The 207144-nt window shown below is 69.1% G+C and carries 193 protein-coding genes and 3 tRNA genes (1 of these 196 cut by a window edge); 105 read left to right on the top strand and 91 right to left on the bottom strand.

Features of this window, described 5'->3' with window-relative positions; genetic code table 11:
* The 19 genes from EOD73_RS17910 to flgB form a co-directional block, all read right to left on the bottom strand.
* The coding region (locus tag EOD73_RS17910; RefSeq protein ID WP_205702492.1) for a Calx-beta domain-containing protein at nt 1-3869 on the bottom strand (3869 nt) is incomplete at its 3' end.
* Nucleotides 3870-3933: 64 nt separating this feature from the next.
* The gene (locus tag EOD73_RS16440; RefSeq protein WP_127684123.1) at nt 3934-5382 is read right to left on the bottom strand and encodes an HlyD family type I secretion periplasmic adaptor subunit; all 1449 of its coding nucleotides are present in this window, start codon (nt 5380-5382) and stop codon (nt 3934-3936) included.
* Nucleotides 5379-7574, bottom strand: coding sequence for a type I secretion system permease/ATPase (locus EOD73_RS16435; protein ID WP_127684122.1), 2196 nt, complete (start codon nt 7572-7574; stop codon nt 5379-5381). Before EOD73_RS16435 ends, EOD73_RS16440 begins: the two co-directional genes overlap by 4 nt.
* On the bottom strand, nt 7571-8953 hold the full coding sequence (locus EOD73_RS16430) for a TolC family outer membrane protein (protein WP_127684121.1): 1383 nt from the start codon (nt 8951-8953) through the stop codon (nt 7571-7573). The genes EOD73_RS16435 and EOD73_RS16430 overlap by 4 nt, the downstream gene beginning before the upstream one ends.
* 305 nt (nt 8954-9258) lie before the next feature.
* Nucleotides 9259-11127 carry a GGDEF domain-containing protein gene (locus EOD73_RS16425; RefSeq protein WP_127684120.1) on the bottom strand — a complete coding sequence of 623 codons (1869 nt, stop codon included), beginning with the start codon at nt 11125-11127 and terminating at the stop codon, nt 9259-9261.
* A complete protein-coding gene (locus EOD73_RS16420; protein WP_127684119.1) occupies nt 11127-13340 on the bottom strand; it encodes a putative bifunctional diguanylate cyclase/phosphodiesterase in 2214 nt (737 codons plus the stop codon). Before EOD73_RS16420 ends, EOD73_RS16425 begins: the two co-directional genes overlap by 1 nt.
* A 9-nt stretch (nt 13341-13349) precedes the next feature.
* Nucleotides 13350-13721, bottom strand: a complete 372-nt coding sequence (locus EOD73_RS16415) for an Hpt domain-containing protein (RefSeq protein WP_127684118.1) — start codon at nt 13719-13721, stop codon at nt 13350-13352.
* Nucleotides 13722-13734: 13 nt separating this feature from the next.
* A complete protein-coding gene (locus tag EOD73_RS16410; RefSeq protein ID WP_127684117.1) occupies nt 13735-14895 on the bottom strand; it encodes an EAL and HDOD domain-containing protein in 1161 nt (386 codons plus the stop codon).
* Between the two features lie 52 nt (nt 14896-14947).
* Nucleotides 14948-16162: a flagellar hook-associated protein FlgL gene (flgL, locus tag EOD73_RS16405; protein ID WP_127684116.1), complete on the bottom strand. Its 1215-nt coding sequence runs from the start codon at nt 16160-16162 to the stop codon at nt 14948-14950.
* A gap of 16 nt (nt 16163-16178) precedes the next feature.
* Complete coding sequence (gene flgK, locus EOD73_RS16400) at nt 16179-18158, bottom strand: flagellar hook-associated protein FlgK (RefSeq protein ID WP_127684115.1); 1980 nt, start codon at nt 18156-18158, stop codon at nt 16179-16181.
* Nucleotides 18159-18201: 43 nt separating this feature from the next.
* Nucleotides 18202-19065 carry a flagellar assembly peptidoglycan hydrolase FlgJ gene (flgJ, locus tag EOD73_RS16395; RefSeq protein ID WP_127684114.1) on the bottom strand — a complete coding sequence of 288 codons (864 nt, stop codon included), beginning with the start codon at nt 19063-19065 and terminating at the stop codon, nt 18202-18204.
* Nucleotides 19065-20168, bottom strand: coding sequence for a flagellar basal body P-ring protein FlgI (locus EOD73_RS16390; protein WP_127684113.1), 1104 nt, complete (start codon nt 20166-20168; stop codon nt 19065-19067). The genes flgJ and EOD73_RS16390 overlap by 1 nt, the downstream gene beginning before the upstream one ends.
* Before the next feature lie 67 nt (nt 20169-20235).
* Nucleotides 20236-20904, bottom strand: coding sequence for a flagellar basal body L-ring protein FlgH (locus EOD73_RS16385; RefSeq protein WP_127684112.1), 669 nt, complete (start codon nt 20902-20904; stop codon nt 20236-20238).
* 11 nt (nt 20905-20915) lie between these two features.
* Nucleotides 20916-21698, bottom strand: coding sequence for a flagellar basal-body rod protein FlgG (gene flgG / locus EOD73_RS16380; RefSeq protein WP_127684111.1), 783 nt, complete (start codon nt 21696-21698; stop codon nt 20916-20918).
* Between the two features lie 17 nt (nt 21699-21715).
* Nucleotides 21716-22441 (bottom strand): flagellar basal-body rod protein FlgF, encoded by a 726-nt coding sequence (gene flgF / locus EOD73_RS16375; protein ID WP_127684110.1) that lies wholly within the window; start codon nt 22439-22441, stop codon nt 21716-21718.
* A 19-nt stretch (nt 22442-22460) separates the two neighbouring features.
* Entirely contained in the window at nt 22461-23771 is a 1311-nt protein-coding gene (flgE, locus tag EOD73_RS16370; protein WP_127684109.1) for a flagellar hook protein FlgE, read from the bottom strand.
* An 18-nt stretch (nt 23772-23789) separates the two neighbouring features.
* Complete coding sequence (locus tag EOD73_RS16365) at nt 23790-24437, bottom strand: flagellar hook assembly protein FlgD (protein WP_127684108.1); 648 nt, start codon at nt 24435-24437, stop codon at nt 23790-23792.
* Between the two features lie 17 nt (nt 24438-24454).
* The gene (flgC, locus tag EOD73_RS16360; protein ID WP_127684107.1) at nt 24455-24880 is read right to left on the bottom strand and encodes a flagellar basal body rod protein FlgC; all 426 of its coding nucleotides are present in this window, start codon (nt 24878-24880) and stop codon (nt 24455-24457) included.
* Between the two features lie 14 nt (nt 24881-24894).
* The gene (gene flgB, locus EOD73_RS16355) at nt 24895-25320 is read right to left on the bottom strand and encodes a flagellar basal body rod protein FlgB (RefSeq protein ID WP_127684106.1); all 426 of its coding nucleotides are present in this window, start codon (nt 25318-25320) and stop codon (nt 24895-24897) included.
* Between the two features lie 142 nt (nt 25321-25462).
* Between flgB and flgA the strand changes: the two genes are divergently transcribed.
* The 3 genes from flgA to EOD73_RS16340 all read left to right on the top strand — a co-directional run bounded on the left by flgA (nt 25463) and on the right by EOD73_RS16340 (nt 27145).
* Complete coding sequence (gene flgA, locus EOD73_RS16350) at nt 25463-26164, top strand: flagellar basal body P-ring formation chaperone FlgA (protein ID WP_127684105.1); 702 nt, start codon at nt 25463-25465, stop codon at nt 26162-26164.
* Between the two features lie 160 nt (nt 26165-26324).
* Nucleotides 26325-26699 (top strand): flagellar biosynthesis anti-sigma factor FlgM, encoded by a 375-nt coding sequence (flgM, locus tag EOD73_RS16345; protein WP_127684104.1) that lies wholly within the window; start codon nt 26325-26327, stop codon nt 26697-26699.
* Between the two features lie 56 nt (nt 26700-26755).
* Entirely contained in the window at nt 26756-27145 is a 390-nt protein-coding gene (locus EOD73_RS16340; protein ID WP_127684103.1) for a hypothetical protein, read from the top strand.
* 1 nt (nt 27146) lies between these two features.
* Here EOD73_RS16340 and EOD73_RS16335 read toward each other — a convergent pair whose 3' ends face one another.
* Nucleotides 27147-27581: a DUF1841 family protein gene (locus tag EOD73_RS16335; protein ID WP_127684102.1), complete on the bottom strand. Its 435-nt coding sequence runs from the start codon at nt 27579-27581 to the stop codon at nt 27147-27149.
* Between the two features lie 59 nt (nt 27582-27640).
* Between EOD73_RS16335 and EOD73_RS16330 the strand changes: the two genes are divergently transcribed.
* Complete coding sequence (locus EOD73_RS16330) at nt 27641-28348, top strand: response regulator (RefSeq protein ID WP_127684101.1); 708 nt, start codon at nt 27641-27643, stop codon at nt 28346-28348.
* 25 nt (nt 28349-28373) lie between these two features.
* On the opposite strand, the gene EOD73_RS16325 is transcribed toward EOD73_RS16330, so the two are convergent.
* Genes EOD73_RS16325 through metG form a run of 4 tightly spaced genes read right to left on the bottom strand, consistent with a single transcriptional unit; the run spans nt 28374 to nt 33212 of the window.
* A complete protein-coding gene (locus tag EOD73_RS16325) occupies nt 28374-29243 on the bottom strand; it encodes a segregation and condensation protein A (protein ID WP_127684100.1) in 870 nt (289 codons plus the stop codon).
* Nucleotides 29243-29443 carry a DUF3460 family protein gene (locus EOD73_RS16320; protein ID WP_127684099.1) on the bottom strand — a complete coding sequence of 67 codons (201 nt, stop codon included), beginning with the start codon at nt 29441-29443 and terminating at the stop codon, nt 29243-29245. The genes EOD73_RS16325 and EOD73_RS16320 overlap by 1 nt, the downstream gene beginning before the upstream one ends.
* 12 nt (nt 29444-29455) lie before the next feature.
* On the bottom strand, nt 29456-31111 hold the full coding sequence (locus EOD73_RS16315; RefSeq protein WP_127684098.1) for a SulP family inorganic anion transporter: 1656 nt from the start codon (nt 31109-31111) through the stop codon (nt 29456-29458).
* A gap of 55 nt (nt 31112-31166) precedes the next feature.
* Nucleotides 31167-33212: a methionine--tRNA ligase gene (gene metG, locus EOD73_RS16310; RefSeq protein WP_127684097.1), complete on the bottom strand. Its 2046-nt coding sequence runs from the start codon at nt 33210-33212 to the stop codon at nt 31167-31169.
* 792 nt (nt 33213-34004) lie between these two features.
* Here metG and minC point away from each other — a divergent pair.
* From minC to EOD73_RS16285, 5 genes are all read left to right on the top strand, one after another.
* On the top strand, nt 34005-34736 hold the full coding sequence (gene minC / locus EOD73_RS16305; protein ID WP_127684096.1) for a septum site-determining protein MinC: 732 nt from the start codon (nt 34005-34007) through the stop codon (nt 34734-34736).
* A 20-nt stretch (nt 34737-34756) separates the two neighbouring features.
* Entirely contained in the window at nt 34757-35569 is an 813-nt protein-coding gene (gene minD, locus EOD73_RS16300) for a septum site-determining protein MinD (protein WP_127684095.1), read from the top strand.
* A 17-nt stretch (nt 35570-35586) separates the two neighbouring features.
* Nucleotides 35587-35847, top strand: a complete 261-nt coding sequence (gene minE / locus EOD73_RS16295; RefSeq protein WP_127684094.1) for a cell division topological specificity factor MinE — start codon at nt 35587-35589, stop codon at nt 35845-35847.
* A 144-nt stretch (nt 35848-35991) separates the two neighbouring features.
* Entirely contained in the window at nt 35992-36939 is a 948-nt protein-coding gene (locus tag EOD73_RS16290) for a tRNA dihydrouridine synthase (RefSeq protein ID WP_127684140.1), read from the top strand.
* A 96-nt stretch (nt 36940-37035) separates the two neighbouring features.
* A complete protein-coding gene (locus tag EOD73_RS16285) occupies nt 37036-37251 on the top strand; it encodes a hypothetical protein (RefSeq protein WP_127684093.1) in 216 nt (71 codons plus the stop codon).
* A gap of 10 nt (nt 37252-37261) precedes the next feature.
* Here the strand turns inward: EOD73_RS16285 and EOD73_RS16280 are convergent, their stop codons facing one another.
* Nucleotides 37262-37732, bottom strand: a complete 471-nt coding sequence (locus tag EOD73_RS16280) for a nuclear transport factor 2 family protein (RefSeq protein WP_127684092.1) — start codon at nt 37730-37732, stop codon at nt 37262-37264.
* Nucleotides 37733-37863: 131 nt separating this feature from the next.
* On the opposite strand from EOD73_RS16280, the gene EOD73_RS16275 reads away from it, so the two are divergent.
* Nucleotides 37864-38934 carry a PEP-CTERM sorting domain-containing protein gene (locus EOD73_RS16275; RefSeq protein ID WP_127684091.1) on the top strand — a complete coding sequence of 357 codons (1071 nt, stop codon included), beginning with the start codon at nt 37864-37866 and terminating at the stop codon, nt 38932-38934.
* Nucleotides 38935-38999: 65 nt separating this feature from the next.
* Here the strand turns inward: EOD73_RS16275 and EOD73_RS16270 are convergent, their stop codons facing one another.
* From EOD73_RS16270 to EOD73_RS16255, 4 genes are all read right to left on the bottom strand, one after another.
* Nucleotides 39000-40796: a glutamine--tRNA ligase/YqeY domain fusion protein gene (locus EOD73_RS16270; RefSeq protein ID WP_127684090.1), complete on the bottom strand. Its 1797-nt coding sequence runs from the start codon at nt 40794-40796 to the stop codon at nt 39000-39002.
* A 934-nt stretch (nt 40797-41730) separates the two neighbouring features.
* A complete protein-coding gene (locus EOD73_RS16265) occupies nt 41731-42552 on the bottom strand; it encodes a LytR/AlgR family response regulator transcription factor (protein ID WP_240660755.1) in 822 nt (273 codons plus the stop codon).
* A complete protein-coding gene (locus tag EOD73_RS16260) occupies nt 42549-43649 on the bottom strand; it encodes a sensor histidine kinase (RefSeq protein WP_240660754.1) in 1101 nt (366 codons plus the stop codon). The genes EOD73_RS16265 and EOD73_RS16260 overlap by 4 nt, the downstream gene beginning before the upstream one ends.
* An 89-nt stretch (nt 43650-43738) precedes the next feature.
* Nucleotides 43739-45310, bottom strand: coding sequence for a helicase HerA-like domain-containing protein (locus EOD73_RS16255; protein WP_127684089.1), 1572 nt, complete (start codon nt 45308-45310; stop codon nt 43739-43741).
* A gap of 112 nt (nt 45311-45422) precedes the next feature.
* Between EOD73_RS16255 and EOD73_RS16250 the strand changes: the two genes are divergently transcribed.
* From EOD73_RS16250 to EOD73_RS16205, 10 genes are all read left to right on the top strand, one after another.
* Nucleotides 45423-46148, top strand: a complete 726-nt coding sequence (locus EOD73_RS16250; RefSeq protein WP_127684088.1) for a YebC/PmpR family DNA-binding transcriptional regulator — start codon at nt 45423-45425, stop codon at nt 46146-46148.
* The gene (gene purD / locus EOD73_RS16245; protein ID WP_127684087.1) at nt 46145-47431 is read left to right on the top strand and encodes a phosphoribosylamine--glycine ligase; all 1287 of its coding nucleotides are present in this window, start codon (nt 46145-46147) and stop codon (nt 47429-47431) included. The genes EOD73_RS16250 and purD overlap by 4 nt, the downstream gene beginning before the upstream one ends.
* Nucleotides 47432-47438: 7 nt before the next feature.
* Nucleotides 47439-47855, top strand: coding sequence for a hypothetical protein (locus tag EOD73_RS16240; protein ID WP_127684086.1), 417 nt, complete (start codon nt 47439-47441; stop codon nt 47853-47855).
* Between the two features lie 34 nt (nt 47856-47889).
* Nucleotides 47890-48507, top strand: coding sequence for a 1-acyl-sn-glycerol-3-phosphate acyltransferase (locus EOD73_RS16235; RefSeq protein ID WP_164846110.1), 618 nt, complete (start codon nt 47890-47892; stop codon nt 48505-48507).
* A complete protein-coding gene (gene hemF, locus EOD73_RS16230) occupies nt 48504-49445 on the top strand; it encodes an oxygen-dependent coproporphyrinogen oxidase (RefSeq protein WP_127684084.1) in 942 nt (313 codons plus the stop codon). Before EOD73_RS16235 ends, hemF begins: the two co-directional genes overlap by 4 nt.
* Nucleotides 49442-50023, top strand: coding sequence for a nicotinate (nicotinamide) nucleotide adenylyltransferase (nadD, locus tag EOD73_RS16225; RefSeq protein ID WP_240660753.1), 582 nt, complete (start codon nt 49442-49444; stop codon nt 50021-50023). The genes hemF and nadD overlap by 4 nt, the downstream gene beginning before the upstream one ends.
* A gap of 16 nt (nt 50024-50039) precedes the next feature.
* Nucleotides 50040-50804, top strand: coding sequence for a ribosome silencing factor (rsfS, locus tag EOD73_RS16220; protein WP_127684082.1), 765 nt, complete (start codon nt 50040-50042; stop codon nt 50802-50804).
* Nucleotides 50805-51275: a 23S rRNA (pseudouridine(1915)-N(3))-methyltransferase RlmH gene (rlmH, locus tag EOD73_RS16215; RefSeq protein WP_127684081.1), complete on the top strand. Its 471-nt coding sequence runs from the start codon at nt 50805-50807 to the stop codon at nt 51273-51275.
* 119 nt (nt 51276-51394) lie between these two features.
* Nucleotides 51395-52033 carry a DUF481 domain-containing protein gene (locus EOD73_RS16210; RefSeq protein WP_164846109.1) on the top strand — a complete coding sequence of 213 codons (639 nt, stop codon included), beginning with the start codon at nt 51395-51397 and terminating at the stop codon, nt 52031-52033.
* 182 nt (nt 52034-52215) lie between these two features.
* The gene (locus tag EOD73_RS16205; RefSeq protein WP_127684079.1) at nt 52216-52533 is read left to right on the top strand and encodes an energy transducer TonB; all 318 of its coding nucleotides are present in this window, start codon (nt 52216-52218) and stop codon (nt 52531-52533) included.
* A gap of 69 nt (nt 52534-52602) precedes the next feature.
* Here EOD73_RS16205 and EOD73_RS16200 read toward each other — a convergent pair whose 3' ends face one another.
* Entirely contained in the window at nt 52603-53493 is an 891-nt protein-coding gene (locus EOD73_RS16200) for an alpha/beta fold hydrolase (RefSeq protein ID WP_127684078.1), read from the bottom strand.
* 2 nt (nt 53494-53495) lie between these two features.
* On the bottom strand, nt 53496-53804 hold the full coding sequence (locus tag EOD73_RS16195) for a hypothetical protein (RefSeq protein ID WP_127684077.1): 309 nt from the start codon (nt 53802-53804) through the stop codon (nt 53496-53498).
* 381 nt (nt 53805-54185) lie between these two features.
* Between EOD73_RS16195 and ybaK the strand changes: the two genes are divergently transcribed.
* Genes ybaK through EOD73_RS16175 form a run of 4 tightly spaced genes read left to right on the top strand, consistent with a single transcriptional unit; the run spans nt 54186 to nt 56040 of the window.
* A complete protein-coding gene (gene ybaK / locus EOD73_RS16190; protein WP_127684076.1) occupies nt 54186-54677 on the top strand; it encodes a Cys-tRNA(Pro) deacylase in 492 nt (163 codons plus the stop codon).
* Nucleotides 54674-55297, top strand: coding sequence for a glycerol-3-phosphate 1-O-acyltransferase PlsY (plsY, locus tag EOD73_RS16185; RefSeq protein WP_127684075.1), 624 nt, complete (start codon nt 54674-54676; stop codon nt 55295-55297). Before ybaK ends, plsY begins: the two co-directional genes overlap by 4 nt.
* Nucleotides 55290-55646, top strand: coding sequence for a RidA family protein (locus tag EOD73_RS16180; RefSeq protein WP_127684074.1), 357 nt, complete (start codon nt 55290-55292; stop codon nt 55644-55646). Before plsY ends, EOD73_RS16180 begins: the two co-directional genes overlap by 8 nt.
* Before the next feature lie 10 nt (nt 55647-55656).
* A complete protein-coding gene (locus EOD73_RS16175) occupies nt 55657-56040 on the top strand; it encodes a glutaredoxin family protein (RefSeq protein WP_127684073.1) in 384 nt (127 codons plus the stop codon).
* Here EOD73_RS16175 and EOD73_RS16170 read toward each other — a convergent pair.
* The 6 genes from EOD73_RS16170 to EOD73_RS16145 all read right to left on the bottom strand — a co-directional run bounded on the left by EOD73_RS16170 (nt 56011) and on the right by EOD73_RS16145 (nt 63648).
* The gene (locus EOD73_RS16170; RefSeq protein ID WP_127684072.1) at nt 56011-56643 is read right to left on the bottom strand and encodes an L-threonylcarbamoyladenylate synthase; all 633 of its coding nucleotides are present in this window, start codon (nt 56641-56643) and stop codon (nt 56011-56013) included. The genes EOD73_RS16175 and EOD73_RS16170 overlap by 30 nt on opposite strands.
* A gap of 16 nt (nt 56644-56659) precedes the next feature.
* Nucleotides 56660-57541: a 3',5'-nucleoside bisphosphate phosphatase gene (locus EOD73_RS16165; protein ID WP_127684071.1), complete on the bottom strand. Its 882-nt coding sequence runs from the start codon at nt 57539-57541 to the stop codon at nt 56660-56662.
* A gap of 10 nt (nt 57542-57551) precedes the next feature.
* Nucleotides 57552-59567, bottom strand: a complete 2016-nt coding sequence (locus tag EOD73_RS16160; RefSeq protein WP_205702491.1) for a M3 family metallopeptidase — start codon at nt 59565-59567, stop codon at nt 57552-57554.
* Nucleotides 59568-59572: 5 nt separating this feature from the next.
* The gene (gene folD, locus EOD73_RS16155) at nt 59573-60427 is read right to left on the bottom strand and encodes a bifunctional methylenetetrahydrofolate dehydrogenase/methenyltetrahydrofolate cyclohydrolase FolD (RefSeq protein WP_127684070.1); all 855 of its coding nucleotides are present in this window, start codon (nt 60425-60427) and stop codon (nt 59573-59575) included.
* Nucleotides 60428-60490: 63 nt separating this feature from the next.
* Nucleotides 60491-61117 (bottom strand): response regulator transcription factor, encoded by a 627-nt coding sequence (locus EOD73_RS16150; protein ID WP_127684069.1) that lies wholly within the window; start codon nt 61115-61117, stop codon nt 60491-60493.
* Nucleotides 61114-63648: a PAS domain-containing sensor histidine kinase gene (locus EOD73_RS16145; RefSeq protein WP_127684068.1), complete on the bottom strand. Its 2535-nt coding sequence runs from the start codon at nt 63646-63648 to the stop codon at nt 61114-61116. The genes EOD73_RS16150 and EOD73_RS16145 overlap by 4 nt, the downstream gene beginning before the upstream one ends.
* Nucleotides 63649-63777: 129 nt before the next feature.
* On the opposite strand from EOD73_RS16145, the gene aceE reads away from it, so the two are divergent.
* From aceE to EOD73_RS17980, 5 genes are all read left to right on the top strand, one after another.
* On the top strand, nt 63778-66486 hold the full coding sequence (gene aceE, locus EOD73_RS16140) for a pyruvate dehydrogenase (acetyl-transferring), homodimeric type (RefSeq protein WP_127684067.1): 2709 nt from the start codon (nt 63778-63780) through the stop codon (nt 66484-66486).
* Nucleotides 66487-66498: 12 nt separating this feature from the next.
* Nucleotides 66499-68151: a dihydrolipoyllysine-residue acetyltransferase gene (gene aceF, locus EOD73_RS16135; protein WP_127684066.1), complete on the top strand. Its 1653-nt coding sequence runs from the start codon at nt 66499-66501 to the stop codon at nt 68149-68151.
* 10 nt (nt 68152-68161) lie between these two features.
* The gene (gene lpdA / locus EOD73_RS16130) at nt 68162-69976 is read left to right on the top strand and encodes a dihydrolipoyl dehydrogenase (RefSeq protein WP_127684065.1); all 1815 of its coding nucleotides are present in this window, start codon (nt 68162-68164) and stop codon (nt 69974-69976) included.
* A 133-nt stretch (nt 69977-70109) separates the two neighbouring features.
* Nucleotides 70110-71846 (top strand): hypothetical protein, encoded by a 1737-nt coding sequence (locus EOD73_RS16125; RefSeq protein WP_127684064.1) that lies wholly within the window; start codon nt 70110-70112, stop codon nt 71844-71846.
* A 151-nt stretch (nt 71847-71997) separates the two neighbouring features.
* Nucleotides 71998-73512: a hypothetical protein gene (locus tag EOD73_RS17980; protein ID WP_127684063.1), complete on the top strand. Its 1515-nt coding sequence runs from the start codon at nt 71998-72000 to the stop codon at nt 73510-73512.
* A gap of 47 nt (nt 73513-73559) precedes the next feature.
* On the opposite strand, the gene EOD73_RS16115 is transcribed toward EOD73_RS17980, so the two are convergent.
* Both EOD73_RS16115 and EOD73_RS16110 read right to left on the bottom strand, forming a co-directional pair.
* A tRNA-Ser gene (locus EOD73_RS16115) sits at nt 73560-73647 on the bottom strand.
* Between the two features lie 19 nt (nt 73648-73666).
* Nucleotides 73667-74491, bottom strand: a complete 825-nt coding sequence (locus EOD73_RS16110) for a symmetrical bis(5'-nucleosyl)-tetraphosphatase (protein ID WP_127684062.1) — start codon at nt 74489-74491, stop codon at nt 73667-73669.
* Between the two features lie 116 nt (nt 74492-74607).
* Here EOD73_RS16110 and EOD73_RS16105 point away from each other — a divergent pair, with 116 nt between their 5' ends.
* The 3 genes from EOD73_RS16105 (at nt 74608) to EOD73_RS16095 (ending at nt 77601) form a co-directional block, all read left to right on the top strand.
* A complete protein-coding gene (locus EOD73_RS16105) occupies nt 74608-75897 on the top strand; it encodes a hemolysin family protein (protein ID WP_127684061.1) in 1290 nt (429 codons plus the stop codon).
* Nucleotides 75898-75943: 46 nt separating this feature from the next.
* A complete protein-coding gene (locus EOD73_RS16100) occupies nt 75944-76684 on the top strand; it encodes a SapC family protein (protein ID WP_164846108.1) in 741 nt (246 codons plus the stop codon).
* Nucleotides 76685-76935: 251 nt separating this feature from the next.
* A complete protein-coding gene (locus tag EOD73_RS16095; protein ID WP_127684059.1) occupies nt 76936-77601 on the top strand; it encodes an N-acyl amino acid synthase FeeM domain-containing protein in 666 nt (221 codons plus the stop codon).
* On the opposite strand, the gene EOD73_RS16090 is transcribed toward EOD73_RS16095, so the two are convergent.
* Complete coding sequence (locus EOD73_RS16090; RefSeq protein WP_127684058.1) at nt 77602-78381, bottom strand: IclR family transcriptional regulator; 780 nt, start codon at nt 78379-78381, stop codon at nt 77602-77604.
* 76 nt (nt 78382-78457) lie between these two features.
* Here EOD73_RS16090 and hmgA point away from each other — a divergent pair, with 76 nt between their 5' ends.
* Both hmgA and fahA read left to right on the top strand, forming a co-directional pair.
* Nucleotides 78458-79744: a homogentisate 1,2-dioxygenase gene (gene hmgA / locus EOD73_RS16085; RefSeq protein WP_375137444.1), complete on the top strand. Its 1287-nt coding sequence runs from the start codon at nt 78458-78460 to the stop codon at nt 79742-79744.
* A gap of 2 nt (nt 79745-79746) precedes the next feature.
* On the top strand, nt 79747-81045 hold the full coding sequence (fahA, locus tag EOD73_RS16080; protein WP_127684056.1) for a fumarylacetoacetase: 1299 nt from the start codon (nt 79747-79749) through the stop codon (nt 81043-81045).
* On the opposite strand, the gene EOD73_RS16075 is transcribed toward fahA, so the two are convergent.
* Nucleotides 81023-81325 (bottom strand): VanZ family protein, encoded by a 303-nt coding sequence (locus EOD73_RS16075; RefSeq protein WP_240660752.1) that lies wholly within the window; start codon nt 81323-81325, stop codon nt 81023-81025. The two genes, fahA and EOD73_RS16075, sit on opposite strands and share 23 nt — an antisense overlap.
* Nucleotides 81326-81510: 185 nt before the next feature.
* On the opposite strand from EOD73_RS16075, the gene EOD73_RS16070 reads away from it, so the two are divergent.
* The 3 genes from EOD73_RS16070 to ubiM all read left to right on the top strand — a co-directional run bounded on the left by EOD73_RS16070 (nt 81511) and on the right by ubiM (nt 85213).
* The gene (locus EOD73_RS16070) at nt 81511-82644 is read left to right on the top strand and encodes an SGNH/GDSL hydrolase family protein (RefSeq protein WP_164846107.1); all 1134 of its coding nucleotides are present in this window, start codon (nt 81511-81513) and stop codon (nt 82642-82644) included.
* A 23-nt stretch (nt 82645-82667) separates the two neighbouring features.
* Nucleotides 82668-83912, top strand: coding sequence for a porin (locus tag EOD73_RS16065; protein ID WP_127684053.1), 1245 nt, complete (start codon nt 82668-82670; stop codon nt 83910-83912).
* Between the two features lie 128 nt (nt 83913-84040).
* The gene (gene ubiM, locus EOD73_RS16060; protein ID WP_240660751.1) at nt 84041-85213 is read left to right on the top strand and encodes a 5-demethoxyubiquinol-8 5-hydroxylase UbiM; all 1173 of its coding nucleotides are present in this window, start codon (nt 84041-84043) and stop codon (nt 85211-85213) included.
* 32 nt (nt 85214-85245) lie between these two features.
* Here the strand turns inward: ubiM and EOD73_RS16055 are convergent, their stop codons facing one another.
* The 3 genes from EOD73_RS16055 to EOD73_RS16045 form a co-directional block, all read right to left on the bottom strand.
* Complete coding sequence (locus EOD73_RS16055; RefSeq protein WP_127684052.1) at nt 85246-89007, bottom strand: translocation/assembly module TamB domain-containing protein; 3762 nt, start codon at nt 89005-89007, stop codon at nt 85246-85248.
* Nucleotides 89008-89093: 86 nt separating this feature from the next.
* Entirely contained in the window at nt 89094-90881 is a 1788-nt protein-coding gene (locus tag EOD73_RS16050) for an autotransporter assembly complex protein TamA (RefSeq protein WP_127684051.1), read from the bottom strand.
* Nucleotides 90878-92047, bottom strand: coding sequence for a vWA domain-containing protein (locus EOD73_RS16045; RefSeq protein WP_127684050.1), 1170 nt, complete (start codon nt 92045-92047; stop codon nt 90878-90880). Before EOD73_RS16045 ends, EOD73_RS16050 begins: the two co-directional genes overlap by 4 nt.
* 66 nt (nt 92048-92113) lie before the next feature.
* Here EOD73_RS16045 and EOD73_RS16040 point away from each other — a divergent pair, with 66 nt between their 5' ends.
* Nucleotides 92114-93292: a GGDEF domain-containing protein gene (locus EOD73_RS16040; RefSeq protein WP_127684049.1), complete on the top strand. Its 1179-nt coding sequence runs from the start codon at nt 92114-92116 to the stop codon at nt 93290-93292.
* Nucleotides 93289-94581, top strand: coding sequence for a sensor domain-containing phosphodiesterase (locus tag EOD73_RS16035; RefSeq protein WP_127684048.1), 1293 nt, complete (start codon nt 93289-93291; stop codon nt 94579-94581). Before EOD73_RS16040 ends, EOD73_RS16035 begins: the two co-directional genes overlap by 4 nt.
* Here the strand turns inward: EOD73_RS16035 and EOD73_RS16030 are convergent.
* Both EOD73_RS16030 and EOD73_RS16025 read right to left on the bottom strand, forming a co-directional pair.
* On the bottom strand, nt 94575-95159 hold the full coding sequence (locus tag EOD73_RS16030) for a GNAT family N-acetyltransferase (protein ID WP_259370335.1): 585 nt from the start codon (nt 95157-95159) through the stop codon (nt 94575-94577). The two genes, EOD73_RS16035 and EOD73_RS16030, sit on opposite strands and share 7 nt — an antisense overlap.
* The gene (locus tag EOD73_RS16025; RefSeq protein ID WP_127684047.1) at nt 95156-96001 is read right to left on the bottom strand and encodes an AAA family ATPase; all 846 of its coding nucleotides are present in this window, start codon (nt 95999-96001) and stop codon (nt 95156-95158) included. Before EOD73_RS16025 ends, EOD73_RS16030 begins: the two co-directional genes overlap by 4 nt.
* A gap of 81 nt (nt 96002-96082) precedes the next feature.
* Here EOD73_RS16025 and EOD73_RS16020 point away from each other — a divergent pair, with 81 nt between their 5' ends.
* The 3 genes from EOD73_RS16020 to EOD73_RS16010 all read left to right on the top strand — a co-directional run bounded on the left by EOD73_RS16020 (nt 96083) and on the right by EOD73_RS16010 (nt 99681).
* The gene (locus EOD73_RS16020; RefSeq protein ID WP_127684046.1) at nt 96083-96727 is read left to right on the top strand and encodes a c-type cytochrome; all 645 of its coding nucleotides are present in this window, start codon (nt 96083-96085) and stop codon (nt 96725-96727) included.
* Nucleotides 96728-96862: 135 nt separating this feature from the next.
* Nucleotides 96863-98110: a cyclic di-GMP phosphodiesterase gene (locus EOD73_RS16015; protein ID WP_127684045.1), complete on the top strand. Its 1248-nt coding sequence runs from the start codon at nt 96863-96865 to the stop codon at nt 98108-98110.
* Entirely contained in the window at nt 98107-99681 is a 1575-nt protein-coding gene (locus tag EOD73_RS16010) for an ABC transporter substrate-binding protein (RefSeq protein WP_127684044.1), read from the top strand. The genes EOD73_RS16015 and EOD73_RS16010 overlap by 4 nt, the downstream gene beginning before the upstream one ends.
* A gap of 19 nt (nt 99682-99700) precedes the next feature.
* Here EOD73_RS16010 and recJ read toward each other — a convergent pair whose 3' ends face one another.
* Nucleotides 99701-101440: a single-stranded-DNA-specific exonuclease RecJ gene (gene recJ / locus EOD73_RS16005; RefSeq protein WP_240660750.1), complete on the bottom strand. Its 1740-nt coding sequence runs from the start codon at nt 101438-101440 to the stop codon at nt 99701-99703.
* Complete coding sequence (locus tag EOD73_RS17845; protein WP_240660749.1) at nt 101437-102330, bottom strand: hypothetical protein; 894 nt, start codon at nt 102328-102330, stop codon at nt 101437-101439. The genes recJ and EOD73_RS17845 overlap by 4 nt, the downstream gene beginning before the upstream one ends.
* A gap of 69 nt (nt 102331-102399) precedes the next feature.
* On the opposite strand from EOD73_RS17845, the gene ppk1 reads away from it, so the two are divergent.
* Genes ppk1 through EOD73_RS15990 form a run of 3 tightly spaced genes read left to right on the top strand, consistent with a single transcriptional unit; the run spans nt 102400 to nt 105767 of the window.
* Nucleotides 102400-104457 (top strand): polyphosphate kinase 1, encoded by a 2058-nt coding sequence (gene ppk1 / locus EOD73_RS16000; RefSeq protein WP_127684042.1) that lies wholly within the window; start codon nt 102400-102402, stop codon nt 104455-104457.
* Nucleotides 104458-104467: 10 nt separating this feature from the next.
* The gene (locus EOD73_RS15995) at nt 104468-104929 is read left to right on the top strand and encodes a SixA phosphatase family protein (RefSeq protein WP_205702490.1); all 462 of its coding nucleotides are present in this window, start codon (nt 104468-104470) and stop codon (nt 104927-104929) included.
* Between the two features lie 34 nt (nt 104930-104963).
* Entirely contained in the window at nt 104964-105767 is an 804-nt protein-coding gene (locus EOD73_RS15990; RefSeq protein WP_127684041.1) for a substrate-binding periplasmic protein, read from the top strand.
* Here the strand turns inward: EOD73_RS15990 and lysA are convergent.
* Nucleotides 105764-107041: a diaminopimelate decarboxylase gene (lysA, locus tag EOD73_RS15985; RefSeq protein WP_375137443.1), complete on the bottom strand. Its 1278-nt coding sequence runs from the start codon at nt 107039-107041 to the stop codon at nt 105764-105766. The two genes, EOD73_RS15990 and lysA, sit on opposite strands and share 4 nt — an antisense overlap.
* 72 nt (nt 107042-107113) lie before the next feature.
* Between lysA and EOD73_RS15980 the strand changes: the two genes are divergently transcribed.
* Nucleotides 107114-108007, top strand: coding sequence for a LysR family transcriptional regulator (locus EOD73_RS15980; protein WP_127684040.1), 894 nt, complete (start codon nt 107114-107116; stop codon nt 108005-108007).
* Here the strand turns inward: EOD73_RS15980 and folE2 are convergent.
* The 4 genes from folE2 to EOD73_RS15960 form a co-directional block, all read right to left on the bottom strand.
* Nucleotides 107983-108792 (bottom strand): GTP cyclohydrolase FolE2, encoded by an 810-nt coding sequence (gene folE2, locus EOD73_RS15975; protein WP_127684039.1) that lies wholly within the window; start codon nt 108790-108792, stop codon nt 107983-107985. The two genes, EOD73_RS15980 and folE2, sit on opposite strands and share 25 nt — an antisense overlap.
* An 88-nt stretch (nt 108793-108880) precedes the next feature.
* On the bottom strand, nt 108881-110758 hold the full coding sequence (gene dxs, locus EOD73_RS15970; protein ID WP_127684038.1) for a 1-deoxy-D-xylulose-5-phosphate synthase: 1878 nt from the start codon (nt 110756-110758) through the stop codon (nt 108881-108883).
* Nucleotides 110759-110760: 2 nt separating this feature from the next.
* Complete coding sequence (locus EOD73_RS15965; RefSeq protein WP_127684037.1) at nt 110761-111669, bottom strand: polyprenyl synthetase family protein; 909 nt, start codon at nt 111667-111669, stop codon at nt 110761-110763.
* Entirely contained in the window at nt 111669-111899 is a 231-nt protein-coding gene (locus EOD73_RS15960; RefSeq protein WP_127684036.1) for an exodeoxyribonuclease VII small subunit, read from the bottom strand. The genes EOD73_RS15965 and EOD73_RS15960 overlap by 1 nt, the downstream gene beginning before the upstream one ends.
* A 250-nt stretch (nt 111900-112149) precedes the next feature.
* Here EOD73_RS15960 and EOD73_RS15955 point away from each other — a divergent pair, with 250 nt between their 5' ends.
* The 4 genes from EOD73_RS15955 (at nt 112150) to EOD73_RS15940 (ending at nt 115575) form a co-directional block, all read left to right on the top strand.
* Complete coding sequence (locus EOD73_RS15955; protein WP_127684035.1) at nt 112150-113271, top strand: aromatic ring-hydroxylating oxygenase subunit alpha; 1122 nt, start codon at nt 112150-112152, stop codon at nt 113269-113271.
* Between the two features lie 48 nt (nt 113272-113319).
* Nucleotides 113320-114222 carry a DMT family transporter gene (locus EOD73_RS15950; protein WP_127684034.1) on the top strand — a complete coding sequence of 301 codons (903 nt, stop codon included), beginning with the start codon at nt 113320-113322 and terminating at the stop codon, nt 114220-114222.
* An 8-nt stretch (nt 114223-114230) separates the two neighbouring features.
* A complete protein-coding gene (locus EOD73_RS15945) occupies nt 114231-115076 on the top strand; it encodes a sulfurtransferase (protein ID WP_127684033.1) in 846 nt (281 codons plus the stop codon).
* Nucleotides 115077-115140: 64 nt separating this feature from the next.
* The gene (locus tag EOD73_RS15940) at nt 115141-115575 is read left to right on the top strand and encodes a universal stress protein (RefSeq protein WP_127684032.1); all 435 of its coding nucleotides are present in this window, start codon (nt 115141-115143) and stop codon (nt 115573-115575) included.
* Between the two features lie 29 nt (nt 115576-115604).
* On the opposite strand, the gene EOD73_RS15935 is transcribed toward EOD73_RS15940, so the two are convergent.
* Entirely contained in the window at nt 115605-116378 is a 774-nt protein-coding gene (locus tag EOD73_RS15935) for a ZIP family metal transporter (RefSeq protein WP_127684031.1), read from the bottom strand.
* Nucleotides 116379-116439: 61 nt separating this feature from the next.
* Between EOD73_RS15935 and EOD73_RS15930 the strand changes: the two genes are divergently transcribed.
* From EOD73_RS15930 to ispF, 5 genes are read left to right on the top strand one after another with little or no spacing between them, the layout of a single operon-like run.
* Nucleotides 116440-117966, top strand: coding sequence for a Ppx/GppA phosphatase family protein (locus tag EOD73_RS15930; RefSeq protein ID WP_127684030.1), 1527 nt, complete (start codon nt 116440-116442; stop codon nt 117964-117966).
* Nucleotides 117963-118559, top strand: a complete 597-nt coding sequence (locus EOD73_RS15925; RefSeq protein ID WP_127684029.1) for a Maf family protein — start codon at nt 117963-117965, stop codon at nt 118557-118559. Before EOD73_RS15930 ends, EOD73_RS15925 begins: the two co-directional genes overlap by 4 nt.
* 47 nt (nt 118560-118606) lie before the next feature.
* Nucleotides 118607-120076, top strand: coding sequence for a ribonuclease G (gene rng / locus EOD73_RS15920; protein WP_127684028.1), 1470 nt, complete (start codon nt 118607-118609; stop codon nt 120074-120076).
* A complete protein-coding gene (gene ispD / locus EOD73_RS15915) occupies nt 120073-120759 on the top strand; it encodes a 2-C-methyl-D-erythritol 4-phosphate cytidylyltransferase (RefSeq protein ID WP_127684027.1) in 687 nt (228 codons plus the stop codon). The genes rng and ispD overlap by 4 nt, the downstream gene beginning before the upstream one ends.
* Nucleotides 120756-121244, top strand: a complete 489-nt coding sequence (ispF, locus tag EOD73_RS15910) for a 2-C-methyl-D-erythritol 2,4-cyclodiphosphate synthase (RefSeq protein ID WP_127684026.1) — start codon at nt 120756-120758, stop codon at nt 121242-121244. The genes ispD and ispF overlap by 4 nt, the downstream gene beginning before the upstream one ends.
* Nucleotides 121245-121288: 44 nt before the next feature.
* On the opposite strand, the gene EOD73_RS15905 is transcribed toward ispF, so the two are convergent.
* From EOD73_RS15905 to EOD73_RS15895, 3 genes are all read right to left on the bottom strand, one after another.
* Nucleotides 121289-122614, bottom strand: coding sequence for an ATP-binding protein (locus EOD73_RS15905; RefSeq protein ID WP_127684025.1), 1326 nt, complete (start codon nt 122612-122614; stop codon nt 121289-121291).
* 10 nt (nt 122615-122624) lie between these two features.
* Nucleotides 122625-123386 (bottom strand): osmolarity response regulator transcription factor OmpR, encoded by a 762-nt coding sequence (ompR, locus tag EOD73_RS15900; RefSeq protein WP_310733063.1) that lies wholly within the window; start codon nt 123384-123386, stop codon nt 122625-122627.
* A 145-nt stretch (nt 123387-123531) separates the two neighbouring features.
* Entirely contained in the window at nt 123532-124302 is a 771-nt protein-coding gene (locus EOD73_RS15895) for a 3-hydroxybutyrate dehydrogenase (protein WP_127684024.1), read from the bottom strand.
* 42 nt (nt 124303-124344) lie between these two features.
* Here EOD73_RS15895 and EOD73_RS15890 point away from each other — a divergent pair, with 42 nt between their 5' ends.
* From EOD73_RS15890 to EOD73_RS15880, 3 genes are all read left to right on the top strand, one after another.
* Nucleotides 124345-125214, top strand: a complete 870-nt coding sequence (locus EOD73_RS15890) for an alpha/beta fold hydrolase (RefSeq protein WP_127684023.1) — start codon at nt 124345-124347, stop codon at nt 125212-125214.
* Nucleotides 125211-127469: a RelA/SpoT family protein gene (locus tag EOD73_RS15885; protein ID WP_127684022.1), complete on the top strand. Its 2259-nt coding sequence runs from the start codon at nt 125211-125213 to the stop codon at nt 127467-127469. The genes EOD73_RS15890 and EOD73_RS15885 overlap by 4 nt, the downstream gene beginning before the upstream one ends.
* Nucleotides 127470-127516: 47 nt before the next feature.
* Nucleotides 127517-127593: transfer RNA gene (locus EOD73_RS15880), tRNA-Val, on the top strand.
* 58 nt (nt 127594-127651) lie between these two features.
* Here the strand turns inward: EOD73_RS15880 and EOD73_RS15875 are convergent.
* Nucleotides 127652-129874, bottom strand: coding sequence for a xanthine dehydrogenase family protein molybdopterin-binding subunit (locus EOD73_RS15875; RefSeq protein WP_127684021.1), 2223 nt, complete (start codon nt 129872-129874; stop codon nt 127652-127654).
* Nucleotides 129875-129884: 10 nt separating this feature from the next.
* Nucleotides 129885-130352: a (2Fe-2S)-binding protein gene (locus EOD73_RS15870; protein WP_127684020.1), complete on the bottom strand. Its 468-nt coding sequence runs from the start codon at nt 130350-130352 to the stop codon at nt 129885-129887.
* A gap of 137 nt (nt 130353-130489) precedes the next feature.
* Here EOD73_RS15870 and phaR point away from each other — a divergent pair, with 137 nt between their 5' ends.
* From phaR to EOD73_RS15855, 3 genes are read left to right on the top strand one after another with little or no spacing between them, the layout of a single operon-like run.
* Nucleotides 130490-131053, top strand: coding sequence for a polyhydroxyalkanoate synthesis repressor PhaR (gene phaR / locus EOD73_RS15865; RefSeq protein WP_127684019.1), 564 nt, complete (start codon nt 130490-130492; stop codon nt 131051-131053).
* Nucleotides 131053-132426 (top strand): 30S ribosomal protein S12 methylthiotransferase RimO, encoded by a 1374-nt coding sequence (gene rimO, locus EOD73_RS15860; protein ID WP_127684018.1) that lies wholly within the window; start codon nt 131053-131055, stop codon nt 132424-132426. The genes phaR and rimO overlap by 1 nt, the downstream gene beginning before the upstream one ends.
* Before the next feature lie 25 nt (nt 132427-132451).
* Nucleotides 132452-133624, top strand: a complete 1173-nt coding sequence (locus EOD73_RS15855; protein WP_127684017.1) for a PLP-dependent transferase — start codon at nt 132452-132454, stop codon at nt 133622-133624.
* Nucleotides 133625-133690: 66 nt separating this feature from the next.
* On the opposite strand, the gene smpB is transcribed toward EOD73_RS15855, so the two are convergent.
* A complete protein-coding gene (gene smpB, locus EOD73_RS15850; RefSeq protein ID WP_127684016.1) occupies nt 133691-134155 on the bottom strand; it encodes an SsrA-binding protein SmpB in 465 nt (154 codons plus the stop codon).
* A 49-nt stretch (nt 134156-134204) separates the two neighbouring features.
* On the opposite strand from smpB, the gene EOD73_RS15845 reads away from it, so the two are divergent.
* Together EOD73_RS15845 and EOD73_RS15840 are read left to right on the top strand one after the other, a co-directional pair.
* Nucleotides 134205-134660, top strand: coding sequence for a type II toxin-antitoxin system RatA family toxin (locus EOD73_RS15845; RefSeq protein WP_127684015.1), 456 nt, complete (start codon nt 134205-134207; stop codon nt 134658-134660).
* Complete coding sequence (locus EOD73_RS15840) at nt 134647-134967, top strand: RnfH family protein (RefSeq protein ID WP_127684014.1); 321 nt, start codon at nt 134647-134649, stop codon at nt 134965-134967. Before EOD73_RS15845 ends, EOD73_RS15840 begins: the two co-directional genes overlap by 14 nt.
* 14 nt (nt 134968-134981) lie before the next feature.
* On the opposite strand, the gene EOD73_RS15835 is transcribed toward EOD73_RS15840, so the two are convergent.
* On the bottom strand, nt 134982-135500 hold the full coding sequence (locus EOD73_RS15835; protein WP_127684013.1) for a DUF4124 domain-containing protein: 519 nt from the start codon (nt 135498-135500) through the stop codon (nt 134982-134984).
* Between the two features lie 98 nt (nt 135501-135598).
* On the opposite strand from EOD73_RS15835, the gene guaB reads away from it, so the two are divergent.
* The 13 genes from guaB to EOD73_RS15770 all read left to right on the top strand — a co-directional run bounded on the left by guaB (nt 135599) and on the right by EOD73_RS15770 (nt 150221).
* Entirely contained in the window at nt 135599-137065 is a 1467-nt protein-coding gene (gene guaB / locus EOD73_RS15830; protein ID WP_127684012.1) for an IMP dehydrogenase, read from the top strand.
* 52 nt (nt 137066-137117) lie between these two features.
* Nucleotides 137118-138347, top strand: coding sequence for an MFS transporter (locus tag EOD73_RS15825; RefSeq protein ID WP_240660747.1), 1230 nt, complete (start codon nt 137118-137120; stop codon nt 138345-138347).
* A complete protein-coding gene (gene guaA, locus EOD73_RS15820; protein WP_127684011.1) occupies nt 138340-139944 on the top strand; it encodes a glutamine-hydrolyzing GMP synthase in 1605 nt (534 codons plus the stop codon). Before EOD73_RS15825 ends, guaA begins: the two co-directional genes overlap by 8 nt.
* Nucleotides 139945-139951: 7 nt before the next feature.
* Nucleotides 139952-140164, top strand: coding sequence for a hypothetical protein (locus EOD73_RS15815; protein ID WP_127684010.1), 213 nt, complete (start codon nt 139952-139954; stop codon nt 140162-140164).
* A 38-nt stretch (nt 140165-140202) separates the two neighbouring features.
* Complete coding sequence (gene tadA / locus EOD73_RS15810; RefSeq protein WP_240660759.1) at nt 140203-140727, top strand: tRNA adenosine(34) deaminase TadA; 525 nt, start codon at nt 140203-140205, stop codon at nt 140725-140727.
* Entirely contained in the window at nt 140702-141637 is a 936-nt protein-coding gene (locus EOD73_RS15805; protein ID WP_127684008.1) for an LD-carboxypeptidase, read from the top strand. The genes tadA and EOD73_RS15805 overlap by 26 nt, the downstream gene beginning before the upstream one ends.
* A gap of 310 nt (nt 141638-141947) precedes the next feature.
* Complete coding sequence (locus EOD73_RS15800) at nt 141948-144860, top strand: TonB-dependent receptor plug domain-containing protein (protein WP_127684007.1); 2913 nt, start codon at nt 141948-141950, stop codon at nt 144858-144860.
* Between the two features lie 113 nt (nt 144861-144973).
* On the top strand, nt 144974-146161 hold the full coding sequence (locus EOD73_RS15795; RefSeq protein ID WP_127684006.1) for an aspartyl/asparaginyl beta-hydroxylase domain-containing protein: 1188 nt from the start codon (nt 144974-144976) through the stop codon (nt 146159-146161).
* 246 nt (nt 146162-146407) lie between these two features.
* On the top strand, nt 146408-147052 hold the full coding sequence (locus EOD73_RS17975; RefSeq protein WP_127684005.1) for a hypothetical protein: 645 nt from the start codon (nt 146408-146410) through the stop codon (nt 147050-147052).
* 86 nt (nt 147053-147138) lie between these two features.
* Nucleotides 147139-147978 carry a MotA/TolQ/ExbB proton channel family protein gene (locus tag EOD73_RS15785; protein WP_127684004.1) on the top strand — a complete coding sequence of 280 codons (840 nt, stop codon included), beginning with the start codon at nt 147139-147141 and terminating at the stop codon, nt 147976-147978.
* Between the two features lie 28 nt (nt 147979-148006).
* The gene (locus EOD73_RS15780; RefSeq protein WP_127684003.1) at nt 148007-148438 is read left to right on the top strand and encodes an ExbD/TolR family protein; all 432 of its coding nucleotides are present in this window, start codon (nt 148007-148009) and stop codon (nt 148436-148438) included.
* 21 nt (nt 148439-148459) lie between these two features.
* Nucleotides 148460-148882: an ExbD/TolR family protein gene (locus EOD73_RS15775; RefSeq protein WP_127684002.1), complete on the top strand. Its 423-nt coding sequence runs from the start codon at nt 148460-148462 to the stop codon at nt 148880-148882.
* Nucleotides 148883-148970: 88 nt separating this feature from the next.
* Nucleotides 148971-150221 (top strand): hypothetical protein, encoded by a 1251-nt coding sequence (locus tag EOD73_RS15770; protein WP_127684001.1) that lies wholly within the window; start codon nt 148971-148973, stop codon nt 150219-150221.
* An 80-nt stretch (nt 150222-150301) separates the two neighbouring features.
* On the opposite strand, the gene EOD73_RS15765 is transcribed toward EOD73_RS15770, so the two are convergent.
* The 7 genes from EOD73_RS15765 to EOD73_RS15735 form a co-directional block, all read right to left on the bottom strand.
* Entirely contained in the window at nt 150302-151060 is a 759-nt protein-coding gene (locus EOD73_RS15765; RefSeq protein ID WP_127684000.1) for a 3-hydroxyacyl-CoA dehydrogenase, read from the bottom strand.
* A 72-nt stretch (nt 151061-151132) separates the two neighbouring features.
* On the bottom strand, nt 151133-151789 hold the full coding sequence (adk, locus tag EOD73_RS15760) for an adenylate kinase (protein WP_127683999.1): 657 nt from the start codon (nt 151787-151789) through the stop codon (nt 151133-151135).
* A gap of 76 nt (nt 151790-151865) precedes the next feature.
* Nucleotides 151866-152624 (bottom strand): 3-deoxy-manno-octulosonate cytidylyltransferase, encoded by a 759-nt coding sequence (gene kdsB, locus EOD73_RS15755; protein WP_127683998.1) that lies wholly within the window; start codon nt 152622-152624, stop codon nt 151866-151868.
* Entirely contained in the window at nt 152621-152806 is a 186-nt protein-coding gene (locus tag EOD73_RS15750; RefSeq protein ID WP_127683997.1) for a Trm112 family protein, read from the bottom strand. The genes kdsB and EOD73_RS15750 overlap by 4 nt, the downstream gene beginning before the upstream one ends.
* Nucleotides 152787-153869: a tetraacyldisaccharide 4'-kinase gene (gene lpxK / locus EOD73_RS15745; RefSeq protein ID WP_127683996.1), complete on the bottom strand. Its 1083-nt coding sequence runs from the start codon at nt 153867-153869 to the stop codon at nt 152787-152789. Before lpxK ends, EOD73_RS15750 begins: the two co-directional genes overlap by 20 nt.
* On the bottom strand, nt 153866-154285 hold the full coding sequence (locus EOD73_RS15740; protein WP_127683995.1) for an ExbD/TolR family protein: 420 nt from the start codon (nt 154283-154285) through the stop codon (nt 153866-153868). Before EOD73_RS15740 ends, lpxK begins: the two co-directional genes overlap by 4 nt.
* The gene (locus EOD73_RS15735; RefSeq protein ID WP_127683994.1) at nt 154282-154944 is read right to left on the bottom strand and encodes a MotA/TolQ/ExbB proton channel family protein; all 663 of its coding nucleotides are present in this window, start codon (nt 154942-154944) and stop codon (nt 154282-154284) included. Before EOD73_RS15735 ends, EOD73_RS15740 begins: the two co-directional genes overlap by 4 nt.
* Before the next feature lie 99 nt (nt 154945-155043).
* Here EOD73_RS15735 and xseA point away from each other — a divergent pair, with 99 nt between their 5' ends.
* Entirely contained in the window at nt 155044-156345 is a 1302-nt protein-coding gene (xseA, locus tag EOD73_RS15730) for an exodeoxyribonuclease VII large subunit (RefSeq protein ID WP_127683993.1), read from the top strand.
* Nucleotides 156346-156374: 29 nt separating this feature from the next.
* Complete coding sequence (locus EOD73_RS15725; RefSeq protein WP_127683992.1) at nt 156375-156956, top strand: superoxide dismutase; 582 nt, start codon at nt 156375-156377, stop codon at nt 156954-156956.
* A 46-nt stretch (nt 156957-157002) separates the two neighbouring features.
* Here the strand turns inward: EOD73_RS15725 and EOD73_RS15720 are convergent, their stop codons facing one another.
* Nucleotides 157003-157449, bottom strand: coding sequence for a DUF192 domain-containing protein (locus EOD73_RS15720; protein ID WP_127683991.1), 447 nt, complete (start codon nt 157447-157449; stop codon nt 157003-157005).
* A 35-nt stretch (nt 157450-157484) separates the two neighbouring features.
* On the opposite strand from EOD73_RS15720, the gene EOD73_RS15715 reads away from it, so the two are divergent.
* The 9 genes from EOD73_RS15715 to EOD73_RS15675 all read left to right on the top strand — a co-directional run bounded on the left by EOD73_RS15715 (nt 157485) and on the right by EOD73_RS15675 (nt 166292).
* On the top strand, nt 157485-159653 hold the full coding sequence (locus EOD73_RS15715) for a heavy metal translocating P-type ATPase (RefSeq protein ID WP_164846105.1): 2169 nt from the start codon (nt 157485-157487) through the stop codon (nt 159651-159653).
* Nucleotides 159654-159681: 28 nt separating this feature from the next.
* Nucleotides 159682-159858, top strand: a complete 177-nt coding sequence (ccoS, locus tag EOD73_RS15710; RefSeq protein ID WP_127683989.1) for a cbb3-type cytochrome oxidase assembly protein CcoS — start codon at nt 159682-159684, stop codon at nt 159856-159858.
* Nucleotides 159859-159929: 71 nt separating this feature from the next.
* Nucleotides 159930-161366, top strand: coding sequence for a cytochrome-c oxidase, cbb3-type subunit I (ccoN, locus tag EOD73_RS15705; RefSeq protein ID WP_127683988.1), 1437 nt, complete (start codon nt 159930-159932; stop codon nt 161364-161366).
* Between the two features lie 10 nt (nt 161367-161376).
* Complete coding sequence (gene ccoO / locus EOD73_RS15700) at nt 161377-162045, top strand: cytochrome-c oxidase, cbb3-type subunit II (protein WP_127683987.1); 669 nt, start codon at nt 161377-161379, stop codon at nt 162043-162045.
* Nucleotides 162042-162215 carry a cbb3-type cytochrome oxidase subunit 3 gene (locus tag EOD73_RS15695; protein ID WP_127683986.1) on the top strand — a complete coding sequence of 58 codons (174 nt, stop codon included), beginning with the start codon at nt 162042-162044 and terminating at the stop codon, nt 162213-162215. Before ccoO ends, EOD73_RS15695 begins: the two co-directional genes overlap by 4 nt.
* Nucleotides 162208-163128, top strand: coding sequence for a cytochrome-c oxidase, cbb3-type subunit III (gene ccoP / locus EOD73_RS15690; RefSeq protein ID WP_127683985.1), 921 nt, complete (start codon nt 162208-162210; stop codon nt 163126-163128). The genes EOD73_RS15695 and ccoP overlap by 8 nt, the downstream gene beginning before the upstream one ends.
* A 7-nt stretch (nt 163129-163135) precedes the next feature.
* Nucleotides 163136-164566, top strand: coding sequence for a cytochrome c oxidase accessory protein CcoG (ccoG, locus tag EOD73_RS15685; protein ID WP_127683984.1), 1431 nt, complete (start codon nt 163136-163138; stop codon nt 164564-164566).
* Between the two features lie 30 nt (nt 164567-164596).
* Nucleotides 164597-164815 (top strand): hypothetical protein, encoded by a 219-nt coding sequence (locus EOD73_RS15680; protein WP_127683983.1) that lies wholly within the window; start codon nt 164597-164599, stop codon nt 164813-164815.
* A gap of 109 nt (nt 164816-164924) precedes the next feature.
* A complete protein-coding gene (locus EOD73_RS15675) occupies nt 164925-166292 on the top strand; it encodes a UDP-glucose dehydrogenase family protein (RefSeq protein ID WP_127683982.1) in 1368 nt (455 codons plus the stop codon).
* Here the strand turns inward: EOD73_RS15675 and EOD73_RS15670 are convergent, their stop codons facing one another.
* On the bottom strand, nt 166293-167591 hold the full coding sequence (locus tag EOD73_RS15670; RefSeq protein ID WP_127683981.1) for an NAD(P)/FAD-dependent oxidoreductase: 1299 nt from the start codon (nt 167589-167591) through the stop codon (nt 166293-166295). It abuts the gene before it with no gap.
* Nucleotides 167592-167631: 40 nt separating this feature from the next.
* Nucleotides 167632-168369 (bottom strand): fumarate/nitrate reduction transcriptional regulator Fnr, encoded by a 738-nt coding sequence (gene fnr / locus EOD73_RS15665; protein ID WP_127683980.1) that lies wholly within the window; start codon nt 168367-168369, stop codon nt 167632-167634.
* Nucleotides 168370-168530: 161 nt separating this feature from the next.
* Between fnr and hemN the strand changes: the two genes are divergently transcribed.
* The 3 genes from hemN to icd are packed head-to-tail and all read left to right on the top strand — an operon-like array spanning nt 168531 to nt 171864.
* A complete protein-coding gene (hemN, locus tag EOD73_RS15660; RefSeq protein WP_375137442.1) occupies nt 168531-169910 on the top strand; it encodes an oxygen-independent coproporphyrinogen III oxidase in 1380 nt (459 codons plus the stop codon).
* A complete protein-coding gene (locus EOD73_RS15655) occupies nt 169910-170563 on the top strand; it encodes a sulfite exporter TauE/SafE family protein (RefSeq protein ID WP_127683978.1) in 654 nt (217 codons plus the stop codon). Before hemN ends, EOD73_RS15655 begins: the two co-directional genes overlap by 1 nt.
* A gap of 47 nt (nt 170564-170610) precedes the next feature.
* Complete coding sequence (icd, locus tag EOD73_RS15650) at nt 170611-171864, top strand: NADP-dependent isocitrate dehydrogenase (protein WP_127683977.1); 1254 nt, start codon at nt 170611-170613, stop codon at nt 171862-171864.
* A 65-nt stretch (nt 171865-171929) separates the two neighbouring features.
* Here icd and phoR read toward each other — a convergent pair whose 3' ends face one another.
* From phoR to EOD73_RS15605, 9 genes are all read right to left on the bottom strand, one after another.
* Nucleotides 171930-173168, bottom strand: coding sequence for a phosphate regulon sensor histidine kinase PhoR (phoR, locus tag EOD73_RS15645; protein WP_127683976.1), 1239 nt, complete (start codon nt 173166-173168; stop codon nt 171930-171932).
* 5 nt (nt 173169-173173) lie between these two features.
* Nucleotides 173174-173866 (bottom strand): phosphate regulon transcriptional regulator PhoB, encoded by a 693-nt coding sequence (gene phoB / locus EOD73_RS15640; RefSeq protein ID WP_127683975.1) that lies wholly within the window; start codon nt 173864-173866, stop codon nt 173174-173176.
* A gap of 44 nt (nt 173867-173910) precedes the next feature.
* Nucleotides 173911-174615, bottom strand: coding sequence for a phosphate signaling complex protein PhoU (phoU, locus tag EOD73_RS15635; RefSeq protein ID WP_127683974.1), 705 nt, complete (start codon nt 174613-174615; stop codon nt 173911-173913).
* A gap of 13 nt (nt 174616-174628) precedes the next feature.
* Nucleotides 174629-175423: a phosphate ABC transporter ATP-binding protein PstB gene (gene pstB, locus EOD73_RS15630; RefSeq protein WP_127683973.1), complete on the bottom strand. Its 795-nt coding sequence runs from the start codon at nt 175421-175423 to the stop codon at nt 174629-174631.
* Nucleotides 175424-175506: 83 nt separating this feature from the next.
* Nucleotides 175507-176442: a phosphate ABC transporter permease PstA gene (gene pstA, locus EOD73_RS15625; RefSeq protein WP_127683972.1), complete on the bottom strand. Its 936-nt coding sequence runs from the start codon at nt 176440-176442 to the stop codon at nt 175507-175509.
* 1 nt (nt 176443) lies between these two features.
* Nucleotides 176444-177394: a phosphate ABC transporter permease subunit PstC gene (pstC, locus tag EOD73_RS15620; RefSeq protein WP_127683971.1), complete on the bottom strand. Its 951-nt coding sequence runs from the start codon at nt 177392-177394 to the stop codon at nt 176444-176446.
* 143 nt (nt 177395-177537) lie between these two features.
* Nucleotides 177538-178521: a PstS family phosphate ABC transporter substrate-binding protein gene (locus EOD73_RS15615; protein WP_127683970.1), complete on the bottom strand. Its 984-nt coding sequence runs from the start codon at nt 178519-178521 to the stop codon at nt 177538-177540.
* Nucleotides 178522-178621: 100 nt separating this feature from the next.
* Nucleotides 178622-179275 carry a winged helix family transcriptional regulator gene (locus EOD73_RS15610; protein ID WP_127683969.1) on the bottom strand — a complete coding sequence of 218 codons (654 nt, stop codon included), beginning with the start codon at nt 179273-179275 and terminating at the stop codon, nt 178622-178624.
* A 100-nt stretch (nt 179276-179375) separates the two neighbouring features.
* Complete coding sequence (locus tag EOD73_RS15605; RefSeq protein ID WP_127683968.1) at nt 179376-180587, bottom strand: glycosyltransferase family 4 protein; 1212 nt, start codon at nt 180585-180587, stop codon at nt 179376-179378.
* 131 nt (nt 180588-180718) lie between these two features.
* Between EOD73_RS15605 and EOD73_RS15600 the strand changes: the two genes are divergently transcribed.
* Complete coding sequence (locus tag EOD73_RS15600) at nt 180719-181327, top strand: hypothetical protein (protein WP_127683967.1); 609 nt, start codon at nt 180719-180721, stop codon at nt 181325-181327.
* A gap of 53 nt (nt 181328-181380) precedes the next feature.
* Here EOD73_RS15600 and EOD73_RS15595 read toward each other — a convergent pair whose 3' ends face one another.
* Nucleotides 181381-183090 (bottom strand): aminotransferase class III-fold pyridoxal phosphate-dependent enzyme, encoded by a 1710-nt coding sequence (locus tag EOD73_RS15595; RefSeq protein ID WP_240660746.1) that lies wholly within the window; start codon nt 183088-183090, stop codon nt 181381-181383.
* On the opposite strand from EOD73_RS15595, the gene asd reads away from it, so the two are divergent.
* Nucleotides 183089-183991: an archaetidylserine decarboxylase gene (gene asd / locus EOD73_RS15590; RefSeq protein WP_127683966.1), complete on the top strand. Its 903-nt coding sequence runs from the start codon at nt 183089-183091 to the stop codon at nt 183989-183991. The two genes, EOD73_RS15595 and asd, sit on opposite strands and share 2 nt — an antisense overlap.
* A 22-nt stretch (nt 183992-184013) precedes the next feature.
* Nucleotides 184014-184856 carry a UDP-2,3-diacylglucosamine diphosphatase gene (locus EOD73_RS15585; protein WP_127683965.1) on the top strand — a complete coding sequence of 281 codons (843 nt, stop codon included), beginning with the start codon at nt 184014-184016 and terminating at the stop codon, nt 184854-184856.
* 62 nt (nt 184857-184918) lie between these two features.
* On the opposite strand, the gene EOD73_RS15580 is transcribed toward EOD73_RS15585, so the two are convergent.
* Complete coding sequence (locus tag EOD73_RS15580; RefSeq protein WP_127683964.1) at nt 184919-185143, bottom strand: cold-shock protein; 225 nt, start codon at nt 185141-185143, stop codon at nt 184919-184921.
* Between the two features lie 242 nt (nt 185144-185385).
* On the opposite strand from EOD73_RS15580, the gene clpS reads away from it, so the two are divergent.
* Nucleotides 185386-185745 (top strand): ATP-dependent Clp protease adapter ClpS, encoded by a 360-nt coding sequence (gene clpS / locus EOD73_RS15575; protein ID WP_127683963.1) that lies wholly within the window; start codon nt 185386-185388, stop codon nt 185743-185745.
* The gene (gene clpA, locus EOD73_RS15570) at nt 185742-188078 is read left to right on the top strand and encodes an ATP-dependent Clp protease ATP-binding subunit ClpA (RefSeq protein WP_127683962.1); all 2337 of its coding nucleotides are present in this window, start codon (nt 185742-185744) and stop codon (nt 188076-188078) included. The genes clpS and clpA overlap by 4 nt, the downstream gene beginning before the upstream one ends.
* 55 nt (nt 188079-188133) lie before the next feature.
* Here the strand turns inward: clpA and EOD73_RS15565 are convergent, their stop codons facing one another.
* The 5 genes from EOD73_RS15565 to EOD73_RS15545 are packed head-to-tail and all read right to left on the bottom strand — an operon-like array spanning nt 188134 to nt 191221.
* On the bottom strand, nt 188134-188877 hold the full coding sequence (locus tag EOD73_RS15565; protein WP_127683961.1) for a M90 family metallopeptidase: 744 nt from the start codon (nt 188875-188877) through the stop codon (nt 188134-188136).
* A complete protein-coding gene (locus tag EOD73_RS15560) occupies nt 188874-189638 on the bottom strand; it encodes a UDP-2,3-diacylglucosamine diphosphatase (protein ID WP_127683960.1) in 765 nt (254 codons plus the stop codon). The genes EOD73_RS15565 and EOD73_RS15560 overlap by 4 nt, the downstream gene beginning before the upstream one ends.
* Nucleotides 189639-189642: 4 nt before the next feature.
* On the bottom strand, nt 189643-190146 hold the full coding sequence (locus EOD73_RS15555) for a peptidylprolyl isomerase (RefSeq protein ID WP_127683959.1): 504 nt from the start codon (nt 190144-190146) through the stop codon (nt 189643-189645).
* Nucleotides 190143-190709 (bottom strand): peptidylprolyl isomerase, encoded by a 567-nt coding sequence (locus EOD73_RS15550; protein WP_127683958.1) that lies wholly within the window; start codon nt 190707-190709, stop codon nt 190143-190145. The genes EOD73_RS15555 and EOD73_RS15550 overlap by 4 nt, the downstream gene beginning before the upstream one ends.
* Before the next feature lie 2 nt (nt 190710-190711).
* Entirely contained in the window at nt 190712-191221 is a 510-nt protein-coding gene (locus tag EOD73_RS15545) for a tetratricopeptide repeat protein (protein WP_127683957.1), read from the bottom strand.
* 156 nt (nt 191222-191377) lie between these two features.
* Between EOD73_RS15545 and cysS the strand changes: the two genes are divergently transcribed.
* The 8 genes from cysS (at nt 191378) to EOD73_RS15505 (ending at nt 199796) form a co-directional block, all read left to right on the top strand.
* On the top strand, nt 191378-192754 hold the full coding sequence (gene cysS / locus EOD73_RS15540; protein WP_127683956.1) for a cysteine--tRNA ligase: 1377 nt from the start codon (nt 191378-191380) through the stop codon (nt 192752-192754).
* On the top strand, nt 192754-193404 hold the full coding sequence (locus EOD73_RS15535) for a DNA-3-methyladenine glycosylase family protein (protein ID WP_127683955.1): 651 nt from the start codon (nt 192754-192756) through the stop codon (nt 193402-193404). The genes cysS and EOD73_RS15535 overlap by 1 nt, the downstream gene beginning before the upstream one ends.
* Nucleotides 193405-193468: 64 nt before the next feature.
* Nucleotides 193469-194440 carry an acetyl-CoA carboxylase carboxyltransferase subunit alpha gene (locus EOD73_RS15530; RefSeq protein WP_127683954.1) on the top strand — a complete coding sequence of 324 codons (972 nt, stop codon included), beginning with the start codon at nt 193469-193471 and terminating at the stop codon, nt 194438-194440.
* Nucleotides 194409-195368: a tRNA lysidine(34) synthetase TilS gene (gene tilS, locus EOD73_RS15525; RefSeq protein ID WP_127683953.1), complete on the top strand. Its 960-nt coding sequence runs from the start codon at nt 194409-194411 to the stop codon at nt 195366-195368. The genes EOD73_RS15530 and tilS overlap by 32 nt, the downstream gene beginning before the upstream one ends.
* Before the next feature lie 78 nt (nt 195369-195446).
* Complete coding sequence (locus tag EOD73_RS15520; RefSeq protein WP_127683952.1) at nt 195447-196715, top strand: aspartate kinase; 1269 nt, start codon at nt 195447-195449, stop codon at nt 196713-196715.
* 28 nt (nt 196716-196743) lie between these two features.
* A tRNA-Ser gene (locus EOD73_RS15515) sits at nt 196744-196836 on the top strand.
* Nucleotides 196837-196907: 71 nt separating this feature from the next.
* Entirely contained in the window at nt 196908-199175 is a 2268-nt protein-coding gene (locus EOD73_RS15510; RefSeq protein ID WP_127683951.1) for an aminotransferase class V-fold PLP-dependent enzyme, read from the top strand.
* A gap of 12 nt (nt 199176-199187) precedes the next feature.
* Nucleotides 199188-199796, top strand: a complete 609-nt coding sequence (locus EOD73_RS15505) for a GNAT family N-acetyltransferase (protein ID WP_127683950.1) — start codon at nt 199188-199190, stop codon at nt 199794-199796.
* Here EOD73_RS15505 and EOD73_RS15500 read toward each other — a convergent pair.
* The 3 genes from EOD73_RS15500 to EOD73_RS15490 are packed head-to-tail and all read right to left on the bottom strand — an operon-like array spanning nt 199731 to nt 204108.
* The gene (locus tag EOD73_RS15500) at nt 199731-202172 is read right to left on the bottom strand and encodes an FtsX-like permease family protein (RefSeq protein WP_127683949.1); all 2442 of its coding nucleotides are present in this window, start codon (nt 202170-202172) and stop codon (nt 199731-199733) included. The two genes, EOD73_RS15505 and EOD73_RS15500, sit on opposite strands and share 66 nt — an antisense overlap.
* Nucleotides 202169-202849 carry an ABC transporter ATP-binding protein gene (locus EOD73_RS15495; RefSeq protein WP_127683948.1) on the bottom strand — a complete coding sequence of 227 codons (681 nt, stop codon included), beginning with the start codon at nt 202847-202849 and terminating at the stop codon, nt 202169-202171. The genes EOD73_RS15500 and EOD73_RS15495 overlap by 4 nt, the downstream gene beginning before the upstream one ends.
* 5 nt (nt 202850-202854) lie before the next feature.
* Nucleotides 202855-204108 carry an efflux RND transporter periplasmic adaptor subunit gene (locus EOD73_RS15490; RefSeq protein ID WP_127683947.1) on the bottom strand — a complete coding sequence of 418 codons (1254 nt, stop codon included), beginning with the start codon at nt 204106-204108 and terminating at the stop codon, nt 202855-202857.
* Nucleotides 204109-204207: 99 nt separating this feature from the next.
* Between EOD73_RS15490 and EOD73_RS15485 the strand changes: the two genes are divergently transcribed.
* Nucleotides 204208-204789, top strand: a complete 582-nt coding sequence (locus tag EOD73_RS15485) for a response regulator transcription factor (protein ID WP_240660743.1) — start codon at nt 204208-204210, stop codon at nt 204787-204789.
* Complete coding sequence (locus EOD73_RS15480; RefSeq protein WP_127683945.1) at nt 204779-205966, top strand: sensor histidine kinase; 1188 nt, start codon at nt 204779-204781, stop codon at nt 205964-205966. Before EOD73_RS15485 ends, EOD73_RS15480 begins: the two co-directional genes overlap by 11 nt.
* Nucleotides 205967-205982: 16 nt before the next feature.
* Here the strand turns inward: EOD73_RS15480 and EOD73_RS15475 are convergent, their stop codons facing one another.
* Nucleotides 205983-207144: the 3' portion of a M3 family metallopeptidase gene (locus tag EOD73_RS15475; protein ID WP_164846104.1), read on the bottom strand. The gene runs 950 nt beyond the window's last position; the window shows 1162 of its 2112 coding nt (coding positions 951-2112); its start codon lies off the right edge, out of view; its stop codon occupies nt 205983-205985.

The following is a 207144-nucleotide window of genomic DNA, read 5'->3' as shown; positions in this document are numbered from 1 at the left end:
GCGCCGGTGACCGACAGGGGGTTGCCGTCGACGTCGGTGTCGTTGGCCAGCACGGCGATGTTGTTGACCGCGGTGTTGATCGGCGTGGAGGCCGTGTCGGCGTTGGCCACCGGGTCGTCGTTGACCGGGGTCACGTCCAGCGTGAGGGTGTTGGGCGCGGCGTCCCAGTCGCCCGAACTGTCTTGCACCGAGAAGGTGAAGGCGGCGTAGCCGTTGCCGTTGGCATTGGCGGCCGGGGTGAAGACCAAGTTGGCCAGGTCGGCCGCGGCGATGACCTGGCCGGCGGTGACGGGGTTGCCGTTCAGGGTGAGGCTGCCGGCGCCGGGCAGGGTGTCGATGCGCACGGCGGCCAAGGTGTCGCCGTCGGTGGCGGTGAAGCCGAAGCTGGCGGCGGAGAAGGCGTGCGAACCGTCTTCGGCCAAGGTGACGGTGGCGTCGGTGCCGGTGGGCGGCGCGTCGTTGTCCACGATGCTGCCGGTGCCGGTGACGGTGCCCACGCTCAAGGGCACGGTCTCGGTGGACTCGGTGCGCGTGTCGGCCGTGGTGGGCACGGTGACGCTGAAGCTGGTCACGCCCGCGGGCACGGTGATGGTGCCGGTGGCGGCGTTGTAGGTCACGCCGTTGGTGAAGCTTGGCGTGCCGAAGTCGCCGGCCGCCGCGCTGCCACCGCCCAGGTTGAAGCTGTGCGTGGTGTCCGTGGCCGAGGGGTTGGTGAGCACGACGTCGAAGACGAGGTCGTTGCCCTCGGTGGCGCTGGGGCTCGACACCGAGGCGATGCTGGACGCGCCGTCGTCGTCCAGGATGCTGCCGGTGCCGCTGACCCCGCCCACGCTCAGCGGCAGGGTTTCGGTCGGTTCGGAGGTGCTGTCCTGCGTGGTGCCGACGGTGACGCTGAAGCTGGTCACGCCCGCCGGCACGGTGATGGTGCCGGTGGCGGCGTTGTAGGTCACGCCGTTGCTGAAGCTCGGGCTGCCATGGTCGGCCGCCACGGCGGTGCCCCCGCCGAGGCTGAAGGCGAAGGTGGTGGCGCTGGTGGACGGGTTGCTCAGCGCCACGTCGAACACCAGATCAGCGCCCTCGGTGGCGCTGGGGCTGCTCACCGAGGCGATGGTTGGCGCGCCGTCGTTGTCCAGCACCGTCGCCGTGCCGGTGCCTTGCGCGATGGTGGCGTTGGTCGGGCTGGTGAGCACCAGGCGGAACGTCTCGCTGCCTTCGGCCAGGTTGTCGTCCGTGAGCGCCACGGTGACGGTTTGCGTCGTCGTGCCCGGGGCGAAGGTGAGCGTGCCGCTGCGCGCGCTGTAGTCGCTGCCGGCCGTGGCCGTGCCGTTGGCGGTGCCGTAGTTGACCGTGACCGTTTGGCCCGTGGCCGAGGACAGGCTGACGGTGAAGGTGACGGTGCCGGCCGCCTCGTTCACGGTCACGTCGTTGACCGACAGCGCCGGGGCGTCGTCGTCGTCCACGATGGTGCCGGTGGCGTTGACGCCCCCGATGCTCAGGGGCACGGTTTCGTTGGCCTCGTCGGCGCTGTCTTGCGTGCTCGGAACGTTCACCGCGAAGCTGGTGACGCCCGGGGGCACGGTGATGGTGCCGGTGGCGGCGTTGTAGGTCACGCCGTTGGTGAACGTGGGCGTGCCGAAGTCGCCCGCGCTGGCCGTGCCACCGCCGAGGCTGAAGGCGTGGGTGGTGGCCACGCTGGAGCTGCCGCTCAGGCTGACCGTGTAGACCAGCGTCGCGCCCTCGGCGGCCGTGGGCGACGAGATGGCGCTCACGGTGGGCGCGTCGTCGTCGTCCAGGATGGTGCCGGTGCCGCTGACGCCGCCCACGCTCAGGGGCAGGGTTTCGTTGGGTTCGTCGGTGGTGTCGGGGGTGGTCGGGACGGTGACGGAGAAGCTGGTGACGCCGGCGGGCACGGTGACGGTGCCGGTGGCCGGGTTGTAGGTGACGCCGTTGCTGAAGGTGGGCGTGCCGAAGTCGCCGGCGTCGGCCGAGCCGCCGCCCAGGGTGAAGGCGTGGGTGGTGGCGACGCTGGAGGCGTTGGTCAGGTTGACGGCGTAGACCAGGGCCGAGCCCTCGGTGGCCGAGGGCGAGGAAACGCTGGCCACGGTGGGGGCGGCGTCGTCGTCCACGATGGTGCCGTCGGCCGACACGCCGCCGATGCTCAGCGGCAGGGTTTCGTTGGGCTCGTCGGTGGTGTCGGGCGTGGTGGGCACGACGACCGAGAAGCTGGTGACGCCGGGCGGCACGGTGACGGTGCCGGTGGCCGGGTTGTAGGTGACGCCGTTGGTGAAGGTCGGCGTGCCGTAGTCGTTGCCGGCGGCCGTGCCGCCGCCGAGGGCGAACGGGTAGCTGGTGGCCACGCTGGAGCCGTTGGTCAGCGTGACCGCGAAGACCAGGTCGCCGCCCTCGGTGGCGCTGGGCGCCGACACCGAGCCGATGCGGGGGGCTTCGTCGTCGTCCAGGATGGTGCCGGTGCCGCTGACGCCGCCCACGCTCAGGGGCAGGGTTTCGTTGGGTTCGTCGGTGGTGTCGGGGGTGGTCGGGACGGTGACGGAGAAGCTGGTGACGCCGGCGGGCACGGTGACGGTGCCGGTGGCCGGGTTGTAGGTGACGCCGTTGCTGAAGGTGGGCGTGCCGAAGTCGCCGGCGTCGGCCGAGCCGCCGCCCAGGGTGAAGGCGTGGGTGGTGGCGACGCTGGAGGCGTTGGTCAGGTTGACGGCGTAGACCAGGGCCGAGCCCTCGGTGGCCGAAGGCGAGGAGACGCTGGCCACGGTGGGGGCGGCGTCGTCGTCCACGATGGTGCCGTCGGCCGACACACCGCCGATGCTCAGCGGCAGGGTTTCGTTGGGTTCGTCGGTGGTGTCGGGCGTGGTGGGCACGACGACCGAGAAGCTGGTGACACCGGGCGGCACGGTGACGGTGCCGGTGGCCGGGTTGTAGGTGACGCCGTTGGTGAAGGTCGGCGTGCCGTAGTCGTTGCCGGCGGCTGTGCCGCCACCCAGGCTGAAGGGCAGGGTGGTGTTGAAGGCCGAGGCGTTGCTCAGCGTGACGCCAAAGACGAGGTCGCTGCCTTCGGTGGCCGTCGGCGGCGTGATCAGCGAGACCGTGGGGACGCTGTCGTTGTCCACGATGACGGCGACGGCGCTGCCCTGCCCGATGGTGGCGTTGCTCGGGCTGCTCAGATTGATGAGCAGGCTTTCGTTGCCCTCGAACACGGTGTCGTTGGTCACCGGCACGCGCACCACGGCGGTGTTGGTGCCGGCCACGATGGTCAAGGTGCCGCTGACCGGGGTGAAGTCGGCGTTGGCCAGGGCGGTGTCGCTCAGCACCTGGTAACTCACGGTCACGTTCTGCGTGGCCAGGGTGCTCAGGGTGATGGTGAAGGTGATGAAGCCGTCGGCCTCGCCCACCTGCACGTCGGCCACGTTGATTTCCGGTTGGGCCTGGGCGGCTTGCTCGGTGCTGGCCACGGTGCTTCCCGACACCCCGGTGCTGCGCACACTGGCCGGGTCGATGGTCTCGGTCACCCGGTCCACGCGCAGGGCCGGGGCGCCGCTGTCGCCGCCGGAGTCACCCGGGGTGCCCGCCGCCGGCACGACGCTGGGGTCCGACTGCGCCAGGCCTTCGATCACCCGGTCCAGGGGCGTGGACGCGGCCGGCTTGCCCGTGGCGGGCGGCTCGGCGGCCAAAAGGTCTTCGGGCCTGGGATCGGCCAACTCGACGATGCCGTCCTGGCTGGTCAAGATCAGGTCGCCGCGCATCACCTTGTCGCCCAGCTTCAGCGGGTGCAACTGGCCGTCGGCGCGCCGGATGAAGGCCTGCCCCTGCAGGTCAACAACGACGGTGTCATGGCTCTTGGTGATGACGGGCATGGTCAGGTCCTGCGGGGGCGGCCGCTGTGCGGCACGGGGTCGTTCAACAACTCAGGCCGAGGGCTCAGCGCTCGCGCAGCGCGTTGCCCTTGACCTTCAAAACGGGTTTGAGCAAGTACGAAAGGATGGTTTTGCTGCCGGTCAGCACGTCCACCTCGGCCGTCATGCCCGGGATGATGGGCAGTTGGTCGCCCAACTTGCTCTTCAGCGTGCGCACGCGCACCACGTAAAAAGCGTTGCCTTTTTCATCGACCACAGTGTCCGGGCTGATGTTCTCGACCGTGGCCTCTAAACCGCCGTAGACCGAGAAGTCGTACGCGGTGAACTTGACCATGGCGGGCTGCCCGGGGTGGATGAAGGCGATGTCGCGGGGGTTGACCTTGGCTTCCAGCACCAGGGCGTCGTCCAGGGCAACCACCTCCACGAGGTCCTTGCCGGGCTGCACGACGCCGCCCACGGTGTTGGCCAGCAGGCGCTGGATGCGGCCGCGCACGGGGCTCTTGATCTGGCTCTTGTCGACCTTGTCGTTCAAGGCCACGGCACTCTCGGTCAGGGCGTTGAGCTTGCCCAGGGAGTCGGCCAGCTCCTTGCGCGCCTCGTTGCGGAAGGCCAGCTCGGTTTCGCTGACCTTGCGCTGGGCCTCGGCCACGGCGGCGCTGACGCGGGCGATTTGGGCGGTGGCCTGCTCGGCGTCGCCGCGGCTGCGGGCGAGGTCGCGCTCGAGCTTGATGATGTCGACCTCGGACACGGCGCCCGAGGCCAGCAGCGGCCGCGTGCGGGTCAGCTCTTGCTGGCTCAGCTCCAGCCCGCGTTCGGCCGCCGCCTTGCGGGCCCGCATTTCGCCCAGTTCCTGCTGGCGCTGCGCCAGCTGCTGCTGGCTGATGGAGACCTGGCCGGCCAACTCGGCGCGCCGGTTTTCGTACAGGCGGCGCTCCTCATCGACGATGCGCTGCTCGTCGGCGTCCTTGGTGCTGGGCGGGCTGAAAGGCGTGCCTTCGGCCAGGGCGCGCAGGCGCGCCAGGCGGGCTTGCAGGGCGAAGCCCATGGCCGCGTTCTCGCGCGCGCCCGAGGTGGCGCGGGTCTCGTCGATCTTCAGCAGCAGCTGATCCTTCTCCACGACGTCGCCCTCGCGCACCAGGATGGCGGTGACCACGCCGCCGTCCAGTGACTGCACGGTTTGCAGGCTGCGCGAGGACACGACCTTGCCGTCGCCCTTGGTGACCTCGTCCACGCGGGCGAAGGCGGCCCACAGCAGCAGCACCGCGACCACGGTGCCCACGGCGCGCACCATCAGGCGCGATCGGGCGCGCTCGCGGGCGTTGATCAGTTCGCGGGCGGCGGCCTCGAAGTCGCGCACGGCGGGCGACACCGGCGGAGGGGGCAGCGCGTAGAAGGCCTGCACCAGGGCGCGGAAGCGGGCCCAGCGGCCGGCGGTTGCCGGTGGCGGCAGCGCGGGCGTCGCCGGATTTGGGGCCGCGACCGGGGTTGGGGCGGGGGTGGGGAGCTCGCTCATGCGCCCGCCTTGGCAATGCGGCCCGCGGCCAGGGCTTCCATGATGCGTTCGCGCGGGCCATCGGCCACGACACGGCCGTTGTCCACCACGATCACGCGTTGCACCAGGGCCAGCATGGAGGTGCGGTGCGTGACCAGCACCACCGTGCGGCCTTGCGCGAACTGCGCCATGCGCTGGGTGATGTGGGCCTCGGTGCTGAAGTCCATGGCGCTGGTGGGCTCGTCCAGCAGCAAGATGGGCGCGTTGTGCACCACCGCGCGGGCGATGCCCACGCACTGGCGCTGGCCCCCCGACAGGGACTCGCCGCGCTCGCCCACCGGCATGTCAAAGCCCCGGGGGTGGCGCTTGACGAAGTCGCTCAGGCCGGCGATGTCGGCGGCCTCCAAGATGGCGTTGTCGGTGGCGTGCGGTTGGCCGAAGGCGATGTTCTCGCGCAGGGTGCCGTGGAACAGCGTGACCTCTTGCGACACGTAGGACAGGTTGCGCCGCACGTCCGACAGGTCGAGCTGGCGCAGGTCGATGCCGTCCAGCAGCACCGAACCCGCCGTGGGCTGGTACAGGCCCATGATGAGCTTCTGCAGCGTGCTCTTGCCCGAGCCCACGCGGCCGATGATGGCCACGTGCTCGCCGGGCTGCAGGGTGAAACTCACCTTGTCCAGCACCTTGTCATCGCGCCCCGGGTAGGCGAAGTCGACGCCGCGGAACTCGATCTGGCCGCTGAGCACCGGGCGGTGCAGGCCCACGCGCTGCGGGTTGCGCTCCTGCGGGTTGGCCATCAGCTGCTCCAGCCCGGCCAGCGCGGTGCGCGCGTTTTGGTACTGCAGCAGCAGGCCCACCACCGAGCCCGCCGGCCCGAGGGCGCGTGAGGCCAGCATGGTGCAGGCGATGAGGCCGCCCATGGTCAGTTCGCGCTGGGCGATGAGGTAGACGCCCACGATGACCAGCACCACCGGCGCCAGCTGCGCCAAGAACTGGGTGCCGTTGGTGGCCTTGGCGGTGAGCTCGCGCATGCGCACTTGGGTGGCGGCCAAAAAGGCGTTGGTGTGCTCCCATCGGGCTTGGATCAGGCCCTCGGCGCCTTGCGTCTTGATGGTCTCCATGCCCGTCAGGGCTTCGATCAAGGTGGCGTTGCGCTGGGCGCTGGCCTTGTAGGTGGTCTGCGACAGGGCCTGCAAGCGTTGCTGCAGCACCCAGCCCAGGGCGAGGGTGGCGCCGCCGATGACGATGACGGGCAGGGCCAACCAGGGCGAAATCCAGACCGTGACCAGCAGGAAGAGCAGGGCGAAGGGCAGGTCGATGAGCGCGGCCACGGTGCCGGCGGCGATGAAGTCGCGCACCTGCTCGAAGCCGCGCAGGTTGCTGGCGAAGGAACCCACGGAGTCGGGTTTGCCCTCCATGCGCATGCCGAGCACGCGCTCCATCAGCACGGCCGACAGGCGCACGTCCACGCGCGCGCTGGCCTCGTCGACAAAGCGGCCGCGCAACAGGCGCATCACCAAGTCGGCCACCAGCATCAGGCCGACGCCGACGGCCAGGGCCCAGAGCGTGTCGAAGGCGAGGTTGGGCACCACGCGGTCGTACACGTTCATGGAAAACAGCGGCAGCGCGAGCGCGAACAGGTTGATCAAGAGCGCGGCCAGCAGCACGTCCTTGTAGAGGCCGCGTTGCTCGAGGATGGCGCCCCAGAACCAGTGCCGCGCCACAGGGTGGGCGCTGTGGTTGTCGAGGTCGGGCTCGGTGGCCGCGCGCTGGTCGAAGCGGAAGTGCGGACGCACGTACAGCACCAAGCCGGTGTAGCGCGCGCTGAGTTCGTCGCGGCTCAAGGTGACCCGTCCGTGCCCGGTCTCGGGCATCAGCACCTCGGCCGACTGGCCGTCTTCGCTCCAGCCCCCCAGCACGCAGGCGCGGTTGCCTTCCAGCAGGAGGATGGCAGGCAGCACCGCGCGGTCGATGTCGTCCAGCGCCATGCGCTGCACGCGGGCCGAGAGGCCGGCCCGGGCAGCAGCGCGTTCGGCCAGCTCCAGGCTCAGGCGGCGGTCGACCAAGGGCAGGCCAGCGGTGAGCGAGGCCCGCGAGGCCGGCAGTCCGTGCACCCGGCACACCTCGACCAGGCAGTCCAGCAGCGGATCGGGCTGGACCAGGTCCTCGCGCACGCGGGGCGCGGCGGTCGTGGGGCTGGGGGCTGGGGTCAAAGCAGGCTGTCCAGCGTGGGCGGCAAGGCGGGGCAGCGGGCCGGGGCGGCGTCGCCGGCGCGCCAGCCGGCGGCGTCCTCGTCCTGGGTTTGTCGGCTCAGGCCCAGCTGCTGCGTCAACTGGCCCATGGCGGCGTGGGTGCGGGCGGTGGCCAGGGCGCGGTCGAATTGGGCGTTGGCCAGCGCGCGCTGGGCGGTGTAGGCCTCGTTCTCGGCGTTCAGCATGTCCAGCAGGCTGCGCTGGCCGATGTCGAACTGCTGGCGGTAGGCCTGGCGGGCGCGCTCGATCGCATCGGTGTTGGCCTGCAGCAGGCCGATCTGGTCGCGCAGCTTGGCCATGTCGTTGTAGGCGATGGCGGTGACTTGGGTCACGTCGCGGCAGGCCTTGTCGCGCAGGTCGCTGGCCTGGCCCAGCAGGGCCGCCTGCTGGCGCACGCGGGCTTGGTCAGCGCCGCCGTCGAACAGGTTCCAGTTCAGCACCACCTCGGCGCCGCTGTCGCCACGGCGGCCTTCCAGGCCGTTGTAGTTGTGGCCGCGACCGGTTCTGGCGCGGAACTCCACGCGCGGTTGCAGCGCGGATTCGCGCGTCTTGACAGCGAACTCCGCCGCTTGCATCGACGCCACGCCGGCGCGGATGGCGGGGTGCTGGCCCACGGCCTGCTGCACGGCGGCGGTGGCCGTGGCGGGCAGTTGGGCGTCCAGCGGGGCCAGGGGCGCCACTTGGCGCGACGGGGCTTCGCCCACCACGCGCTGGTAGCGGGCCACCACGTCGTGCAGGTTCGCGCGCTCGGTGATCAGGTTGGACTCGGCCAGGGCCAGGCGGGCCTGGGCCTGCTCCAGGTCCACGCCGCGGCCGACACCGGCCTTGACGCGGGATTCGATCTTCTGAAGGGCCTTGCGGTGCTCGGCCACGTTCTCATCGGCCAAGGCCACCATGCGGCGCATGCGTTGCACGTCCACCAGGGCACGCACGGCCTCCAGGGCGGTGGTTTCGCTGGCGTCCAGCAGGTCGAAGTAGCGGCCCAGGCGTTCGTGCGAGCTGCGCTCGATGTCGCGCTGCGTGCCCAGGCCGTCCCACAGGACCTGCGTCAGGGTCAGGCTGGCGCCGCTGCGGGCCAGCTTGCTGCTGGGCGCGGCGTCGTAGTTGAAGCGCTCCTGGCCGGCTTCGGCGCGCAGGTCCACGCGTGGGCCCCGCGCGGCGCGGGCGGCGCCCAGGCCTTCCAGCGCGGCCTGGTAGGCGTTCCAGCGGGCCGTGACCTCGGGGCTCGTGGCCAGGGCTTTCTCGGCCACGGCCTTGTAGGCGGCGAGGTCTTGGGACTGGGCGGCGGGCAGCCAGGCCGTCAAGAGCAGGGAGAGCAGCAGCGAGCGGGGGTGCGTCATGGTCGATGCCGGGGGCGGGGTGCGCTGCGGTGCGAATTCATTCGCGCTGCTGGCGGGCACCCGCCGAACCGGGCTGGGGGCGTTGGACTTGAAAAAAAGGGCGCAAGTGCTTGTTGGACAGGCGATTTGGCACCCACCCAGGCGCCAAGCCGCGCGCGCTACGGGACAACCCGCGCATTTTGTGATCAGGGGGGGCCAGAGACCCCCCCTTTCTGAGGGAAGCCTGACACCTTGGGGAGTGACAAAAGTCGCGCGTTGGGATTCTGAAGCGGGGCCGGTGCGCTCGTTGGCCCAAGGGCATTCGGTCAGGGCGCCACGCAGGTGCGGTTTTTGCCGCTGCGTTTGGCCTCGTACAGGGCTTCGTCGGCGCGGTCCAAGGCCTGTTCCAGCGACTCGCCCGGCCGGTACAGGGTGGCCCCGGCCGAGAAAGTGACGAACACGTCTTGGCCTTCGTGCATGAACAGGCTGGCCGACAGCGAGCGCTGCAGGCGGCCCAGCACCTGGGTGGCTTCGTCCAGCGGCGTGGCGGGCAGCACCAGCACGAACTCCTCCCCGCCGTAGCGCGCCACCAGGTCGCCCGGGCGCAGGATGGCTTGGACGCGGCTGGCCAAGTTCTTCAGGGCCTCGTCGCCGGCCGCGTGGCCGAGGGTGTCGTTGAGCTTCTTGAAGTTGTCGATGTCCAACAAGGCCAGGGCCAGGGGCTGGCCGTCGCGGGCCTGCTGGCTTTGCGCGCCGTCGAAGGCGGCGATCAGCCCGCGGCGGTTGGCCACGCGGGTGAGCTGGTCGGTCTGCACCTCGTTGGCCAGGCGCTGCAGCTCGCCCTCCAGGTCTTGCACGCGCTGGCTCAGGGCCTGGGCGCGCTCGTTCTCTTGGTGCAAGCGGTGCTGGGTCTGCTGCACGAGTTCGTGCACGCTGCGGCTTTCCTCCACCATCTCCCGCACCACACCGGTCAGGCTTTCCAGGGTGTCGGCCTGCTCGATGACCTCGGCATAGCGACCCATGTGCTGGCTGAAGCGGTCGGTGTGCTGGCTGAGCTGGCCGATCTCGGCGAGCAGGGTGTGGATCAGGCCCTTGAGGGCGTCGCGGGCCTGGCTGCGCTCTTCGCGCAGGCCACGCTGGCGCTCCCGGGTTGCGGCCAAGCGCTCGGCCACCGAGCGCACGGCGCGTGGGGTCAGCCCTTGGGCCAGGGCGTCGGCCATGACGTGGGCCTGGCCTTGGGCCCAGCTGTCGTCTTCGCTCAGCTCCACGAGGCTGCTGCTCAGCTCCTGGCACAGGCCGCCGAGCTGGGTCAACAACTGCTGGCGGTGCCCCAGGGTGCGGCGGGCCCGTTCGCACAGCGCCGTGACGGCCTGGGCCTGCTCGGCGCTGTCGGGGTGGGCCTGCAAGGCGCTGTGGGCGGCGTCCAGCGCCGTGCTCAGCTCCGTGATGTGGGCCTCGTGCGCCAAGGCCTGCTCCAAGGGGGCCAGGGCCGCCTGCACGGTGCTGTGCAGGGCCTGTCCGGCCTGGGGCCACCGGGAGGAGGTGGCCGCCGGCGCATCGGCCTCGTCCATGGGGGCCAGGGCGATGCGTTCCGATTCGCTCAGTTCTTCCCGCACGGGCGGGCTGTCGTCGTTCTCGAGCTCGTCCAGGAACTGGCTGGGCGTGCCGCCCGGCTCCTCGCTGCGGGTGTCGACGCCGGCCTCGCTGCCGGTGTCGGCGTCCCAGCTTTGCACCAGTTGGCGCAGGCGGCGCACCAGCCGGGCGCTGTCGCCCTTGTTGGCGTTGAGCACGCGCTGCAGCCCGTCTTTCTTGCGGGCCAGGGTCCAGACCTTGCCGCCGCGCTCCAGGCCCCGCACCAGCCGCTCGACGGTGTGCGACCACGCCTCGCCTTGCGCGGCGGGGCCGTCGGCGGCGACCAAGCGCTCGGTCAGGCGCTGCAGTTCGTCCCAATTGGACTGGCGCAGGGCCTGGGCCAGGGTTTGACGCTCGGTCGGATCGCCGACCCAGAGCAGCAGGCGCTGCAGGGCCGGCAGGGCGCGCTCCGGCAGGGCGGTGGTGTCCGCCACGGGCTGGCCGGCCTCGGCGGCTTCGGCCGCGTAGGCCTTCGCGTAGTTGTCGGGCGTGGGCTCCAGCTTGGACACGGCGATGCGCCGCAGCGCTTGCTTGGCCAGTTGGGCGGGGGACATCTCGGGCATCAGGGTCTCGCTGCCAAGGGGCGAGCGGCGTCGCCGCCGCGTTCAAGGGTGCTGGAGGCGATCCACTCGGCCTGGCGCGGCAGCACGGTGGTGGCCAACCAAGTGGGGATCTCGTCGGGGGGCATGGGCTTGGCGAACAAGAAGCCTTGCATCACCCGGCAGCCCAGCCGGTGCAGCACTTCCATTTGTCGGATGGTCTCGACGCCTTCGGCCACCACCCGCAGTCCCAGCGAGCGGGCCAGGGCCAAGATGGCGGTGACGACGGCAGAGCTCTGCGGGGAGCTGCCCAGGTCTTTGACGAAACTGCGGTCGATCTTGAGCTCCGACAGCGGCAGGCTGGTCAGGTAACTGAGCGAGGAGTAGCCGGTGCCGAAGTCGTCGATGGAGATCTTGACGCCGGCCTCGTTGAGCCGCTGCAGCGTGGGGATCACGCTTTCCAAGTCCTTCATCAAGCCGGTCTCGGTGATCTCGAGTTGCAGGCTGCGGTGCGGCACGCCGTGGGCGTTCACGCACTGGTGGATGTGCTCGACCAGGTCGGCCCGCTCGAACAGGCGGTTGGGCAGGTTGACGGCGATGGCCTCGGCGAAGTCGAAGTCCTGGGCCCACACCTGGGCCTGGCGGGCCGCTTCCCCCAAGGCCCAGTCCGACATGGGCACGATGAGCCCGCTCTCTTCGGCCACGGGGATGAACTCGTTGGGCGGCACCAGCTTGCCATCGCGCCGCCAGCGCATCAGCGCTTCCACGCCCACCATGCGGGCCTGGCGCACGTCCACCTTGGGCTGGTAGTACAGCACCAGCTCGTGGCGCTCGATGGCCTTGTGCAGTGCGGATTCCAGCGCCAAGCGGGCCCGGCCCTGGGCGGCCAGCTGGGGGCTGAACTGCGCCGAGGCGTTGCGGCCCTGTTCTTTGACCGTGTACATCGCCATGTCGGCGTTGCGCATCATGTCGGCCACGTTGGCGCCATCGCGGGGGAAGAGCGCGATGCCCACGCTGGCGGTGACGAAGCAATCCTGGCCGCCGACGTACACCGGCTCGCGCAGGGCCTCCAGCATGCGCTGGGCCACGCGCTCGGCGTCGCCGTGTCCTTGCACCTCGGGCAGCAGCGCCACGAACTCGTCGCCGCCCAAGCGGCCCACGGCCTCCAGGCTGCGGTGACCGCGCGTGCCGCCGCCTTCGAGCGCGCCCTCGATCACCTGCTCAGAATGCCGCACGCAGCTGCGCAGCCGGCGCGACACCTCGACCAAGAGCTCATCGCCTGCGGCGTGGCCCAGGGTGTCGTTGACGTTCTTGAAGCGGTCCAGGTCGATCAGCAGCAGCGCCACCTGGTGGCCCAGGCGGCGGGCGGCCTCGATGGCGCGGTCGGTGCGCCAAATGAGCTGGCGCCGGTTGGGCAGCCCCGTGAGGGCGTCGAAGTGGGCCAGTTGGCGGATCCGGTCCTCGGCCTGGCGGCGGTCGGTCACGTCTTGCACCACCCCGCTGAAGCCGCGGCGCGGGCTGCCCTCTTCGAAGGCGTACTCGGGCTCGACCTCCAGGTGCACGATGCGCTGGCGCCCATCGGGCAGGCACAGGGGCACGTCGGTCACGAGGATGCCGCTGTGCGCGTGCAGTTCGCGCATGCGGCGAATGAACAAGCGACGCTCGGCACGGGCCACCAGTTGCACCAAGGCCAACAGACCCGGCGCTTCATCCAGGGGCAAGCCCAGCGCCCGCTGTCCTTCGGCCGAGAGGTTCAGGACCTGCGCCCGGTCGTGCCATTCGAAGCTGCCCATGCGCGCCAGGTCTTGCGCCCGGGCCAGGCGCTCTTTCGAACGGGCCAGTTCCTTGACGGTGCGGGAAGCCCGCAGCAGGTAACGCAGCCGGCCCACGAGCAGGCTCCAGTGGGGGCCTTTGATGAAGAAGTCGTTGGCGCCGACCTGGTAGGCGCGCTCGATCGAGGCCTCGTCGTCCAGCGCGGTGAGCATCAGCACCGGCAGTTGGTCGAGGTCGATGAATTCGCGGATGCGCGCGCAGGTTTCGAAGCCGTCCAGGCCGGGCATGCGGGCGTCGAGCAGCACGGCGTCGGGCTGCTGCACCGCCAACCAATCCAAGGCGGCCTCGCCGCTGTCCACGGTGTCGACCACGAAGCCCCGTTCTTGCAAGGCCGCCTGGGTCAGCAAGCGGGCCACCTCCTCGTCGTCGACGAGCAGCAGGCGGGGCCGTGGGGCGTCGTTCATGGGCGCAACCTAGGACGACACCGGGGCCCGCAAGCCGGGCAGGGCATGGAGGGCCGCTTGGGCGTCGAGCAGGCGCTGGCGCACTTGGGTCAGCGCCTCGGACAGGTCCGCGGCATGGGCATCCCGGCACATCCGCTCCACCGCCTGGCACTGCGCGGCGGCGTCCAGCGCCGCGAGGTGCGCGCAGGCCGACTTGAGGGTGTGGGCCGCGCGGCCCAACCGGGGCAGGTCGGGGCCGATGTCCCACGCCGCGTCCAACTCGGCCAACTGCCGGGCCAGGGTGCGGTCGAAGGCGTCGACGAGCCGTCCCAACAAGCCACGGCTGCCGTCGGGGTCCAGCGCGTGCAGGGTCGACAGGGTGGCGGGGTCCAGGGGGCTCATCGGCGTGGCTGCATCAATCCAGTTGCGCGCCCTTGGCCAATGCGCTGAGCACGGCGTGGTTGATCTCCGCGGGCCCCAGCATCAAGGCCTCGGCCGCGCTGCGGTAGTCGAACATCGACTCGCCTTCGATGGCCTTGGCCATCTCCAGGTAGGGCTGGTACGGGCCGGTCTGGTGCACCAAGGCCTGCACGACGCCCTCGGGGCAGGGGATGGACGCCAAGAGCTTGTCGAAGGGCGTCTTGAGCAGGTGGTCGAGCAGGGAGAACAGGCCGCAGATGAACATTTCGTCGGCGGCCTCGCGGTCGTTCAGGCCCTTGGCCAGCTCTTCCATCAGCAGGCCCCGGCGCAAGGCCGCCCACATCACGGGTCGCATGGTGCTGTCCTTGCAGGCCGTGGCCAGCAGCAGGGCCAGCCAGCGCTTCAAGCGGGCCAGTCCCAGGAGCATCATGGCGTGGCGGAAGGAGGTCACCTCCACCGGCAGGCCGAAGGCGGCGCTGTTCATGTAGCGCAGCAGCTTGAAGGCCAGGCTGGGGTCGCGCTTGAGCGTGGCCTCGAGCTTGTCGGGCGATTCGCCCTTGTCGACCTGCCCGATCAGTTGCATCAGCACCTGCAGGTCGGCGCTCACCTCGACCTTTGGCGATCCCGGAGGTGGCTCGAAGGCGCCGTCGACGGGCAGGCCGAACACGGCTTTGGCGCCGCGCTGAAAGGCTTCGGCGGCTTCGGCGCCGGAACGCACCACGTTGCACCACAGGGGCAGCTGGTTGGGGTCGGTGGCGCCGCGGCGCAGGTCGTCCAGGTCGAGTTCGGCCGCCTTGAAGGCGGCGCGCAGGGGGCCGACCTCGGCGACGCCTTTGAGCAACTGCCCGGGACGCGCTTGCAGCGCCTCGCCGAGGCTGGCGGCCAAAAACGCCGGCACCTCGACGCTCAGGTGGGCGGGCAAGTCCGCCGCCAGCAAGGCGGCGAGCGCGCCCTCGTGGGGCAGGTTGACGATGCCGGGCCGGAACTCGGCCGGGAAGGCATCGCCCACGGCGGCGAGCACGGCGGCGGGCTCGAAGGCCGCATCGGGTTTGAGCGGGATCAGGCTCAGGCGCGTGGCCATGACCTGACGCTGGGCGTCGTACAGCGGGGCGTATCCCAGGGCCACGTGGGCCAAAACAGGGTGCTTCAGACTCATCGCGACGTGGCTCCCGGCTGGCGCATCGGGGCGCCGCGCTGGCGACACCCCATCAGAAGTTCAAGTACTGGAACAAACTGAGTCGTTGCACGGCGGCATACGACCGGAGCGCTGCATCGTAGCCGGTCTGTTGGATCTGGAATCGCGAGATCGCCTCGGTCATGTCGAGGTCCTCGGCGGCGCTGCGCTCGGTCTGGTTGTAGAGCTTCAAGCCCGACAAACGGGTCTCGGTGCCGTCCAGCAAATTGAGGCGCTCGCCGACCAGGCTGCGCACCTCTTGCAGGTTGCCGAAGGACTGATCCAGGTCGCGGATGGCCAGGATATTGCCCTGCTGGATTTGGACGGCGCTGCGGTTGGGCACGCGCAGCTCGCCGACGACGCGGTCGAGCACGTCGAAGATGTTCAGGTCGGCGACCGAGGGCTTGATCTCGAAGCGGTCGCCGTCGGTGACCTTGCCGCTGATCGTGACCGCCATGCCGTCGAAGTTGATGGTCTTGCCGGGCTCGAAGGGGAAGACGGTGGCCACCACGGTGCCGGTGGTCACGTCGGTGATGGTGGCCTGGGACAAGCCCGAGGTTCCGTCGATTTGGATCGTGTAGTCGTGGCCCGTCAGCGCCTGGGGATCGGTGACGCGGCCGGCGTCGATCCAGGTCGTGGCCGGTTGGCCGGTGACCGCGTTGGGCAGCGGCGTGGTGACGAAGCTGCCGTTGCCGCTGCGCGCCTGCTCCCAGGTCAGGCGGCCGTCGACGGTGAGGGCGAAGTCGTCCAGGTTGCCGGTGAGCACCGTGCCGGGCACGCCGTTGAAGCGCACGCCGGTGGCCTCGTCCAGGAAGGGGGGCTGGCTGGCCCCCTGGCCGCTGAAGACGTAGCCACCCGAGCCGTCGGGCCGGTTGGCGATGCCGAGCAGTTGGTCGCGCAGGCCCTCGATCTTGGCGGCCAGGCTGCGGCGCTCGCTGTCGCCGTAGGAGGCGTTGCCCGAGGCCACCAGGGTCTCGCGGATCTGCTGCAGGATCTCGCTGGCGTCGCCGATGGCGGATTCGGCCAGGTTCATGCTGTTGCGGCTGGCCTCCAGCGCGCGCTGGTTGGCGTCCACGCGGCCGATGGCGACCATGGCGCGCTCGATGCGGGCCGCCCCCGTCGGGTCGTCGCTGGCGTCGGCCACCTTCTTGCCCGAGGTGAGCTGGATCTGCGTCTGCTGCAGCTCTTGCTGGCGGCGCTGCAGCTGCGCGATGGTGCTGTTGTAGGTGTTGGCGGTCGAGATGCGCATGGCTCAGGACTCCGGGTCAGCGGACCGACTGCAGCAGTTCGTCGAACACGACCTGAGCAACCTGCAGCATCTTGGCCGAGGCTTGGTAGGCCTGCTGGAACTGCAGCAGCCGGGCGGCTTCTTCGTCGAGGTTGACGCCGGCTTCGCCCGAGCGCGCCGATTCGGCGTCCTCGGCGACCTGCTGGGAGGCTTTGGCCAAGAACTCGGTGCCCTGCACGCGGGCCCCGATGTCGCCCATGGCGGCGGCGTAGGCGTCGTTGAGGGTGGCGCCGGCGGCGATGACGCCCGCGCCCAGATCGCGCTGCCCGACGAAGGCCTCCGACTGCAGGGCCAGGAAGGCCTTGACGTTGCCGTTGTTCTGGGCGGGGAAGGCCGTGGGATTGAGCAGCAGGCTGTCGCCCGGGCGCGGCACGCCAATCAGGTTGAGCGCGAAGCCCTGGGCCACGCCGGTCTCGTTGCCGATGGGCTGGCCCGCGCGCCACACGCTGTTGAAGATGCCGGTTTGGGTGGTCAAGGTGTAGTTGACGCTGCCGTCGGCGTTGACCGCGCCGAACACGATGTCGGCCGGGAAATTGGCCACGTTGAAGTTGGTGCTGTCGACGGCGTAGATGGTGTCGACGCTGGCTGTGCCCGTGTTGGCGACGTTGGTGATGGCGCTGAGCGGGCTGGCTGCGGCCACGCCCTGCGTTTGGTCCAGCACGCGGCGCATGGACACGGCGGCGTTGGCCACCGGCTCGAGGCGGTAGGTGTCGAAGGGGCCCGGCGCTGCGGGGTTGAAATTGATGCGGAAGCCGTCGACCACGTCGCCGTCGGCGACGCTGCGCACCAGGCCGTCGCTCTCGCGCACGAGCAGGTAGCTGCCCACGGCGGCGGGGTCGCCCTTCAACACGTAACTGCTGGCTTGCAGGAAGCCGGGGTCCACGCGGGTGAGCACCACGCCGGAGAGGTAGTTGCCGGCGGCGTCGCGGGCGTTGGTGGTGGCGGGCAGCACGCGGGCGTCGCCCACGGCCAGCATGTCCACGCCGGCGCCCGGTGGCGTGCCGAGGTCCAGGCCCAGGGCCTGCTGCTCGTTCACGCGCATGGTGATGGCCGTGGCCAGTTGGCCCACGTAGTTGCGGGCGTCCTGCAGGTCGTTGTTCTGGAACGAGACCAGGCCGGCGATGGCCCCGCCCGACAGGCTGCTTTCGTCCAAGACGCGGGTGCCGCCGGCCTGTTGCAGCGACACCTGGGCGCGCTGGGCGTCGTAGGGGTCGCCTTCCACCGCCAGGGACTGCGCCTGCACCCCCAGGACCAGCACCTGGCCGCCGCCGATGAACACGCCCACCGAGCCGTCGGAGGCGGGGATGGTGGTCACGCCGATGTACTTGGACAGCTCGGCCACCATCTGGTCGCGCTGGTCGAGCAGGTCGTTGGGCGCGCTGTCGGAGCCGGACAGGCGCGCGATGTCCGCGTTGAGTGCGGCGATCTGTTGGGCGATTTGGTTGACCACGACCACGTTGGCCTTCAACTCCGACACCACGCCCTGCTGAAGGTCCTGCAGTTGCGCGCCGGCACTGGCAAAGCGCGAGGCCATTTCTTTGGCGCGCGACAGCACCACCTGGCGGGCCGAGGGGTCGGCCGGTCGGCTGGCGACGTCCACCATGGCGTTCAAAAACTGGCCGATGCCCTGGCCAAGGCCGGATTCGCCCGGGGGCAGCACCTTTTCCAGGCGCTGCAGGTTGGTCAGCAGGGACTGGTCGGCCGCGGCGGTGGCGCGCGAGCCGTTGGCCTCCCGCGTCAGGAACTGGTTGTAGGAGCGGTTGATCGTGTCGACCTGCACGCCCTTGCCTTGGAAGCCGCCGCCGGTGAACTGCGGGGTGGCGGTTTTGAGCACCACCGTCTGGCGCGAGTAGCCCGGCGTGTTGGCGTTGGCGATGTTGTGGCCGATGGTGTTGATGGCCGCCTGGCTGGCGTTCATCGCCCGCGCGCCCAGGCTCAGCAGCAGTGAGGCTCCCATGGCGAGGTCTCCGTTCTTCCGGCGTTATCGGCCGAGCTTGAGCTTAGGCCAGGGCCCGCTGGACGCGAACCGTGGTGTTGATCACGCGGGACAGCTTTTCCGCGTAGGCAGGATCGGTGGCGTAGCCGGCGCGCTGCAGCTGCTGGGCAAAGGCCTGGGCGCTGCCACTTTCGGCGGCGGCCACGGCGCCGGCGTAGCGCTGGTTGCCCTTGAGCAGCTTGGCGTAGTCGCGGAACGAGTCCTCGACGCTGTCGTAGGCCCGGAACTTCGCGGTGACCTTGCGCGCCACGCCGTTGATGTACTCGGTGGTCGTGATCTCCGCGACCTTGCCCGTCCAACCGGGCCCGGCCTTGATGCCGAAGACGTTGTGGCTGTCGCTGCCGTCGCGGTTCTTGATGGGGCTGCGGCCCCAGCCGGTTTCGTGGGCGGCCTGGGCCAGCATGAACTGGGCGGGGATGCCGGTCTCGGCCTCCACTTGCTTGGCGGCGTCGTCGTTCTTCAAGATGAACTGGGCCACGCGGTCGGGCACGTTGCGCTTGCTCAGGGTGGGCAGGGGCTCGGGCGCGGGCGGGGTGGCGGCGGCTGGGTCCAGGCCGTTGGGCTTGGGCAGGTTGCGGGCCAGCTGCCGCTCGATGGCCTGCGACAGGCCGCCGGGCAGGCCGGTCAGCTGCTGGGCGAACTGCTGGTCCAGCATCTCGGTGCCCAGCTTGGTGGTTTCGTTGTCCATCAGGCCGCTGGACAGGGTGGAAGCGCGCATGCGCTTCATCACCTCTTGCATGAAGAGGGACTCGAACTGCTTGGCGGCGTCCTTGACGGCGCCCTGGGGGTCGCGCGTGGCGCGGGCGCGCAGCGCGGCGCCGGCCTGGCCGTCGAAGGCCAGGGTGTTGTTCAAGGGGGTTTGGCTCATCAGATCACCTCGATCTCGGCCTGCAAGGCGCCGGCGGCCTTCATGGCTTGCAGGATGGCGAGGAGGTCGGCCGGCGTGGCCCCCAGCGCGGACAGGGCCTTGACCACCTCGGCCAGCTTGGTGGCCGCCGGCAGTTGGATCAGCGGCCCGGGCTCTTGCTTGATGGTGATGTCGACCTTGTCGGTCACCGTCGTTTGCCCGCCGGAGAAGGGCGCGGGCTGGCTGACCTGCGGCGTGCTGTTGATCGTGACGCTGAGGTTGCCGTGGGCCACGGCACAGGCGCCGATGGTCACGGCCTGGTTCATCACCACCGAGCCGGTGCGCGCGTTGATGACGATGCGCGCCGGCGGGACGGCGGTGTCGAAGCTGAGGTTCTCGATGTCGGCCAAAAAGGCCACCCGGGCCTCGGGCTCGGTGGGGGCGTTGACGCGGATCACGCGCCCGTCCAGCGCTGCGGCGGTGCCGGGGCCTTTGGCGGTGTTGATGGCCTGGGCCACGGCCCGGGCGGTGGCGTAGTCGCTGGCGTTCAGGTCGAGCTGCAGGGGGCCGGCCTGGTGCAGGGGCGTGGGCACGCTGCGCTCCACGCTGGCCCCGCCCGGGATGCGGCCCACGGCCAGGTGGTTGACCTGCACCTTGCTGCCGCCGGCCGAGGCGCCGGCCCCACCCACGATGAGGTTGCCTTGCGCGAGCGCGTAGACCTGGCCGTCGGCGCCGCGCAGGGGCGTGGCCACCAAGGTGCCGCCACGCAGGCTCTTGCTGTTGCCGATGGACGAGATGGTCACGTCCAACGCCTGGCCCGGCTGGGCGAAGGCGGGCAACTGGGCGGTGACGATGACGGCGGCCACGTTGCGCGGGCTGGGGTTGACGCCCGGCGGCAGCGTGATGCCGAACTGCTGCAGCATGGCCTGCAGGCTTTGGTTGGTGAACGGCGCCTGGGTGGTTTGGTCGCCGGTCCCGTCCAGGCCCACCACCAGGCCGTAGCCGGTCAAGGGGTTGGAGCGAACGCCGGCCACGGCGGCCACTTCCTTGATGCGGGTGGCCGCGAGGGCGGTCGGGGCGGTGGCGCTGGCCCAGGCCAGCAGCAAAACAAGGAGGCACTTCATCGGTCGTTCCCAGTGGGGGCCCCGACTTGGGGCCCAGGAGGGGGGCTCGACCGATTGTGGGAATCCTTTAGGTCGGGCTGAGGCTCAAGAAGAACCGGGAAAGCCAGCCAATTCCGTGCAGGCCCTCGGCGGTGCCGCGGCCGCGCTGCTCGATGCGCACGTTGGCCACCGCCGTGCTGGCCACGCTGTTGCCGGCCTGGATGGCGCGCGGGTCCACCTGGCCCGAGAAGCGCAGCACGTCGACGTTGTTGTTGACGCCGATCTGCTTCTCGGCGGTGATCAGCAGGTGCCCGTTGGGCAGCACGCCCACGACCACGGCGGTGATGGTGCCGCTGAATTCGTTGCTGTTCTCGTTGCTGCCCTTGCCCTCGGTCACGTTGCTGCTGGTGGCGCCGGCGGTGGCGCGGCCGTTGGCGAAGCTGTTGGGCTTGATGAGGGGCACGCCCGTGACCTCGGCCTTCAGCGCGCCCGAGCGGTCGGTCTTGCTGGTCGAGCTTTGCGAGGCTGAGATCTTCTCGGCAATGGCGATCGTCAAGGTGTCGCCCACCAGGCGGGCGCGGTGCTGCTCGAACAGCGGGCGGTAGCTGGTCGCCTGGTAGATGGCGCCGTTGTTGGCGATGGGCTGGGCCATGGCCGGCAGGTTCACGACGGGCGGCGGGTCCATGTCCACGCGCGGGTCCAGCATGGACGAACAGCCGGTGGCCAAGGGCAGCAAGAGCAGGGCGAGGCGCTTCATGGCAACTCCGATCACAGCTGCGAAAGGCGCTGCAGCATTTGGTCGCTGGTCTGCACCGCCTTGCTGTTGAGTTCGTAGGCGCGCTGCGTGGTGATCATTTGCACCAGCTCTTCCACCACGTTGACGTTGCTGGTTTCGATGTAGCCCTGCTTGATCGTGCCAATGGCGTTGGTGCCCGGGTTGCCCACCTGCGGCGCCCCGCTGGAGGCGGTTTCGACGAACAGGTTGCCGCCCTGCGCTTCCAGGCCATTGGGGTTGATGAAGTTGGCCAGTTGCAACTGGCCCAGGGTTTGCGGTGCGGCGGTGCCGGCCACCACGGCGCTGACGGTGCCGTCTTGGCCGATGGTGATCTGCCGGGCGTTTTGCGGCACGGTCACGCCGGGCAGCAGGGTGTCGCCGTTGTTGGTGACGATGAGGCCGTTGGCGTCGAGCTTGAACTGGCCGTCGCGGGTGTAGGCGGTGGTGCCGTCGGGGCGCTGGATCTGGAAGAAGCCGTCGCCCAGGATCGCCATGTCGAGCGAGTTGTCGCTCTGCTGCAGGCTGCCTTGCGTGTAGGTGCGGCTGCTGGCCACGGGGCGCACGCCCAGGCCGACTTGCAGGCCCGTGGGCAGCGTGGTTTGCTCGGTTTGCGGCGCTCCGCTTTGGCGCAGGTTTTGGTAGATCAGGTCTTCGAACTGCGCGTGCGTGCGCTTGTAGCCCGAGGTGCTGACGTTGGCCAGGTTGTTGGAGATGTGGTCCAGCTGCATTTGCTGGGCTTCCATCCCGGTCTTGGAGATCCACAGGCTGCGCATCATGGCGACGACCCTCCTGATTACGTGGGGGAGAGGAGCTTGCTGGACACCTGGCCTTGCGTTTGTGCGAGGGTCAGCAGCTTCATCTGTTGTTCGAACTGGCGGGCGGCGGAAATCATCGCGACCATGGTTTCGACGGCGCTGACGTTGCTGCCTTCGAGCACGCCACTTTCCAACTTGGCCAGCGGGTCGGCCTGCAGGTCGCCGTCGGGCCCGCGGAACAGGCCGTCTTCGCCGCGGTTGAGCTTGGCTTCGGGCGTGACCAGCTTGATGCGCCCCACGGTGTTGGGGCGGCCGGTTTGGCCTTTGGCACTGACGGTGCCGTCGGCGCCAATCTGCACCGTGGTGTTGGGCGGCACGGTGATGGGGCCCCCGTCGCCCAGCACGGGCAGGCCGCCCTTGGTGACCAGCAGGCCCTCGGCGTTCACGTCCAGCGACCCCGCGCGGGTGTAGGCCTCGGTGCCGTCCAGGCCTTGCACCGCCATCCAGGCCTTGCCCACCATGGCCACGTCCAGGCGGCGCTCGGTGTGGTTCCAGGGGCCGGTCTGGTCGTTGTAGCCGACGGTGGTTTCCAGCGCGTAGGCGCGCGTGCTGGCGCCGTCGCCCTGCACCGGCACGGCCCGGAAGGCCACCATCTCCGCCCGGAAGCCCGTGGTGCTGACGTTGGCCAGGTTGTTGGACAGCACCTCTTGCCGCTGCATGGCGGCCTTGGCGCCGGCCATGGCGTTGTAGATCATGCGGTCCATGAGGGGCTCCTAGCTCAGATCAGCGGAGTTGAACGATGGTTTGGAGCACCTGGTCTTGGGTGCGAATGGTCTGGGCGTTGGCTTGGTAGATGCGCTGGGCGGTGACCATGTTCACCAGCTCCAAGGTCAAGTCGGTGTTGCTGTCTTCCAGCGACCCCGACTGCAGCTTGCCGAAGTTGCCCACGGAGGGCGTGCCCAGCACGGCGTCACCGCTGGCGAAGGTGCGTGCCCAGGTGTTGCCGCCCAAAGGCTGCAGGCCTTGTGGGTTGCGGAAGTTGGCCATTTCCAGTTGGCCTGCGGGCTTGCTCTGGCCGTTGCTGTAGCGCGCGGTGACGATGCCGTTGCTCTCGATCAGGATGCCGCTGAGCTGGCCCGGCGCGTAGCCGTCTTGCAGCACGTTGGTCACCGCGAAGGGCGAGGCGTTCTCGTTCGCGCCCAGCAGGTTGACCTGGATGCCGGCGATGTCCAGCGCCGGGGCGCCTTGGGCGTTCACGGAGGCGGGGATGTCGAGGTTCACCAGCGCGTTGGGCGTGGTCGGGGCGCCACCGTCGCGGGGGAAGACGATGGTCGTCCAGGGCTGCTGCGGGTTGCCGGCCGCGTCCAGCGTGATGCCGTTGCCGGCCGAGTCCACGGCCACGGGGGTGCCGTTGGCGGTGGCGTAGACGTTCCAGGTGGTGTCGCCCGTGGTCGCATCGACGGAGGCCTTCTGGAAGTACAGGGTCAGCGCGGTGTCCTGGCCCTTGGTGTCGTACACCGAGAGCGAGGTGGCGTTGTTGTAGGTGGTCGGGTCGTTCAAGATGATGCCGCCCGCCGCCGGCAGGGTGATCGGCACGCGGGAGTCCACGTTGAATTCCAGCGTGATGTCGTTGGTGCGCTGCGGCGCGATGCCGGCCGTGGGCAGCTGCAACACGCCGGCGATGCCGGGCTGGATCACGCCCGTGCCGTCGGCCGGGTAGCCCAAGAGCTTCAAGCCGTCGTTGTTGACGATGTAGCCCTCGCGGCTGATCTTGAACTGGCCGTTGCGCGTGTAGACGGTCGGGTTCACGCCGTCGGTGACCTGGAAGAAGCCCGGGCCGTTGATGGCCAGGTCCAGCGGGTTCTCGGTCGTGCTGATGTTGCCCTGCGTGAACTGCTGGGCCACGGCCCCCAGGTTCACGCCGATGCCGATTTGGTTCACGCCTGCCCCGTTCAAGGCGGCGGCGTAGATGTCTTGGAACTCGGCGCGCGAGGCCTTGAAGCCCACCGTGCTGGCGTTGGCCACGTTGTTGCCGATCACGTCCAGGTTCTTGGCGGCGGCGTTGAGGCCGGAGAGACCTTGTTGAAAGCCCATGGTGAACTGCCTTTCGGATTAATCGACGCTGAGGATGTCGTCGAAGGTGGTGGTGTTGCCGCTGGCCAGCACGAAGCCCAGCTTGGCGCCGTCGGTGTTGACCGCGACCACGCGGTCGCGGCTGAAGGTTTCGCTGGCCACGGCGGTGGCCCCGCGCGTGGCCTTGACGCGGAAGTGCAGCTCCTGGTCGGGGCTGTAGCCCTCTCGCGTCCAGCTGAAGCTGTGCCGGCCCGAGGTGGCTGCGCCGAGTTGCACCGTGTCGATGACCGTGCCGGCGGCCGTCGTGACCTCGACCGTGACGTTGTCGGCCGCACCCGACAGGGAGAAGGTGCCCACGGCGCCGTCGTTGCCCATTTGCATGCGGTTGCCCGACAGGGTCACGTCGCGCCCGATCATGGCCACGCCTTGCATCGAGGCGTTCTGGCTGAACTGCGCCCCCATCTTCTCGATGCTGGTGTTGAGCTGGTCGATGCCCGTGACGGTCTGGATCTGCGCGATCTGCGAGGTCAGCTGCGCGTTCTCCATCGGGTTCATCGGGTCCTGGTTCTTCATCTGCGCCACCAGCAGGGTCAGGAAGCGGTCCTGGTTCTCCTGGGCCTTCTTGGCCGCGTCGCTGGTTTTGGCTGCGTTGCTCGAGCCGGTGTTGAGAAGGGTGCTGACGTCCATGGCTCAGTCCTTGCGGCTCACTGGCCCAGCTGCAGGGTCTTCTGCAGCAGGCTCTTAGCCGTGTTCATCACTTCGATGTTGTTTTGGTACGAGCGCGAGGCACTGATCATGTTGACCATCTCTTCCACGCTGTTGACGTTGGAGTAGGTCACGTAACCCTGCTCGTCGGCCTTGGGGTGCTTGGGGTCGAAGACCTTGCGGCCGGGCGTTTGGTCTTCCACCACGTCGACCACCTTGACGCCCGCGCCGGCACCGTCGGCCGGTCCGCCGTCGCGCGCGCCCATGAGCGCGGTTTGGAACACCACCTGCCGTGCCTTGTAGGCGGTGCCGTCGGGGCCGGCCACGGTGTCCACGTTGGCGAGGTTGCTGGCCACGGTGTTGAGGCGCTGGCTCTGCGCCGACACCGCGCTGCCGCTGATGTGAAAGATCTGGAACATCGACATGGCGCTTCTCCTGCTCAGCCGCCGGCGTTGTGCGAACGCATGGCGTCCAGCGTGGTGCGCACGCTGCCGTTGATGAAGCGCAGCGTCGCTTCGTACTTCAGCGCGTTGTCGACGAAGCTGGCGCGCTCGCGGTCCATGTCCACGCCGTTGCTGTCCACGGCGGTTTGGCTTTGCAGGGCGGCTTCGCGCGTGCTGTCGGCCATGCCCAAGGTGCTGACCGCCAGGTGGCGCGCGTGCGTGGCCTGCGGCAAGGCCGCCGTGCCGGTGCTGGCGGCAGCGCCGGTGGCCGAGCGCAAGGCCTTGCCAAAGTCCATGTCCTTGGCTTGGTAATTGGGCGTGTCGGCGTTGGCGATGTTCGACGCCAGCAGGCGCTGGCGCTCGGCGCGCAACATCAGCGCCTGGGTTTGGAACCCGATGCCATCGGTGAGGCGGTTGATCATCGTTCGGCCCTCCAGGGACGGACCTTCATGGGGATGCTCGTCATTCTGTGGATCGGCCCCGTGAACTTGAGCCCGATAAGCGCCGCTCCGGCCCCGCATTTCTGCGCCTTGGCGGGCGGGGGGCGTCCCTAGAGTCGTTGCCATGTTGCGCTGGCCCTGCCTCCTCGTTGCCGCCCTGGCCCTCGTGGCCCCGCCTTCGTCGGCGGGGGCGCAGGGGTTGCCGGGCGACTGGTCGCAGCGCGTCGGGCTGCTGGCCGAACAGGCGGCGCGTGCCGCACTGCCGGCCGAGGCCCAGGTGCAAGTGGAGGTGGGCGCCCTCGACGCCCGCCTGCGCCTGGCCCCGTGCGCCCAGGTCCAGCCCTTCGTGCCGCCCGGCCAGGCCCTGTGGGGCCGCGCGCGGCTGGGGCTGCGCTGTGTGCAAGGGGCGGTGCGCTGGTCGGTGACGGTGCCGGTGCAGGTGCGCGTGATCGCCCCCACCTGGGTGGCGGCGCAACCCCTGCCTGCGGGCACGGTGATCGCGGCCGAGCACCTGCGGTGGGCACCGGCCGAGGTCAGCGCCGACAGCGCCCCCGTGCTCGGCAGCGTGGCGCCCGTGGGCCGAACGCTGGCCCGGGCGCTGGATGCCGGCGAGGTGCTTCGCCAGCCGCACCTCAAGGCCCGCCAGTGGTTTGCCGCGGGCGACACCGTCCAGGTCAACTGGCAGGGTCAAGGTTTTGCCATTTCTGCCGAAGGCCAAGCCTTGGGCCCGGGCCTGGACGGTCAGCCGGTGCGCGTTCGCGTGCAGGGCGGCCGCATCATCCAGGCCACGCCGGTGGCCGAGCGGCGGGTGGAGGCGATGTCGTGAGTGCTCGCTCACTTCGCCCCGATGCTTCCCGCTGTGACGCAGTTCACACGGGACTCGCCCTCTGGGGTTCACCCGCAAATATGTCTAAAGTCGCCGCCGACCGGGCCGATAGTGGCCTTACGGTGGCCCGTCATGGGTTCCCGCCGAGAACCTGGAGTCCATGATGGAAATCAACAACACCCCGAACCGACCCGTGCAGCCGCTGGCCTCGCAAGAGCGCCAGAACAAGCCGGAGCTGTCGCCTGCGGCAGGGCGTGTTGCCATCGCCCCGGCGGCGCCGAACCAAACTGGGGCGCGCCCCGAACCCATCAGCGCCAACCCGCCGGCCAGCGCGCAGGTCGCGCTGTCCAACAGCGCGGTGCAGTTGCTGAGTGGGGGCGACCAAGAAGACAGTTTTGACGCCGCCAAGGTCGAGCGCATCAGCCGCGAGATCGAGGAAGGCCAGTTCGAGGTCAACGCCGAGCGCGTGGCCGACCGCCTGATTGCCAACACCCGCGAGTTGCTGAGCACCCGCAACCCGAACGAATCCCGCTGACCGGCCGCGCGGGCTCCCCGTGGGGGAGCGGCGTGGCCTCCACCGAGCCCGTCGCCATGAGCCTGCCGACTTCTCCTTCCGCCGCCGACCCATTCCCGCCCCTGCTGGGCGAGTTGGAGGCGGCGCTTGCTTTGGTGCAAGACGCCTTGAGCGTGCGCGACGCCGCCGCCCTGGAGCGGCATGCCGGCACCGTGCAGCGCCTGATGACCGAGGCCTTGCACCAGGGGCAGGCGCGCGGGCGGGAGGGGGCCCTGAGCCCCGACCTGCGCCAGCGCCTGGCCGCCGCCGGCGCCCAGGTGGCGGCGCAGCGTGTGGCCTTGGGCCGCGCCACCGCGGCCTTGGACCGCGCGATCGACGTCCTCATGCCCGCCGAGCCGCTGGGCCTGTACGGGCAGGGCGGCAAGGCCCTGCGGCAACGCAGCAGCGGCGATTCGGTCAGCGCCTGACTCAGTCCTTGGTCGCCATCGTGCGCACCCGCTCCAGGTAGGCCTGGCCATCGGGCGGCAGGCCGCTGCGCTGGCTCTGCCAGATCATTTCGCCCAAGGCCTCCATGGCGCCGTGGTGCGCCTCGTGCATCGAACCGCGCCGCTTGGCCAGCAACTCCACCGCCTGGCGGATGCCGTGCGGCTGGTCGATGGCCAATTGCTCGCTGATGGTCAGGTGCATGGACAGGTGCAAGAAGGGGTTGGTCTGCCCGGCCTCGACGGCGTAGCTCAGCGACAGCGCGCGCGCTTCGTCGCTCAACTCGGCGTGGTACTCGGGGTGGGCCTGCACCCAGGGCCAGGCCAGGGCCTGCATCGGGTCGAGCGCCTGGCCGGCTTGGCCTTGGCGCCAGGTGGCGCAGAAAAAGCGCCGCACGTCGAGTTGCGAAGGTTGGTACATGGGGCGATTGTCGGTGCCGGGCTCCTTAACATGGCGGCCTTGCCGACCGCCTCCGCGCCATGCAACTCCTGCTGATCGACGACCATCCTTTGATCCACGTGGCGCTGCGCGCCCTGCTGGCCGACCAGCAGCCACCGGTGACGGTGCACAGCGCCGAGACCTCGGCGCAGGCCCGCGAGCAGCTGGCGACCCACCCGGGCATCGACCTGGTGCTGTTGGACCTGGAGCTGGCCGGTCAAGACGACGGCTTCGCGCTGTTGAAGGAGCTGCGGGATTCCCACCCCTCCATCCCCATCGTCAACCTTTCGGGCTCGAACGAAATGGCCAAGGTCATCCGGGCCATCGACCAAGGGGCCATGGGCTTCATCCCCAAGCACAGCGCCCCCGAGGAGTTCAAGGACGCCCTGCTGCTCGTGGTGACCGGCGGCATCTACGTGCCCCCCATGCGCATGAACGACGACCCGAGCACACTGCGTCGCCGGGCCGACGATCACCTGCCCAAGCCGCCCGCTCCGGCGCCGGTGGCGGCGCCCGCACCGGTCTCGGCGCCCGCGCCGCGCACGCAGATCGACCGCCTGCCCATCACGCCGCGCCAGCAAGAGGTGCTGCGGGGCTTGTTGCAGGGCAAGTCCAACAAGGTCATCGCCCAGGAGCTCAAGATCAGCGCCGACACGGTGAAGGACCACATCGCGGTCATCTTCCGGGTGCTGAACGTCAACAGCCGCACCCAGGCCGTGCTGGCCGTGGGGCAGTGGACGGAAGACTGAGCCTGGGCTGCCGCGCCAGGCCGGGTCAGGAGCTGCGGTAGCTCAAGCGCACGTAGATCGGGGCGAAAGCCTCGGCCTGGGTCAGCTCCAGCAGGCCTTCGCGCGTGAGCTCCAAGGTGGCGATGAAGGTCACCACCAGCACCTGCGGGCCGCGCTCGACCTCGAACAGGTCTTCGAAGCCCAGGTAGCGCCGGCCTTGCAAGCGGCGCAGCACGATGCCCATGTGCTCGCGCACCGACAGCTGCTCGCGCGTGATCTTGTGGTGCTGGTGCAGCTTGGCGCGGGTCAGCAGCTCGCGCCAGGCCTGGGCCAGGTCCTCGGGGCGCACGTCTTCGAAGCGGGGCTCGGCGGTGTCGTCCTGTCCCAGGCGGGCCACCCAGAAGTCGCGGCCTTTGAGGGGCAAGCTGTCGATCAGTGCGGCCCCGAGCTTGATGCGCTCGTACTCCAGCAGGCGGCGCACCAGCTCGGCGCGGGGGTCTTCGGGCTCGCTGCCGTCGTCGGCCTTGCGCACCGGCAGGAGCATGCGCGACTTGATCTCGATGAGCAGCGCCGCCATCAGCAGGTACTCGGCCGCCAGCTCCAGGTTGTGCTGGCGGATCTGCTCGACGTAGCCCAGGTACTGCGCGGTGACCTCGGCCAGCGGGATGTCGAAGATGTTGAAGTTCTGCTTGCGGATCAGGTACAGCAGCAGGTCCAGCGGGCCGTGGAAGGCCTCCAGGAAGACCTCCAGCGCGTCGGGCGGGATGTAGAGGTCCTGCGGCAGCGAGAACAGCGGCTCGCCATACAGCCGTGCCACGGCCACGGCGTCCACCACTTGCGGTTCGGCCGTGGGCAACAGGGTTTGCAAGGCCTCTACGGCCTGTTCGGCGCCCTCGGGCGCCGAGCCCGCGTTCATCAGCCCTTGTTTTGGTAAACGTAGGGCTGCTGCGGCACCTTGGCGTCCTGCCAGGCGGCTTGCTGGCTGCGGTCCAGGTTCTTGTCCCACAGCAAGGCGCGGCCGGCGCGCTGTTCGGCCTCCAGCGTCGGCTTCTTGGCCTTGAGCTCGGCCACCAGTTGGGTGACGTCCGAGGTGTAGGGCTTCCAGAAGAGGGGCATGGCAGGTCTCGGTCAGGCGGAAAAGTCGGCGATTTTAGGGAGGAACTGCGCGTCGCCCAGCTCGGCGGCGAAGCCGGCACGGCGCATCAGGCCCAGGGGCTGCTCGTTCACCTCGGCCAGCAGCAAGGCCACCCCCTGGCGCTGCAGGTGCTGGTGCAGGTGGCGCAGGGCCTCCAGGCCCGAGGTGTCGAGCTGCACCAGGCGGTGCAGGTCCAGCACCACGGCGCGGGTGCCGGCGGGGACCTGGTCCCCCAAGGCTTCGACCTTGCCGACCGAGCCAAAGAACAGCGAGCCGTACAGCTCAAACGCCAGCACGCCCGCTGGCAGCGGCGTGGCCACGGGGCTCACCCGGAAAAGCTGGCTCATGCGGTAGATGAAGAAAGCGCAGGCCAGCACCAGGCCGATCTCCACCGCCACGGTCAGGTCGGTCACCACCGTCAGCACGAAAGTGCCCACCAGCAGGGTGCGGTACTGCACGGTGAAATGCCGCAGCCGGGCGAACTCGCGCCACTCGCCCATGTTCCAGGCCACGAACAGCAAGATGCCCGAGAGCACGGCCAAGGGCACGTGCAGCGCCAAGGGGGCGGCCACCAGCATCACCGCCAGCACCGTGAGCGCGTGCACCGCGCCGGCCACCGGGGTGCGCGCCCCGGCGCGGATGTTGGTGACGGTGCGGGCGATCGTGCCCGTGGCCGGCATGCCGCCCATCAGCGGGCTGGCGATGTTGGCGATGCCCTGGGCCATCAGCTCTTGGTTGGGGTCGTGCCGGGGCAGCTCGGGCGCCAGGTTGTCGGCCACCCGGGCGCAGAGCAGGCTTTCGATGGCGCCCAGAAGGGCCAGGGTCAGGGTGGGGATGACGAGCTGCTTGGCGGATTCCCAGCTCAAGGCCGGCCAGGCCGGCCAGGGCAGGTGCTGCGGGATGCTGCCGAAGCGCGTGCCGATGGTTTCCACGGGCAGGTGCAGGCCGGAGGCCAGCAGGGTGAGCAGCACCAAGGCGACCACCGGGCCGGGGACGCGCGACACCGAGCGCGCGGCGTTGGAGCGGGCGAACTCCGCCGGCAAGATCGTTCGCTCGCCGAATAGCCGGGGCCACAGCACCAGCAGGGCCACGCAGCCCAGCCCCAGGCCCAGGGCGGCAGGATTCCAACTGCCCGCATGCTGGGCCAAGGTGCCCAGTTGCGCAAAGAAGTCCGCGGGCATCTTGCCGGGCACCTGCAATCCGAACAGGTCACGCAGCTGGGACAGTGCGATCAACACGGCAATGCCATTGGTGAAGCCGATGACGATGGTCACCGGCACGTAGCGCACCAAGGCGCCCAGGCGGAACCAGCCCATCAGGAACAGCAGCAGGCCGGCCATCAGCGTGGACAGCAGCAGGCCCTGCAGGCCGTGCCGTTCCACGATGCCGTAGACGACGACGATGAAGGCACCGGCCGGCCCGCCGATTTGCACGTTAGAGCCGCCGAGCAGCGAGATGAGCAGGCCCGCGACGATGGCCGTGACCAGGCCGCTGGCCGGCGGCAGGCCCGAGGCCATGGCAAAGGCCATGGCCAGCGGCAGCGCGACGACGCCCACCGTGACGCCGGCGCCCACGTCGGCCCACCTCGCTTGGCGCCAGACCGAAGCCAGCCGGGGGCGGAAGGGGTGCGCGAACGGGGGCCAAGCCATGGGCGAAGCCTAGCGCCGGCGCCTGACGGCCGGCTTGCGAAGGATCAGCCTCGCTTCAGCGGATGCGCATGCCGGGCTGGGCGCCGGCGTGCGGCTCCAGCACGAACACGCCGGGCACGGCCTTTTCGTCGGCGTGGCTCGCGGCCAGCACCATGCCCTCGCTCACGCCGAACTTCATCTTGCGCGGGGCCAGGTTGGCCACCAGCACGGTGAGCTTGCCTTCGAGGTCTTCGGGCTTGTAAGCGCCGGCGATGCCCGAGAACACGTTGCGCGTGCGGCCCTCGCCTGCATCGAGCGTCAGGCGAAGCAGCTTGGTGCTGCCCTCCACGCGCTCGGCTTTGACGATCTTGGCGATGCGCAGGTCGGGCTTGACGAAGTCGTCGATGGTGATTTCCGCGGCGATGGGCTCGCCACCCGGCACCGGGGCGGGCGGTTCGGGCTTGGTGAACAGCGCCTCGACCTGCTCGGTCGTGACGCGCTGCATCAGGTGCTGGAAGGCGCCGATGGCGTGCGCGCCCAGGCGCGCGCTGGCATCGGCCCAAGTCAGCGGCGCCACCTGCAAGAAGGCCTCGACCTTGGCGCTCAAGGCTGGCAGCACGGGCTTCAGGTACAGGGTCAGCAGGCGGAAGGCCTCGATGCAGGTGCTGCAGGCCTCGTGCAGCTCGACCGCAGCGTCCGGCTTCTTGGCCAGCTCCCAGGGCTTGTGGGCGTCCACGTACTCGTTGACCGCATCGGCCAGGCCCATGATTTCGCGCAGCGCCTTGCCGAACTCGCGGCCGTCGTACAGCGCGGCCAGGCCCGGCGCGGCGGCTTGCAGCTTTGCGATGACGGCCTCGCCATCGACGCCCAGCGTGGCCGACAACTGGCCTTCAAAGCGCTTGGCCAAGAAGCCGGCGGCGCGGCTGGCGATGTTGATGTACTTGCCCACCAGGTCGCTGTTGACGCGGGCGATGAAGTCCTCCGGGTTGAAGTCGAGGTCTTCCACGCGGTCGTTCAGCTTGGCGGCCAGGTAGTAGCGCAGCCACTCGGCGTCCAGGCCCAGTTCCAGGTAGCGCAGCGGGTCGATGCCGGTACCGCGGCTCTTGCTCATCTTCTCGGCGTTCACGGTCAAGAAGCCGTGCACGTACACGCGGTCGGGCGTTTTGCGGCCGCTGAAGTGCAGCATGGCCGGCCAGAACAGGGTGTGGAAGTAAGTGATGTCCTTGCCGATGAAGTGCACCTGCTCGGTGGCCGGGTCGGCCAAGAAGGCGTTCACGTCCTTGCCCAGCTTGGCGAAGTGGCCGGTGAGCGAAGCCAGGTAGCCGATGGGGGCGTCCAGCCACACGTAGAAGTACTTGCCCGGCGCGTCGGGGATCTCGATGCCGAAGTAGGGCGCGTCGCGGCTGATGTCCCAGTCGCCCAGGCCGCCCGTTCCGTCCTCAGTGGGCGTGAACCACTCCTTGATCTTGTTCAGCACCTCGGGCTGCAGGCGGCCTGCCTCGTGCGTCCACTGCTCCAGGAACTGCTTGCAGCGCGGGTCGCTGAGTTTGAAGAAGTGGTGGTCGCTGGTCTTGAGCACCGGCGTGGCGCCGCTGAGCACGCTGTAGGGGTTCTTCACCTCGGTGGGCGCGTACACGGCGCCGCAGACCTCGCAGCTGTCGCCGTACTGGTCCTTGGCGCCGCACTTGGGGCACTCGCCCTTGATGAAGCGGTCGGGCAGGAACATGCCCTTGGCCGGGTCGAAGAACTGCTCGATGGCGCGCACCTCAATCAGGCCGGCGTCGCGCAGCTTGCGGTAGACGTCTTGGCTCAGCGCGTGGTTCTCGGGCGCGTCGGTGCTGTGCCAGTGGTCGAAGGCGATGTGGAAGCCGTCGAGGTAGGGCTTGCGGCCGGCGGCGATGTTGGCCACGAAGGCCTGGGGGGTGAGCCCCGCCTTTTCGGCCGCGATCATGATCGGCGCGCCGTGCGCGTCGTCGGCGCAGACGAAGTGCACCTCGTGCCCCTGCAGCCGCTGGAAGCGCACCCAGATGTCGGCCTGGGTGTACTCCATGATGTGCCCGATGTGGAAGTTCGCGTTGGCGTAGGGCAGGGCGGTGGTGACGAAGAGCTGGCGGCGCGGCATGGCAGGCGTCTCGGGGAGCGGACAGGGCAAGGGGCGGGATTCTAGGGAGGCCCCTGCGGTCCCTGGCTGCCGGCCGTGCGCCTGGGCTTGCCACGGGTTGAGTCGTTGTGGGTAAGTGTGTGAACAAGCCGGGGACGCCGACGCCAAGTGCTTGATCGCAGATGCGGTTTTGGCGGCTCAAGCCAGGGCCTGGCCCATGAGTTGGCCTCATGAATCAATCACTTAGGCTCATGGACGACCGTGACCAGGGGTGGGTCAGACGCGAAACCGGATACCTGCTGACGTGGGGACAAGTCAAGCCCCTAGGGTCGTTGATGGGTTGCCGGCAACGCGGGTCGGATGGGCTGCGAACTGCACGTCAAGCCGGCCCTTGGATTGAAGCTTCACTTCACGGTTGGGCCCTAAGTGCTTGATTCGTTGACGGCCGTGCGGCTATTCACCGTTCTTGTGGATAACTTTGTGGGCAACCCACCCGAGGCCGCGCAAAGCCCTTGAAATCATGCGGCTTGCCTTGGCTTGCTGCATTTTTAGGCAGCTCAAAAGCGCTCATAAGAATCAATGACTTAGCGGGAAATTCGGCGCGGCGGATGGGCCTGCGTGCCACCCCCAGGCCTGCACCGCGACGGTGCCCCCGCTGCGTCGTTTTTGGGGGTAACTCCCGGTGACATCGGGAAAATCCTGACCGGGTCGGGGGCGGCGGGCGGCCGGACCGACCGATCCGACCCAGGCCGCCACCTAGAATCGCCGGCTTCGCGTGCGGCCCGGTCCGACGCCCGTTTCGACCCCTTGCGCATGCCTGCAGCCCCCTCCCGCATCGACCTCAAATCGGCCCAATTGGGCACCCTGCAGATGGCCCTGCGCACCCGCGACCTTGCGGCGTGGCGCGCCAGCCTGCAGGACGCCTGGGGCGACGTGGGCGCGGCTTTCGACGGCGAACCGCTGTGCTTGGACCTGCGCGAGCTGCCCGCTGGTGCGCCGCTGGACTGGGCGGCGGTGGTCGCAACCTTGCGGCAGTGGCACCTGAGCCCCGTGGCGGTGCTCGGCGCCGACGCCCTGCCCGAGGACGAGCGCACCGCGGTGCGAGCAGCCGGGCTGGCCTGGGCCGAAGGCCTGGCCGCTGTGGCCTCGCCGGCGGCCGCTGCGCCCGCCCCGGCGGCCTCCGCGCCGGCCCCGGTGGTGGTGGCGGCGACGCCCACCATGGTCATCGACCGACCGCTGCGCAGCGGCCAACAGGTCTACGCCCGCGACGCCGACTTGATCGTGCTGGGCCTGGTGAGCCACGGCGCCGAGGTGATCGCCGACGGCCACATCCACGTGTACGGCGCCCTGCGCGGCCGCGCCATCGCCGGCGCCAAGGGCCGCACCGACGCGCGCATCTTTGCGCACAGCCTGGAAGCCGAGCTGCTGGCCGTGGCCGGCACCTTCCGCACCAGCGAGAAGCCCCTGCCGGCCGAGGTGCTGGCCAAGCCCGCCCAGGTGCGCTTGGACGGCGAGCGCCTCGTTTTTGAACCCCTCAAGTTTTGAACCTTCGGAAGACCGAACCCATGACCAAGATCGTCGTCGTCACCTCCGGCAAAGGCGGGGTGGGCAAGACCACCACCAGCGCCAGCTTTGCCACCGGCCTGGCCCTGCGCGGCAAGAAGACCGCCGTGATTGACTTCGACGTCGGCCTGCGCAACCTCGACCTGATCCTGGGCGTGGAGCGCCGCGTGGTGTACGACTTCATCAACGTCATCCAAGACGGCGTGAAGCTCAGCCAGGCGCTGATCCGCGACAAGCAGCACGACAACCTTTACATCCTGGCCGCCAGCCAAACGCGTGACAAGGACGCGCTGACGCAAGAAGGCGTCAAGCGCGTGCTGGACGAGTTGGCCGAGATGGGCTTCGACTACATCGTGTGCGACTCGCCCGCGGGCATCGAAACCGGCGCCCTCATGGCCATGCACTACGCCGACGAGGCCATCGTGGTGACCAACCCCGAGGTCAGCTCGGTGCGCGACAGCGACCGCATCTTGGGCATGCTGAGCAGCAAGACGCAGCGCGCCATCGACGGCCGCGAGCCCATCAAGGAGCACCTGCTGATCACGCGCTACAACCCCAACCGGGTCGAGGGCGGGCAGATGCTGAGCCTGGACGACATCCACGAGATCCTGCGCACCCCGCTGATCGGTGTCATCCCCGAAAGCGAAGCCGTGCTGCAGGCGTCCAACCAGGGCGTGCCGGCCATTTTGATGAAGGGCAGCAACGTCGCCGAGGCCTACCTCGACGTCATCGACCGCTTCCTGGGCCAAGACAAGCCCATGCGCTTCATCGAGGCCGACAAGCAGGGCTTCTTCAAGCGCCTGTTCAGCCGCTGATCGGAGGCCAGCAGTCCATGGGCTTCCTCAATTTCTTCCTCGGCGAAAAGAAGCAAACCGCCAACGTCGCGAAGGAGCGGCTGCAGCTGATCCTGGCGCACGAGCGCAGCGGTCGCAACGCCCCGTCGGCCGACTACCTGCCGCAGCTGCAAAAGGAGCTGGTCGCGGTCATCAGCAAGTACGTCCAGATCGACCCCAAGGACGTGCAGGTCAGCATGGAACGCCAAGACAACTTCGAGGTCTTGGCCGTCAAGATCGAGCTGCCCGACAGCAAGTGATTCGGTCTGGCCGCTCCTGCTTCAATTTTGAGCAGGGGAAGTTTTTCCCAATGGCGGCCGGCACTTAACGCGGCGCCCCAGCGGTCATTCACGGACTTGTCCACAGAACCCCTGAAGAACCCGCCGCCGATCTTGTTGGCCCCGATGGAGGGCCTGCTCGACCACCTGCTGCGCGAAGAGCTCACCGCCTTGGGCGGCGTGGACCTGGCCGTGAGCGAGTTCATCCGCATCACCGACCAGGTGATGCCCCGCCGCGTGTTCACGCGCATCGTGCCCGAGCTGTTGGCCGGCGGCACCACGGCGGCCGGGGTGCCGGTGTACCCGCAATTGCTGGGCTCGGAGCCCGAGGTGCTGGCGGCCAACGCGGCGCGTTTGGCCACGCTGCGGCCCGACGGCATCGACCTCAATTTCGGCTGCCCGGCCAAGTGCGTGAACCGCCACCGCGGGGGCGCCATCCTGCTGGACGAGCCCGAGCTCCTGCACGCCATCGCGCGCGCGGTGCGCGCCGCCTTGCCGGTCGAGGTGCCCCTGACCGCCAAGATGCGATTGGGGGTCGACGACCGCAGCCGCATGCTCGAGTGCGCCGACGCGCTGGCCTCCGGCGGTGCCGCACGCCTGGTGGTGCACGCCCGCACCAAGCGCGACGGCTACAAGCCGCCGGCCCACTGGCACGAGGTGGCGCGCATCCAAGAGGCCGTGGCCATTCCGGTCATTGCCAACGGCGAGATCTGGACCGTGCAGGACGCGCTGCAGGCCCGCCGCGAAAGCCATTGCGCCGGCCTGATGCTGGGCCGCGGCGCCGTGGCCGACCCCGGTCTGCCCGCGGCCCTGCGCGCCCACGACCTGGGCCAGCCCGTGCCCAGCCTGTCCTGGGCCGCCCTGGGCCCGAGCCTGTGGTCGTACTGGCAGCGCGTGCAGGCCAAGGTGGTGCCCAAGCACCAAGCCGGGCGCGTCAAGCAGTGGCTGCACTACCTGCGCCGCACCCACCCGCAGGCCGAGGCGGCTTACCTGCGCCTGCGCACCGTCCATGCCCCGCACGAGTTTGGGGCGGCCCTGGCCGCCGAGCTAGGGGTTCCCCAGCGCATGGATTAGGGGGACTGCCCCAGCGCTGTGCCTCGCGCACCACAGGGGGGCTTCCTACACTGCGCCGCGCCTAGGGGGCTTTCGTCCCCGGCACTGCCGCCCGCCATGGACCTCCTCAGCCCCACCGCCCCCGTCGCCGCCCAGTACGAACTGCGCTACGCGCCCGTTTGCCCGGGGGGATGCGGGGTCAGCGTGCCCTGCGACGCCCAAGGGCGGGTCAGCCTGGACGCGCTCAGCGAGCGTGAGTTGGCCAACTACCTGTTCGCCCGTGCAGTGGTGGGGCGCGACCTGTGCGCCCCCGAGGTGGTGGCCCGCGCCTGAGCGCGGCCGCTCAGCCCTTTTTGCTGCGGTAGGCCGCCAGGTTCTTGGCGGCTTGCGCGCGCACCTTGTCGCGCAAAAACCCACTCCAGCCCAGCAGCAGGCCCGGCGTGCCCAGGGCCTGGCGGGCCCAGGCCCAGAAGTCGAAGCGGTCGCGGTGGGTCAGGATCAGGCCGTCGGCGTCGAAGGTGAAGGCCGCATCGATGCGGTTGTGCACCAGGCGCCCCGTGGCGCTGAAGCGGTAGTGCGCTTCCCAGTGCGCGCTGTGGTCGGTGATGTCGCTCACCTCCAGGCGCCACACGTCGCGGCCCTTGGCCTTGGTCACGTCGCAAAGCATGCGCCACATGCCGCCCACTTCCTCCCGGCCCCGCAAGCTGAAGGCCTCGTCGTCGAAGCTGGCGTTGGCGGCGTAGCAGGCTTGCATGGCCTCGCCGTCCAGTTGGGCAAAGGCGGCGTAAAAGCGTTCGATGGTGGCTTGGCTCATGCAAGGCTCCTGGTGGGCCCCGCACGATAGCGCGGGAGGTCCCTAGGGTTCCCCCTCCCCGCTGCCGAGGGGGTCCCAAGCCCTGGGTCGGGTTCAAGAATGCAGGGCTGCCAACCACCTCGGGAGTCACGATGAACTGGACCCTTCGATTGCGCCAAGCCCTGCGCCTCACGGCGGGGGCGGCCTGCCTCTTGAGCCTGGGCCTGGGCGCTGCCCAAGCCGCGACCATCGCCATGCAGAACGCGGCCTACGCCGGCACCTTCGCGCGCGACTGCCGCACCGCCGCCGCGGTGGCCGCTGGCAGCACGGTGCCCGACCGCTGCGAAGCCGCCTTTGTCGGCTACGAGGCCGACGGCGTCACCCCCATCTACTCGACGCCCTGGCCGCGCCTGGCCGAAATCCGCGAGAACTACAACCTGGGCGGCTTCGTGGCCAGCACCTCGGCCACCACCCCGCTGGGCATCGCTGGCACGCAGGCCACGCGCTCGTACATCGACGCCTCCGGTGCTGCGGGCACCCTGGTGCTGCGCCAGGGTGCGTTCTCGGGCACGCCCTACGCCCGCGTGTCGGGCCACTCCCTGGGCCTGCAGAGCTTCTATTACGACGGCACGGGCCCGAGCACGCGCACGATCGAGAACGTGTTCGACTTCACCTCGAACGTCACCCCCAACACCGACCTGAACCTGCCCGGTCCTGGGGGCTCGCCCACCGATGCAGCCGTGTGGGCCAAAACGCGCGTGACCGTGTTCTCCCTCAACGTGGCCGACCTGCTGTTCGACCCCTTCAATGGCGTCGAGCCGCAGAACTCCGGCTTCTGGGGCCAGGCGCAAGCCGCTCACTACGCCGACTTCCGCCTGGAGGGCGAGGTGCGCAACGACGGCATCACGGTGTCGGGCACGCCCACCTACCTGAACTTCACGATGGAGGCCGGCCGCTTCTACTTCGTGGAGTCGTACCTGGGCCTGTGGGCGCGCTTTGGCGGCGAATTGGACGCCACGCACACCTTCACCAGCCAGTTGGGCAAGACGACGGCGGCCGGCACCTTCGAGGCCACCACCGAAGGCCTGGTGATTGCCGACGCCTCGGACACGCCCCAGCTCTTGATCAACGACGGCACCGGCCTGCGCGTGCCCGAGCCGGGCGCTCTGGTGCTCAGCGCCTTGGCCCTGGGCTTGCTGGGCCTGCGTCGCTCGCGCCGCTGAGCCGCAGGTCAACAACGCAACGGGGCCCCGCAGGGCCCCGTTTCTTTTTGCCCGCGTGTCGGGCTTTACTTGGCTGGCGCCCAGGTGTCCTTCAGCGTGGTCGTGCGGTTGAACACCGCGCGGCCGGCTTGGTGATCGATTCGGTCGGCCACGAAGTAGCCGTGGCGCTCGAACTGCCAGTGGCTGCCCGCCGCCGCGCTGGCCAGCGCGGGCTCGACGAAGCCCTGCACGACGCGCAGCGAGTTCGGGTTCAGCGCTTCCAGGAAGTCCTTGCCACCGCCGTCGGGCTGGGCCTCGGTGAACAGGCGGTCGAACAGGCGCAGCTCGGCCGGCACGGCCTCGTGTGCCGCCACCCAGGTGATGACGCCCTTGACCTTGATGGCGTCGGCCCCCGGCGTGCCGCTCTTGGTGTCGGGCACCACGGTGGCCTGCACCGACACGATCTCGCCCGCGTCGTTCTTCGTGCAGCCCGTGCACTCGATGACGTGGCCGGCCTTCAGGCGCACCTTGTTGCCCGGGTACAGGCGGTGGTAGCCCTTGGGCGGCACCTCGGCGAAGTCCTCGCGCTCGATCCACAGCTCGCGGCCGAAGCTGAACTGGCGCTCGCCCAGCTCCGGGTGGTGCGGGTGGGCCGGCGCGTGGCAGGGGTCGCGGAAGTCGGCGCTGCCGAAGACCTCGGCGAAGTTGGTCAGCTCCAGCTTGAGCGGGTCCAGCACGGCCATGGCGCGCGGGGCACGGCCTTCCAGGTCGGCGCGCAGGCAGCCTTCCAGCACGCTGTAGTCCAGCCAGCTGTTGGTCTTGGTCACGCCCGTGCCTTCCACCATCGCGCGGATGCTCTCGGGCGTGTAGCCGCGGCGGCGCAGGCCCACCAGCGTGGGCATGCGGGGGTCGTCCCAGCCCTTGACGTGGCCCTCGTCCACCAGCTGCTTGAGCTTGCGCTTGCTGGTGACCACGTAGCTGAGGTTCAGCCGGCCGAATTCGTACTGGTGCGGCAGCGGCTGGGCCAGCAGGCCCAGGCGGGCCAGGTGGCCCAGCAGCCAGTCGTAGAAGGGGCGCTGGTCTTCGAACTCCAGCGTGCAGATGCTGTGGGTGATGCGCTCCAGCGCGTCCTCGATGGGGTGCGCGAAGGTGTACATCGGGTAGATGCACCAGGTGTTGCCCGTGGCGTGGTGCTCGGCGTGCTTGATGCGGTACAGCGCCGGGTCCCGCAGGTTGATGTTCGGGCTCGCCATGTCGATCTTGGCGCGCAGCACCATCGCCCCGTCGGGGTGCTTCCCGTCGCGCATCTCGCGAAAGCGCGCCAGGTTCTCGGCCGCGCTGCGGTCGCGGAAGGGGCTGTTGGTGCCGGGCGTGGTGAAGTCGCCGCGGTTCAAGCGCATGGCCTCGGCGCTTTGCTCGTCCACATAGGCCAGGCCGTCCTCGATCAAGGCCTCGGCCGCGCGGTACATGAAGCCAAAGTAGTCGCTGGCCTGGTACAGGTTCGTGTGGCCGGCGTGCTCCCAGCGCCAGCCCAGCCACTGCACCATGTCCTTGATGGCGTCGACGAACTCCTGCTCTTCCTTCTCGGGGTTTGTGTCGTCAAAGCGCAGGTGGCAGGCACCGCCGTAGTCGCGCGCCAGGCCGAAGTTCAGGCAAATGCTCTTGGCGTGGCCGATGTGCAGGTAGCCGTTGGGCTCGGGCGGGAAGCGGGTGCGGATCTTGGCCGGATCCATCGGGCCGGCGGCGTGGTGCGCCGCGTCGCCCGGGCTGCCGCCGAACCGACGCTCGGGGCCTTGGCCCTGCTCCCACTGCGCCAGGTCGCGCTCGATCTGGGCGCGCAAGAAGTGGTGGCTGGGCGTGGGGGTCTCGGCGGGGCTCGTCATGGCGGGCAAACAAAACGGGCCGCGACAGGGCGGCGGCCCGGGGGTGGGGGAGGGGCGATTCTAAAAGTGCGGGTTAGTTGCCCGCCTGCGAAGCTTGTGCCGGCGCCTTCGTGATCCATGATCAGGCCGGACTTTTGGGGCGTCCGATTCAGGGCGGCACCGTGGCTGGTTGCAGTGTGGGGTCAGCATGTGCCAAGTGACGACAGGGCTTTGTTGGGTTGGCAGGTGCAATCGGGCAAGCCTTTATTGCTTCGGACTACTGCGGACATCGAGGCAGCCAAATCAGGGCCTGTTGACGCTAGGTCGCATAGGGCGCTTAGTGGTGGCGGTTCCCAGCCTGACTCTCATCACCAATGAAATGGTTTCGATGTTTGGTGAACGTAAAAAGGGGCATTCATTCAATTAGCCGCCCATTGTTTGCCAACGCGGCTATGAATCAGAGCTCTGGAAACTCGACCTGGAAACCGATATTAGAGTTCTTCAATCCGCTGAATCCATGACTCTTGAATGCAAGCGTAAGCATGTATTTGAATGTTGGGTAGTCGCTGGGTCTGGGTGACATGGGATGGAATTCGAGTATTGCCTGACTTGGTGAGTGGATCCCAAAACAATACGTGACTCCCGATAGTCGATAGAAGTACCAATTTTGGAACCCAGTCATGGCGAGCTTGGGTGCGATGCAAAGCCAACTGCTTGCAGCGTCGTCAAACACATACTTCATGTCATCCAGATCGTCTGGTCATCCACGTCTCTCGGCAAAGTTTGCCCAAGATGGCAGAAGATCTGGTTTTATGTGGGCCCAAACTGCCGAATTAAAGTCACCGACTGCATAGTTCATGGGTCTTCTTGGATTGCGGCTGGCGCTACTTTGCTTCGTTGATTTACTTTGGGAGTATTGAGGTTGGATCGTGGGTTTGACCTTTCCGGTCGCCCCTCACAGCGCCTTGAACCGTCCCGCATGCACCCGGCTAACCATCACCGTGTCGGCCCGATCGCGCAAGGACAGCTTCACCAAGCCGTTTTCCAGCCGCTGCGCCCGGGCCACGGCGTCGATGTTGACCACCGTGCTGCGGTGCACCTGCCAGAAGCGCTCGGGGTCGAGCTGGGGCAGCAGCTCGCGCAAGGACACGCGCACCCAGTACTCCTGGGTGGCGGTGACGGCGCGCACGTACTTGTCGGCGGCTTCGAGGTAGAGCAGGGCGTCGACGGGCACGAGCTCGATGGCCTCGCCCACCGAGGCCTGCAGGTGGCGCAGCTTGGGGGCGGGGGTGGCCGGGGCCGCGTGGGCGGCCAGCAGGCGTTGCAGGGCTTGCAGCGGGTCGTCGGTGGGGGCCGATGACGGGCGCTGCGCCAGTTGGGCCTGCAGGCGCTGCACGGTTTGCGCCAAGCGCGGGGCCTGGACGGGCTTGAGCACGTAGTCGACCGCGGCGGCGTCGAAGGCCTTGAGCGCGTACTCGTCGTAGGCGGTGACGAACACGATCAGGGGCAGGGGGCCGGCGTCGTCGGGCCAGTCTTCGGCCAGCGCGGTGGCCGCGTCCAGGCCGCTTTGGCCGGGCATGCGGATGTCGAGGAACAGCACGGTGGGCCGCAGGGCCAGGGCCTGCTCGACGGCGGCCACGCCGTTGGGCGCCACGCCCAGGACTTGGAGCGCCGGCCAGGCGCTGCCCAGCTCGGCGGCCAGGGTCTCGGCCAGCAGGGGTTCGTCTTCGGCGATGAGGCAGGTGAGAGCGTTCGTGGCGGTCGAGGCGGTCATCATGGCGTCGTCGTTGGGGGCAAGGGCAGGGTGACGGTGGCGCGGCAGCCGTGGGGGGCCAGCGGCGCGAGGTCCAGCCGGGCGGCGTCGCCGTACTGGGTGGCCAGGCGGTCGCGCACCTGCTGGGTGCCGAAGCCGGTGCCTTGCGAGGCCGGGGCCGCGCCCAGGCCGCTGCCGTCGTCTTCCACGGTGAGCACGAGCTGGGCGCCTTCTTCGCGCGCCAGCAGGCGCAGGGTGCCGCCGTCGATGGCGGGCTCCAACCCGTGCTGGATGGCGTTCTCCACCAAGGGTTGCAACAGCAAGGGCGGCACGGCCACCTGGGCCAGTGCTGGCGGCAGTTGCAAGTCGACCTGCAAGCGCGGGCCCATGCGGCGTTGCATGAGGCGCAGGTAGTCGTGCAGGCGGGCGAACTCGGTGCCCAGCGGGTGCAAGGGCGTGCGGCTGGCGGTGAGGGTGGCGCGCAGGTAGGCGATGAGCTCGTCCAGCATGGCCTGGGCGTCGTCGGGCCGCAGCTTGATGAGTGCGCGCAGGTGGGCCAGGGTGTTGAAGAGCATGTGCGGCTCCAGCTGCGCCTGCAGGGCGGTGAGCTGGGCCTGGGCCACGAGGCGGGCCTGGTCGGCGTTCGCCACTTCTAGGGCGTGGACGCGTTCGCGGTTGTAGAAAAACAGCGTGGCGGCGGCCGACATCAGCAGGGTGAAGCCGGCCCCGAACAGCAGTTGCCGGGGCGTGCCCGCCAGCATGAAGCGGGGTTCGTGGCCCATCAAACCGGCCGCGATGGCCGTGCCCGACTCGTGGCCGACCAAGGCGCCCAGCAGGATGCAGGGCACCATCCAGCGCCACCCCGGCCAGTGCGCGCGCAGCTGCGGGTTGTCGGGGTCGCTGCGCAGCAGCACCCGGCTCACGCCGTGCTGCAGCAAGGAAATGGCCGTGCCGATGCACAGGCTGATCACCTGGGCGTACAGCATGCCGACCCAGAAATGGCGGCCTCGCATCAGGTAGATCAGCAGGCCCACCAGGGTGCCCACGCCCAGCGAGGCGGCGAAATCGGCCCAACGCGGGTGGCGCTTGTGCCAGGGCAGGGGGTGCGGAGCAGCGTTCATGGGCGGGCAGGATGTCGCCTGGCAGGGCACGAGACCAGCGCGCCGCGACGGACAGCCGCCGCCGGGCGCGAGCGGGCGGGGGGGGACGCTCAACGGCGCCGCTTGGCGCCGCCGCCCAGCAGGCTGCCCAGCACGCCGCGCACGATTTCGCGACCGACCGACGAGCCGATGGTGCGGATGGCCGACTTGGCCGCGGCCTCGGCCAGACCTTCGCGGCGGCCGCCGCGCGGGCCGGTGGAGCCGAAGAGCACGTCCTTGAGGCCGTCCATCATGCTGCTGCCCTCGGCCGGGGCGGGCGCGGGGGCGCCGGGGATGGGCTTGTTGAACACGCCCCCGGCTTCGCCGGCCAGGCCGCCGCCATTCGGGGCAGAGCCCGGGGCGGCGCCAGCGGCCTGGCCTTTGAGCATTTCGTAGGCCGATTGGCGGTCCAGCTGCTTTTCGTACACCCCGGCCACCAAGGAGCCGGCGATCAGGGCCTGGCGCTCGGCCTCGCTGACCGGGCCGATGCGGCTGCCTGGGGGCAGCACGAACACGCGCTCCGTCACGCTGGGGCGGCCTTTGGCGTCCAGCAGGCTGACCAAGGCCTCGCCCACGCCGAGTTCGGTGATGGCGGCCTGGATGTCCAGGCCGTCCTTGGGGCGCATGGTTTCGGCGGCGCTCTTGACGGCCTTTTGGTCGCGCGGCGTGAAGGCGCGCAGCGCATGCTGCACGCGATTGCCCAGCTGGCCCAGCACGGTGTCGGGGATGTCCAGCGGGTTTTGCGTCACGAAGTACACGCCCACGCCCTTGGAGCGCACCAGGCGCACGACAAGCTCGATGCGCTCGATCAGCGCCGCCGGGGCGTCCTTGAACAGCAGGTGCGCCTCGTCGAAGAAGAACACCAGCTTGGGCTTGTCGAGGTCGCCCACCTCGGGCAGGGTCTCGAACAGCTCGCTCAGCATCCACAGCAAGAACGTGGCGTACAGGCGCGGCGCGTTCATCAGCTGGTCGGCCGCCAGGATGTTGATGACGCCCTGACCGCCGTCGGTCTGCATGAAGTCGGCGATGTTGAGCATGGGCTCGCCGAAGAACTGGTCGCCGCCTTGGGCCTCGATCTGCAGCAGCCCGCGCTGGATGGCGCCCACGCTGGCGGCGCTGACGTTGCCGTACTCGGTGGTGAACTGGCTGGCGTTGTCACCCACGTGCTGCAGCATGGCGCGCAGGTCTTTCAGGTCCAGCAGCAAGAGGCCGTGGTCGTCGGCGATCTTGAACACCATCTGCAGCACGCCGGCCTGGGTCTCGTTCAAGGCCAGCATGCGGGCCAGCAGCAGGGGGCCCATGTCACTCACCGTGGCCCGCACCGGGTGCCCGGCCTTGCCGAACACGTCCCACAGGGTGGTGGGGCAGCGCGTGGGCGTGGGGGCGTCCAGGCCGCGGTCCTTCAGCACCGCCAGCAGCTTCTCGCTGGGCGCGCCGGTTTGGCTGATGCCGGTCAGGTCGCCCTTCACGTCGGCCATGAACACCGGCACCCCGATGGCGCTGAAGCGCTCGGCCAGGGTTTGCAGGGTGATGGTCTTGCCCGTGCCCGTGGCGCCGGTGATCAGGCCATGGCGGTTGGCCAGCGCGGGCAGCAGTTCGCACACGGTGTCGCCGTGGCGGGCGAGCAGGAGGGGATCGGCCATGGTCGGGGGGCGGCGCAAGAGGAGGGGCTGGCAGTCTATCCAGCCCCGAACGGGCCCCAGGGGGCGCCCTTCTAGAATGCCGGCCCCTTCAGAACACAAAGACGGTGACCCCATGGCAGGGCATTCCAAATGGGCCAACATCCAGCACCGCAAGGGCCGGCAGGATGAGAAGCGCGGCAAGATCTGGACGCGCCTGACGCGCGAAATCATCGTGGCGGCGCGCACCGGCGGTGGCGACGTGGCGATGAACCCCCGCCTGCGCCTGGCCATCGAAAAGGCCAAAGCGGCCAACATGCCGGCCGACAACATCAAGCGCAACGTCGACAAGGCCACGGGCAACCTCGACGGCGTGACCTACGAAGAAATCCGCTACGAGGGCTACGGCATCGGCGGCGCGGCCGTCATCGTGGACACGATGACCGACAACCGCGTCCGCACCGTGGCCGAGGTGCGCCACGCCTTCAGCAAGTACGGCGGCAACCTGGGCACCGAGGGCTCGGTGGCCTTCCAGTTCAAGCACCTGGGCCAGCTGATCTTTGCCCCCGGCACGAACGAAGACGCGCTGATGGAAGCCGCGCTGGACGCCGGCGCCGAGGACGTGATCACCGGCGACGACGGCGCCATCGAGGTGCTCACCGCCACGGGCGATTTCGAGACCGTGCGCGATGCCTTGCTCGCCAAAGGCTTCACCGCCGAGGTGGCCGAAGTGACCATGCGCCCTGAGAACACCATCGCCCTGGCCGGCGACGACGCCGCCCGCATGCAGAAGCTGCTGGACGTGATCGAAGACCTGGACGACGTGCAGAACGTCTTCCACAACGCAGAAATCTCCGAGTGAAAGTCCTCGTCATCGGCGGCGGTGGCCGCGAACACGCCATCGCTTGGAAGCTGACCCAGTCGGCCCGCGTGAGCCACGTGTACGTGGCCCCCGGCAATGGCGGCACGGCGCGCGACGCGCGCCTGCACTCCCTGCCCAAGTTGACGACGCCGGCCCAGTGGGCCGACTTCGCCGAGCAGGAAAAGATCGCCCTGACCGTGGTCGGCCCCGAGGCCCCCCTGGCCGCCGGCGTGGTGGACCTGTTCCGCGCCCGCGGCCTGCGCATCTTTGGCCCGACCCAGGCCGCCGCGCAGCTGGAGAGCTCCAAGGCCTTTGCCAAGGCCTTCATGGCGCGGCACCACATTCCCACGGCCCGCTACGACACCTTCACCGACGCCGACGAGGCCCACGCCTACGTGGCCGAGCAGGGCGCGCCCATCGTCATCAAGGCCGACGGCCTGGCCGCCGGCAAGGGCGTGATCGTGGCCATGACCCTGGACGAAGCGCACGCCGCCATCGACGACATCCTGCGCGACAACACCCTGGGCGTGGCCCACAACGCCGACGGCGCGCGGGTGGTGATCGAGCAGTTCTTGGAAGGCGAGGAGGCCAGCTTCATCGTCGTCAGCGACGGGGTGAACGTGCAGGCCTTGGCCACCAGCCAGGACCACAAGCGCCTGCAAGACGGCGACGTGGGCCCCAACACCGGCGGCATGGGGGCCTACTCGCCCGCGCCGGTGGTCACGCCGAACGTGCACGCGCGGGTGATGCAAGAAATCATCCAGCCGACGATCGCCGGCATGGCGCAAGACGGCATGCCCTTCACCGGCTTCTTGTACGCCGGCTTGATGATCGATGCCGAGGGCCAGCCGCGCACCATCGAGTTCAACGCCCGCCTGGGCGACCCCGAGACGCAGCCCATCCTGATGCGCCTCAAGAGCGACCTGTTCGAGCTGCTGTACGCCGCCACCGAGGGCAAGCTCGACCAGCACGAACCCCAATGGGACCGCCGTGCCGCCCTGGGCGTGGTCATGGCCGCGCACGGCTACCCGATGGCCCCGCGCAAGGGCGACGCCATCACCGGCCTGCCGGCCGACGCCGACGACGCGATGGTCTTCCACGCGGGCACGGCGCTGAACGCCGACGGGCAACTGGTGACCAGCGGCGGTCGCGTGCTGTGCGTCACCGCCCTGGGCGAGTCGGTGCGCGTGGCGCAGCAGCGCGCCTACGAGACGCTGGCGCCGATCCAGTTCGACGGCATGCAATGCCGCCGGGACATCGGGCATCGGGCGCTCAAGCGCTGAGCGCGACTTGTCCAAGCGCAACCCCTGGGGGCCAGACACGCTCCCCGATGTGGACCTGGTCAGCCGGGTCACGCCGGATGGGCCGCCCCCTGACATGCCGGGCGCGATCGTGCCCGACTTGGGCCTCGGGGCGTCTGCCCGGCGGTTTGCCTACCTGGGGTGGGCGGGCGCGGTGATGGGCGCATGGGTCGGTTTGGGGGGCGGCCTGCGCGACTGGGATCTCTGGCTCATCGCCCTACTGGCGACCTGGAACTGGGTGTACCTCGTGCGTCGGGCGGCGCGCTTGCCCGCGCTGTCGATGGTCAACCACGAAACCGTGACGCAAGCGACCCCGTTCTTGGCTCGACTGGCCGGCGACGCGAGCGCCTACATCGTGCTGTGTTTCGTGTTGGTTTGGACGGTCAGGGAAGCTTCGGGCTCATGACACGCTGCCTCGTGGCGAAGTAAGGATGGATCGGATGGAACGCTTGCAATCCCTTCCCGCGCTGCCGGCGCTCAAGCCCCGCGGCAGCGCCATCGCGCGCTTCATCCTGCGCTGCTTCGGCTGGCGCTTGGTGTTCGACGGCCTGCCGACGCGCCAGGGCGTGATCTTGGTCTACCCGCACACCTCGAACTGGGACTTCGTGCTGGGCGTGTTGGCCAAGTGGGGCCTGGGCATCGAGATCCGCTACTGGGGCAAGGACAGCCTGTTCAAGGTGCCGCTGCTGGGGGCCTGGGCCCGCTGGATCGGGGGCATCCCCATCGACCGCCACAACAAGCACGGCGTGGTCGGTCAGACCGCCGCCCAGATGCGCGAAGCGCGCGAGCGCGGCGAGAACTTTTGGCTGGCGGCCGCGCCCGAGGGCACGCGCTCGCTCACCACGGGCTGGCGCAGCGGCGCCTACCAAGTGGCGGTGCAGGCGGGCGTGCCCATCGGCCTGGCCTCTTTCGACGTGCCCACCCGCCGCGTGACCCTGACCGACTTTGTGCTGCCCACTGGCGACGTGGCGCAGGACTTCGCCACCTTCCGTGCGGTGCTGGGCGACAAGAAGGGCTTCCGCCCGCACCTGGCCAGCCCCATCCAGTTGAAACCATGAGCACCGCCACCGACACCGTCCGCGCCTACCTGCTGGGCCTGCAACACCGCATCGTGACGGGCCTGGAGGCCCTGGATGGCAATGCCTTCGCCAGCGACCCCTGGCAACGCGAGCCCGGCGGCCGGCTGGAAGGCGATGGCCTGAGCCGCATGCTGGAGGGCGGTGCCGTGTTCGAGCGCGCCGCCGTGCTGTTCAGCCACGTCAAGGGCCGCGTGCTGCCGCCCTCGGCCACGGCCGCGCGGCCGCACCTGGCCGGGGCGCCGTTCGAGGCCCTGGGCGTGAGCCTGGTCATCCACCCGCACAACCCCTTCGTGCCCACGGTGCACCTGAACGTGCGCATGTTGTCGGCCCAACCGGCCCAGTCCGTCGAGAACGAGGCCGTGACTTGGTGGGGCGGCGGCATGGACCTGACGCCTTACTACGGCTTCGAGCGCGACGCGCAGCACTTTCACCGCGTGTGCCGCGATGCCGTCGGCCCCGAGCGCTACGCCCGCTTCAAGCCCGCTTGCGACGAGTACTTCTTCCTCAAGCACCGCAACGAGCCGCGCGGCGTGGGCGGCGTGTTTTGGGACGACTTCGAGGAAGGCGGTTTCGACGGCGGTTTCGCGCTGATGCAGTCGCTGGGCGATGCCTTCCTGAGCGCCTACGCGCCGATCGTGAAGCGCCGTCACGGCTACGCCTACGGCGAGCGCGAGCGCGACTTCCAGGCGCACCGCCGCGGTCGCTACGTGGAGTTCAACTTGGTGTGGGACCGCGGCACCCTCTTCGGCTTGCAAAGCGGCGGCCGCACCGAGTCCATCTTGCTTTCCATGCCGCCCGAGGTGAAGTGGCACTACCAATGGGCGCCCGAGCCCGGCACGCCCGAGGCCAAGCTGTACACCGACTTCCTGCGCCCGCGCGACTGGGCCGACGAGGCGCCCACCCACCTGTGGCTGTGAAGCGCTACGGCCTGTTCGGCGGCAGCTTCAACCCGGCGCACCGGGCGCATCGCGCCCTGGCGCAGGCCGCCGTGGCTCAGTTGGGCTTGGACGAGCTGGTGGTGATGCCCGCGGGCCAGCCCTGGCAAAAGGCGGGGCAGCCCATGGCCGAGGGCCGGCACCGCTTGGCCATGCTGCTCCTCCAGATGAAGGGCCTTCCGGGCGTAAGCGTGTCGTCGTGGGAGTTGGATCGGCCCGAGCCCAGCGTCAGCTCCGACACCCTGGCGACGCTGCAGACCGCGCAGCCGGGCGCGTGGTTCTTGGTGATCGGCCAAGACCAGTACGCCCGCCTGTCCACCTGGCGGCGGGTGGACGCGCTGCTGGCCGCCTGCACCCTGGCCGTGGTGGCCCGGGGCAGCGAGGCCATCGCCCCCGACCCGGCCCTGCCACCCCACCGGGCCCAGGCCCTGGCCATGCCGGCCGACGCCATCAGCGCCAGTGGCGTGCGCGCCGCAATCCTCCAGGGCGCCGACATTTCCCCCTTGGTGGGCAACGAGGTTGCCCGCTACATTGCCCAACACACTCTCTACGCCGCCTAAAGCGCACACCACCCGCATGGACATCCGCAAGTTGCAACGCGCCATCGTCGATGGCCTCGAAGACGTCAAGGCCCAGAACATCCAGGTGTTCAACACCGAGGCCCTGTCGCCTCTCTTTGAGCGCGTCATCGTGGCCAGTGGCACCAGCAACCGGCAAACGCGCGCCCTGGCCGCCAGCGTGCGCGACGCCGTCAAGAAGGCGGGCGCCGACGTGCTGCGCACCGAGGGCGAAGACAACGGCGAATGGATCATCGTGGACTGTGGCGCGGCCGTCGTGCACGTGATGCAGCCGGCCATCCGCGACTACTACCACCTCGAAGAGATTTGGGGCGAGAAGCCGGTCAAGCTCAAGGCCAGCGAGCCCAAGAAGCTGCCCAAGGCCAGCGAGCCCGAGGCCGCCGCCCCGGCCAAGAAGGCCAGCAAGCCCACGGCCAGCCGCCGCTCGGGCAGCGCCGCCGAGGCCTTGAAGTCCGCCACCAAGAAGGCGCCGGCGAAGAAGGCGGCCGCGGCACCCGCGGCCAAGAAGCCGGCCGCCAAGAAAACCTCCTTGGCCGATGCCGTGCCGGTCAAGACCATCAAGGTCGGTGCCAAGAAGCCGGCCGCGAAGAAGGCGCCGGCCAAGTCCAGCGGCCGCAGCCTGTCGGCCCCGGCCAAGCAAGCGGTGGCGGCGCGCAAGACGGCCTCGGCCAAGCCGGCCGCGAAGCCGGCCGCCAAGAAGGTGGCCGCCAAACCCGTGGCGGCCAAGAAGCCGGCTGCCAAGAAGACCGCCGCCAAGAAGTAAATGCAGCTCCTGCTGCTGGCCGTGGGCCAACGCCTGCCCGCCTGGGCGGACGAGGCCACGGCCGATCTCGTCAAACGCTTCCCGCCCGACTTGCCCCTGGTCCTGAAGACGGCCAAGGCCGAGCCGCGCACCACGGGCAAGACCGCCGCGCAAATGATGGCCGCCGAGGCCCAGCGCCTGCAGGACGCCACGCCCAAAGGCGCGCGCCGCGTGGTGCTGGACGAGCGGGGCGAGCGCCAAACCTCCGTGCAATTGGCCGAGCGCCTGGAGCGCTGGAAGGCCGATGGCCGCGACGTGGTGCTCTACATGGGCGGCCCCGACGGCCTGGCGGCGGAGCTCAAGGACGCGGCCGACGAAAAATTGCGCCTGTCGGACCTGACCCTGCCCCACGCCTTGGCGCGCGTGCTGCTGGTGGAGGCGCTGTACCGCGCCTGGTCCATCACGGCGGGGCACCCTTACCACCGGGAGTGACCATGGGGGCTTGGGGTCGACAACGGAGCTTGGCGTGCGCGCTTCTCGGGGCGGCTTCGGTCGCTGTCGCACAGCCAGTGCCTGCCCCGGCCACGGCCGATTCGGGGTGGTCGGGCGACTTGGCGTTCGGGCTCCAGCTGTCGGGTTCGACCTACATCTCCCGCCGAACCACGGCCGATGCCGATGTCGCCTACCGACAAGGCCAGTACCAGCTCCTGGGCGAGTTGGCCTTCGACCGCGAGGTGGTCAAGGTCGAAGGGCAACCCTTGGAGGTGGACCGCGACCGCTATGACGTGAACCTCAAGGTTCGCCGCTACCTCGACGACCCGGCGGTGTTCCTCTTCGTGTCGCCCCGGTTTCGCCACAACGCCAATGGCTACTACGTCACCACCCGGGCTTTGCGCCTGGGGGGCGGCTGGGTGGCCCGGCCCAGCGACACCCTGACCCTGACCCTGGAGGGTGCGACGGGCTACCGAACGGCGGGCCTGCAAGGCGGCGGGCGCGTGAACGAGGCGCTTTGGGGGGCGCGGGCGCAACTGCGCTGGCAGCTGAGCGAGTCCGTGCAACTCCGGGCGAACCTGGCGCACGAGCAGAGCGCGCTCGAGCGTTACCGCACCGTGGACCTGGGCCTGCGCACCAAGCTCAGCGCGCACCTGGGCGTGTTGGTCAAGGCCAGCTACGAGCGCGGCTACCCGTTCAGCAGCACGGCCCGCAGCGCAGAAACCGAGCTCGACGTGAGCCTGAGCTACGCGCTCTGAGCCCGCACGCGGTGACCACCGTGACCGAATTGGCAGGGGCGGCACGGGCTGCCGGTTGAAGGACCGCCGGCCGTGAACGATGCACGGTCGACCCCCTTACCCCAGGGGATCGGGTTAACCAGAATGCGCGCCGCGTTGGGCCCACGAGGCGCGACGCGCCCATCAACCCCTTGAGCTCCTCCATGACGATTCGCACCGCCGCCCTCGCCCTCGTTCTGCTGTCCGCTGCCACGCTCGCCATCGCCACCCCCAAGGTGACGAAGAAGGTGCCGCCGGAGTACCCGGCCGAGGCCGTGCGCAAGAACATCAGCTCGGGCAGCGTGCGTGCCAAGCTGACGATCGCGGCCGACGGCAAGGTGGCCGACGTTGAAGTGGTCGAGGCCGAGCCCAAGCGCGTGTTCGACCGTGCCGCGGTGGAAGCCCTGAAGGAGTGGCGCTTCGAGCCCAGCGGCGACAAGCAGACGCACGAGGTCAAGCTGACCTTCCGCAACGACGACTGAGCCCCGGGCGCCCGCGCGCCAGCCTCCCAGAGCCCGCGTACGCGACGCCGCGACGCGGGCTTTGTCGTTTCAGCGCAGGAAAACCTCGATGGCCTGCGCGAGGGCCTCGGGCTGGTCGTGGTGCAGCATGTGCCCGCAATCGGGCAGGCGCTGCTGCTGCAGCGACGGGATCACGGCCAAGCGCTCTTCGAAGTCGGCGCGCGGGTAGCGGTCGGCCCAAAAGAGGCGCAGGGCGTCGTCTTCGCCCTCCACCAGCAGCGTGGGGGCGCTGATGCGCGCCCAGGTGGCCATGGCCTCGGCCTTGCGGTAGGGCACGGCATGGCTGCGCTTGTGCGCCGGGTCGGCCTTCAGGTGGTACTGCCCGTCGGCCCCCAGCGTGGCCCAGTGCTGGGCCAACCAGCTGGCTTTGTCTTCGGGCAGTCGGGGGTTGGTTTTGCGCAGGCGCGCGGCCACGGCGGCGAGGCTGGGGTAGGGCTTGAGCTGGGCCGGCTCCCGCAGTTCGTCCAACCAACGCCGCATCCGCTCCGGCGCGGCGACCGGTGGGCTGTCGGGCAGCCCGTAGCCCTCCAGGTTCACCAGGCGCCGCACGCGCTCGGGCCGCACGCCGGCGTACAGCATGGCCACGTTGCCGCCCATGCTGTGGGCGATGAGGTCCACCGGCGCGTCGGGGCTCAGGCACTGCAGCCAGGCGTCGAGGTCGGCGGCGTAGTCGGCGAACCAGTAGGCGTCGGCGCCACTGGGCGCGCTGTCGCCAAAGCCCCGCCAGTCGATGGCCACGACCGGCGTGTCATCGGCGAAGGCGTCGACCAGGAACTGGAACGAGGCGGCCACGTCCATCCAACCGTGCAGCAGCACGCGCAAGGGCCGCTGGGCGTCGCCAGGCCAGTGCAAGGCATGGGCGCGAAGGCCGCGCAGGGTTTCGAAGCGCGATTGCGGCAAACGGCGGGGCAGGTAGGGCATGGTCACTTGGGGCGGGCGTGGCGGGCGGCACCGGGGGCGAGTTTGCTGCAGTCGTGCACCTTGCTGGGCAGCGCGCGGGCGTTGGGGTCCATGGGGTTCATCTGCGCCCAGGTGTTGTTCGTCACTTGGGTGCAACTGCCCTGCGGCCCGCGAATCTGCGCGCCGGACTGCGTTTCGACGCGCAGCGTGGCGCCGCCGTCGGTCCCGAAGACCTGCTCGCCAAAACTCGGCCGGGGCGAGTTGGCGCGTGGATCGGCCTGGGCTTGGCGGGCCGGCACCATCGGTCCCTCGCCGCGGAAGCTGGGTGGCAAGGTCAGGTTCAGTGGTCGAGGAGCCGAGGCCGCATCGGGTGGGGGCAATGTGATGGCACTGGAGTCGGCGGTCGGCGAAGGGAGGGCGGACTCGGTCGGGGCCGCCCGGGCATCCTCGGAAGGCGCGAGCACCGGCGTCGCCGGTTGAGGCTTGGGCGGCTGTGAGGGCCTCGTGCTCGGTGCCGCGGGGCGGGGCGCCACCGCGATGAAGTGAATCGGGGTGGATGCCGGGTGCGGGGCGTGCGACGGGGCGACGCGCCAAGTCCACAGCGCGCCCAGCAGCGCGGCGTGGGCCGACAGCACGGCCAGCAGGATGGGCCCTCGGGATCGGGAAACGGTGGGTGTCAAAGCGCACGCAGTGTGTCCCAGGACAATGGCGGCATGAAGAAGTCACCCCATGTCAGCGCCACGCCGGCCACCGACTGGCTCAAGGCGCACGGCATCGCGTTCACCGAGCACCCTTACGACTACGTGGAGCACGGTGGCACGGCCGAGTCCAGCAAGCAGCTGGGCGTGGACGAGCACGCGGTGGTCAAGACCCTGGTGATGCAGGACGACAAGGCCGAGCCCCTGGTGGTGCTGATGCACGGCGACCGCACGGTGAGCCTGAAGGAGCTGGCCCGGCAGATTCCTTGCAAAAAGGTGGAGCCCTGCAAGCCCGAGGTGGCGCAGCGCCACAGCGGCTACTTGGTGGGCGGCACCTCGCCCTTCGGGCTGCGCAAGGCCATGCCCATTTACGTGCAGCAGAGCATCTTGGCCCTGCCGCGCATCTGCATCAACGGCGGGCGGCGCGGTTTCTTGGTCGGTCTGGACCCGCAGGTGCTGACCCAAGCCCTGGGGGCGCGGCCGGTGGACTGCGCTTCGCCACAATGACGGGCATGAACCTCCACCTCGTGCTGGCCGTGGTCGCGGCCTACCTGATCGGCTCCCTGTCGTTCGCCGTCATCACCAGCCGCCTGATGGGCCTGGCCGACCCGCGCACCTACGGCAGCGGCAACCCCGGCGCCACCAACGTGCTGCGCAGCGGCAGCAAGGCCGCCGCCCTCATCACCCTGCTGTTCGACGCGCTCAAGGGCTACCTGCCCGTGCTGGCGGTTTACCTGTGGGGCCAGCCCCTGGGCTTGGGCGTGGACGCGGCGGTGGCCGTGGGCCTGGCGGCCTTCGTCGGCCACCTGTGGCCGGTGTTCTTCAAGTTCCAGGGCGGCAAGGGCGTGGCCACGGCCGCGGGCGTGCTGTTTGCGCTGAACCCGCTGCTGGGCGTGGCCACCCTGGCCAGCTTCGCGCTCATCGTGGCCTTCTCGCGCTTCGTGTCGCTGGCCTCGATGGTGGCGGCGGCCTTCGCGCCCTTCTACCAAGCGCTGATCTGGGGCCTGGGCCCCATCGTCTGGGGCACGGCCGCGATGGGCGCACTGCTCGTCTGGCGCCACCGCGCCAACATCGAACGCCTGCTGGCAGGCACGGAATCCAAACTCGGAGCAAAGAAGAATGGCTGAAGTTCAACGCATCGGCATGGCCAAGCGCTACAGCGAGGCCGCCATCCACAACGGCGTGGTCTACCTCGCAGGCCAGGTGGCCGACCAAACGGCCGACGGCGACATCGAAGCCCAGACCGCCGAGGTGCTGGGCATGGTCGACCGCCTGCTGGCCGAGGCGGGCTCCAGCAAGCAGCACCTGCTGCGCGTGGAGATCTTCCTGCGCGACCTGGCCGACTACGACGGCATGAACCGCGTGTGGGACGCCTGGGTGGTGCCCGGTTTCGCCCCGCCGCGCGCCACGGTGCAGGCCGCGCTGGCCCGACCGAACTGGCGCGTGGAGGTGCTGGTCACCGCCGCGCAGGCCTGAGACCGCGCCCTTGAGCCAGCGCCTGAGCCGCGCCGAGTGGGCCATCGCGGTGCTGGCGATGGCCTTGGCCTTTGGGCTGGGGGGCTGGCTCAAGCAGGGCCAAGCCCCGGGCACGGCCGAGCAAGCCGCGCAGCTGCGCGCGGCGCTGCAGCCGGGGCAGCTGCAGATGATCAGCTCGGTGAGCTGCGGCTACTGCACACACGCACGCGCCTGGCTGACCGAGGCGCAGGTGCCGTTCCAAGAGTGCTTCGTCGAGAACGACGCCAGCTGCCGGCAGCGCTTCGCCAAAACCGGCGCCCGCGCCACGCCCACCTTCGTGCTGCACGGGCAAGCGGTGCTGGGCCTGGACCCCGCCCGCCTGCTGTCAATCGCCGAGGCCCAGCGCGGCCAGTGAGCCGCGGCCCTCGCGCAGCACTTCGGCCCCGCCCTGGCTCAGGTCGACCACGGTGGTGGGCTCCAAGGGGCAGGCGCCTGCGCACACGATGGCCTGCAGCGCGTGCCCGAAGCGCTCGCGGATGGCGTCCGAATCGTTCAAGGCTTCCGTTTCGCCCGGCGGGATCAAGGTCGTGGCCAACAGCGGCTGCCCCAAGATCTCCAGCAATTGCTGCGTCACCGGCCAATCGGGCACGCGCAGGCCGATGGTGCGGCGGCTGGGGTGCGAGACGCGGCGTGGCACTTCCTTGGTCGCCGGCAGGATGAAGGTGTAGGGCCCTGGCGTGACGCTCTTGAGCAGGCGGTATTGCTTGTTGTCCACCATCGCGTAGCTGGCCAATTCCGACAGGTCGCGGCACAGCAGGGTGAGGTGGTGCTTCTCGTCGACCCCGCGCACGCGACGCAGGGTGTCGACGGCGGCCTTGTCGTCCAGGTGGCAGACCAGCGCGTAGCTGCTGTCCGTGGGGATGGCCGCCACGCCGCCGGCGTGGATCAGCTGCGCCGCCTGCTTGAGCAGGCGGGGCTGCGGGTTCTGCGGGTGAACTTCGAAAAACAGCGCCGACATGCTCAGTGCGGAAACGTCAATGCGGGAAGTGCACGCGGTCGGCCAGGGCCACCCACACCGGGTCCAGGTCGCCGCTCAGGTCGGGCAGGGTGCCCAGCTCGGTGCGGCTTTCTTCGGGGGCGTGGAAGTCGCTGCCGCGCGAGGCCAACAGGCCGAACTCTTTGGCCACGCCGGCGTACTTCAGCGCCTCGGCCGCCGAGTGGCTGCCCGTCACCACCTCCAGCCCGCGGCCCCCGTGGGCCACGAAGTCGGTCAGCAGCGCCAGCTCTTCGTTGGGGGTGAACTTGTAGCGCGCCGGGTGGGCGATGACGGCCATGCCGCCCGCGTCGCGGATCCAGCGCACCGCGTCGCTCAAGGCCGCCCAGCGGTGCGGCACGAAGCCGGGCTTGCCCTCGGTCAGGTACTTGTGGAACACCTCGGGCACGCTGCGGCAGTGGCCGGCTTCCACCAGCCAGCGCGCGAAGTGCGTGCGCGAAATCAGCTCGGGGTTGCCCACGAAGGTCAGGGCGCCTTCGAAGGCGCCGTGGATGCCCACTTGGGCCAGCCCTTCGGCCATCTCGCGCGCCCGGGGCTCGCGCCCGCCCCGCGTCGAGCGAAGGCCCTCGCGCAGCGCCGGGTGGGTCTCGTCGAAGCCCAGGCCCACGATGTGCACCACCTGGCCGGCAAAGCTGACGCTGATCTCGACGCCGGTGAGGTAGGCCATGCCCAGGCGCAGGGCGGCGTCCCGGGCCTCGGCGATGCCGCCGATTTCGTCGTGGTCGGTCAGGGCCCACAGCTGAACGCCGGCGGCCGCGGCGCGCGCGGCCACCGCCGCCGGCGCCAAGCCGCCGTCGCTGACGGTGGAGTGGCAGTGCAGGTCGGCGTTGGTGAGGTGGTTCAGCGCAAGGGCATCAGGCATGGGCCGATTCTCAGGCGAGGGCCATGCCTTGGTGGCGCAACAGGGCATCGATGGACGGCTCTCGGCCGCGGAAGGCCTTGAAGTTGTCCATCGCCGGGCGGGAGCCGCCCCTGGCCAGGATCTCGGCCACGAAGCGCGCGCCGGTGGCCGGGTTGGCCGTGCCCTCTTCTTCGAAGGCGGCCCAGCAGTCGGCGCTCAGCACCTCGGCCCACTTGTAGCTGTAATAGCCCGCCGCGTAGCCGCCGGCGTAGATGTGGCTGAAGCTGTGGGGCATGCGATTGAAGGCCGGCGGCGGCAACACCGAGACCTCGTCGCGCACGGCCTGCATCAAGGCCAGCGGGTCTTGCGGCCCTTCTGCGTGCAGGCGCATGTCGAAGAGGGCGAACTCCACCTGGCGCAGGGTCTGCAGGCCGGCCTGGAAGTTCTTGGCGGCCAGCATCTTGTCGAACAGGGCGCGGGGCAGCGGCTCACCGGTGCTCACGTGCTTCGTCAGGCGCGCCAGCACGGGCCATTCCCAGGCCAGGTTCTCCATGAACTGGCTGGGCAGCTCGACGGCGTCCCATTCCACGCCGTCGATGCCCGACACGCCGCCCACCGTCACCTGCGTGAGCAGGTGGTGCAGGCCGTGGCCCCACTCGTGGAACAGGGTGGTCACGTCGTCGTGGGTCAGCAGGCTCGGTTGTCCGTCGGCGCCGGGCGCGAAGTTGCACACCAGGTGCGCCACCGGGCTTTGCACGTGGCCCGTGTCGGGGCGCTTCCAGCGGCCGCGCACGTCGTCCATCCACGCCCCGGGTCGCTTGCCAGGGCGGGCGATCAGGTCCAGGTAGACGTGGCCCACCAAATGCCCATCGCGGTGCAGGGCGTAGAGGCGCACGCTGTCGTGCCACACCGAGGCTTGCGAGGCTTCGACGGGCGTCAGCGTCAGGCCGAACATGTCCTTGAGCAGCGCGAACAGGCCGTCCAGCACCTGCGGCAGGGTCAGGTACTGGCGCACCTCTTGCTCGCTGTAGCTGTACTGCGCCGCCTTCAGCGATTCGCTCACGTATGAGAGGTCCCAGGCTTGCAGGTCGTGCAAGCCCAGCGTGAGGGCGTGGGCGCGCACGGCGGCCAGGTCGTTCTCGGCGAAAGGGCGGGCCTTGGTGGCCAGGTCGCGCAAAAAGGCCAGCACCTGCTCGGCCGAGTCGGCCATCTTGGGCACGAGGCTGACCGACGCGAAGTGCGGGTGCCCCAGCAGCGCGGCCTCTTCGTGGCGCAGGGCCACGATCTCGTGCATCAGGGCGGTGTTGTCCAGCGCGGGGTCGCCCAGCTCGCTGGCGCGGGTGGCGTAGGCGCGGTAGAGCTGTTCGCGCAGGGCGCGGTCGTGCGCGTACTGCATCACTGGGCCGTAGCTGGGGAAGTGCAGGGTCAGCTTGCACTGACCGGGCTGGCCTTCGGCTTCGGCCAGGGCCTTGGCGTGGGCCACCACGTCCTCCGGCACGCCGGCCAGGCGCTCGGGCGGCACGAACAGGGCGAAGCGGTCGGTCGCGTCCATCACGTGCTCGCTGTAGGCCTGGGTCAGCTCGGCGCTGCGGGTCTGGATGGCGGCAAAGCGCTCCTTGGCCTCGCCCTGCAGCTCGGCGCCCCCGAGCACGAAGCCTTGCAGCGCCAGCTTCAGCGCGCGCTGCTCGGCGGGGTCGTGCGGGATGGGCGCGGCCTTGTACTTGGCGTACAGGCGTTCGTCGCTGCCCAGGCCGCTGAAGAACTCGCTCACCGCGGGCAGCATGGCGTTGTAGGCCTCGCGCAGCGCGGGCGTGTCGGCCACGGCGTTGAGGTGGCCGATGGCGCCCCAGGCCAGGCCCAGCGCGTCGGTGGCCACGTCGAGCTCGCGCTCCATGGCGTGCAGGTCGGCGGGGAAGTCGGGGTCGGTGACCTTCTCTTGCGCCGCCTGGGCCTGGGCCAGCAACTCGGTGATGGCAGGCTGGATGTGCTCGGGCCGGATGGCCGCGAAGTCGGGGAGGTGGGCGCTGGAAAGGAGGGGGTTGCTCATGGGGCTCAGGCTTGGGCCTTGCGTTGGGCGGCTTCGAGGGTGTTCTGCAGCAGCATGGTGATGGTCATCGGGCCGACGCCGCCGGGCACGGGGGTGATCCAGCCAGCGACTTCCTTCACCGCCTCGAAATCGACGTCGCCGCACAGCTTGCCGGCGTCGTCGCGGTTGATGCCCACGTCCAGCACCACGGCCCCGGGCTTGACCATGTCGGCGCTGACGAACTTCGGGCGGCCCACGGCGGCCACCAAGATGTCGGCCTGGCGGGTGATCTCGGCCAGGTTGGGCGTGGCGCTGTGGCAGATGGTGACGGTGGCGCTGGCCTGCAGCAGCAGCATGGCCATGGGCTTGCCCACGATGTTGCTGCGGCCGATGACCACGGCGTGCTTGCCACGCGGGTTGCAGCCGATGCTCTCCAGCATCTTCATGCAGCCGTAGGGCGTGCAGGGCTTGAAGCCGGGCTGGCCCACCATCAGCGCGCCAGCGCTGGCGACGTGGAAGCCGTCGACGTCCTTCTCGGGCGCGATGGTTTCGATCACGAGGTCGGCGTTCAGGTGCTTGGGCAGGGGCAACTGCACCAGGATGCCGTGCACCGCCGGATCGGCGTTGAGTTCGCGGATGCGGGCCAGCAGCGCGGCTTCGCTCAGGTCGGCGGGGTGGCGCTCCAGGCTGGAGGCCATGCCGATGCTTTCGCAGGCCTTGACCTTGTTGCGCACGTAGACCTGGCTGGCCGGGTCCTCGCCCACCAGGAGCACGGTCAAGCCGGGGCGGTGGCCCTGGGCGCTGAGCGCGGCCACTTCGGTGGCCATGTTCGCGCGCAGTTGTTGGGCCAGGGCATTGCCGTCGATGAGTTGGGCGGGCATGTCGGACATCCTTTCAGAAACGAAAAAGGCCGCTCAGGGAGCGGCCTTTGAAAACACAGGCGATCAAGCCTTGGCGGTTTGCGCGCCGAGGGCGATCTTCAGCAGGTCGGCCACGGTGTTGGCGTTCAGCTTTTCCATGATGTTGGCGCGGTGCGCTTCCACGGTCTTGATGCTGATGCCCAGGTCGTCGGCGATCTGCTTGTTCAGGCGGCCGGCCACGATGCGCTCCAGGACTTGGGCCTCGCGCGTGGTCAGGCGGCTGAGCAGGGCGTCGCGGCTGGCGGCTTCCTGGTGGCTGGCGAAGGCCGTGCGGGCTTGGTCGAGCATCTTTTCGACCAGGGCCACCAGCGACTCCTCTTTGAAAGGCTTCTCGACGAAGTCGATGGCGCCCTTCTTCATCGTCTGCACTGCCATGGGCACGTCGCCGTGGCCGGTGATGAAGGCGATGGGCAGCGGGCTCTTGCGCTCGATGAGCTTGTCTTGCAATTCCAGGCCGCTCATGCCGTCCATGCGGATGTCGCAGATCAGGCAGGCCACTTCACGCGGGTCGAAGCGGGCGAGGAAGGTCTCGGCCGAGTCGTAGCACTTGACGCGGTAGTCCTTGCCTTCGAGCAGCCATTGCAGCGAATCGCGCACCGCTTCGTCGTCATCGACAACGAAGACGTTGCCTTTCTTGGGGATCAAGCTCATGGAGTGGGGGCCAGCAGTGGGTGAGCGGGGGCGTCCGTGGGCTTGGCGTCCACGGGGATCGTGAACGAGAAGCGGCAGCCCGAGAGAAGCTCGCCATTGTAAAGATTCTCGGCACGCAAGCGGCCCTTGTGGGACTCGACGATAGACCGGCATAACCCTAGTCCGATGCCCAGTCCGTCGGTCTTCGTCGAATAGAAGGCCTCGAACATGCGGCTCAGCACCTCCTCGGGCAGCCCCGGGCCGGTGTCGGTCACGGCGAACTCGATGGTGCCGCCTTGGTCGGGCATGTGGCGAGGCACCACGCGCAGTTCCACGTGGCGTCGCGAGGGCGGCAGCTTGGCGTTGTCGATGGCCTCGGCGGCGTTCTTCAGCAGGTTCAGGATGACCTGCTCGATCAGGATGGGGTCGACCGACAAGGCGGGCAGGCGCTGGGCCACGTACACGTGCAACTGCACGTTGCGGCGGCGCAGCTCGAAAGAGGCCAGTTCCACCGCGTCGTCGACGATCTCGGCGGCCTGCGAGGGCACGCGTTGCGGCTCGCTCTTCTTGACGAAGGCGCGGATGCGGTGGATGACCTGGCCGGCGCGCTGCGCCTGCTTGGAGGTCTTCTCCAAGGCCGCCAGCAGGTCTTCTTTGGCGATGTTGTCGCCCTTGACCCGGCTGATCATGCCGTTGCAGTAGTTGGTGATGGCGGTCAGCGGCTGGTTCAGTTCGTGGGCCACCGACGAGGCCATCTCGCCCATGGTGATCAGGCGGCTGGTCACCTGGGCTTTGTCGGCCTGCACCTGGGCCTGCTGTTCGGCCGCGCGGCGTTGTGTGATGTCGGTGGCGATCAGCATTTGCGCCAGGCGGCCGTCGGTCCACTGCAGGTAGCGCGTGCGCACGTCGAACCAGCGCTCCACCGCCTCCACGTACACCTCGCGGGGCGTGCCCCCGGGCGCGTCGGTCAGCTCCTGGGCCGGCAGACCGCTGGCGTCGTCGACGGCGTCGCCCTGCAGCTCGGCCGGACGCACCGGTTCCTGGGCCAGGCTCAGGTGGCCGGCGTTTTCGGCGCCGAACCAAAGGCGGTAGCTGCGGTTGGCGAACAGCAGCTCTTGGGCTGGCACCGAAACCACGGACACGGCAGCGTCCAGGCCTTCCAGCACCGTGGTGAAGCGCTCGTGGCTGGCGCTGAGCTGATCGCGCACACGCTTGGCCTCGGTGATGTTGGTCATCGAGGTCATCCAGCCGGTTTGCTTGCCCTTGGCGTCGACCAGGGGGCTGACGTACATGCGGGCGTCGAAGATCGAGCCGTCTTTGCGCATCACGCGCACCTCGACCCCGCCGCTGGGGCTGCGGCCCTGCATCTCTTGGTCGAGCAGTCGCTGGTTCTCGTCCAAGCGGTCGCGGGGCCAGAAAGGGAAGGGCGGGCGGCAGCCCAAGAGCTCGGCCTCGGTGAAGCCGGTCATGGCGCAGAAGGACGGGTTCACATAGGCGATGCGCGACTCCATGTCGAGCGCCCGCATGCCCGTGAGCATCGAGTTCTCCATGGCGCGGCGGAAGTTGGTCTCCGCCAGCAGGGCGTTTTGCATGTGCAGGCGCCGCCGCATGTGGCGCCAGGTGCCCAGCAGCATCCAGACCGTGAGCACCGCCAGGGCCACCACCATCCAGAACAGGGTGTTGGAGATCAGGCCGATGGACGTGCGGTAGCCGGTGCCGCGCAGCATCAGGCCGTTGAAGGCCGGGGCCAGGGCCACGTCGTGCGAGATCACGGCGCGTGGCGCCAGGCGCCGATCGGCCGGCCCTTCGGTGGTGGCCAGCAGGATGTTGTCGTCCACCATGGCCACCGGGTGCCGGGTGGTGACCTCGGTGGGCACGTAATAGCGCAGCAAGGCCTCGACGCCGTACTCGGCGATGAGCACGCCGCCGAAGCCGTTGCGGTCCACGAGCGGCACGTGCACTTGGAAGACCAGGCTGCCAATGGCGTCGCGGAAGGCGCCGGAGTAGCTGGTTTGCCGGCGCTCTTTGGCCAGGGTGAAGGCCTGGTCGGGCGGGTTGCCCAGCATGGGCATGGACGGGTCGCCGGTGCCGGGCGCCATCAGGTGGTTGGCTTGGAAGCCGGTGCTGCTGACGCTGGCCCGCCGGTCGCGGTGGGCGCTCAACCAGGTGATGTGGGTGACCTCGGGCCGCTCGCGGGCGAAGGCGGTGGCCTGCGTGGCGAACTCCTGGGGGGAAATCTGTCGGGTCACCACCTCGCGGGCCATGCGCGCCAGTTGTTCCTGGTTCTCGATCAGGCGCAGGCGGATTTGTTGCTGGGCGATCTCCGTGTCCCGCTTGACGGCCTCGGTTTCCCGCTCGACTTCTTCGTTGCGCAGGTACCAGAAGGCCAACACGATGGCCATCAGGAACAGCAGGACCGAGGCCAAGGGCCCCAAGGTGGCGAAGCGGTCTTGGCGCGCGGGCGATTGGCGGCGCCACCAGCGGACGTAAGTGGCCAGCACGGGGCGCAACAGGGCCTGGGTGCTTTGGACCCAGTTGGCAAGCAGAGGCATCTGGGCATTATCCGAACGGCCCAAAATATCGCAATATGAAATGAATGGTCGCAATTTGGAATATTGGCGACTTGTGCGAAACTTCGACCGCGAATTTGAGTCCTGCCTCTAATCACGACGGAGACGCCCATGTCGGCCCAACCCCAAGACTTCCTCGGCGCGCGCGCCGGCGACCGCGACCCCCAAGAAACGCAAGAGTGGCTGGATGCCCTGAAGGCCGTCATTGGCACCGAGGGCGACGAGCGGGCGCACTTCATCTTGGAAGCCTTGATCGACGAAGCCCGCCAGGCCGGCATCGACGTGCCCTTCAGCGCGAACACGGCCTACCTGAACACCATCCCGCCGGACCAAGAGGCCAAGTGCCCAGGCAACATCGAGATCGAAAAGCGCCTGCGCGCTTACATGCGCTGGAACGCCATGGCCATGGTGGTGCGCGCCAACCGCCTGAACCCGGCCGATGGCGGCGACCTGGGCGGCCACATCGGTTCCTTCGCCTCGCTGGCCTCGATGCTGGGGGCGGGCTTCAACCACTTCTGGCACGCCGAGAGTGAGAACCATGGCGGCGACCTGCTCTACATCCAGGGCCACAGCTCCCCCGGCATCTACGCCCGGGCCTACCTGGAAGGCCGCCTGACCGAGGCCCAGCTCGACAGCTTCCGCCAAGAGGTGGATGGCAAGGGCCTGTCCAGCTACCCGCATCCCAAGCTGATGCCGGACTTCTGGCAGTTCCCCACCGTCAGCATGGGCCTGGGGCCCTTGATGGCCATCTACCAGGCACGTTTCCTGAAGTACCTGGGCGCCCGCGGCATCGCCGACACGGCCAATCGCAAGGTCTGGGCCTTCATGGGCGACGGCGAGATGGACGAACCGGAATCGCTGGGTGCCATCGGCCTGGCGGCGCGCGAGGGCCTGGACAACCTGGTCTTCGTCGTCAACTGCAACCTGCAGCGCCTGGACGGCCCGGTGCGCGGCAACGGCAAGATCATCCAAGAGCTGGAGAGCGAGTTCCGCGGCAGCGGCTGGAACGTCATCAAGCTCATTTGGGGCAAGGGCTGGGACGAGCTGCTGGCGCGCGACAAGAGCGGCAAGCTCAAGCAGCTGATGATGGAAACGCTGGACGGCGACTACCAGGCCATGAAGGCCAACGACGGCGCTTACGTCCGCAAGCACTTCTTCGGCAAGTACCCCGAGACCGCCAAGCTCGTCGAGCACATGAGCGACGAAGAGATCTTCGAGCTGCGCCGTGGCGGTCACCAGCCCGAGAAGGTATACGCCGCCTTCCACCGCGCCCACCACAACACCACGGGCCAGCCCACCGTGCTGCTGGTCAAGACGGTCAAGGGCTATGGCATGGGCAAGGCCGGTGAAGGCAAGAACACCGTCCACCAGACCAAGAAGCTGACCGACGACGACATCAAGTACATCCGCGACCGCTTCGGCATCCCCGTGCCCGACAGCGAGCTGCCCAAGCTGCCGTACTACAAGCCGGCCGACGACACGCCGGAAATGCGCTACTTGCACGAGCGCCGCCAGGCCCTGGGCGGCTACCTGCCCAAGCGCCGCATCAAGGCCGACGAGAGCTTCACGATCCCGCCGCTGGACACCTTCAAGGCCGTGCTGGAGCCCACGCCCGAAGGGCGCGAGATCTCCACCACCCAGGCCTACGTCCGCTTCCTGACGCAGCTGCTGCGCGACAAGGACCTGGGCCCGCGCGTGGTGCCCATCCTGGTGGACGAGGCGCGCACCTTCGGCATGGAGGGCCTGTTCCGCCAGATCGGCATCTACAACCCCAAGGGCCAGCTGTACACCCCGGTCGACAAGGACCAGGTCATGTACTACCGCGAGGACAAGGCCGGCCAGATCCTGCAAGAAGGCATCAACGAGGCCGGCGGCATGGCCTCGTGGATCGCCGCGGCGACGTCGTACTCGACGAACAACCGCGTGATGATCCCGTTCTACATCTACTACTCGATGTTCGGCTTCCAACGCATCGGCGACCTGGCCTGGGCCGCCGGCGACATGCAAGCCCGCGGCTTCTTGCTGGGCGGCACCAGCGGCCGCACCACGCTGAACGGCGAGGGCCTGCAGCACGAAGACGGCCACAGCCACATCCTGGCCGGCACCATCCCGAACTGCATCTCCTACGACCCCACCTTCGCGCACGAGGTGGCGGTGATCATGCACAGCGGCTTGAAGCGCATGGTCGAGAACCAGGAGAACGTGTTCTTCTACCTGACCCTGCTCAACGAGAACTACGCCATGCCCGGCCTGCAAGCCGGCACCGAGGCCGAAATCCTCAAGGGCATGTACTTGCTGCAGGGCGCTGAAAAGGGCGCGCTGGAAGTGAACCTGCTGGGCAGCGGCACCATCTTGCGCGAATCCATCGCGGCCAAGGCCCTGCTGGAGCAGGACTGGGGCGTGAGCGCCAACGTGTGGAGCTGCCCGAGCTTCAACGAGCTGGCCCGCGACGGCCAGGACGCCGAGCGCTGGAACCTGTTGCACCCGCTGGAGGCCCCGCGCCAGAGTTTCGTGGCCCAGCAGCTGAACCGCACCGCCGGCCCCGTGGTGGCCAGCACCGACTACATGAAGGCCTACGCCGAGCAGATCCGTGCCTACGTGCCGGCCGGCCGCAGCTACAAGGTGCTGGGCACCGACGGCTTCGGCCGCAGCGACTTCCGCAGCAAGCTGCGCCAGCACTTCGAGATCAACCGCCACTACGTCGTGGTGGCCGCGCTCAAGGCCTTGGCTGACGAAGGCAAGCTGCCGGTGGCCAAGGTGGCCGAGGCCATCGCCAAGTACGGCATCGATGCCGCCAAGATCAACCCGCTGTACGCCTGAGGAACCGACGTCATGGCATTGGTGCAAGTCAAGGTCCCGGACATCGGCGACTTCAAGGATGTGGCCATCATCGAGGTGCTGGTCAAAGAGGGCGACACGATCCGCCCCGAGCAGAGCCTGATCACCGTCGAGAGCGACAAGGCCTCGATGGAGATCCCCAGCAGCCACGGCGGCGTGGTCAAGTCGCTCAAGGTCAAGCTGGGCGACAAGGTCAACATCGGCGACCTGCTGCTGGAGTTGGAAAGCGCGGGCGCGCCCGCCGCGGCACCGGCGCCCACGGCGTCTGCGGCCCCTTCCGCCTCGGCAGCGGCCGCCCCGACCCCAGTGGCCGCCCCGGCCACGGCGCCGGCTGCAGCCAGCGCGGGCAACAGCACCGTCACCGTGGTGGTGCCCGACATCGGCGACTTCAAGGACGTGGCCGTCATCGAGTTGCTGGTCAAGCCCGGCGACACCGTGGCCGTGGACCAGAGCCTGATCACCGTCGAGAGCGACAAGGCCTCGATGGAGATCCCCAGCAGCCACGCCGGCGTGGTGCAGTCGCTCAGCGTGAAGCTGGGCGACACCGTCAACATCGGCAGCCCGGTGTTGGTGCTGACCGTGGCCGGCGCCGCCTCAGCGGCGGCCCCGGTCCCGGTGGCCGCGCCCGTGGCGGCCCCCGCGCCGGTGGCGGCCTCGGCCACCCCAGCCACCCCGGCCGCGGCCCACAACCCGACGGCCGCGCCTTCGGCTGCGTTGCCCCACGCCAGCCCCAGCGTGCGCAAGTTCGCCCGTGAGCTGGGCGTGCCCCTGGACGAGCTCAAGGGCTCGGGACCCAAGGGCCGCATCACGCAGGACGACGTGGCCGGCTTCGTGAAGGCCGTGATGGCCGGTGGCGTGCAAACCAAGGCCCAGGCCGCCAAGGCGCCGGCCGCGTCGGCGGGTTCGGGCGCGGGCCTGAACCTGCTGGCCTGGCCGCAGGTCGACTTCGCCAAGTTCGGCGCGGTCGAGCGCAAGCCCCTGTCGCGCATCAAGAAGATCAGCGGCGCCAACCTGCACCGCAACTGGGTCGTCATCCCGCACGTGACGAACCACGACGAGGCCGACATCACCGAGCTGGAAGCCTTCCGCGTGGCCATGAACAAGGAGCACGAGAAGTCGGGCACCAAGTTCACGATGCTCGCCTTCCTGATCAAGGCCAGCGTGGCCGCGCTCAAGAAGTTCCCCGAGTTCAACGCCAGCCTGGACGGCGACGAGCTCGTGCTGAAGAAGTACTTCCACATCGGCTTCGCGGCCGACACCCCCAACGGCCTCGTCGTGCCCGTCATCAAGGACGCCGACCAGAAGGGCGTGGCGCAGATCGCCAAGGAGATGAGCGAGTTGGCCGCCAAGGCGCGCGACGGCAAGCTCAGCCCTGCAGACATGACGGGCGGCTGCTTCAGCATCTCGTCCTTGGGCGGGATCGGTGGCACCTACTTCACGCCCATCATCAACGCGCCCGAAGTGGCCATCTTGGGTGTGTGCAAGAGCTTCATCAAGCCGGTGTGGAACGGCTCGGCCTTCGAGCCGCGCCTGACCCTGCCGCTCAGCTTGAGCTGGGACCACCGCGTGATCGACGGCGCCGCCGCGGCGCGCTTCAACGCCTACCTCGGCGCGATCCTGGCGGACTTCCGCCGCGTGCTGCTGTAAGGGGCCCCGCATGGCACAAATCGAACTGCGCGTCCCCGACATCGGCGACTTCAAGGACGTTGGCGTCATCGAGCTGCTCGTCGCCGTGGGCGACACCGTCAAGCTCGACCAGAGCCTAATCACGGTCGAGAGCGACAAGGCCTCGATGGAAATCCCGGCCACGGCCGCGGGCACCATCACCGAGCTGAAGGTCAAGATCGGCGACAAGGTCAACAAGGGCGACCTCGTCGCCTTGGCCGAGGGCGTCGCTGCCGCGGCAGCCCCTGTGGCCAGCGCGGCGCCGGCACCTGCTGCAGCCAAGCCAGCGTCCGCCCCTGCGGTGGCCGCGACCGTGGCGCCAACGCCGGCCACCGCGTACACCGGCGGTGTCGACCTCGAATGCGACGTGCTGGTGCTGGGCGCCGGCCCCGGCGGCTACTCGGCCGCCTTCCGCGCGGCCGACCTGGGCCTGAAGGTCGTGCTGGTCGAGCGCTACGCCACCTTGGGCGGCGTTTGCCTGAACGTGGGCTGCATCCCGTCCAAGGCGCTGTTGCACGTGGCCGCGGTGATGGACGAGGTCAGCCACTTCGCCGACCTGGGCGTGAGCTTCGGCGCCCCCACCGTCGACCTGGACAAGCTGCGCGCTCACAAGGCCAAGGTGGTGGGCAAGCTCACCGGCGGCCTGTCGGCCATGGCCAAGATGCGCAAGGTCACCGTCGTGCGCGGCAAGGGCACCCTGGTGGACGCCCAGCACCTGAAGGTGGAGGAGTCCACCGGCAGCGGCCAAGAGCTCACCGGCAAGACGCAAACCATCCGCTTCAAGCGCGCCATCTTGGCGGCCGGCTCGCAAGCGGTGCGCCTGCCCTTCCTGCCCCAGGACGATCGCATCGTCGACAGCACCGGCGCGCTGGAGTTGCGCGGCAGCCCGAAGAAGATGCTCGTCATCGGCGGCGGCATCATCGGCCTGGAGATGGGCACGGTCTACAGCACGCTCGGCGCCAAGCTGGACGTGGTGGAAATGATGGACGGTCTGATGCAAGGCGCCGACCGCGACCTGGTCAAGGTGTGGCAGAAGATGAACGCCAAGCGCTTCGACAAGGTCATGCTCAAGACCAAGACCGTTGGCGCGCAGGCCACGCCCGAGGGCATCAAAGTGCAGTTCGAGGGCCTGGATGGCACCAAGAGCGAAGGCACCTACGACCTGGTTTTGCAGGCCGTGGGCCGCACGCCCAACGGCAAGAAGATCGGCGCCGAGAACGCCGGCCTGGCCGTGACCGATCGCGGCTTCGTTAACGTCGACATCCAAATGCGCACCAACGTGCCCAGCCTGTTCGCCATCGGCGACTTGGTGGGCCAGCCCATGCTGGCGCACAAGGCAGTGCACGAGGCGCACGTGGCCGCCGAGGTCATCGCCGGCGAGTTGCTGGGCGACGAGAAGCTGGCCAAGAGCGCCTTCAACGCCCGCGTGATCCCCAGCGTGGCCTACACCGACCCCGAGGTGGCTTGGGTGGGCCTGACCGAGGACCAGGCCAAGGCCGAGGGCATCAAGGTCGAGAAGGGCCTGTTCCCTTGGACGGCCAGCGGCCGCGCCATTGCCAACGGCCGCGACGAAGGCTTCACCAAGCTGCTGTTCGACGCGGAAACGCACCGCATCGTCGGCGGTGGCATCGTCGGCACGCACGCCGGCGACATGATTGGCGAGATCGCCCTGGCCATCGAGATGGGCGCCGACGCGGTGGACATCGGCAAGACCATCCACCCGCACCCCACGCTGGGCGAGAGCATCGGCATGGCGGCCGAGGTGGCGCACGGCAGTTGCACCGATTTGCCGCCCGCGAAACGCTGAGCACGCCGCCCTGATCGCAGCACCAGCCCGAACGGAAACCGTTCGGGTTTTTTCTTGTCGGTGAGGCCCCGATGATGCGGACGCGGGCGCTTTGCTCGCCCCCTCTTTTTCAACCCACACGGTGGAGGCTTGGATGAGCAACGCGACTTGGGATGCAGCGGCCGGCAACGACGATTGGAACGCTGCCGGCAATTGGACGGGCGCGGCGGTGCCCGACGGGCAGGCCCAGTTTGCCGGCAGTGCCCAAACCGTCATCGGCTTCTCGCAAGCCGCTGGCACGCAGGTGGGCGGCTTGGCCTTTGCCCCCGGGGCCCCGGGCTACACCTTTTGCCTTGGTGCGGCATCGCCCACAGCGCCCACGCTGAACATCGCGGGTGCCGGCGTCGACAACGCCTCCATGGCCACGCAAAGCTTCATCGTGGCCGCCACCAGCGCCAGCCTGCACACGCCGCAGTTGCAATTCAGCAACCAGGCCTCGGCGGGCTCGGCGAACAACTTCTACTGCGCCGGCCCGGTCAACGCCCAAGGCGCCGGCGGTGGGGTGATCCGATTCGTGGGGCGCGCGTCCGCCGGTTCGGCGCGTTTCATGGCCTGGACCGGGGCGGGCGTGCCAGCCCGGCAGGGCAGCACCGTGGGCGGCGAGATCAGCTTTGGCGACGACGCGACGGCCGAGACCGCCAGCTTCGTGGTGTACGGCAGCTTGGGTCCCGATGGCGACACCTTCGGCAACGCGGTGTTTCACGACCGCTCGACCGCGGCGCGGGCGCGCTTCTTGAACGTGGGCGGCACCGTGAGCGGCGGCGATGGGGGCAACACCCAGTTCTACGACCAGTCCAGCGCCGTGCAAGCGCAGTTCGACAACCAGGGCGGGACGGTGGTCAAGGCCAACGGTGGCGATGTGGCCTTCGACGGCACGGCCACCGGCGCGCAGGGCCTCTACCTCAACCACGCCGCCCCGGCCGCCGGCGCCTACGGGGGGGTCACCAGCTTCAATAACAACCCGCCGCACATGGCCAGCAGTGGCGCGTCCGCCGGCTCGGGCGTGTACATCAACTTCGGCGCTTGCCACGGCGCGCAGGGTGGCGGTGGGCACGTCGAATTCAGCGCCAAGTACGGCTGGTGCACGGCCGCGAACGCCACCTTCCACAACCATGGCAGCGAGGTGGCGAGTCCCGCCAGCGCCGGTCACACGATCTTCTCGATCAACACCCCGACAAGCTACTTCCCGACGGCGGCGCAAGCCAGCTTCTACAACCACCCGGCTGCCGCCGCCGGGGGGGCGGCGGGCTACACGCAGTTCGCCGTGTACGCCAGCACGGACGCTGGCGCGGTGCCCGCGCCAGCCGGTGGCGCGGTGCCCACGGCCGGCCAAGCCACCTTCGTGAACCTGGGCGGCCACGCGCCTGGCGTGGCCGGGGGCTACACCGTGTTCGCCGGAACGGCCTCGGCCGGGCAGGCCGTGTTGGTGGCCCACGGCGGCAGCCGCGGGGGCGGTGGGGGCCGCATCGTCTTCCGCGACGCGGCCACGGGCGACGCGGCCAGCGTTTACTTGGCGGACAACGCCGAGCTCGACCTCAGCGCCCACCGTGGCGGCTTGGGCCTGGCCAACCTTGACCTGGCCGGTGGCGTGCTTCGCGTGGCGCTGGGCAACGCGCCCACGCCGCTGCAACTCAGCGGTCGTCTGGCCATGCGGGGCAGCACCACTTTCGCCTTCGAAGGCGCCAACACGGCCCCGGCGGCGCCCCTGACCCTGCTGAGTGCGCCCAACCTGGGCGAGTTCGCGGCCTCGCAGTTCGCGGGCAACGCCGTCGGTGGCAAGGCCCCCACCTTCTCCGTGCAGGGGCAGAACCTGCAGGTGCGCTTCGGCTGAGGGCACGACGCGCCGGGCTTGGGCTCAGGGTTCGCCAGGGCCCGGCCTGGGCACAAGCGCACGCCCACCCCGGCTTTGACGCGCCGCTCCGCTGGGCGACGCCGCGTCGCCTGACTAAGCTGTCGGCCCCTGTCACTGACGCTCCCCAGGCATGCCCGCTGCGCCCGCACCCACCCCCGGATTGGTCTTCCGCAAGGACGGCCGTGCCGGCCGCAGCAGCAGCACGGCGGGCAAGCACATCCTGGCGCGCGCGCTCGATGCCCTGGGCGCTTTTTCTTCCGCGCAGGCCACGCGGGCCGAAACGCGCTGGCGCCGTCTGTACCCGCATCCCGTCACCCATTGGGTGGAAGGGGCGGTGCTGCGCCCTCAGGCGGTGGTCGCCAGTGCCGAGGCGGGCTTGGCCGCGGCCTGGGAGGCCCTGGCCTGGGTGGGCGACGACGGCGTGGAGCGCGACCTGGCCGAAGCCTTGGCCGCCCCCGAAGGCTGGCCCTTGGCCACCTTCACGCTGAAAGGGGAGGGCACGGCCGCGGTGCACCCGTGGAGCGTGCCGTACCGCGGCGAGACCCTGCAGGGCGACGCCTTGCTGCAGCAGCTGCTGCGCTGGGTGGAAGCCGGCGTGCTGGAGGCCAGCGCGGCCAAGGCCTTGGGCCGCTGCGTGCGCCACCCCGAGTGGTTCGACCTGTCGGACCGCCACATCGCGCTGCTGGGGGCGGGCAGCGAGGCCGGTCCCTTGCGGTGGTTGGTGCGCTGGCGCGCCAATTTGCTGGCCGTGGACTTGGACCGCCCCGAGGTCTGGACCCGCATCGCCGACCTGGTTCGGGCCGGCAACGCGACCCTGCACCTGCCGCTGCGCGGCCCCGCCGGCGGCGACTGGACCCGCCAGGCTGGTGTCGACCTGCTGCGGGACGCCCCACGCGCGGCCGCCTGGCTGCGCAGCTTCGAGCGCCCGCTGGACGTGGGCGCCTTCGCCTACGCCGATGGCGAGCGGCACCTACGCGTCTCCGTGGCCATGGACTTGGTCGTGCGCGCGGTGCTGCAGGCCCAGCCCGCGAGCTCCGTGGCCTACCTTGCCACGCCCTCCGACGTCTTCCCCGTGCCCGAAGCCAGCGCCCGGTTTGCGCAGCGCCGACACGCTGGTCGTTCTGGCCCCTTGCGCTGGCTGCAAGACGGATTGTGTGCGCTCACGCGCGGGGGCCTGTTTCGCCCGCATTACCCGGAGCTCATGCCCTTGCCCGATGGTCGCCAACTGGGCGTCAGCGACAGCCTGGTGTTGCAGCAAGGGCCCAACTACGCCGTGGCCAAGCGCTTGCAGCAGTGGCGTGCGCTGGTCGCCCGCGCCCAAGGGCACCGCGTCAGCCTCAACGTGGCCCCGGGCACTGGCACGCACTCGGTGATGAAGAACCCGGCCTTGGCGGCCGGTTACCGCGGGGCGAGCGCCTTCCAGGTCGAGGTCTTCGAGCCCGACACCACGAATGCCTTGATGGCCGCCCTGTGGGTGCACGACCTGCGCACCGACCGTGCGCCGTCCGACCCGCGCGTGCCACTCGCCCATCCCCTGGACCTGGTGATGGACCAAGCCTGCCACGGCGGCCTGTGGACGACGGCCTTCCGGCCCCGCTCGGTCTTGCCGGCGGCGGCGTTGCTGGGGTGGTGGCGCAGGCCCTGAGCGCTGCGAGCGCGGGGCGCTTGGCGCTGACACCGAACGGTGGGTGTTGGCGGAGGCTGTGAGATTCGAACTCACGGGCCCTTGCGAGCCGGCAGTTTTCAAGACTGCTGGGTTAAACCACTCCCCCAAGCCTCCGCGCAGAGGGCGCGCATTGTCACACCGTGCCGGGCGCCAGGGCCTGCTCGCAATGCACTTGCACGATTTCGCGGCGGCCACCGTCGATGCGCGCGGCGCTGAGGCAGCCACCCCACACGCACCCGGTGTCCAAGGCCAGCAGGTCGGGGCGTTCGATCAGTCCCAAGGTGCTCCAGTGCCCGAAGGCAATCGCCTGCCCATGGCTGGCACGCTGCGGGTGCTCGAACCATGGATGGTGGCCGGGCGGCGTGGCGCCGGCGCCTTCCTTGGTGGCGAAGTCCATGGCCCCGTCCTCGCGCACGAAGCGCAGGCGGGTGAACGCATTCACCAAACAGCGCAGGCGCTCGGTGCCCTGGAGGCGGTCGTCCCAGCGGGCGGGCTCGTTGCCCATCATGCGGGGCAGGAAGTCGGCGCGGGCAAGGGGGTCGCTGATCACGGCGCCCAGCTCCTCAGCCAGGGCCAGGGCGTGATCGACGGTCCAGGCGGGCAACAGGCCGGCGTGAACCATCAGCCAGCCCGGTGCCTGCCGCGCCAAGGGCTGTTGGGCCAGCCAGTCGAGCAAGGCATCCCGGTCCGGCGCGGCGAGCAGGGATTGGAGGCGGTCGCTGGGCTTGGCCGCCCGGTGACCGGCGGCCACGACCAACAGGTTCAGGTCGTGGTTGCCCAGCACGGCGCGCGCGTTCAGCGCGCGCACCCGGCGCAAGGTGGCCAACGAATCCGGGCCACGACCGACCAGGTCGCCCAGCAGCCACAGGCGGTCGCGAGAGGGCGAAAAGCCCACGGTGTCGAGCAGGCGCCCGAGTGCCGCATCACAGCCTTGCAAATCGCCCACGAGCCAGTCCATGGCGCGCATTGTGGACGGCCGCCGGCGGGGCACCTGGGGGCCACCCTGAAGCCGGCGGGGGTGCGGGGTGAGACAATCGCGCCCAGTTTTCGCCGCCCTTGGGCGGCATTTTCTTGATGGATGCCGCGCTTTTACTGTTCCTGATCCTGCTCAACGGCTGGTTTGCCATGTCGGAAATGGCCCTCACGGCCAGTCGCAAGGCGCGCTTGCAGGTCATGGTGGAGGCGGGCGAGTCGGGGGCTGCGCAGGCCCTGGCCCTGCACGAAAGCCCGACCAAGTTCCTGTCGACCATCCAGATCGGCATCACCTCCATCGGGGTGCTGAATGGCATCGTCGGGGAGGCCGCGTTCGCCGGCCCCTTGTCCGAGTGGCTGGAGGCGCACTTTACGGTCTTCACCGAGCGTGGCGCCAACCTGACGGCCACCGGCTTGGTCGTCGTGATCATCACCTTCGCGACCATCGTCTTCGGGGAATTGGTGCCCAAGCGCCTGGGGCAGATCTACCCCGAGGTCGTTGCGCGCATGGTGGCCCAGCCCATGAACGCCCTGTCGGCCTTGGCGCGCCCCTTCGTGCGCACGCTGACCTTTTTCACCGAAGCGACCTTGCGCCTGATGGGCCTCAAAGACCGGGGCCAGCGCAGCGTGACGGAAGAGGAGATTGCGGCCAGCCTGGAAGAGGGCTTGGACGCGGGCGTGATCGAAGAGTCCGAGCACCAGATGGTGCGCAACGTCTTCCGCCTGGACGAACGCCAGATCGGCTCCATGATGATCCCGCGCGGCGAAATCGCTTGGCTGGATGCCGAGGCCAGCGCCGAGCAGGTGCTGGCGGTGCTGCGCGAGCACGGTTACAGCCGCTACCCCGTGTGCCGGGGTGACCTGAGCGACGTCTTGGGCGTGGTGTCGGCCCAAGGCCTGTTGCAGCGGGCGCTGGGCCAGCAAGCCTTCAACCTCACCGACAGCCTCGAGGCCCCGGTGTTCGTGCCCGAGACCTTGAGCGGCATGGAACTCTTGGAGCACTTCCGCGCCAGCGACGCCCCCTTGGTCTTCGTGGTGGACGAGTACGGCGAGGTGCAGGGCGTCATTGCCGTGCGCGATTTGCTCGAGGCCATCGCTGGCGAGTTCAACGCCCCGAGCGACGGCGAGGCCTGGGCCACGCAGCGGGCCGATGGCAGCTGGCTGATGGACGGCCTGATCCCGGTGCACGAGCTGAAGGACCGCCTCGACATCAAAGAACTGCCCGAGGAAGACCGCGGGCGTTACAACACCCTGGCCGGCATGATCATGCTGCTGCTGGGCCACCTGCCGCGCACGGCCGATGCGGTGGAGTGGGAGGACTGGCGCTTCGAGGTCGTGGACCTCGACGGCAAGCGCGTGGACAAGGTGCTGGTCTCGCGCCTGCCGTCCTGAAGCCTCCATCCCCTGGCCATTTCCATTTCTCAACCGAAAGACCGAGATGAAGTTTCCCCCGATGTACCGCAGCATGACCGCCCTGGACACGGTGCAGCACCGCGAGCTGCGTGTCAGCCAGGCGGCCGCCACGCTGGACAACGCCAAGGACCTGAACGCCGTGTTCCTGAACGTGGTCGAGTTCGCCGACGCGTGCCGCGAGTTCGCCATCGTGTTCGTGCGCACGGGCGAGGGCAAGGACGGCAAGCCGGCTCCCGTGGCCCCGTTGGCCGTGCTGGGCTTGAACCAAGGCGAGAACCTGTTCTTGAAGGACGGCCAGTGGCAAGGCGAATACGCCCCGGCCTACCTGCGTCGCTACCCCTTCTGCATGGCGCGCCTGGAGGCCGGCAGCGACCGCCTGGCGGTGTGCGTGGACGACAGCTGGAGCGGCTTTTCGACGACCGAAGGCGAGCGTCTGTTCGACGACAAGGGCGAACCGACCGAGTTCACCAAGGGCTTGGTGACTTTCTTGGAGTCTTTCGAAACCGAATCGGACCGCACCCAGCAAGCGTGCAACGAGATGGACGAGGCGGGCCTGTTCGAAGAGATGCGCTTCGAAGCCCAAGTGGGCGACGGTCCCAAGATCGAGGTGACCGGTTTCTTGGCCGTGAACCACGAAAAGCTGATGGCCCTGCCCGACGACAAGGTGCTGGCCTTCCATCGCAATGGCTTGCTGCAGCTCGTCGAGATGCACCGCCTGTCGCTGGCCAACATGTCGCGACTCGCTGCGAAACGAAACAAATTGTAAGAATCCTCCTTGCGTAGGATCCTTTCTTGTTTCAACTGAGTCTGTGACTTTGATTTCGTACGCGTAAGTCCTAGTCACACGACACACCACTGTCAAGAACGCATCGCTAGACTCCGCCTCCCCTGTTCATGGGGGGTGGAGTTGACAGCGTGGGAACCAGCAGCGTTTTTGTAGAAAGCCGGTGGCAAGGTGGGGTGCCCGTGACTGAAGGGGCCACCACCTGGCGCTTGCCATCGTGGCCCCAAACGGCGATGGACGTTCGCGCGGCCCTGCAGCCCTGGCGTCAGCGCTTCAGCTTCGACCGGGCCCGCAGTTTGGCGGGTTGGCGCACCAGCCAAGCCTTGCTCGGCCGCCGCTACACCCAGCGCGGTTTGCGCATCGTGCCGCAGGCCACCCCCGAACCCGATTTGGCGACCTTGCAAGCCCGCGACGGTCGGCGCTTGGTCGGCACCTTGTCGGTGCGCGTCGATGGGCCCAATGGCTTGGCGGCCGATGGCGTCTTTCCTGACGAAGTGGCCGCGTTGCGGACCCAAGGCTGGCGCTTGTGCGAGTTCACGCGCCTGGCGGTCGAGGGCGAGCAGCCCAGCAAAGCGGTCCTGGCCAGCCTGTTCCACCTGGCCTACCTGTACGCCCACCGCATCAAGTCGGCCGACTTGGTGATCATGGAAGTGCACCCTCGCCACGCCCCGTTCTACCGCCGCATGCTGGGCGCCGAGGTCGTGGCCAGCGGGCGCGACAACCCCACGGTGCAGGCGCCTTCGGTGCTGATGCGCGTGGAGTTGGCCCACATCCAGGAGCAGGTGCGCCGCCTGGGCGGTCGTCCGGAGTTGGCCGACACCGAGCGCAGCCTGTTCCCGCTGGGCTATGCCCCCAGCGAAGAGCCCATGCTCATCGAGCGCTTGCGCGCCGAGATCTGATCAAGCGCCGCTCGCCGGCGCCAGCCAGCCGAGTTGCTGGCGCACTTGCGTGGCGGCGCGCACCAGGGCCTCGGTGACGCGTCGCCGCTCGCCCTCTGCCGCCCACTGGCTGCGCGGTGCCACCGCGACCAGGGCCCATTGCGCCACGGACAAGGCGTCGCACCCCGGCACCGCGAGGGCGGCGACGCCCGGCAGCAGGGCCTCGTCGCTGTGGGCGAACCCTTCGACGCGAACCGCCGCCAAACGGTGCTGGAACGCCAGCCATGCGCTGCCCTCGGCCGGTGCGCCCTGGGTCTGTCGCCACAAGGCCTCGACCTGGGCCGTCGCGCGCCAGGCCGCCATCGCCTGCCCGGAGGCGGTTTGGTGCAGGTTCAGCACCGTGCCGTGGCGCAGGCTCACGTGCAGGGGGGAGGGCGCCTCGGCCACGCGGACGACCGTGGGGCCGGCATTGCCCCACAGGGTCAGCGCCACCGTGCACCCCGTGGCCAAGGCCAGGGGTTCAAGTTGGGCGCTGGCCAAGCGAATGGGGTCGTGCTGCTGCAGGCTGATCAGGCCCAGTTGCATGGCCATGGGACCCAGGCCGTAGCGGCCGCTGGCCTCGTCTTGGGCCACCAAGCCCACCCGCCCCCAACTGACCAAGTACGGGTGGGCCTTGGCCGGGCTCATGCCGGCCCGGGCCGCCAGTTCTTTCAGCGGCAGGGCGCCCCCTGCGCCGGCCAGGGCTTGCAACAAGGTGCCGCCCACCTCCAGGCTTTGGATCCCGCGCGGTGCTTTGCTCATGGCCAAAAATTCTACTTAGACAAATGCATTTGCAATGGCAGAATTTTGATCCCGACGCGCACTCCCGCTCATGCCCATGCTTGACCTCGACTACTTGCCGGGTTTCGGCAACCACCTCCACAGCGAAGCCACACCCGGCGCCTTGCCGGTGGGCCAGAACAGCCCCCAACGCTGCCCGCTGGGGCTGTACGCCGAGTTGTTTTCGGCCGCGGCTTTCACCGCCCCGCGGGAGGGCAATCGCCGCACCTGGATGTACCGCCGCCTGCCTTCGGTGCGGGCCGGTGCCTACGAGCCCTACGTGCAGCCCCACTGGTGCTCGGGCGCGGCGCAAGGGGAGTGGACGGCGCCGGAGCCGCACCGCTGGGCGCCTTTGCCGGCCCAAGGGGGCGACTTCGTCGACGGCCTGCGCACCTACGCGGTGAACGGCGACCCCGACGCCCAGTGCGGCATGGCCGCCCACCTCTACAGCGCCGACCGCTCCATGGCCGACCGGGCCCTGGTCAACGCCGACGGCGAAATGCTCCTGGTGCCGCAGGAAGGGCGGCTGCTGGTCCGCACCGAACTCGGTCGCATGGTGGTGGCGCCCGGCGAGATCGCCCTGGTGCCGCGCGGCATGGCCTTCGCCGTTGACGTCGAGGGCCCGTCCCGGGGCTACGTGTGCGAGAACCACGGGGCCCCGTTTCGCTTGCCCGAATTGGGCCCCATCGGTTCCAACGGGCTGGCCGAGCCCCGTCACTTTCTCGCGCCCACCGCGCACGCCGAGGCCGACCGCCCGACCGAACTGATCAAGCGCCAGCACGGTCGCCTGTGGCGCAGCCGGCAGGCGCACACCCCGTTCAACGTGGTGGCCTGGGCGGGCAATGCCCTGCCGTTCAAGTACGACACGGCGCGCTTCATGGTGATCAACACCGTCAGCTTCGACCACGCCGACCCGAGCATCTTCACGGTGCTGACCTCGCCGACCGACACCCTGGGCTGGGCCAACGTGGACTTCGTGATCTTCCCGCCGCGCTGGATGGTGGCCGAGAACACCTTCCGCCCGCCTTGGTACCACCGCAACACCATGAGCGAGTTCATGGGCCTGGTCACCGGCCAGTACGACGCCAAGCCCGAGGGCTTCAAGCCCGGGGGCGCCAGCCTGCACAACGCCTACGTGCCCCACGGTCCGGACGCCGAGGCCTTCCAAGCGGCCTCCAATGCGGACCTGAAGCCGCAGAAACTGGACCAGACCCTGGCCTTCATGTTTGAAACCCGCTGGCCCTTGCGGCCCACGGCCTTTGCGATGAACACGCCGGGGCTGCGCGAGGCCACTTACGCCGACTGCTGGGCCCCATTGACCGACGCTTCCAACGCCCCTGCCTGACCATGCTCGACTTCACGCACGATCCTGCCGCTGCTTCCTGGGTCGCATCGGCCAACGCGCCCGACACCGACTTTCCGCTGCAAAACCTGCCCTACGCGCGCTTGCGCCGCCGCGGCTCGCAGGCCGACTGGCGCATCGGCGTGGCCATCGGCGACCAGGTCTTGGACCTGCGTCTCGCGGCGGCCCAGGGCCGCTGGTCCAGCGCCGTGCAGGTGCTGTTGGCGCCCTTGGCCCAGGGCGACTTGAACGCCTTGATGGCCCAGCCGGTCGAGCGGCGACGGCAGTTGCGCCACGCGCTGTTCGAGGCGTTGCGCGAGGGCTCGCCTCAGGCCGCTGTGTTGGCATCGGCGCTGCTGCCGCAGGCCGATGTCGAGTACGCCTTGCCGGCGCGGGTGGGCGACTACACCGACTTCTACGCCGGCATCCACCACGCCGAGGCGGTGGGCCGCCTGTTCAGGCCGGACAACCCGCTGCTGCCCAACTACAAGTGGGTGCCCATCGGCTACCACGGGCGTGCGTCGAGCCTGGTGGTCAGCGGCACCCCGGTGCGCCGCCCCTGGGGCCAGCGCAAGGGGCCCAACGATGCCGTGCCGACTTTCGCGCCGAGCCAGCGCGTCGACCACGAGCTGGAACTGGCCCTGTGGGTCGGCCCGGGCAACGCCCTCGGCGACCCCATCCCCCTGGCGCAGGCCGAGCAGCACCTGTTTGGCGTGGGCCTGTTGAACGACTGGTCGGCCCGCGACATCCAGCCTTGGGAGTACCAGCCCCTCGGGCCGTTCCTGGCCAAGAACTTTGCCTCCACGGTGTCCCCTTGGATCGTGACTTGGGAGGCCCTGGCGCCGTTCCGCGGCCCGCTGGAGCGGCCGGCGGACGATTCGCCGTCCTTGCCCTACCTGGAGAGTGCGGCCAACCGCAGCCAAGGCGCCCTCGACATCCAGTTGGAGGTGTGGCTCACGCCGGCGGGCGGTGAGGCCCAACGCCTGGCCACCAGCAACGCGCGGCACCTTTACTGGACGGCCGCCCAGTTGCTGACCCACCACGCCAGCAACGGCTGCAACCTCCAACCGGGCGACCTGCTCGGCACCGGCACGATCTCGGGCCCGAAGCCCGAGCAGGCCGGGTCCTTGCTGGAGCTGACGCAGGGCGGCAAGCAGCCGATCACGCTGGCCAACGGCGCTCAGCGCACCTTCTTGCAAGACGGCGACGAACTGAGCCTGCGAGCGCACGCCGAGCGGCCGGGGGCTAGGCGCATCGGCTGGGGCGACTGCGCCGGCCGCATCACGCCAGCCGCCAGCGCCTGATCACCAACAGCAGGCCGGCGGCCAAGGCCAGGCCCAGCGCATCGGCGCCGAGGTCGGCCCAGCTGGCCTCGCGCGGTGGTGCTTGCGCTTGCAGCAGTTCGATCGCCGCACCGAAGGCCAGCAGCGCGGGCCAGCGCCAGTGGCTGTGCCAGCCCCAACGCGCCAGCATGCCCAGCACGGCGAAGGCCAGCAGGTGGTTGGCCTTGTCCCAGCCGGTGCTCAGGGCATCGGGCGGCGCCGGCATCAGGGCCAAAACCAGCACGGCGCTTGCACAAACCACGGTGGCAGCGCGCCCAAGGGGGGAACTCAGTGTTTTCACGGGGGCATCCTACGTAGGGCGCGCACCACAAGAGACCCCACGTGCGCCATTTCGGCACATCCCCTGTGGCATGCTGCATCGTTATCGCGCGTAACCCGATGGCACGCGCTGGGAAGCATCCATTCAAACCCCCCGAGGAGACGTCCATGAAGATTCGTTTGGCGCTGGGTAGCCTGGCGTTGGCCGCGCTGGCCGCGTGCGGTGGTGGCGGCAATACCGCCAGCATTTCCACGCCGTCCACCACCGAAACCACCCGCGTGATCGCCTTCGGCGACAGCCTCACCGACGGTGGCGCCTACTCCAAGGGCAATTCGCTGATCTTGCAAGGCCAGGGCATCCCGGCCGCGGCCGCCAACACGGTGGGCAAGTTCACCAACAGCCCGGGCTCGGTCTGGGTCGAGGTGCTGGCCGCCAAGCTGGGCACCACCATCGCGCCGGAGCGCTTCGAAGTGGGCGCTGCCAACCCCACTGCCGCGACGAACGCCCTGAACTCGGCCGCCAACGCCAACAACTACGCCCAGGGCGGTGCCCGCGTGGCCAAGACCCCGGGTGTCGGCTGCAACCCCAACGCCTCGGGCGTGTGCACGGCGCAGGCCGCCGTGCCGGTCGTGACCCAGATCGACCGCGCCTTGGCCAAGGGCAACTTCACCGCCACCGACCTGGTGCTGGTGTGGGCCGGTGCCAACGACGTGTTCTTCAACGCGACGCTGGCCAGCAACGACCTGACGGCTTCCACCATCGCCGCCGGCCGCGCCCTGACCGCCGCCGAACAGCAAGCGATCGTCGGCAAGTACGTGATCGCCATGGAAGAGGCCGGTCTGGCCACGATGCAGCAACTGCGTCGCCTGAAGGCCGCCGGTGCGCAGCGCGTGGTCGTCATGACCATCCCGAACGCCGCCAACTCGCCCTATGGTGACGCCAACGCCGCCGCCAAGCCCCTGCTGACGGCCCTGTCCGACGCCTACAACAACCAGCTCAAGAAAGAAATTTCGCTGAGCGACCCGGGCGTGCTTTTGTTCGACGCCGGCGCGCTGGCCGCGTCCTACCGCAGCAACCCGGCGGCCAACGGCTTCACCAACGTCACCATCCCGGTGTGCAACGTGCCGGCCGCCTTGGGCAACAGCTCGTCCTTCTGCTCGTCGCTCATCACGCCGTGGCTGTTCCCGGTTCCGGCCGCCACCTCGCTGTTCGCCGACGGCGTGCACCCCTCGCTGGCCGCGCACGACAAGTTCGGCAACGCCGTCCTGGAGGCCCTGCGCCAAAAGGCTTGGGTGAAGTAAGCCACAACCGAGGAAACAACATCATGAAAAAGCAAGTTTCTGTTCTCGCCCTGGCGGCGGCCATGGCCTGTGGCGCCCAAGCGCAGCAAAGCGGCAGCTCGGTCAACGTGTTCGGCGTGGTTGACGTCGGCGTGACGGTGCTGGACGGCGTGTCCGGCACGAGCAAGGTCCGCATGGTGTCCAGCGGTCAGCAACTGGGCTCGCGCCTGGGCCTGCGCGGCACCGAAGACCTGGGCAGTGGCTACAAGGCCATGTTCACGATCGAGCACCAGTTCTACGCCGACACCGGCAGCCAGAACCAAGCCGCCCCGCTGTCGGGCTTCGCCATCCCGACGCGCGCGTTGGTGGGCATCCCCAACACCATCCGCAGCCAGTTGGAGCCGCAACTGGGCCAGTCGCTGGCCGCATCGCTGAACAACGCGTTCTGGCACCGCCAAGCGTGGGCCGGTTTGGTCACGCCGGTCGGCGCGGTGCTGGCCGGCCGCCAGTACAGCCCGGTGTTCCAACTGTTCGGTCGCTTTGACCCGCACCAAGCCGGCAACGTGGGCAACGCGTTTGCCACGCTGACGGTCCCGACGGGCCTGGAAGTGCGCATCAACAACTCGGTGCAGTACGTCGCCGAGAAGGACGGCTGGCGCCTGAACGGCATGGTCGGCGCGGGCGAAGGTGAAATCGGCAACGGTCGTTTCTGGGGCGTCAGCGCCGGTTACGCCACCGGCGGCCTGGACGTGGGCATCGGCTACCAGAACCGCAAGACCTCTGAAGGCCTGCAGTCGCTGGAGAACACCGTGGTCGGTGCCAGCTACACCACCGGCCCCTGGAAGGTGACCGGCATGTGGTTGCGCGCCAAGGACAAGCACCCGATTCTGGGCGCTCAACTGCGTGCTTCTCTGAATGCCAGCACCGCGATCCCCGCCGCACTGAAGCCCGCCTTCCTGGCCTACGGTTCGCAAATCGCCAACAACCTGGGCTTCGATGGCAATTTGTCCTACGCCGGCATCCACTACATGATCAACGAGCGCAACAAGCTCGTGGCCAGCTACGGCGTCTACAACGACAAGGTGGCCGAGCGCGAAGCCGCGATCGCTGGCTTGGCGCTGGAGCACATCGTCAGCAAGCGCACTTCGATCTGGTTGTCGGGCGGTTATGTCGACAACAAGACCGGCCAGCAAATCCTGCCTTACTCGCAGGGCCACCTGTACGGCTTCACCGACAAGCCGGGTCGCGATTCCAGCGCCTACTCGATGAACTTGGTGCACCGCTTCTGAGCGAGTCTCGCCTCCCCCACAAAGCCCGGCCTGGCCGGGCTTTGTTTTTGGGCGCTTGATGGGCATCAAGGGCGGGGGCGGTCGGCGCCCCTAGGCTGACGGCCTTTGACAAAGGAAGGAGCCGAGCCATGGCGCAGTCGATGCCCCTGGAATCCGACGTGCTGGTGGTGGGGGCCGGACCTGCGGGCTTGGCCCTGGCCTGCGCGCTGCACGACGCCGGATTCGGTGTGCGTGTGCTGGAACGACAGGCCGCCACCGCCTTGGCCTGCCCCGCGGACGACGGGCGCGAGATCGCGCTGACGCACCGTTCACGGCGGCTTTTGACGCAATGGGGCCTTTGGGCGCAATTGCCCGCGGCGGCCATCGCGCCCCTGGCGCGCGCGAGCGTGCGCAGCGCGGGTGGGCGCTCTGTTTTGCCCTTCGAGGCGGCGGCGCAGGGCCACGAGGCCCTGGGTTGGCTGGTGGGCAACCACCACCTTCGCGCGGCCGCTTGGGCCGGGGCCCAGGCCCGGGGCATCGAGGTGCTGGCCGGGCGCTCGGTCAGCGGCGTCGTTCGCCAGGCGGGGCGCATCGGGGTGGTGGGGCCGCAGGGTTTGGCGGCGAACGCACGTTTGCTGGTGGCGGCCGACAGCCGCTTCTCCGAGCTGCGCCGCTGGGTGGGCATCGGCGCACGGCATTGCGACTTCGGGCGCAGTGCGCTGCTGGTGCCGGTGGCGCACAGCCTGCCGCATGACGCGTGCGCGCAGGAGTGCTTCCTGGCCGGCCACACGCTGGCGCTGCTGCCCATGAACGGCCAGCGCTCGTCGGTCGTGTGGACGGTGGCCAATGCCGCGCTGCCCCGGCTCTTGGCCCTGGACGACGAGGCCTTGGGCGCCGAGATCGAGCGGGCCAGCGAGCAGCGCCTGGGTCGGATTTACCCCTTGGGGTCGCGCCACACCTACCCCTTGGTGGCTGTGATGGCCGATCGCTTTGCCGACGACCGCGTGGCGCTGGTGGGCGATGCCGCGGTGGGCATGCACCCGGTGACGGCCCATGGGTACAACCTGGGGCTGTACGGCATCGAGGCCCTGGTCTCGCGCCTGCGGCGCGAAGACCCGGGCGCCGCCGGGCCCCTGCAAGCCTATGCCCAAGCCCACCGCCAAACGGCGTGGCCGCTGTACACGGCCACCAATGCCTTGGTGGGCTTCTTCACCGACGACCGCCCGCCGGTGCTGGCCTTGCGGCGGGCCGTGATCGACCTGGCCCGGCGCTTGCCGCCTTTGCGTGCGGCCATCGCCCACCGCCTGACCGACGCGGGCTGAAGCGCGTTCCGGCGCGTTGAATCGGCGGGCGCTCAGTCGAAGCGCCAGAGCCAGAGGGCGTCCAGCGCGCTGTCGGTGCCGCTTTGGGCGCGCAGCCGGAAGCGCTGTCCGAGCCGGTACACCAGCTGCCAACTGCCGGTGGCGGCGCTGAGGCTGCGCTCGTAGCCCACGCTCCAGCGCTTGGAGAGTTGGGCGCCCAGGCGCAGGGTGGTGCCGGCGTCGTCGCTGTTGCTGACGCTGAACTCCGTCAGCCCCAGCTTGTCCATCAACTGCGTGGTCGGGTTGTCGCCCTCGCCCGACAGGAGCGCCAGCGCCGCCCGCTGCAGCAGCGCGGTGTCGTTGCGCCCCAGTTCGTCCGGTGCGCGCCCGAGCAGCAGCCAGGCGAGCTTGTCGTTGTCGGCCATGTCGGGCTCGCTGTAGAGGCGGATGCGCGGCGTTTGCGCGCTGCCCGTGGCCCGAACCCCGACGCGCACTTCCAGGTCCGGGCGCAAGGCCAGGATGTCGAGGCGGGGGTTGTCCAGCGCGCCGGTGAAGCGCAGCTCACCGCTTTCGATGTCCAAGGTTTGCCCATAGGCCTTGTAGCGCCCGCCCCCCATCTCCACCCGGCCTGTCCATTGCGCCGCTTGGCCCCCTTGCTCTTGCAACTGCAATTGGCCCGTCAGCCGCGACGCCAGGCCCCGGCCCTGCACCCGAAGTCGCTGGCCCAGGTCGAGTTGCAGCAGCACGTCGCGCTGCCAGCGGCTGGGGGCCGTTGGCGCCTTGGCCTCGACGCTGGGGCGGACGACGCGCACGTCCTCGTCCAGGCTCGGGGCGTCGCCCTGGCCGATGTCGAACACGCCCTGGTCGGCCTGGACCTTGCCGCGCAGTTGCAGCCGGCGCCCGTCCAGCGCCAGCGTCACGTGGCCCGTGGTGGTCAGCTGGCGGTCGAACCGGTTCAGCAGGCGGAAGCCCTCGGCCTGCACGCTCAAGCGCGCGCCGGCGTCGGCCTGGCCCCAGGCCCACTGGCCTTGGCCGCGCAGCCAGCCCCCGCTGTCGCCCTCGCCGAGGCCTTGCAGGGTCCATTGCTGCAGCTCCAAGCGGTGGTCGTCGAAGCGCCAACGTGCCAGCCCGTTGCGCCCTCCCAGCCCGCTGGCAGCGTGCTGGAGGCGGTCGATGTGCAGCTCGCCCTGGCCTTGGAAGCGGGGCTGGGCCAAGGTGCCGCCCAAGTTGGCGTCCAACTCGGCTTGGCCGCGCAACTGCAAGCCCGCGGGCAACCAGGCCTGCAACAGGTGCAGGGCCGGCAGGCGGGCGCGCAGCTGGCCGGACAGGGGGCCGGTCGGCGCATCCACCTTGGCCTGGGCTTGCAGGCGGCCCAGCACGGGGCTTTCCACCTGCAACTGGGCACTGGCGCTGCCGGCCTGTCCTCGCGACAGGGCCAGTTGCAACTTCTCCAGGCCCAGGGCTTGCCCGTCCAAGCGCAGGTCGCCCGCCTGTCGGGCGAGGCGCAGGTCCAGCGCTGGGCCCTGCAGGGCCAGTTGCAGGTCGGCGCGCAGGTCGCCCTGCCAGCCGGCGTCGGGCTGCCAGCCCGCCAGCCAGGGCGCGACTTGCAAGCGCCCCGCCAGTTGCAGGTCCACCTCGGGCCGGCCCCGCTGCCAGCGCAAGCCAAGCACGGCGTTCGACATCGGGTCGCCGCGCAGCGCCAATTGGCCGCCGTCCAGGCGCAGACCCTGTCCGTCGGCGTCCCAGCGGGCTTGGGCTTGGTCCCATTGCAGCCAGGTGGCCCCGCCGACGGCGGCGAGTCGCTGACGGATGCCCGGCCAAGTCCAGCCTTGGGCATTGGCTTGGGGCGGTTCGGTGCGCCCTTCCCAGCGCCAAAGGGGCGACAGCGGGCCTTCGTGCGCGGCCGGCGCCTGGCCGTCGACCTGCCAGCTCAGGGGCCCCCGACGTCCGCCCTGGCCGCTGGCCTGGGCGATGTGCCAACCCTGGGCCCAAAGGTCTTGGACCTGCCACTGCCAGGTGTCCTGGGCCAAGTCGATCTGCGCCTGGGCCAGTTGCACGGGCGCGTCCGTGGCCTGGGCTTGCCAGCGCAGCTGCGCGAGGCGAGCTTGCATTTCGGTCGGACGTCCGTCGGCGTCGAGGCGGATTTGGCCCTCTGTGCGACCGGACAGCTGGGTCCCGACGGGGCGCCACAGGGGCTGCAAGCGGGCCAGGTTCGGCGCGCGCCAACGCAGGGCCTGGGGCCACCAGGTCGCGGCATCGGCCAGGGTGGACAGGGTGCGAAGCGGCGGCGTGCGCGCACCGCTGGCGGCCAGCTCGGTGGGGCCGTCTTCGTGCGGGATCTGCAACTCGGCTTGCCACCGTTGGCCCTGCGCGTCGGCCGTCCAATTCGCATGGCCCAACAAGGGCAGCGCAGCCAGCTGTGCGCCGTCGTCCAGGCGCCAGTTGGCGCGCCCTTGCCAAGCTCCGGCTTGCCACCCCAGCTGGAACTCGCCCTGGCCGGCGAGCCGGGCGGTCCAAGCCCCGAGCGGCAACGGCCATTGGGCGACCATTGCCTGGCCTTCGCCGTGACCGCCCACTGGGGCTTGCGTCCAACGGCCGGCCAAGCGCACCCGGCCCGGGCCGTGCTGCTGGGCCAGCTCGGCCGCGCGGAGTTCCACCGTGGCGCCTTGCAACACGGCCTCGGCCGTCAGCCGCCAGGCGTGGTCTCGGGCCGTGGCCTTCAAAGCGTCGGCCCGGAGGTTGACGGTGAGCGCGGTGGGGCGCTCGGCGGCTGCAGGGCCAGCCCCTTGGGCCACCTGCACCCGGCCGTCGACCTGCAAGGCGGGCCAACCGGCGTCCAGGGCCTGCAGTGGCACGCCCTGCACCAGCACGGGCACGGACCATGCGCCCCCGTCGGCGGGCCACGCCGACGCCTCGGCCAGGCGCAGCTGGCCCGCGGGCCGGCGCTCGCTGCCCAAGAGGACTTGCAAGGCCTCGATGCGCACCTGCTGCCAGTGCTGTGGGTGGGCCTGTGCCCGCAGGCGCACGGCCCGCAGCGGCCACCCGTTCTCGTCCAAGCGACGTGCCGACGCGTTGTCGGCCTCCAGCTGCAGGCCCAAGGCGCCGTCGTCTCGGGGGGCGAGGGCCGCCGTGCCTTGCCAGCGCGTGTGTGGCGCCTGCGGATGCAGGGCTTGGAGGTCGAGTTGCGCGAAGCGCGCCTGCAGGGCACGCAAGGGCTGGGAGGCCAAGGGTTGCAGTTGGGCCTCGACCTGGGCCTGTGCGCCGTCACCGCCCTGCAGCGTCACGCGCAGCGGCCAGCGGGACAGGGGGCCGCGTCCGTCCAGGGTCACCCGCGCTCGCGGACCCTGCAGGCGCCACGACGCGCTCAATTGGCCGTCGCGCCCCAGCCGGAGCTCGCCCGCAGCCTGCAGGTCGGCGGGCGCCCAGCCGAGGTGTTTCACCTGCAGCGCGATCGCGGCCTCGCCCCCCCATTGGACCGCGGCGTCCAGGCCCTGCAGTGGCACCTCTTGCACGGTCAGGGCTTGCACCGCGATGCGGTCGAGGGCAAAGGGCAGGGGCGTCTGCAGCGCGCGCAACAACTGCGCTTCGGTGGGCAAGGGCGCGGCGCTGGGGGCGCTGTGCCATCGCAGGCGGTCGGCCCTGAAGTCGCTCCGCAGCGCGCCGTCTCGCCAACGCCAGGGCGCCAGGACCCAATCACGCCCATCCACCTGGAGGTCGGCGCTGCGGTGCTGCACGCGGGCCACCTGCAGGCCCGTCCACAGGTTGCCCTCGGCGCCCTCGAGCTGCCAGCCTGCGCGCGAAGCCAACCACGTCAAGGCCGGGGCGGTGCCGGCGCCGGCCAGAAGCGCGCCCGCGAGAAGGGCGCCGCCCCCCAAGCCCCAGGCCCAGCGTGCGCCGCGCCTCACAGGGCCAGTCCCACGCTGACGTGCAGGCGCCAGCCGCCTTCGAAGCGGGCTTGCCCTCGGGCCAAGTCCACCCGCAGCAGGCCCACCGGGCTGCGCCACCGCGCCCCCAGCCCGGCACCGAGGGCCGGTCGGGCGTCGCGCCAGCGCAGGGCGGTGCGCCCGGCGTCCACGAAGGCGGCCACGCCGAGGCCCTCCAGGCCGCCGACCCAGGCGGGGGGCAGGGGCTGGGTGAACTCCGCGCTGGCCGTCCACAGATGGGTGCCGCCGACGTCTTGCCCAGCCACTTCCGGGCCCAGGCTGCGGTGGCTGTAGCCGCGCACCGATTCGTCGCCCCCGGCCCGCCAGCGCAGGCTTTCGGGCAGCCCCAGGGCATCGCCACGCGTCCACAACTGGCCCAGCTCGGCCCGCAGGCTGAGCTGGCGACCGCCTTGCAAGGGCACGAGGCCTTGCCAGCGGGCCTGCAGGCGCACGAGGGGCCCTTGGGTGACGGCCCCGAGCGCGTCGCGCGAGCGCGCCTGCCCCAGCGCCGACTGCAGCACCCAAGCCTGGCCGCGGGTGGGCAAGATGACGCTGTCCAAGTCGCGCCAGGTCGGGTTGACATGCAGGAGGATGGCCCGTGCATCGCGGTGTTGCAGGGAGAGCCCTTGCTGGCTGCTCAGGCCTTCGACGGCCACGCTGCGGTCCTCCGCCCGGGTTTCGAACACCTGGCCGACGCGCACGGAGGCTTGGCGGAACGGCGCGTCGGTGCCGTCCTCGCGCTGCCAGGCCACGCCGACCAATTCGCGGCGCTGGCGCGCTTCGGGGTGGGTGCTGAGCTCGCCTTCCGCGAGTTGGCCCAGCCGACCCCAGGCCAGCTTGACGCGGCTGCGCACTGGCCAGCCCAAGGGCAGGCGGTGCACGTGTTCCAGGGTGGCCCGTTCGCCGCTGTTGCTTTGCCAACCCACGCCGAGCGCCACCTGCTGCAGGGGCGCCTCGCGCAGGCGCACCCGCACGGGCATGCGGTCGCCGCTCAGGCCCTCGGGCTCGAGCTCGACCTGGGCGGCGTCAAACAAGCCGCTGCGCAACAGGCGCTCTTGCGCGTCCAGCAGGCGCTGCTCGGTGTACGGACTGCCTTCGGGCAGGTCCAGCAGGCGGCGGGTGCGCTCGGCATCGTGGTGGTTGAGGCCCTGCAATGCGACCGCCCCCACACGGACCGCCGGGCCGGTATCCAGGACCAGTTCGGCGTCCACGGCGTTGAGCTCGGCGTCGACGCTGGCCTCGGTGCTGGCCCAACGCGCCAAGGGGTAACCACGCGCCCGTGCCTGCGACAGCAGGGCGCGTTTGGCGCCCGCCCAGCGCGCTTGGTCGAAGGGCTCGCCGATTTGCAGGGGCAACCAATCGCGCCATGGCGGGCTGGGGGCTTGCGTGCCCTCACTTGGCCCAACGGGGGCACCCTCCGAGCCGTCGCTGGGTGGCTTGACTTGCAGGTCAACGCGGCGCCACAGCGCGCGCGGCCCCGGGTCGACGGTCAGCCGGCCGGCCTCGCAGTCGAGTTCGATGGCGACGGGGTTGAAATGCCCGAGGGTTTGCAGCAGCGCGCGGCCTTGGTCGGGGGTCAGCTTGCACAGGCGTCGGCGTTCCTCGGCGTCCAGGGGCGCGGCCTCGGTTTCGCGCTGCAGGGCCCGGGCCAGGTCCAGGTGCTGAGCCAGCAGCCGCGCGACCTCACCCGGCGCCTGCACGTCCAAGGGCGCGGCCGCGCAGACCGCCACTTGCAGGGCCAACAGCGCCCCGACGCCCAGCCTCATCGGCCGAGCTGGCGCATGGCCGCTTCCAGGCCGGCCAAGGTCAAGGGGTGCATGCGTTGGTGCATCAGGCGCTGCACGAGGTCGATGCTTTGCCGGTAGCTCCAAACGCCCTGGGGCTCCGGGTTGATCCAGGCGTGCTTGGGAAAGGCCTGGGTCAGCCGGTCCAGCCACACCGAGCCGGCTTCCTCGTTCATGTACTCGACGCTGCCGCCCGGCTGCAGGATTTCGTAGGGGCTCATGGTCGCGTCGCCAACGAAGATCAGCTTGTAGTCGCGGTTGTACTTGTGGATCAGGTCCCAGGTGGACGTCTTCTCGCTGTAGCGCCGGCGGTTGTTCTTCCACACGAAGTCGTAGACGCAGTTGTGGAAGTAGAAGAACTCCAGGTGCTTGAACTCGGCCTTGGCCGCCGAGAACAGCTCTTCGACCCGGTGCACGTGCTCGTCCATGGTGCCGCCCACGTCCATCAGCAGCAGCACCTTGACCTTGTTGTGCCGCTCCGGCCGCATCTTGATGTCCAGCATGCCGCCCGACGCGGCCGTGGCGTGGATGGTGTCGTCCAGGGCCAGTTCGTCGGCCGCGCCCTCGCGCGCGAAGCGGCGCAGGCGGCGCAGCGCCACCTTGATGTTGCGGGTGCCGATTTCTTTGCTGTCGTCGTAATCGCGGTAGCCGCGCTGCTCCCACACCTTGACGGCGCTCTTGCCGCCCCCGCCTTTGCCGATGCGCACGCCCGCCGGGTTGACGCCGCCGTTGCCGAAGGGGCTGGTGCCTCCGGTGCCGATCCAACGGTTGCCGCCTTCGTGCCGTTCTTTCTGCTCTTCCAGCCGCTTCTTGAGCGTCTCCATCAGCTCGTCCCAGCCCAGGGCCTGCAGGTCGGCCAGTTGCTCGGGGCTGAACTCGCGCTTCAGCTGCTGGGTGAGCCAGTCCTCGGGGAGTTGGCGGACCAGGTCCAACTTCAACTCGGCGCCGTGGAAGTAGGCGGCGAAAGCGCGGTCGAACTTGTCGTACAGCGCCTCGTCCTTGACCAGCACGGTGCGGGCCAAGGTGTAGAACTCGTCGACCGAGGGCCCGATCACCCCAGCCCGCAGCGCTTCGAGCAGGGTCAGAAACTCCTTGGGCGACACCGGCAGGCGTGCCGCACGGAGCGTGAAAAAGAACGGCAACAGCATGGCCCGATTGTGGCGCGCGAGCGACCCAGGCGTGGCACCCGACGCCCACTGCTACGCTGAGGCCCCATGCCTTCCACGAACCCCGCTGAGCTGCTGCTGCTGCTCATCGTGATGCAGCAAAGCCTGGCCCTGCCGGCCTGGCTGATGTGCGCGCGGCTGGGCATCGCGCCGGCGGTGCCGGCGTGGCACTGGGCGGCGGCGTCGGCTTTTGCCGCGGCCAGCGTGGGCGCGGCCTACTTCAGCCAGGACCCTTGGTACAGCCACGGGCTGTGCAACATGCTCGCGCCGGGCATCTTTTTGACCCTGCGCTTGGGCCTGCAGACCTTGTTCCGTGCGCCCCGTCACGATGGCGAAAACTTGGTCGTGATCGTGCTCAGTGTCGGACTCAGCCTTGGCGGGGGCTTGGCGCAAGCCCCGGACGCCTGGTACGTCTGGGTGTCCTCGGTGCTCAGCGCCTACTGCCTCTGGCGTTGCGCGCAGGTGGTGGGGCCCCTGGTCAGGCAAGAGCTGGGTCCGCCCGCGTCTTATGTCGTGGTCACGCCCCTGCGGGCCGTTGCCCTGCTGTTCCTCTTGCGCTTCGCCGCCGCGGTGGCCTGGCCCGAGGGCTTTGGCGTGCCGCTTCGGCGCGACACCCCTGCCAACGTGGCGGTGCTGGCCTTCCTCATGACCTTCGGCCTGATGGTGCACCTGAGCCTGGGCCTGGCCGTGGCCCTGCGGCTCATGGCCCGCTTGCGGCAGTTGTCCCGCCTGGACTCGCTGACTGGCTTGCCCAACCGGCGCGCTGCCGACGAACTGCTCGTGCAGTTGATCGATGCCCGTGACCAGCTGGGCCAGCCGGCCAGCGTGCTGGCGGTGGACGTCGACCACTTCAAACGGGTCAACGACCAGCACGGTCACCTGGTGGGCGACCGTGCCCTCGTGCACCTGGGTCACTTGCTGCAGGCGGCGGTGCGCGGGGGCGACGTGGTGGCCCGGGTGGGTGGCGAAGAACTGTTGGTGCTCATGCCCAACACGCGACTGCCCGAGGCGGCGGAGCTGGCCGAGCGCCTGCGCCAGCGCGTGGAGCAGCACCCCTTGCGCGTGGGACCTCTTGAAGTGCCGCTCACTGTCAGCATCGGGTTGGCCGAGCTGCAAGGGCGCGATGGCCTGCACGATTGGGTGGACCGGGCCGATGGCGCCCTCTACCGTGCCAAGCACCTGGGCCGCAACCGGGTGGAGCAGCAAGCCTTGGAGACGCCTGCATGAGCGCCAGCGAGGATCGAGACGACGAGGTCGAAGGCACTCTGCGTGCCTTGTACGCTGCGATCGACGACCGAGGCGGTCGCTGGACTGCGCGTCACGACGGTTTGGTGCTGTCGAGCAGCTTCCAGCCCGTTTACAGCTTCCCGCACGGCAAGCCGGTCGGTTTCGAGGCCTTGATCCGCGTTCAGGACGGGCAGGGCGGTGTCATCTCGCCGGTGAGCCTGTTCGAGCGCGTGCAGGATTTCGATCAGCAAGTTTGGCTGGACCGCTTGTGCCGCTTGGTGCACGTGCACAACTTTTGCGAGCAGGTGACGGGCGACGCCTGGCTGTTTTTGAACATCCACCCGGCCGTGTTCGTGCACTCCACCCGGCAGGCCGAGCTGATGACGCGCGCCGTCGACCTGCTGCACCAGTTGGGCATTCCGATGCACCGCTTGGTGCTGGAGGTGACCGAAGACGTCATGGCGCAGGACCAGGACTTCGAGAACGCCGTGGCGTGGGCGCGCAGCGTGGGCTGCTTGCTCGCGCTGGACGACTTCGGCGCTGGGCACAGCAACTTCGACCGCGTCTGGCGCATCCGGCCGGACATCGTCAAACTCGACCGCAGCCTGCTGCGACGCGCGATGCAGTCGCCCCGGGTGGCCCGCATGATGGGCCAGGTGGTGGGCTTGCTGCACGAGTGCGGGTCGTTGGCGCTGCTCGAGGGCGTGGAGTCCAACGAAGAGGCGCTCATCGCGCTCGATGCCGACGTGGACTTGGTGCAAGGCTTCGCCTTTGCCCACCCCGCGCCCGAACTGCAGGGGCTGGGGCAGCTCAGCCCGGCGATCGAGGCCGTTTGGCAGCGGTTCGACGAACGCTTGGCCCTGGGCCGGCGCGCGCACCACGAGCGGGTCGCGCCCTTCCAGGCGGCCCTGTCCTTGGCCCTGCTCCCTTTCCACCAAGGCCGCCCCCTGGCCGAGGCGGCCGAGGCCTTTTTGCGCATGCCGGGCTGCCAGCTCGTGTACTTGCTGGACGCCGACGGACGCTCAACCGGCGACGTGGTGGCCGGGGCTGCCCAGCCAGCGCCCAACCCCCGCTTCGCGCCCCTGACCCAAGCGGGCGACGCCCGCTGGGCGCGGCGGCCGTACTTCCGCCGTGCCATGGCCAACGTGGGCGAGGTGCAGGTCACGCGGCCCTACCTCAGCTTGAATGGCGCCCGCTTGTGCCTGACGGTGTCGGTGGCCTTTTGGCACAAGGGCCAACTGCGGGTGCTGTGCGGTGACGTGGACTGGGGCGCGCCCGACGCTCACTGAGCGAGGCCTTGGGCCAGGCGCTCGCGCGCGGCCGGCCACTCGGCGGCCGTCATGCTGTACATCACCGTGTCGCGCACGCTGCCGTCGCGCCGGGCCATGTGGTGGCGCAGCACGCCGTCGCGCCGGGCCCCCAAGCGCTCGATGGCCGCCTGGCTGACGAGGTTCAATGCGTCGGTGCGCCAGCCCACCAGTTGCGCCCCCAAGGTCTCGAAGGCGTGCGCCATCAGCAGCCACTTGCAGCTGGTGTTGACGGCGGTGCGCTGCCAGCGGCGGGCGATCCAGGTGTAGCCGATTTCGAGCCGGTCGATCTCGGGCACGAGGTCGTGGTAGCTCGTGCTGCCCACGACCTCGTTCGTGTCGCACAAGCAAATCGCAAATGGCAGTCGCGTGCCTGCGGCCTGCTGGGCCAAGGCCTTGTCGATGTAAGCGCCCGTGGCGTCGGGCTCGGGCACGGAGGTCACGCGCAGGGTCCACAGCGCCCCGTCGGCCGCCGCGGCGCGCAGACCGGCTTCGTGGGCCATCGTCAAGGGCTCCAAGCGCACCGGGTGGCGCGTCAGCACCACCGGCTCGACGATCACCGGTGCTGGCGCTGCATCTGCAGCAGCTTCTCGAAGAGCGTCAGGTCCTGTTCGTTCTTCAGCAGGGCCCCCACCATGGGCGGCACTTGCCTCGGTGCGCCGTCGGCGCTTTCCAAAGCGGCCGGATCGATGTTCTCGGCCAAGAGCAGGCGCAACCAGTCCAACAACTCGCTGGTCGACGGCTTCTTCTTCAAACCCGGCAGGTTGCGCACTTGGTAGAAGGCCTTCAAGGCCGCCGCCAGCAACTCGCTCTTCAGGTTCGGGAAGTGCACGTCCACGATCTGTTGCATCGTGGCCTCGTCGGGGAACTTGATGTAGTGGAAGAAGCAGCGGCGCAGGAAGGCGTCGGGCAGTTCCTTTTCGTTGTTGCTGGTGATGAACACCAGCGGACGTTGCTTGGCCTTGATCAGCTCCCGCGTCTCGTAGACGTAGAACTCCATGCGGTCGAGTTCGCGCAGCAGGTCGTTCGGGAATTCGATGTCGGCCTTGTCGATCTCGTCGATCAACAGGGCCACCGGCTGGTCGGCCGTGAAGGCCTGCCAGAGCACGCCCTTGACGATGTAGTTGTGGATGTCCTTGACCCGCTCGTCACCCAACTGGCTGTCGCGCAGGCGGCTCACAGCGTCGTACTCGTACAGGCCCTGCTGCGCCTTGGTGCTGCTCTTGATGTGCCACTGCAGCAAGGGCATGCCCAGGGAGGCCGCCACTTCCTCGGCCAGGAGGGTCTTGCCGGTGCCCGGCTCGCCTTTCAACAGCAGGGGGCGCTGCAGGGCAATCGCGGCGTTGACCGCGAGCTTGAGGTCGTCGGTGGCGACGTAATGCTGGGAGCCGTTGAACTTCATGCGAGCGAGTATAGGAATCGGGGCTTGCGCTTCCTTCTAGAATCCGCGCCCATTCTGGTCAGCCAACATCGCGACAACACCATGCTGCTCTCCCGCCTTCTGATTGCCGTGGCCGCCGCCGTGCTCCTCCAGCCCGCCTGGGCCCAAGACGCCAAGCGTGGCGAGACGCAGGCCGCCATGTGCATCGGCTGCCACGGCATCCCTGGCTACCGCGCCAGCTTTCCCGAGGTTTACAGCGTTCCCAAGATCTCGGGCCAAAACGCCGGCTACATCGTGGCGGCCCTCACGGCGTACAGCAAAGGCGAGCGCAAGCACCCGTCGATGCGCGGCATTGCCGGTTCGCTGACCGAACAAGACATGAAGGATTTGGCGGCCTTCTACTCGCAGCACGGCGGGGCGCCGACGCCGGCGCCGGATACCGTGCCGGCCCCCTCGGCCGAAGTGGCCAAGTTGCTGGAGAAGGGCGCTTGCATCTCCTGCCATGGCGCCAACTTCAGCAAGGCCATCAGCGACGCTTACCCGAAGCTGGCCGGTCAGCCTGCGGATTACCTCTTGGTGGCGCTGCGCAGCTACCAGCAGGCCAAGCACAGCACCTGGGGCCGCGACAACGCCATCATGGCCAACCAGGTCAAGGAGTTCAAAACGTCGGAGCTGAAGGCCATCGCCAAGTACTTGGCCTCCCTGCCGGGTGAACTGAAAACGGTGCCCCAGCCCAAGCTGCGCTGAGCGCCTGGGACCTCACCACAGCCGCCTTCGGGCGGCTTTTTTGTGCCAACTTGCCGCTGCACCCGGGATCGCCCGGGGGGCATGACCCTGTGGGGGTCGCATACTGAAGCGGTTGCGACCGCGCGCCTCACCGGCATGCTGAAAAAGATCCCCACCGAACAGGCCACCTTGGGAATGTTCCTCCAGTCGATGGAGGGCTCTTGGCTGAGCCATCCCTTTTGGAAGACCCGGTTCCTGTTGAACGACGCGGCGGATCTGGCCTCCTTGAAGGCTTCGGGGGTGCCGCACATCTGGATCGACGTGGCCAAGGGCAAGGACGTGCCTGTGGTCGAGGCCCCCTTGCCGACGCCGCTCAATGTGGCACCTCCGCCCCCGGTGCCTGCGCCCCGCACGGAAGCCGTGGCGACGATGGCTTCGGCGCCGGAACCGAAGTCCCCGCCCGAGCGGGTCAGTTTGAAGGACGAAATGGCCCAGGCTGCGGAGGTGGTGAACCGCTCACGCCAAGCCGTCATGAGCATGTTCAACGAGGCCCGCTTGGGCCGGGCCGTGAGCCAAGAACAGAGCGCCATGGTCGTGGAGGAACTGGCCGGTTCGGTTTGGCGCAACCCCTCGGCCTTGATCAGCCTCGCGCGGCTCAAGACGCGGGACGACTACACCTACATGCATTCGGTGGCGGTGAGCGCCATGATGATCGCCTTGGGCCAGCAGCTGGGCCTGAGCGAGGACGAGCAGCGCGAGGCCGGCCTGGCGGGCTTGTTGCACGACGTGGGCAAGATGTTGATGCCGCTGGAGGTCTTGAACAAACCGGGCAGTCTCACCGACGACGAATTCGCCATCATGAAGAGCCACCCGGGCAAGGGGCACGCGGCCTTGGAGGCCAGTGGCGCCTTCGCCGAAGGCGTTCTGGACGTGGTGTTGCACCACCACGAGAAGATGGACGGGACCGGCTACCCGAAGAAGCTCAGCGGCGACCAGATATCGCTGCTGGCGCGCATGGGGGCGGTGTGTGACGTGTACGACGCCGTGACCAGCACGCGCCCGTACAAGAACGCGTGGGATCCGGCGGCCTCTCTCGCCCGCATGGCCCAGTGGAAGGGGCACTTCGACCCCAAGATCTTCCAGGCCTTCGTGGTCAGCCTGGGAATCTTCCCCGTGGGCACCCTGGTCAAGCTCAAGTCACAACGCCTGGCGGTGGTGATCGACCAAACGCCCGGCAAGCTCACGCAACCGCAAGTGCGCGTGTTCTTCTCGCTCAAGTCCAACATGCCCGTGGACTTGCAAACGCTCGACCTGAGCACCGGCACGGACGCGATCGTGGGCCGCGAAGACCCCGACACTTGGGGCTTTAAACACCTCAACGATCTCTGGAGCCAAACCCGATGAAATGGCTAGTTGGTGTGGCGGCTGCGCTGGCGGCCGGGGTGCTGCACGCCCAGACCCTGCGCTGGGCCAGCCAAGGCGATTTCCAAACCGCCGACCCCCACTCGCAAAACGACATCGTGACCAACATGGTCAACGGCCAGGTCTACGAGAAGCTCGTGCGCCGCGACAAGGGCATGGCCATCGGCCCCGGCCTCGCCACCTCGTGGAGCAACCCCGACCCCTTGACCTGGCGCTTCACCTTGCGCCAGGGGGTGAAGTTTCACGATGGGGCGCCGCTGACGGTCGAGGACGTGATCTTCTCCATCCAGCGGGGCAAAGAGCCGAGCTCCAACCTGCGCCAGTACGCCAACGCCGTCGGCACGCCCCGCAAGGTCGACGCCAAGACCTTGGAGTTCAAGCTCGATCGGCCCAACCCCGTCTTCTTGCAGCACCTGGACCTGCTGTGGATCATGAACAAGGCCTGGAGCGAGAAGCACCGCGTCACCAAGCCGCAGGACTTCAAGAACAAAGAAGAAAGCCACGCCTCGCTGAACGCCAACGGCACCGGCCCCTACATGCTCGTGAGCCGGCAGCCTGGCATCAAGTCGGTCTACAAGCGAAACCCGGCGTGGTGGGGCCAGTTCGAGGGCAACGTCCAGGAGATCGTGTTCACGCCCATCGGCAACGACGCCACCCGCCTGGCGGCGCTGATGAGCGGCGAGGTCGACTTGGTGGTGGACCCGGCCCCCCGCGACATCCCCCGGCTGCGCCAGGTCAAGCACCTGCAGGTCATCGAGGGCCTGGAAAACCGGCTGATCTTCATCGGCATGGACCAGTCGCGCGACAAGCTGCTCTATGGCAAGGTGCCCGGCGACAAGAACCCCTTCAAGGACCTGCGCGTCCGCCAGGCGCTGTACCAGGCCATCGACATCGAGGGCATCAAGGCCAAGATCATGACTGGCCTGTCGCAGCCCACCGGGGGGGTGACGCCCTCGCCCCTGGGGGCCTTCAGCGACCCATCGCTGGAGACGCGCCTGCCCTACGACCTGGCCAGCGCCCGCCGGCTGATGGCCGAGGCCGGCTACCCCGAGGGCTTCGAGGTCACCCTGGACTGCCCGAACAACCGCTACGTCAACGACGAAGAAATCTGCATCGCGCTGGCGCAGATGTGGGCCCAACTCAAGGTCAAGGTCCGGGTCATGGCCCAGCCCCGGGCCCTGCTGTTCCCCAAGTTGGAGAAGTTCGACACGAGCCTGTACCTGTACGGCTGGGGGGGGGCGGTCACCGACGCCGAGACCATCCTCACGCCCGTCTACCGCACCTTGAACAAGGTCGACGGCACGGGGGCCTACAACTTCGGCATGGTGGCCAACGACAAGTTCGACGCCTTGGCGGCGCAGAGCACGGTCGAGGCCGATCCCAAGAAGCGGGAGGCCCTGATCCGCGCAGCGCTGACGGAGTACCGCCAGCAAGTGCACACCATCCCCCTGCACCGACAGGTGATCCCTTGGGCCACCCGCGCCGGGGTGAAGGCCGTGCACCGTCCCGACAATTGGCTGGAGGTCGCCTGGATCACCCTGCCGCCCAAGTGAGGTCGGCGGCCGGCCGGGCTCAACCTGCCAGGGCTTCGACCAAGAGTTGCAGGCGCGCCTGTCCCTGGTAGGTGTCAGCGTCCAAGCGGTAAGCCAGGCGGACGCGATGGTCGGCCAGGGTGTCGGTCCGTCGGAACCAAATGGCGTCGGCCTGCACGCCGCTGCTGTGCTGCAAGCGCAGTTTCAGGTGGCCGCTGCCCACCAGCCGTTGTTGCAGCACCTCGAATTCGTCCACGAAGAGCGGGGGCTCGAAGGCCTGGCCCCAAACCTCGTCCGCCAGCGCCTGGGCTTGCTGCAGGCTGAGCATGGGACCGCTGAGCGAGCCGTCGTGGCGCAGCACGCGGCTCAACTGCTCAGGGGCCAAGCCGTCGCGGGCGATGGTTTGCAGCGCCGCGTCAAAGGCGGCCACGTCGTCGCTGGCCAAGGTGCAGCCGGCCGCCATGGCATGGCCGCCGAACTTGGCCAAGAGGCCCGGGCAGCGCTTGGCCAGCAGGTCGAGCGCGTCGCGCAGGTGCAGGCCCGGGATGGAGCGTCCGGACCCCTTCAGGCGCCCGTCGGCGCCCCGGGCAAACACAAAGGTGGGCCGGTGCAGGGCCTCTTTCACGCGGCCGGCGACGATGCCCACCACGCCTTCGTGAAAGGCCTCGTCGAACAGCACCACGGCGGGCGGGGGCTCGCCCTGGGGCATTTTGCTCAGCAGCAGGTCCTCGCTGACCGCTTTCATGTCCGCCTCGACGGCGCGGCGCTCGCGGTTGATGCCGTCCAATTGCTGTGCGATGGCCAGCGCCCGCGCCGGGTCGTCGGTGCGCAAGCATTCGATGCCCAGGCGCATGTCGGCCAAGCGCCCCGCTGCGTTGATGCGCGGACCGAGCGCAAAGCCGAAGTCCTGGCTGCTGGCCCGCCGGGCGTCACGGCCCGCCACCTGGAACAGCGCGCGAACGCCGTGCTGCATCTGCCCGGCCCGGATGCGCTTGAGCCCCTGGGCCACCAAACGCCGGTTGTTGGCATCGAGCGCCACGACGTCGGCCACCGTGCCCAGGGCGACCAGGTCGAGCAGCCCGTCCAGACGGGGTTGGGTGGCGAAGGTCCCACGCGCGCGCAGCTCGGCCCGCAGCGCCAGCAGCAGGTAGAAAGCCACGCCCACGCCCGCCAGGGCCTTGCTCGGAAAGTCGCAGCCAGGTTGGTTGGGGTTGACGATGGCGTCGGCCGCGGGCAGGAGCACGGTGCCGGCGTCGTCTTGGGCGCACAGGTGGTGGTCGGTCACCACCACGGTCAAGCCGGCGGCCTTGGCGTGGGCCACGCCCTCGAGGCTGGCGATGCCGTTGTCCACGGTGATGAGCAGCTCTGCCCCCACCGCCAGCGCCAAGTCGACGATCGCGGGCGTGAGGCCGTAGCCGTGCACCGCGCGGTCGGGCACGACGTAGTCGACCTGGGCGGGTGCCGCGCCCAGCAGCACCAAGCCGCGCAGCAGCAGCGCACAGGCGGTGGCGCCATCGCAGTCGTAGTCGGCCACGACGCACAGGCGCCGACCCGCCGCGATCGCGTCGGCCAGCAGCCGCGCGGCCTCGGCGGCGCCGCGCAGCAAGCCCGGGGGCGCCAGTTGGGCGAGGTCGGGGTCCAACTCGTCGCGCGAGCGAACGCCACGGGCGGCGAACAGGCGTGCGCGCAGCGGGTCCAGGCCTTGTTCTTCCAAGGCCCAGGCGGCGCGCGGCGGGCAGTCGCGGGGCAGCACCCGCGGAGCGGCGGCGTGCGGCGTCACAGGGCGTTCAGCCTTTGCTGCACCTCGGCCATCGTGCACTGGCGCGCGGGCCACCGCCGCCACCAGGGCACGGGGGCCGGGGTCCAGGTGCGGGCCCAGGTCTCGCCCGCCAGCGTCAGCCGGCCGCCATCGGCCAGGATGGGGGCCACGATCTCCTCGTCCAGCCGCTGCCAGGCCCGCTGCCATTGGGCCAGGTCGACGGTCATCGCGGGCTCGCGCAGCCAGGTGTTGACGACCACTTCGGGCGCCGTGCCGTGCTGCACACCGCAACCGCTGATCCACACCGAGTTGACGGTCAGGGCCCCGCGGGCCTCGCGGGCGGTGTTGACGGGGTGCTCGTGCCACAGCATTTGGATCTCGTTCTGCAAGCGACGCAGGCCACGGTGCGCCGGCAGCCAGGCGTCGAGCGTGCGCAGGCTGACGCGGTCCAGGCTGGGCGCCTGCCAGTCGGCCAGGCTCTCGTGGCCGAGCATCCAGGCGGTGCTGCCGAGGCGGTGCACCTGCCACCCCTCGGTCGTCGGGAACAAGGGGGCCACCGTTTGCCAAAGGGCGTCGGCCTCGTCGTCACGCAGGCGCAACTGCTCGGGCGACAGGGCCAAGGCCTGGTGGGCGTCCAGTTGCACGTGCAGGGGCGTGACCAGGGCCCAGGGCAGCGTGCCAGGCTCGATGCCATGGGCGGCCAGGGCCCAGGCTGCGGTGGGCAGGGCCTCGCTCGGGCCGTGACCGCGCAGCGCCCCCAGCACGCGCTCGGCCGGGGTGTGCGGGTCGGTGGCCTCGCCGCCGTGCACGGCCACCTCCTGACCGTGGCGAAGCAGGCGCTGGAGGTGGGGCAGGGCGGGGGGCAGGGCCAGCCCTTCGAGGGGACCGGCGTCGGTGATCAGCACGTGCATGGCGGCGCGATTATCCGGAGCGCGCGGGTTGTCACGGCGCTGTCACGGCCGGCTTTCCATAATCGGACGATGCCCCGTCCCGCCCCCGTGTTGCTCGACCGCGAGCAAGCCATCCTGGAGTTCAACCGCCGCGTGCTGGCTCAGGCGGAGCGCGCCGACGTGCCCTTGCTCGAACGCCTGCGCTATGTGTGCATCGTGTCCAGCAATTTGGACGAGTTCTTCGAGGTTCGCTTTTCCGACTTGTTGGACAGCGTGCGTGACAAGGCGCGCGCAGGGGTGGCGCAAGACATCGAGCGCGTGGGCGCGGCCGCCCACGCGCTGATCGACGAGCAGTACGCCGTCTTCAACGACCAACTCATGCCGGCGCTGGCCCAGCGCGGAATCCACATCCGCCACCACGCGGCGCGCAACGCGGCGCAGCGGGCCTGGGTGTCGCGCTTCTTCGACCGCGAGGTCCGGCCGCTGCTGGTGCCGGTGAGCCTGGACCCCGCCCACCCGTTTCCGCAGGCGGCGAACAAGGCCCTGCATTTCATCGTCAAGCTCGCCGGCGACGACGCCCTCGGCCGGGCCAACCCCATCGCCATCGTGCGCGTGCCGCGGGTGCTGCCGCGGGTCATCAAGCTGCCGGCCCAGGTCGCCCCCGGCGAGCAGGCCTTCGTGCTGCTGACCAGCGTCATCCGGGCGCACCTGGGGGAGCTGTTTCCGGGGCGCGAGGTGGTGTCGTTCTCGCAGTTCCGCGTCACGCGCGACTCCGACATCGACGTCGACGAGGAAGAGGTCGCCAACCTGCGCCACGCCATGCGTTCGCGCCTGAGCACGCGGCACTTCGGCCGGGCGGTGCGCCTGGAGGTCGTGCACACCTGCCCGGAGGACCTGGCGCAGTTGCTGCTCACGCAGTTCCAGCTGCCGCCCGCGGCCCTGTACCGCGTGAACGGCCCGGTGAACCTGGTGCGCCTGAACGAGTTGATCGACCAGGTGGAGGCGCCGGCGCTGCGCTTTGCGCCCCACGAACCGGCATGGCCGCAAGGGCGCTTGCCCCGGGGCAAATCGATTTTTCAGCGGCTGCGCGATCGCGACGTGCTGCTGCACCACCCGTTCGAGAGCTTCGAGCCGGTGATCGAGCTGCTGCGCGAGGCGGTGAACGACCCCGAGGTGCTGGCCATCAAGCAAACCGTCTACCGCACGGGGGCCCGCAGCGAACTGATGGAGTTGCTGCTGGAGGCCGCGCGGCGCGGCAAAGAGGTGCTGGTGGTGGTGGAGCTCAAGGCCAGGTTCGACGAGGAGGCGAACGTCAACTGGGCGGAGAAGCTGGAGGCCGCGGGCGCGCAGGTGGTTTACGGCATCGTGGGCCTGAAGACCCACGCCAAGCTGCTGCTGGTGACCCGTCGCGAGACGCGCAAGGGCGGGCGCATCCTGCGTCGCTACCTGCACCTGGGCACGGGCAACTACAACCCGCGCACGGCGCGCCTGTACACCGACTTGGGTCTGCTGACTGCCGACCCGGCCCTGACCGCCGATGCCGACGCGGTGTTCGGCCTGCTCGCCTCGACGGCCCACATGCGCCGCCTGCACCAGCTCGTGCTGGCGCCCTTTGCCATGCAAAGCCGCTGGTTGGCCGAGCTGGAGCGGGTGCGCCAGGCGGCCCTGGCCGGTCGGCGGGCGCGGGTGGTGGTGAAGGTCAATGCGCTGACCGACTTGGTGCTGATCGACGCCTTGCTGGCTTGTGGGCAGGCAGGCGCCGAAGTGGACCTCATCGTGCGTGGGGCCTGCCGCTTGGCGCCGGGTATTCCAGGCGTGAGTGACAAGGTGCGCGTTCGCTCGGTGGTGGGACGGTTCCTGGAGCACACGCGGGTGCTGTACTTCGCTTGGGGTGAAAGCGAGCGTGACGAGGCCTTGTACCTGTCGAGTGCCGATTGGATGAGCCGCAACATGCTGGGTCGGATCGAATTGGCGTGGCCGGTCAACGACCCCAAGATGCGCCAACGGGTGCTGGACGAGGCCTTGGTGCCCTACTTGCTGGACGGGCGCGATGCCTGGGTTCTGGATGCCGCTGGCGGCTACCAGCGCGTGGGCACCGACGGCCCGTGTGCGCAAGCGGCACTGGCCGAGTTGTACCGGGTGGACTGAGGGGCGGACGGTGGACTTGATCTTGTGGCGCCACGCCGAAGCCCAGGTGCTGGCGGACGGCCAGGACGACCTCGACCGCCGCTTGACGGCCGCGGGCGAACGGCAGGCCCGGCGCATGGGCCTGTGGCTGCAACAGCGCCTGCCCGACACGACCCGCGTGTGGGTCAGCCCCGCCGTGAGAACGCGCGCCACGGCCGACGCCCTGGAGCGTCCCTACAAGGTGCTGCCCGAGCTGGCGCCGCAGGCCGATCCGGCCGATTGGCTGCCCCTGATGGGCTGGCCCGACGCCGTGGCGCCCGTGCTGGTGGTGGGGCACCAACCGGCCCTGGGGCAGTTGGCGGCGCAATTGCTGTGTGGCGCCCCCTTGCCCTGGACGGTCAAGAAGGGCGCGGTGTGGTGGTTGAGTTCGCGGCGGCGCCAAGGTGTGCAACAAGTCCTGTTGCGGGCGGTGCAAGGTCCCGACCTCCTCTAGGCAAGCGCCGGCGCCTGACGCACCATCCGGGGCTGTGGCCCGACCCGTCACCCCCATCCTCTCCTCGTTCGCCTGCTGCCGTCGCGCCGTGTGGGCCACGGCGACGGGCGTCGCCATGGGCCCATTGGCCGATGCGCTCGCCGCGCCCGCCGGCCGCGAGCTCTTGATGGTGACCGCCGCCCTGGAACCCTTCGTGTTGCCGCCGCAGCACCCCTTGGGCGAGGGCATGGACATCGACCTGGCGCGCGAGGCCCTGGCGCTTGGCGGCGGTTACCGGCTCCGGGTGGAGCACGTGCCCTGGCGCCGTGTGCTGGCCTTGCTGAAGGCGGGCCAAGCCGACCTGTCGACGGGGGTGCACGACACCCCCGAGCGACGCGAGTACCTGGCCTTCAGCCAGCGATATGGCGAGTCGGTCCGGTACGGCTTCTACACGCGGCGCGACAGTGGCGTGCTCGTGAGGCGGCTGGCGGACCTGCAAGGGCGCCGCCTGGGCCTGATGGCGGGGGCGGTGTTCCCCGATGCATTGCAGGCCGCGATGACGGGGCCGGCCGATCGCGCCGTGGACCTGCACAGCCAACTGCGCATGCTGGCGGCGGGGCGCGTGGAGGTTGTGGTGGGCAACGAACTGCCGGCGCGCTGGCTCGTCCAGCACCAGCCCTACGGCGCGCAGTTGCAGCGCCAGCCCTTTGTCTTCGATTCCGGCCTACCGACCCAAATGGCGGTTGCACGCCAGCGTCCCGACTTCCCCGCCGTGGTGCAGGCGTTGAACCGCGGCTTGGCCCAGTTGGCCAAGGCCAAACGCTGGGAGGCCTTGCAGGCCCGCTACCTGGGCGCTTAGTCGGCCGAGAGCTCCAGGGCGAGCAGTTCTTCGACCCGTTGGCGGCGGCGGATGGGGCGCACCGCGTCGCCATCCAGCAGCACCTCGGCGATCAAGGGGCGCGTGTTGTAGTTGCTGCTCATCGAGCTGCCGTAGGCGCCCGTGTTCTCGATCACCAGCCAGTCGCCCACGGCGGCCTGGGGCAGGGCGCGCAGCTCGATCTCGCCGCCTGCCCCTTGGGTGAACACGTCACCGCTTTCGCACAGCGGGCCGGCCACGGCCGCCGGGGCGGCCGCCGCCAACGCACGGCCGTCGCCACTGACCAGGTGCATGCCGTGGTGCGCGCCGTACATGGCCGGTCGCATCAGTTCGTTGAAGCCGGCGTCCACCAAGACGAAGGGCACGCTGCCTTGGCGCTTCACGGCCCGGACCTCCGCGATCAAGGCCCCGGCCTCGGCCACCAGGTAGCGCCCCGGCTCGATCTCCAGGTGCAGCGGGTGCCCCAGCAGTTCTTGCGCCTCGCGGCGGGCGGCATCCCAGAGCCCGAAGTAGTGCGCCGGGTCGATGCGGGGCTCGCCGTCGCGGTAGGGGATCGAGAGCCCCCCGCCCGCCGAGATCGCCGCCAGGTCCAGCCCGGCGGCCTTCACGTGGCGCACCAGGTCCACCATGGCACCACAAACTTGGCCCAAGTGGCCGTAATCCACCCCCGAGCCGATGTGCATGTGCAGGCCCACCAAGCGCAGGCCGCTGGCCTGGATCACGGCCAAGGCCTCGGCCAGGTCGGCGTGCCAAATGCCGTGCTTGCTGTGCTCGCCACCGGTGTTGGTCTTCTTGCTGTGGCCGTGGCCGAAGCCCGGGTTCAGGCGCAGCCACACGGCATGGCCGGGCGCGCGCGCGCCGAGCTGGCGCAGCATGTCGATCGACCCGCAGTTCACCACCAGGCCCTCGGCCACGACGAAGTCGAGCGTTTCGCGGTCCAGCAGGTCGGCGGTGTAGACGATGTCGGCGTCGGCCGCCTCGGCCAGGGTGGCGGCGCGCGCGCTGCCGCCCGAAAAGCCGGCGGCCAACGCGCGCAGGGCCTCGCCGCGGCTCACGGCGTCCACCTTGGCCCCGCCCTCGCGCAGCAGGCGCAGCAGGTGCACATTGGGGTTGGCCTTTTGCGCGTAGCGAACGGTGTCAAACGCCCGCAAGCTGGCCAATCGCTGGCGGATGGTGGGGGCGTCCATCACCCACAAGGGCGTGCCGAATTGGTGGGCGAGGGCGCGGGTTTGGGCGTCGGTCAGCATGGTCGGCAGCATGCCCAGGTCGATTCATTCAGTCCAATCGATAAATGTCGTTTGGCTATCCGTTTTCGATATGCTTCTGGCATGCCCATCAGCCACCGCCAGGTTGAAGTCTTTCGCGCTGTCATGCAGGCGGGTGGCGTGACCGCCGCCGCGCAGGCTTTGCACAGTTCCCAGCCCACGCTCAGCCGCGAGATCGGGCTGATGGAGCAGCGGCTGGGCTACTCGCTGTTCGAGCGCGTCGGCGCCCGCCTCAAGCCCACGGCGGCGGCCCTGGCCCTGTTCGACAGCGTGCAGCGCCATTACCAGGGCCTGGCGCAGGTGCAGGCCCAGGCCCGGGCCTTGGGGCGGGCCGAAGCCCAACCTTTCGAACTGCTGGCCCAACCGGCCCTGGCGCACGCCCTGGTGCCCTCGGCCCTGGCCGCCTGCCCCGCGGCGGCCGACGCCGCGGTGTCGATCACCCCGGCCGAGAGCCCGGTGCTGGAGGCTTGGATGAGCGAGCAGCGCTTCGACCTGGCCCTGACCGAGCGCGCCGACGCCCCGAGCGGCTGCCGGGCCGAGGTGCTGGCCGACCTCGACGAGGTGGCGGTTCTGCCGGCGGGGCATGCCTTGGCGTCGCGTGCGCGCCTGGCCTTGTCGGACTTTGCCGACCAGCCCTTCGTGAGCTTGGCCGACGACGACCCTTACCGGGCGGAGATCGACCAACTGTTCGAGCAAGCCGCTGTAGGGCGGCGGATGCGTTTGCAGACCCACAGCGCGGTGGCGGTGTGTGCCTTGGTGGCCCAAGGCCTGGGCGTCGCCGTTGTGAACCCGCTGACGGCCCTGGCTTGCGCCAGCGAGCGCTTGGTGGTGCGGCCGTTGAACGTGCGCATCCCCTTCCGGGTGACCTTGCTCACGCCCCTGCACCGCCCGGTGCACCGCGTGGCCGCGCCCTTGGCGGACGCGCTGCGGGCTCAGTTGCGTTCGATGACGGCGTAGGCCGAATGCGAGTGGATGGACTCGAAGTTCTCGACGTCCACGTGGTAGCGCCCGACGCGCTCGTCGGCGTTCAAGCGCAGGGCCACATCGCGCACCAAGTCTTCGACGAACTTGGGGTTCTCGTAAGCGCGCTCGGTCACCCACTTCTCGTCGGCGCGTTTGAGCAGCGGCCAGATCTCGCTGGAGGCGCTGTCTTCGGCAAATCGCATTTGGGCTGAGAAGGGCAGGGGCTTGTCGGCCAGCCATTCCACGCGCACGGTGACGATGCTGCGCTGGTTGTGCGCGCCGTAGTCGCTGATCTCTTTGGAGCAGGGGCACAGGCTCTTGACCGGCACTGCCACCTCTTGCCAGACGGTGGTCTGGCCGCCGCGCGTCTCAACCACCCAGCGAGCCTGCAAATCCAGGCGGCTTTCGATGCCCGACACCGGCGCACGCTTGCGCTCGAACAAGGTGAAGGCCACCTCGGTCACGCCGTCGGAGGCGTGCAACTTCTCGAGCATGGCCAGGTGCCGGGACCGCAAGGTGGCGGCGTCCAGCGCCTGTTCGGCGCCTTCTTCCAGCCAGGCCACGAAGCGGGACATGTGCGTGCCCTTTTGCTCGGCCGGCAAGGCCACGTCCAGGGTCCACTCGCCCACGCTGGGCTGCACGCCCCGCTCGGTCTGCACCAGCAGCGGGAACTTGACGCGCCGCACGCCCACGCGCTGGATGGCCAGGTGGCGCTCGTCGCGCTCGCTCTGGGTGTCGGGGATCGGCAAGTGGGCCGAGTGGGTGGAACTGGGGCTCATGGCGGGCACAACGCGGGCTCAAAAAACGCAGGCCGTCAGCATCCCATGCCGACGGCCCTTCAGCAGACAGCCGATTAGAACGCTGGCTTCAAACCACCGCACGCAGTGCGGGCTCGCCCAGGCGTTGGCGGATGCGACGCTCGATGCCGGCCGCGTCCAGGCCCTGCAAGGCCATGAGCTTGGCCGGGTCGCCGTGCTCGATGAACGCGTCGGGCAGGCCGAGCTGGAGCACCGGCACGTTCAGGCCGACGGCCTGGAGGTGCTCGATCACCGCGCTGCCGGCGCCCCCCATCACACAACCGTCTTCGACCGTGACCAGCAGGCCGTGGCTGCGCGCCAGGCGTTCGACCAAGGCGGTGTCCAGCGGCTTGACGAAGCGCATGTTGGCCACCGTGGCGTTCAAGGCGTCGGCGGCGCCCAAGGCCGCCTGCAGCAAGGTGCCGAAGGCCAAGATCGCCACGTCGCGGCCGCCTTCGCGGCGCAGCTCACCCTGGCCCCAGGGCAGGGTGCTCAGGTCGGTGCCGGTGTCCACGCCGGCGCCCGCACCGCGCGGGTAACGCACGGTGACGGGGCCGGGGTGCTGGTAGGCCGTGCTGAGCAGCTGGCGGCACTCGCGCTCGTCGGCGGGCGTCAGCACCGCCATGTTGGGGATGCAGCGCGTGAACGCGATGTCGTAGTTGCCCGCGTGCGTCGCGCCATCGGCGCCCACCAGGCCGGCACGGTCCAGCGCGAAGGTGACGTCGAGGTTCTGCAGCGCCACGTCGTGGATCAGCTGATCGTAGCCGCGCTGCAAGAAGGTGCTGTAGATGGCCACGACGGGCTTCATGCCTTCGCAGGCCAAGCCCGCGGCGAAGGTCACCGCGTGCTGTTCGGCGATGCCGACGTCGTAGTAGCGCTGCGGGAATCGCTTGTGGAACTCGACCATGCCCGAGCCCTCGCGCATGGCCGGCGTGATGCCCACCAGCTTCTGGTCGGCCTCGGCCTGGTCGCACAACCAGTCGCCAAACACTTGGGTGAAGGACTTCTTGGCCGGCTTGGACGAGGCCACGATGCCTTGCGCCGGGTCGAAGGGCGTCGGCCCGTGGTACTTCACCGGGTCGGCCTCGGCCAGCTTGTAGCCCTGGCCCTTCTTGGTCACGATGTGCAGGAACTGCGGTCCGGGTTTGTCGCGCAGGTTTTCCAGCGTCGGGATCAGCGCGTCGAGGTCGTGGCCGTCGATGGGGCCGACGTAGTTGAACCCGAACTCTTCGAAGATCGTGCCGGGCACGAACATGCCTTTGGTGTGCTCTTCGAAGCGGCGGGCGAACTCGTACAGCGGCGTGTTCTTCAACAGGCCCTTCGCGCCCTCGCGCGCCTGGCTGTAGAACTTGCCGCTCATCAGGCGCGTGAAGTACTTGTTCAACGCGCCGACCGGCGGGCTGATCGACATGTCGTTGTCGTTCAAGATCACCAGCATGTCGCCGAGCAGGCCGCCGTGCGGCACGCCGGCGTTGTTCAGGGCTTCAAAGGCCATGCCGGCGGTGATGGCGCCGTCGCCGATGACAGCCACGGCCCGGCGGCTCTCGCCCTTGAGCTTGGCGGCCATGGCAAAACCATGGGCGGCCGAGATGCTGGTGCTGCTGTGCGCCGTGCCGAAGGTGTCGTACTCGCTCTCGTCCCGCCGTGGGAAGCCGCTGATGCCCCCGAGTTGCCGCAGCGTGGCCATTTGGTCGCGCCGGCCGGTCAGGATCTTGTGCGGGTAGGTCTGGTGGCCCACGTCCCACACGATGCGGTCGCGCGGCGTGTCGAAGACGGCGTGCAGGGCGATGGTCAGCTCGACGGTGCCCAGGTTGCTGGACAGGTGCCCGCCCGTTTTGCTGACGCTGTCCAGCACGTACTGCCGCAGTTCGCCGGCGAGCTGGTGCAGTTGCGGACGGCTCAGCTGGCGCAGGTCGGCCGGGCTGTTGATCGTGGACAGAAGCGTCATGGTCAGTTGTCTCGCGAAACGACCTTGAAAGCGAGGTCGCGCAGGCGCTGGGACTTGAGGGCCGGGGCCCCATCCAGGGCGGCCAGGGCCTCGTCGCGCAGTCGCGCGGCGTAACGCCGCGAGGGCCCCAGGCCCAGCACGCTGACGTAGGTCGGCTTGTTGGCCTCTTGGTCTTTGCCGGCGGTCTTGCCCAGGGTGGCGGAGTCTTGCGTCACGTCCAGGATGTCGTCGACCACCTGGAAGGCCAAGCCCAGGGCATCGCCGTAGGTGGACAGGGCCTGGGTCTCTTGTGGGGTGGGGTGGCCGCAGGCCGCCCCCATCAGCACGCTGCCTTGCAGCAGCAAACCGGTCTTGCGCCGGTGCATGTTCTTCAGGGCCTGCTCGTCCAGCGGTTGGCCCACGGCGGCCAGGTCGATGGCCTGGCCGCCCGCCATGCCGGCATGGCCGCTGGCGCGGGCCAGCAGGCGGCACAACTGCGCTTGCAGGGCGGGTTCGATGCCGGCATCGGGCGTCAGCACTTCGAAGGCGAGCGCCTGCATGGCGTCGCCCGCCAGCATGGCTTGCGCCTCGCCAAAGGCCACGTGCACCGTCGGCTTGCCGCGGCGCAGCACGTCGTTGTCCATGCAGGGCAGGTCGTCGTGCACCAGCGAGTAGGCGTGGATCAGTTCCACCGCCACGGCCGCGCGGTCGGCCGCCGCTTGCTGGCCTTGCACGGCCTCGCAGGCCGCCCAGACGAGCATCGGCCGCAGCCGCTTGCCCCCATCGAGCACGGCATAGCGCATGGCGGCCCCCAGGCCGGCCGGCGCGTCGGCCGGCACCCAGGCGTCCAGCAGGCCTTCGCAGCGGCCGAGCAGGCCCTTGGCCCAGGCGTCGAAGCCGGCGCAAACGGCGTTGTCGGGACTGTCCACCATCACGGGCCCTCCCAGGCCTTCAGGGTGCCGTCGTCCAGCACCTTCACTTGTTGTTCCACGGCCTGCAGTTGGCCGCGGCAGTACGCCAGCAGTTCGGCGCCCCGCTTGTAACCACTCAGTAACTGTTCGAGGGGCACGGCGCCGCCCTCCAGGGTTTGCACCAGCTGCTCCAGTTCGGCCAGGGCACTTTCGTAGCTTGGCGGGGCCGAGGGCTTGGCGGTTTTGGGCATGGACGGGGTGGGCGGAAAAGGGCGGCGATTGTAGGTGGCCGCCTTCTGGCAAACCCCAGGGCAGTGGTCGAACGGTGACAACCCGTAAGGGCGTTGCAAAGTGCCGGGCCTCGCCGTACCGCGCCAAAGGCAGGGGAAAGGGGGCTTGGCTAGAATCTCGCCCCCCGCCCGGTTGAAACAGCCGGGTTTTTTGCGCGCGAGCGTCGCCCAGGTGGCGTTTGCGCGGGTGTCTTGGAGGAACCCTTGGATCATGTCGGATCTGAGCCTGGCCGTCGGGGCGCTTGAGAGCAGCAGCCGCACGACGCAGCTCCCCGTTTCTGCTTATTTCGATCAGGCGCTGTTCGAGCGCGAGCAGGAGCGAATCATCCGACCTGGGCCTCGGTACGTCGGGCACCAGCTCGCGGTGCCCGAACGCGGTGACCACTTCACCCTGCGCCACGAAGGCGAGGGGCGGGCCTTGGTTCGGGGCGCCGACGGCATCCAACTCATCTCCAACGTCTGCCGGCATCGCCAAGCGGTGATGCTCAAGGGCCGGGGCAACACGGGCGCGAACATCGTGTGCCCGCTGCACCGCTGGACCTACGGCCTGCAAGGCGAGTTGATCGGGGCGCCGCACTTCGACCACGACCCCTGCCTGCACTTGAACCGCTGGAACCTGCGGGAATGGAACGGCCTGCTGTTCGAAGACACGGGGCGAGACATCGCGGCCGACCTGCGGGACCTGGCCGTCGCCAAGGACTTGAACTTCGACGGCTACGTGCTCGACAAGGTGGAGTTGCACGAGTGCAACTACAACTGGAAGACCTTCATCGAGGTCTACCTTGAGGACTACCACGTCGGGCCCTTCCACCCGGGCTTGGGCCACTTCGTGACCTGCCACGACCTGGCCTGGCAATGGGGCCAGGAGTACTCGGTGCAAACCGTGGGCGTGAACGAGGCCCTGGCCCAAGGCGGCAAGGCCGGCTCCAAGGTGTACCAGCGCTGGCACGACGCAGTGCGGGCCTACCGCGGAGGCGAGGCGCCCAAGCAGGGCGCCATCTGGCTGACCTACTACCCCACCCTGATGGTGGAGTGGTACCCGCACGTGCTCGTGGTCAGCAACCTGCACCCAATCAGCCCGAGCAAGACGCTGAACGTGGTCGAGTTCTACTACCCGGAAGAGATCGCCGCGTTCGAGCGCGAGTTCGTCGAAGCCCAACAGGCCGCTTACATGGAGACCTGCGTGGAAGACGACGAGATCGGGGAGCGCATGGACGCCGGCCGCCGCGCCCTGATGGCCCGGGGCGACAACGAGGTGGGGCCCTACCAAAGCCCGATGGAAGACGGCATGCAGCACTTCCATGCCTGGTACCGCGCCAAGATGGCCCTTTGACCTGACCTGTCCTGCAACGCCCGGCCCGCCCGGGCGTTGTTCATTTCGATGCCCGCACCTCTGTTGATGCTCAGCGCCACGCTGATGTTTGCGCTGATGGCCCTGTGCGTGAAGTTGGCGAGCCAGTCCTACTCGCCGACCGAGATCGTCATGTACCGCGGCTTGGTGGGGGTGGGGGTCATCGTGGCCTTGGCGCGCTGGCGGCGGGTGCCGCTTCGCACCACGGTCCCGGCCATGCACCTCTGGCGCGGCCTCTTGGGGGTGTGCGCCTTGAGCCTGTGGTTCTTTGCCATCGCGGGGCTGCCCTTGGCCACGGCGATGACGCTGAACTACATGAGCGCCATCTGGATGGCCTTGTTCCTGATGGGCGGGGCCTTGCTGATGCGGGGCAAATCGGTCGACCCGCGCCTCATTGCCACCGTGCTGGTGGGCTTTGCTGGCGTGGCCCTGGTGCTGCAGCCCACCTTCCAGCAGAACCAGTGGCCTGGCGCCTTGGCGGGCTTGGCCTCGGGCCTGTTGGCGGCCATGGCCTACCTGCAGGTCACGGCACTGGGCCGGGTGGGCGAGCCCGAGGTGCGGGTCGTTTTCTATTTCAGTCTGGCCAGCGCCGGCGCGGGGGCCGTGCTCAGCCTGGTCACGGGCACGCCGTGGCGCGTGACCGGCCACAGCCTGCCCGGCGCCCTGGCCTTGCTGGGCGTGGGCCTGACCGCGACCCTGGGGCAGGTGGCCATGACCGCGGCCTACGGGCGGGGCAAGATGCTGGTCAACGCCAGCCTGAACTACACCGGCATCGCCTTCGGGGCCCTGCTGGGCTGGTGGGTGTACGACGAACGGCCCGGGTGGTGGGCCACGGTCGGCATCGGCTTGATCGTGGCGGCCGGGTTGACGGCCACCCTGTTGCGCGCCCGCAGCGCCGCGCCCCGAGACTTGCAAGGAGACACGCACGAATGACGCGCCCCATGACCCCTTTGATCCAGGCCGAGGCCTTGCATGACCGCTTGGCCCAGGGCCAAGCGCCGCTGCTGCTCGACCTGCGTTTCGACCTGGCCCAGCCCGAAGCGGGGCGCGCCGCATACGCCGCCGGTCACCTGCCGGGCGCCCATTACGTGCACCTGGACGACTGCTGCGGCCCGAAGCAGGCCGCCGACGGTCGCTTCCTGGGTCGGCATCCCTTGCCCACGCGGGAGGCCTTCGCCGCGCGCTTGGCGGCCTTGGGGTGGGTGCCCGGGCGAGGGGTGGTGGCTTACGACGCGAGCGGCGGCATGTTCGCCGCGCGCCTGTGGTGGATGCTGCATTGGCTGGGCGACGCCGAGGTGCAGGTCCTCGATGGGGGGCTGCCGGCCTGGACGGGCGCGGGCCACGCCCTGAGCACGGCCTTGCCCCCCGTGCTGCCGGCCCCGGTGCCCAGCGACCTGCCGCCCCCTCTGCTGGACACCGTTGACGCGGCCACACTGGCCGCGCAACTGGGGCGCGTGCGCCTCGTGGACGCCCGGGCCCCCGAGCGCTTCCGGGGCGAGGTCGAGCCCCTGGATGCGCAGGCCGGTCACATCCCGGGGGCCCGCAACCGCCCCTTCGCCCTGAACCTCGCGGCCGATGCCCGCTTCAAGTCGTCCGAGGCCCTGCGGGCCGAGTGGGCGCCCTTGTTGGCCGGCCATGAGGCCAGCGTCCACCAATGCGGTTCGGGCGTCACCGCTTGCCACAACCTGTTGGCCCTGGCGGTGGCCGGCTTGCCGCTGGGGACCCTTTACCCTGGGTCGTGGAGCGAGTGGTCGTCCGACCCGAGGCGGCCCATCGCGCGGGCTTGACCGGGCGCAAAGCCAAGGGGCGGTGCCCAAGGCAGCATGGGGACTCCAGTTCAGGAGGTTCCCCATGTACAGCCGCATCCTCGTTCCCACCGACGGTTCCGAACTCAGCGCCAAGGCCGTGCAGCAGGCCATCGCCCTGGCGCAGCGCCTGGGGGCCCAGGTCTTGGCCTTGACGGTCACCGACCCCTACCCCTACAGCCCCTTGGCGGAGGCCGCCCCCATCGAGCCCCAGGGCTACTTGGACGCGATGCAGCGCCTGGCGAACCAGCGCCTGCAGGCCGTGGTGGCCGTGGCGGCAGCGGCCGGGGTGGCCTGCGAATCGGCCAGCCTGGAGGCCGCCCAGCCCTGGCGGGGCATCGTGGAACACGCCGAAAGCGTCAAGGCCGATTTGATCGTCATGGCCAGCCACGGACGCAAGGGCGTCAGCGCATTGCTGCTGGGCAGCGAGACGCAAAAGGTGCTGACCCACAGCACCGTGCCGGTGCTGGTGGTGCGCTGAGCGCCGCTGCCGCGGCGTTCAGTCAGCGTTCAGTGCGCGTGGCCGAGGGAGGCCAGGGCCATCAGGCCCAGGCCGCCGCCGATCCACGCCAGTTGGGCGAGGGTTTCGCTCCAGGGCAGGCGGCGCTGCATCTGCGGGATCAGGTCGGCCACGGCCACGTAGATGAAGCTCGACGAGGCGACCACCATCAGGTAGGGCAGGGCGGTCTCGAAGGGCTGCAGCATGAAGTAGCCCAGAACGCCCCCGGCCACGGCGGCCAAGCCTGACATCGCGTTGTAGGCCAGCGCCCGCCGCCGGCTGAGGCCGGCGTTCAACAGCACGAGGTAGTCGCCGACTTCTTGCGGGATCTCGTGCAGCAGCACCGCCCCAGCGGTCAGCCAGCCCAACTTGGGGTCGGCCAAGAAGGCGGCGGCGATCAGCAGGCCGTCGCAAAAGTTGTGGATGCTGTCGCCCACCAGCACCGACAGGCCGCCGCGTCCGGCCTGCTCGGCGTCGAAGTGGTGGTGGTGGTGGTGGCCGTCGCCTTCGTGGTGGTGGCTGTGGCGGTAGAGCTCCAGCTTTTCCAACAGGAAGAAGAACAGCAGGCCCCCGAGCAGGCAGAGGAACAACTCCTGGCTGCTGGCCTGGCTCTCGAAGGCCTCGGGCAGCACGTGCAGCAACGAGGCACCGAGCAGGACCCCTGCGGACAGGCTGACCAGGTGCTTGACGATGCGTCCCAGGACCACCTGCGTCACCAGCGCCGCCAGCAAGACGGACAGCAGGCCGCCCACCAAGGTGGCCAGAACGATGTGCAGCAGGGTCATGCGCGGGGGTGGAGCCAGGAGGTCAAAGGGGCGACATTCTCGCCGGTCAGAATGCCGCCCTATGCCCAAGCCTTCTCCCGACCGCGTGTGGGGCACCGACGCGCTCGCTGCCATCGACCTCGGCTCCAACAGCTTCCGACTGGAAATCGCCCGCTTGCGCGGGGGGGACTACAAGACCCTGGCCTACCGGAAAGAGCCGGTGCGCCTGGGCGCCGGTTTGGACGCGCAGGGCATGCTCACCGAAGAGGCCATGCAGCGCGGCCTGGACTGCTTGGCCCGTTTCGGCGCCGAATTGAGCGGCTTCGCGCCGGAGCGCCTGCGCGCCGTGGCCACGCAGACCCTGCGCGAGGCCCAGAACCGCGACGAGTTCCTGCGCCGGGCCCAGGCCGTGCTCGGCTTCCCGATCGAGGTGATTTCGGGCCGCGAAGAGGCCCGCATCATCTACGCGGGCGTGTCGCGTCTGCAGCCCGATCCGGCCCCCCGCCTGGTCATTGACATCGGCGGCCGGTCCACCGAGCTCATCCTCGGGCGCGGCGCCACGCCCTTGAAAGCGGAGTCGTTCCAGGTGGGCAGCGTGGGCCTGTCGGTTCGCTATTTCGGCGACGGGCGCTTCACGCCCGAGGGCTTTCGCGCCGCCCAGGTCACGGCCGCAGCGGAATTGGAAGAAGCCCTGGGCACCTTCGCCAAAGGCCAAGCCCGACCGGCCTGGCGGCAGGTTTTGGGCAGTTCGGGCACGGTGGGGGCGGTGGCGCAGATCGTGGCGGCCTCGCGCGTTGCGGGTGGGGTGATCAATGCCGAATCTCTTCGCTGGTGCATCGAGGCCTGCCTGCGGGCCGGTTCGGTCGACGCCCTGGACCTGCCAGGCCTGAAGGCCGACCGCAAGCCCGTCGTGGCGGGCGGCCTGTGCATCCTGTACACCTTGGTCAGTCACTTCGGCATCGACACCGTGCTGCCGGCCAAGGGCGCGCTGCGCCAAGGCCTGGTGTTCGAGCTGGCCGAGCGCCTCAAACTGCACCAGCAGGCCCCGAGCGCCGACCTGCGCGAGCACACGGTGGACGAGATGCAGCGCCGCTTCGAGGTGGACCGGGCGCAGGCCCAGCAAGTGCGGGCGCTGGCCGAGCGTTTGTTCCGCCAGCTGATGCCGCAGGCGCCGGCGGAGCAGCACCTGGAGTTGGGCTGGGCGGCGGCCTGGCACGAGCTGGGCTTGCTCGTGTCGCACCACGACCACCACCGGCACAGCCACTACCTCATCGGCCACTTGGATGCGGCCGGCTTTTCGCAAAGCCAGCTGCGACGCATGGCCCTGATCGCGCTGGGCCAGCGCGGCGGCCTGCGCAAGCTCAACCTCGACCCCGCGGACGAGGCCCTGCGCTGGCAGATCATGGCCCTGCGCTTGGCCGTGATCAAGGCCCACGCCCGCGAGCCCATCCAACTCGACGCCATGAAGCTGCAGCGCAACGGCACGCGGGTCAGCCTGCGACTGCCCAAGGGCTGGGCGCCCTCGCACCCACAGGCCCTGTACCTGCTGCAGGAAGAGGCGCAGCACTGGGCGCGCAGCACCTGGGCCACCTTGGAGCTCGCGGCATGAGCCTGTACCTGGCTTCTCAGAGCCCCCGTCGCCGCCAGCTCTTGGACCAACTGGGGGTGGTGCACGAGCTGCTCCTGCCGGGGCCGGACGAGGACGCCGAAGCGCTCGAGGCGGTGAGCGAGGGCGAGGCGCCGCTGGCCTATGTGCAGCGCGTGACCCGCGCGAAGCTCGAGGCCTCCTTGGCGCGCCTGCAGCGCCGTGCCTTGCCGCCCGGCCCCGTGCTTTGCGCCGACACCACCGTGGCCCTGGGGCCGCGCATCCTGGGCAAGCCGGGCGACGCGACCGAGGCCCTGGCCATGCTGCAGGCCCTGAGTGGGCAGGCCCACGAGGTGCACACGGCGGTGGCCCTGGCCGACGTCCGCGGCCGGGTGTGGGCCTCGGTGTCCAGCTCCACGGTGTGGGTGGCCGAGGTGCCGCATGCCGACTTGGCGGCCTATGTCGCCAGCGGCGAACCCTTCGGCAAGGCCGGGGCCTACGGCATCCAAGGGCGCTTTGCCGCCTGGGTGTCGCGCATCGAGGGCAGCTATTCGGGCATCATGGGGCTGCCCCTGTTCGAAACCGCGCAACTCTTGCGCCAAGCCGCCGAGGCTTGACGCCAGGTCCGCCCCCGGCCGGCCTGCCGTGAACCCTTGGTGACCCCATGGAAGACATCCTGATCAACTGGTCTCCGCAGGAGACCCGCGTGGCCGTCGTGGAGCACGGCGCCGTGCAAGAACTGCACCTGGAACGCACGCTGGAGCGCGGCCTGGTTGGCAACGTGTACCTGGGCCGCGTGGCCCGCGTGCTGCCCGGCATGCAGTCGGCGTTCATCGACATCGGCCTGGAGCGCGCGGCCTTTTTGCACGTGGCCGACCTGCAGCAGGCCCACCAGGGCACGGGCCGCGACGCGCCGGTGACGCCGATCGAGAAGCTGCTCTTCGAGGGGCAAGCCCTGACCGTGCAGGTCATCAAGGACCCGATCGGCACCAAGGGCGCGCGCCTGTCCAGCCAGGTGTCCATCGCCGGCCGCTTGCTGGTGCACCTGCCGCAAGACGAGCACATCGGCATCAGCCAGCGCATCGGGTCGCCCGAAGCCCGGGAGGCCTTGCGCGCGCGCATGCAGGCCTTGGTGGGCACGCGAGAGTCGGGCGGCGGGGGCGGCTTCATCCTGCGCACCAACGCCGAAGAGGCCACGGACGAAGAGCTGGCGGCCGACATTGCCTACCTGCGCAAGACCTGGACGAGCATCCGGCAGCGCGCCATGACCCTGCCGCCGCCCAGCCTGCTGCACGAAGACTTGAACCTGGTGCAGCGCGTGCTGCGCGACCTCGCCAGCGAGCGAACCGCCACCATCCGCATCGACAGCCGCCTGCAGTTCGAGGCCTTGCGGGCGTTCGGCGAGCAGTACACGCCGGGCAGCGTCGGCAAGCTGGAGCACTACACCGGCGAGCGGCCCATCTTCGACCTGCACAACATCGACGCCGAGGTGAACAAGGCGCTGGCGCGTCGCGTCGACCTGAAGAGTGGCGGCTACTTGGTGTTCGACCAAACCGAGGCGCTGACCACCATCGACGTCAACACCGGGGGCTTCGTCGGGGCCAAGAACTTCGACGACACGGTGTTCAAAACCAACCTCGAAGCCGCAGGCACCATCGCCCGGCAACTGCGCCTTCGCAACCTGGGCGGCATCGTCATCGTCGACTTCATCGACATGGCGCGCGACGAGCACCGCCAAGCCGTGCTGAGCGAACTGAAGAAGCACCTGGCCCGCGACCGCACCCGCACCACCGTGGGCGGCTTCACGTCCCTGGGTCTGCTGGAGCTGACGCGCAAGCGCACGCGCGAGAGCCTGTCGCGCATGCTGTGCGAGCCTTGCCCAACCTGCCAGGGGCGCGGGCAGGTCAAGACGGCCCGCACCGTCTGCTACGACATCCTGCGGGAGATCTTGCGAGAAGCGCGGCAGTTTTCGGCGCGCGAGTTCCGGGTGGTGGCCGCCGCCGACGTGGTGGAGATGCTGCTCGACGAAGAGTCGGCCCACCTCGCGGGCCTGAGCGATTTCATCGGTCGCCCCATTTCCCTGACCGCCGAGCCGGGGAACCAGACCGAGCACTACGACATCGTGCTGCTGTGAGCGACGCCCGCTGTTACGCCCTGGTGCCCGCCGCTGGCGTTGGCAGCCGCGCCGGCCAGCCCTTGCCCAAGCAGTACGTGACGGTGGCCGGCCGCCCGCTGATGGCGCACACCTTGGCGGCCCTGGCCGAAGTGCCCGGCTTGCACGCCGTGGCGGTGGTGCTGGCGCCCGACGATGCGCATTTCGCGGCCGCGTTGCCCGGGTTCACTGGGCTCGTGTTGCGCACGGGCGGCGCCACCCGGGCTGCCAGCGTCGCTGCGGGGCTGGAGGGCCTGCGGCAGGCCGGTGCGCGCGAGCACGATTGGGTGCTGGTGCACGACGCCGCGCGCTGCCTGGTTCGCCCCGGTTGGGTGCAGGCCCTGATCGCCGCTTGCCGCGACGATGCGGTGGGAGGCTTGCTGGCCCAGCCCCTGGCCGACACCCTCAAGCAGGCCGACGCCGGGCGTAGCCGCGCCACTGTCGACCGCAGCCGCTTCTGGCTGGCACAAACGCCGCAGATGTTCCGCTGGGGGCTGCTGCAGTCCGCCTTGGCCCAGGTCGGCGACGCCGTGACCGACGAGGCCAGCGCCATCGAGGCCCTCGGCCACGCCCCCTTGCTGGTGCCCTGTTCCATGGAGAACTTCAAAGTGACCCGACCCGAAGACTTTGACCTGGCCGAGCGCCTGCTGCGGAGCCGCGCATGACGCTGCCCCGCTTGCGGATTGGCGAGGGCTGGGACGTGCACCGCCTGGTCGAGGGGCGCCCCCTCGTTCTGGGCGGCGTGACCATCCCGCACAGCCACGGCCTGCTGGGGCACTCGGACGCCGATGCCCTGGCCCATGCCATCACCGACGCGCTGCTGGGCGCGGCCGGCTTGGGCGACATCGGCCGCCACTTCCCCGACACCGCCGCCGAGTTCAAGGGCGCCGACTCCATGGTGCTGCTGGCCGAGGCCGCGGCCCGGGTGCGCGCGCAGGGCTGGTCCATCGTCAACGTCGACAGCACGGTGGTGGCCCAGGCGCCCAAGTTGGCGCCGCACATCGAGGCCATGCGCGCGCGCTTGGCCCAGGTGCTGGGCCTGCCGGTGGGCGACGTCAACGTGAAGGCGAAAACGGCGGAAAAACTCGGCCCCGTGGGCGAGTTGCAGGCCATGGAAGCCCGCGCCGTGTGCCTGCTCACTGCGCCGTAACGACCGGGCGCTGAAGGGTGGGGTGAGCGGGGGCGGGGGCCGGCTCAGGCGCGCCGCAGGCGCATCTTGGTCAGCAGACCGGGCCCTTCGGGCGCGTTGGCGATGTCCAGCGAGCCGCCCATGCGCTGCAAGGCCTTGTCCACGATGGCCAGACCCAAGCCGCTGCCGGTCACGGCGGTGCGCGCCGCGTCGCCGCGGAAGAAAGGCTTGGTCAACTCGCCCAGCACCGCGGCTGGCACGCCCGGGCCGTGGTCGCGCACGCCGATCTCCACCTCGGGCCCGCGCGGGCGGGCCTTGACGATGACGCGCGCCGGCTCGCCGGGCTTGCGGCCGTAGCGGCGGGCGTTCTCGAACAGGTTGGCAAAGACGCGGCTGAACTCGGTGGGGTCGACCAGCACTTGCAGCGATTCCGGGATCAGCACCTGGATGCCGATCTGGTCGGGCACGTTGCGGTAGGCCTGGGCGGCACGCTCCACCAACTCGCCCAAGGGCATGGCCTGCAGCACCAGGTCGTGGGGGCGCGCGTAGTCCATGAACTTGCTGATGATGGCGTCGAGCTGGTCGATGTCGTCGGCCATGGCCGCGCGCGCCGCTTCGTCGTGCACGCTCATCTCCGCCTCCAAGCGCAGGCGCGCCAAGGGGGTGCGCAGGTCGTGGCTGATGCCGGCCAGCATCACGCTGCGGTCTTGCTCCAGCTTGGCCAGCACGCGGGCCATGCGATTGAAGCCGCGGTTGACCTCGCGGATTTCGCTGGTCAGGGTGTGCTCGTCCAGCCGGGAGTCGTACTCGCCGTCGCGGATGTTTTGGGCGGCCACCGACAACTCGCGCAAGGGGCGGTTGATCAAGCCCGCGATGGCGGCCGAGCCCAGCACCGTGCCCACCAGCAAGATCGCCCACCACCACGGTCGCGCCGTGGGCAGGCCGTCGGCCGGGTCGGACTGGGCCCGCAGCCAGTAGGCGTCCCGGCCCGTCATGAAGCGGATCCACAGGCCCTGGTTGTCGTTGAGCGAGCGCGCCACGACCGTGTCGGGGCCCAGGCGCTTTTGCAGCGCTTCCACCAGGGTTTGGGTGAACTTGTCCTGCGCGTAGTCGGTGTGCTGGTCGTTCCGCTCGGCGAGCACGACCTGCAAGGTGGCCGTGCGCTCGATGGACTTGATGACCAGCAGGCGCTGGATGGGCTCCACGTCTTGCAAGGAGGTGCGCGCGAGTAGCACCAAGTCGCCCAGCTGCTGCGCGGCCTGCACGGCCCGCGGTTCGGCCTCCAGGGCCCGGAAGGTGACTTGCCAAGCCAGGCCTGTGGCCCCCAGCAACAGGGCCAACCAGGCGAAGGTGCGCCAGAACAGCGTGAGTTGGAAGATCTGGCGCGCCATCCTGGAAGGGTCAGCTCACCGTGGCCGTGGCCTCGTCGGGCACGAACACGTAGCCCAAGCCCCACACGGTTTGGATGTAGCGGGGCTTGCTTGGGTCGGACTCCAGCATCTTGCGCAGGCGCGAGATTTGCACGTCCAGGCTGCGGTCGAAGGGCTCGAACTCGCGGCCGCGCGTCAGCTGCGCCAGTTTGTCGCGGCTCAGCGGTTGGCGGGGGTGGCGAACCAGGGCCTTGAGCATGGCGAACTCGCCGGTGGTCAAGGGCATCTCTTGGCCTTCGCGGAACAGGCGGCGCTGCCCCAGGTCGAACTCGTAGGGCCCGAAGTGGATCTTCTCGCCGTCGCGGCTGGGGGCACCCGGCATCTCGGGCGGCGGGCGGCGGCGCAGCACCGCGTTGATGCGCGCCAGCAGTTCGCGGGGGTTGAACGGTTTGGTCAGGTAATCGTCGGCCCCGATCTCCAGGCCGACGATGCGGTCCACGTCCTCGCCCTTGGCCGTCAGCATGACCACCGGCGTCATGTCGCCCTTGGCGCGCAGCCGGCGGCAGATCGACAAGCCGTCTTCGCCCGGCATCATCAAGTCGAGCACGATCAGGTCGGGCAGGTCGCGCGACATCAGGCGCTGCAGGCCCAGGCTGTCTTCGGCCAGCAGCACCTCGAAACCCTCTTGGCTCAGGTAGCGGCGCAACAGGTCGCGGATCCGGGCGTCGTCGTCCACCACGGCCACGCGCAGGGCGCGGGTCGGGTTCAGGGGCATCGACATGGAATTGCTCATGGACGGTCTCCAGCGGGGCGAAAAAGCGGGGGGTGGCGCGATTGTGGGCGCGCGCCGCCCGTCCTTGTTACAAATTCGACCGCTGCTCCCCGGGTCTTTGGCCCCGACTTTTACGTCTTGAAACAGTTCTGCTGGGTCGAGCCCCTCACTGGGCCGTCCAACCGCCGTCCATGCCCCAGGCTTGGCCGCGCACGTTCGAGGCCGCCTCGCTGCACAAAAACACCGTCAGCGCCCCCAGCTGTTCGGGCGTCGTGAAGGCCAAGGATGGCTGCTTTTCGGCCAGCAAGCGGCGCGTGGCTTCGGGCAGGTCCACCGCGTCGCTGACGGCGCGGGCCTCCACCTGCTTTTGCACCAAGGGCGTCAGCACCCAACCCGGGCACACCGCGTTGACGGTGACCCCCGTGGTGGCGGTCTCCAAGGCCACGGCCTTGGTCAGGCCGATCAAGCCGTGCTTGGCCGCCACGTAGGCACTCTTGTTCACCGACGCCACCTGCCCGTGCACCGATGCGATGTTCACGATGCGGCCCCAGTTGCGCGTCAGCATGCCGGGCAGCGCGGCCCGGGTGCTGTGGAAGGCGCTGCTCAGGTTGATGGCCAAGATCGCATCCCAGCGCTCGGGCGGAAAGTCTTGCACCGGGGCCACGTGCTGGATGCCGGCGTTGTTGACCAAGATGTCTACGCCCCCGAAGCGCGCCTCGCAAGCGCGCACCATGTCGACGACCTCGTCCGGCCGGCTCATGTCGGCCCCGTGGTAGTCGACCTCGGCGCCCGTGGCCTCGACCTCGGCCCGCGCGGCGGCCACGTCGCCGAAGCCGTTCAACATGACGCGCGCACCGCTGCGCGCCAGGGCCAGGGCCAGGCCCAGGCCGATGCCGCTGGTGGAGCCGGTGACGAGGGCGGTTTTGCCTTGAAGCATGGTGGGGTTCCCGTATCCTTGGATCGATCTCAAGGATAGCCAATGACCGAACCCCGCCTCCACCACGTCCAAGCCCTCAGTCCGACGGGCCTGCACCGGATGGCGTACTGGGAGTGGGGCGAGCCCAGCAACCCGCGCGTGCTGGTTTGCGCGCACGGCCTGACCCGGCAAGGGCGCGACTTCGATGCGTTGGCCCGCCACTTCCGCCCGCACTACCGCGTGGTCTGCCCCGACGTCGTGGGGCGCGGCCAGAGCGACTGGCTGGGCGACCCCAGCGGCTATGCCCTGCCGCAGTACGTGGCCGACATGGTGGTGCTGTTGGCGCGGCTCAACGTTCCCCAGGTGGACTGGGTGGGCACCTCGATGGGCGGTCTGATCGGCATGGCCCTGGCGTCCTTGCCGGGCAGCCCGGTGCGCCGCCTGGTGCTCAACGACGTGGGCCCCACGCTCGAGTGGACGGCCTTGGCGCGCATCGCCCAGTACGTGGGCCAGGCCATGCACTTCCCCGACGAGCCGACGGCCGCCCAGGCCCTGCGCGCCGTGTCCTTGGGCTTCGGCGAGTTCAGCGACGAGGCCTGGCTGGCCCTGAACCGGCCCATGTGGCGCACCGACCCGACCGGCGGCCTGCGCCTTCATTACGACCCCCGCATCGCCCACAACCTGCAAGCGCTCACCCCGGCCCTGGCCGCCGCGGGCGAGGCCCAACTCTGGGACGCCTACGACCGCCTGAAGCTGCCCACGCTGGTGCTGCGCGGGGCCGACAGCGACCTGCTGACCGCCGCCACCGCCACCGCCATGGCCGCCCGCGGGCCCAAGGCCCGTGTGGTCACCTTGCCCGCAGTGGGCCACGCGCCCATGCTCGACCGGCCGACCCACTTTGCCCCCTTGGAGGGCTTCTTGTTGGCACCATGAAGACCGCGCCCGCCGACCCGCAACGCGCCACCATCGTCGAGCTGCTGGAAGACCTGGACGGGGATGCGGCCCTGCCGCCGCGCTTGCCCCAGCCCCAAGCGGCCGGCCCCAGCCCGCTCAGCGTGCTGGAGCGCGCCCGCGCCTTCGCCGACCCCTTGCTGGCCAACCAGCGCCTGGACAGCGGCGAGAACGCGCTGGCGCACGCCGACGGCTTGGCCGCCATCCTGGCTGGCATCGGCGCGGCGCCGGGCATCCAGGCCGCGTGCTACCTCGTTTACGCCGGCGAGCACCTGGCGCAGCCTGGCGAGACCATCGCCAAGGCCTTCGGCCCCGGGTATGCCAGCTTGGTGGAGAACACCCGCAAGCTGGTGCACCTGCAGCGCACCGCCAGCGGCGCGGTGCTGGAAGAGGAGGCGGCCAAGGAGCAGGTCGAGCGCGTGCGCAAGATGCTGCTGGCCTTTTCGCGCGACCTGCGCGTGGTGCTTTTGCGCCTGGCCTCGCGCCTGCAAACCCTGCGCTGGCACGCCGCCACGCGAACCCCCGTCCCCACCGCCGTGGCACTGGAATCGCGGCAGGTTTTCGCGCCGCTGGCCAACCGCTTGGGCATTTGGCAAATCAAGTGGGAGCTGGAGGACCTGGCCTTTCGCTTCCTCGAGCCGGAGCGCTACCACGAGCTGGCCCGGGCCCTGCACGAAAAGCGCCTGGAGCGCGAACTCCGCGTGCACCAGGCGCGCGCCTCGCTCATGGCCGAACTGCAGCGCTTGGGCCTGGAAGGCGAGGTGCAGGGCCGCCCCAAACACCTCTACAGCATCTGGAAAAAGATGCAGGGCAAGGGCCTGACGCTGGAGCGCGTGTTCGACCTGCGCGCGCTGCGCGTCATCGTGCCGGCGGTGGACGACTGCTACACCGTGCTGGCCCGCCTGCACGAGCTGTACGAGCCCGTGGAAGGCGAGTTCGACGACTACATTGCCCGCCCCAAGCCCAACGGCTACCAAAGCCTGCACACCGTGGTGCGCAGCAAAGATGGCCAGACCATGGAGGTGCAAATCCGCACCCGGGCCATGCACGAGCATGCCGAGCACGGCGTGGCGGCGCACTGGGCCTACAAAGAGGCCGGCACCAAGGGGTATGGCGGCAACAGCCAGGCGCACGACGCCCAAGTCAGCGAAGCCCGCAAGGCCGTGCTGCGGCAGCTCTTGGCCTGGGAGCGCGATCTCAGCGAGGCCGCCCCCGACCAAGGCGAAGACGCCCGCATCTTTGTGTTCACGCCCCAGGCCAACGTCATCGAGCTGTGCCAGAACGCCACGCCGGTCGACTTCGCCTACGCCTTGCACACCGAGCTCGGGCACCGCTGCCGCGGTGCCAAGGTCGACGGCGCCCTGGTCAGCCTCAACACGCCCCTGCGCTCGGGCCAGACGGTGGAAATCACGGGCGGCAAGGAGGGCGGGCCCTCGCTCGACTGGCTCAACCCCGAGCTGGGCTTTCTGCAAAGCCCGCGCTCGCGCGCCAAGGTGCGAGCCTGGTTCAACGCCCAAGCCGCCACCGAAACCATCGCACGCGGCCGAGAGGCCGTGGAAAAGCTGCTGGCCCGCGAGGGCAAGACCGCGCTCAAGCTCGACGACCTGGCCCACCAACTTGGCTTCAAAACGGCCGACGCCCTCTTCGAGGTCGTGGGCAAGGACGAGTTCTCGCTCAAGCCCATCGAGCAGCTGCTGCGTCCCCCTCCGGCCGAGGCCGCTGAGGACGACGACACCAGCGCCGCGCGCCAGCACGTGCGCCCTGCCAGCCAAGGCCCGCGCGGCGGCGTGCTGGTGGTGGGGGTCGATTCCCTGCTCACCAACCTGGGCCGCTGCTGCCGGCCCGCCCCGGCCGATGCCATTCGCGGTTACGTCACGCGCGGCCGCGGCGTGGCCATCCACCGCAGCGACTGCAGCAACCTGCGCGACATGCTGCGCCGCAACCCCGAGCGCGAGATCGACGTCACCTGGGGCACCACGGCGGGGGCCCTGTTCCCCGTGGACGTCAGCGTCGAAGCCCGTGACCGCCCCGGCGTCCTGCGCGACGTGCTCGAGGTGTTTGCCAAGCTGCGCTTGAGGGTGAGCCAAGCGCAAACCCAGAGCCGTCCGATGCGCGGCTCTCCCTCCGACACCCAATGGATGGCCTTCACCGTGGAAGTGCCCAGCAGCGAAGCCCTGCGGGATGCGCTGCGCGGGGTGGCGCAGGTTGAAGGAGTGCGGGCCGCTAGACGGCGCTAAAAACTCGGCTATACTGCGAGGCTTCGCTGCAAAGCGGAGCAGACCCCAGGCGCGTAGCTCAGCTGGTTAGAGCACCACCTTGACATGGTGGGGGTCGTTGGTTCGAGTCCAATCGCGCCTACCAGAATAAGAAGACAAAACCCCCGCAAGTGCTTCACTTGCGGGGGTTTTTGCTTTGCGCTTCAGGCGAAGCGGAAGGGCAGTTCGCGCTGGCGTTGGCCCGTCAAACGCGCCACGGCGTTGGCCAGGGCGGGGGCCAAGGGCGGCAGGCCGGGTTCGCCCATGCCGGTGGGTGGGGCGTCGGAGGGCACGATGTGCACGGCCAGCACCTTGGGGGCGTCGGTGATGCGGGGCATGGCCATGTCGTAGAAGTTGCGCTGCTGCACCACGCCGGCCTTGAGCGTCACGTGGTGGGTGGGCATCGTGGTGCCCAGCGCCATCACGGCCGCCCCTTGCACCTGGGCTTCCACGGTGCGGGGGTTGATGCAGCGGTTGCAGTGCACGCCGGCGTGCACTTCGTCGAGTACCGGGCGGCGGTCTTTGCCCTTCCCAGTCATGCGCGCCACGACCACGTAGGCCACGACCGATTCGAAGCTTTCGTGCACGGCCACGCCCCAGGCTTGGCCTGGCTGGAGCTTGCGCGTGCCATAGCCCGACTTGTCCACGGCCAGTTGCAGCGCGGCGCGGTGGCGCTGCGCCTTGGGGCCCATGAGCTTCATGCGGTAGGCCACGGGGTCTTGGCGCGTGGCCTGGGCGATTTCGTCGATCAGGGTCTCCATGACGTAGGCGGTGTGCGTGGAGCCCACCGAGCGCCACCAGAGCACGGGCACGTTGACCGTGGGGTGGTGCACGCTCAGCGACATGGGCAGGTCGTAGGGCTCGCGCATGCCTTCGGGGGTGGTGGCGTCGATGCCGTCTTTGACCATGAAGGCCTCGAAGGGCGAGCCCTTGAGGATGCTCTGGCTGACGATGCGGTGGTCCCAGCCGAGGATCTGCCCTTGGTTGTCGAAGCCGATCTCGGCACGGTGCACGGTGAGGGGGCGGTAGTAGCCGGCGGCGATGTCGTCTTCGCGGCTCCACACGACCTTGACGGGCGCGCGCTGTCCGGCTTGGGCCAGCGCCATGGCCACGCCCACGGCCTCGCGGACGTACTCGGCGCTGGGGGTGGCGCGGCGACCAAAGCCGCCACCGGCCATCTGCACGTTGATTTGTACCTGCTCGGGCTTGAGCCCGGTGAGGGCGGCCACGGCACCGGCGTCGACGCCCGGCATCTGCGAGGCGTAGTGCAGGGTGCAGCGGTCGGGCTGCAGGTCCACGGTGACGGCCAGCGGCTCCATCTGCGCGTGGTTCAGGTAGGGGAAGGCGAACTCGGCCACCAGCTTGCGCGGGGCCTTGGCCTTGGCGCGGGTGTCGGCCTGGATGGCCTTGACCGGCACGCCGGGCTCGCGCGCCATTTGGCGGTAGCGCGCGCTGAGTTGCTGGCTGTCGGCCTTGTCCAGGCCGTCGAGGTCCCAGTCGACCTGCAGGGCCTGGCGGCCTTGCTGGGCCGGCCAGAAGCCGGTGCCCACCACGGCGATGCCTTGGCCACCGCGGTCCAAGGTCACGGGCAAGACGGCCTTGACCCCGGCCACCTTCAGCGTGGCGCTGGCGTCGTGCCGCTTGACCTTTCCATTGAACACCGGCGGGCGCTGGATGACGGCGGTCATCAGACCGGGCAGTTGGACGTCCATGCCGTAGGTTTGCTGGCCGCTGCTCTTGGCGGCGCTGACCTTCAAGCCGGTGGGGCGCCCGATGAGGCGGAAGACTTGCGGCGACTTGAGCGCCACGGTGGCTGGCACCGGGCGCTTCATGGCGGCCGGGAACAGTTCGCCGTAGCCGGCGCTGCGCCCACCGCCCAGGACGCGTCCGTTCTCGGCCTTCAGGCTGTCGGCGGGCACGCCCCAGGCCTCGGCCGCGGCCCCGATGAGCATGGCCTTGGTGCGCGCGCCGAGTTCGCGGTACTGCTGGTAGCTGTTCTTGATGGAGTTGGAGCCGCCCGTGAGGTGCATGCCCATGAAGGGGTCGACGTAGGCGCCACGCTGGTCGCCGAAGGCGGTGCGCACCAGCGACCAGTCGGCGTCCAGTTCTTCGGCGCAGATCATGGCCAGGCCGGTTTCGATGCCCTGGCCCATGTCCATGCGGTTGCACACGATGGTGGTGGTGCCGTCCGGTGCGATGCTGACAAAGGCCAGCGGCTGCTCGGTGGGTTTGCTGCCCGGGGCGGCCGGGCTGGGCTGGGCCCAACCTGGCGGCACGAGGGCCAGGCCAACGGCCCCACCCACGGTGGCGGTGACGAAGTGGCGGCGCGTGAGGCCTTCGCTGGGGGCTTGGCGTTGGGCCAGGGCCTGCAGGTGGTCGATCAACATGGCGGGCTCCTCAAGCCAGGGCCGCCAACGCGGCGGAGGCGGCGTGGACGGCAGCGCGGATGCGCACGTAAGTGCCGCAACGGCACAGGTTGCCCGCCAAGGCTTCGTCGATTTGGGCGTCGGTGGGCTTGGGGTGCTGCTGCAGCAGGGCCACGGTGGCCATCACTTGGCCGCTTTGGCAGTAGCCGCACTGCGCGACGTCGTGCGCGACCCAGGTGGCTTGCACGGCGGCGCCGATGCGGTCGTTGGCCATGGCCTCGATGGTGCGCACGGGGGCCGAGCCCACGGCGTTGATGGGCATGACACAGCTGCGCGTGGCGCTGCCGTTCACGTGCACCGTGCAGGCGCCGCACTGGGCCGCCCCACAGCCGAACTTGGTGCCGGTGAGTTGCAGGTGGTCGCGCAGGGCCCAGAGCAAGGGCGTGCTGGGGTCGGCGTCGACCTGGACGGCGTTGCCGTTGACGTTCAGTTGGGCCATGGGGCCTCCAGGGGGGTGAGGGGAAGCGAAGCCGCGGTTTGTACGCTCGAATGCGCGGTTTTGCACCCGCAGGGCGATCCCTAGAATCTGCGCCCTTGCGCCCCCGGCGCCGAACGCCTTTTCAAGAGGAACCCGCCATGGTCACCCGGCGCCGCGCCGCACCCGCTCCCGAACCCAGTGCCGAAGCCAGCGGGGTGCGCATCCTCAAGAAGTACCCCAACCGCCGGCTGTACGACACGCAGACCAGCACCTACGTCACGCTCAGCGACGTGAAGGCCATGGTGCTGGCGGGCGAGTCCTTCGAGGTGCACGACACCAAGACGGGCGAGGACCTGACGCGCTCGATCCTCTTGCAGATCATTCTGGAAGAGGAGACCGCCGGGGCGCCGATGTTCTCCACGCCCATGCTGGAACAGATCATCCGTTTCTACGGGCAGGCCATGCAGGGGGCGTTGAAGGACTACCTGGCGCAGAACCTGCAGACCTTCACCGAGATGCAAGCCCGCTTTGCCGAGCAAGCGCCAGGCATGGGCTTCTCGCCCGAGGTGTGGCAGCAGTTCCTGCAGGGCCAGGCCCCGGCCATGCAAGGCCTGATGGGCTCCTACATGGAGCAAAGCAAGAGCCTGTTCGTGAAGATGCAAGAACAGATGGCCAGTGGCGCCCTGTTCCCCGGCATGCCGGGATTTGGAAAGACGAAGTGATGAACGAGACCACCGCCCCCACCCCGAAGGTGGGCTTCGTGTCCCTGGGCTGCCCCAAGGCCCTGACGGACAGCGAATTGATCCTGACGCAACTCAGCGCCGAGGGCTATGCCACCAGCAAGACCTTTGCCGGGGCGGACCTGGTGATCGTCAACACCTGCGGCTTCATCGACGATGCGGTGAAGGAAAGCTTGGACACCATCGGCGAGGCCCTGGCCGAGAACGGCAAGGTCATCGTGACCGGCTGCCTGGGGGCCAAGGCGGGAGAGGGCGGGGGCAACCTCGTCAAGCAGATGCACCCCAGCGTGCTGGCCGTGACCGGCCCCCACGCGACGCAAGAGGTGATGGACGCGGTGCACGCGCACCTGCCCAAGCCGCACGACCCTTTCATCGACCTGGTGCCGGCCGCGGGCATCAAGCTCACGCCCAAGCACTACGCCTACCTGAAGATCAGCGAGGGTTGCAACCACCGTTGCTCTTTCTGCATCATCCCCAGCATGCGCGGCGACCTGGTGTCGCGGCCCATCGGCGACGTGCTGAAGGAGGCCCGCGCGCTGTTCGAAGGCGGCGTCAAAGAACTGCTCGTCATCAGCCAAGACACCAGCGCCTATGGCGTGGACGTCAAGTACCGCACGGGCTTCTTCGACGGCAAGCCGGTCAAGACCCGCATGTTCGACCTGGTGCAGCAACTGGGCGAACTGGCCAAGCCCTTCGGCGCCTGGGTGCGCCTGCACTACGTCTACCCCTACCCACATGTGGACGAGCTGCTGCCCCTGATGGCCGAAGGCCTAGTGCTGCCCTACTTGGACGTGCCCCTGCAGCACGCCCACCCCGACGTGCTCAAGCGCATGAAGCGCCCCGCCAGTGGCGAGCGCAACCTGGAGCGCCTGCAGGCTTGGCGCGCGGTGTGCCCCGACATCGTCGTGCGCTCCACCTTCATCGCCGGCTTCCCGGGTGAGACCGAAGCCGAGTTCGAGTACCTGCTCGACTTCCTGCGCGAGGCCGAGATCGACCGCGCCGGTTGCTTCGCCTACTCGCCCGTGGAGGGGGCCAGCGCCAACGCACTGTCGGGCGCGCTGCCCGATGAAGTGCGCGAAGAGCGCCGCGCCCGCTTCATGGCCGTGGCCGAAGAGGTGTCGGCGCGCAAGCTGGCCCGCCGCGTCGGCCAAACCCTGCAGGTGCTGGTGGACAGCGCCCCGGCCCTGGGCCGCAAAGGCGGCTTGGGCCGCAGCTATGCCGACGCGCCCGAGATCGACGGCACCGTGCGCCTGCTGCCGCCGGAGAAGGCCAGCGTCACCTTGAAGGTGGGCGAGTTCAAACGCGCCAGGGTCGTGGCGGCCGAAGGCCACGACCTCATCGCCCAACCGCTGTGAGCGCGGCGGCCGTGATGGAGACCCGGTGAAAGACAAAAGCACCCAGCTCATCCACCACGGCTACCAAGCCCCGGCTGGATTCGCCGCCCCCGCACCGGCGGTGCACAAGGCCTCGACGGTCTTCTTCAGCAACTGCCGCGAGCTGCGCGAGCGCGACTGGCTCGACAAGCAGGCCTACACCTATGGCCTGCATGGCACGCCCACCAGCTTCGAGTTGGAGGCGCGCATCGCCGCGCTGGAGGGCGCGAAGCACGCCTTGCTGCTGCCCAGCGGCTTGGCCGCCATCGCCTTGGTCAACCAGGCCTTGCTGCGCCAGGGCGACCGGGTGCTGCTGCCCGACAACGTGTACGGTCCCAGCCGCGCGATGGCGCGGCACGAGTTGCAGGCCTGGGGCATCGGGCATGCGTTCTACGACCCGATGGCCCCCGAGCAACTGGCGCTCACGCCGGACGTGACCCTGGTGTGGTTGGAGGCGGCGGGTTCCGTCACGCTCGAGTTCCCCGACCTGCCGGCGCTCATCCAGGGCATTCGCGCGCACGCTCCGCAGGCCCTCATCGCCCTGGACAACACCTGGGGCGCGGGACTGGCGTTTGACGCTTTCGCGCTCGGCGTGGACGTCACCATCCATGCCCTGACCAAGTACCCCAGCGGGGGCGGCGACGTGTTGATGGGCTCGGTGGCCTGCCGTGACGCCAAGGTGTACGAGCGACTGGCCCTGTGCCACAGCCGCTTGGGCGTGGGCGTGGGCATGAACGACTGCGAGTTGGTGCTGCGCAACCTGCCCAGCCTGCCCCTGCGCTACGCCGCGCAGGACCAGGCGGCTCGCCGCATCGCCCAGTGGGCGCAGGCCCAGCCTTGGGTGCGTGAGGTGCTGCACCCTGCGCTGCCGTCGTCGCCCAGCCACGCCGCCTGGTCGGCCTTGTGCACGCAGGCGGCGGGTTTGGTGGGCATTCGGCTGCCGGAGGGCACGACCCGCGAAACGGTGGAGGCCTGGATCGACGGCCTGCAACTCTTCCACATCGGTTGGAGCTGGGGCGGCCCCATCAGCCTGGCAGTGCCTTACCACTTGGAGACCCTGCGCAGCCTGCCCAACAGCCCCAAGGGCTGGATGGTGCGCTTGGCGATCGGCCTGGAATCCGCCGACGACCTGATCGACGACCTGGCGCGCTCGGCGGCCTCCGTCTTTGCCGGCCGATGAGACTTTGTGTCGCATCAGTTGGCCCTTTTGCCTGACGGCGAAGGGGCCAAGTCGCACTCGGCGACCTCAGTCCTTGCCGGCCGAAGAGACTTTGTGTCGCATCAGTTGGCCCTTTTCTCGCTCCCAATCCCGCTTCTTCTCGGTCTCGCGCTTGTCGTGCAGGGCTTTGCCCTTGCCCAGCGCGAACTGGCATTTCACGCGACCGCCCTTGTAGTGCAGGTTCAGCGGCACCAGGGTGTAGCCCTTCTGCTCGGTCTTGCCGATCAGGCGGCGAATCTCCTGCTTGGCCAGCAGCAGCTTCTTTGTGCGCTGCGCTTCGGGCCGGACGTGGGTGCTCGCGGTGCGCAGTGGGTTGATCTGGCAGCCGATCAAGAACAGCTCGCCGTCCTTGACGACCACGTAGGCCCCGGTCAGCTGGACCTGGCCCTCGCGGATGGCCTTGACCTCCCAGCCTTCCAGCACCATGCCGGCCTCGTACTCTTCTTCGAGGTGGTACTCGTAACGGGCGCGGCGGTTGTCAACGATGCTCATGGCGAACAAAAAAACGCCTCGGGGGCGTTCCTAGAATGAGCACCATTCTATGAAACCGGTCACCAAGTCAGTTCTGCTCTGGTACAGCGCGCAAGAGATGTACGAGCTCGTCACCGGGGTGGAAAGCTACCCCCAGTTCTTGCCGTGGTGCGAGGGGGCCGAGGTGCTGGAGCGCCGCGACGACGGCTTGACGGCGCGCTTGAGCTTGGCATTTGCCGGCGTGCGCACCCATTTCACGACCCGCAATTTGCACGAGCCGGGACGCCGCGTGCAGGTGTCGTTGGTGGACGGGCCGTTCTCGCACCTCGATGGCGACTGGCACTTCAAACCCCTGATGCGCCCGGGCTCCGACCAGGCCAATGCCTGCAAGGTGCAGTTCGAGATGCGTTACGCCTTTTCCAACGGGGCTTTGGAAGCGGTGCTGAGCCCCGTGTTCGACAAGGTGGCGCAGACCTTCGTCGACCGTTTCGTCGAGCGGGCAGAGGCTGTGTATGGGCCGCGGTGACTTGACGGTGCGGGTGCTGCGCGCGCCAGTCGAGGGCGGCGTCGAGTCCCAGGAATTGCGCCTGCCAGCGGCCAGCACCGTGGGCGATGCCTTGGCGACCCTGGGCTGGACCCTGGGTGAGGCCGAGTCGGTCGGGGTGTGGGGCCGCAAGGTGGCCCTGACGGAGGCCTTGCGCGACGGCGACCGCGTGGAGGTCTACCGTCCGCTGACCGTGGACCCGATGCTGGCCCGCCACCGACGGCACGCGCTGCAAGGCGGCCGGCGCATCGTTTCGCGCCACCGGCCGGCCGGCCCCAAGAGCGGCTGAACGGCCGACGGGCCTCAGCGACAGTCGGTGGCCACCAGGGCCCGGGCCTTGGCCAGCTCGGCGTTGCGCTGCTGGTCGTCCAGGAACTCGCGCTCGCCCTTGTCGTTGGTCCGGGCAATCCGTTGGCCCGATTGCAGGTCGCGCAGGTAGGCCTGGGAGGCCTTGCAGTTCTCCGCCTTGATCTTGGCATTGCTGGCTTCGACGGCCTTGCGTTCGGCCTCTTCGGCCTTGATCCGCTTGGCTTCGGCGTCGCGGGCTTTGCGCTCCTCGGCGCTCAGCCCAGGCTCGCTGGCCGCAGGGGCCGGCGCCACCGGGGCCGAGGCCGCCTCCGTGGAGACCAAGCGCACCGGGGCTTTGGCGCCGGGAGGGCGCTTGAGGATGTCTTTATCGGCAACGTTGGGCGGGGGCGGCCGGTCGCTGAACTGGATGTTGCCTTGGGGGTCTCGCCACTGCCAGGCCGGTGCGGCGTGGAGGGACGAAGCAAGCCCCGCTTGCAAGAGCACTGCGAGGACGACAACGAAGGGCAAACGCATGGTCTTTCACCGGGGGCCGAACACGTGGGCTGAGTGTAGGAGGGCAGGGGGCGTCCTGGGGTTTGCCATAATCTTGCTTTGCGTCTGGAGCTTTCCCCATGCGCCTTCTTGGCAAAGCGTTGACCTTCGACGATGTGTTGTTGGTCCCTGCGTTCTCCCAGGTGTTGCCGCGCGACACCGACCTGTCCACCCAACTGACGCGGAACATCCGCATCAACCTGCCGCTCGTGTCGGCAGCGATGGACACCGTGACCGAAGCCCGATTGGCGATCGCCATCGCCCAAGAGGGTGGCATCGGCATCGTGCACAAAAACCTGTCGGCCGCGGCCCAGGCGGCCGAGGTGGCGCGCGTCAAGCGCTACGAAAGCGGCGTCCTGCGCGACCCGATCACCATCGGGCCAGACCTGAAGGTGCGCGAGGTGCTGGAACTGAGCCGCCAGCACGGCGTCTCGGGCTTCCCCGTGCTGGAGGGCAAGAAGGTGGTGGGCATCGTCACCGGGCGGGACCTGCGCTTCGAGTCGCGCATGGACTTGCCGGTGCGCGAAATCATGACCCCGGCGGAGCGCCTGATCACGATCCGCGAGGGGGCCACCCTGGACGAGGCCAAGGCGCTGCTGCAAAAGCACCGCCTGGAGCGCGTGGTGGTGATCAACGACGCCTTCGAGCTCAAGGGCCTGGTGACCGTCAAGGACATCACCAAGCAAACCAGCTTCCCCAACGCCGCCCGTGACGCGCACGGCAAGCTGCGCGTGGGCGCGGCGGTGGGCTTCGGCGACGACACCGAAGAGCGCGTGGAGCGCCTCGTAAAGGCCGGCGTGGACGTGCTGATCGTCGACACCGCCCACGGCCACAGCGCTGGCGTGGTCGACAAGGTGCGTTGGGTCAAGCAGCACTACCCCCAGATCGATGTCATCGGCGGCAACATCGCCACTGGCGCGGCGGCCAAGGCCCTGGCGGATGCGGGGGCCGACGGCGTCAAGGTCGGCATCGGCCCCGGTTCCATCTGCACGACGCGCATCGTCGCGGGCGTGGGGGTGCCCCAGATCACCGCCATCGACAACGTCGCCACCGCGTTGCGCGGGTCGGGCGTGCCTGTCATCGCCGACGGCGGTGTGCGCTTCTCGGGCGATTTGGCCAAGGCGATCGCCGCGGGCGCCGACGCCGTCATGATGGGCGGCGCCTTTGCCGGCACCGAGGAGGCCCCGGGTGACCTGATCCTGTACCAAGGCCGCAGCTACAAGAGCTACCGCGGCATGGGCAGCTTGGGGGCGATGGCCAAGGGCAGCGCCGACCGCTACTTCCAAGAAGGCGGCAACAACCCCAACACCAGCAAGCTCGTGCCCGAAGGCATCGAAGGGCAGGTGCCCTACAAGGGCTCGGTGGTGCAGGTCCTGTTCCAAATGGCCGGGGGCTTGCGGGCCTCCATGCACTACTGCGGTTGCGCCAGCATCGCGGAAATGCAGTCCAAGGCCGAGTTCGTGGAGATCACGTCGGCGGGCATGCGCGAGAGCCATGTGCACGACGTGCAGATCACCAAGGAAGCGCCCAACTACCGGGCGGAGTGAGCACCAGGAGTGAACGGCAGGCGGGGCGAGAGCCCCGCCTGCTCTTTTAGCGATGCGCGACGCCAAGGCCTCGATGGGCTTCATCTTCGCCACGGTGCTGATCGACATGATCAGCATCGGGCTCATCATCCCGGTGCTGCCTGTCATCGCCGGGAGTTTCTCCAGCACGCAGGCCGACCACGCCATGGCCTACCTGCTGGTGGCCGGCGCCTTCGGTTTGGCCAACTTCGTCGGCTCGCCGGTGCTGGGCGCGCTGTCGGACCAGTACGGCCGCCGGCCGGTGCTCTTGATTGGCTTTTGCGGCCTGGCCCTGTCGTTCTTTGTGACGGCCGCCGCCACGGCCTTGTGGGTGCTGGTGGCCGTGCGACTGGTCAGCGGCGCCATGCAGGCCAACATCTCGGTGGCCAACGCCTACGTGGCCGACATCACCGCGCCGCAAGACCGCGCCAAGCGCTTCGGTCAACTGGGCGCCGCGTTTGGGGTGGGCTTCATCCTGGGTCCGGCCACCGGCGGCCTGTTGGGGGCCATCGACATCCGCTTGCCTTTCGTCGTGGCCGGCAGCCTCGCGCTGGTGAACCTGGCTTACGGCTACTTCGTGTTACCCGAGTCACTGCCGCTGGACAAGCGGCGGGCCTTCGATTGGCGCAGCGCCAACCCCATCAGCAGCCTGAACAAGCTCGCGCATTTGAAGGGCGTGGGCGTGCTGGTGGTGGTCATCGGGCTGTCGGCTTTGGCGCAGTTCATCTTGCACAGCAGTTGGGTGCTGTTCACCACCTTCAAGTTTGGGTGGGGCCCCAAGGAGAACGGCTGGTCGCTGTTCGCCGTCGGCTTGGTGTCGGTCGTCGTCCAGGGCTTCCTGTTGCCCAAGATGCTGCAGCGCTTCTCGTCGCCTCGGCTGGTGGTGCTGGCCTTGGTGTCGAGCACGCTGGCCTACCTGGGCTGGGCCTTGGCGCCGCAGCCCTGGATGATGTTCGTCATCATTGGCATGAACATCTTTGGTTACGCCGCCTCGGCCGCCATCCAGAGCATCGTCTCCAACAGCGTCGACGCGACGCGCCAAGGGGCAACGATGGGGGCGGTGGCCTCGCTCAACAGCCTGATGGCCGTGTTGGGTCCGCTCATCGGCCCGGGACTGCTCACGTTGGTGGCCGAACTGCCGCGCGACGACTGGCGCCTGGGCGCCCCCTTCCTTCTTTGCGCCGGGCTGCAAGCCGTGGCGCTCGTTTTTGCCCTGCGTTTTCAGCGCACCCATCCCGTCCAACCGGTGAACGCCCATGCATGACAAGGTCCTGATCCTCGACTTCGGTTCGCAAGTCACCCAGCTCATCGCGCGCCGGGTGCGCGAGGCGCAGGTTTACTGCGAGATCCACCCCAACGACGTCAGCGACGAGTTCATCCAGGCCTTCAACCCCAAGGCCATCATCCTGAGCGGCAGCCACGCCAGCACCTACGAGGACCACGAGCTGCGGGCGCCGGCCCGGGTGTGGACGCAAGGCGTGCCCGTGCTGGGCATTTGCTACGGCATGCAAACCATGGCGGTGCAGTTGGGCGGCACGGTCAGCTGGAGCGACAGCCGCGAGTTCGGGTACGCCGAGGTGCGCGCTCACGGGCACACGCAGTTGCTGAGCGGAATCGAAGACTTCGCCACGCCCGAGGGCCACGCCATGCTGAAGGTGTGGATGAGCCACGGCGACAAGGTCACCGCGCTGCCGCCTGGCTTCAAGCTGATGGCCAGCACGCCGAGTTGCCCGATCGCCGGCATGGCCGACGAGGCGCGTCGCTTCTACGCGGTGCAGTTCCACCCCGAGGTCACGCACACCCTGAAGGGCGAGGCCCTGCTGCGCCGCTTCGTGCGCGACATCGCCGGCTGCCAAGGCGACTGGCAAATGGGCTCCTACATCGACGAGGCCGTGGCCAAGATCCGTGAGCAGGTGGGCGACGAAGAGGTCATCCTGGGCCTGTCGGGCGGCGTGGACTCCAGCGTGGCGGCGGCCCTGATCCACCGCGCCATTGGCGATCAGCTCACCTGCGTCTTTGTCGACCACGGCCTGCTGCGCCTCAACGAGGGCGACATGGTCATGGACATGTTCGCCGGCAAGCTGCACGCCAAAGTCATTCGCGTCGACGCGTCCGATCTGTTCCTCGGTCAGCTGGCCGGTGTGACCGATCCCGAGAAGAAGCGCAAGATCATCGGTGGCCTGTTCGTCGACGTCTTCAAGGCCGAGGCCGAGAAGCTCAAGGCGAGCGGCCAGGGTCACAAGGGCGCCACCTTCTTGGCCCAGGGCACCATCTACCCCGACGTGGTGGAAAGCGGCGGCACCAAGACCAAGAAGGCCACCACCATCAAAAGCCACCACAACGTGGGTGGCCTGCCCGATCAGCTCGGCCTGAAGCTGTTGGAGCCGCTGCGCGAGCTGTTCAAGGACGAGGTTCGTGCCCTGGGCGTGGGCCTGGGCCTGCCGCCGGACATGGTTTACCGGCACCCCTTCCCCGGTCCGGGCCTGGGCGTTCGCATCCTGGGCGAGGTCAAGAAGGAGTACGCCGACCTGCTGCGCCGGGCCGACGCCATCTTCATCGAGGAGCTGCGAGCCACGAAGGACGCCGCCACGGGCAAGAGTTGGTACGACCTCACCAGCCAGGCCTTCACCGTCTTCCTGCCGGTGAAGAGCGTGGGCGTGATGGGCGACGGCCGCACCTACGACTACGTGGTGGCCCTGCGCGCCGTGCAAACCAGCGACTTCATGACCGCCGACTGGGCCGAGCTGCCCTACAGCTTGCTCAAGCGCGTGAGCGGCCGCATCATCAACGAAGTGCGGGGCATCAACCGCGTCACCTACGACGTGAGCAGCAAGCCGCCCGCCACCATCGAATGGGAGTGAGCGTCGCATGCGCGCTGCGTTGGGCCTGTTGAGTGTGGTCGTGGTGTTGGCCGTCGTGCTGACCCTGGCCAAGAAGCAAAGCCAAGCCCAGTTGGTGGCGCCTGCGGTGGCCGCCTCTGGGGCCACCTCCGCAGCACCGACCGCGCCCGCCGCGGTGCAGCGCCAGGTGCAGGGGGCGGTGGACGCGGCGGCCCAGCGCGCCAGCGACGCCCAGCCGTGAACGCCGACGCTGAACAAGCGCTGCGCGACGAGGCGCACATGCGCCTGGCGCTCGACCAAGCGCACAACGCCTGGTTGGCCGGCGAGGTGCCCGTGGGCGCGGTCATCGTGCACCGCGGCCAGGTGCTGGCCACGGGCTACAACCGGCCCATCACCACGAACGACCCCACCGCCCACGCGGAGATCGTGGCGCTGCGCCATGCGGCCACGCTTTTGGGCAACTACCGCCTGCCGGACTGCGAGCTTTTCGTGACCCTGGAGCCCTGCGCCATGTGCGCCATGGCCCTGATGCATGCGCGCTTCTCGCGCATCGTGTTCGCCACGGCCGATCCCAAAACCGGGGCGGCCGGCTCGGTGGTGGACCTGTTCGCACAGCCGCTGCTCAACCACCACACGCGCTTGCAAGGCGGGGTTTTGGCCGACCCGGCCAGCCGCATGCTGCGCGAGTTTTTTGCCGAGCGCCGCGCCCAGGCGCGCGAGCGGCGAGCCATCCGCCAGGGGCGCATCCCCGTTGGCGAAGCCACCGAACTGAGCCCCCATGACGTCCAGCCTCACGATCTATAGCCCTGCCGGTGTCGTTCGCGAGGCCGCGGCGCTGCGCCGGGCCCAGAAGCACCTCGTGCGCCTGGGCTTTGACGCGCACTTGGACGAAAGCGCGCTGGCCAAGCACCAGCGCTTCGCGGGCGACGACGAGGCGCGCTTGGCGGCCCTGCACCGGGTGGCCGCGAGCGGCGTGGATGTGGCCCTGGCAGCCCGAGGTGGCTACGGCATGACCCGGCTGCTGGACCGGATCGACTGGGCCTTGATCGCCAATTCGGTGGCCCAGGGAACCCAATGGGTCGGTCAAAGCGACCTCACGGCCTTGCAACTGGGCCTGCTGGCCCATGCCAAGGGCTGCGGCCCCACCTGGGCCGGGCCTTTGGCGGCCGACGACTTCGGCCGCACGGCCGAGCAGGGTGGGGTGGACGACATCACCGAGGCCTGTTTCGTCGAGGCCATGCACGAGGAACTCGAGGCCATCGGCTTCCGGGAGGCCGGCGCTCCCCGGGGCACGGCCCCGCACGACGGCTTCGAGGCCGAAGGCCTGCTCTGGGGCGGCAACCTCAGCATGGTGTGCTCGCTCTTGGGCACGCCGCACTGGCCGCGCATCAAAGGCGGCATCCTGTTCCTGGAAGAAGTGGGCGAGCATCCTTACCGCGTCGAGCGCTTGCTGCTTCAACTGCGGCAGGCGGGCGTGCTCCAGGCGCAAAAGGCGGTGCTGATCGGCGACATCACCCGCTTCAAGCGCGCGCCGCACGACCGCGGCTACTCGCTCAAGTCCGCCTTGGCGGCGGTTCAAGCTGGCTGTTCCACGCCCATCCTGACCGGCTTGCCCCACGGGCACGAGGCCACCAAGGTGTGCCTGCCGGTGGGGGCGAAGACGCAGTTGGTGGTGCAGGGGCGGGACGTGCTTTTGGCCTGGGGCCACGTCTGAGGCACGCCGGCGCGCCCCATCGCGGGCGCGCCAACCAGATTTCGCGCCGAGGCAAGCGAGCAGATGTTGCAGTGCGACAACATTTGAGTGCCAATCGACCGGTCGGTCGGGGCATTGAACTCTTTTAAATCAATGACTTAGGCTGCTTTGGGGGCCTGCCCGGGGTCTTTCCCAGGGGTGCCGCACGTCATGCTGCCCTGACACTCCGCGCACCTTCAACCTGGCGCGTTCCGGGTTGCAGTGGGGCCTACCGGTCCCGCAAGGCGCCCCTACCGGGGCGTTCGTCTTTTCCCCCAAGAAGGAGTTCCCCATGTTCAAACGCAAGAGCGTCAACGTCGCCGCTCTCATCGCGCTCGGCGTCGCCGCGCCCGTGTTCGCCCAGCAAGCCGCCCCTGCCCAGCAGCTGGAGCGTGTGGAAGTCACCGGTTCGCGCATCAAGACGCTGAACACCGAAACCGCCTCGCCCGTGATCAGCCTCGGCGCTGAAGCCATCAAGGTCGAAGGCAAGCGTGACGTCGAGAGCCTGCTGAACAACCTGCCCCAGGTCTTCGCCGACCAAGGTGGCCAAGTCTCCAACGGTTCGACCGGCACCGCCACCGTCAACCTGCGCAACCTGGGCGCTGACCGCACCCTGGTGCTGATCAACGGCCGCCGCATGCCCGCTGGCAGCCCGCGTTCGCTGCCCACCGACTTGAACCAGATCCCCGTGTCGCTGATCAAGCGCGTGGAAGTGCTGACCGGTGGTGCCTCGGCCGTGTACGGTTCGGACGCCGTCGCTGGCGTGGTGAACTTCGTCATGAACGACAAGTTCGAAGGCGTCGAAGTCGAGGCCAACTACTCGTTCTTCAACCACAGCCAACAGAACGACAAGATCCAGGCTTTGGTGGCCTCGCGCGCCGCGACCAACCCCAGCCAGTACAAGGTGCCCGGCGACATCAGCGCCGACGGCAAGGTCATGGACTTCAGCCTGACCATGGGCTCGAACTTCGCCGACAACAAGGGCAACGCCACCTTGTTCGTGTCGCGCAAGACCACCGACGCGCTGCTGCAGTCTCAACGTGACTTCACGGCCTGCGCCCTGAACTACAACCGCAACAACGCGGCCAACGCCTTCGGCGGTTTCACCTGCGGCGGCTCGGGCACCAGCTTCCCCGGCCAGTTCTCGGACTTCTCGAACTACGCACTGACGGTGGCCGACGCCAACGGCACGCCTCGCAACTACTCGGGCGCCACCGACGCGTACAACTTCGGCCCGCTGAACTACTTCCAGCGCCCGAGCACCCGCTACACCGCGGCCGCATTCGCGCACTACGACATCTCGGACGCTGCCCGCGTGTACGCCGAGTTGAACTTCCACGACGACAGCACCGTGGCCCAGATCGCGCCCTCGGGCTCGTTCTTCAACCAAGTGACGGTCTCGTACGAGAACCCGCTGCTGTCGCAAGGCTTCAAGGATGCCTTCCACGCCGCCAACGTGGCCGACGGTAACGGCACCTTCAACAAGGCCGGTGACACCCACACGCTGTTCATCGGCCGTCGCAACGTCGAAGGCGGTGGTCGCCAAGACGACATCCGTCACACCTCGTACCGCGGTGTGGTCGGCGTGAAGGGTGAAATCAACCCCGCCCTGAGCTACGACGCTTACGCCCTGGTCGGTCGCGTGGTCTACCAAGAGACCTACAAGAACGACTTCTCGATCGCCCGCACGGCACGTGCTTTGGACGTGGTGGCGGACGCCAACGGCAATGCCGTTTGCCGCTCGGCACTGGACGGCACCGACCCGAACTGCGTGCCCTGGAACATCTGGAAGCTGGGTGGCGTGACGCCGCAGGCTCTCGGCTATGTGCAGACCCCGGGCTTCCAGAAGGGCTTCACGGCCACCGCCGTGACCGGCGCCACCGTCAGCGGTGACCTGACCGACTACGGCATCAAGAGCCCGATGGCCAGCAGCGGCCTGGGCTTCGCTGTGGGCCTGGAGCGCCGCGTCGAAAAGATGGAATTGAGCACCGACGCCGCCTTCACCACGGGTGACCTGGCCGGCCAAGGCGGCCCGACCATCGGCGTGGGTGGCCAGTACGCCGTGAACGACGTGTTCACCGAACTGCGCATGCCCCTGATCGAGAAGATGCCCTTCGTCGAGCAGTTGAGCCTGACGGCTTCGTACCGCAAGTCGAACTACAGCACCAAGAAGAAGACCGACACCTACGGTCTGGGCCTGGAGTACGCGCCGATCAAGGAAGTCAAGTTCCGCGGCTCGTTCCAGCAGGCTTCGCGTGCTGCCAACGTGATCGAACTGTTCTCGGCACAAGGCCTGGGCCTGTACGACAACGACGCCGATCCGTGCGCCGGCGCCGCTCCCACCCGTTCGCTGGCCGATTGCGCCCGCACCGGTGTGACGGCCGGCCAGTACGGTCGCATTCCGGACAGCCCGGCTGGCCAGTACAACCAGATCTCGGGTGGCAACCCCAACCTGACGCCGGAAACCTCGAAGTCGACCACCTTCGGTGTGATCCTCCAGCCGATGCGCAACACCAGCGTGTCCTTGGACTACTTCAACATCAAGGTGAAGGACACCATCGGCACCCGCGGCGCCGTGAACATCCTGAACGAGTGCTTGAACACCGGCGCTTCGAGCTCCTGCAGCTTGATCAAGCGCGACGCGGTGGGTTCGCTGTGGCTGACGCCGAACGCCTACATCGTCAACACCAACTTCAACATTGGTGAAGTCGAAACCGAAGGTGTGGACATCGCCGCCGACAGCACCTTCAAGCTGGGCGAGTGGGGCAGCCTGAACACCAGCATCGTCGGCACGTACCTCAACAAGTACGTCGAAGGCGCCGGTGGCGACGACTGCGCTGGCAAGTTCGGTGACGGCAACTGCGGCACCCCGCTGCCCAAGTGGCGCCACAAGCTGCGTTTCAGCTGGAACACGCCTTGGGGCGTGAACCTGGCTGCCACGCTGCGCCACATCGACTCGGTCAAGCACGACAACCCCGCGTCGACCGCTCAGGTCGCTTCGCTGGCCGCGCGTGACTACCTGGACCTGGCCGCGTCGTACAAGCTGACGAAGAACGTGACCATCCGTGCCGCGGTGAACAACCTGCTGGACAAGGATCCCCCGATCCGCACGAACGGCGCTGGCTTCACCAACGGCAACACCTACCCGCAGGTGTACGAGGCCAACGGTCGCCAGATCTCGCTGAACGTCACGGCCAAGTTCTAAGCTTGCCGAACGCGCCTGTCGCCCCTCGGGGCGGCAGGGACCCTCAAGGGCCGCCTCGCGCGGCCCTTTTTCATGGATGCTCGCCCGAGGGCATCGATCACCTTCTACTGCCCATGAGCGAATCCTCCAACGAAGCCCAAGGCCGAGCACTTGACGGTGTGCAATGGCTGCGCCAACGGCAGTTCGCCGCGGCGGCCGAGTGCTTCCGCGAGAGCTTGCAACTGGACCCCTCCGTCACCCCGGTGTGGCTGCACCTGGCCATGGCCGAGCGCGGCCTCGGGCGCCGCGACGAGGAAGGCCTGGCGCTCACCAAGGCCCTGGAGACCCATCCGTTCGACCTGATGGCCTTGCTGCTCAAGGGCAACTGGCTGGAGCGAGGCGGCCAGCCGCACGCGGCGGTGAAGGTGTACCGCGGGGCCCTCACGGTGGCCGAGCAATCGCCGGCTGCGGTGTCGCCCGATCTGCAGCCCCTGCTGGACCGGGCTCGGCGTTTCGCGGCCACGTACCAGGCCGACTACAGCGCCTTTCTCGACCAACAGATGGCCGCCGCGGCCAAGGGTTTGGCGCCCGAGGAGCTGGCTCGCTTTTGGCAAACCCTGGACATCCACCTGGGCCGGCGGCAGCGCTTTGATCCGCAGCCCATGGGCCTGTTCTACGCCCGCTTGGCCCCGACCGAGTTCTTCGAGCGCCGTCGCTTCCCATGGATCGAGGGCCTGGAGGCCCAAACCGCGGACATCCGGGCGGAGTGCTTGGCGGCCTTGGGCGACGAGGCGCACATCACGCCCTACCTGGATTACGACCCCGACCAACCGCTGCAACAGTGGGCGGAACTGAATCGCAACCCGCGCTGGAGCGCTTACCACCTGCTCAAGGACGGGTTGCCACTGCAGCCCAACGCGTCGCGTTGCCCGCGCACCCTGGCGGCCCTGGCAGCCGTGGACCAGCCGGTGCAGCAGGGGCGCACGCCGGTGGCCATGTATTCCTTGTTGAAGCCGCACACCCACATCCCGCCCCACGTGGGCATCAGCAATGTGCGCCTGGTGGCGCACCTGCCCTTGGTGGTGCCGCGCGACTGCGCCCTCCGTGTCGGAAGCACGACCCACGCCTGGCAACCCGGCGAGGTTTGTGTGTTCGACGACACCATCGAGCACGAGGCCTGGAACCGCAGCGACGAGTTGCGCGCCGTGCTGATCTTCGACGTGTGGCACCCGGACCTGAACGAGGCCGAGCGGCGCATGATCAGTGCGCTGGCGAGGGCCAGCGACGCATTCACTGGCGCCGCCGCCGCCATGCCCTTGTGACATCGTTCCTGACCGATCGGTCGGACTAGAGACTTACCCTATGCCTTTTGGCAGGGGCAATTTCGTATCATGCTGGGCTTTGCCGTAACCTGGTTACACAGCCTTGCACACGCATGGTGCGGGGTATGGAAACCGATGGGGTGTTGGTGAAGAGAACCCGTGGCACATTTGGGCCCCGGTGGTAGTCATAGGCGGTGAGCGCTGGCGCACCGCTGACGTCAAGACTTCGGTTGAGAAGGAGTGCGCATGAATTTTGCGCAAGAGAACAAGGCCAGCTCGCGCACGACTGCATTTGTGATCGTGGTGCTGCTGCACATTTTGATGATCTGGGCCTTGGCCTCGGGTTTGGCGCGCAAGATCGTGAAGGCCGTGACCGACCCGATCGAGACGAAGGTGATCGAAGAGATCAAACCGCCGCCGCCGCCGCCCGAGAAGATCGTCCCGCCGCCCCCTGACCTGAAGACCCCGCCCCCGCCGTTCGTGCCGGTGCCCGAGATCCAGGTTCAGACGCCCCCGCCGCCCACGGCGATCCAGACTCCGACCTCGAACGATCCGCCGCCGGTGCGCACCGTGCAGGCCCAGGCTCCCGCCCCGGCGCCCGCGCCCGTGGCAGCGCCGCGTCCTGCCGGTCCCGTGCAAGTCGGTATCGTGTGTACCGAGCGTCCGAAGCCCGAGATTTCCGTCCAATTGGAGGGCGATGCCGAGTTCTCGGTGCTGATGACGATCGCCAACGGCAAAGTGGTGGCTCGCCAAGTGACCGTCAAGCGCGGTTTGAGCGACCGTCGCGCACAGCGTTCGCTGATTGCCTCGATCGAAGCGGCCACCGCACAGTACAAGTGCGGCACCTTCGAAGGGCAGGCCACGCAAGACTTCTTGTTCAAGGCCGAATAAGCCGAGTTTCCAGCGCGGGGGTCCGCCCCCGAACCCGTTTTCGTTGATGAGCCCACCCGGGCCTGCTTCCCTCTCAGGAGCTTTTTATGTTTTCTCGTTTTTCCGCTCTGATTGCGACCTTGGCCGTCGCTGCCTCGCTGGTGGCCGCACCGGCTTTCGCCCAGTCCGACGCCGCCTCGGCTCCTGCGGCTGCTGAGCAGACCGCCGCCCCGGCCGTGGCCGATGCCGCCCCGGCCGACGCCCCCAAGGCCCGCGAAGCGAGCGACAACCCCTACGGCCTGAAGGCCATGCTGGAACACGGCGACATGGTCTCGAAGACCGTGTTGGCCCTGATGGTCATCATGTCCGCCGGCTCGTGGTTCATCATGTTCACGAAGCTGTGGGACCAGCACAAGCTGGGCAATGAAGCCAAGAACGTGCGCGTCTCGTTCTTCAAGAAGGCCACGCTGGCCGAAGGCGTGAAGTCGCTGCCGGAAGGCTCGGCGTTCCGCTACATCGCCCAAACCGCGGTGGAAGCTGGTGAGCATCACGAAGGTGCCCTGACCGAGAACATCGACCGCAACACCTGGGTCACGATGAACGTCGACCGCGCCGTGAGCGATGTGAACGCCAAGATGGGTTCGGGCCTGGGCTTCCTGGCCACCGTCGGCTCGACCAGCCCCTTCATCGGCCTGTTCGGTACCGTGTGGGGCATCTTGCAAGCCCTGACCGCCATCGGCGTCGCCGGCCAAGCCTCGATCGACAAGGTTGCCGGCCCCGTGGGTGAAGCCCTGATCATGACCGCCATCGGTCTGGCCGTCGCCGTGCCCGCCGTGCTGGGCTACAACTGGCTGCTGAACCGCAACAAGGCCGTGATGGGCCAAGTGCGTGCCTTCGCGGGTGACCTCCACGGCGTGCTGATGGGCAGCCGTCAGATCAAGCGCTGATTCGCTTCCGAAGTCCAGGAGTCCCATCATGGGCATGAACGTCGGAGCATCCGACAGCGGTGAAGAGGAGGTGGTCTCCACCATCAACACCACGCCCCTCGTGGACGTGATGTTGGTGTTGTTGATCATCTTCTTGATCACGATTCCCGTGGTCACGCAGTCGGTCAACCTCGCCCTCCCGAAGGAAACCAACCAGGTTCGCAAGACCAAGCCCGAGAACATCGAGCTGGCGGTGACCAAGGAAGGCGAGATTTACTGGAACACGGCCAACGTGCCGAACGTCGAGGCCTTGAAGGACCGTCTGCGCGGCATCGCGAAGATGGACCCTCAGCCCGAGGTGCACATCCGTGGCGATGAGAAAACCCGCTACGAATCGGTGGGCAAGGTCATCTTGGCCGCGCAGCAGGTTGGTATCTTGAAGGTCAGTTTCGTCACCGAGCCACCGGCTCGTGGCGGCTGATCGGCCCCGTAGGAGCAAGCCATGGGAATGAACGTCGGCTCGAACTCGGGTGCGGAACCGGATGTGATCCTCGACGTCAACACGACGCCGCTGATCGACGTGATGTTGGTGCTGTTGGTGATGTTGATCATCACCATCCCCATCCAGCTTCACGCGGTCAATTTGGACATGCCGATTCCCAACCCGAATCAGCCCAAGACGGAGCCGAAGGTCGTGGAGATCTTCATCGACTTCGACGGCCAGCTGTCGTGGAACGCCGAACCGGTGGACCGCGCCACGTTGGAGCAGCGCATGCAAGTGGCAACGGCCGAGGCTGACCAGCCCGAAATCCACATCAAGCCGCACAAGCTGGTGGACTACGGCCACGTCGCCCACGTGATGGCCACGGCGCAGCGCTTGGGCCTGAAGAAGTTGGGCATGGTGGGCAACGAGCAGTTCCTCTGAGCCCCCGTGCTGCCTGATTGACGCAGTACTCACGCTGCCCGCGGTTGACGCCAACCCGGGCAGCGTTTTTCCTTGTGAAGGGTTTGAAATGAAATTGAAGACCTTGGTGGTCGTGATGGCCGGTGCAATGGCCTTGGGCTTGGGCCAAGCGCCCGATGGCACCTTGGGGTGGGCCTCGGCGGCCGCCCAGGAGAAGGTGGGCGCCGAAGTCGGCAAGCACCTCAAGGACGTGCAGGCCATGCTGAAGGCGGGCAAGTACCGCGAAGCCCTGGCCAAACTGCGCGATGCCGAAGGCGTGGCCAACCGCAACGCGGGCGAGAACGCCATCATCGAGCAGATGCGATTTGCGGGCGCCCAAGGTGCCGGTGAACCCGAGACCATGGTGCGTGCCTTCGAGGCCTTGAAGGCCGCGGGCCGTCTGGGTGGTGCGCAGAACCTGCAGTACATCGAAGCCATCGCCGGGACCTACTCGCGCCTGAACCAGCACCCGAAGGCGCTGACCTGGGCCAACCGGTATTTCGCCGAGGGCGGCAACAGCGCGGCGATGAAACAGGTGCAAACCGCGGCGCAGTTCTACAGCGGCGACATGGGCGCCATCATCAAGTCCACCGCGGCCGAAATCGCCGCCACGGAAAAGGCCGGTGGCGTGCCGTCCAAGGACAAGCTGAACCTGCTGTTGACGGCGGCCACCCGGGCCAAGGACGGCAACACCGAGGCCTTGGCCGCGGAAAAGCTGCTGAGCTACTACCCGAGCAAAGAGCAGTGGGCGGACGCCCTGTCCCGCGTGCAATCGCGCAAGGGCTTTGCCGACCGATTCACCCTGGACATCCTGCGTTTGCGCTTGGTGAGCGGCAACATGCGCGGCGAGGGCGACTACATGGAGTTGGCCCAACTGGCCGGCGGCAATGGCTTCCCTGACGAAGGCATGCGGGCCGTTGACGCTGGCTTTGCGGCCGGCGTCTTGGGCCAAGGCAAGGACGCTGCGCGCCACCAGCGCCTGAAGGACTTCATGGCCAAGAAGGTGGCCGATGCCAAGGCGGGCTTTGCCGCGGCCGAAGCGGCTGCGCGCGATACCAAGGATGGCAACGGCTTGATCCCGCTGGGCCTTCAACTCGCCCAACGTGGCGAGGGCAAGAAGGGCGCGGCAATGATCGAAGAGGGCATCGCCAAGGGCAACCTCAAGCGCGAAGACGACGCCAAGCTGTACCTGGGCATGGCCTACTTCTTGGCCGGTGACAGCGCCAAGGCGCAGTCCACCTGGCGCGGCGTCAAAGGCACGGACGGTTCGGGCGATCTGGCGCGCCTGTGGGCCATCCACGCCAAGCAAGCGAAGAAGTGATGGGCACCGGGTCCGCGCGGACCCGGGTCTCAACAACAACGGCCCCGATGGGGCCGTTTTTTTTGGTCCGCCCTTGCGCCTTACTTCGGGGCAAGGCGGATCGCGCCGTCCAGGCGAATGACTTCGCCGTTCAGCATTTCGTTGGTCACGATGGCGTGCACGAGCTTGGCGTAGTCCTCCGGCTTGCCCAGGCGGGACGGGAAGGGCACCCCGGCGGCCAGGGCGTCTTGCACCTCCTGCGGCATGCCGAAGAGCATGGGCGTGCCGAAGATGCCAGGGGCGATGGTCATGTTGCGGATGCCATGGCGTGCCAGGTCGCGGGCGATCGGCAGGGTCATGCCGACCACGCCACCCTTGCTGGCGGCGTAGGCCGCTTGGCCGATTTGGCCGTCGTACGCGGCGATGGACGCGGTGCTGATCAACACGCCGCGCTCGCCCGTGGATTCCGGCTCGTTGGCGGCCATCGCCGTGGCGGCCAGGCGGATCATGTTGAAGCTGCCGATCAGGTTGATCTGCACGACCTTGCTGAACAGGTCCAGCGCGTGGCCGCCTTCCTTGCCGACGGTGCGTGCTGCGGGGGCAATGCCCGCGCAGTTGACCAAGCCGACCAGCTTGCCCAGGCCTTGGGCGGCGTCCACGGCGGCCTGCGCGTCGGTGGCGCTGGTGACGTCACAGCGCACGAACAGGCCTCCGATGTCTTGCGCCACCGCCTGGCCGCGCTCGGCCTGCAAGTCGGCCACGACGACCTTCGCGCCCTCGCGGGCCAGCATGCGGGCCGTGCCTTCGCCCAGGCCGCTGGCGCCACCGGTCACGATGAATACTTTGCCTTGGATGTCCATGGTTCACTCCTTGTGGGACAGAAACAAAAATGGGTCGCTTGTGGCGACCCAGATTGGTGAGAGGCGCAAGCCTCAGGCCTGAAGGGCCTGCAACGCCGCCTGCGTGATGTCGTCGACGCTGCCCACGCCGGCAATGCGCCGGTACTGCGGGGCTTGGGCGTCACCCGTGGCCGCCCACTGCGAGTAGTAGTCGACCAGCGGACGGGTCTGGGCTTGGTACACCTCCAAGCGCTTGCGCACGGTCTCTTCCTTGTCGTCGTCCCGCTGGATCAGGTCTTCCCCGGTCAGGTCGTCTTTGCCATCGACCTTCGGCGGGTTGAAGCGCACGTGGTAAGTCCGGCCCGAGGCGGCGTGCACGCGGCGGCCGCTCATGCGCTCGATGATGGCGCTGTCGGGCACATCGATCTCCAACACGAAGTCCAGCTTCACGCCGGCGGCCTTCATGGCGTCGGCCTGCGGGATCGTGCGGGGGAAACCGTCGAACAAGAAGCCGTTGGCGCAGTCGGGCTGGGTGATGCGTTCTTTGACCAGCCCAATGATGATGTCGTCGCTGACCAAGCCGCCGCTGTCCATCACGGCCTTTGCCGCCAGGCCCAAGGGGGTGCCCGCCTTGACCGCCGCGCGCAGCATGTCGCCCGTCGAAATTTGCGGGATGCCGTAGTGCTTGCACAGGAAGGCAGCTTGGGTGCCTTTACCAGCGCCAGGGGCGCCCAAGAGGATCAGTCGCATGGTGTCCTAGGTGGGTTGAGGGCCCCGTTTTGGGGCGCGGCAGGATAGCACGGGGGGTCTTACGGAAGCCTTGCGATCAGGGCGGAGCGGCCCTCAACAGGGTGCGAACGCGCTCCAAGTCGGCCGGGGTGTCGACGCCGGGCCCGGGGCGTTCGGCGCTGATGTGCACGGCGATCCGGTGCCCGTGCCACAGCACACGCAATTGCTCCAGGGATTCGATGGCTTCCAGGGGGCTCGCCGTCAGCGTGGGGAATTGCTTCAGGAAACCCACGCGGTAGGCGTACAACCCCACGTGCCGCCACACCGCGCCGGGGTGCACGGTGGCGGGGGCCGGGCCGTCCCGCCACCACGGAATCGGGGCGCGGCTGAAGTACAGCGCGCGGCCGGCGGCGTCGGTGACGAGTTTGACGACGTTGGGGTTGCGGTACTCGTCGTCGTCGTCGATGGCATGGGCGACGGTGGCCATGGGGCAATCGCGGTGCGCGGCCAAGGTGCTGGCGCAGGCCCCCACCATGCCCGGGGCGATGAGCGGTTCGTCGCCTTGCACGTTCACGACGATGGCGTCGTCGTTCCAGCCCAAACGCTCAACCGCCTCGGCCAAGCGGTCGGAGCCGCTGGGGTGGTCGGCGCGGGTCAACACGGCGCGCACGCCATGCGCCTCGCAGGCGGCCTGGATGCGCAGGTCGTCGCAAGCCACAACGACGGTGAGCGCGCCGCTCAAGGCGGCCCGCTCGGCCACGCGGACGACCATGGGCTTGCCCGCCAGGTCGGCCAGGGGTTTGTCGGGCAGCCGGCTCGAGGCCATGCGTGCCGGGATGAGGACGTGAAAGCTCACGATCCGCTGTCCGGGTCCAGCGCCCGGGCTTCGCTTTCCAGCATCACCGGGATGCCATCACGGACGGGAAATGCGAGGCGGTCGGCCGGGCACAGGAGCTCGGTGCGATCCGCGTCCTGCAGCAGTTGCAGCGGGCCCTTGCACAGCGGGCAGACGAGCAGTTCAACGAGGCGGGGGTCCATGGGGCGATCCGGGAGGGGGGCCGAGCAGCGCGGCGAGCGCCTTGCCCAAGGCCTGTTCGAATTCGGGAGGGGCTTGCAAGTCTAGGGGCAGCACCCAGACGCGCTGCCCGGGTGGGAGCGCCTCGGGTCGAAGCTTGATGGCGTCTTTTTCCGTCACCAGCACGTCGGTGGCGGTGGCGGGCCAGGGCAGGGGATCGAAGGGCGCGTGGTCGGGCAGGGGCAGGTGGGTCGCATGGATGCCGGCGGCCGACAGCATCGCGAAAAAGCGCTCGGGCTGGGCCAAACCGGCGGCGGCCCACCAGTGCCCGGCGCCCGCCGTGGCCAGTTGCGATGCTTGGGCCAAGGCCGCCAGGGGCCTGCGGTCCGACGCCCGACCGGCCCACCAAGCGGCCAGGGGCCAGGCCGCCGAGAGTTGGCGTTGCGCCAGGTGCCCGGGCCAGGGCGTGGAGGCGACGCCGTCGGTGTACAGGCGCAGTTGGGTGCCGGCGCTGCCAGGCAAGGGCGGGGCATCGCGGTCTTGGCGCAAGGGCCCGGCCGGCAGCAGCCAGCCGTTGCCCAGGCCTCGCGCGTCGAACACCAGCACGCTCAGGTCGCGCGCCAGGCCGTGGTGCTGCAGGCCGTCGTCGCTGACGATCACCTGCACCTCGGGGTGCGCGGTCAGCAGCGCCTTTGCCGCTTCGGCGCGACGCTCGGCGACGGCCAAGGGGACCCCACTGCGGCGGTGGATGAGCAGGGGCTCGTCGCCCAAGTCGTGGGCGGTGCTGGTGGCGTGGGCGAGTTGCACGCCCGCGGACTGCCGGCCGTAGCCGCGGGACACGACACCCGCGCGCCAGCCCCACTGGGCGAGCAGTTCGAGCACGAGGAGCAGCGTGGGCGTTTTTCCAGCCCCTCCAACGATCCAGTTGCCGATCACCACGACGGGCACGGGGGGGCGGTGGATGGGGGCCCAGCCCCAGCGGTAACGCGCCCGGTCCAAGGCGGCCAGCGCCCGGTACACCTGGCTCAGGGGCCACAAGGCCCGGGCCAGTGGACCGCGCGAGCCCCAGGCGCGAGGCGGGCTCACGGGCTGGGGCTGTGCTGCGCCGCGAAGGCCAGTTTGGCCAGGCCGGCGCCGCGGGCGGCGTCCAGCACGTTGAGCACCCGCTGGTGGGGCGCCAGTGCGTCGGCCGCGACGACCACCTGGGCCTCGGCCCGCCCGCGCGCGGCTTCGCGCAACGCGGCCGTGAGGCCGGGCACGTCGATGGCGCCCAAGGCCGCGCCGTTCACGGCGTAGCGGCCATCGGCGCTGACGCTGACCACGATTTCGATCGCCGCCGCTTTGGGCGGAGCCGAACCCGCTTGGGGCAAGGCCACCTGCAGCGAGGTGAAGCGGCTGTAGGTCGTGGACATCATCAAAAAGATGAGCACGACCAGCAGCACGTCGATGAAGGCGATCAGGTTGATCTCCGGCTCGTCGCGGTGGCGATGGCGGAACTTCATGCGTGTGGGGGCTGGGCCATGCCGCGCACGGCGCGCATGGCGGCGTGCGTGTGGCGGGTCAGTTGTCCGTACAGGCGCTCGCCCGCGGCTTCCAACTCCAGCTCGAAGGCCTCCACCTTGGCACGGAAGTGCCGGTGGGCGACGAGCGAGGGGATGGCCACGATCAGGCCGAAGGCCGTGTTGTAGAGCGCGATGGCGATGCCATGGGCCAGCTGGGCGGGGTTGCCGGTGCCCGGGGCCTGGCTGCCGAAGATCTCGATCATGCCCACCACGGTGCCCAGCAGGCCGAGCAGGGGGGCGGCGGTGGCGATGGTGCCCAGGGCGGTGAGGAAGCGCTCGAGCGCGTGGACGACGCGCCGACCGGCCAACTCCATCACCTGCCGCAGTCGGGCGTCGCTGATGGTGGGGTCGTCGATGACGGCCCGCAGGCCGGCCGAGAGCAGCTGGCCCAGCAAAGAGCTGTGTGCCAGGCGGTCGGCCACCTCAACACCGGGCAGCTGCTTGGCGTCGAAGCGGTCGAGGTCGCCGAGCAAGGCCTCGGGCACCACTTGGGAGGTGCGCAGGCTCCAAGCGCGCTCCACGATGATGGCCAGGGCCAACACGGAGCACAACAACAGCGGCCAAATCGGCCAGCCCGCGGCCTGTACGATGGAAAGCAACACCGGCTCCTTGCAGGGGAACAACGCGAAGACCGCCCCCATGGCGGCCCCGCGCGGCATTATGGCGACGCCACCCCCTGCCGCACCCCTCGGCTTTCCATGAATTCAGCTTCTGCCCCCGTTTGGCGGGTGGCCGACCTTTTGGCCGCCCTCAGCGGCACCCTGTCCCGCCAGTTCGCCCAGGTGACGGTGGACGCCGAGTTGGCGGGCTTCACCCGCGCCGCCTCGGGCCACTGCTACTTCAGCTTGAAAGACGCCGACGGATCGCCCGCTTTGATCCGGGCCGCCTTGTTCCGGCGCTCGGCCGCTGCGCTTCGCTTTGCGCCCCAGGACGGCCAGCGGGTGCGGGCGACGGGGCGTTTGGCCTTGTACGAGCCCCGTGGCGAGCTGCAATTCGTCGCCGAAAGCCTGGAGCCGGCCGGGGCCGGTGCGCTGTACGAGCAGTTCTTGCGTTTGAAGGCCCAACTGGCCAGCGAGGGCTGGTTCGACGCCGGGCGCAAGCGCGTATTGCCGAGTCACCCGCAGGCCTTGGGGGTGGTGACCTCCCAGGGCGCGGCCGCCCTGCGGGACGTGCTGACCGCGCTGGCGCGACGGGCACCGCACGTGCGCGTGGTGGTCTACCCCAGCGTGGTGCAGGGCGCGGAAGCGCCCGCGGCGCTCGTCGCGGCCCTGACCGCCGCCAACGCCCGTGCCGAGGTGGACGCTGTGTTGCTGGTGCGCGGCGGCGGCTCGATGGAGGACCTCTGGGCCTTCAACGATCCAGGCCTGGTGCGGGCCGTGGCCAGCTCGGCCTTGCCAGTCGTGTGCGGTGTGGGGCACGAGACCGACATCACCTTGTGCGACCTCGCGGCCGACCTGCGGGCTCCGACCCCCACGGCAGCCGCCGAATTGGCCGCGCCGCCCCGCGAAGCCCAACTGCGCGAACTGCAATCGGCCTCCACGGCCCTGCGCGACGCGGTGTTGCGTCGCCTGGATCAGCATGCGCAGCGGCTGGACCGCGCAACGCTTCGCTTGGCGCGCCCGACCCAGGCCCTGAACCGGCAGGCCATGCGCTTGCAGGCGCTGCAGCAGCGCCTGCGATCGGCGGTGTCACGCAGCTTGGCCGTGGCGCCTGCGCGCCTGGAGCGCTTGTCGCAGGCCCGCGAGGCCGCCTGGCAGGCCCAAGTGACCCGCCATGCCCACCGCCTGCAAAGCCTGGGCGAGCGTTTGGATGCGTTGGCGCCCCAGCGCACCCTCGCCCGGGGGTTCGCCTACCTGAGCGACGACCAAGGCCGCGCCGTGACGCGTGCGGCCCAACTCTCCCCCCAACAGTCCGTGCGGGCCCAGTTGGCCGACGGCGAGGCCGCGCTGCGGGTGGAGGCGGTGTCCCTGCCCCTGCTGGGGCCTGAGGGCGCTCTCTAGAATTCAGCCCATCTCAACTGGAGCCTTCCATGGAACACATCCTGCCCCCGCTGCCCTATGCCAAAGACGCCCTGGCCCCGTTCTACAGCGCCGAGACGCTGGAGTTCCACCACGGCAAGCACCACAACGCCTACGTGGTGAACCTGAACAACCTGCAAAAGGGCACGGAGTTCGAATCGATGTCGCTGGAAGACATCGTCAAGAAGAGCAGCGGCGGCATCTACAACAACGCCGCCCAAATCTGGAACCACACCTTCTTCTGGAACGGCATGAAGCCCGCCGGCGGCGGCGAGCCCACCGGCGCCCTGGCCGAGGCCATCAATGCCAAGTGGGGCAGCTACGCCGCCTTCAAGGAAGCCTTCGTGAAGAGCGCGGTGGGCAACTTCGGCTCCGGCTGGACCTGGCTGGTCAAGAAGCCCGACGGCAGCGTGGACATCGTCAACACCGGCGCTGCCGGCACGCCGCTGACCACCGCCGACAAGGCGCTGCTGACCGTGGACGTGTGGGAGCACGCCTACTACATCGACTACCGCAACCTGCGCCAGAAGTTCGTCGAGACCTTCTTCAGCAACCTGGTGAACTGGGAATTCGCGCAGGCCAACTTCGCCTGAGCGCCCCGCACCCGACGAAATCACAAGGCCCCTGACGGGGCCTTGTTCATTTCGGGGCGTCGAACGGGGCGCCGGCCAAGCGGGCGCCTGGCTTGATACCCTTCTGCGCGAACCAGCCTTGGTTCATTTCCAAGGCGTAGCGCACGGGCTCTTTGCTGCAGTGGCTGGTTTCGTCCATGGGCTGCATGTCGGCCATGGAGACCACACGCCCGTCGTCTGCCACGAAGGCGATCGACAGGGGCAGCAGCGTGTTCTTCATCCAGAAGCACTGAATCTCGCGGGATTCGAAGACGAAAAGCATGCCTTCGTGCGACGGCATGCTCTTGCGGTTCATCAGGCCGATCGCCCGCTGCTCGGGGCTTTGGGCCACCTGGGCCTGGATTTGGTACATGCCCGCCCGCAGGGGCACGGTGGGCAAGCGTTGCGGGGTTTGCGCCTGGGCGGCCAGGGCGGCCGAGAGCAAACAGAGCGCGATGGACTTGACGTTCGTCATCTCAAACACGGCCACGACGGCCAACAATGGGCCCGATGGACAGCACAGCGCCGGGCGATCCGGCCATTATCTCGACCCCAGCGGCCGATGGCCCGGCCACGGCGCGCGCCTGGGCCGTGGCCGGCCTGCACTGCGCCGCCTGTGCCGACAGCCTGGCCGACTTGCTGCGAGCGCAGCCCGGGGTGCAGCGCGTGGACGTGGGCTACGCGGCCGCCCTGGCGGTGGTACACGCGCCCGCGGCCGTGCAGCAGGGCTTGCCGGAGGCGGTGCGCCGGGCGGGCTTCGCCTTGGCCCCGGCCCAGCCGGCCGACGCGGCCGAACTTCGTCGGCAAGAGGCCCGCACCTTGCTGTGGCGCTTCTTCGTGGCCGCGTTTTGCATGATGCAGGTCATGATGCTGGCCGCCCCGACCTACTTCGCGTCGGGCGCCGAGGTGCCGCCCGACTTGCGCCGCTTGCTGCACTGGGGCAGTTGGGTGCTGTCCTGGCCGGTGATGGTGTTCAGTGCGACGCCCTTCCTGCGCGGGGCTTGGCGCTCGCTGCGCCGTCGGCAGTTGGGCATGGACGTGCCCGTGGCCTTGGGCATCTTGATCACCTTTGGGGCCAGCACCTGGGCGCTGGGCGATCCGACCGGCCAAGCCGAGGTGTACTTCGACTCGCTCACGATGTTCGTGGCCTTTTTGTTGGCCGGCCGTTGGTTGGAGCTCAAGGCCCGCCATGCGGCTGCGCAGGCCTTGGCCGACTTGCAAGGGGACGAGGCGGCCGAGGTTTCGCGCGAGCGGGCCGACGGTGGCGTGGAAACCGTGTCGGCCGAGCGCGTGCAGGCCGGCGAGGTGTTGCGGGTGGCGCTCGGTGAGGCCTTGGCCTGCGACGCTGTGCTGCTGGACGGTCCGACCCAGATGGACGAGGCGGTGCTGACCGGCGAGTCCTTGCCCGTGGCCAAACGCGCTGGCGACGCCCTCTTGGGCGGCAGCGTGAACCTGGGCGCGCCGGTGCGCGTGCGCGTGACCCGCGCTCGCCACGACAGCCAAGGCCAACGCCTTGCGCAGTCCCTGCAGCAGGCGTTGACCGAACGGCCCGGCCTGACCTTGGAGGCCGAGCGCTGGGCCGGCCCCTTCCTGGCGGCGGTGTTGCTCTTGGCGCTGGGGGCGGGGCTGGGCTGGTTGTGGGTGGAGCCGTCGCGCGCCTTGATGGTGGCCTGCGCCACGCTGATCGTGACCTGTCCCTGTGCATTGGCCTTGGCGGCCCCGGCGGCGCGCGTGGCCAGCGCCCGGGCGCTGGCGCGACGGGGCATCGTGCTGCAGCGCCTGGAGGCCTTGGAAACGTTGGCGCGGGTCAACGACGTGGTGCTGGACAAGACCGGCACCCTCACGCGCCCCAGCGTGCGGCCGCTGCAAACCGACGCGCCGGCCTTGCAGGCCGCGGCCCAGGCCTTGGCCAGTTGGTCGCAGCACCCCATGGCCCGCGCCCTGTCCCGCTTGCCCCAGCCGTCCGCCGCACCGCCGTGGCGCTGGCAGTCGGTGGCCGAGCAGCCTGGCGCCGGCCTGCGGGGCTTGGACCCCGAGGGCCGGGCGTGGCGTTTGGGCGCACCGGCATGGGTGGAAGCCGTGAGCGCGGACGAGGAGGTCGCGCTGGCCTTCGGCCGCGAGGGCGAGCCGGCGCGCCTGCGCTTTCGGCGCGATGAAGAGCCGGTGCCGCTCGCGGCGCGCGTGATGCAGCGGCTTCGTGCCCAGGGCCTGGCCTTGCGCTTGTTGTCGGGCGATCGGAGCGCCCGTGTGCGTGCGCTGGGCGAAGAGCTGGGGATGGATGCCGCCGACGGCGATTGCGCCCCCGAGGCCAAGCGCGCGGCCGTGCAGGCCTTGCAAGGCCAGGGGCGCTGCGTGTTGATGGTGGGCGACGGCGTGAACGACGGCCCCGTGTTGGCGCAGGCCGACGTGGCGGTGGCCGTGGGCGGGGCCAGCGCCTTGGCGGGCCGCGCGGCCGACGCGGTCATGCTGCGGGCCGAACTCAGCGCCTTGCCGGACCTGATCGTGCAGGCGCGGCGCACCCGGCGAATCACCCGCCAGAACCTGGCTTGGGCGGCGGCCTACAACGCCGCGGCCGTGCCCCTGGCCCTGATGGGCTGGCTGCCGCCTTGGGCGGCGGGGCTGGGCATGGCGCTGAGCTCGGCCCTGGTCGTGCTCAACGCGCTGCGCCTGGCACGCTGAAGGCCACGGCGGCCCACAATCCCGTCCCATGGACATCCTCTACCTCTTGGTGCCCGTGTCGGTGCTGCTGGCCTTGCTCGTCCTGGGCGTGTTCGCCTGGGCGCTGCAAGGGGGGCAGTTCGACGACATCGAGGCCGAGGGCGAGCGCATCCTGTCGGATTCAGAACTCAAAGCCGACGGGCCGGGGCGAGAGAACCCCCCTTAACTTGACGCGCGTCAACTCCTTCAAGGGAGCGAGCCTGAAGAATGCCAGGCATCCCATGGAGGACTTCTTCGATGACGCGACCTGACACCCGGGCGGCAGTGGCCGCCTACGAAGACGGCCCCGTCCGCGCCTTTGCGCTGATGGCGGTCGTTTGGGGCATCGTGGGCATGCTGGTGGGGGTGGTGATTGCCGCCCAACTGGCCTTCCCCGACCTCACTGCTGGCATTTCTTGGCTCAGCTACGGCCGACTGCGACCCTTGCACACGAACGCGGTGATCTTCGCGTTCGGTGGCAGCGTGCTGTTCGCCACCAGCTACCACGTGGTGCAGCGCACCGGCCTCACCCGCCTGTTCCTGCCCAAGTTGGCGTGGTTCACGTTCTGGGGCTGGCAGCTCATCATCTTGCTGGCCGCGGTGACGCTGCCGCTGGGCATCACCAGCGGCAAGGAATACGCCGAGTTGGAGTGGCCCATCGACTTGCTGATCGCGGTCGTGTGGGTCGCCTACGCCGTCGTTTTCTTCGGCACGGTGGGCATCCGCAAGGTCAAGCACATCTACGTGGCCAACTGGTTCTTCGGTGCCTTCATCATCACGGTGGCCCTGCTGCACATCGTGAACAGCGCGGCCGTGCCGGTGAGCTTCTGGAAGAGCTACAGCGCCTATGCCGGCGTGCAAGACGCCATGGTGCAGTGGTGGTACGGCCACAACGCCGTGGGCTTCTTCCTGACGGCCGGTTTCCTGGGGATCATGTACTACTACATCCCCAAGCAGGCCGAACGGCCGGTGTACAGCTACCGCCTGTCCATCGTGCACTTCTGGGCCCTGATCTTCACGTACATGTGGGCGGGTCCGCACCACCTGCACTACACGGCCTTGCCCGACTGGGCGCAAAGCCTGGGCATGGTGTTCAGCTTGGTGCTGCTGGCCCCCAGCTGGGGCGGCATGATCAACGGCATCATGACCTTGAGCGGGGCGTGGCACAAACTGCGCGACGACCCGGTGCTCAAGTTCTTGATCGTGTCCCTGTCGTTCTACGGCATGAGCACCTTCGAGGGCCCCATGATGTCCATCAAGACGGTGAACGCCCTGAGCCACTACACCGACTGGACCATCGGCCACGTGCACAGCGGTGCCTTGGGCTGGGTGGGCTTGGTGTCGATGGGCGCGCTGTACTCGCTGATCCCGCGCCTGTGGGGCCTGCCGGGCATGCACAGCAAGCGCGCCATCGAGCTGCACTTCTGGATCGCCACCTTGGGCATCGTGCTGTACATCGCCGCGATGTGGATCGCCGGCGTCATGCAGGGCCTGATGTGGCGCGCCACGCACGCCGACGGCACGCTGGTTTACAGCTTCGTCGAGAGCGTGAAGGCCACCTACCCCTACTACCTGATCCGTTTGGTCGGCGGCTTGCTGTACCTGAGCGGGATGTTCGTGATGGCCTGGAACGTTTGGATGACCGTCAAGGGCCGCAAGGCCCTGGTGACGGCCCCCAAACTGGCCGCGGCTTAAGGAGAACCCCATGGCTGACAACAAGCCTGTTCGCGGTCACGAGCGCATCGAGACCAACAACTTCCTGATGATCGTGCTGATCCTCGTGGCCGTCGCCTTCGGCGGCCTGGTTGAGATCGTGCCGCTCTTCTTCCAGCGCAGCACCACGGAAGCGGCGCCCGGCCTTAAGCCGTATAGCGCCCTGCAACTGGCCGGGCGCGATGTCTACCTCCGCGAGGGTTGCTACAACTGCCACTCGCAGATGATTCGCCCCTTCCGCGCCGAGACCCTGCGCTACGGCGAGTACAGCAAGGCGGGTGAGTTCGTGTACGACCACCCCTTCCAGTGGGGCAGCAAGCGCACGGGCCCCGACCTGCACCGCGTGGGCGGCCGGTACTCGGACGAGTGGCACCGCCTCCACCTGACGAACCCGCGCGACCTGGTGCCCGAGTCCAACATGCCGGCCTACCCCTGGTTGGCGACGGCCACGGTCAACCCCGCTGGCATGGCGCCTCGCATGAAGGCCCTGCGCTTGGTGGGAGTGCCCTACAGCGACAGCGAGATCGAGGCCGCGGGGGAGGCCGTGAAGGGCAAGACCGAGATGGAAGCCTTGATCGCCTACCTGCAGGTCATGGGCACGGCACCGCGTGAAGCGGCCAAGGCCCAGCAGGCGGCCGCTTCGTCGGGGGTCACGCCATGAATTGGGACCTGAACACGCTGCGCAGCGCCGCCACGCTGCTGGGCTTCGTGGCCTTCGTGCTGGTGGTGTGGCGCACCTGGCGCCCCGCCGAGCAGTCCAGCCACGCGCAGGCCGCCGCGTTGCCCTTTACCGACGACGAGACTACTCAGCAAGGAGCCCCTCGTGAGTGACTTTTTCTCCAGCGGATGGTCGTGGTACGTCGCGATCGTGACCGTCCTGGGCCTGGCCTTTTGCCTGTGGCTGCTGATCGCGAGCAGCAAAACGACCGCGATGTCCGACGACGGCACCACCGGCCACGTGTGGGACGAGGACCTGCGTGAAATGAACAACCCGCTGCCCCGGTGGTGGCTGGGCCTGTTCATCATCACCGTGGTGTTCGCGGCCATCTACCTGTACTTCTACCCCGGGTTGGGCTCGTCGGCTGGCGCGCTCAAGTGGAGCCAAGAGGGCCAGTTGCAGGCCGAACAAGATGCGGCCAACGCCAAGGTGGCCCCGCTGTACGCCAAGTTCACGGCCATGGGGCCCGAGCAATTGGCCCAGCAGCCAGAGGCCATGGCCATCGGCCAGCGCTTGTTCATCAACAACTGCGCGCAGTGCCACGGCTCTGACGCCAAGGGCAGCAAGGGCTTCCCGAATTTGACCGACAGCGACTGGCTGTGGGGCGGGCAGTTCGACACCATCAAGCAAACCATCGCGCAAGGCCGCGAGGGCAACATGCCCCCGATGGCCGCTGCCGTCGGCGGCAGCGAGGACCAGCGCAACCTGGCCCACTACGTGCTGAGCTTGTCCGGCAGCGCCCACGACAGCCTGAAGGCCCAACTGGGTCAACCGAAGTTCGCCGCCTGCGCGGCGTGCCACGGCAGCAAGGGCGAGGGCAACACGGCCTTGGGCGCGCCTCGCTTGAACGACAAGATCTGGCTGCACGGCTGGGGCGAGGCCGCCATCCTGGCCATGATCCAGAACGGCAAGCACAACGTGATGCCGGCGCAGAACCAGTTGCTGACGCCCGAGCAAATCCACGTGCTGGCGGGCTACGTCTGGAGCCTGTCGGCGCCGAAGTCGGCCGCCGTGGCTGCCAAGTAAGGGCACGATGAGCACCTCCCCTGCGCCAGCGGTGGTGTCGCTTTACAAGAAGCGCCAGAAGATCCACCCCCGCGAGATTCACGGCCGGTTCCAAAGCTGGCGCTGGGTGTTCGTGTTCCTCACGCAGGCCGTGTTCTACGGCTTGCCATGGCTGCAATGGGCCACCGAGATGGGCAGCCGCCAGGCGGTGCTGTTCGACCTGGAGGCCCGGCGCTTTTACCTGCTGGGCTTGGTGTTCTACCCGCAGGACTTCATCTACCTCACGGCGCTGCTGGTCGTTTGCGCCTATGCGCTGTTCCTGTTCACCGCGGTGGCCGGGCGTTTGTGGTGCGGGTACGCCTGCCCGCAAACGGTCTACACGTCCATCTTCCTGTGGGTCGAGCAGAAGATCGATGGCAGCAAGATCCAGCGCGAGCGCCTGGACACGGCGCCGTGGACCTGGGACAAGGTCTGGCGCCGGGTCAGCAAGCACGGCGCGTGGTTGGCCATCGCGCTCATCACGGGCTTCACCTTCGTGGGCTACTTCACGCCCATCCGAACGCTGGCGTCGGAGGTGATCACGGCGAACCTGGGCCCGTGGCAGACCTTTTGGATCTTTTTCTACAGCCTGGCCACCTGGGGCAACGCCGGCTTTCTGCGCGAGCAGGTGTGCAAGTACATGTGCCCGTACGCGCGATTCCAGAGCGCGATGTTCGACCGCGACACGCTCATCATTGGCTACGATGCAGAACGCGGCGAGCCGCGCGGGCCCCGCGGGCGCAAGGACGACCTGAAGGCGAAGAACCTGGGCGATTGCATCGATTGCGGCCTGTGCGTGCAGGTCTGTCCGACCGGCATCGACATCCGCAAGGGGCTGCAGTACGAGTGCATCGGCTGCGCCGCCTGCGTGGACGCCTGCGACCAGGTCATGGACAAGATGGGCTACGCACGTGGCTTGGTGCGCTACGACACCGAGAACGGCATCGAGCAGCACCTGGACCGCAAGACCGAGTTCCTGCGCGTGCTGCGGCCGCGCGTGTGGGTGTACACCGCGGTGATGTGGCTCATCATCGCGGCCGTGGGCGTGAGCTTGTGGATGCGCCCGCCGCTGCGGTTCGACGTCGTGCGCGACCGAGGCGCCTTGGCGCGCTGGAACGAGCAGGGCCAGTTGGAAAACGTGTACCGCCTGCAGCTGATGAACCTCGTCGAGCGCGGCCAAACCTACCGCATTCGCGTGGAGAGCCAAGACGTACCGGGCCTGCAACTCGGCACACCGGCCGAGGTTCAACTGGCCAGCATCGAGGCGCGCTGGGTGCCGGTCAGCGTGCACCTGCCGGCCAACACCGCGCCGCCGAAAGACGGCGCCCACCCGGTTCGCTTCGTGGTCGAGCGGCTCGCCTCGGAACGCGACGGCGCGTTGGCAGTGATCGAATCGTCCACCTTCGTCGTGCCCCGCTGACCGGGTGCCCGCACCGCTTGGAGTCATGCCATGAACCCCCGCAACCCCATGCCGCGTCAACCTTGGTGGCGCACCCGATTCATGTTCTTGGTGTTGGCTTTGCCGCTGTCGGCCGTGGTGGCCGGCACGACGACGGCCGTGATCGCCATCCGCAACGCCGACGAGGTCATCCAGCCTCAAGCCAAGCAGGCGCCCGAGCGGCCGGCGGTGGAAGCGCGCAACCACGCTGCCACGGGCGGCAAACGCTGACCCACACCGGGCGTCGCTGAAGCGACACCCAAGCTTCACGGTGGCGTCATGGCGGCGTCACGGCCGCTTTGCACCATGCCCAGGCGCCCTCCTGGCGCTTGGAGCACGCATGAAGATCACCGTGATCGGCGCAGGCTATGTGGGCCTCGTCACCGCCGCCTGCTTGGCGGAAATGGGCAACAGCGTGGTCGGTCTGGACGTGGACGAGGCCCGCGTCGCCGGCTTGCAGCGGGCCGAGATGCCCATCCACGAGCCGGGCCTGGCCGACTTGGTGGCGCGCAACCTGGCCGCCGGCCGCTTGCGCTTCGACACCGATGCCGCCGCCGCCGTGGCGCACGGCTCCATCGTGTTCATCGCCGTGGGCACGCCGTCGGCGGAAGACGGCTCGGCCGACCTGCGCCACGTGTTGGCGGCCGCGAGCAGCATCGGCCGGTACATGAACGATTACAAGGTGGTGGTCAACAAGAGCACGGTGCCCGTGGGCTCGGCCGAGCGGGTGCGCGGTGTCATCGCCAGCGAGTTGCACCAGCGGGCGGCGGTGCTGCCCTTCTCGGTGGTGTCCAACCCGGAGTTTCTGAAGGAGGGCGCTGCCGTCGACGACTTCATGTCGCCCGACCGCGTGATCGTGGGCGCCGACGACGACCGTGCGATGTACATGCTGCGCTCGCTGTACGCGCCTTTCCTGCGCAACCGCGATCGCCTCTTGACCATGGACGCGCGCAGCGCCGAGCTGACCAAGTACGCCGCCAACGCCATGCTGGCCCTGCGCATCAGTTTCATGAACGAAATGGCGCTGCTCGCCGACGCGGTCGGTGCCGACGTCGAGCAGGTGCGCCAGGGCGTGGGCAGCGACCCGCGCATTGGCACGCACTTTCTGTACGCGGGCTGCGGGTGGGGCGGCTCGTGTTTCCCCAAGGACGTCAAGGCCCTGGCCCACCTGGGCCACACCCATGGCGTGGGCTCCCAGTTGCTGGACGCCACGCTGGCCGTCAACGACCGGCAACGCCAGCTGTTGGCGGCGCGCGTGGTGCAGCGCTTCGGCCCGGACTTGCGCGGCCGGCGCTTTGCCGTGTGGGGCTTGGCCTTCAAGCCGGGAACCGACGACGTGCGCGAAGCGCCGAGCCGCGTGCTGATCGAAGAGCTGCTGGCCCGCGGCGCCGAGGTGGCGGGCTACGACCCGATCGCCATGGCCAGCGCGGCCGCCCGCTGGCCCGACCTGAGCGGCTTGCAGTACGCGCCCGACCCGTACGCCGCCGCGCGTGGGGCGGATGCCCTCCTCGTGGTCACCGAGTGGCGCGAATTCCGCAGCCCGGACTTCGAGCGATTGCGGGCCGCGATGGCGCAGCCCATCGTTTACGACGGTCGCAACCTCTACGACCCGGCCACGGTGCGGGCGCTGGGTTTCGAGCACGTGGGCATCGGCCGCGGCACGGCGCCATCCCTGCTGGCCGCGGCGCCCGAGCGCCTGCGCGCCTGATCACTCGCGCGGCTGCAGGGTGGTGACGACGCGGGCGTGGCGCTCGTGCGTCCAGTACGCCCAGGCCCAGTCCATCAGCACCACCAGGCGGTTGCGAAAGCCGATCAAAAAGTACACGTGGGCGAAGAGCCAGAACACCCAGGCCGCCCAGCCCGAAAAGCGCAGCGGGCCCAGGGGGGTGGCCAGGTCGACCACGGCGCTGTGCCGCCCCAGGGTGGCCAGGTTGCCGTAGTCGCGGTAGCGGAAGGCCTGCGTGGGCTTGCCGTCCAGCCGCGCCAGCAGGTTGCGCGCGGCCGTTCGCCCCATCTGCTTGGCGCCCGGCGACACGCCGGGCACGGGTTTGGGGGGACGGCCCGCGACATGGCTCTGCGCGGCGGCCAGGTCGCCGATCACGCTGATCGCGGGGTGACCCGGCAGGCTGAGATCGGGCGCCACCAGGACCCGACCGGCCCGGTCCAGGGCGCAGCCCGTGGCCCCGGCCAGCACGCGGCCCAGGGGCGAGGCGGCCACGCCGGCCGCCCACACGGTGCAGGCGCTGGCCAGTCGGTAGGGGCCATCGGCCCCGTCGACCTGCAGGCCTTCGGCGTCGATGGCCGTCACGCGGGCCCCGGTGCGCACGTCCACGCCCAAGCGCTGCAGCTGCTGGCGGGCGCTCTCGCTCAGGCCCTCGGGCATGGCGGCGAGCACGCGGGGGCCGCCCTCCAGCAGCACCACGCGGGCGCGGGCAGGGTCGATGCGACGGAACTCGTCGCGCAGGGTGTGGCGGGCGATCTCGGCCATGGTGCCCGCCAGTTCGACCCCCGTGGGGCCACCGCCCACGACCACGAAGTTCAGCGCCTCGGTGTCGGCCCGCAGTTCGGCCTGCTCGAACGCCAGCAGCAGCCGGCGTCGGATCTCAAAGGCGTCGTCCAGGCTCTTCAGGCCCGGGGCGTGCGCCGCCCAGTCGTCGCGACCGAAGTAGCTGTGGGTGGCGCCTGCCGCGACGATCAGGTGATCGAAGGGCAACTGGCGACCGTCGGCCAGCTGCACGAGGCGCGCGTCGGCGTCGATCCCCACCACCTCGCCCAGCAAGGTGGTCACGTTGCGTTGGCCGCGGAACAAGCTGCGCGCCGGCGCGGCAATCGACGGGGCCGACAAGCCGCCGGTGGCGACTTGGTAGAGCAGGGGCTGGAACAGGTGGTGGTTGCTGCGATCGACGATCGTCACGTCGACCGGGGCGTGGCGAAGGGCTCGGGCGGCCTCCAGGCCGCCGAAGCCGCACCCCACGATGAGCACTTGCGGGCGTTGGGCATCGGGCATGGGCCCATGCTACGCCTGCTTTGTGCAGTGCAGCAAAACCTCAGCAGGCGGCGGTGGACACCAGGCGCTGCAGGGCCTCGGGCGATTTGACGGTGATCTGACGCTGCTTGACGTCCAAGATGCCGTCGTCCTGGAAGCGGCTGAAGGTGCGGCTCACCGTTTCCAGCTTCAAGCCCAGGTAGGAGCCGATCTCTTCGCGCGTCATGCGCAGCACCACCTCGTTGGCCGAGTAGCCGCGGGCTTGCAGGCGCTGGGTCAGGTTCAGCAAGAAGGCGGCCACGCGCTCCTCGGCGCGCATGCTGCCCAGCAGCATCATGACGCCGTGGTCGCGCACGATCTCGCGGCTCATGATCTTGTGCAGCTGCATCTGCAGCGCACCGAACTCGCGCGCCAGGTTCTCCAGGTCGGAGAAGGGCAGCACGCACACCGACGAGTCTTCCAGCGCCTGGGCGTCCACCGTGTGGTTGCCGCTGCCGATGCCGTCCAAGCCCAGGAGTTCACCGGCCATCTGGAAGCCGGTGACCTGCACCCGCCCGTCTTCGGCGCTGAGGCAGGTCTTGAAAAAACCGGTGCGTACGGCGTACAGCGCATGGAAGGGCTCGTTCGCCCGGAACAGGCTCTCCCCGCGAGGGACCGTGCGCCGCGTGCTGATCAAGCCGTCCAGCTTCTCCATGTCGGCACTGCTCAGGCCCAGGGGCAGGCAAAGTTCGCGCAGATTGCAGGCCGAGCAAGCGGTGCGCAGCGGTTCGGTGCGAATGGGGGGCAGGGCGGTGTGCATGCCTGACATTCTGCAACGTCTGACTGGCGCCAGCCTGACAGGCTCCCTTGCGGAAGATCAAGGTGCCAGTTTGGGGTTTTCGGCAGGATGCCGCCATGAGCACGCAGCCCCTTTCCGCGCCCACGCAGACCTCCCGCGCCCCGTTCGAACCCGGCGCCCCGGTGCAATTCCTGCCGCCGGCCCTGTTGGACCGCTTGGGCAGTGCAGGGCCTCGTTACACCAGCTACCCCACAGCCGATCGTTTCGTCGAGGCCCACGGGCCAGAGCAACACCTGCAGGCCTTGGTGCAGCGGGCGCAGGGGCCGGGCAAGGTGGCGCCGCTGTCGGTTTACGTGCACGTGCCCTTCTGCGAGTCGCTTTGCTACTACTGCGCCTGCAACAAGATCGTCACCAAGCACCACGAGCGCGGCGCCGAGTACTTGAAGTTGCTGGATGCCGAAATCGACCTGTGGACCCGCAACCTGGGCTCGCGCGCTGCGGTGTCGCAGTTGCACTTCGGGGGTGGCACCCCCACGTTCCTGAGCGACGACGAGCTCTCGCAGTTGGCGGCTCGCCTGCGCGATGCCTTTGAGTGGTTGCCCGGGATCGAGGCGTCCATCGAGATCGACCCGCGCACCGTGACCCGCGCGCGCTTGGCGCATTTGCAGTCGCTGGGGTTCAACCGCATCAGCTATGGCGTGCAGGATTTCGACCCCAAGGTGCAGCAGGCCGTGCACCGGGTGCAGCCCTTCGAGCAGGTGGCCCAGCTGATGCGCGATGCGCGGGAGCTGGGTTTCGCCTCCGTCAACATGGACCTGATTTGCGGCCTGCCCCTGCAAACCGCGCAGAGCTTTGCCAAGACCCTGGCCCAGGTGGTGCAACTGCGGCCGGACCGGATCGCCCTGTACGCCTACGCCCACCTGCCCACCCGCTTCAAGGCGCAACGCCGCATCCACACCACCGACATCCCGGCGGCCGACGTGCGCTTGCAACTGCACGCCGACGCCATCGCCGCCTTCTTGGCGGCCGGCTACGAGCACATCGGCATGGACCACTTCGCCTTGCCGGGCGATGCCCTGGCGCAGGCCAAGCGCCAAGGCCGCTTGCACCGGAACTTCCAGGGTTACACCGTGCAGCCGGATGGCGATCTCATCGGGCTGGGCGTGTCGGCCATCAGCCGCGTGGGCCCGACCTTTGCCCAGAACGCCAAGACCATCGAGGAGTACGCCGACGCCCTGGCCCAGGGCCAATGGCCGGTGGTGCGGGGCATTGCTTCCACCCGGGACGACCTGGTGCGGCGCAGCGCCATCATGGCGCTCATGTGCCAGGGGCGCCTTGACTTCCAGGCCCTGGCCGATGCGCACCTGATCGACCCGAAGGTCTACTTCGCGCAGGAGCTGGAGGCCCTGGCCTCGCAGGCGGCCGATGGGCTGGTGCAGATCAGCGACCAGGCGGTGGACGTCACGCCCCTGGGCTGGTTCTTCGTGCGCTCGGTGGCTGCCGTGTTCGACCGCCACCTGCAAGCCGACCGGGCCCGCGAGCGGTATTCCAAAATCATCTGATGCTCGACCTCGCGCTGACCGGCACCCTGGGCCTGATGGGATTGGCCAGCGTGCCGCATTGCGCGTTGATGTGCGGCGCCCCCTGCGCCGCGGTGGCAGGCGGGGGCGATCGGCCTGGGTCGGTGGCCGCGTTCCAGGTGGGCCGCGTCTTGGGTTATGCCGCGGCCGGAGCGGTGGCGGCCGCCAGCATGGGCCTGTTGCGCGAGGCCAGCCAGTGGAGCAGCGCCCTGCGTCCCTTGTGGACCCTCCTGCAGGTGGCCCTGTTGGGCTTGGGCCTGTGGTTGCTGGTGCGGGCGCAGTGGCCAGGCTGGTTGGGGCGGCATGGCAGCGGCCCCAGCGGCGCCCCCGTGCGATGGTCGCGGGCCGCCGGCAGCGGCCTGTTGTGGTTCGCCTGGCCCTGTGGGGTCCTGCAGGGCAGCCTGCTCGTGGCCGCGCTGGCGAACACCCCCTGGGGTGGGGCTTCGGCCATGGCAACTTTTGCGCTGGCCTCGAGCCCTGGGCTCGTGCTGGCCCCGGTGGCGCTGCGCCGCCTCGTGGCCCGGCGCGATGGCACCTTGTGGGCGCCGCGCTTGGCCGGACTCATGCTGGTCGCCGGTTCCGCCTGGGCCTTGGGCCATGGGCTTTGGGCGCAAGTCGTCGCCTGGTGTACCTAGAATCCCGCGTCTAATTGTTTTCCCACCCGCGCTTGGAGCGTCCATCCATGTACCAGCACATCAAAGTGCCCGAAGGCGGCCAGAAGATCACGGTCAACGCCGACTTCTCGCTCAACGTCCCGAACAACCCCATCATTCCGTACATCGAGGGCGATGGCACCGGTTTTGACATCACCCCCGTGATGATCAAGGTGGTGGACGCGGCTGTGGCCAAGGCCTACGGCGGCGCCAAGAAGATCCACTGGATGGAGATCTACGCCGGCGAGAAGTCGACCAAGGTCTACGGTCCCGACGTCTGGCTGCCGGAAGAAACCCTGCAAGTCCTGAAGGACTACGTGGTGTCGATCAAGGGCCCGCTGACCACGCCCGTGGGCGGCGGCATCCGTTCGCTGAACGTGGCCCTGCGCCAAGAGCTCGACCTGTACGTGTGCCTGCGCCCCGTGCAGTACTTCGACGGCGTGCCCAGCCCGGTCAAAGAGCCGCACAAGGTGGACATGGTCATCTTCCGCGAGAACTCGGAAGACATCTACGCCGGCATCGAGTTCGAAGCCCGCAGCGACAAGGCCAAGAAGCTGATCGGCTTTCTGCAGACCGAGTTCGGTGTCAAGAAGATCCGCTTCCCGGAAAGCTCGGGCATCGGCATCAAGCCGGTCAGCCAAGAGGGCACCGAGCGCCTGGTGCGCAAGGCCATCCAGTACGCGATCGACAACGACAAGCCCAGCGTGACCATCGTGCACAAGGGCAACATCATGAAGTTCACCGAAGGCGGCTTCCGCGACTGGGCCTACGCCCTGGCGCAGAAGGAGTTCGGCGCTGAGCTGATCGACGGCGGCCCGTGGTGCAAGTTCAAGAATCCGAAGACCGGCAAGGAAATCACCGTCAAGGATTCCATCGCCGACGCCTTCTTGCAGCAGATCATCCTGCGCCCGGCCGAGTACAGCGTGATCGCCACGCTGAACCTGAACGGTGACTACATCTCCGACGCCCTGGCCGCGCAAGTGGGCGGCATCGGCATCGCCCCGGGCGCGAACCTGAGCGACTCCATCGCCATGTTCGAAGCCACGCACGGCACCGCGCCGAAGTACGCCGGCAAGGACTACGTGAACCCCGGTTCCGAAATCCTCTCGGCCGAAATGATGCTGCGCCACATGGGCTGGACGGAAGCCGCCGACACCATCATCAGCGCGATGGAAAAGGCCATCCTGAGCAAGAAGGTCACATACGACTTCGCCCGCCTGATGGAAGGCGCGACGCAGGTGTCGTGCTCGGGCTTCGGCCAGGTCATGATCGACCACATGTAAGCCCTGGCCCCGCCAGAAGCAAAGCCCCGCCGAGCTTGGCTCGGGCGGGGCTTTTTCTTGGGCGCTCAGCGTTGAAGCTGACTGGCGGGCACGCGGATGGCAAATCGGCTGCCCACACCGGGTTGCGACTGGATGTCCAACTCGGCCCCGTGGCGCTGCAGCACGTGCTTGACGATGGCCAGGCCCAGGCCGGTGCCACCGGTGCCGCGGGAGCGGCTGGCATCCACGCGGTAGAAGCGCTCGGTCAACCGCGGCAGGTGCTCGGCCGCGATGCCCACGCCCTCGTCGTGGACGGCGAACTCGCCGCCGCCTTGTGCCAGCGCACGCCACTGCAGGCGCACGCGGCCGCCGGGGGGCGTGTAGCGCAGCGCGTTGGAGACGAGGTTGCCGAAGGCGCTGTGCCACTCGCCTTCGGGCCCGGCCATCTGCCAGCCTTCGGCCTCGTCCAAGCCCTCGGCCTCGATGGGGTGCCGCCCTTCGTCCAGTGCCCTTGCGTCGGCCAGAAGCCGTTCCAACAAGGGGCGCAGGGCGAACCGGGTTTCAGCGACCGGCAGTGGGCTGCCCTCCAGCTGGGCCAAGGTCAGCAAGTCGGTCACCAGGGCTTGCATGCGCTGTGTCTGCTGCTGCATCAGGCCATGGATGTGCCGTTGTTCGTCGGGATCCAGGGGCAACTGCTGCAAGCTCTCTAGGAAGCCGCTGAGCACCGTCAGTGGGCTGCGGATCTCGTGCGAGACGTTGGCCACGAAGTCGCGCCGCATGCGTTCCATGCGGGCCGATTCCGTGACGTCGCGCGACACGAGCAGGCTCATCGCGCCCCGGCCGTCGTCGCCATAACGGCGCAGCGACACCGCCAGCTTGAGTTCGCCTTGGTGCAAGGCGATCAAGGCTTGGCCCTCGCGGTCGGGTCGCGCCAGCAGTTCGACAAAGGCGGGCGCGCGCACCAGGTTGCGGACGTTCTGTTGCAGGTCGCGGCGCAGGTCCAGGCCCAGGTGCTCGCCCGCCACCGGGTTGAGCCATTGGATCTGGTCCTCGGCGTCCAGCAGCACCAGGCCGTTGGGGTAGGCCTCCAGGGCTTGCAGGAACTGTTCGCGCCGTTGCCGCTCGCGCTGGGCGCGCGACTCGCGCACGCGCAGCGCCTTCTCGATGCGGTAGGCCAGCTCGCCGTGCGCACCGTGCAGGGCCGGCGCTGGCGAGGCTGGGTCGCGCCCCACCCAGCGCAGCAGGCGATGCAAGCGCCAGCGCTCGAGCGCCCAGGCGCTGCCCGCGCCGGCCGCCAAAGCCACGCTCCAACCGAGCCATTCCATGGGGCTCAGCCGGCTTGCGATTGGCTCAGGCGATAGCCAGAGCCGCGGACGGTTTCGATCAGCTCGGCGCAGCCGGCCGGCGACAGGGCGTCGCGCAAGCGCTTGATGTGCACGTCCACCGTGCGTTCTTCGATGAACACGTGATCGCCCCAGACCTTGTCCAGCAACTGGGCGCGGGTGTGCACGCGCTCGGGGTGGCTCATCATGAAGCGCAGCAGGCGGAACTCGGTCGGGCCCAAGTGCAGCTCGGTCTCCAGGTGGTAGACACGGCGTGCCGCCGGGTCCAGGCGCAGCGGCCCGATTTGCAAAGCGGCTTCCAGGGCTTCGGGCGCGCGCCGCCGCAGCAGGGCGCGCACGCGGGCCATCAACTCACCCGGCGAGAAAGGTTTGGTCAGGTAGTCGTCGGCCCCGGCGTCCAGCCCGCGAATCTTGTCGCTCTCCTGCACCCGGGCCGTGAGCATGATGACCGGCAGGGTCTTGGTGCGCGGGTCCTGCCGCCAGCGTTGCAGCAGGGTGGTGCCCGGGTCGCCGGGCAGCATCCAGTCCAGGATCACGAGGTCCGGCAGTTGTTCGGTCACGGCGGCCAAGGCCTCCGCTGCGCTGGCGGCCATGCGGGGCTGGTGCCCCTCATGGCGAAGGTGCAGGGCAATGAGCTCCGCTATCGCCAGCTCGTCTTCCACGACGAGGACGCGTCCCATGGTGTTTGCTTTCGTTGGAAGGGCCCCTTGCCGGGGCCGGGGCATCAGCTGACGGCCGACTCCAGGCCTTCGGGCGGCGTGTGCCGCACGTCGGCGCCTTTGACGATGTAGATCACCTGCTCGGCCAGGTTCTTGGCGTGGTCGCCCACGCGCTCCAAGGACTTGGCGACGAACACCAGGTCGATGGAGGCGCTGATGGTGCGGGGGTCTTCCATCATGTAGGTGACCAGTTTGCGCATCAGGCCGTCGAACTCGGCGTCGATCTCGTTGTCCTGCTTGATGACCTGCATCGCCAGGTTCACGTCCAAGCGGGCAAAGGCGTCGAGCGCACGGCGCAGCGAGGCGTTGGCCAGGGTGGCCTCGGAGCCCATTTGCGTCGTGGGGAACAGGCGGCCGTGGGTGCCGTTGCTGATGAGTCGGTGCGTGATGCGCGCGATGCGGGCGGCTTCGTCGCCGACGCGTTCCAGGTTACCGATGGTTTTCGACACCCCGATCAGCAGGCGCAGGTCGCGCGCCGTGGGCTGGCGGCGGGCGATGATGCCCGAGAGCTCGCGGTCGATTTCGAGCTCGATCTGGTTGACGCGCTCTTCGGTCTTGAGGACCTGCGTGGCCATGGCTTCGCTGAAGTTGCCCAGGGCCTCGACGGCGGCGGCCACTTGCTGCTCCACCAAACCGCCCATTTCCAAGACACGGGTGGAGATGGCGCTCAGCTCGGTGTCGAACTGGGTCGAAAGGTGTTTGTCGCTCATGGGGTGCTCCTGGTCAACCGAAACGTCCGGTGATGTAGTCCTCGGTCTCTTTGCGCTTGGGCTTCATGAAGATGTCGTTGGTTTCGCCGAACTCCATCAACTCGCCCAGGTACATGTAGGCGGTGAAGTCGCTCACGCGGGCGGCTTGCTGCATGTTGTGGGTCACGATGAGGATCGAGACCTTGTGCTTGATCTCGCCCACCAGCTCTTCGATGGAGCCCGTGGCGATGGGGTCGAGGGCCGAGGTGGGCTCGTCGAACAGGATGATTTCCGGGTCGGTGGCCAGGGCACGGGCGATGCACAGGCGCTGCTGCTGGCCGCCCGACAGGTTCACCGCCAGGTCGTCCAGGCGGTCTTTGACCTCGTTCCACAGCGCGGCGCCCTTGAGGGCCACCTCAACCTTGTCTTCCAGCACGGTGCGGTTCTTTTCACCGCGCACCTTCAGGCCGTAGGCCACGTTCTCGAAGATCGACTTCGGGAAGGGGTTGGGCTTCTGGAACACCATGCTGATGCGCATGCGCACCTCGATGGGGTCCACCTGCTTGTCCAGCAGGTCGACGTTGTCGGGGTAGAGCTCGATCTTTCCGTCGTAGCGGTGCCCCGGGTAGAGGTCGTGCATGCGGTTGAAACAGCGCAAGAAGGTGCTCTTGCCGCAGCCGCTGGGGCCGATCAGGGCGGTGACCTTGTTCTCGTACACGGGCATCGACACGCCCTTGAGCGCTTTGAAGTCGCCGTAGTAGAAGTCCAGGCTCTTGGCCTCCGCCTTCAAAGGAGGCGGGTTCTGGGGCAGGGTGATGGTGGAGGGCATGGTCTAGGGTCCGTTGGGCCGTCCCGAGGGCCCGAAGGCCCCCTCGGGGGGTGGCGATCAAAGTGAGACTGGGGGCGGCGTTCCTACCACTTGATGTTCTTGCGGAGGCGGTAGCGCAGCCAGATCGCCAAGGCGTTCATGGACAGCGTCATGAGCACCAGCACGAAGCTCGCGGCGGCGGCGTTCTCGTGGAAGCGCGGGTCGGGGCGGCTGGTCCAGTTGAAGATCTGGATCGGCATGACCGTGAAGGGCGACCACAGCCAATCGAACAGGCCGGCGGCGGCGCCGGTTTCGATGTTGATTTGGCCCGGTGCCGGCGGCAGGAAGGCGATGAAGGTCAGCGCGCCGATGGTGATGATGGGCGCCGTTTCGCCGATGGCGCGGCTCATGCCGATGATCACGCCGGTCAGGATGCCGGGCATCGAGTACTTGACCAAGTGGTCGTTGACCACCTGCCACTGTGAGGCCCCGCAGGCATAGGCGGCCTCGCGGATGTGCTGCGGGATGGAACGCAGCGCTTCGCGGGTGGCGGTGATCACGATGGGCAAGATCAGCAGCGCCAGGGTCAGGCCGGCGGTCAAGATCGACTGGCCGAGCTTGAAGGTGTAGACAAACAGTCCCAGGGCCAGCAGGCCGTAAATGATCGAGGGCACACCGGCCAGGTTGGTGATGTTGATCTCGATGACGGCCGTGAACCAGTTCTTGCGGGCGTACTCTTCCAAGTAGATGGCCCCGGCGATGCCGATCGGCACGGCGACGCAAGCCGTGACGAACATCACCAGCAGCGAACCCACCCAGCTCGACAAGATGCCCGCCTCGCCCGGGCGGCGGGAGGGGAAGTTCGTGAAGAACTCGGGCGTCAGGCGCGGGATGCCGGTCAGCGCCATGTCCACGAACAAGGCGGCCAAGGTCAGGATGCCGATGCTCAGGAACAGCAGGCCCAGGGCCGACACCAGCAGGTCGTAGCGGCGCGCCTTGCGGATGATGGCGCGCAGCGCGGAGGTCTTTTCGGCGTTCATGTCAGTAAGCCTCGCGGTACTTCTTGCGCAGGTAGTAGCCGGCCATGTTGAAGCACAGGGTCAGCAGCATCAGCGACAGGCCGGCGGCAAAGATGGTCTGGTAGCCGATCGAGCCGTGGGGCAGGTCGCCCATGGCCACCTGCACGATGAAGCTGGTGATGGTGGCGGCCGGCTCCATGGGGTTGAAGCTGAGCGTGGGCTGCATGCCCGCGGCCACGGCCAGGATCATGGTCTCGCCGACGGCGCGGCTGATGCCCAGGATGTAGGCCGACGCGATGCCCGAGAAGGCGGCCGGCACCACGACGTTGACGGCGGTTTGGAAGCGCGTTCCGCCCATGGCGTAGGAGCCCTCGCGCAGGGCCATCGGCACGGCGCGCATGGCGTCCTCGCTCAGGCTGGCCACGTAGGGAATGATCATGATGCCCATCACGATGCCGGCCGACAGCACGTTGAAGCCCGGCAGTTCCGGGAACACCTTTTGCAGAAGGGGCGTGACCACCAGCAGGGCAAAGAAGCCGTAGATGATGGTCGGCACGCCCGACAGCAACTCCAGCATGGGCTTGAGCGTCTCGCGGGTCTTGTGCCCGGCGAACTCGCTCAGGTAGATGGCGATGACCGTGCCCATGGGGATGGCGATGCACAGCGCGACGAAGGAGCTCGTCAGCGTGCCGGACATCAGCACCATGATGCCGAAATGCGCGTCGTCAAAGAGCGGGGTCCACTGCGTGTCGAACAGGAAGTCCTTGATCGGCACCTGGGCGAAGAAACTGACCGACTCGCGGATCAGGATGTAGACGATGCCCAGCGTGGTGAGCACCGAAACGCTGGCGCACAGCAGCAAAAGGCCTTCGATCGCGCGTTCGCGGCGGGCTCGGGCGGCCTTGGCCCGCGCGAATTCGGCCAGTTTGGACTGGGCCGGCGAGGGCAGGGCGTCGGGTGGGGCGATGGCCATGGGGGTGTGATTCGTTGTCGTCACCGCAAGGGCTTGCGGTGGCAGGCGTTCCAAATGGGACAGCGGGCCAGCGTGTCGATTCTGCAGGCCCGCCGTCACCGAATTGTCATCCCGGCAGGCATCCGGGATTCACCTGAGTCGCTTTACAGGGAGGCCTCGCGGGCCATCAGTTCCTCGATGGTGATGCCGACTTCGTTCTTGCCGCCGAAGACGGTGCCCTTCTTGCCCTTGTTCAGGTGCTCTTGGCCCAGGGTGTAGGCCTTGGCCGGCAGCGGCACGTACTTCACTTCCTTGGAGATCTTGGCCGCGTTCTTGAGCATGTACTCGACGAACTCCTTGACTTCCGGCTTGGCGATCGACTTGGCGTTCACGTAGATGAAGATCGGGCGGCTCAGGGGCTCGTAGCTGCCGTTGAGCACGGTGGCTTCGCTAGGGCTCACGGCCTGACCCTTGGGGTTTACGATCGGCAGCGCCTTGAGCTTGGCTTGGTTCTCGGCGTAGTAGGCGTAGCCGAAGTAGCCGATGGCGTTGACGTCGCTGCTGATGCCCTGCACCAGCACGTTGTCGTCTTCCGAGGCGGTGAAGTCACCGCGGCTGGCCTTGGCCTTGCCATTGACGGCTTCGGTGAAGTAGTCGAAGGTGCCGCTGTCGGCGCCGGCGCCGAAGAGCTTGATCGGCGCGTCGGGCCAGGCCGGGTTGACCTGCTTCCAACGGGTGATCTTGCCCTGGGCGGCAGGCTCCCAGATGGCCTTGAGCTCGGCGACGGTGATCTGCTTCAGGAAGCTGTTCTTCGGGTTGATGACAACGGTCAGCGCGTCGAAGGCGATGGGCAGCTCGTAGTACTCGATGCCGGCAGCCTTGCAGTCGTCCATTTCCTTTTTCTGGATGGGGCGCGAGGCGTTGCTGATGTCGGTTTCGCCGCGGCAGAACTTCTTGAAGCCGCCACCCGTGCCCGAGATGCCCACGGTGACCTTGACCGAGCCCTTCTTGGCCTTCTGGAAGTCCTCGGCCACGCCTTCGGTGATGGGGAACACGGTGGAGGAGCCGTCGATCTTGACGACTTGGGCGTGGGCGCCCAGGGCGGCGGTCAGGCCGATCAGGGCAACGGTCTGGGCAATCTTGAGCATTTCAGGAACTCCTGTGAGGGGGTGAGGTGCGGTTTTCCGCTGGAATGACCGTGACTCTAGGCCTGCTTCGTGACGGCTTTGTGACGCCGTCAGGGTGCCCTCAAAGTCCGGCGGGGATGGGGTGGTCGTGGGTGGCGCGGGCGTCGAACTGGTAGCCCAGACCGCGCTGGGCCCGCACGGCCTCGGCCAGGCCGACGGTGGCCAGCACCTTGCGCAGGCGGCGCACCACCTGGTCCACGGTGCGGGCCTGGGGCTGTGCTTCGTGCGGCCACACGCGCTCTTGCAGTTCTTGGCGGGTGATCAGCCGCCCTGGCTGGCGGGCCAGGCACAGCAGCAGGCGCAGTTCCACCGGCGGCAGGGAGGCCTGGATCAGGCGACCGCCGTCCAGCGCCCGGCCGACCAATTGCCGCGCCTCGTCGATGCACAGTGCCCCCACGCGCAGCAAGGGCATGGGCTCGGCCAACTCGGGAATCCAGCGGGCCAGCGCGTGGCGCAGGGGGCTGACTTCGCCCTCCCAGGGCACGGACAGGCAACTCGGGGCCAGGGGCGCCTGCTGCAGCGCGGCCAGGCACGGCGGCTCGGCCAACACCACGTCGGGCTGCAGCACGGCCAGCCAGCGGCGGGCCTGCTCGGGGTCCTGCGTGCGCGCCACCACCACGCCGTGGGCCCGGGCCACGCCCACCCAGTGGTCGAGCGCCGGGTGGGCCGGGCAGGCGACCAGCAGGGTGGGCGGAACGGTGGAGAGGGCGGACACGGAGGGCAAGCGCGGAGGCTGGAAGCCGGGATGGACCGGGATGGTGCGCCCCGCCCGTGACAGGGGCGTGACGCGCCGCGCAGGGCGGCGGCCTCAGGCCTCAGGCGAGGTGCAGCGCGGCCGGCAGGTCGGGCGCCAGGTCGGCCATGGCGGCACGGTGGTGCCCTTCCACCTCGGCCACGATGCGGTCCCAGCCCAGGGTGCGGGCCACGGCGTGCGCTTCCCGGCCCAAGGCCCTCAGGGCGGTGGGCAGGCGGCCCAGGTCGACCACGGCGCGCACGAAGGCCTCGGCGTCGCCCATGGGGGCCAGGGCCCCGGCGCGGTGGTCTTGCAACAGCACGGCCGCGGCGGCGTAGTGGTAGGCCACGACCGGCAGGCCGCAGGCCATGGCCTCGGGCACGACGTTGCCGAAGGTCTCGGTCAGGCTGGGAAACACGAACAGATCGGCGCTGGCGTAATGCGCCGCCAGGTCGTCGCCGCGTCGCAAGCCGGCGAAGACCGCATCGGGGCAGCGCGCTTGCAGGCGTTCGCGCTCGGGCCCGTCACCCACGAACACGAGCTTGGCGCGGGGCTCGACCTGCCGCAGGGCCTCGAAGGCGTCCACGGCCGTGCCCAGGTTCTTCTCGGCCGCCAAGCGCCCGACGCAGATCAGCACCGGTGCGCCTTCGTCGGCGCCCCATTGCCGGCGCAGCGCCGTGCTGCGCCGCTCGGGTCGGAAGCGCTGGGTGTCCACGCCGCGGGCGCTGGCGAACACGCGCTGGAAGCCTTGGTCGGTGAGTTGGTCGCGCAGGTCGGGCGCCGGGGCCAGGGTGCGCTGGCATTGGTTGTGGAACTTGCGCAGGTAGGCCAGGATGGGGTGGCGCAGCCAGCCCACGCCGTAGTGCTGGCTGTAGGCGTGGAAATTGGTGCGGAACTCGCTGACCACCGGCAGGCGCAGGTGGCGTGCCGCCTGCAGGGCCGACCAGCCCAGCGGCCCTTCGGTGGCCAGGTGCACGACGTCGGGCCGCTCGAAGCTCCAGCGCCGCACCAGCGCGCGCTTGGCCGGCAGGCCCATCTTCAGTTCGGGGTAGCGGGGGATCGGCAGGCCGCGCATCAGCATCTCGGCAAAGCCTTCTTGCACGCGGGCGACGTCGTCCGGGCCCTGGCGGGGTCGGATGAGTTGCAACTCGTGCCCGCGTTCGCGCAGTCCCTCCACCACGCGGGCGATGGTGCCGGCCACGCCGTTGACCTCGGGGGGGTAGGTCTCGGTGACGACGGCGATGCGCAACCAGCGGCGGGCGCTGGACTCGATGGCGATGTCGGTGCTGTGCATGGGCCGCGATGCTGCGTGGGCCGTGCGACGGCTTGATGACGGCCCCGTCGTGGCATTGGCATGGAACCGTCATCGGCGCTTCACGCGCCAGCGACAGCATCACGGCTCCGCAACCTTGTCAGGAGCCCCGGGTGACTGCATTCATGGACGCGCTGCGCACGCAGCGCTGGGACGACCACCGCTATTACCACCACAGCCGCATCAACCAAAGCCTGCACCTGCTGAGCGCGCTGAGCTTCATCGTGGCCTACGGCCTGCTGCCGGTCGACCCGGCCTGGGCCGCGCTGCTGGCTTGGTGCGTGTCGATGACCTCGCGCCAAGCCGGCCACTTTTTCTTCGAGCCCAAGGGCTACGACCACGTCAACCAAGCGACGCACGAGCACAAGGAAGCGATCAAGGTGGGCTACAACCTGCGTCGCAAGGTGGTGCTGATGGCCCTGTGGGTGGCGCTGCCGCTGTGGCTGTGGGTGGACCCTTCGCTGCGCGGCCTGATCCAGCCCGCCGCGAACCTGACCGAGTACGCGCACGACGTGGGCATGGCCTGGTTCGCGCTTGGGGTCGGCGGTTTGGTGTTCCGCACGGTGCACCTGTTCTTCTTGGCCGATGTGTCCACCGGCTTGGTGTGGGCCAGCAAGATCCTGACCGACCCTTTCCACGACGTGATGCTGTACTGGCGCGCCCCGCTGCACCTGCTGCGCGGCGAGTTGATCGACCCGATGCACCACGCCCAGGCGCACTGAGCCCAACGATCAGGGCTTGTGATTCGCCCCGGGCCCAGCCCGGGGCGAGGCCGTCAACGCTGGCGCCAAGCGCGCCAGGTTTCGCGCAGCAGCATGCGCTTCAAGGCCTTCGGGCTGGGCGCGGCCTCCCACCAGCCGTCGGCCTGCATCCGTTCGCAGGCGGCCGCGAAGCGCTGGCACACGGCGTCGAAGTCGGCGTCGCTGAAATCCAGCGTGAACACCATGCGACCCGTGCCCACCCACGACAAGGTCAGCCCTTGCTCCCGCAAATAGAACTGCAGCAACCAGTGGTAGCGACCCGGCTGCGTGTAGGCCACGCTCCACACCGAACTCCAGTGCGACACCTGCACCGGCCAGCCGCCTTCGGCCAGCCTTGCGTTCAAGCGCGCAGCGCGGGCGTCCCAGCGCGCCTCTTGGCCGGCGTACAGGGCCTGCACCTCAGCCGTTTCCAACTGTTCCAAGAAGACCTGCACGCCCATCACCACGTGGGGGTGGGCGTTGAAGGTGCCACGGGCGAAGCACAGGTCGGCAGGCCGGTCGTCGCGGAAGCGCTTCATCCAGCGGGCCCGGCCGCAGAGCACGCCCAGGGGGAAGCCGCCCCCCAGGGTCTTGCCGTAGGTCACCAAGTCGGCCTGCACGCCAAAGCGCTCTTGCGCGCCCCCGGGGGCGAGGCGGAAGCCCATGAACACCTCGTCAAAGACCAGGGCGATGCCGCGCTCGGTGCACACCGCGCGCAGCTGGCGCAGCCAGGCGGCGTAGGCCTCGGCGTCGACGGCGGGCAGGGCGCGGGCGCCCATCAGGCCGCTGTCGCCCGGGGCGGCCTTGTTGGGGTGCAGCACCTGCAAAGGGTTGACCAGCACGCAAGCGATGTCCTGGCGCGTGCGCAGCACGTGCAGCGCGCGGGGGCTCAGGTCCTCCAAGGTGTACGTGTGGTCGGCCGGCATGGGGTTGCCGGGACCGGGCTGCACGTCGCCCCACCAGCCGTGGTACGCGCCGCAGAAGCGGACCACCTTGCGCCGGCCCGTGTGGTAGCGGGCCAGGCGCACGGCCTGCATCACGGCCTCGGTGCCCGACATGTGAAAGCTCACCTCGTCCTGGCCCGAGATGCGGCGCAGCCGCGCCAGCACGTCGAGCAGGGCCTCGGGGTAGGTGCCCAGGCTGACGCCCAGCGGCAGCGCGCGGCGCTGGGCTTCGGCCATGCAGCGTTGGTAGAAGGCGTGGCCCAGCACGTTGACGCCGTAACTGCCCGTGAGGTCCAGCAGGCGCTGGTCGTCCAGGTCCACCAGCCAAGCGCCTTCGGTGCGTTGCACAAAGGCGCCGACACCCAGCAGGCCGCGCAGGGTCTTGCTGAAGGGGAAGGGCACGCGGTAGGCGCCGGTGAGCTGCAGGTCGCTCAGGCCCTCCCGGGCCTCGCGCGTGGCCGCCAGGGTGCGCGCGTGGCGCGTGTTCAGCGTGTGGGCCAGGCGCTGCAGGCCGGCGCGGCGGCGCTGCTGCAACGCGGCATCGGCCCCGTCGGCGCCGTAGAACTGGGCCTCGTCGAAGGCGTAGCCGGGCAGCCAGCGCGCCAGGCGCAGGGCCATCTTGCTGTGCCCCCCCAGGCTCGGGTGCTTGGCCACCGAGAGCTGCAGGCGCCGCACCGCGCGGGGCAGCAGGGCCAGGCCGGCGCCGGCCGCGGCGAGCGTCATCCATTCCGTCATTTGAGTTCCTTGGGCGTCGAGTTCGTCGGTGCCCAGGGGTGTACGTCCCTGTCTTGACACGGTCATGAATCCCTTTGCCCACGCCCCCGAATCCCCCAAAACCCGTTGGCGCGACCGCCTGCTGCTCAACGAAGACCTCAACTTCCTGCTCACGAACCGGGTGCCGCGCATCGCGCTCACCCGCTTCATGGGCTGGTTCAGCAAGATCCGCTCGCCCTGGCTGGCGCGCCTGAGCATCTGGGTGTGGCGCCAGTTCACCGAGTTGGACCTGCGCGACGCCCGGTTGCAGCGTTTTGACAGCCTGCACGCCTGCTTCACGCGCGAATTGGTGCCTGGCGCCCGGCCGGTCGACCCGGACCCCGCCGTGCTGGTCAGCCCTTGCGACGCCATCGTCGGCGCGTTGGGCACCGTGCAGGCCGGCACGGTGCTGCAGGCCAAGGGCATGCCCTATCCCTTGGCCGACTTGCTCGGCAGCGCCGAGGACGCCGCTGCCTTCGAGGGCGGCCAGTACCTGACCCTGCGCCTGACCTCGGCGATGTACCACCGCTTCCACGCGCCCGACGACGCCACCGTGACCGACGTGCGCTACCTCAGCGGGGACACCTGGAACGTCAACCCCATCGCCCTGAAGCGGGTCGAGCGCCTGTTCTGTCGCAACGAACGCGCGGTGCTGCGTTTGCGTTTGCACGATGGCCAGCCCCTGCTCATCGTGCCGGTGGCCGCGATCTTGGTGGCCAGCATCCGCTTGCACTGCTTGGACGTGCTGATGCACCTGCGCTGGCGCGGTCCGCGCGACACCCGCTGCCACGCCGAGCTGACGCGAGGACAGGAGATGGGCTGGTTCGAGCACGGCTCCACGCTGGTGATCTTGGTGCCGCCCGGCTTGGCCCCTGTGGTGCGCACCGGCGAGCGCCTGCGCATGGGCCAGGCCTTGTTGCGACGCGGCCCTGTCATCGGCCTGTCGTGAGCCCTGGGCAGCATGGCGGCTCATGCACCGAGATGCCTTGCCCCCCGGCCATGACAGCCACGACGACGAACCCGGCGACCTGCGCCTGCGGACTGTCTGGATCAGCGACCTGCACCTGGGCACGCCCGGCTGCCAAGCCCAGGCCCTGCTGCACTTCCTGCGTCACGTGGAGTGCGACACCCTCTACTTGGTGGGCGACATCGTCGACGGCTGGCAACTGCGACGCCAATGGTTCTGGCCACAGGCGCACAACGACGTGGTGCAAAAGCTCCTGCGCAAGGTGCGCAAGGGCACGCGCGTGGTCTTCGTGCCGGGCAACCACGACGAGTTCGCCCGCAAGTACCTGGGCACCAGCTTCGGCGGCATCGAGGTGCTGGGCGACGTGATCCACACCTTGGCCGACGGTCGGCGCTTGTGGGTGACGCACGGCGATCACTTCGATGGCGTGATCCAGATCGCCAAATGGTTGGCCCACCTGGGCGACTGGGCCTACACCCGCGCGCTGGAAGCCAACCACGCCCTGAACTCTTTGCGCGCCCGGCTGGGCCTGCCGTACTGGAGCCTGTCGCGCTACCTCAAGCTCAAGGTCAAGCGCGCCCTGGCTTACGTGGACGACTTCGAGCGTGCCGTGGCCCGCGAGGCGAAGGCGCGGGGCCTGGACGGGGTGGTGTGCGGCCACATCCACCACGCCGAACTGCGCGACATCGACGGCATCGTCTACGCCAACGATGGCGATTGGGTCGAGAGCCTCACGGCCTTGGGCGAGCATCCGGACGGTCGGCTCGAGGTCATCGACTGGACCGCGCGCTGGGCGCAGGCGGTGCGGCCCAAGCTGCCCATGGCCTTGCCCGCGCCCTCCGCCTGAGACGCCGCCCAAAAAACAAGGCCCGCTTGTGGCGGGCCTTGCACGGGGGTTTGCGGGTGAGCTCAGTTGGTCGGCGCGCCGTTTTCGACGGGTTGGATGTTTTGCGCCAGCACACCTTTGGGGCCCTCGACCAACTCAAAGCTCACGCGGCTGCCTTGACGCAGGGTGCGAAAGCCTTCCATGTTGATCGCGCTGAAGTGGGCGAACACGTCGGCACCGCCGGCCTCGGGTTCGATGAAGCCGAAACCTTTGGCGTCGTTGAACCACTTGACCGTACCGTGTTGCATGTCGCGTCCTTGAGGGGCTGCCCAAAAATGAGGCACGGATTCTCAGGAGGTGGCACGGGCTGCGTCAATTCAGGGCGTGCCCGGATGGGGCAGACCCCAAGTTGGTGCTGACAAGTGCTGACAAGTGCGGCAATTCTTGGGCTTGCCTGGCGGCACGGGTCTTGAGAATGAGGCCGTGCGGCCCACCTGGGTTAACGGGGCACCTGCCGGCGCGCCCGGGGTCCGCTCCCTAGAATCAACGCATGCCGTTTCCCTCCCTCTCCACCCCACCTGGCACGCCCACGCCAGGGCCCTTGCCCGACAACGGCCAGGGCTCAACCGTGGCCGAGCGCCAGGCGCAGCGCACCGAGCCGCCGCGCCTGTACCAGGTGCTGATGCTGAACGACGACTTCACCCCGATGGAGTTCGTTGTCATGGTGCTGCAGGAGTACTTCCGCCACGACCTGGACAGTGCGACGCTCATCATGCTCAAGATCCATCACGAAGGCCGCGGCGTTTGCGGGGTTTACTCCAAGGACGTGGCGGCCACCAAGGTCGAACTGGTGCTGGACGCTGCCAAGCGCGCCGGCCATCCCCTTCAATGCATCATGGAGGCCGCATGATTGCCCAAGAACTCGAAGTCAGTCTGCACATGGCGTTTGTCGACGCCCGGCAGCAGCGGCACGAATTCATCACGGTCGAGCACCTGCTCATGGCCTTGCTGGACAACCCGTCCGCCAGTGAGGTGCTGCGCGCTTGTGCCGCCACCATCGAAGACCTGCGCAAGAACCTGGCGCAGTTCATCAAGGACAACACGCCCACCGTGGGCGGCACCGACGAGGTGGACACCCAGCCCACGCTGGGCTTTCAGCGGGTCATCCAGCGCGCCATCATGCACGTGCAGAGCACGGGCAACGGCAAGAAGGAAGTGACCGGCGCCAACGTCTTGGTGGCCATCTTTGGCGAGAAGGACTCGCACGCGGTGTACTACCTGCACCAGCAGGGCGTCACGCGCCTGGACGTGGTGAACTTCATCGCCCACGGCATTCGCAAGTCCGACCCGCCCGAGCCGCCCAAAAACGAGGGCAAGCCCGAAGGCGAGGGCGGTGCCCAGCCCCAAGAGGAGGGCGAGGGTCAGCCGGCCAAGGCCTCGCCCTTGGAGCAGTTCACCCAGAACCTGAATGCGGCGGCCAAGGACGGCAAGATCGACCCGCTGATCGGCCGCGAGGCCGAGGTCGAGCGCGTCATCCAAGTGCTGTGCCGCCGCCGCAAGAACAACCCGCTGTTGGTGGGCGAAGCCGGCGTGGGCAAGACCGCCATCGCCGAGGGTCTGGCCTGGCGCATCACCGAGGGCGCCGTGCCCGAGGTGCTGCTGGAGGCGACCGTCTACGCGCTCGACATGGGCGCACTGCTGGCCGGCACCAAGTACCGTGGTGACTTCGAGCAGCGCTTGAAGGCCGTGCTCAAGCAGTTGAAGGAGCAGCCGGGCGCCGTGCTGTTCATCGACGAGATCCACACCCTGATTGGCGCGGGGGCGGCCAGTGGCGGCACGCTGGACGCGAGCAACCTGCTCAAGCCCGCCTTGTCCAGCGGCCAGCTCAAGTGCATCGGGGCCACGACCTTCACCGAGTACCGCGGCATCTTTGAAAAAGACGCGGCCTTGTCGCGTCGCTTCCAAAAGGTCGACGTGGGCGAGCCCTCGGTCAGCCAAACGGTGGAAATCTTGAAGGGCTTGAAGAGCCGCTTCGAAGAGCACCACGGCGTGAAGTACGCGAACGCGGCGCTGGAAGCGGCGGCCGAGCTGGCGGCGAAGTTCATCAACGACCGCTTCCTGCCCGACAAGGCCATCGACGTGATCGACGAGGCCGGGGCCGCGCAGCGCATCCTGCCCGCGGGCAAGCGCAAGAAGACCATCACGCGCACCGAGGTCGAAGAGATCGTCAGCAAGATCGCGCGCATCCCGCCCACGTCGGTGAGCAACGACGACCGCGGCAAGCTCAAGACCCTGGAGCGCGACCTCAAGGCCACGGTGTTCGGGCAAGACCCGGCCATCGAGGCCCTGGCCGCCGCCATCAAGATGGCCCGCTCCGGCCTGGGCAAGCCCGACAAGCCGATCGGTGCCTTCTTGTTCAGCGGCCCCACCGGCGTGGGCAAGACCGAGGTGGCCAAGCAACTGGCGTTCACGCTGGGCATCGAGCTGATCCGCTTCGACATGTCGGAGTACATGGAGCGCCACACAGTGAGCCGCCTGATCGGCGCGCCCCCGGGCTACGTCGGCTTCGACCAGGGCGGCCTGCTGACCGAGGCCGTCACCAAGAAGCCGCACGCCGTGCTGCTGCTGGACGAAATCGAGAAGGCGCACCCCGACGTCTTCAACGTGCTGCTGCAGGTCATGGACCACGGCACGCTGACCGACAACAACGGGCGCAAGGCCGACTTCCGCAATGTCATCATCGTCATGACGACCAACGCGGGCGCCGAGGCCTTGCAAAAGAGCACCATCGGCTTCACGACCTCGCGACAGCTGGGCGACGAGATGGGCGACATCAAGCGCCTGTTCACGCCGGAGTTCCGCAACCGCCTGGACGGGATCATCAGCTTCCGCGCGCTGGACGAGGCCATCATCCTGCGCGTGGTCGACAAGTTCCTGCTGCAACTCGAAGGCCAACTCACCGAGAAGAAGGTCGAGGTCACCTTCAGCGATGCGTTGCGCAAGCACCTGGGCCAAAAGGGCTTCGACCCGCTCATGGGCGCGCGCCCGATGCAGCGCCTGATCCAGGACACCATCCGCCGCGCCCTGGCCGACGAGTTGCTCTTCGGCCGCTTGACCGAGGGGGGCCGCTTGGGGGTGGACGTCAACGAGGCCGGCGAGGTGCAACTCGACATCCAACCCCTGCCGCCCAAGCCCGGCAAGGGCAAGGCCGACAAGAAGGTGGAGTCCGAGCCGGCGGCCTGAGCCTGCGCTTCAGCTTCCAACGCCCACCGCCTTCGGGCCGGTGGGCGTTGTGCTTTCAGGCGGGCTGGAAGTAGTCGGCCAGTTGCTGGTGCAGCGCGGGGTCTTCGGCGCGCAGGGCCTCGGGGTCGACGAAGAAGGCCTCGGCCGCCACGGCGAAGAACTCGTCCAAGGCCTCGGTGCCGTAGTCGTCGATGCAGCTTGGCTCGCGGTGGGCCACGCGGTCGGCGAAGCGGTCCCAGGCGGCGGTCAAGCCCTCGAGCCAGGCGCGCGAGGCCTCGGCGCTGGGCAGCGGCGGCAGGCCGTCGGACTCGCCGTTGCCCAGGTCGATCAGGTGGACGAACTCGTGGATCACCACGTTGAAGACCGGCCCGCCGTCGTCCTGCCAGTCCACGGCGTCCCAGGTCAGCATGAGGGGGCCGCCCGGCATGGCCTCGCCGGCCAGGGGCTCTTCCCATTGGTGCACGACGCCGTGCTCGTCCACGTCTTCTCGGGGTGCCAGCACTTCGCCGGGGTGCATGACGATGCCCCGCGTGGGGCCATAGGCCCCGAGGCCCAGGTGCATCACCGGCAGGCAGGCCTGGGCCGCGACGGCCACCGCCATGGCGTCGGTCACCACCAGGCCGCCCGCGCCGTGGAACTCGCGCGTGGCCAGGAACAAGCTGGTCATCGCGCGCAGGCGAGGGGCATCCGGCAAGAACGGGTAGCGCGCCAGCGTGGCCTGCCACAGGGCTTCGGGGATGGGATGCCGGTCGATCAGGCGTTGCTCGCGCCACGCCCGCCAGCGCGCAAGCCAACTCACGCCAGGGCTTCGCGCTGGATGCCTTCGGGCCCGAGGTACAGGCACTCGGCGCGTGGGGCGTTGCCGTGATCCAGGTCCCAATCGCTCAACACCAGACGGGCCAGGCCGTCGCCCAAAGAAAAGCAACCCGGACGGTGGGTGTGGCCGTGGATGAACAGGCGGGCGCCGGCCGTGAGCAGGAGGCCGCGGCAATGCGCGGCGTCGGGGTCGGCGAAGGGCAGGCCCTGTTGCGCTTGTTGGGCTTGGCTCGCCCGGCTGGCATCGCGCATCTGGGCGGCTTGCGCCAAGCGCTCTTCCAGCGGTCGTTGGGCAAAGGCTTGCTGCCAAGCGGCCTGGCGCACTTGCGTGCGGAAAGCCTGGTAGGCGGTGTCGTCCAGGCACTGGGCGTCACCATGGGCCACGAGGTAGCGCTCGCCCCAGGCGTCGAGGGTCAGCAGTTCGTCCACGCGCTGCAAGCCGCAGGCCTGAGCGAAGGCCTCGCCGGCCAAAAAATCGCGGTTGCCAGCGATGAAGTACTGCGGCCGATGCTGGGCGCTGCTTGACAGGGCCTGGGCCACGCGCTGGGCGTAAGGCAGGTCCAGGGCGTCGTCGCCCACCCAGGCTTCGAACAGGTCGCCCAAGACGAACAGGGCGTCGGCCTGCAAGCGCCCGAGCAAGGCCTCAAAAGTCGCCAGGGTGCGCGGCGTGTCCGGCCCCAGATGAAGGTCGGACACGAAGGCCAGGCGCCGCCATGCGGGCGGCGCTTGCAGGTGCCGGATCAAACGATCAGGCGGCCTCGACGGCCTTCTCGATCACCACGGCCTCGAGCGGCACGTCGTCGTGGAAGCCCGAGCGGCCAGTGCGCACCTTTTCGATGGCGTCGACGATGGCCTGGCCTTCGATCACGGCGCCAAACACGGCGTAACCCCAGCCCGAGCCGCTCTCGCGCGTGAAGTTCAGGAAGTCGTTGTCCTTCGTGTTGATGAAGAACTGGGCGGTGGCCGAGTGCGGGTCGTTGGTCCGCGCCATGGCCAGCGTGTACTTCATGTTCTTCAGGCCGTTGTTGGCCTCGTTCTGGATGGGGGCCTGGGTGGCCTTTTGCTTCATGTCGGCCGTCATGCCGCCGCCTTGGATCATGAAGCCCTTGATGACGCGGTGGAACACCGTGCCGTCGTAGTGGCCGCGGCGGACGTAGCCGAGGAAGTTTTCGACCGAGGCCGGCGCCTTCTCGGCGTCGAGTTCGATCTTGATCAGGCCGTGGTTGGTGTGGAGTTCGACGGTGGGTTTCATTTCTTCTTGGGGGCGGCTTCGATGCGCGCCTTGGTGATGGTGATGGGGGTGAGCGGCACGTTCTGGAACATGCCTTGGTTGCCGACGGGCGTGGCGCGGATCTTGTCGACCACGTCCATGCCCGCCGTGACGTGGGCGAACACGGCGTAGCCGTTGCCGTCTTGGGCCTGGTCGGCGTCCAAGAAGCCGTTGTCCACGACGTTGATGAAGAACTGGGCCGTGGCCGAGTTCGGGTCGCCGGTGCGCGCCATGGCCACGCTGCCGCGCACGTTGCGCAGGCCGTTGCGGCTCTCCAGCGGGATGGGCGATTTGGTGGGCTTTTGCTGCATCTTCGGCGTGAAGCCGCCGCCTTGGATCATGAAATCGCTGATGACCCGGTGAAAGATGGTGCCGTCGTAGTGGCCGGCCTTCACATAGGCGAGAAAGTTGGCCGCGCTCTTGGGGGCCTTCTCCGCGTCGACCGCGATCTTGATGTCACCGGCGGTGGTGCTCAGCACCACGGTCTGGGCCGAGGCGGCCGTCGCGCCCAGCAGGGCGGCGGCCAGCACGAGGGGTTTGAGCATGGTCAGCGGGCGCGCGTCAGCGCCTCGAGTTGGGAAATCTTGAGTTGCAGGCGCGTTTGCGGCTGCAGGCCTTGGGCCTTGGCGTACGCCCGTTGCGCCAGGCGCAACAAGACGTCGCCCAGGTTTTCTTGGGCTTGCGCGTGTGCCGGGTTCAGCAGCACGGCCCGGGCCAGGCTTTGGTGGGCGGCGTCCAGTTCGCCCCGGGCCGCCTGGATGACCGCGAGGTTGTTGTGCGCCTCCGCGTGGTCGGGGAAGTCCTCGATCAAGCGGCTCAACAGCGCCTCCGCGCCAGCGGTGTCACCGCGCTCTTGCTTCATCCAGGCCAGCGTGAAGCGCCAGCGGCTTTGCTGGGGGTCGGCCTGCACGGCCTGCGTCAGCACCTCGATGGCCTGCGCCTGGCGGCCGCCGTACCAGTGCGACTGGGCCTGGTCGAGCGGATTGGCGCTGGGGGCCTGAGCGAGGGCCGGGGTCGCGGCCAGCCAGAGCCCGAGGAGGACGGCGAAGGGGTGCATGGGGAGAAAGTGCGGGGCCGCCGGGGAGGGGCCTCGATATACTGAGCCGCGATTCTAGGGATGCCCCGAGGCCCCTGCCGGTCCGGCTGCCACTACCCTGTTCCCCTTGTTTGAAACGGCCCCTCCCACGGGGCCGTTGGTTTCTTCCGACCGCCCATGTCGCTGCGCCTGCACAACACCCTGACCCGTTCGGTCGAAGAGTTCCGACCCCTGCAAGACGGCCACGTCCGGATGTACGTCTGCGGCATGACGATCTACGACCTGTGCCACATGGGTCACCTGCGGATGATGATGGCCTTCGACGTCGTCTACCGCTGGCTCAGGGCCTCGGGCTACGAGGTGACCTACGTCCGCAACATCACGGACATCGACGACAAGATCATCAAGCGGGCGCTGGAGCGCGGCATCCCGATCCGGCAACTGACGGACGAGATGACGGCCGCCATGCACGAGGATTTCGCCAAGGTCGGCATCACCCTGCCCACGCACGAGCCTCGGGCCACCGAGTACGTGCCGCAGATGATCGGCCTCATCGAGCAATTGGAGGCCAAAGGCTTGGCCTACCAAGCCGACGACGGCGACGTGAACTTCGCGGTGCGCAAGTTCGAGGGCTACGGCCGCTTGAGCGGCAAGAGCCTGGACGACCTGCGGGCGGGCGAGCGCATCGCCGTGGACGACAGCAAGCGCGACCCGCTGGATTTCGTGCTCTGGAAGGCGGCGAAGGCCGACGAGCCGCTGGATGCAAAGTTCGAAGGCGGCCGCTACGGCCTGGGGCGCCCGGGTTGGCACATCGAGTGCTCGGCCATGAGCTGCGCGTTGCTCGGCGAGGCCTTCGACATCCACGGCGGTGGCGCCGACCTGCAGTTCCCGCACCACGAGAACGAGATCGCGCAAAGCCAGGGCGCGGGCATGCCCTTCGCCCGGTACTGGCTGCACAACGGCTTTTTGAACGTCGATGGCGAGAAGATGTCCAAGAGTCTGGGCAACTTCTTCACCATCCGCGACGTGCTGCAGAAGTTCGACGGCGAAACCCTGCGCTTCTTCATGCTGCGCACGCACTACCGCCGGCCGTTCAACTTCAGCGACGCCCACCTGGACGATGCCGAGGTGGCGCTCACGCGCCTGTACACCGCGCTGGACGCCGTGCCACCGGCCGACGTGGCCTTGGACTGGGCCGAGCCCACGGCCGCCGCCTTCAAGGCGGCGATGGACGAAGACTTCAACACGCCGCAGGCTTTGGCCGTCTTGTTCGACCTGGCCGGCGAGGTGAACCGCACGCGTTCCCCCGAGCGCGCCGGATTGCTCAAGGCCTTGGCCGGCACCTTGGGCGTGCTGCAGGCCGACCCGCGCAGCTACTTGCAGCAGCGCGGCGGCGGGGTGGACGAGGCCTGGATCGCCGAGCGCATTGCCGCCCGGGCGGCGGCCAAAGCGGCCAAAGACTTCGCCGGCGCCGATGCCATCCGGGCCGAATTGACGGCGGCCGGCATCACGCTCAAAGACGGCCCGGCGGGCACCACCTGGGTCAAGGCCTGATGGCGCCCCGGCCTGGGGTGGTCACCCCCGACTACTGGGACGAGGCTTGCAAGCACCTGGCCAAGCGCGACCGGGTGATGAAGAAGCTCATCCCCCAGTTCGGCGAGGCGCGCCTGTCCAACAAGGGCGACGCTTTCACCACCTTGGCGCGCTCGATCACGGGCCAGCAGATTTCCGTCAAGGCGGCGCAATCGGTCTGGGAGCGCTTCGTGGCCTTGATGGGCGGCCCCGCGCACAAGGTCGCACCGGCGGTGGTGTTGGGCCATGACGTGCCCTCGCTGCGCACGGCCGGCTTGTCGGTGCGCAAGGCCGAGTACCTGCGCGACCTGGCGCAGCACTTCGAGGCCGGCCAGGTGCACGTGCGCCAGTGGGCGCAGATGGACGACGAGGCCATCATCGAAGAGCTGGTCGCGATCCGCGGCATCGGCCGCTGGACGGCCGAGATGTTCCTCATCTTTCACCTGATGCGTCCCAACGTGCTGCCTTTGGACGACATCGGGCTGCTAAAAGGCATCAGCGTGAACTATTTTTCAGGCGAGCCGGTGAGCCGTGCCGAGGCCCGCGAGGTGGGCGACGCCTGGGCGCCGTACCGCTCGGTGGCCACCTGGTACCTGTGGCGCAGCCTCGACCCGCTGCCCGTGGACTATTGACCCGTCTACGGAGTTTCCCGACCGATCGGTTGGGCGCCCGGTGACAAGCTGAGACAATCGCGGCATGAGCAAACGCCACTTCCTCGATTTCGAGACCCCCATCGCCGAGCTGGAAAGCAAGATCGACGAGCTGCGCTACGTGCAAAGCGAGTCCGCGGTGGACATCTCGGAAGAGATCGACCGCCTCTCCAAAAAGAGCCAGCAGCTCACCAAGGACATCTACGCCGGTTTGGCGCCTTGGCAGATTTACCAGATCGCCCGCCACCCCCAGCGCCCACAGACGCTGGACTACGCCCGCGAGCTGTTCACCGATTTCATCGAACTCCACGGCGACCGTCACTTCGCCGACGACCTGGCCATCGTGGGCGGCCTGGCCCGTTTCAACGGCCAGGCCTGCATGGTCATCGGCCACCAGCGCGGCGGCGACGCCAAAGAGCGCGCGCTGCGCAACTTCGGCATGCCGCGCCCTGAGGGCTATCGCAAGGCCCTGCGCCTGGCCAAGCTGGCGGAGAAGTTCGGCCTGCCGGTGTTCAGCTTCATCGACACCATGGGGGCCTACCCCGGCATCGGGGCCGAAGAGCGCGGGCAGAGCGAGGCCATCGGCCGCAACATCTTGGAGTTCGCCCAGCTCGAAGTGCCGCTGATCGCCACGGTGATCGGCGAGGGCGGCAGCGGCGGGGCCTTGGCCATCGGCGTGGCCGACCAGGTGCTGATGCTCCAGTACAGCGCCTACTCGGTCATTTCGCCCGAAGGTTGCGCGTCGATTCTGTGGAAATCGTCCGACCGCGCGTCCGAGGCGGCCGAGTCTTTGGGCATCACCGCGCACCGCTTGAAGGCCCTGGGCCTGATCGACAAGATCGTCAACGAGCCGGTGGGCGGCGCCCACCGCGACGCCAAGGCCATGGCCGCCGCGCTCAAGCGCGCGCTGGGCGAATCGCTGCGTCAGCTCACCGACCTCAAGACCAGCGAACTGCTGGCACGCCGCCAAGAGCGACTGCTGGCCTATGGCCGATTCAGCGACACCAAAGCCCGCTGAGCGACCCTGCGTCGCCGTCGCCTACAGCGGCGGCCTCGACTCCACCGCCCTGCTGTGGTTGACCGCCCGGCAGGGCGTTTTGCTGGGCGTGTCCGTCGTGGCGCTGCACGTGCACCACGGCCTCATGCCCGAGGCCGATGCCTGGGTGGCCCACGCCGAGGCCACCGTTCAGCGCCTGGGCGAGGTCGGCTGCCCGGTGCGCCTGGTGGTCCGCCGCCTGGCGGGCGCGCCGGCCCCAGGCGACAGCGTCGAAGCCTGGGCGCGGCGGGAGCGTTACCTCGCTTTGGCCGCGATGGCGCGGGACGCCGGGGCGGGCTTGGTGCTCCTGGCGCAGCACGCCGACGACCAGGCCGAAACCGTGCTCTTGCAGGCCCTGCGTGGGGCGGGGCCGGCCGGTTTGGCAGGGATGCCGGCCCGGTGGGACGCGGACGGCTTGCATTGGGCCCGGCCTTGGCTCGACCGCCCCCGGGCCCAGCTGCGCGCGGCGGCGCAAGCCTCGGGCTTGGGCTGGGTGGACGACGCCAGCAATGCCAATCCGCGCTTCGCCCGCAGCCGCTTGCGGCGAGAGGTGATGCCGCCCCTGACGAGTGCCTTTCCGCAAAGCGTGCATGTGCTGGGCGACGTGGCGCGTCAAGCGGCGCGGGCCCGCTCGCTGGCCAACGAGGTGGCGGCCGAGGACCTGCCCCGCTGCACGGGTCCCGATGGCGGTCTGGTCTTTCGCTGTTGGAGCGCCCTGCCGCCCGGGCGACGCGCCAACGCCCTGCACGCCTGGTTGGCCCAATGCCTGCCGGCGGGCGTTCCCGTCGCCTTGGTGGACCGCTTGTTGGTCGAATGGCGCGGGCAGGGCGGTCGCTGGCCGGCGCCCCAGGGCAGCTTGCTTTCTCGAAAGGGCGTGATGCGGCTGGAGCCTTCGCTCAAGGCGAAGTAACGCTGTCAGGGGTTAACCCCGGGGCGCTGCCTAGAATCCGCCCTCCTTTTGCCTGATTTCACGTAACCCAGTTACATCATGGCCTTGATCGTTCACAAGTACGGCGGCACGTCGATGGGCTCCACCGAGCGCATCCGCAACGTCGCCAAACGCGTCGCCAAATGGGTGCGCGCGGGCCACCAGTTGGTGGTGGTGCCCTCGGCCATGTCGGGGGAAACGAACCGACTGTTGGGCCTGGCCAAGGAGCTGAGCCCCGAGGTGGTCACGCCCTCCATCCAGCGCGAGCTCGACGCCATCGCCGCCACTGGCGAGCAGGTGTCGGTGGGTTTGCTGTCCATCGCGCTTCAGCAAGAGGGCATGGAGGCCGTCAGCTACAGCGGTTGGCAGGTGCCGATTCGCACCGACAAGAGCTACACCAAGGCCCGCATCCAGAGCATCGACGACGCCCGCGTGCGCGCCGACCTGGCCGCCGGCCGGGTCGTCGTCATCACGGGCTTCCAAGGCGTGGACGAGGACGACAACGTCACCACCCTGGGGCGGGGCGGCTCCGACACCTCGGCCGTGGCCGTGGCCGCGGCCATGAAGGCCGACGAGTGCTTGATCTACACCGACGTGGACGGCGTGTACACGACCGACCCGCGCATCGTTCCCGAAGCCCGGCGCCTGCACACCATCAGCTTCGAAGAGATGCTGGAAATGGCGAGCCTGGGCAGCAAGGTGCTGCAGATCCGCTCGGTGGAGTTCGCCGGCAAGTACCGCGTGCCGCTGCGCGTGCTCTCCAGCTTCACCCCCTGGGACATCGACATCGTTGAGGAAGCCAAGTCTGGCACCCTGATCACCTTTGAAGAGGACGAAAAAATGGAACAAGCCGTCGTCTCCGGCATTGCCTTCAACCGCGACGAGGCCAAGGTGACCCTGTTGGGCGTGCCCGACAAGCCGGGCATCGCCTTCCAAATCTTGGGCCCGGTGGCCGATGCCAACATCGACATCGACGTCATCATCCAGAACGTGAGCCAGGACGGCAAAACCGACTTCTCGTTCACCGTGCACCGCAACGACTACGCGCGCTGCCTGGACCTGCTCAAGAACACCGTGGGCCCGGCCGTGCAAGCCACCCAGGTGCTGGGCGACCCCAAGATCTGCAAGGTGTCGATCGTGGGCATCGGCATGAAGTCCCACGTGGGCGTGGCGGCCAAGATGTTCCGCTGCCTGTCGGAAGAGGCGATCAACATCCAGATGATCTCGACCAGCGAGATCAAGACCTCGGTGGTGATCGACGAGAAGTACATGGAACTGGCCGTGCGCGCCCTGCACAAAGCTTTCGACCTCGATCAAGAAGCGGCCTGATTTCTGCCATAATGCGCGGCTTCGCGCTGGAGTCGTGACCGAGTGGCCGAAGGTGCTCCCCTGCTAAGGGAGTATGTGGGCAAAACCTGCATCGAGGGTTCGAATCCCTCCGACTCCGCCAGTGATAACGAAAACGCCCCGTTGGTTCGCCACCGGGGCGTTTTTCCATTCCGCCTCCGTAGGACTGCTGCGATGGACCTGTACCTCGACGCCAATGCCACCACCCCGGTCCTGCCCGAGGCACGCGCCGCTGCGCTGCGGGCGATGGCCGAAGACTTCGGCAACCCGAGCAGCGTGCACACCACGGGCTTGAAAGCGCGGGCCATGATGGACCGGGTGCGGGCCTCGGCGCGCCGGGTGCTGGGGGCCCCAACGGGGGACCTGATCTTTGTCAGCGGCGCCACCGAGGGCATCCAAACCGCCGTGCTGTCGGCCTTGGCCGCGCTGCGGGCGCGACGCGATGCGCCGGGGGCCTCGCCGGACCTGCTGCTGTACGGCGCCACCGAGCACAAGGCCGTGCCCGAGGCCCTGCAGCATTGGAACGCGCTGCTGGGCCTGAACCTGGAGCTGCGCGCCATTCCGGTCGGGCGCGATGGCCGCCACGACTTGGCCTGGTTGCGCGCCCACGCCGCGCGTGCCGGGTTGGTCTGCACCATGGCCGCGAACAACGAGACCGGCGTCGTCAGCGATTTGGACGGCATCGCCGAGGCGCTCGCCGGCAGCCCGGCCCTGTGGTTGGTGGACGGCGTGCAGGCCCTGGGCAAGTTGCCGCTGCGCTTGGCCGAGCGGCGCATCGATTACGCCCCGTTCTCGGGCCACAAGCTCTACGCGCCCAAGGGCATCGGCCTGCTCTACGTGCGCGAAGGAGCGCCCTTCACGCCGCTGATGATGGGCGGGGGCCAGGAAGGCGCCCTGCGTTCGGGCACCGAGAACATGGCCGGCATCGCCGCGCTGGGGGCGGTGCTGGCGGCCCTGGAATCTGGCGACGTGCTGGCCAGCGCCGACGAGTTGCAGCGACATCGCGAGCGCCTGAGCGCGGCATTGACCCAGGCCTTTCCGGGGCTCGTTTTCAACGCGCCGGCGGCACTCTGCCTGCCCACGACCTTGAACTTCGCCGTGCCGGGCCTGAGCGCCAAGCTGCTGCTGGACCTGTTCGATGCCGCTGGTGTGCGCGTCAGCGCCGGGTCGGCCTGCGGCGCCTCCAAGGCCAAGCCCAGCTTCGTGTTGCAGGCGATGGGCCTGCCCGATTGGCAATGCGAATCGGCCGTGCGGCTGTCTTTCGGGCCGGCGGCGGACGCCGCGTTCATCGAGCGGGCCTGCGCTGCGCTGCGCAGTTGCGGGGAAGCGCTGCGGGCCAGCTGCCTAGCGCCCGATCCGGCCGACGCCACCTTGCCGCCGGCGCGACTGAACCGCTTCGTCGTCGCCGGCGCCTGTTGCTACGTGCTCAGCGACCCGGCCTCCCGCAGCAGCGTGGTGATCGACCCCCTGCCCGAACTCAGCACCCAACTGCAACGTTGGTTGGGCTGCCACGGGCATCGCGTGCTGGCGGTGCTGGACACCCACAGCCACGGCGACCACGAATCCAGCGCTACGGCCTTGCGCCAGGCGCTTTGCCGTCCGGTCGACCGCGAGCGGCCGGTGGACAAGCTGGGCTGGCCGCAGGACGTCGACGCGCTCCTGCTGGGCCCGCTGCGCGTGAGCCGTTTGGCCGTGCCGGGCCACACGGACGACGCCACGGCCTACTTGGTGCACGAGGAGGGCCACCTGGTGGCCGCGTTCGTGGGCGACACCGTGATGCCCGGCGCCCTGGGCCGCAGCGACTTCCCGGTCAGCGCGCCACAGGCGTTCGCCGACTCGCTGAAACGCCTGCTCGAGGCCGTGGGGCCTCGGGGCTTGCTGTTGCCAGGCCACGACTACGACGCCCGGCTGGCCACCACCTTGGCGTGCGAGCGGGAGGCCCAGCCCCTGTTGGGCTCGCTGTGGTCCGAGGGACTGAGTGCGGAAGCCTTTGCCGCGCGCAAGGCCGCGCTGGAGCAGGGTCTGGGCATGACCGAGGACCAGACGGTGGCCTGCGGCGCCCGGATCGCCGCCACCGACGAAGACACCTGCGTCACCTTGGACGCCGAGCAGGCCGCGGCACTGCTGACGCGCTCGGCGGGCACCCGCGTGCTGGACATTCGCGAGCCCTACGAGCAGCAAGTCGGCCCCATGCCCGAGCTGGTGGGCACCGGGGTGCTTGAAACCGTGCCGCAGTCGGCGTTGCTGGATGCGCTGCCCCGCTGGTTGGCGAGCGCGGAGCCCTTGCTCTTGATCTGCCGCAGCGGCAATCGCAGCACCCAGGTGGCGCGCGCTTTGCGTCGGCTCGGGCGGGCACAGGCCTGGAGCCTGGCCGGTGGCATGGCCTTGGCGGTCCCGCTGCTGGCGCGGCCGATCGCCGAAGATGCCGCCCTCAGCATCTGAGCCCTCTGCCCCATGCCCGACCACCGCACCCTGCGCTTGCGCACCCAGCGCTTGTTGCTGCGTCCTTTGCAGCTGGCCGACCAGATGGCGCTGTACGGCATCCATTCGGACCCCTTGTTCGCCCGCTACTGGAGCAGCCCCCCCTGGACCGACCCGGCGCAGGCCTTGGCCTTGATCGAGCAAGACCAGCGCGATTTGGCGGGTGGGGAGCATGTGCGATTGGGCATCGAGCGAACGCGCGACGGCGCCTTGCTGGGCACCTGCACGCTCTACAAGATTCACGCCAGCAACCGGCGCGCGGAAGTCGGGTACGGTTTGGGGCCGGCCCACTGGGGCCAGGGCTACGCGCGGGAGGCCGTGGGGGCGCTCCTCGATTGGGGCTTTGGTCCCCTGGGCTTGCACCGGGTGGAGGCCGACATCGACCCCGCCAACGCCGCGTCGGCGGCGGTGCTCACGCGCCTGGGCTTCCAGTTGGAAGGCCGCTTGCGCGAGCGCTGGATCGTCGACGGGGTGGTGTCGGACTCGGCGATGTACGGCCTGCTGGCGCGCGAGTGGTCAGCCCAGCGCCTCGATGGGGCGCAAGGCCAGGGCGCGGCGGGTGTGGCGCAGGGCCGCGAATAGCACCACGACCACGGTGGTGACCGTGGCCACCAGCAGCGCCGGGAGCAGGCCCTGCTGCAGCGGCACCCGGTCCACGAAGCCGCCCAGGTAGAGCTCGGCCAGCAAGGCCGCCGCCGGCAGGCCCAGGCCCAGGGCCACCGCCAGGGGGGCGGCGAACTCGCCGAGCACCGCGCGGGCCATGTGCCGGTGCCGCGCGCCGTGCAGGCGGCGCAGCACCAGCTCGGTGCGGCGCCGGCGCAGGGTGTCGGCCACCAGGGCGTAGGCGCCCACCGCCGCCACCGCCACCGACAGCAGCGCCACGGCGCCCAGCAGCGCGGCGATTTGCGCCTCTTGCTGGTAGGCCAGCGCGCGCTGCACGGCCACTTCCTCCAGGATGTGGAAGTAGGGCAGGTCGAACTGCTTCCACAGGCGTTCGACCGCGGCATGCAGGGCACCCGGTTGCTCGCCGTACAGGGTCAGGAAGGGCAAGTAGTCGTCCGTGAGGACGAAGGCCTGGGGTTGCGCGACGTCGCGGGCCGACTCGAGCTTCACGTCGCCCACCACGGCCACCACGCGCCGCGGCTGTTGGCCGGCCTGCAGAAACTCGCCACCGGCCGTCAGCAGGCTGCCCACGGCCGCTTGGGGGCTGGCAAAGCCCAGCAAGCGGGCGGCGTGGGCGTCGAGCACCACCCGCGCCTCGCTGCGCGCTGCGCCGGGCGGGTCGCCGGACCGGTCGCCCGGGTCGCCGGCCAGCACCTTCATGCCGTAGGTGCGGAAGAAGCCGCTGGACACCTGCGTCACCCGCAGCACCTTGCCTGCGGCAGGGTCGCCACTGCGGCGGAACTGTTCCACGCTGCCACTCCAGCCGCCCCCGGGCACGCTGTTGCTGAAGCTCCAGCTGCGCACCAGGGGCTCGCGCTGCAAGGCCTCCACCAAGGGCTTGAAACGCGGCGCGTCTTCGGGCCGGGCCCAGACGTCGAGCAGCAAGCGACCCTCGAGCTGGTAGCCGTGTTCCAAGCCTTGCAAGTGTTGGTGCTGCAAGGTCAGCACGCCGGTCAGGGCCAGCAGCAGCACGGCGCCGCCCAGCTGGAGGGCCAACAGACCCTGGCGCAGGCGGCGCCCCCACGGGCCCTCGCTCGCCGTGCGGCCTTGCAGGGCGCGCGCTGGGGCTTGGCGCAGCGCCATGGCGGCCGGGGTGGCCACGGTCAGCACGAGCAGGGTGAGCAGCACCGCCGACAAGCCGGCCAGCAGGCGGCCGGGCAGGGGGTCGAACAGCGGCGTGTGGGGCGGCAGGCCCAGGGCGTCCACCAAGAGCGGGCCCAGCCACCAGGCCAGGCCCCAGGCCACCAGCCCGCTGGCCAGCAGGGCGAGGCCTTGCTCGGTGGCCCAGAGCTGAAGCAAGCGGCCGCGGCTGGCGCCCAGGCTTTGGCGCAGGGCGGTTTCGCGCTGGCGCTGCAGCAGGTGCGCCGCCTGCAGGTTCAGGGCGTTGACGCCGGCCATCAGCACCAGCAGGGCGCACGCTGCCGCCAAGGCGCCCAGCATGCCCCAGCGGAGCTGGTTCTGCCCGCCCTCGAAGCGGGTTTGCGGCAGCGTGAGCGCGCGGAAGTACGCGGCCTCGCGGCCGGTGCGCCAGTCGGCCGGGAGCTTGGCGTAGCCGGGGTGCGCCTGGAAGGCCTCGCGCATCCAAGCGCCGACCTGCGAGACGTCCGCGCCGGGGCGAAGGCGGGCGTAGACCTGGCCGTTGACCATGTAGATCGCGTCCCGGTCCTCGGCGCTGTTGGGGCTGGCCTGCCCGTCGATGGCGGCGATCAGGTCGCGTCCCGACAGGGGGTGGCGGGTGTCGAAGGGGGTGATCACCGCCAGCACCTCGTAGGTCTTGTCGTTCGCCACGAGGGTGCGGCCGATGGCCTGCTGCGGCGGCAGGTCGCCCCACAGCGCGCGCACGAGCTCGGTGCTGATGGCCAGGGCGTTGGGGCGGCGCAGCACGGTCGGCAGGTCGCCGTGCAGCGCGCGCAGGCGCATCAGCGGCACGAGCTCGGGGTCGGCGAGCAGCAGGCTGAACACGCGCGGGCCCGACGCCGCGCGCAGGGTCATGCCGGTTTCTTGCACGCGGGCCAGGTGGTCCAGCGGGGCTTGGCGGGCCTTCAAGGCTGGGCCGAAGAAGACCGGGGAGGCGGCGAACCAGTCGCTGGGTTGCCCCGGCGGGTTGCCCTTGAAGTCGAGCATGACGATGCGCTCGGGCTCGGGCAGGCTGGGGTCCATGTCCGACAGGGCGATGGCCAGCAGGCCGACCAACAGGCTGGCGGTCAGCGCCAGCACCAAGCCGGCCTGGGCCACCAAGAGCGAGGCCCGGCGGGCGCGCAGGCCGGCCCAGGCGTCCAGCAGCAGCGCCTTCATGCGGCCACCGTCGCGTCAACCAACACGCGCCCGTCCAGCAGGCGCACCGTGCGCGAGGCCAGCGCCGCGTGCTCGGCGCTGTGGGTCACCATTACCAGCGTGGTGCCTTCGTCGTTGAGCTCGCGCAGCAGGCGCATCACCTCCGAGCCATGCGCGCTGTCGAGGTTGCCGGTCGGCTCGTCGGCCAGGAGCAGGGCCGGGCGCGCGGCGATGGCGCGCGCAATGGCCACGCGCTGCTGCTGCCCACCGCTGAGCTGGCTGGGGTGGTGGGCCGCGCGGTGGCTCAGGCCCAGGCGCTCCAGCACCTCGGCCACGCGCAGGCGCTGCGCCTTCTCGGGCAAGGGGCCGTAGCGCAGGGCCAGCTGCACGTTGGCGGCCACGGTCATTTCGTCCACGAGGTTGAAGCTTTGGAACACGAAGCCGATGCGGCCGCGCCGGATGGCGGCCAGCTGGCGTTCGGGGTGCTGGGTGACGTCCTCGCCCTCCAGCAAGTAGCGCCCGCTGGTGGGGCGGTCGAGCAGCCCCAGCAGGCCCAGCAGCGTGGACTTGCCACAGCCCGAAGGGCCCGTGACGGCGAGGTACTCGCCGGCTTCGATGTGCAAGTCGATGGCGTCGAGCGCCGTGGTTTCCACGTCACCGGCTCGGTGGCGTTTGGTCAGCTGTTGCAGTTCGATCATGGGCATCAAGGCAGTCGCAGGGTGGGGGAATCGAAGTTCGGGGGGGCAGAGACGAGCACCTCGTCGCCGGCTTGCAGGCCGTGCAGCACTTCCACGCGGCCCGCGGCGCGCTGGCCCAGTTGCACGGCGCGGCGCTCCAGGCGGTCGCCGTGGCGCACGTACAGCTGCGGCTGCACGCCGGGGCCGTCGGGCAGCATCAAGGCCGGTCGCGGGGCGCTGAATTGCAGGCGCAGCTCCACCGCCTGACCCGGGCGCAGGCTGGGTGTTTGGGCGTGCCACTGCAAGCGCACGCGGGCTTTGCCGCCTTGCACCTGGGGCAGGGTTTGGGTCAGGGCCAGGGGGCCGTGGGCGCTGGTGGCGGCTTGGCCCACCTGCAGGCGCGGCAGGTAGAACTCGTCCACCTCGGCCAGCAGTTGGGTGCCGCCGTCGGGGTCGTCGATGCGGCCCAGGCGCTCGCCAGGGCGCACGCTGGCGCCGACCTGGGGCGTGAAGCCGCTGAGTCGCCCGGCCATGGGCGCGCGCTGCTCCAGCCGTTCGCGCGAACGCGCCAAGAGCTGCAGGCCGCGCTGCAAGCCTTGCACCGCGCGGGCCATTTCGTCCAGCGATTGCTGGCGGGTTTGCGCCTCGACGTGCTGGTCTTGGCGGGTCTGCTGCAGCAGCGTGGTGGCCAGGGCCAGTTGGCGCTGGCTGTGCTCCAACGCCGCGGGGGCCACGAAGCCGTCGGCGGCCAAGCGGGCCTGGCGTTGGTGCTCGGCTTCGGCCTGCTGCTGTGCGGCCTGCAACTGGGCCAGCTCGCGGCGGTTCTGCGCCAAGCTGCTGGCCAGCGCGCTGCGCTGCACCGACACGTTGGCCAGCTGCTGCGCCACCTCGGCGCTGCGCTGCATCAGCAGCTGCTCCTGCTCGGGGCTGTGCAGCCGGAAGAGGGGCGCCCCTTCGGCCACGGTGTCGCCATCGCGCACCAGCACGGCCTCCACGCGGCCGGCCTCTTGGGCATCGAGTTGGACCGAGCGCAGCGGCTCCACCACGGCACGCAGCGGCAGCTCGTCGCGAAACTCGCCCGCCACCACCGGCGCCAGCTGGGCCTGGCGGACGGCGGGCACGCGCTCGCGCAGCGGCCAAGTCGCCACCCCCAAACCCATCGCCACCAGGCAGGCCAGCGCCCAGCGCAGCGCGACGGGCACGCGACGGCGGGGTGCTGGCAAGGGGCGGTCCATCGCCGCGCCGGACGGCGCATTCGGTGGGGCGGAAGGCGAGCTCATGCTTCGCAGCGTCGCCGAGCGGGTGCGATGGCGCCAGAGGGGTGTCCGCTTTCGGACAGGGCCCTCGCGCGCGCGTCGCGGGCCAGCGAAGATGGCGCTGTGACCCCCGAACTTCGCCCCATCGTGTTGCTGGACGACGACCCCGATGTGGGCCTCGCTGCGCAGCTGCTGCTGCAGCGCCGCGTGGCCCCCGTGACGGTGCTGCAGCGTCCGGCCGAGTTGTTTGCGGCGCTGGACCGCCTGCGGCCCGGCGTGCTGCTGCTGGACTTGAACTTTGGCCCAGGCCGCACCGACGGCGCGCAGGGCCTGCGCTTGCTGGCCGAGGTGCTGGCGAGTGCCCATGCCCCTGCGGTGGTGGTCATGACGGCCTATGCCGACATCGACCTGGCCGTTCAAGCGCTGAAGCGGGGTGCCTTCGATTTCGTCACCAAGCCTTGGGACAACGTGCGCCTGGTGGCCACCTGCCACGAGGCCCTGGCCCGCGCGCAGCCCGGGGCGGCGCCGCCTGCGATGTCAGCCACGGAGCCGCCCACCGAAGCCCCGCGCTCTTTGGCCGCACAAGAGCGTGCGGCGGTGCTGGCCGCGGTGTCCGAGGCGCAGGGCAACTTGAGCGAAGCGGCCCGTTCGCTGGGCCTGTCGCGCGCCGCGCTGTACCGGCGCTTGGACAAGCATGGGCTCTGAGCGCCTTCGGCTGATCGCCGCGGCCCTGCTGTGGACGGGGGCTGGTGCGGTGGGCATGGGCATGGGCGACGCGGCCCGCGGCTGGGCCGCCGCGGCCGTGCTGCTGGCCCTGGGTGGTGCGGTGGCTGTGCCGCTGGCGCGCGCCCGGACCGCGGTGCCCTTGGCCCCCGAACCCCCGCTCCCCGATGCCACGCTGCGCCTTCGCCGGGTTCAGGCGTGGCTGGAGCACTTGCCCGTGGCCGCCTGGGTGATGGAGGGCGAGCGCTTGACGCCGCTGTCCAGCCGGGCCCACCGACTGCAAGCCCCGGGCGGCGTGCGCGAGCTGGCCCTGCTGCAGCATCACTTGCGCACCGCCGACGCGGGCCCCGTGCTGCTGGACACCGAACGCGGCCAGGAGCGCTGGCAGCTGCAACGCCAGACCTTGGCGCTGGACGGCGAGGCCCAGGCCCTGCTGGTGCTGGTGCCCTTGGAGAACGCGCTCGAGGCCGAGAGCCTCCAGGCCTGGCAGCAACTGGTGCAGGTGCTGACGCACGAGATCATGAACTCGCTGACGCCCGTCCAAAGCCTGAGCCATGACGCCTTGGCCTTGCTGGACGAGCCGGGCCCGGACGCGCCGCCCGAGCTGCGCCTGGCGCTGGACGCCATCGCGCGCCGCGCGCAGGGCCTGGCGGCCTTCGTGGGCAACTACCGCCGCGTGAGCCAGTGGCCGGCACCGGTGTTGGCGCCGGTGGAGTTGTCGGCTTTGTTTGCCCGCCTTGAGCGGACCGTGGGCGCCGCGTGGCGCGCGCGTGGCGGGCAAGCGCGCTTCGAGCTGAGCGCGCCTACCCTTCGACTTCAGGCCGATGAAGGCCATTTGGAGCAGGCCCTGCTGGCCCTGCTGCGCAACGCCGAGCAGGCCACGGCGGCGACGCCCGAGCCCCGCCTGTGGGTGCAAGCCAGCCTGTCGCGCGGTGGTCGCTTGCGCCTGAGCGTGCGGGACAACGGCCCGGGCGTGCCACCCGGGCTGGAGCGCCAAATCTTCTTGCCCTTCTTCAGCGCGCGCGAGCCGGGGCCCGATGGCGAGGCGGGGCAGGGCATCGGCCTGACCGTGGTGCGCCGCCTCGTGCACGGCATGGGCGGCCGCGTGCGGCACGTGCGGCCGCTGGAAGGCGGCGCGGCCTTCGTGCTCAGTTTCTGACCCTGCTTCTGAAACCTCAGGGCTGGGCGGTGACCAGGCCGCGGCGGTTCAGGTAGGGCCCGAGCTTGGGCTCGTGCCCCACGAGTTGCTGGAACAGCACCATCGGGTCTTCGGTGCCCCCGCGCGCCAGCAGGAAGCGCTTCATGCGCTCGCCTGTAGTGCGGTTCAGGCCGCCATGCTGCTCGATCCACTCGACCGTGTTGGCGTCCAGCACCTCGCTCCACAGGTAGGCGTAGTAGCCGGCCGCGTAGCCGCCCATGATGTGGCTGAAGTAGGGCGTGCGGTATCGCGGGGGCACGGGCACGGTGTCGAAGCCGTGGGCCTTCATGACCTGGGCTTCGGTGTCCATCAGCGCCGAGGCGTTCGGAATCTGGTCGGCCTTGAGTTGGTGCAGGTGCTGGTCGATCAGCGTGGCGGCCAGGTACTCGGTGGTGGCGAAGCCTTGGTTGAAGCGCTTGGCGGCGGCGATCTTGTCGAGCAAGGCCTGGGGCATGGGCTCGCCGGTTTGGTGGTGCCGCGCGTAGTTCGCCAGGATGCTGGGCCAGGTTTGCCACATCTCGTTGACCTGGCTGGGGAACTCGACGTAGTCGCGCGGCACGGCGGTGCCGGCCTGGCTGGGGTAGCGCACGTCCGACAGCATCGTGTGCAGGTTGTGCCCGAACTCGTGGAACAGGGTGTTGACCTCGTCCCAGGTCAGCAGCGTCGGCTGGCCGGCCGGCGGCTTGGGGATGTTCATGTGGTTGCCCACCACCGGCCGCGTGCCCAGCAAATGGCTCTGACCCACGTAGGCATTGGCCCAGGCGCCCCCGCGCTTGCTGGGGCGGGCATACAGGTCCACGAGCAGCAGGGCTTGGGTCTTGCCGTTGGGGCCCAAGACCTCCCAGGCCTGCACGTCGGGGTGGTAGACGGGCAGGTCGGGCCGGCGCTTGAAGCTGAGGCCGTAGAGCCGCTTGGCGGCCTCGAAGACGCCGCGCTCCAGCACGCTGTTGAGCTCCAGGTAGGGCCGCAGCTGCGACTCGTCGTAGCCGTAGGCCTGTGCCCGCTCTTTCTCGGCGTAGTAGGCCCAGTCCCAGGCCTGCAAGGTGGCGCCGGGGTGGTCCTTCTCCAGCTGGGCTTGCAGCGCGGCGGCTTCCTTCTTGGCCGAGGCCACCGCGGCTGGGGCCAGCTGGGCCAGCAGG

Source organism: Inhella crocodyli, from assembly GCF_004004565.1.
Lineage (GTDB): Bacteria > Pseudomonadota > Gammaproteobacteria > Burkholderiales > Burkholderiaceae_C > Inhella > Inhella crocodyli.
Note: the sequence above shows the minus strand (reverse complement) of the source record. Positions and strands in the feature narration are given on the sequence as shown.

What these genes read in the sequence shown, in the direction of transcription:
- EOD73_RS16440 (WP_127684123.1), bottom strand. Translation starts at nt 5,382, where the DNA reads ATGAGCGAGCTCCCCACCCCCGCCCCAACCCCGGTCGCGGCCCCAAAT.
- EOD73_RS16430 (WP_127684121.1), bottom strand. Translation starts at nt 8,953, where the DNA reads ATGACGCACCCCCGCTCGCTGCTGCTCTCCCTGCTCTTGACGGCCTGG.
- EOD73_RS16425 (WP_127684120.1), bottom strand. Translation starts at nt 11,127, where the DNA reads ATGCCCGAGATGTCCCCCGCCCAACTGGCCAAGCAAGCGCTGCGGCGC.
- EOD73_RS16420 (WP_127684119.1), bottom strand. Translation starts at nt 13,340, where the DNA reads ATGAACGACGCCCCACGGCCCCGCCTGCTGCTCGTCGACGACGAGGAG.
- EOD73_RS16415 (WP_127684118.1), bottom strand. Translation starts at nt 13,721, where the DNA reads ATGAGCCCCCTGGACCCCGCCACCCTGTCGACCCTGCACGCGCTGGAC.
- EOD73_RS16410 (WP_127684117.1), bottom strand. Translation starts at nt 14,895, where the DNA reads ATGAGTCTGAAGCACCCTGTTTTGGCCCACGTGGCCCTGGGATACGCC.
- flgL (WP_127684116.1), bottom strand. Translation starts at nt 16,162, where the DNA reads ATGCGCATCTCGACCGCCAACACCTACAACAGCACCATCGCGCAGCTG.
- flgK (WP_127684115.1), bottom strand. Translation starts at nt 18,158, where the DNA reads ATGGGAGCCTCACTGCTGCTGAGCCTGGGCGCGCGGGCGATGAACGCC.
- flgJ (WP_127684114.1), bottom strand. Translation starts at nt 19,065, where the DNA reads ATGAGCCAAACCCCCTTGAACAACACCCTGGCCTTCGACGGCCAGGCC.
- EOD73_RS16390 (WP_127684113.1), bottom strand. Translation starts at nt 20,168, where the DNA reads ATGAAGTGCCTCCTTGTTTTGCTGCTGGCCTGGGCCAGCGCCACCGCC.
- EOD73_RS16385 (WP_127684112.1), bottom strand. Translation starts at nt 20,904, where the DNA reads ATGAAGCGCCTCGCCCTGCTCTTGCTGCCCTTGGCCACCGGCTGTTCG.
- flgG (WP_127684111.1), bottom strand. Translation starts at nt 21,698, where the DNA reads ATGATGCGCAGCCTGTGGATCTCCAAGACCGGGATGGAAGCCCAGCAA.
- flgF (WP_127684110.1), bottom strand. Translation starts at nt 22,441, where the DNA reads ATGGACCGCATGATCTACAACGCCATGGCCGGCGCCAAGGCCGCCATG.
- flgE (WP_127684109.1), bottom strand. Translation starts at nt 23,771, where the DNA reads ATGGGCTTTCAACAAGGTCTCTCCGGCCTCAACGCCGCCGCCAAGAAC.
- EOD73_RS16365 (WP_127684108.1), bottom strand. Translation starts at nt 24,437, where the DNA reads ATGGACGTCAGCACCCTTCTCAACACCGGCTCGAGCAACGCAGCCAAA.
- flgC (WP_127684107.1), bottom strand. Translation starts at nt 24,880, where the DNA reads ATGTCGATGTTCCAGATCTTTCACATCAGCGGCAGCGCGGTGTCGGCG.
- flgB (WP_127684106.1), bottom strand. Translation starts at nt 25,320, where the DNA reads ATGATCAACCGCCTCACCGATGGCATCGGGTTCCAAACCCAGGCGCTG.
- flgA (WP_127684105.1), top strand. Translation starts at nt 25,463, where the DNA reads ATGTTGCGCTGGCCCTGCCTCCTCGTTGCCGCCCTGGCCCTCGTGGCC.
- flgM (WP_127684104.1), top strand. Translation starts at nt 26,325, where the DNA reads ATGATGGAAATCAACAACACCCCGAACCGACCCGTGCAGCCGCTGGCC.
- EOD73_RS16340 (WP_127684103.1), top strand. Translation starts at nt 26,756, where the DNA reads ATGAGCCTGCCGACTTCTCCTTCCGCCGCCGACCCATTCCCGCCCCTG.
- EOD73_RS16335 (WP_127684102.1), bottom strand. Translation starts at nt 27,581, where the DNA reads ATGTACCAACCTTCGCAACTCGACGTGCGGCGCTTTTTCTGCGCCACC.
- EOD73_RS16330 (WP_127684101.1), top strand. Translation starts at nt 27,641, where the DNA reads ATGCAACTCCTGCTGATCGACGACCATCCTTTGATCCACGTGGCGCTG.
- EOD73_RS16325 (WP_127684100.1), bottom strand. Translation starts at nt 29,243, where the DNA reads ATGAACGCGGGCTCGGCGCCCGAGGGCGCCGAACAGGCCGTAGAGGCC.
- EOD73_RS16320 (WP_127684099.1), bottom strand. Translation starts at nt 29,443, where the DNA reads ATGCCCCTCTTCTGGAAGCCCTACACCTCGGACGTCACCCAACTGGTG.
- EOD73_RS16315 (WP_127684098.1), bottom strand. Translation starts at nt 31,111, where the DNA reads ATGGCTTGGCCCCCGTTCGCGCACCCCTTCCGCCCCCGGCTGGCTTCG.
- metG (WP_127684097.1), bottom strand. Translation starts at nt 33,212, where the DNA reads ATGCCGCGCCGCCAGCTCTTCGTCACCACCGCCCTGCCCTACGCCAAC.
- minC (WP_127684096.1), top strand. Translation starts at nt 34,005, where the DNA reads ATGCCTGCAGCCCCCTCCCGCATCGACCTCAAATCGGCCCAATTGGGC.
- minD (WP_127684095.1), top strand. Translation starts at nt 34,757, where the DNA reads ATGACCAAGATCGTCGTCGTCACCTCCGGCAAAGGCGGGGTGGGCAAG.
- minE (WP_127684094.1), top strand. Translation starts at nt 35,587, where the DNA reads ATGGGCTTCCTCAATTTCTTCCTCGGCGAAAAGAAGCAAACCGCCAAC.
- EOD73_RS16290 (WP_127684140.1), top strand. Translation starts at nt 35,992, where the DNA reads ATGGAGGGCCTGCTCGACCACCTGCTGCGCGAAGAGCTCACCGCCTTG.
- EOD73_RS16285 (WP_127684093.1), top strand. Translation starts at nt 37,036, where the DNA reads ATGGACCTCCTCAGCCCCACCGCCCCCGTCGCCGCCCAGTACGAACTG.
- EOD73_RS16280 (WP_127684092.1), bottom strand. Translation starts at nt 37,732, where the DNA reads ATGAGCCAAGCCACCATCGAACGCTTTTACGCCGCCTTTGCCCAACTG.
- EOD73_RS16275 (WP_127684091.1), top strand. Translation starts at nt 37,864, where the DNA reads ATGAACTGGACCCTTCGATTGCGCCAAGCCCTGCGCCTCACGGCGGGG.
- EOD73_RS16270 (WP_127684090.1), bottom strand. Translation starts at nt 40,796, where the DNA reads ATGACGAGCCCCGCCGAGACCCCCACGCCCAGCCACCACTTCTTGCGC.
- EOD73_RS16265 (WP_240660755.1), bottom strand. Translation starts at nt 42,552, where the DNA reads ATGATGACCGCCTCGACCGCCACGAACGCTCTCACCTGCCTCATCGCC.
- EOD73_RS16260 (WP_240660754.1), bottom strand. Translation starts at nt 43,649, where the DNA reads ATGAACGCTGCTCCGCACCCCCTGCCCTGGCACAAGCGCCACCCGCGT.
- EOD73_RS16255 (WP_127684089.1), bottom strand. Translation starts at nt 45,310, where the DNA reads ATGGCCGATCCCCTCCTGCTCGCCCGCCACGGCGACACCGTGTGCGAA.
- EOD73_RS16250 (WP_127684088.1), top strand. Translation starts at nt 45,423, where the DNA reads ATGGCAGGGCATTCCAAATGGGCCAACATCCAGCACCGCAAGGGCCGG.
- EOD73_RS16235 (WP_164846110.1), top strand. Translation starts at nt 47,890, where the DNA reads ATGGAACGCTTGCAATCCCTTCCCGCGCTGCCGGCGCTCAAGCCCCGC.
- hemF (WP_127684084.1), top strand. Translation starts at nt 48,504, where the DNA reads ATGAGCACCGCCACCGACACCGTCCGCGCCTACCTGCTGGGCCTGCAA.
- rsfS (WP_127684082.1), top strand. Translation starts at nt 50,040, where the DNA reads ATGGACATCCGCAAGTTGCAACGCGCCATCGTCGATGGCCTCGAAGAC.
- rlmH (WP_127684081.1), top strand. Translation starts at nt 50,805, where the DNA reads ATGCAGCTCCTGCTGCTGGCCGTGGGCCAACGCCTGCCCGCCTGGGCG.
- EOD73_RS16205 (WP_127684079.1), top strand. Translation starts at nt 52,216, where the DNA reads ATGACGATTCGCACCGCCGCCCTCGCCCTCGTTCTGCTGTCCGCTGCC.
- EOD73_RS16200 (WP_127684078.1), bottom strand. Translation starts at nt 53,493, where the DNA reads ATGCCCTACCTGCCCCGCCGTTTGCCGCAATCGCGCTTCGAAACCCTG.
- ybaK (WP_127684076.1), top strand. Translation starts at nt 54,186, where the DNA reads ATGAAGAAGTCACCCCATGTCAGCGCCACGCCGGCCACCGACTGGCTC.
- plsY (WP_127684075.1), top strand. Translation starts at nt 54,674, where the DNA reads ATGACGGGCATGAACCTCCACCTCGTGCTGGCCGTGGTCGCGGCCTAC.
- EOD73_RS16180 (WP_127684074.1), top strand. Translation starts at nt 55,290, where the DNA reads ATGGCTGAAGTTCAACGCATCGGCATGGCCAAGCGCTACAGCGAGGCC.
- EOD73_RS16170 (WP_127684072.1), bottom strand. Translation starts at nt 56,643, where the DNA reads ATGTCGGCGCTGTTTTTCGAAGTTCACCCGCAGAACCCGCAGCCCCGC.
- EOD73_RS16165 (WP_127684071.1), bottom strand. Translation starts at nt 57,541, where the DNA reads ATGCCTGATGCCCTTGCGCTGAACCACCTCACCAACGCCGACCTGCAC.
- EOD73_RS16160 (WP_205702491.1), bottom strand. Translation starts at nt 59,567, where the DNA reads ATGAGCAACCCCCTCCTTTCCAGCGCCCACCTCCCCGACTTCGCGGCC.
- folD (WP_127684070.1), bottom strand. Translation starts at nt 60,427, where the DNA reads ATGCCCGCCCAACTCATCGACGGCAATGCCCTGGCCCAACAACTGCGC.
- EOD73_RS16150 (WP_127684069.1), bottom strand. Translation starts at nt 61,117, where the DNA reads ATGAGCTTGATCCCCAAGAAAGGCAACGTCTTCGTTGTCGATGACGAC.
- EOD73_RS16145 (WP_127684068.1), bottom strand. Translation starts at nt 63,648, where the DNA reads ATGCCTCTGCTTGCCAACTGGGTCCAAAGCACCCAGGCCCTGTTGCGC.
- aceE (WP_127684067.1), top strand. Translation starts at nt 63,778, where the DNA reads ATGTCGGCCCAACCCCAAGACTTCCTCGGCGCGCGCGCCGGCGACCGC.
- aceF (WP_127684066.1), top strand. Translation starts at nt 66,499, where the DNA reads ATGGCATTGGTGCAAGTCAAGGTCCCGGACATCGGCGACTTCAAGGAT.
- lpdA (WP_127684065.1), top strand. Translation starts at nt 68,162, where the DNA reads ATGGCACAAATCGAACTGCGCGTCCCCGACATCGGCGACTTCAAGGAC.
- EOD73_RS16125 (WP_127684064.1), top strand. Translation starts at nt 70,110, where the DNA reads ATGAGCAACGCGACTTGGGATGCAGCGGCCGGCAACGACGATTGGAAC.
- EOD73_RS17980 (WP_127684063.1), top strand. Translation starts at nt 71,998, where the DNA reads ATGCCCGCTGCGCCCGCACCCACCCCCGGATTGGTCTTCCGCAAGGAC.
- EOD73_RS16110 (WP_127684062.1), bottom strand. Translation starts at nt 74,491, where the DNA reads ATGGACTGGCTCGTGGGCGATTTGCAAGGCTGTGATGCGGCACTCGGG.
- EOD73_RS16105 (WP_127684061.1), top strand. Translation starts at nt 74,608, where the DNA reads ATGGATGCCGCGCTTTTACTGTTCCTGATCCTGCTCAACGGCTGGTTT.
- EOD73_RS16100 (WP_164846108.1), top strand. Translation starts at nt 75,944, where the DNA reads ATGAAGTTTCCCCCGATGTACCGCAGCATGACCGCCCTGGACACGGTG.
- EOD73_RS16095 (WP_127684059.1), top strand. Translation starts at nt 76,936, where the DNA reads ATGGACGTTCGCGCGGCCCTGCAGCCCTGGCGTCAGCGCTTCAGCTTC.
- EOD73_RS16090 (WP_127684058.1), bottom strand. Translation starts at nt 78,381, where the DNA reads ATGAGCAAAGCACCGCGCGGGATCCAAAGCCTGGAGGTGGGCGGCACC.
- hmgA (WP_375137444.1), top strand. Translation starts at nt 78,458, where the DNA reads ATGCTTGACCTCGACTACTTGCCGGGTTTCGGCAACCACCTCCACAGC.
- fahA (WP_127684056.1), top strand. Translation starts at nt 79,747, where the DNA reads ATGCTCGACTTCACGCACGATCCTGCCGCTGCTTCCTGGGTCGCATCG.
- EOD73_RS16070 (WP_164846107.1), top strand. Translation starts at nt 81,511, where the DNA reads ATGAAGATTCGTTTGGCGCTGGGTAGCCTGGCGTTGGCCGCGCTGGCC.
- EOD73_RS16065 (WP_127684053.1), top strand. Translation starts at nt 82,668, where the DNA reads ATGAAAAAGCAAGTTTCTGTTCTCGCCCTGGCGGCGGCCATGGCCTGT.
- ubiM (WP_240660751.1), top strand. Translation starts at nt 84,041, where the DNA reads ATGGCGCAGTCGATGCCCCTGGAATCCGACGTGCTGGTGGTGGGGGCC.
- EOD73_RS16050 (WP_127684051.1), bottom strand. Translation starts at nt 90,881, where the DNA reads ATGAGGCTGGGCGTCGGGGCGCTGTTGGCCCTGCAAGTGGCGGTCTGC.
- EOD73_RS16045 (WP_127684050.1), bottom strand. Translation starts at nt 92,047, where the DNA reads ATGCTGTTGCCGTTCTTTTTCACGCTCCGTGCGGCACGCCTGCCGGTG.
- EOD73_RS16040 (WP_127684049.1), top strand. Translation starts at nt 92,114, where the DNA reads ATGCCTTCCACGAACCCCGCTGAGCTGCTGCTGCTGCTCATCGTGATG.
- EOD73_RS16035 (WP_127684048.1), top strand. Translation starts at nt 93,289, where the DNA reads ATGAGCGCCAGCGAGGATCGAGACGACGAGGTCGAAGGCACTCTGCGT.
- EOD73_RS16025 (WP_127684047.1), bottom strand. Translation starts at nt 96,001, where the DNA reads ATGAAGTTCAACGGCTCCCAGCATTACGTCGCCACCGACGACCTCAAG.
- EOD73_RS16020 (WP_127684046.1), top strand. Translation starts at nt 96,083, where the DNA reads ATGCTGCTCTCCCGCCTTCTGATTGCCGTGGCCGCCGCCGTGCTCCTC.
- EOD73_RS16015 (WP_127684045.1), top strand. Translation starts at nt 96,863, where the DNA reads ATGCTGAAAAAGATCCCCACCGAACAGGCCACCTTGGGAATGTTCCTC.
- EOD73_RS16010 (WP_127684044.1), top strand. Translation starts at nt 98,107, where the DNA reads ATGAAATGGCTAGTTGGTGTGGCGGCTGCGCTGGCGGCCGGGGTGCTG.
- EOD73_RS17845 (WP_240660749.1), bottom strand. Translation starts at nt 102,330, where the DNA reads ATGCACGTGCTGATCACCGACGCCGGTCCCCTCGAAGGGCTGGCCCTG.
- ppk1 (WP_127684042.1), top strand. Translation starts at nt 102,400, where the DNA reads ATGCCCCGTCCCGCCCCCGTGTTGCTCGACCGCGAGCAAGCCATCCTG.
- EOD73_RS15980 (WP_127684040.1), top strand. Translation starts at nt 107,114, where the DNA reads ATGCCCATCAGCCACCGCCAGGTTGAAGTCTTTCGCGCTGTCATGCAG.
- folE2 (WP_127684039.1), bottom strand. Translation starts at nt 108,792, where the DNA reads ATGAGCCCCAGTTCCACCCACTCGGCCCACTTGCCGATCCCCGACACC.
- dxs (WP_127684038.1), bottom strand. Translation starts at nt 110,758, where the DNA reads ATGACGCTTCTGTCCACGATCAACAGCCCGGCCGACCTGCGCCAGCTG.
- EOD73_RS15965 (WP_127684037.1), bottom strand. Translation starts at nt 111,669, where the DNA reads ATGGTGGACAGTCCCGACAACGCCGTTTGCGCCGGCTTCGACGCCTGG.
- EOD73_RS15960 (WP_127684036.1), bottom strand. Translation starts at nt 111,899, where the DNA reads ATGCCCAAAACCGCCAAGCCCTCGGCCCCGCCAAGCTACGAAAGTGCC.
- EOD73_RS15955 (WP_127684035.1), top strand. Translation starts at nt 112,150, where the DNA reads ATGTCGGATCTGAGCCTGGCCGTCGGGGCGCTTGAGAGCAGCAGCCGC.
- EOD73_RS15950 (WP_127684034.1), top strand. Translation starts at nt 113,320, where the DNA reads ATGCCCGCACCTCTGTTGATGCTCAGCGCCACGCTGATGTTTGCGCTG.
- EOD73_RS15945 (WP_127684033.1), top strand. Translation starts at nt 114,231, where the DNA reads ATGACCCCTTTGATCCAGGCCGAGGCCTTGCATGACCGCTTGGCCCAG.
- EOD73_RS15940 (WP_127684032.1), top strand. Translation starts at nt 115,141, where the DNA reads ATGTACAGCCGCATCCTCGTTCCCACCGACGGTTCCGAACTCAGCGCC.
- EOD73_RS15935 (WP_127684031.1), bottom strand. Translation starts at nt 116,378, where the DNA reads ATGACCCTGCTGCACATCGTTCTGGCCACCTTGGTGGGCGGCCTGCTG.
- EOD73_RS15930 (WP_127684030.1), top strand. Translation starts at nt 116,440, where the DNA reads ATGCCCAAGCCTTCTCCCGACCGCGTGTGGGGCACCGACGCGCTCGCT.
- EOD73_RS15925 (WP_127684029.1), top strand. Translation starts at nt 117,963, where the DNA reads ATGAGCCTGTACCTGGCTTCTCAGAGCCCCCGTCGCCGCCAGCTCTTG.
- rng (WP_127684028.1), top strand. Translation starts at nt 118,607, where the DNA reads ATGGAAGACATCCTGATCAACTGGTCTCCGCAGGAGACCCGCGTGGCC.
- ispF (WP_127684026.1), top strand. Translation starts at nt 120,756, where the DNA reads ATGACGCTGCCCCGCTTGCGGATTGGCGAGGGCTGGGACGTGCACCGC.
- EOD73_RS15905 (WP_127684025.1), bottom strand. Translation starts at nt 122,614, where the DNA reads ATGGCGCGCCAGATCTTCCAACTCACGCTGTTCTGGCGCACCTTCGCC.
- ompR (WP_310733063.1), bottom strand. Translation starts at nt 123,386, where the DNA reads ATGAGCAATTCCATGTCGATGCCCCTGAACCCGACCCGCGCCCTGCGC.
- EOD73_RS15895 (WP_127684024.1), bottom strand. Translation starts at nt 124,302, where the DNA reads ATGCTTCAAGGCAAAACCGCCCTCGTCACCGGCTCCACCAGCGGCATC.
- EOD73_RS15890 (WP_127684023.1), top strand. Translation starts at nt 124,345, where the DNA reads ATGACCGAACCCCGCCTCCACCACGTCCAAGCCCTCAGTCCGACGGGC.
- EOD73_RS15885 (WP_127684022.1), top strand. Translation starts at nt 125,211, where the DNA reads ATGAAGACCGCGCCCGCCGACCCGCAACGCGCCACCATCGTCGAGCTG.
- EOD73_RS15875 (WP_127684021.1), bottom strand. Translation starts at nt 129,874, where the DNA reads ATGTTGATCGACCACCTGCAGGCCCTGGCCCAACGCCAAGCCCCCAGC.
- EOD73_RS15870 (WP_127684020.1), bottom strand. Translation starts at nt 130,352, where the DNA reads ATGGCCCAACTGAACGTCAACGGCAACGCCGTCCAGGTCGACGCCGAC.
- phaR (WP_127684019.1), top strand. Translation starts at nt 130,490, where the DNA reads ATGGTCACCCGGCGCCGCGCCGCACCCGCTCCCGAACCCAGTGCCGAA.
- rimO (WP_127684018.1), top strand. Translation starts at nt 131,053, where the DNA reads ATGAACGAGACCACCGCCCCCACCCCGAAGGTGGGCTTCGTGTCCCTG.
- smpB (WP_127684016.1), bottom strand. Translation starts at nt 134,155, where the DNA reads ATGAGCATCGTTGACAACCGCCGCGCCCGTTACGAGTACCACCTCGAA.
- EOD73_RS15845 (WP_127684015.1), top strand. Translation starts at nt 134,205, where the DNA reads ATGAAACCGGTCACCAAGTCAGTTCTGCTCTGGTACAGCGCGCAAGAG.
- EOD73_RS15840 (WP_127684014.1), top strand. Translation starts at nt 134,647, where the DNA reads ATGGGCCGCGGTGACTTGACGGTGCGGGTGCTGCGCGCGCCAGTCGAG.
- EOD73_RS15835 (WP_127684013.1), bottom strand. Translation starts at nt 135,500, where the DNA reads ATGCGTTTGCCCTTCGTTGTCGTCCTCGCAGTGCTCTTGCAAGCGGGG.
- guaB (WP_127684012.1), top strand. Translation starts at nt 135,599, where the DNA reads ATGCGCCTTCTTGGCAAAGCGTTGACCTTCGACGATGTGTTGTTGGTC.
- EOD73_RS15825 (WP_240660747.1), top strand. Translation starts at nt 137,118, where the DNA reads ATGCGCGACGCCAAGGCCTCGATGGGCTTCATCTTCGCCACGGTGCTG.
- guaA (WP_127684011.1), top strand. Translation starts at nt 138,340, where the DNA reads ATGCATGACAAGGTCCTGATCCTCGACTTCGGTTCGCAAGTCACCCAG.
- EOD73_RS15815 (WP_127684010.1), top strand. Translation starts at nt 139,952, where the DNA reads ATGCGCGCTGCGTTGGGCCTGTTGAGTGTGGTCGTGGTGTTGGCCGTC.
- tadA (WP_240660759.1), top strand. Translation starts at nt 140,203, where the DNA reads ATGCGCCTGGCGCTCGACCAAGCGCACAACGCCTGGTTGGCCGGCGAG.
- EOD73_RS15805 (WP_127684008.1), top strand. Translation starts at nt 140,702, where the DNA reads ATGACGTCCAGCCTCACGATCTATAGCCCTGCCGGTGTCGTTCGCGAG.
- EOD73_RS15800 (WP_127684007.1), top strand. Translation starts at nt 141,948, where the DNA reads ATGTTCAAACGCAAGAGCGTCAACGTCGCCGCTCTCATCGCGCTCGGC.
- EOD73_RS15795 (WP_127684006.1), top strand. Translation starts at nt 144,974, where the DNA reads ATGAGCGAATCCTCCAACGAAGCCCAAGGCCGAGCACTTGACGGTGTG.
- EOD73_RS17975 (WP_127684005.1), top strand. Translation starts at nt 146,408, where the DNA reads ATGAATTTTGCGCAAGAGAACAAGGCCAGCTCGCGCACGACTGCATTT.
- EOD73_RS15785 (WP_127684004.1), top strand. Translation starts at nt 147,139, where the DNA reads ATGTTTTCTCGTTTTTCCGCTCTGATTGCGACCTTGGCCGTCGCTGCC.
- EOD73_RS15780 (WP_127684003.1), top strand. Translation starts at nt 148,007, where the DNA reads ATGGGCATGAACGTCGGAGCATCCGACAGCGGTGAAGAGGAGGTGGTC.
- EOD73_RS15775 (WP_127684002.1), top strand. Translation starts at nt 148,460, where the DNA reads ATGGGAATGAACGTCGGCTCGAACTCGGGTGCGGAACCGGATGTGATC.
- EOD73_RS15770 (WP_127684001.1), top strand. Translation starts at nt 148,971, where the DNA reads ATGAAATTGAAGACCTTGGTGGTCGTGATGGCCGGTGCAATGGCCTTG.
- EOD73_RS15765 (WP_127684000.1), bottom strand. Translation starts at nt 151,060, where the DNA reads ATGGACATCCAAGGCAAAGTATTCATCGTGACCGGTGGCGCCAGCGGC.
- adk (WP_127683999.1), bottom strand. Translation starts at nt 151,789, where the DNA reads ATGCGACTGATCCTCTTGGGCGCCCCTGGCGCTGGTAAAGGCACCCAA.
- EOD73_RS15750 (WP_127683997.1), bottom strand. Translation starts at nt 152,806, where the DNA reads ATGGACCCCCGCCTCGTTGAACTGCTCGTCTGCCCGCTGTGCAAGGGC.
- EOD73_RS15740 (WP_127683995.1), bottom strand. Translation starts at nt 154,285, where the DNA reads ATGAAGTTCCGCCATCGCCACCGCGACGAGCCGGAGATCAACCTGATC.
- xseA (WP_127683993.1), top strand. Translation starts at nt 155,044, where the DNA reads ATGAATTCAGCTTCTGCCCCCGTTTGGCGGGTGGCCGACCTTTTGGCC.
- EOD73_RS15725 (WP_127683992.1), top strand. Translation starts at nt 156,375, where the DNA reads ATGGAACACATCCTGCCCCCGCTGCCCTATGCCAAAGACGCCCTGGCC.
- EOD73_RS15720 (WP_127683991.1), bottom strand. Translation starts at nt 157,449, where the DNA reads ATGACGAACGTCAAGTCCATCGCGCTCTGTTTGCTCTCGGCCGCCCTG.
- EOD73_RS15715 (WP_164846105.1), top strand. Translation starts at nt 157,485, where the DNA reads ATGGACAGCACAGCGCCGGGCGATCCGGCCATTATCTCGACCCCAGCG.
- ccoS (WP_127683989.1), top strand. Translation starts at nt 159,682, where the DNA reads ATGGACATCCTCTACCTCTTGGTGCCCGTGTCGGTGCTGCTGGCCTTG.
- ccoN (WP_127683988.1), top strand. Translation starts at nt 159,930, where the DNA reads ATGACGCGACCTGACACCCGGGCGGCAGTGGCCGCCTACGAAGACGGC.
- ccoO (WP_127683987.1), top strand. Translation starts at nt 161,377, where the DNA reads ATGGCTGACAACAAGCCTGTTCGCGGTCACGAGCGCATCGAGACCAAC.
- EOD73_RS15695 (WP_127683986.1), top strand. Translation starts at nt 162,042, where the DNA reads ATGAATTGGGACCTGAACACGCTGCGCAGCGCCGCCACGCTGCTGGGC.
- ccoG (WP_127683984.1), top strand. Translation starts at nt 163,136, where the DNA reads ATGAGCACCTCCCCTGCGCCAGCGGTGGTGTCGCTTTACAAGAAGCGC.
- EOD73_RS15680 (WP_127683983.1), top strand. Translation starts at nt 164,597, where the DNA reads ATGAACCCCCGCAACCCCATGCCGCGTCAACCTTGGTGGCGCACCCGA.
- EOD73_RS15675 (WP_127683982.1), top strand. Translation starts at nt 164,925, where the DNA reads ATGAAGATCACCGTGATCGGCGCAGGCTATGTGGGCCTCGTCACCGCC.
- EOD73_RS15670 (WP_127683981.1), bottom strand. Translation starts at nt 167,591, where the DNA reads ATGCCCGATGCCCAACGCCCGCAAGTGCTCATCGTGGGGTGCGGCTTC.
- fnr (WP_127683980.1), bottom strand. Translation starts at nt 168,369, where the DNA reads ATGCACACCGCCCTGCCCCCCATTCGCACCGAACCGCTGCGCACCGCT.
- EOD73_RS15655 (WP_127683978.1), top strand. Translation starts at nt 169,910, where the DNA reads ATGCTCGACCTCGCGCTGACCGGCACCCTGGGCCTGATGGGATTGGCC.
- icd (WP_127683977.1), top strand. Translation starts at nt 170,611, where the DNA reads ATGTACCAGCACATCAAAGTGCCCGAAGGCGGCCAGAAGATCACGGTC.
- phoR (WP_127683976.1), bottom strand. Translation starts at nt 173,168, where the DNA reads ATGGAATGGCTCGGTTGGAGCGTGGCTTTGGCGGCCGGCGCGGGCAGC.
- phoB (WP_127683975.1), bottom strand. Translation starts at nt 173,866, where the DNA reads ATGGGACGCGTCCTCGTCGTGGAAGACGAGCTGGCGATAGCGGAGCTC.
- phoU (WP_127683974.1), bottom strand. Translation starts at nt 174,615, where the DNA reads ATGAGCGACAAACACCTTTCGACCCAGTTCGACACCGAGCTGAGCGCC.
- pstB (WP_127683973.1), bottom strand. Translation starts at nt 175,423, where the DNA reads ATGCCCTCCACCATCACCCTGCCCCAGAACCCGCCTCCTTTGAAGGCG.
- pstA (WP_127683972.1), bottom strand. Translation starts at nt 176,442, where the DNA reads ATGAACGCCGAAAAGACCTCCGCGCTGCGCGCCATCATCCGCAAGGCG.
- pstC (WP_127683971.1), bottom strand. Translation starts at nt 177,394, where the DNA reads ATGGCCATCGCCCCACCCGACGCCCTGCCCTCGCCGGCCCAGTCCAAA.
- EOD73_RS15615 (WP_127683970.1), bottom strand. Translation starts at nt 178,521, where the DNA reads ATGCTCAAGATTGCCCAGACCGTTGCCCTGATCGGCCTGACCGCCGCC.
- EOD73_RS15605 (WP_127683968.1), bottom strand. Translation starts at nt 180,587, where the DNA reads ATGCACAGCACCGACATCGCCATCGAGTCCAGCGCCCGCCGCTGGTTG.
- asd (WP_127683966.1), top strand. Translation starts at nt 183,089, where the DNA reads ATGAATCCCTTTGCCCACGCCCCCGAATCCCCCAAAACCCGTTGGCGC.
- EOD73_RS15595 (WP_240660746.1), bottom strand. Translation starts at nt 183,090, where the DNA reads ATGACCGTGTCAAGACAGGGACGTACACCCCTGGGCACCGACGAACTC.
- EOD73_RS15585 (WP_127683965.1), top strand. Translation starts at nt 184,014, where the DNA reads ATGCACCGAGATGCCTTGCCCCCCGGCCATGACAGCCACGACGACGAA.
- EOD73_RS15580 (WP_127683964.1), bottom strand. Translation starts at nt 185,143, where the DNA reads ATGCAACACGGTACGGTCAAGTGGTTCAACGACGCCAAAGGTTTCGGC.
- clpS (WP_127683963.1), top strand. Translation starts at nt 185,386, where the DNA reads ATGCCGTTTCCCTCCCTCTCCACCCCACCTGGCACGCCCACGCCAGGG.
- clpA (WP_127683962.1), top strand. Translation starts at nt 185,742, where the DNA reads ATGATTGCCCAAGAACTCGAAGTCAGTCTGCACATGGCGTTTGTCGAC.
- EOD73_RS15555 (WP_127683959.1), bottom strand. Translation starts at nt 190,146, where the DNA reads ATGAAACCCACCGTCGAACTCCACACCAACCACGGCCTGATCAAGATC.
- EOD73_RS15550 (WP_127683958.1), bottom strand. Translation starts at nt 190,709, where the DNA reads ATGCTCAAACCCCTCGTGCTGGCCGCCGCCCTGCTGGGCGCGACGGCC.
- EOD73_RS15545 (WP_127683957.1), bottom strand. Translation starts at nt 191,221, where the DNA reads ATGCACCCCTTCGCCGTCCTCCTCGGGCTCTGGCTGGCCGCGACCCCG.
- cysS (WP_127683956.1), top strand. Translation starts at nt 191,378, where the DNA reads ATGTCGCTGCGCCTGCACAACACCCTGACCCGTTCGGTCGAAGAGTTC.
- EOD73_RS15535 (WP_127683955.1), top strand. Translation starts at nt 192,754, where the DNA reads ATGGCGCCCCGGCCTGGGGTGGTCACCCCCGACTACTGGGACGAGGCT.
- EOD73_RS15530 (WP_127683954.1), top strand. Translation starts at nt 193,469, where the DNA reads ATGAGCAAACGCCACTTCCTCGATTTCGAGACCCCCATCGCCGAGCTG.
- tilS (WP_127683953.1), top strand. Translation starts at nt 194,409, where the DNA reads ATGGCCGATTCAGCGACACCAAAGCCCGCTGAGCGACCCTGCGTCGCC.
- EOD73_RS15520 (WP_127683952.1), top strand. Translation starts at nt 195,447, where the DNA reads ATGGCCTTGATCGTTCACAAGTACGGCGGCACGTCGATGGGCTCCACC.
- EOD73_RS15510 (WP_127683951.1), top strand. Translation starts at nt 196,908, where the DNA reads ATGGACCTGTACCTCGACGCCAATGCCACCACCCCGGTCCTGCCCGAG.
- EOD73_RS15505 (WP_127683950.1), top strand. Translation starts at nt 199,188, where the DNA reads ATGCCCGACCACCGCACCCTGCGCTTGCGCACCCAGCGCTTGTTGCTG.
- EOD73_RS15500 (WP_127683949.1), bottom strand. Translation starts at nt 202,172, where the DNA reads ATGAAGGCGCTGCTGCTGGACGCCTGGGCCGGCCTGCGCGCCCGCCGG.
- EOD73_RS15495 (WP_127683948.1), bottom strand. Translation starts at nt 202,849, where the DNA reads ATGATCGAACTGCAACAGCTGACCAAACGCCACCGAGCCGGTGACGTG.
- EOD73_RS15490 (WP_127683947.1), bottom strand. Translation starts at nt 204,108, where the DNA reads ATGAGCTCGCCTTCCGCCCCACCGAATGCGCCGTCCGGCGCGGCGATG.
- EOD73_RS15480 (WP_127683945.1), top strand. Translation starts at nt 204,779, where the DNA reads ATGGGCTCTGAGCGCCTTCGGCTGATCGCCGCGGCCCTGCTGTGGACG.